Here is a 230686-nt window from a genome sequence, read left to right on the forward strand (position 1 = left end):
CAATGCGCTGAAGCAGGCTGCCGATAATGGAGGCTTCACTGCGGGTGTATGGCTGAAGGGTGAACTTGCCGGTATTATCGGATTCCATGAGATTAACTGGACCAACCGTTCGGTAAGCATCGGATACTGGCTCGGCAAGGGTTTTGAAGGACAGGGATTAATGACTAGCGCTTGTCGTGTCCTGGTCGATTATGCTCTGGTCACCCTGGACCTGAACCGGGTCGAGATTCGTTCAGCTACGAACAACAAGCGCAGCCGCGCCATCCCTGAGCGTCTTGGATTTGTCCTGGAAGGCGTTATTCGTCAGGCAGAGAAACTGCCTAAGGGATACGTCAATCATGCCGTGTACGGCATGCTGCAGCATGAATGGGAGCTTTTACGCTAACCCGCATACATATGGATACAACATGGAATGCCCCTATCTGCACGAAGCTACCTTCATGCAGGTAAGGGGCATTTTGCATGGGGCCGACAAATTCAACTTTTACTGCCCCTTAAGGTTATTTTCATCCTCTCTTCATCCTGGACGCCTAAGATAACGTTGTGGGTTCTTGGCCCATGCCATACACAACTATACTGAGAAAGAGGATGATCGCTGATGAAGAGAAGCAGAACATCAAGAACGATGATGATTACCAGCACGATGGCTTTGACGATCGCGCTTGGCGGAGGATGGTTTGCAAACACCACCGCGAGTGCCGATCCGGCTGCGGGCACTTCCGCTCAGAAGAAAAATGCCAGCCCCACAACGAATTCACATACATCGAAATCATCAAAATCCATAAATGCTAACAAGGGAGCCGGGCATGGCCGATACACCGATGAACTGGTCTCCGCCCTCGGCATAACAGCAGACGAGCTGAAGGAAGCCCGCAAGGCAGGCAGCACGATTGCCGAGATCGCTGCCAGCAATCATGTGGACGTGCAGACTGTAGTCGACAAGCTAGTCGCTGCCGGGAAAAGCGACCTGCAGCAGCAGCTGTCTGACGGGAATATTACACAAAGCCAGTATGACAAACGGATAGCCGGCCTGAACGAACGGGTCACGGACTTGGTAAACGGCGTATTGCCGGAAGCACGACAAGGTTCCAGAGGCAAGCGTGGCGAGGCATCAGGAACTGAATCCGATTCGGGCAGCTCAGACGAATCCACCAGCATGAACAGCACGGATCCGGCCTGATGGATCGTGCCAGCTCGTTTGTATACTTTTGCATATTTTCGATCAAAAACCCTCTGTCTTCACCCATGGTGTGACAGAGGGTTTTACATCGTTCCCATATATAACCGGAACTCTTCAGACAAATGACCTGTCCATCTTAGAGAGCTCTTACCATACCGCCATCCACCACTAGCGAAGTACCAGTAATGTAGGTATTGGCCCCGGATAACAGGAACACAACGGCTTTGGCAAATTCCTCAGGCTGGCCGTATCGTCCCAGAGGGATTTCCTTGCGGAACTGTTCGGCTACCTCTTCTTCACTAATTCCATTCTGCTCTGCGCGGGCAGTGTCGAGTTCACGTATCCGATCTGTTCCGATTCGTCCGGGTGCTACCGTATTGATCAGAATGCCATAAGGGGCAAGCTCCTGTGATAGCGTCTTCGCCAGACCAAAGACACCCGTACGGAATGTATTGGACAGTATCAGCCCCGGAATGGGCTGTTTCACCGAAGTTGAAGCAATATTCACAATATGTCCGCCGTTGGTCTTCATATAAGGGAGGGCCCCACGAATCATACGTACATAGCTCATCACATTCAACTCAAATGCACGTTCCCAGTCCTCATCGGTCAATGATTCAAATGTTCCCGAAGGAGGACCGCCAGAGTTGTTCACCAGAATATCAATCTGCCCGAACAGCTCCCCTGTCTTATGGATTAATGCGTTAATGTCTTCCTTGCGTGTAACATCCGTTACGCAGTATTCAACGCGTCCTCCGCCGTCCAGTTCCAGCAGTTCTTGTTTGACGGCTGCAAGCTTCTCCTCGTTCCTGCTCGCAAGCATCACGTCTGCGCCTTCTGCGGCCAGCTGTGCTGCCACCGCCTTGCCCAGTCCCTGACTGGATGCCAGCACCAACGCTTTTTTACCCCGAAGTCCCATATCCATTATATTGCTCCTCCTTCGTCATCGAACTACCGTTCATTCCGGATAAAATAACTCATGAGAATATCGTCCACATACTTCCCGGCGATATAAAATTCCGACACCAGTCGGCCCTCCGTCTCAAATCCACATTGGGTATAAAAAGCGATCGCTCCCGGATTGCTCGACAGCACGCGAAGGCGCAGTTTATGAATCCCCTGTTCACGAGCATATTCTTTCATGGCATGCATCAGGGACGTGGCCACGCCACTGCGCCGGTCATTGGGATGAACAGCAATATTAATCTCGTAGACATGACGATTGACAGGCATCCCCGTAGCCGGATAAAAGCCCACATAGCCGCAGACCCGTTCTCCCTGAACGGCAACCAGCTGGCTGCCGGGCGGACAATGCTGCAGAAATTGCTGTCTGGACTTCCAATGAAATGGCGCTGGAGAGGTATGTATATCCCACACCAGAGCATCCATCTCCATCAGTTGGGGTGCATCCTTCATCTCGGAAGGCCGAATTTTATACGTTTGACGGGTAAGCATCGCATTTCAACCTTTCATACAGGTAATTACATTATTCCAGCGCGTTACATGGCCCTTGGATAATAGCTTATAGATGCCACTAGCGCATTTTTTTCATCTGATTATATTGTAGCACAGCCCTAAGCCCGAACTAAAATGGGGATCTCCCCTTAACCTTTACGTTACGTCATCGTTTATACTGATTATCATGAAGGAGGTGCGGCCCTTGAATATCAAAGAGGCGGCAAGCAGGCTTGGCATATCCCCCAGAGCGATCCGTTTTTACGAGGAAAAAGGATTAATTCTCCCCGCCAAGCAGGCCAGCAATGGATACCGGAGCTACACGGAAAATGACATCTGGCGGCTTCAGACGATTGCCGCACTGCGGGAGATCGGCATGTCACTTCAGGATATTACTCACGCGCTCAGTGAGATTGATCAAGGCAACCAGCAGCGGCTGGAGGAATATCTGGAGCTGCAGCAGGCCGTCATGTATGCCCAGTGGGTTGAACTGAAACGCATGCTGGATATGACCCAGCGCATGATTGATCTCAATCGTCAAGACGGGCCGCTGGATGTTAGCCATCTCCATGAGCTTGCAGACAGTTCACGCCGCTTGCGGGAAGCACGCCAGAACTGGCATGATCGTTGGAACTATGATACCCAGGCTGCTATCCATGATGAGCGTGTTCACGCCAAGAGCGGCAGCATCCCTGCATCTTCCCCATCTTTCCCGGAGGAAGCCGATAGCATGCCTTATAACGAATCTGGGTGCACCGAAGAATACCCAGATACCCAGAAGGCCCCATCGACTTCCTTTTATCTATATCACAACTATGACGAGGCGCTGGAACAGACTGCGAATTGGATCTCCCCTGTTCCCAGTGAACACGGACTTGATATCGGAACAGGTACGGGCAATCTTGCTGGCAAACTACTGGAACGCCAAGCCATCATGACAGGGATTGACCAGTCCAGAGAAATGCTGCGTACATGCCGTACCAAGTATCCAGGGATGCATGTGAAGCTGGGGAACTTCCTGGCGCTGCCTTTTGCCGACCAGACCTTTGATTTTCTTGTATCCAGCTTCGCCTTCCATCATCTGAGTCCCGACCAGCAGCAGCTGGCACTGCAGGAGATGCAGCGGGTATTAACCCCGCGGGGACGAATCTGTCTAACCGATCTCATGTTTGCGGACGCACTTCACCGCGAGGCTTATATAAGACAAGCTGAGGCAGATGGAAACGGTGAGCAGCTGCTTGCCATAAGAGAACGCCATTTCCCCCTGCTGGATGAATTAACCGGGTGGTTTGAGACGCATGGCTATGTTACGAAAACTGTTCGTCACAATGAGCTGCTGCAGACGATGCTGGCAGTTCCGCTGCGTTGATAAAGGTGCCAGCCAGCGCGTGCTCCACCTAAGACACAGGCAGAGGGCCATTGTCACTTACTTATATAGAAAAAGGCCATCCTGCCTGCTAAGGAGGATGGCCTTTCATTACACTCAAGCATCAAGATATAAGAAGTGAGTTACATATAAATATCTACGATGGTACGGTCCGAAGTACGCAGCTGTCTGAACTCATCCAGTGAGATGCAGACGCCGCCCTGACGGTAACGGTTCGCCGTAACTTCTGTGCGGATCTCCTTGCCGTTTACGGTTACGCGGTTAACCGATCCTTCGTTCAGGTGATAGATAAACGTTACCGGTTCGCCTGCATATTCAAACTCGAACTGCATGCCATCCAGCTCGGCTGGCAGGACAGGGTCAATGACCAGATCTCCACCTTCCTGACGGATACCGAGTGCATTCGAGATCAGCTGGTTCATGTAGATCCCCGGGCCGCTGGAATAGATTCTCCATCCACCCTTCACCTGTACGGTACCTTTGCGCAATTGATCAAAATGCTCCTGCGCCTCATAACGTGTGTTGAATTTGCCGTCGGAACTGCTGAAGTACGCATTGGCTTGACGGATCTCTGCGTTAGGCACAACCTCACCGATTCCAACCGGATTGATCATCGCGAGTCCATTCCATACCTGATCGGTCTTACCGAGTTTGGCCATTGCTTCCACATAACGAATGTGGGCGTGTACGTACTGCAAACCGATCTCACGTCCGAAGTTGGATGCCTGTTCTGCCCGCTTGAAGTGGGTGCTCACACCGCCGGCATACTGAGCCGGACGATTCATCAGGCGCACGCCATCCGGGCACAGGAAATGCTCGCGAATCAGTGCATAATGCGATTCAGCCTGTTCTGCCGTAAGCAATTCACCGATCATGCTGCGTGTCATAGGCAGCAGACGATACTGAATGCCTGTCTCTGTATCGGTCGGATGCAGCATCAGCTTCGCCTGATCCGCGTCCTCCATGTACACAAAGCCCGGAATAACATCGGTTCCCAGCATGTAACGGTTGAAGTCTTCACGGATACCCTGAGCCAGAGCTTCAAGCTCCTCTGCGAAGGAAGCATCCTTGTATTTCAAAGCCTGTGACAGCACGTTAACGGATTGATACGTCAGAGCTACCGTCCAGCTGCTCACCATAAACTGCTTGAGCTGTGCATTGGCTGGCTGCAGGGTATCGTCCCAGTCCCCATCGCCATAGGAAGACAGAAACGTATCGTGCAGGAAGTGCGAACGAATGTATTCGATCTCTTTCTTCGCATGATCCAGTACCGTTGCTGTGTCTTCCGTGAATCCGAAGCTGTGTTTGACAGTGTAAGGCACCTTCTCATCCAGAATCGCATAGTCGCGCGTCGCCGTCAGATAGTCTGCCAGCACTTTCAGCGGCCAGACGATGATATCACCGTGACTCTCTTCCTGTTGAATGGCAAAGTATTTATCAAACATGAACCATTGCGGCCAGTTGCCGTCATCCTCGTATTGGTGCGTGTAGACCATTTTGATGATGTCGCGTACCTGCTCGTATTTTTGAGTAGCCATGAAGTATTCAACCGGACCCTGACATACGTCCCTTGTACCCCATGCTGCGCCGCCGTATTGCTCCAGACCGTGAGGCACGGAATAGTGCACCAGCATGTTGTGTGTGTACCACCAAGCCAAGGCATTCACTTTGAACAGGTCCTCAGCACTCTGACCTTCGCCGCGGGACAAACGGAAGCCATTCATTACACCCGCGAAGAATTCGCGATAAGCCTGTACTTCCTCTTCAAATGCAAGAGTTGATCCAGCTTCAGCAGCTTGGCCTTCCAGTACACCCTGCACCTTAAGCGTCCACTCTGCACTCTCTTCCAGGCTAAGCGTAACCAGCGAAGCCGATCCACTGCGAATACCGCTTGCCAGCAGCGTCTCGTCGCCTGCGTTCATTGAGGCACCCTCTACAGACATGCGATATTGCAAGTCAGGATATGTGCCGGCACTGATTGCTTTTGGGTCCGCTTTGAAGACCAGTGTATTGCCATCCTGCGTCATGTGCAGCGGATATTCGTATTCGTTCACGTTCATTGTGATCTGGTTGGTTACCAGGTAGCGATAGGCTTTACCGCTTGTAGAACGCACATTCATGCTCACTTCGGTTGTATGTGCACCTGTATAGTTCGTTACGATGAGTGTATCGGATTCAGTTTTGTACATCCAGCGCACATAGTTGAAGCCAATTTCGAACAGTGAGGGCATCGTGAGCAGACGATATTGGCCATCCATCTCTACGTAAATGCGTTGGCCAGCGGTCTTCGGCACGTTCAGTGCATTTCGGGCGTTACTGATCATTTTGTTAAAATTGGTGTTGCCGATAACCAGCTGCGAGTTGAAGATACCGTACATATAAGAAGTTGTTGTAATGACCGGTGCTCCAAGCTTCACGTTGCCACCGCTCATCAGGATATGACCGTGAGGACGCTCCACCAGCAGTTCCTTGGCTTTCAGGACGATATGTTCGTAGCTGCCTGTGAAGAAGGACAGGAGTGAATCCTCATTACGCTCTTCCTGATGACGATCAGGGAACAGTTCCTTGATTTCATCTTCCGTCATGTCCAGTGCCACAAGCGGCTCGCCCAGGCTGGAAGACAGCTTCACTTGCTCGAGTGTTTCACCGTACTGAACTTCGAGTTTCTGTACAGCGTCCCAAGCCGCAGTCACTTCATCTGCATACTCCAGTGCAGAAATGCCTTCTGGATGATTGGACTTCGCCAGTCCATAGAAAACAACCTCAGCTTCCCCGTTCAGGTTCAGCAGCTCGGATTGCAGTGCCGTATAGGCGAACTCATATTGATAAGTCTCATTAGCCAGCGTTTTACGGCTGAGACTTTCCGGTTCGTTGGTTTCCTTGTAGGACAGACCGAAGAACTGGAAGCCGTCTGTGGAGTAACCGACTGCCTTGGTCAAAGAACCCTGCTGCATATATGGGAATGCGCCGCCCTGAGGCTGGTTTTGACGCGAACAAACGACATATCCCTTCGTTCCATCTTCAAAGACAGTATGGTCAATATACTGTGACAGATAGGCCTCGTTGCTGCGTACCGCACCTGGATCAGCCAGTCCAACATCCTGTCCGTAGACGATATCCACTCCGTTATGCTGCCCTTTCAGTTTCACATCCCAGAACCAAACGCCTTGCGATGTTGCAGTGAACACGACCTGATAACCAATGCCTTGTTCCTGGCCTTCCAATGGGATGCTGCCTTCCCAGATCAGTTGATTGTGTGGCTGAGTCTTGCTTGTAATGACTTTACTGTTCGAAAGTGCACCCAGCAGCGGGAAAGAGCTAATGTTCTCGCCCTCATGTACTCGCAGGTACAGATTGTTCAGAGAACCATCGATCTGGTTGCTTAGCAGCTGGTTCAGCATGGTTGTACCGGAAGTTGCCTGGTACAGGTCCCCACTGTTCAAAAAGGTAAACGTCAATTCCCCGGCAGTCAGCCGGATCGGTTCATTAATCATCGTTGTCATGTCATTCACTCCTTCATTTAGTAAAAATCGAAACGTTTCGAATCGACCGAAAAAGAATAGGGTTCCTCTGCAAACCGGCCTCTTCAAGGCCAATCCGGTTACGAACCCCTGGTTTTATTTTCAAGCTGGCTATACCTGAACAGGCAACCATTCCAGAACACGCTTGATCTTCATATCCCAATAACTCCACTCATGGCCACCTGGCTCTTCCTCATACGTCACCTGTACATCCAGTTCCTTCATCGTATGCCGAAATGTCTGGTTGGCTTCATAGAGAAAATCTTCTGTCCCGCAGCATTGATACAATTGCGGGAACGCCGTCCCTGACGCAGCCAGCCTGCGGCTAACGGCCAGCAGATCGTCATCACTGCCTTCAATTCGCTCCGGACTCCCGAAGATGCTCTGCATTTCTGCAGGGGTGAAGTTCCCCTCGCCACGTACCCTGCTTGCCAGATCTAGCCCGCCCGAGAGGCTGGCTGCCGCAGCATATCGTTCCGGAAAACGCAGACCCAGCTTGAATGCACCATACCCGCCCATGGAAACGCCTGTTACAAATGTATCTTCACGGCGGTCCGAGATGGGAAAGAGCGACTTCACGAATGCAGGCAGTTCCTCACTTATATATGTAAAATAAGACCCGCCCTGCTGCATATCCATATAGTAGCTTCGCCCTGCCGATGGCATCACAACCGCAATTCCCCGGGCCTCGGCCAATCGTTCGATGGATGAATGCCGTGTCCATTCGGAGTGGTCTGCACCGCGTCCATGCAGCAGATACAGAACAGGCAGTTTTCCATTCCGGCTTGCGCGAAGCGGTGAACGCTCCGGCAGTATAAGGGTAATGTCTGTAGACACGCTAAGACTTTCGGCGAACAACTGGCATTGAATCAAAGCCATTGCTTCATCTCCTGTTCAACGAGATTTACGTTAGGATCATTAGATTATTTATTTAAGATACAGTCCCTTATGCTCCAGGCATACCAGGAACCATATCCATCCAAACGCTGCTTCTTACGCGGGCTGGTTACCCGACTCTGCCTGCACAGAGCGTACAGATTCGCGTTCCACCATATCAATCGTCAACGTATACGATGGATTCACGGCTTCACCATTCAGCATCTGGAACAGCAGATGTCCTGCAAGTGATCCTGCCTCGTGCTTCGGTTGCCTTACGGTAGTGAGGGGAGGACGAACGAATTCAGACAATTGAATGTCATCAAACCCGATAACCGAAATATCATTGGGTACGGATATGCCGCTCTCTTCCAGTGCCTTCAAACCACCTATAGCCATTTCGTCATTCCCGTAAAATACGGCGGTTGGAAGCTCGCCCTGCATAATCATCATTTTGGTTGCGCTATGCCCGCCTTCACGAACGAAATTGCCGCTTAGACGCCATTTGGATTTTTCCTCAAGCCCTGCTTCCTTCATGGCTCTCAGATATCCCTGGTAACGCAGGGCATTATCATACGAGTTGGATGGACCGCTAATGTAGGCAATCTTCCGGTGCCCCTCATTGATCAGATGACGCGTAGCCAGGTATCCACCTTGTTCACCGTCAACCAGCACATTGACCAGATGGTCACCCGACAGATGACGATCCATTACAATAATAGGAAAACGATGCCCCGCAGATTCCACCAAAATGTCATCATGGATGTTGTGTGCGAGTACAATCGCACCATCCACTCTCTTTTCCCGCAAAAACCGGACTGCTGTTGAATCACGACCGCCCATAGAACTGCAGGCAATCAGATCATATCCATTCGCAAGCGCCACATCCTGAACACTGCGAATCAACTCCGAGTAATACGGACCCGAAAGATCAGTCAGAATTAGCGCAATCGTATTCGTCCGGCTCCGTTTCAGGTCCATGGCAAAGCCGTTTTTGCGATAATTCAGTTCCCGGGCTGCCTCCAGCACTTTTGCCTTGGTCTTGGCGCTAACCTTGCTGTCCCCGTTTAATGCATAGGAAGCGGTCGAGAGCGCCACACCTGCCAGCTTTGCCACATCCTTAATCGTTGCCATTCCACGTTCGCTCCTTCTAACTTGACCAATTTCATAAGTTACCTACATTTTATACTGTAAATGGTTGTGACAACCACCAAATTCTATACTATATCATTGAATCATATTCGTTTCTATTCAATCGAAACGTTTCGAAGTGATATCAAAAAAAATTCTTCCATTTGACTTCTTACCCAACGGCTCATTCGGACCAGCTTTAACTGGAGATCCATTAGCATCGAGACAAGCCCTTCAATGTACACCCAACAGGCAGTTCATTACAAAAATTGTATAGACATGCTTCTTGGCAAGACATTGAAACGTTTCGACATTTTTATTATAGTCGGTGTTGATAGCGATTTCAACCTCTTTATTCATTTTCACCGAAATAAATGCCATTGGCAATGGTCAAGTCTATGGGATTGAAGAAGACAAGTTTTACGGATATGATCCCCTATCGGTTATTGAACAGCTGCAGACTATAATGCACAAAATAACATTGTCCATGGAACATTGATCATAGTTGTCCATTTACAAATGTAAAATCTTCCTCTATGTTATTAATGAGAATAATAATCATTATTGATTATCACAGGAGGAACTTACCCGATGTTTGCCGTCAATTAACGTTTTTCCGGCTTGCTGTTTATGCTGGCCATCATTATGATTCTGTCTGCCTGCAGCAGTGGTGCAGGGGCGGAAACTACCAACGGGTCGACCGAGACAACTGCAGCAACATCGAACGACTCAGGCTGATATGATCGTGGAACGTACGCAGCAGAACCGCAAGTAAATAGCATTTATAAAATAATTCAACACGACCGAACGCTGTGTCTGGACAGGCCTTGATGCCTGCCTGGGCTTTTGCGTTATAGAAGGGAGAAATACATATGCTTCGCCGTTTCATGGCATATTACCGTCCTTACAGGGGACTTTTCATTCTGGATTTCTCTTGTGCCATTGCAGCTGCTCTGCTGGAACTCGTGTTTCCGCTGGCCGTAAACCAGGTGGTGGACAAGCTGCTCCCTGAGGGCAACTGGTCCATGATTCTTACGGCATGTGCCGCATTGCTCGGCATCTATCTGTTTAGTTCCTTTTTTCATTTTGCAGTCACCTATTGGGGACATAAGCTGGGGATTAACATTGAATCCGATATGCGGAGAGAACTGTTCACACGTGTACAGAAACAGTCCTTCAGCTTCTTCGACAATAACAAGACAGGCCACCTTGTTTCACGTATGACCAATGATCTGATGGATATTGGGGAAATTGCGCACCACGGACCGGAGGATCTATTCATCGCCCTGATGACGCTGGCAGGTGCCTTCGGTATCATGCTCAGTATCAATTGGCAGCTCGCCGTACTGACCTTTATCATCGTACCGCTGATGATCTACCTGTCCCTGTATTTCAGCCGCAAAATGTCCATTGCCTTCAAACGCATGTTTGCCGATATTGCAGACTATAATGCTCGGGTCGAAAATACGGTTAGCGGAATCCGTGTGGTACAGGCTTTTGCCAATGAAAATCACGAAATCGGTCGTTTTACTGAAAATAATGAACGCTTCCGCCTTACCAAACTGATCACCTACCGCATTATGGCGTGGAACTCCTCGCTTAGTTTTATTTTGATGAAATTCGTCTCACTGTTTGTGCTGGTATGCGGAACATGGTTTGTCATTCAAGGAAGTATGACCTACGGGGAATTTATCGCCTTCGTGATGCTGTCGAATATTTTTCTGGGTCCGATCAAACAGATTAACTCTGTCATTGAAACCTATCCGAAAGGCATTGCTGGTTTCAAGCGGTACCTGGAATTGCTCGAAGCTGTGCCAGATGTAGAAGATACACCGCAGGCCAAGCCCATCACAAGCGTAAGCGGAGATATCGCTTTCCATAATGTTAGCTTTTCCTATGGTGAACATAAGCCTACATTGGACCAGGTCAATCTGGAGATTCAAGCCGGGCAGACCGTTGCACTGGTTGGACCCTCCGGAGCGGGCAAATCCACGCTGTGCAGCCTGATCCCGCGCTTCTATGATGTGGATGCTGGCCATATTACTATTGACGGCATTCCTGTGAAGGATATGACGCTGGAGTCGCTGCGCTCCAATATCGGCATTGTACAGCAGGACATATTCCTGTTTGACGGCACCATTCGTGAAAATATTGCCTACGGCAAATTGAATGCATCGGATGAGGAAATCTGGCAAGCCATCCGTCGTGCACAATTGGAAGAGCTTGTACGGTCACAGCCAGAAGGTCTCGACACCATGATTGGTGAACGCGGCGTGAAATTGTCCGGAGGCCAGAAACAGCGCCTGTCTATTGCCCGCATGATTCTGAAAAATCCGCCCATTCTAATCCTTGACGAAGCAACTTCGGCTCTGGATACCGAAACAGAAGCTGCCATTCAGCTGGCGCTGTCCGAGCTGGCTCAGGGACGTACAACGCTCGTTATTGCGCACCGATTGGCAACCATCCGGCACGCGGACCGCATTATTGTCGTGGAGAACGGTGGCGTAGCCGAACAGGGCAGCCATGATGAACTTCTCGAACGAGAAGGCTCCTATAGCCGACTGCATCAGGCGCAATTTGGATAAAGATGTACATTATTTAGCTCAAATGCCCTTCCCCCTGACTTACCGGAGGAAGGGTGTTTTATTAATTTAGAGTATGCCAAGCTGCACCCTAAATTCGCTTATTTTTTTACAACATGGATAAAATGAACCGTCTCAAAAGCAGTCAATTCATCTGTACGATTGTTGAAGTATCTCTCCTGAATATCGTCTGGTGTCAGATGCTCATAGATGAGAAGTCCTGCATCCGCCAGCAGGCCTTCGATCTCGTGATACGCGAAACAGGATTGCATTGGCTCGCCGGAGGACGCAGCCAGCTTCAACATGTTCTCTACCCGATTATATATGCCTTTCTCCTCAAAGAGTCGTTCATCTGCATAATCCAGTACCATCGAGCTTCCGGATGGAAGGTTGGCAAAAGCCTGCCGCAAAAGATTGAACAATACCTATTTGGACAGGTAATACGAAACGCCAAGCAGGCTGAGGAAGGTTCTCTGATTTTTGAAACCTCTGCTGGTCAGATTTCCATAAGCAAACCCATGCGCAAAGTCCATTGGGATCAAGTGTAAGTTGTCTGGGATCGACAGGTTGGCCAAACTCAGCCTATCACTCTTAAACTGCTGCGTAGCCGGATGGTCAACTTCAAAGATATTCAGCCTGTCGCTTAGTTCCGGGGTTCTTAACGCAAAGGTATCCATTCCGGCTCCCAGAATGACATATTGTCTGGCACCCAGTTTAACTTCATGGAGCAGCACCTGCTCGCAGTAGGCTGCCCTCGCCAGGGCAATAGGCGACAGCTGAACTTGTGTGATCCACCTCAATATTTTATCGGGGTCCTCCTTCACCATATCTGCCATTTCTGGATTAAAAAAATGAATGCCCTGCACCATTTGCTCCCGAATCAGTTCAAACTCCTGTGGAGAAATCAGAGCCTTGGCTATGTGGTCATCGAAAATCAAAGGTGTGTCATACTGACTGTGATAGGCGCGGCCAAAGGCCGAGATCAAAGACGTAATGCTGGATTCATTTGGCTTCATATTTATCCTCCCGCATAACAAAATAAGGTCCCCCCTGGCCAGGAGAACCTTAGTATATACGGAAACATTTAATATGTAAATTATAGCATAAAAACATTATTTTGTCAACCATAGTTTTGTGAAACATACAGACATGCTGGATGGATCTTCTACTCGTCCAACATGTCTGCTCCAATGATATCCCGCCTAGAAGACTCTAGGTATCCAACCCATACTCCTTTACCTCACGGTGGCGATTCAGGACGGCATGAAGTGCAAAACCGAGCAGGGCCACCCCTGCCATCGCCGTTGCCAGCCAGGCTACGGAGATCAAGCCCTGTTTATCGTACATCACACCCATCACATAAGGGCCAATGACACGACCGATCGATCCGATACCGCCGGAGACTCCAATATAAAATGGTGCAGCTCTGCCCGCATGGTCGGAAATGAAGGCAGGGGTTGCAGGTGAGATCAGCATTTCTCCAAAGGTGGCCAGCACCATCGCAAACACCATGCCCGGATAGCTGTACATCGTGATCATGACGATATAAGCCAATCCATAGAAAATCGCACTTGCTGCCATCTGCGCAGTGGAGGTACGGGCCATGGTGCGTTTAACCCAGCTCGTAAACGGTTGGCCCACGAAGATCAGAACCCCGTTCAGTGTCCAGAGCAGTCCGTACATTCGTTTCTCCATCCCTTCGGAGATAATGTACGGCGATACACCTGTGTTCCAGATGGAATTGCCAAACAGGATGAACAATACCCCCAGGCTCATAAACAGGTATAACCTGGTGTTGCCAAGCAGCGCCCAGATCCCGGGACCATTCTGGACCGTTTTCCGTTTCGTCAGATGCACTTCTCCCTGATTGGTATCCACACGCGACAGATAGTACCAAAAGAAGACTGCAAACCCGGCAGAGGTCACGCCATTCAGTACAAAGCTGAGGTGATAGGAAAAGTCGGCCAAGAAACCGCTGAGTGCCGTCCCAATCGCTACACCGATATTGTTCGCCACATAAATAATATTGAACAGCTCTCCCCGCCGCTCCGCAAACCGAAAGCCAATAAAAGCCTGAATCGCAGGCAGTGACAAGGAACTGAACAAGCCGATCCAGCCCATGGCACATATAAATACAACCCAGTACGCACTAATCCAGGGCAGGGCAAACAGGCCAAGTGCATTTAGGGCAAGCGATCCAATGATCAGCTTCTTCACGCCGACCCTGTGATATAATGCACCGCCGAGCAGCTGACCGAAGATGCCGCCGAGCGACTGGATCAGAATGACGAATCCCGCGTTAGCCATCGTCCGCCCGAGTTCATCAAATACGTACATCGTGGTTAGCGGCCACATCAGGGCACTGCCTGTCGCGTTAACCAAACTTGCCAGCAAAAATACTTTGACTTCTTTTGGATATGTATCCAGCCATCTCATCATCTTCGTTCTCCTTACTACCATATACGAACAAAACAAACCTCCACTCACGGAGGCTTAAACTACCTGAGCGGAGGCCATTTGTATATTAAACATTGCCTTTTTATTCTTGCTTCAAGGTTTATCCCTTGTTCATCTTACCTGAAAAGCCTCAATCTGCAAGTACACTCATTGACGCTTCACTTCGACAGTGGCCGAGAAGAACGTTGCCCCGTTGCCCATGTCCGACAGCCGATTTGATGTCAGTGAATTCACCCGCTGTTTCCGTCCACTTCCATCCCACCACAAGCCTTGGCTAATCACCGTACCTGGCAGCATGGATTCACTCACCTTGGCAGTAAGTTCGATCCGTCCCCGGTCATTCCACACGACCACCGCATCGCCATCTTCAATGTTTCTGAGAGCCGCATCCTCCGGATGAATCTGCAGCATGGGCATTTTCTCCATACGTTGATGCTTCTCCGTATTGGCAAAGGTTGAATTGAGGAAATTGTGATTCGGTGGCGACAGGAACATAAGTGGATGCACATCATCAGGTCCGGCCGGATGTTCCCCGTCATACCCTTCAACTAGAGCACGATATGTAGGCAGCGGCGGAAGTCCCCTCTCTGCCATCGTTTCCGAATACAGCTCGATCTTCCCGGATGGTGTAGGCAGCTGTTCCAGGAATGAATCATGCGACGACATGTCCAGTTTCACAAAACGATGCTCCTGAAGGGCCTCCAGCGTCACTCCGTTCATATAAGGATTGCCTGTATCCGCCAGGGCGTCCGCAATCATCTGTTCCGGCGTCTCACCGAAGATCTCAGGGTCATATCCCATCGCCTGTCCCAGCAGCGAAAACAGTTCCACATTGCTCTTGCTCTCGCCAATTGGGGCAATGACCGGTTCTTGCAGATGAACATACTGATGCCAATAGGACGTATACAGATCTGTCGCTTCAAACGAAGACTTGGCCGGCAGCACAATGTCTGCATACTTGGCCGTGTCCGTCATGAACAGATCATGCACCACGGTAAACAAATCATCCCGTGCAAAACCTCGCTCCACCCGCTCGGTATCCGGTGCCACCACCAGTGGATTGCTGCAGTAGACCATTAATGCCCGGATCGGCTGCTGCGCTTCCAGCAATGCTTCGCCAATCCGGTTCATGTTTACAACCCGTGCTTCCGAATTGCTCCGAAGCTCTGGACGCTCCAGTGCGTCGCTATTGGTGCTCGCATAACTGTTGGTGCGTACGGCTCCGCCGCCTCGGTTCAGCCATTGTCCCGTGATGGCAGGCAGACAGGCAATGCTGCGTACATTCATTCCTCCGTTGTCATGGTGCTGAAGACCGTTGCCGATGTGAATATGTGCCGCCTGTGCGTTTCCGTACAGCTCAGCCAGCTTCACGATATCTGCTTCCGGTACACCCGTGATGCGCGCAACCCGTTCAGGGGTGTAGTCGCGGACATGATCGCGCAGTGCCTCATGACCCACAGTATACTTTTCCATAAAGGCTTCGTCCGTCAGGCCCCGGTCAAACAGTACATTCATCAGTCCCAGTGCGAGTGCGCTGTCTGTCCCCGGGTATAGCGGAATAAACCAGTCTCCCCATTGAGCTGTACGATTCCGGTGTACATCGATAACCACGATTTGGGCCCCTTTTTTGCGGGCTTTCTCAGCCAGGACAACCTGGTGCATGTTTGTACTTACAATGTTGCCTCCCCAGACCAAAATAAGGTCCGAATGCTCCGTATCTTCGGGCAGCGTTCCCCGATTGGCGCCCATCGTATATTTCCATCCGGTATTCCCGGCCGCATTGCAGATCGTTTGCTCCAGCATACTTGCACCAAGCGCATTGAAGAAACGACGATCCATGCCATCTACCCCAAGGATCCCCATATTGCCGTAGAAACTGTATGGCAGGATACTCTCCGAGCCGTACTTCGCGGATATCGATTTGAATTTCCCCGTAATCTCATGGATAGCTTCATCCCAGCTTATACGTTCGAACTTGCCTTCGCCTTTCGCGCCGACACGTCTCATCGGATATTGCAGCCGCTCGGGGTGATATACCCGCTCTGCCATGTTTCTGACTTTATTGCAGATGGCGCCTTTCGTAATCGGATGGTCAGGGTTGCCCGCCACCTTCACGATTTTACCGTTCTCTTTATGAAGCAGCAGGCCGCAAGTATCCGGGCAGTCAAGCGGGCAAACCGCCGGAAACACGCCATTCTCCTGATCGATCATATGTACAAGTCCTCCCCATTTAAAACTATCCTTACATCATATAATTTTGGAGGTAATGACGTAAAGAGAACAGTCATGTTTTGTGCGCTCAGGCTTGATGCCTTTAAATCTAAAAAAAGTTTTGGCTCCATGATTCATCCTCGAAAATCAGGGGTAAATTAAAAACAAGGCATTAGGTTAGTGTTTCCCCACTTCCTCCTCATGCCATATCATGGACCACTCCCGAAATTCGCCATGAACAGGTTTCGTTCCCCCGAACCTTGTCATGGCGAATTTATTTTGTCTGTAGTAAAAAAGCGATCCCATCTTCGCCGGCTTACGGTATAACATACACCGTGACCTCATGGCAGTAAGGGATCGCTTTAATATATTCAGTTGAAATTGTGCGGGCGATTACGCCTGTTTGCTCCACATCGGTCTGGCTTCCGGCTCTACCGGCTGAACAACCGCTTTGACCTCGGGGTCCGCCTTACGCAGGTACACCATCCAGTAGGCAGCAGCAACGAACAATGCGCCTCCCGTCAGATTACCGAGCCATACCGGGATAAAGTTCATAATGTACTGCCCCCATGAGTAATGCCCTTCGAAGATGGCAGCCGGAATAAGAAACATATTGGCAACCACGTGCTGGAATCCAATAGCAACAAAGGCCATGGTCGGAAACCAAATGCCGAGCACTTTGCCACTCATTGTATCCGACGCGTAAGATAGCCACACCGCCAGGGCTACCAGCCAGTTACACCCGATTCCGGATATAAACGCCTGTAGAAAGCCGTCATGCAGCTTGTGTCCCGCCATATCCACAACCTTGGTCAGATACACTCCTTCTCCTGTGAGACCAAGCACATGCCCGAACGCATATGCCACGAACAGTGCACCCAAAAAGTTTCCGATCGTGACCAGAGTAAGATTCTTCAGCATGCTGCCTACGGACAGTTTACGGGCTAGCGTAGCAAGCGGTACTGCCATCATGTTACCTGTCAGCAGCTCTCCCCCGCCAATCAATACCATGATCAAGCCTACAGGGAATACCGCTGCACCGATCAGGTTAACCAAGCTGCCCCATTCCGCCGGGGCGGAGGCAATCACGCGAATATCCAGCAGGAAGCCAAGCGCAATAAATGCCCCTGCCAGGAAACTGAGAACGAGCACAAAGGACACCTGGTTCTGTCCTTTCTTCATCCCTGTGTTCACCGTATATTGTGCAACCTCAAGAGGTGTTTTTGCCGCCATGCCATCCTCTCCTTCACTATTCATGAACGAAATCAGTGTACATCGTTGATATGTTCATTGTATCGCGAAGGGTTCGGCAAGTTTGTTACTTTTATCACAAAGTCCTGAAAGTCCCCTTGTTCCAGCTTCCGTGCTCTCTTGCTTGAGTGCAGCTGGTTGGTTACTTATTCTGTTCCCAGGTGATGATGTTCACCAAAAATTTGCTGCAGATGGTGCTGCAGATGCTGGACGTAATCTTGTGCCAGCCATTCCATCGTAACCACACTTCCATCAGGTAAGACGCACGTTGGTGATTCCCCTGTCTCCGGCATGCTGGATAGAACACGAATGACGGACTGATTCAGACTGATCCAGAGATTTAACACCTCTTCAATTGGTGCACTGACATATTGTTGGCTCTCTACCCATTGGTCTTGATGATAAGGCGTTATAGACAGTGGTTCGGTCTGATGCTGCATTTGGACAAACCTGCTTACGTTATGAAGTGCCGAATCACATAAATGACCAAGAATCTGAAGACGGGACCATTTTCCTTCCATGCGTGGCTGTACAAGTTCATTTGGATTCAGCGCAAGAAACGAGCGAGGTACAGATTGTAGCAGAACTTTAAGCTCGGATACTGTATTTGTAAGCATGTTGTGAACCACTCCTTCATGTTCATATCTATTGCGTATGACCTCTAACCTGTTGTTAATATAGCACTCATTTCCAGAATCAACTACATCAAGTTAATTAAAAAAACTGCCGCATTGCTGCGGCAGTTCTCGGATTGATTAGTTACACCATCGCTGGTGCTTTTACTTCTACTGGAGGCAGAGCCTGAAGACCGGCAGAGTTCAAGAAGTTCCATGGTTTGTTGTAATGCGGTTGGAAGAAGAAGTCGATGAAGGCGAGCTCATCTACGGTCATGTTGTTCTGAATGCAAACCGAGATTGTATTGATCGATTGCGTCAGATCCGCCTTGGACATCACTTGTGCTCCGACGATGCGGCGTGTAGCTTGTTCGTAAATGACTTTGAGCAGCAGTTTCTCAGCCGTTGGCATGAACTCCGGACGATAAGCATCTTCAAGCGTTACAGCTTCCACCACCAGCCCGTCATCTGTAGCAGATGTTTCGGTCAGTCCTGTACCTGCAATATTCTGGTCGTAAATTTTAATTCCTGATGTCCCTTGTGTACCCATGTAAGGCGTTGTTGGACGAACCAGGTTACGAGCTACCAATGTACCCATTCTTACGGCATTGGTTGCCAGTGGAATGTAAGAAGCCTTGCCTGTTGGATTATAGTGAATCGCACAGCTGTCACCTGCAGCGAACACGTCTTTTTGGCTTGTTTGCATATATTTATCCACGATAATTGCGCCGTTCGGCAGCATATCCACCTGGCCTTTGAGCAACTCGGTATTCGGACGGAAACCAATACACAGGATTACGAGGTCTGTCTCGAATTCACCTTTCGATGTGATCACCTTCGTTACCTTGCCATTCTCTCCGGTGAATTTCTGTACAGTCTGGCCCAGTGCAAGCTTGATCCCGCGTTCAGTCAGTGTGTCCTCAATGGCATCTGTAAACTCGGGGTCCAGATATTTATTGAGAATCCGGTCCACACTATCGATCAAGGTGACTTCCTTACCATTCATTTGGAATGCTTCAACCAGTTCAATACCGATATACCCTGCACCGACAACGGTAACGCGTTTGGCTTCTTTGGCTTTTTCGATGATTGTATTGGAATGATTGTAATTTTTGCAGAGCAAGATGTTCTCCATCTCGATCCCCTCAAGTTTTGGAATGACCGGCCATGAACCTGTTGTCACGATGAGTTTATCGAACGTATCTTCAAATTCTTCCCCTGTTTTCAGGTTTTTAGCCTGAAGTTTATGATTCGCGGCATCCACTGCTGTAACCTCATGCAGCATCTTGGTGACTACACCCAGCTCAGCCAGCTGGTTTGGCGAAGAGTAGAACAGTCCATCCGGATCCTTCACAACCCCGCCGACATAAAGGGCGATACCGCAAGATAGGAAGGAAATGTTGTCATTGCGCTCATACACCGTGATGGTAGCATCCGGGTACAATTTGGCGGTATTGATGATGGCTGCGGTCCCTGCATGTGTACATCCGATAACTGAGATTTTCATAATAAAGGTCCCCCTTGAAGTTATAAAATATAAACCGTGCTTCATTTATCAGATTGCTGCGCTTGATTCCTGGAATTTAAATTGACAATGATTTTACTCCCTTGTGAATACATTCACTAACGAAACTAAACGATTATGTGAAAAAATTCACTACCAACCTGGCGACTTTGTGATTTGTTTCACTTCATGTACTCATTATAATGTGATCTTTTTCACATTACAAGTGTTTTCTTAAAAAATATTTAAAAAATAGGATATCGCCCTGTGGACGAGCCGCTGCTTCAACCCCTAAGACCTATTGTCCCCTGAGCAATAACGGTTTATGCTATAGAACCTTTTGGAGAAAAAAGACCTTCATCCTAACCGCAAAGTGGAGCTGGCGGCTGATCGCTGAACGATAACAAATATTAAATTTTAGCTTACAGTTGATTTTTATATTAGAAAGCGCTTACAATATTATTGACCCTTTATTTGGATTTTATATGAATAGAATACCAGTTATGTTGGGAGGCATTCATTTGAAGAAACGTTCCATCTCTGTTTCATTAACGCTGGTTCCTGTCTCTGCAATTATCGCCATGTTGACCGCAGATATCGCCAGGCCCGTGGTTGCTTTTGCCGATTCCCCGCCTGTCACCATTAAAACCGAGGTGTTATCCTCCAAAACTTATGCAGGGGTTGATGTATCTTCGCTGCTGAATAAGTTCAGGGATTACAGCACGTTCTCCACAGGTGACTTGGCCAAGGACACCGCTTATGCGCTAAACATCGTATCCTGGCAGCTGCCGCATGGTGGGTTCTTCAAAGCAATGGAGGAGAAGTACAAGTCCTCCTGGGACGGGGTAGCGCCGCGTTCGGATTGGAAAGACCCGAAAGGCGTAGAGCTCGGAACGTTTGATAATGAAGCAACTACAACCGAGATCCGCTTCCTGGCTGATATGTATGAAAAGACGGGCAACCCGATCTTCCGGGACAGTGTCCGCAAAGCGGTGGATTTTATCCTGGTCTCCCAATATCCTTCAGGCGGATGGCCTCAGGTTTATCCACAGCGGGGCAATTACTCCGACAGCGTTACCTATAATGACAATGCCCTGGTGCGAACCATGGTGCTCATCGATGACATCATTGAGAAGCGTAAAGGCTTCAACAACGATATTCTGAGTGAGGATACACGGTCCAAGCTGGCGGCGGCCTTGGATCGAGGAATCGCATACACATTGAAAGCTCAAATTAAAAACGGCGGTGTGCCTACAGTTTGGGGTGCCCAGCATGACCCGGTAACCTACGCGCCTGTATCCGGCAGAGCCTATGAACTGGCATCCAAATCCGGATCCGAATCTGTGGCCATCACGGCTTTCCTTATGTCCAGGCCTCAGATACCCGAGATTGAACACGCAGCCAAGAGCGCCCTCCGCTGGTTTGATCAGGTCCGAGAGAATGGAACCAAATATAATCGTCAAGGACCGGTGTATTTCGAGCCTGACCCGTCCAGTCTGATCTGGTACCGTTTCTACAATGTAGATGAAGATGTGCCCTTCTATGCGGACCGTGACGGCAAGAAGTACATGGATATTATGGAGATCAGCGAGGAGCGGCGGCACGGCTATTCCTGGGCGGGCAACTATGCCCGTAATCTCCTTCAGCTTGCCTCGGATCAGGGATATTACAATTTAAGCAAACCGCTTCCTTAACTTTCTTGGTATAAATAGCTTTTAAAAAAGCCTGTCCTCCAACTGGAGGCAGGCTTGATCTGTTCTATTTGATTATCCCAGCAGTTTCTCAATCTCTGCAGTCATCGCTTCAGGAGACTCTTTGGGTTCAAAACGTCCCACCACTTCACCTTCACGATTGACCAGGAATTTGGTGAAATTCCATTGAATCGTGTCGTCTTCAGCCGCCCCTGGCTGCTGCTGGCGAAGATACTGGAACAAAGGATGCGCATCCTCACCGTTCACGTCCACTTTTGCGAAAACAGGGAAGTTCACACCATAGTTTATTTGGCAAAAGGATTCGGCTTCCTCGCTTGTACCCGGCTCCTGTCCTCCGAACTGATTACAAGGGAAACCCAGTACGACCAAACCCTGATCGCGGTAACGATCATACAGCTTCTGCAGCTCTCCATATTGAGGAGTCAATCCACATTTGCTGGCCGTATTGGCGATGACAAGAACTTTACCTCGGTACAGATCCAGTGATACTTCCTGATTGGCTGGCGTTACAGCCTGATATGAATATACGGACATGACTGATTCCTCCCATGATCGATGTTGGTTTTGGGACAGCTGTCATTACCTTGTAAGCACACAACATAATACAGCGCCTGTCTCCATATTATAGACCCGGTGCTCACCAATTACCAAATTCAGCCTCGAGGCCTTCCTGCTTGTTATCCGGACTTGGCTGCCAGGATGTCATCATAACGCTTCTGCCGCTCGGCCTTACTGAGTTTGGGACAGCTATAACAGTAATTTTGGCCTCCATACACCTGGTGATGCAGGCAGCATACCGGCTTCATCAGCATGGTCTCTCCCGGTTGATGGGGATTATCAATCTCTACCGGCTTGAACGATAACAGATTCTTCTTCAACCCAAGCAGACTGGCAGGTAGAGCAATGACATGTTCATACCCTTCCATCACCGCTTCTCGCTCAGCTTCTTCAATGTTCATTTGTAACGCTGTCGTCTTGTACCAACGGAGCATGGAGGCAAGCTGTGACCACATCTGACCAAGGCTCGCTTCTCCGGCAGAGGCAACCCCTTCGATCAAAGGACGAAGCTGCTCCGTGTAGTATGCGGTTAGGATATCCTTTCGCCATGAGGATTGGGCTGTATCTGTGAGATTCACTGGTTCAGGGTGAGGATGTTCTGTTCCATCCAGCAGTTGAAAACGAAAGGCTGCACGGCCATCCTGAACCTCGAGCTGCAGCTTCATGTTCTCCAGTGAAAGATTAAGCCATGTATCACATAGTGCCGTCATGTAATGGATCCCCAGCATCAGCCCACGCACCGAATGCATGAAGTACACCGCTGCGGTTCGGAATGAATCTGCCTGAAGATGTTGATTATATACATCCAGCAGCTCTCTCGCCTTCTCCGGTTGTCTAAGCTCGGTCAAGTGAATCTCCCAAACTGGTTCATCCCCAGGTACGGTTGTGATTCTTCCATATTGCTGTAACCAGGTATAGTTGATTGCTCCCATTTCAGCATGCCTCCCATGAATGCGAATGAGCCGCCTGCATATATGCAAAGCGGCTTATTCTATATTTCAAGACCACAAATGGTCCGATATATTAACTTCCTGTTGCGGTACGAACACGTTGTTCGGAGCGTCCTGCAGCATTCATCATGGCACCGTTCATCACCATTTGCTCTGGCGCTGCAGTTTGCTCTGGCGCTGCCGTTTGCTGTCGTTCGCCGGCAAGTGCATATGGCAGGCAGAGTGGCACACCAGAACGTGGATCAATCACGATATCGGCTTCAATGTTGAATACTTCGCGAAGCACATCACAGTTCATGACTTCTACAGGGGAACCTGTAGCGATTGCTTTACCTTTTTTAATGCCGATCATGTGATGGGCATAGCGGGAGGCATGATTCAGATCATGCACAACCATAACGATGGTGCGATTCGCGGTCTCGTTCAGCATCTCCAGCAATTGCAATACTTCAAGCTGATGAGCCATGTCGAGGAATGTTGTCGGCTCGTCCAGGAACAGGATATCCGTTTCTTGAGCAAGAGCCATGGCAATCCAGGCACGTTGACGCTGTCCGCCTGACAATTGATCAATTGGGCGGTCGTGGAACTCCGTCATGCCCGTTACTTCGATGGCCCACTCAATCATGCGCTTGTCTTCAGCACGCATGGAACCGAAGCCTTTTTGATAAGGAAATCTTCCGTAGGATACCAGTTCCGTTACTGTGAGTCCCTCCGGCGCCGTAGGATTCTGCGGCAAAATCGCAAGCTGCTTGGCTACTTCACGGGTGGATTGCTTATGAATGGACTTCCCGTCGAGCAAAACACTACCTGCTTTTGGATTCATAATCCGTGCCATCGTCTTCAGGATGGTTGATTTACCTGAACCATTGGCTCCAACAAGCGCTGTAATTTTTCCTTGGGGAATTTGAATATTCAGATCTTCAACAATCAGTCTTTCCTCATAAGCGATATCCAGTTTGGACGTCTCCAGACGAAACATGCGATCATCCCTCTCTCATTTATCCCGGTTATGTATTCCGGCTATCGATAACGAAAACGAATTTATATGTTCAGCGTATTTCCGGCGCAACAAATCTTATATAACAAAGATACTGATAATCATTATCATTTGTCAATAAGAAATACCAAACTTCTTGCTTGTTTGGAGCGATTATATAGCAGTTCAGTGGACTTTCCGATCGGAATCCGCCTCATTTATGTGAGAGCTTTTCTCAACGTATACGTGCAGTTGGTCCCTGTTGGAGATTGTCCAAAAAGGATGAATCCAAAGTTTGTGTCAGATTTGTGAACAAAAGAAAGGATCTACTCTTCTTTCTGCATCAGAGCTTGGGAAGCACTTAGGATCATCTTCTTCTCGTCCTCATAACCTGAGCATCCCTGCTTGCATCATTCGAACAACCAAAGAGTACAATGCACATCATCAATATAAAATATAACGCATTATGGTCCCCTGCTTTCCTTCGATTTTGGAATAGCCCCTCTCTTGTCAGACATCCCAGGAAACCGGAAAGTTCCATGATTAGCATCATCTCCTCAAATAAGATCGTCCTTAAAAGATTGGCAGCAGGAAAATCAAAAAAAGATGACCCCGATTTACAATCGAGGATCATCCTGCAATGATTTCATTTTGGTTTAAAAACAAATCATAACGATCCTAAAGCTTAGGCTCTGGCACCAGTTGGATAACCATTGTACCGCTCTGGACACTTACGATATCTTCCGGATTAACCTCATCAGGCAGCGGCACTTGCTGACCATAAGGATACAGACGGTCCGCCTCAGCAGGCGTCAATTCTGTTGAAGAGGACGCTCCTGATTCGCCTGCTGTGTCCGAAGAACCGGATGATGTAGTTTCTGTTCCCTGCTCAATATTCCCATCCGCGGCAGCAGAGCCAGACGCATCTCCGGTCACTCCATTCGTCTCTGTACCTGCTGCTGCATCTGAAGCAGAGTCATCTGACGTAGTCGAATCTGTCCCTTGAACAGGCTCCTCACCCTGCTGATCTTCGTTTGTAGATCCTGTAGACCTATCCCCGGACGTTCCCTCAGACGAAGTCCCATCTTCTGCTGGTCCTTCCGTATCCGGGTCCTCATTCCGGTTAAAACTCTCCCAGTCCGACGCAGCATCCATCTCCAGCGTTGTGCCATCCTTCAAAGTTAATTGAACTGGACCTGGCAATAACGCATTGCTATCCGCTTCATTCATGAAACGGATTACGAGCTGCGCTTCGGTCGTCGTTCCATCCACCTCGGCTCCCGGAATGACATAAGCGATCTGCTCAGCTAACTGTACCTCAGGCTCTGCCGGAACCACGGGATCCTGTGTCGATGGAGCAGCCTCTTCTGGCGCGTCCGTCTTATTCGTCAGGGCATACGTTACCCCGGCGATCCCCAGGATCAGGATCACGATAACCGACCCTAGAAAAAGATTTTTTCTTTTGCCTGTCAGCATACGCACAAGCGGTGATGAAAGTTCGTTCTTGGCCCGATCATAGACCGTCTTCATTGTTTTACTCGCTCTAGTGTAATACGGCTTGAATGCCGATTTGGACTTGAACGCTTCACGGTCATGACCTTTGAAATAGGCTACAATGGCATCTGAGTAGGCTTTGCTCGCCTGGGAACTCCGTATGAACAACCTTTGGCTTCCCGACCATTCAAAAAATGAATACAATACTTCCTTACTGCCAGCACTGCTGCGGACAAACTCAATCAGCCCTGCATAATCCAGTTTGCTGCCGCTTCCTCCCCGGTAGAACGCAAGCGGAAGCGCCTCATATGCAGGTGTTCCCGGTTGATCCCGCAGTTCCCCTGCGAGCCATCTGCGTACCCAACGCTGAAGTTCACTCCGCTCCGCAAGGCTAAGTGATTCAAGCACCTCTTCTTCACGGTCTTCGCCGCTCAGCCATGCTCTGGCTGCCAGCATCATGTTTGTACGAGCCGTTACATCCTGTCCCTGACGCGCCGCCCAATCACGTACCTCGCTGTCGTGCAGCAAAATATCAATGCTCAGTAACTGTTCACGGTTCACCCGTTCCAGATCAAGATCCTGAATCAAAAACAGGTTAATGACATAGGCCAGCTTGTCAGCCAGGCGTGTCAGTTCTTCCTGATACGCGGATAATCCCGCTGACTCGGCTCCACTCGAACGGGCGGATCGGGTGACGGTCTGAGACTGCCCAATTCGGGCCTTAATTCCATCACCCACGAGCATGTCAGAAGAAAGGCGATCCAGCACGCTCACACGCTTAAGTGCTTCACTCGCAGCATGAACGGGATTCGGCGCCGAACATAATCGTTCACGCAGCTCTGTGGCTGTCCGGTCAATCAGGAAGCTGTTGTATACCGCAGATACATGCGTGGTTACCCAGCGTTCGATTACGCCGATCACATCGGAAGCAGTTTCGGTACGTTTCAGCTGATTATCCAGATAGGGCTCAAACAGCAGTTTTGTCAGTGATTCATTGGCCAGTACCTTATCGAAGAATGCACGACTCAGCCCGGAATCGCGGTCGAGCAGATCATACAATTCCTGTACCGCCCGCATCCTCTTCTGAGACCTGGCACTGTTCACTGCATAGATGAAATAATCCACGATGCGGGATTGAACGACAGGTGCAGCGACGCGGAAATATTCCGCGATGCGTGAGGCAACCGTCTCTTCAGGTACGTTCTCTCTTTTGACACTGTCCAGTTCCCGGCTGAGCAGCGTGAGGAACAGTTCGTTCAAACGTGAACGTCGCTGTACTCCACCTTCAGGTTTCAGATAGGTAAGCAGTCCACTCAGAACCCCTCCCTTATCATTCAGGTAGAGATCTTCCATCCCTTGCTCGAGACGATAAAACATGGACAATTCCCCATAGGCCTGGATGGAAAGCTCGCGCCCCGGTTCGGTGCCGGATAACATCTCGTCTGCAAAAGTATAAAATGCATCCGCCATACCTGGCTCCTGTAGAAGCGACCAGGCAAACTCCGCATAGGGAAGCTGGGCAACCGACATTTCCGCATGGGTTACCCTGCCCGTAGCCAAGTCGAAGGTAAAGTCCTTCTCCGTATTCCTGTCCTTTGGACGAAGCGTGCCCCGCTCTACAAACTGAAGATGAACTCCCTTCTTGGCCTGAGGCTCCTTGGCAAATGTCATGAAGCCGAGCTGCCGCCTAAACGCATAGGGCAGTGCTGCATAGAGCAGACGAAGCAGTTCCTTGGCTCCGGCTGTGATCTCCTCGGCAGGAAGGTCGAGTGCGATGTATACCTTCCGCCGGGTTGCTACTGCCTGCATGACGGCATAGAGCAGGCGCTTGAAAAGAGTTTCGTTCATTTTCAATGAGGCCAGCAGATCTGCTGGCGCTACGGAGCGGGCACTTGGGCCTGCTCCTGCTCCAGTGGCGGCCTCCCTGCCATTCAGTGGTGCACCCGGCAATTCCGTCAGGGCAGGCAAAACCGTGCCTTGTTCGATGTCATATGACGTGGCGAATACGGCATCCAGCCAGTTCCCCTGCTTCATCTGTTCCTCGGAGCGTTCCGGGGACAGGACATAGTTGTGTGCAAAAAAGGCACTGCGCAGCCCCGTAAAATCAGCGGACTGGTACACATTCTGACCAAGGATCGTCTCTCCGCTCTCCAGATGAATCAGATGTATGGATGGCGGGAATTTTGCCTGGTCCTTCTCACTCCGACCCGTTAATTCCGCTGGAGCGTCATAGACGCAATAGGGATGAAGTACTTTTTTAATAAAGGAAGGGTCCAGTCCTGGTGATGCCGCAACCGTATCGAACCCCTCCGTTGTGCGAAACACCCCGCGCCGCTCTCTTGTGTACATCTGTTGTTCAATGGGCGGGGTCATGGAAGAACGCATCATTCCACTCTCCCCTCAATGTACTTCAGCTTGTACAGCAGCCATAGAAAGGGCTCGTCCACACGGATGGGACTCACGACGCCCTGCAGCTTCATATCCACCGGATTGCTGCCCAGCGCAGATACCGCGAAATAAGCCGTATCCTTGAAGTACACATCCATCGTGCCCTTGAACGGACGGTCCACCTTCTCGATAAAGCGCCGAATCTCCCCGTCAATATTCTCAAATTCAGTCAGATCGAACCATTCACGGTGTACCATATTGCGGAATACATTGCTGTTGGATTTGATATAATCCCCCTCTTCATCCTTAAGGGAATGCAGCATGTCGCTCTTGGTCAGCACAACGGCTGTCGGAATATTTGTCTTGGCCTTATCCTGATAAGCGATAAAATCACCGAACAGGGTCAGCACAACATCACGTGGTTCATCATACCTTGGCGTCCACTCGCCTGGCTCGTTGCCGAGGTTAATGCGGATCTTGTCCCGAATGGAACGAATCTGGAGCGGATCCACCATAAACAAAATACCCGCTGAGTTCTTGATATGCTGACCATGCAGACCCAGATAGTCCTGCTCCACCATACCTTCACCCGCCACATCAAAAAAGACCAGTGTCAGCGGTGCTTTATCTTCATCCTTGAATACAAATTGAAAAATAAACGGCTCCTGCAGCTTCTCCTTCTGCGTGGAATCCAGCAGATCTCCCCGCTCGAACAGCGGTTCTTCGTAATCTGCGCGGAATCTGCGGCTAATTTCGGCATTCAGCGGCATGCAGGCGGCATCAAAGTGGTCAGCCGTATAATGCTGAAGCGTATGAATCAACGATGTCATATACACCGATTTCCCCACCTGGGATGCCCCAATAATGGAAATGATATTGCTTGGTGCCTTGCCTGCCGTTACCGGCAGCTCATTATGACAATGCGGGCACAGCCGGCGCCGTGTAACCACACCATACCGGTCGTTCAGTCCCATCACGATGTTATCCGAATAAATGCGATGTTCCTCAGGCACATCATGCGGAGCCAGAACGGCTTCCATATCAAATACCGTGTCCAACCCAAAGCGTTCACGATACCGATTAAGCTTCGCATCTTCCCCCAGTGCATAATCCTCATCATCATCCCGGTGATGCGCAGCCCGGAACACTACTTCTTCCGGCGAAAACTTGCTGAAGCAATATGGACAGACAATATCGTAAAACAGCGGCCGTTCTGCGGGCTGCTGTTTCTTCAAAAACCGACTAAAAAAGCTCATAGCCACTCCCCTCCCCGTTCAGGCAGACTGAACTGCCTCACATTCATCTAGTCTGATATTAGGCGGTAAACGGCTCCGTATCTCGGTCCGTCCGTGAAAAACAGCCTCACATAGTCATCCTTGGCCACTTCCACGGGCGGCATCTCATTTCTCCCTGGAGTAAAATCACTGACAAAAGGATAAACCGTGCCATCTTCCTTGTTGAGTGGAACTCCGCCCTGCTTGCGTACATAACAGAGAGCTTCCTTCGGCACAGGTACTTCAGCTGTCACAGTCATGAGAACCGTCTTTCTTTTTTGAAAAAAACCGCTTTTGTATCGAATGGAGAAACGGATATCCGCTTTGCCAGCACTGGCGATGACCGTATTCTCGTCATTCTGCTGACGCAGCAGCACAGGACCGTCTTCGTCCATTCGGCAAACATGTATCGTGTACCGGATGGCACCAAATCCTGTCATCCGGTCTGTATATCCGTTACTCGCCTTGTATTCTTCTCTCGTATACAGTTTCAGCTTGCCATTCACAGTCTGATCCCTGCTCTGTCCACCTTCGACCATTTCCAGCTCCAACCGCTCCACGTATACGGCTTCTACACCTTCGGGCCAGAGCCAGCGCAGGGTACAGTAACCATCATCCACAGCAAGTGTAAGTCTGCGAATCAGAGGTACCGAAGGGTCCGCATCTGCATATCGCATGTGTCGCCAACCTCCCGATGTTTAAAATCCTTTGCTGCGTGTGTCTCTCCCCCGCTGACCGAATCCGTCTGCGGTCGGAGTCCCCCTGCCCGCCTCACGGCGGCCCTTGCTCTTCCGCGGGGTATTCTCCTTGACCGGAATAATCCAGGTGAACAGGGTGAGTACCCCAGATAATATGAACATGGCACCCAGTCTCACCAATGCATCCCCTACAGAAGAACCGTCCAATCCCCACTCCAGCAAAAGGCCTGCTAGCAGGCCTGACACCGCTCCACCGATGCCAAAGCTGACTGCCAGATGGCGGTTATCGAACACCAGCCCAAGCGATACGCCCAGTGCTACACCAATCAACAGCATAGCAGCAACGCGGAAGATGGCCAGATAGGTACTGTGTTCCATCATGCCTGTACGTTCCGTCACCAGCGTCCGTTCATCAATCGTATCGTAGATTTGCTGAAATGCCATGCTGAGACCACCGGAATCCGGCACGTCATAGTACATGCCACCTGTCTGCTGAGCGATACTGCGCAGCAAGTCGGTACCCGATGGGTCGACCAAACTCAGACCTACCGTATTCACGGCAATCTGCTCGTTCGCATACTGGGATAAGATATCCGAAGTATCTGCTTCACTGAATCCATCCGACAGCAAAATGGCTACAGTACCGCGTTTTGGATCCTGCTTGTTTTGGATCTGCTCCATGGCTTCCCGGAGCACGGCATCGAAGTTTGTACCACCCGATGTTGTGACAATACCGTCGATCTTACCGTTCACCTCTGCTTTTGCCGTTTCGCTATCCAATGCGGTAAAAGGCTGCAGCAGCTGTGGCTGATCATCAAATGTAATAACAGCTACCTGCTTGTCACTTTCCATCTGACTGATTAACGTCTTGGCCGCCTCGAAACGTCCATTATCCGGGTCCGTTTCCGACATGCTGCCCGAGTTATCGATCATCAGTACAATGTCCTTCACCTGCTTCACGCCGCCTGGATTGATCTGATACAACAATTGAAAGACCAATCCAACGACAAACAGGAATACCAGTGTTGCCGGAACGAGCAGTTTCCACGACAAGCCAAGATATCTCAGCTTCCAGGAAGCTCCGTTAAGCTTCGGTGAGATCATCTCGGCGAGCAGACAGAACAGACCTACGCTCAGCGCCAGCACGCCGAAGTATAACCCCATCAGCAGAAGGCGAGGCATCTCCCCAAGCCACTGATGCAGCATGATTTCTCCTGCCGCAAATCCCACGGCTCCGCCAATCAGGCTGAACAGGACCAGGAGAAGATTGATTTTTCGCTGCATGTTCGCATGCATCCTTTCCAAACCAGCCCATCATAGGCTGAATTAATACCGGAGTCGATCATGACTGTTGTTCTATCGCATAGGTGATAGCTTATCAGCCAGGCCTGCTGGATGAAACTCATAACCGTTCTCCGCATACGAGTCGTAATACACCTTACCGTTGCGATAGACCATCAGATCCTCCAGATGGAACCCTCCCATCAGGTTCAACTTTTCCACACCACTGCTGCGTTCTTCGTACACAACGCCCAGCTTATAGATGCGGGATGTTTCCTCCGCATGTGCCGCATAATCCATGAAAGCACTGTGATGATCGCCAAAGAAATACTTTTCTTCATACCGATGTTCCTGGGTATAATCGAATACCCGTATTCTCACAACCGCCTGATCTTCCAGCGTACGGTATAACCTGCGGAACAGATCATCGCGGGTCAATACGTTTTTGTCCCCATAGGTAATCGTTACATTCGCTCGCTGCAGCAGTTCTTCCTCAAAAGGTAATCTCAGTGGTTCAGCTGTGAGCAGCAGCGCATGGCATACCTCCATCAGACGTTGAAGCAGACGCTCGTTGCCTTCGGCAGCAAGACGGTTAATGTCTCCCATATAACGCTCTTCAAACCAAACATCCCGGCCCCGCTTGGCCTCCAAATCGGCAATCAATGCTTCCGTTACCTTACCGTAATACTCCATCACATTCTGTCCGATATATTCATCCGCTGCCGCGATACGCTCTTCTGCCGCTTCACGCAGCGTGCGTTCCAGCGCTTCGAGTGCTGTCGTTACATCGCGACTGAAGCTATGAAGCTGTTCCATCTCCGAATCGTAGATGCGAAGCAATTGCAGTTCATTTTCCAGTCGTAACAGTTCTGTCTTGGGCACATACACGCGTTCCAACAAACAATCGATCAGATTCCGTACATTCTGCTTGTCCCGGAACAACGCACGCTTGATTGGCTGATCCTCCACTTGCTCCTGCTGACGCTGTTCCAGCAGGGCACGTGCCGAATCAAGCTGAACCGATTTGTCGCGAATGAGTCCCAGCAAGGCCTCACGTACACTCCCAGGGCTGCTGTCACTCCATGAAGCCCATTGGAAATATCCTATCTCCGGGTACTCTGTCCGTGACTGCTCTGCCCGGCGGAGCAGGGAACTCTGACTGCTGCGCTGACGGAGACGTTCTTCCGCCGGACGTACCATATTGTCACGGAAGTATGCCTCTGCACCCTGACCGAATAGCGCTCGCTCCGCATCACGCAGCGATAGCGGCTTGAGATCGGAGAAGCTGACGTTATGCGTCATAATGCCGCTCATGCCGCCCACCAGGTCCTGCTCGGGCAGCAGCCCTTCTACCATGCGCTCTACGGATGAAGTGTCCAGACCGAAGAAAGCAAGCTTGTCTTTCATGCTCCATTCCGGCTCCTGTCGCATAAGGTTCAACAGATAGCGGTATAGATGATACAATACCGCGAGCGCAATCGGTTGGTTGGGCCGTCTGATCTCGGCAAAACCCGCACTGGCATAGCCATGCTGATCCGAGGTTGTTCGAATGTTGTTTTTGAACGATGTATTATTGTAGGTATTGGCCCCTGTACTTGCAACCGCACCGAGTGCATCCGGATCCTGTTTCCGATTCTTCAGCAGGCAGATTCGGCAGATAATCTCGGCATTCTCTATCCATCCCCCGGCCACGCCGGTTCCTCGCTCATTTTTGTCAGACAGGATATAGACGAGATCAAACAAAGGCGAAGAAGGGTGCACAACGGGAATGGAAATCCCATCTTCCGTTACGAGCAGATTACCGCTGAACGTATAGTCCAGCGCTTGCATATGATCCAGTTCCCTCAAAAAGGCAAGTCCGGCTGCACTTGCATATCCGAAGGACTCCACCTGCTCCATCTCGCTGACCAGTACATGCAGATCCGTCTGAACCGACTTGAAAGATTGGGCCAAAATGTTCTCGGTGAGCTTCGTCAATTCCGGAAGAAGCACATTCAGCGGATCATCTGCCCTTGTCACGACGGTTACATAGATCCGATCAAATGATGAATATAACCGGCCGTATTCAGCGATCCGGTTGCTCACCCGGCGCAGCGTGCGATTCAGACCAAAGAGCGCCTGCTCCGAATCGTGAAAACTGCGGTGTACATCCTTGCGCATGGTCTTCGAAGGACGTCCAGCCTGTTCGGTGGATAGAGGCAGGATATGACGGGTCACCTGACCGTCTTCCGATGAATCCCGATGCTCCCGTCCTCCTTGTTCCTCCCGGCCCTCTGTTCCAATCTGGAGATACACCACACCTTCTCCGTTATCCCACTTCAACTGATTAATCTCGCGCACTGCAGCCATGGCAGGTTCGACCAGGTCACCTACAAACAGAAACAGGGCCGGGTAATGGATACTGCTTCGTCCATCACCCAGGCTGCCTTGCCGCTCCTGCTCTGCCGCATATTGTGCTGCGTACTTCTCCAGATCCCGCTTCAGGGTATTGTTCAACTTGAACTCCATCCCGGCACCCATGTTACTTCAGCCTTCTGCGGATGTCATTCAGCTTCGATGACATTGTTCTGTAGAACTGATAGATGTCTTCGCCGTTTGCCAGCTCCACGCGTTCATATTCCAGACGGTCTCGCGATTCCATGAACAGGGCAGCCAGATCATCCAGTTTGGCCAGCAGCGGAGCGATATCCTCCGAAGCCGTTAGTTCATTATCCCGGCGGGAAGCTTTGCGCAGCAGCGTACTGCGATCTTTTTCAGGCAAACCGCGGAAGTTGCCAAACACCTCATACTCGGCAAAGTTGCGGCTCTTCATCAGGTTCGCGAACGGTTCCCAGGCATCTTCTTCCGGATCGCGGTCGTAGACGTATAGTGCGCCTTTCTTGACGATCGTGTCGGTATACAGAGCTTCGATGAAGCGATCATACCACTGTTCCTCATCCTGATGCTGTGCCAGAATGCCTTCGAGTTCAGCCACTTTGGCCGAGATGGCATTCATCTTCGCCAGTTCTTCACGTACCCGTGCGATAAGCTGCGGGGAACGTACCAGGTTTTCTTTGGCCATATCTTCATTAATACTGCCGAAAATATCCTTGATCCCTACACGCGGCAGCCCTTCGGATTGCAGTCGTTTCAGTTCGGTCACGGCCCGTTTTACCTCACCCAGATTCGGGGTCGTCGACGTCAGACGCATGTCGTAAGTATTCAGCTTCGCGGCCAGGTCAAACGGCTCCGTTGTGACAACAGCATAACGATTGCTCGTATTCTCATCGATTGTTTTGGCCGTAATGATGTTGTATCCAATCGCTTGCTCGAATTCGGTACGTACCCGCGCATTATACTGCTTCACCCGGGCATTCTCGTAGACATCACCCCAGGACTTTTCTGGAATCGGAGATGGCAGGTAGGTCCAGTTATTTTTCTCTGTCTGTACCAGATGGCGTCCGATGCCTTCCTTGTCCAAAATGGTGCGTTCATAGCTTTCCTCATAAACCTTGAGCGGCGTATACACAAACAGCGGCACCCCGTTGCGCGTATTAAGCCAGAAAATCCGGTTGCGGACTTCACTTTCCTTGACGGTAAAGTGGGATTTGCCCACCGCATTGTTCTGATAATTGCGAATCCCTTTGAGAATGCCTGGCGCCTGTGTCGGCACAGAGACGAAACCCCATGACGGGAAATGCAGACTGCCTGTGCTGTTGCTGAGATTGAACACCGGAACGGCCTCATCATCCAGCTTGCCAGCGATGTGACGCTCCACGAATTTCTCAACAGACTCGTCCTGCCCGTATTTGATCACCAGGAAATCTTCCATGGAACGGGTAATGAGATCCCCGAATTTCTCCGTCAGAAAGTCCGAAATGGAACTAACCACGTCAATTTCGTTCTCTTTCACCCACTGGTTGGAGTTCTCCAGCAGCTCACGAGAGAAGTCGCGAATCAGGTCATCTGTGTCGCGCTTGTCCAGCAGCCCATCCACCACATTGACGATATCCGGTACACTAACGACGTTCCAGTAGTAGGTTTTGTTGCCTTTGTGATCGGACTGTTCTTCACCGCGCGTCAGAATATCTCCGTTCTTGGAGAAAATCGAGCTGAGCGCATTCAGCGTCTCGGTAAATACGTTATAGATGCGGCTGTTTTCCTGATTCAACAGTTCATAGAGATCCTCATAGAACTCAATCATCTGATCGTTGCGTTCCACGTCGGCGTGCAGCCAGTACTCATGGATTTTAGCTTCAATATATGCATTCTTTTTCTTCTCTTTGGAAACAAAGGCACTCTTCGCGTCACCCAGCTTCTCCTCCGATTGCTCCTGCGCAGCTTCAATGTCACGCGGAATCCGGAATGCATTCTCCCGCAGCGTTTCGATATACGACTGGATCATCTTCAGTATGCAGAAGCCTTTTTCCGTGTAGATCAAACGGGAGACGTAGAAAGGACCCTGTTCGGGATGCAAAAACATGCGCCGGATCTGTTCGGTAAACTGACCGGCAATCTCGCCCGGCAGCTGTTTCTTCGCCTTGATGTATTCTTCGCGGGCACGGGCCAGGAAGTTCTGCTCCAGCTCGGTGTCCATGTTCACCACCTGTGATTTCACGACATTGCCGTAGGACAGACGTTCACTGTTCTGATAACCCGGCAGCGGCTCTGGCACGCGGGACTCGAAGGACTTCACGACACTTTCGAGATCGATGCCCAGCTTGCGGGCAAACTTCTCCGTATCCTCCTGGTTCGGAGCTTTGGAGAACATGGTGCTCATTTTGTCGAACATCCGGTATGCCAGATACGTCGTCATCTCTTCAATCGGCAGTACCGCTGAGGAAGCACCGATAATGTTGTAATCATAGTTGGCCGGATACGCCTTGTTCATCTGTGCAATGTTGGTACGGATGTTGCTGATATAATCGTGAATCGCAAATTCTTCGCCCGACTGCTTCTCCTCGCTGGCCATGAAGTTGGTGATGTTCTCGGCCGTCACGTTCATGCAGTAGTCATAGGCATTCTCCAGCAGCTTGCCTTCCGTATTCGTTGCCGAAATCAGGTGACACAGGTTAAACGGCGGCAGCGGTGAATTGACGTTCAGGATATTGCCGTATTTCTGCGTGAAACGCTCCCCGCGGCTGTCGACGTTCATCCAGTAATCCAGCTCTTTGAGCGCAGCATAGCCATTTTTGCGAATATATTCGCGTGTGTGCTCACTCAAACTTTTGTTCGATAGATTCACGTCTGGCGTAAACAGGTAACCCAGCGTATTAACGCGGTCAATCCCGGCAGAACCGTGATCCCGTTCAATGATACCGCGCACGATATAGGAGATATCGAGGAAGCACCCGCTGCCTGTACCACCGGATAGACCGGTAAGGAGGAACACCATTAGCTTTTTGTTGGTGCCTACAGATAACGTTTTGATCTTTTTGTCGATCGCCTGCACGACCTGATTGATTTTGGTGAACAGCAGCAGCCGTCCAGCCTGGCGTACCCCTGCTGCTCCATTCATGCCGTCCGTGATGCTCAGTTCCGGAGACAGCCAGTCCGTAATGTATGGCTCCAGCACGCTGCGGTTCTGCAGCAGTCCACCAATCTCGGCATTGGACAGCAGGACGAATTCGTTAATCGGGTCCAGTCCGATGCCTTTGTACTTCTTCGCACGGTCCTGCTCGTTGGTTTCAAACGCGAGAAATTCCACGTTGTCCGGCTTGTCCATTTTTTTCTTGGATACCGGGTCCTGAGGCAGCTTGAAGCGGCGGTTAATCTGATATTTAAGACGCAGCAGCGCATCAATTCCCGTTCCTCCAAGACCGATAATCAGGATCGGGTTATCGATTGTATCGACCCTGATCTTCTCGCTGACAATCCCTCCGCCTAGCGATACATCCAGCTGCTGAATATGTTCTCTGACAATTGGTTTCATTCCATGTCCTCCCTTTGGTTAACACACTACCTTGCTTAGGAACTCCAAACTTCTTATACCAGATACTCAATCAAAATCGTTTTATCCGCCTGTTGCAGCGGGATGCTCAGCCGGTCACCATTCTTCAGTTCAACGCCTGAGCTTGCATCCACGGCACGTCCGGATTTCTCCAATGTACCGCCTGCGGTATTGCGAATGATAATTCGGTCCCCATTGCTGGGCGTAAATATATATTTCTCGGTTTCCTTCAATTCCGGATCCAGCTGTAAGAGCTGATGCAGATGGAATCTGCCCCGGAAGGATGCCAGTTTTTTGTATTGTGGATAGGACTTGTCTCCAGTGTTCTCATCCCGAATCTCGACAATGATCTGGCCGACAAAGCCGCGGTTTTTGCGTTTCAGCCAGCCCATTAGGAACCAGGCACCAACTGCAACCACAATCAGGGCTATCACTCCCAAAATTACAGGTAACCATGGAAACGGCTTGTCCTGCTCACTACCTGAGGTGGTTGGCTGTGTTCCCGCACCTGCCGTACCGCCTGCATTGATGGTGATGGGTGCACTTTCACGGTAGAAGCTGTCCTCTTCCGCACGAATCACCAGTTCATAGTTATGATTGTCCGGCACTTCAAAGGTACCTGCAAAGCCGCTGCCTGTATTCTCCAGCGGTTGTTCCTCACTCTTGTTCGTATCCAGATCGTTTACGACCAACGTCGCCTTCATATCTGCATACAGAGCGTTATCCTGGAGCGGCTGACCTCCATTCTCCAGCTTGGCTGTCAGATCCACCTTGTCACCCTTTGTATAGGACTTGGTCTTAATTGGGTCCACAACGAGCTGCAGATCATAGTTGAACAGCAGGTTGATATCGATGCTGTCTTTCGGAGCCCCTTTTACCCGAAGTTTCCAGTCGCCTTCCTGAGGCTTGAGCAGCTTGACCAGTGAATAACTTTTGGATGTCGAGAGCTTGGCCGCATCCGAGTTCATATCCACCGCTTTGCCCGAAGGATCGGTCAATTCAATCTCTACCTGCTTGGAAGACATAATTGAAATATTGGCCTCAAGCACGCTGTCATTTGGTACGTTGACCGTAACTTCCTGAAAATTGCCGCTGCCTGTGATGGAAGGCAATTTCACGACATTCAGCTTGGCATGATCTGCAAATATCTCACTCAGAATCTGCGGCAGATCATCCGGAGTATCCGTGATGAATGACTTGCCTCCTGTCTGACTGGCCAGATCGGCTAGCGCATCCTTGTTCAGTTTGCCATCTGCGTTTAGTCCGATCGTATAGACCGGAATGCCCTGATCCTGTGCTTCTTGAACGGCCTTCGCCAGATCGGCATCAGACTGTGCCTGGGTGCGGCCTTTGGTTTTGTTAAAATCATTGTTGCCGTCTGCAAGCAGTACGATCATGGGTGAGTGCGATGCATCTGCACCATGATTCAGCACATTCACCGCTTCAGCCACCCCAACGGAAATATCAGTGTATGGCCCGCGGCCGAGCTGATCAATAAAGTCCTTCAGGCTGCTCTTGTCCGCATCGGACTGAATCTCCAGCAGTGCCTTTTCCCGCTCTACCTGATCGGTATAAGCAACAATCCCTACCTTGTCCCCCTGGACCGGCAGCATATCAATAAACATTTTCATGGCTTCATTACTGATCTTGTCACGGTCACTTGTATTCATCGAGTTACTTACATCGGCTACAAGTACGGCGTCGATCCCGCTCGTCTGTGCCTGAGCAGCTGCAGCTTGGGGCAGCAACGCCTTAGGCAGCAGCAGGGTTAGAAATGTCAGCAGAACCAGGGTTCCGCTAAGCCAGCGTATTTTGCGTGTCCGCAGCATTGGGTGTACTCCTTCACGTTTGAGATTAAAATGGGAATAGTTTATTATAGGCGTCAAGCCTTAAGGAAATCTTAACAGTCTACTAATATATTCTGAAAAGCACCCCTATCTTGAGTTACAGTTTTGTAATGATTGACAAAAATCGACCTATTCGGCGCTTCTACTGGCATTTTAATTCCAACTATGGAAATATGATATAGTTATTGCCAGTAAACTGCAATATAACGAAACCTTGTTTCAGATTTACACTATTCTGCATAACAACTATGCCTAGAAAGGAATCGATTATGGTTACATACGGATGCCTCGCCATATTGTTTCTTTTTGTCTCTATAAAAGGAATCTCGCTCTTTTTCCAGGGCCGCAAACCCGTGACACGGGAAGATACAGACCGTACCCTGTACACTATACTGAATGGTGAGCGTGATTAAGCATGAGTGCCAAACGAGTAGTATCCATCAGACCTTTTAACCGAACGACCTATGCTTATGAGAAGCTGCACGTCTGCAAGCGCTGTGGACAATATACCTGCTTGTGGGAGGATGAGTGTACCTCCTGTGGCCGCAGCGCCCTCGTTTCTGTCCAGCAGCGTGCCGGATCACGAGTGAAACGCCGGATTGCACGCGATCTGTTCCTTGCAATTATAATCGGAACCGCTGCCACCTACTTCGGTGAAACAATGGATCAGACCATGATGGCAGCCACCGTAACCCTGCTGCTGATCGGATGGCTCATCTTCATACATCACCGTACCTTCCCTGCCCAGCGAAACCGGCAGATGAAGCGTATGTTATACGAAGATCGGGAAGAGATCCGTCAGGGGATCAACCGTAACTGGGCTCTCGTGGCCGAAGCCCGCAAAGAAGACGAGGCGCTCGCTTACGAGATGCTGCGCGAGATTGGATCGCTCGTCTATAATGACCGGATCCGCCTTCAGCAGGTTGCCCTGCTGCAATCCTTCGTGCTTCGAAGTGATATGGATCTGCAGCTCCAGCCCCTGCTGCTGCGCAGCTTCGAGCGGCTGCTCGCCGAATACATCGGTGAAATCGCCCGGCTTAAGCCGGAGCTGATTCGTGAAGATGCGATCCGGTATATCGCCACATACGAAGTTAATATTTTGCAGCTGCACAACGGAATTCAGATTCTAACTGCTGTAGCAGCTGCGGCTGTGCGCAAAAGCAAATATATTGAATTATTCCCAAGTCTTATTACCCGTTACGCACGCTTTATGCCCAAAGACCGGTTCATGCGTCTCTATCGTACGCTTGAGCTATATCCTGGCAAGGCACGTGGCGGTATGGCTGAATCCGTTGGGAGAGTATATAACGAGAAATATAGGGACAACCTTGCAGATGTTCATGTCCAGAGCTAACGCATGTGGGTTGCATAAGTAAATTAGTGCAAACTCATTCCCCATATATAGACGAACTGAAATGGATGTATCCCTGCATACATTTCGGGACTGACTTGTACGCATGATTGTAATCATATAAGCTTCGATGAAAAAACACCCCATCCTTAGGTCTAGGATGAGGTGTTTTGATGTTTGGAAAATTTTTGTCTGGATACCCCCATATGCCGCATCTGCAACATTTATGATTTACACGTCGGTTGCTTCAACCATATTCATAAAAGTTATACGATGTAAGGAAATCCGGTAGTGTATAGGCATATCAAAAAAGGCCGCAACGAGATTCCGTCGCGACCTTCATTGAGGACTAGATACATCCGTGCCGAGTCCTCTCGTATTCTCGCCATGCCGCTACTAGCTGCATGGCGTTCAAACTCATCGTCCAGCACGGCTGCCCTGTGCTGACGACAAGTTCTTACCGTCCGCGACGAGAATCGCGGCGGTCACTTTTGGCTGGCCCGCGCCCGCCTGAATTACGCTTGTCCGCACTGCGACCAGCCCAGCCGCTGCTGCGCTCATCACCGCTGCGACCTGCACCACGACCGCCACGGCCACCTTGGCCTGCTGCACCGCGACTGCTGTCGCTGCTGCGTGCCGATCCGCGTCCTGCGCTGCGCTCATCGCCACTGCGGCCGCTGCTACGGCCACCGCTGCGTCCAACTTCACCACCGCGGGAACCACGGCCACCACGACCGCCTTCACTCCGACCGCTGCGGCCTGCGCCGCGACGGGCACTGCCTGTTCCGGCAGAGCGTCCACCCGAACGTTCATCATTATCCTGACTGTTGATGGAACGTCTGGCTGCTCCGGTAGAGGCCACTGGACCCTCGCTCGTCCACTGAATGCGGGTCAGCTTCTGATTGGTTCCTTCCTCAATACGCGCTAGCTCCGGTCTGTCATGCTGCGTTGCAAACGTCACGGCTAGACCCGTTCCGCCGGCACGACCCGTACGGCCGATCCGGTGGATATAGCTCTCTGCGTCGTGTGGAATGTCATAGTTGAATACATGCGTTACGCCTTCAACATCCAGTCCGCGTGCCGCCACATCGGTAGCCACAAGGATTTGCAGTTTTGCATCGCGGAAGGCTTTCATGACATTCTCACGCTTGGATTGGGACAGATCCCCATGAAGCTCGTCACTCTCGTATCCTGCTTCGCGCAGATCTTCATTCAGCTTGGATGCACGGCGCTTGGTCCGGCAGAAAATAATCGCCAGGTACGGGCGATACGTATCAATCATGCCGCGAAGCGCATCGAACTTGCCGCGATCCGTACACTCCAGCACCTGTTGACGAATCTGATTGATCGGGATAACCGATTTCGAAGAAACTTTTACATCCTCGGGATCTTTCATGTAATTCTTCGCCAAGTTGCGAATACCCTTCGGCATTGTTGCCGAGAACAGCATCGTCTGACGTTTATGCGGCAGTTCACGCAGAATGGTTTCTACATCGTCCAGGAAGCCCATGTGCAGCATTTGGTCCGCTTCATCCAGCACCAGCTTCTTCACGTTATCGAGCTTCAACGTGCCACGGCGCAGGTGATCCAGAAGACGCCCCGGTGTACCGATGACGATCTGAGTCCCATTTTGCAGCTTGCGCAGCTGTTTCTCCACATCCTGTCCGCCATACACAGCAAGCACATGAAGCTTATCGTCATTGGCCGTCAGCTTCTTCGCTTCCTCTGTAATTTGCAGGGCCAGCTCACGCGTTGGGGCAATAATCAATGCCTGTGGTGAGCGGTCCGATACGTTGATTTTCTGAATAATCGGCAGCAAAAAAGCCAGCGTTTTCCCTGTACCTGTCTGTGCCTCAGCAATAATGTCACGTCCGCCTAACAGTACGGGAATCGAGCGCTCCTGTACCGGTGTCGGCACGGCGATCCCCTGATGTTTCAGGATCTCGCACCATTCCGGGCGAATGCCCAGTTGTTCAAAGTTTGCCAATCGTTACACCTCTGTATGTTCATTTAGATAAGCCCATTTCGATGTATTCTTCCCCATGAAATGGATTTTCAAAAAGCAATCAGTCCGCCTGCTCTTTTTCTCCATACCGTGTAGTTTACACGTTTGTCCAGCAAAACAAAAGGGTACCGGACATGTTCCGGCACCCTTTTATTGTATTTCATGTTCCAGAGATCATTTATCTTCGTTAACCATGGCTCTGTGAGACCGCAAACCCGCTTCTCTCCAGCAAACGCGAGCTTTCCTCGTTCAAGCCTCGGAGATGCACCGTTTTGCCCAGTTTCGCATATTTGAACTTCACCTTGCCGATGGCAACAACGGCCGTGTTATCCCAGATATGTGATCCGCCAAAATCAATCGTGATTTCCTCCGGATCTGTTTCGGCATGAAACTCATCCACGAAGCGGGATGAAGAGCCGAAGAAGAACGGACCATGAACACGATATACCTTTTGACCCTGCTCCTCGCCGGCATGAACACGAATCTTGGCCTGTTTCCACCCAAAATGCAAGGCGCTAAGCACAACGCCGACCAGTACACCGATGGAAAGATCATTGGTGATGACGACGATCACAACCGTAACCACCATAACGAAGGCCTCTGCGCGTGGAACACGTGCAATATTTTTGACGGAACTCCAGTCAAACGTACCGATACACACCATAAACATGACACCTACCAGCGCACCCATCGGCACCTGTTTTACCACTCCACTGAGCAGCAGCAGCAGGATGGCCAAAAAGGCGCCTGCCGTAAAGGTGGACAGCCGTCCCCGGCCGCCGGACTTCACATTAATGACGGATTGCCCGATCATTGCACAGCCACCCATTCCGCCGAATAATCCGTTAACAAAGTTGGCAATCCCCTGACCGCGCACCTCACGGTTTTTGCTGCTCTTGGTCTCCGTCATTTCATCCACGATCGTAGCAGTCAGCAGGGATTCCAGCAAACCTACCAGCGCCATCGTAAATGAATAGGGCAGCAAAATCATCAGCGTGTTGAAGGACCACTCGATATTGGGCAGATGGAACATCGGGAGGGTACTCGTCAAATTCCCCATGTCGCCTACCTGCTTCACATCCAGATGGAACACCACCGTAATAATCGTCATGACGATTATTGCAATGAGAGGGGCCGGAACGCCTTTGAAAAACCGTGGCAAAATATAAATGATGGCCAGCGTACCTGCGACCATTGCATACATGATCCAGTTCGCACCTGTAAAATGCGTCAGCTGGGCCATGAAGATCAAAATCGCCAGGGCATTAACGAATCCGGTAAGTACCGAATGCGGCACAAACGTAATGAACTTCCCAACTTTAAAAACCCCTAAAATAAACTGAATAATTCCTGTCAATATCGTGGCCGCGAACAGATATTCCACGCCGTAATCCTTGACGAGGCCAACCATCAGTACCGCCATGGCGCCCGTAGCAGCCGAGATCATTCCCGGTCTCCCGCCTGCAATCGAGATCACAATCGCAATCGTGATCGATGCATACAATCCGACCATCGGATCGACACCTGCAATGATGGAGAAAGCAATTGCTTCCGGAATCAGCGCCAGCGCTACCGTAATGCCTGCCAGCACATCTCCGCGAATGTTGCCAAACCATTGTTGTTTTAACGTATTCATATGTTCTTGCCGTTCCTCCTACACCGTTAACCTCGTGGGTTGATTACCTGAAATGCAGCAGCTAGGCACGTCACTGACCAACCACGACAGGGCAGCACAAAAGAGCGGAACACTCCCTCCGCATCATGACCTGTACGTGTTGATATAAGAAGCTCTTCATTCGGAATAAAAGATGTCCGAAATCCGCAGCTATCCTGCTTAATCCGTTCCAGTGCGTTCCACATAATTCTGTTACATCATTCAGGTTCAAGCTAAGAAGACATCAGAAGCCGACTCTTGATGTCGCTGGTCTTCCCCTCTCAGAAAGACCGGGTCCGTTATGTACTGACCTATTATTATAGACAGGACGATCCTTTTATACGAACAGGCTATATCTTCGCAAACGATAGATTATCCCTGGATTTCTCTTATTTTTATAATATATCTCGGTCATGCTCTGTTTATCTGCTTTATAGTTAATGTAATATTTCCCAGACCAAAAAAGCCGTTAACGCTCCTTCGCCAAGAAGCATTAACAGCTCTTTCCTGCCTAAATGTAACTAGAATCTTCCCGATTTGAAAATCGAATAGAGCAGAAAGGCCACCATCAGAATGGCAACCAGAAAACCGATCTCAATGACCGGGATATCCCACAGCATCGTTGACTGATGACTGATTGAGGAACCAATAATGAGTCCGACCATAATGATACAAAAGGCGAGCAGCACGATACTGAAGGACAGACGATTACTGATCTGGTCCAGCCTGCGCATCAGCGTGTCCAGTTCGGGTACGCTGACCTCAAGCCGCAGCTTGCCTTTACTGATAATGGAGGATAGCTGCCGGAGCTGCCCCGGCAGTCCGATCACACTCTCAGTCAGATCTGCCGCACTGCGGAACAGCCGATTCTTAATTCGGCCCGGACTGAACCGGTCCTTGATCAGCTTCCGGCCGAAGGGCTCCGCCATATCCACAATGCTAAGTGATGGATCCAGATGTTCAATCACGCCTTCCATCGTGAGCAGCGATTTCCCCAGCAGCACGATGTCGGCTGGCATGACGACCCGGTGTCTCTGTGCGACACCGAACAGATCATTAAGCGCCTGACCCACGCTGATTTTGGAAAAGGGAATATCATAGTATTTGCTGCGCAGCTTGTCCAGGTCATTATGGAGGCCGCGGAGATCCATGTCATCAGGCATCATGCCCAGTTTCTCAATCGCCCGGATCATGCTGTCTGTATCCTTGCGCATCAAACCGATGATGAGCGAAGCCAGATGCTGCTTCATCTCATCGCTCAGAGTGCCAACCATGCCAAAATCGATAAACGCCAGTCGCCCGTCTTTTAACACCATCAGGTTACCAGGATGCGGATCTGCATGGAAGAAACCATGAATAAAGATCTGATTCAACAAGGAATCTACCAATCGTTGGGCAATGTCATTCAGGTCATGTCCACGTCTGACCAGTTCGTCACGGTCATTCAGCTTGATGCCCTCCACGTATTCCATGGTTAACACACGCGAGGAAGTCTGATCCCAGTAGATTAGCGGGATTTTGACCTTGTTATCCTGCTGGTACTGCTGGGCGATCTTCTCGGTATTCCGCCCCTCGACGGTATAATCCAGTTCAGCCATCAGCGCCTGGGCATACTCCTCTACCATCTGCGGAATCTGGTACTGCTTCACCCAGTCCCATCGCTTCTCCGCCATCGCTGTCAGCTCACGCAAAATATCCAAATCTCGCTGCACTATCCGTGAGATGCCGGGACGTTGGATCTTGATGGCAACGGCCTCCCCGCTTCGAAGCTTGCCCAGATGCACCTGCCCGATGCTGGCTGCAGCCACAGGGGTATCCTCGAACCGGGAAAAGATCTCCTCCAGTGGTGTATCCAATTCCTGTTCCAAAATCCCCCGTGCCGTTTCCGAAGAGAAAGGGGGCACCTGATCCTGCAGCTTCACCAGTTCACGAATGACCGGCTCAGGCAGCAGATCTGCCCTTGTGCTTGCCAGTTGCCCCAGCTTCACGAAAGCCGGCCCCAGCTCCTGCAGCACCAGCCTGATCCGTTCACTCAGCGTTTTGGTCGTGTGTGCTTCACGTGACATCCACCGCCGAGGTATTGCCAGCAGCTGGAATAGCCCCAGCTCCTCGACCATATAACCGAAGCCATGACGCACCAGCGCCATGGCAATTTCCCGGTATCTGCCGACATGTTTAATTCGCACAGCCATCTACTCGATCTCGTTTCCTTTGTGCGGAGGAGGAACTTCAAGTGGAGCTGGGGATACATCTGGTTGCATTTGTGGTGTTTGGCCCAGTTCGGCGAGCTTTTTCTCCAGTACAGCAACGCGCTGTTCCAGACTGGTCACATCACTCTCCGAAGGTACGCCTACTTCCTGAAGCACCCGCTTGACCTGCTCATGAATCACTCGCTTGAGCTGGCCCTGTTCTTCGTCGCCACGTTCCATCAGACGCTCTACTAAAGCTTTGGATTCACCGGGCGCAAGTTCCCCGCGCTTGACCAGATCATCTACGGTTTTTTCGATTTTTTCCTTACTTACGACAGTAAGACCTAAACCCAATGAGATCGCCTTTTTGAACAAATCGCTCATTCTTGTCATCCTCCTCTTCGTTGATCTCTACATTATACCCTTTATACCCAGCACAACAAAGAAGCGGTCCGGTTACACGTAGCGCGCTGCCCATTTGCCTGCCTGCAGAATCAGCTGGCGATAGGATTCGTGTGCAAAAGAAGGCACATGATGCCCTGGCATGAGGTACACGATCCGGCCCAGTCCATAGGTATGTGCCCAAGCTGCAGGCTTAGGTCCGTCTTCAGTCTGGTATTCAAGTAGGATTGTGGTTTCGGCAAACGACCCAAACTCGAACAGGTAAGGCTCTTCTTCCATGGTGAATCCGGTAATCCCCTCGGTCACAGGGTGTTTATGTTCCGTTACGGTAAACTCCAGCGGTCCATACGGTGGATGATGCAGGAATTTCGCGCCAATCATCTGCTTGAGTTCATAACGATTCTGAAGCGAAATCCCGTTATGTAGAATAACCAGGCCGCCTCCATTGCTCACATAGGACAGCAATCCAGCTGTCTGCTGAGGAGAGACTTTCCCCTTCCAATCGTCCATGTATGAAATACATACATCGAATCCCGATATGTTCTCCTGCAGCAGCATATTGCGATTCTCGCTGCACTGCACGGTCATGCTATCATGAAAAATACGGCTGATCTCTGCGTCAACATCCTGCAGCGGATGCCAGTCCGGATGTGTATAATCGCCGAGCAACAACGCCTTTTTACGATGGTCCATTAATAAAACTCCTTTCATGTTAAACCTATATAAAATGAGAAAATTTTCTACACCGTTTCACTCCGATTGCAGAACCATCTTACGATCGCTGTTATCCCCAGATTTTTTTGTATTCTTTTAATAATGAGAAAATCTTGGGATAAGCTTATGTTTCCGATGTAGCTTTCTTATAGAAAGCTTTCAGCGAGCACTTCGTTTCTTCAGATTGGTTCTGCTCTCTCCGTTATAGTGTAGAAGTTGACTCACTTTATAAACAAGATTACCAGGGAAGCTCGTCCCCCTTGTAGTCTACATAGGCAGGCTGATCTCCCATAAAATCCTTGTGGCGGTCAATAAGTGCTGCGATATGCTGTGCAGAATATTCTGGCGTAATGTCTGCGGCTGTGTTCAATTCACCGCTCATATAGCTCTGCACCCACCCGGGATGGATCAGCATGACCTGCCCACCTTCATCCTTGATCCCATTATGCACAAGCCTAGCCTGCATGTTTAGTGCAGATTTGGACATGCAGTAAGCGAACCAGCCATGTCTGTCGCACTGCTCAATACTGCCCGCCTCCGATGAGATGTCCACAATCAGCTTGCCCGTGCCCGCAAGAAGGAGGGGCAGCAGTGCGTGAGTTACACGCAGTGAACCCAGCGTATTCACGTTGAATACCTCCGCCATTTCGGCAAAGTTTAACGGCCCTCGGACATGATCCGTAATATTCCCTAGTATAGCCGCATTATTGATCAGCATATCCAGACGATCTGTATCCAGTTTGATGGTCTCGGTAAACAGCGCAACGGACAGATCATCGGCAATATCCAGCTCGATGACCCGAAGATGCTTCGGATAAGCTTGCACGAGCAGACGAATCCCCTCAGAGCTCTCCATATCCAGACCTGCAGCATATACAATATATCCTCTCTTCAGCATTTGTGCTGTCAGAGCCAATCCAAGTCCCCGGGCTGCCCCGGTCACACATACGGTTCTCACCATGCTTCCCCTCCCTATCCAGGCTGCTCTGTCTTTTAACTCATTCCACATGGTCAGGCAAAAACCTTTAAATGTAAACAGGAAAGCTTAACTTCACGACCAAAGTCTCATGATGTGATAAATGCAGGATTCTCTTTTCTTCTGTCACTTCATTTGAAAAATCTACACTTATATATGCTGACCACTTCTTCTCAGTCGGTATGACAGACAATGCTGCACCCATCTCCCTGCTGCACCTGGATGAGAACCGAGATGAACATGGGTATACCCGGCTACAACGTTACCTCTGGCATATCCCTCCTGCTTCATGCCCCGTAATCCCTTAGTCTCATAAGCATAGGGAATGTCGCCTTCCTCTTGGTAGGTCATGATAGAGTAATGAAATTCATGACCCCGAACCACCTCTCCTTTCTTCAGCAAAAAGGAATCCTCTACAGCTCTGGCCTCACGATAACCGAGTGCCGCGCGCTTCACTTGCATCTGTACTTGAGCAGGTATAATCCCTGCCATGTTATACGTTAGCCCTTCCCGGTTTGTTAACGTTTCGGCAAGCACCATATAACCGCCGCACTCCGCAAACAAAGGCATCTCACTGCGAACGGCCTCACGCAACCCCTCCAGAAACGAGACGTTATCTGCAATCAATGCAGCGAACTCCTCCGGGAAGCCCCCGCCAAGATAAATGCCATCCGCCTCAGTCGGTATGCCATCCCCTGCAAGAGGACTGAAGTACTTCAATCGGGCTCCTGCTGCTTCGAGCAGCTCCAGATTATCCGGGTAATAGAAATTAAACGCCGCATCCCGGGCAACAGCTATTACCGGACTGGACGAAGTTCCGCGTTCATCGGACACGCCAGACGTGCTGTCTTCGCTGCACTTCAAATGGACACCGGTCCACATTGGATCTGTGTTTTGCCTTGAAACATCCTCATGGTTCATGATTAATTCTTCTATGTCAGGTGCAGCCCTCGCTATGGCAATAATCGCATCCAGATCGGTGCCTTCCAGCAATGCGTCTGCAGCCCGCTCGAACAGAGGCCCCAACTCTCCCCGTTCAATGGCAGGGACCAGCCCTAGATGACGCTCGGGAATTGACATGTCCTCCTCCCGTTTCAGCCATCCGACCACAGGAATGCCGCACATCTGCTCAATGGCTTTCTTCACAATACTGTAGTGGCCGGCACTTCCGCAGCGATTGACGATGACACCAGCGATGTTAAGGTCCGGCTCCAGCTGCTGAAAACCAAGTACGATCGCGGCTGCACTTCGAGCCATGCTGCGGACATCCACGACCAGAATGACCGGAGTCTGTGTAATGAGAGCAATCTCCGCAGTTGACCCCGTATTGCTTAAGGGATCTTTGCCATCATACAATCCCATGACACCTTCAATAATAGAAATATCATGTCCCGCTGACGCTTTCGCAAATGCTTTTTTTACATATTCCGAAGACGTCATCCATGCATCCAGGTTCCGTGATGCCCTGCCCGTTACAGCCGTATGATAGGTTGGATCAATATAATCCGGCCCGCACTTGAAGCCCTGTACGCTCATTCCGCTCCGGGCCAACGCCTTCATTAGGCCCAGGGTCACCGTTGTTTTCCCTGCACCGCTTCCCGTTCCGGCTATGATCAGCCGTGGTCTGGCATGTTGGTTTGAACTGCTCATGATCCATTTCCACCTTTCTTCGATATAACAAAACCGCACCTCTAAACGATGCGGCCTACATAATACCTATTTGCTTCATCGCTGAAGCGCATAATTTAAATTTTGTTAGTCAAAAGGGATTCGCGTTACGGAAATCGTCAGGTTTCCGCTCTTTTTCTTCTCCAGCAGCCAGTGGTCTGCTCCGGAAGACAGCAATGCCGCAGGCTCGCTCACACCGTAAGCTCCGGTATATTTAAATACCGTCTCCGATGGATTTGGAAGCTTGACGGTATTCAGCTCGGCTGGCGTATACGTCACAAGTTCCCAGCCGTATTTGGCGCATAGAGCCAACAGGCCTTCTTCATCCTTTTTCAGATCAATCGTCGCTACATTTCGTACGCTCTTCACCGAAAGAGACAGCTCTTCCAATGTGGCAAGCATCTCCTGCTCCAGTTCCTCCATAGATGTGCCGCGATTGCAGCCCATGCCAATTACGAGGCTCTTCGGTCGATATAACACACCATTGGTCAGAAAACGTATCTCTTCTTCTTCCGTGAGCAGGCGGTCGCTAACCACAAGTGCCGCATTGAACGGAAACGACTCGGTTTCCTCCATGCTGCTGAAGACGCGGATATGATCCGGGACAGGCTTGTTATATCGCCACCAGTTCCGCTCTCCCGTCTCCTGAATCAGCGCAACCGGCTCCTCGTTAACAACCGCTGCACTGACTGGCGTGGCTTTGTCGAAGCTGTCCACGATCCAGCCCAGTTCTCGTCCGAACATGTCTACCGGAATCGTTCCTTGCACATCCGAGGCGGTTGTAATTACCGCGCGTGCACCTAGTACTTCCGCGACCTGACGAGTCAGTTCATTCGCACCGCCGAGATGGCCGGACAGGACACTGATGACATTCTCTCCGCGGTCATCAATGACCAGCACGGCGGGGTCGACTTTTTTGTCCACCAGCAGCGGGGCAATCATGCGGACTACCGCACCCAGAGAGATAAAGAGAATAATGCCGTTGTATCGCTTGAACAGATCCGGCAAAATCAGCTTCACCGAGCCTTCAAACAGCTGATAACCCAGCTCTTCTTCATCCCCGCGGGCGAACTTGCTCATGTAATACACGTCCGTACCCTGGAATTGTCCAGCCAGATTGCGTACCATCTCCACGCCATGCTTCGTGATGGCCACGGCTGCAAACGGATTACTCACCGGACTTCACTCCTTTGCGATAACCGTGGGTGAAGGATTTGTCATACAGCTTGGAACGGTGGGCATCCCGGTTCACGAGATCGGGATCAAGCGCCCAGCCTGCCAGAATCATCGCATGCATCGTAATGCCAGCGGCACGCAGATCGGCAGCCAGATTGGCGAGCGTGGTCCGTACAATCTTCTGATCCGGCCAAGTCGCCCGCTGCACGACCGCCACCGGTGTATCTTCGCTCCACCCTGCGGCGAGGAATTCAACCACGACTTTTTTCGCCAGCGTAGCACTCAGGAAGAGGGCCACCGTACAGTGATGTGACGCCAGATCACGCAGCTTCTCGCGTTCAGGCACAGGTGTGCGTCCTTCTGCGCGTGTCAGAATAACCGTCTGCGTCAGTTCAGGCACCGTTAGTTCCGCTCCAAGGGCTGCTGCAGAAGCAAAGACCGAGCTAACACCCGGGATAATCTCATACTCCACGCCCTGCTGTTTCAGCAGTACCATCTGTTCCAGAATTGCGCCGTACATCGCCGGATCACCGGTATGCACACGAGCTACGCTCCGGCCTGCACGAGTGGCTTCGCACATGAGCTCAACCTGCTGCTCCAGATCCATGCCGGAGCTTTGCAGCACTTCTGCTTCAGGCTTTGCCGTCGCAATCAGTTCATCGTTCACGAGGGAGTCGGTGTACAGGACCAGATCCGCATTTCTCAAAATGTTCGAGCCCTTCACCGTAATCAGTTCGGGATCGCCCGGACCTGCACCTACGATATACACTTTCGGTTCCAGTGTTTTCATTTGCTCACCACCATCAGGCTCAGATATTCCAGCTCCTGCCCTTTCAGTTCACGGGCATCGCGCCAGACCAGTTCATATGGAGAAGTGACTTTGGTGACGACCGAGGCTTTACCCCCGAGACCCATCTCGTCCAGCAATTCAAGCATCGGGTCCAGCACCTTCGCCACTTTGATAAATACAATTGTATCGTGATGCTCAATTGCCCGACGCATCGCTTCCTTATCGGCGGTTGCAGGGATAATGCCCACCTGCTCATCGCCGTCTGCCAGATGGATATCCAGTGCCGCTGCGGCGCCCAGTACAGATGAAATTCCCGGAATCGAAGCAATCGGTACCTCCGGATGCAGTTCACGCATCAGTCGTGCCAGATGAATGAAGGTGCTGTACAAATTCGGATCGCCTTCGGTTACAAAGGCCACATCCTTACCCTCCTTCAGCGCACCCCAGCAGGCTTCGACGGTTTTGCCCCACTCCCGTTCTAGCACAACCGGGTCCTTGGTCATCGGAAAGATCAGGCCGAGCATCTCTTTCTCTTCCGGGTTGACATACAGTTCCACGATTTCGTGGGCATACGATTTGCCGCCTTTGCGCTTCTTCGGATATGCCACCACCGGACACTCCCGGATCATTCGGTATGCCTTCACCGTAATCAGTTCCGGGTCTCCCGGCCCGACACCCACGCCATACAGTGTACCTACTGCTGCCGTACTCATGTTGTTTCCCCCCTTGTCCTGTCCTTGAAAAGTCATTCTTCCGCTCCGGCTACCGCTTCCTCTGTCACTGCATGCTGGGCTGTGATCACGTAGATCGGATTCAATCCGTCAAAACGGGTCATGTTCAGAATCGGCTTGCTGCGCGCCGTCTGAAGCAGCGTCACCGATGCATCCATGCCCGCTTCGCGCATGGCCTTCATGCTGTCATGCAGCGTCTCGATCGTCGCTGCATTCACCACAATGCGTCCCTCGGGGCGCAGCCGGGACGCGCATAGGGCGATCAGCTGCGCAAGCTCGCCGCCGCTGCCGCCAATGAACACCGCATCTGGGTTCGGTAGTTCGTCCAGCCCTGCTGGTGCTTTGGCATGAAGGACGGTGAAGTCCGTCCGGAATTTCACCCGGTTGGCCTCGATGTTCACGAGGTCACCTTCGTTCTTCTCGATGGCGAAGACCTGGCCTCGCGGCGCAAGCCGCGTGCACTCGACCGCCACCGAGCCGGAACCTGCGCCGATATCCCACACGATGCTGTCCTCGCCAAGTCGCAGCTCAGACAAGCTGAAGGCGCGGACCTCGCGCTTGGTAATCAGGCCCTTCTCCGGTTTGCGCTGATGGAATTCCTCATCTGCAAACCCAAACCCTTTGCGCGGCGCAGGCGCATCCTTGCGGCGCAGCAAAATAACGACGTTCAGCGGGCTGCATTCGGCTGCGGCCAGCTCGTCCAGGGTGTAATGACGGGCACGTTCGTCTGGCCCGCCGAGGTTCTCGGCAACGTAGGCATCATACTCGGTCATGCCGAACTGCTGCAGATAAGCCCCGATCGCAGCGGGGCTGTTATGCTCGTCCGTGAGCAGCGCAATTTTGGCTTTGCCATCGATGCGCTGTGCAAGGCCCTTGAGCGGACGTCCGTGCACGCTTTCGAGCACGGCGTCGTGCCAGCTCTCGCCAAGCTTGGCGAATGCCAGCTGCAGCGAACTGAGATTAGGCCGGATCTCCAGTTGATCCGGGCCCAGCTTACGCGCAAGATACCCGGCGATGCCGTAGAACAGCGGATCTCCCGAGGCAAGCACAACGATATTGTGCGTGTCCTGCAGCGCTTTTATTTTCACAACCAAGTCGCTTAATCCGCTCTTAATCGTGAGTTTCTCTCCCGCAAATGCTGGGAAGTACTGCAGCTGACGTTCGCCGCCCACCAGTACATCCGCTTCCTGAATCAGATTCAGACTATCCGCCGTCAATCCTGCCGCACCCTCTTCACCTACGCCGATGATACGGACTCTATGATTCTTTGCTCCAGCTGCTGTCGTCCAGTTCACTGATTTCCGCCCTCCCCAATTCCATTCCTTTCATCGTGACCAATACCACTTCGACCGTTACTCCGCCTCCGGCATGCTCCAGACAGTGCCTACAGGCATATGTACATAGCTTTTCAAAATAGGGTAAATACCCCGCTTCAGTCATCATGTCGGCCACTTGAGTCGCCGTGTTGGCTTCCTCGATCGCTTGCGCCAGTTCATCTCCAGCCCCGGTCTCGCGGGCCACGGACGCAAGAAATCCAAAATCCACCGGCGCACTCTTGGAGTGCACCATCATGACACCTTGAGCCACTTTGGCAAATTTGCCCGGCATCCCCACCAGGCTGATACGTTTCATGCCCAGTCGCTTCCCGTGCTTGATGGCGAACCCGACAAAGTCCCCCATCTGAATGAAGGCTTCTTCAGGCAAATCGGGCATCATTTTCATCGCATATTTCTCACTGCTGCCGCCTGTCGTCAACACAATGTGATCACAGCCAGATGCCTGCGCAACTGAAATGGCTTGTACCACACTTGCTTTGTACGCGGAGGTGGAGAATGGAACGACCACGCCACGTGTGCCCAAAATGGAGATGCCGCCCAGAATGCCGAGACGCGAATTCAGCGTCTTCTTGGCAATCTCTTCGCCGTCCGGCACGCTAATGACGACCCTCACACCCCTGGCTGTCCCATGTTCGGCAAGCACCTGGGTCACGGCCTCGGTAATCATGCGTCGCGGAACGGGATTAATCGCCGCTTCACCCACAGGAACAGGCAAGCCGGGTTTGGTAACACGACCTACCCCGATTCCACCATCCAGCTCCACACCGGGCTCCTCACGCCAGGATACATGTGCGATGATCTTCGCCAGATGCGTAGCATCCGGATCATCCCCGGCATCCTTGATGGTGGCACAGGTAGCCGTGCCGTCCGTCATCAGTTCCTGCTCGATCAGTTCGAACGAGTGGTCAAAGCCCGCGGGCAATGAAACCACAGCCTGTGCAGGAGTAACCCCGGTTAACAGGAGCTGCGTGGCCCCCTTGGCAACGGCCGTAGCGCAGGCTCCTGTGGTGAAGCCGGAACGCATCGGTTTGTCCGGATCGGGTGCTTCCCCGCTTTTCATGCGTTTCTTTTCCATGGCTTTGAACCTCCCGTCCATTCTTATCACATTACATAGTAGATGACACTTGGCTGCGAAAACTACGGGTAGCCGCTACGGGTACGGATCGTTCTTCCGATCGCTGTTGTCTCCAGATTTCTTTGATTCCCTTATGTATAGGGAGAATTCCGGAGACAAAGGCGAACGCTGTCGCTTCTACAGAATCGATTCCGTCTCCTTCGCTACTCCCTGCGTCTTTGCATACCTAACAAAGTTCGTGATCAAGCCTCATGAGCTAAACAATGTCATGAGGTTATTATGGGTAACTGGACATTCCATGCTACTAGCAGATAGCTTGGTAATGTAGTTACCAAGTTTACGGTTCATGCCTTTACAATTTAGCAATTGAGCGATGCTTAAGGATTGAATCTACCTCATGCACTTTGTACCCTGCATGCTCCAACATTCGCTCCGTTTCAATTGATCATGGCTACACTCTAACGAACTCAGGAAGCGTTATTCGAGCCAATTTCCACACACTGAAAATCTAACGAATCGTAGCGTGGTTACTTCAAAGTAAAGCCGATGTCCCCACCGTTTTTGTCGGCTTTGAGCAGAATAGCTTCACTCAGGTTCGTTAGAATTTATAACTTATAATTATCTGCGATATAAGGCTCTTGAGGTTCGTTAGCGCTGCCCTGGTACTCCCTGCTCGGTACGCTCAAGGATGTTCTAGGACGCTGTAGATACGCTCAGTGTAGGCTGAAACAGCGACTAAACCTTCACTGCCATCAGCGAGATCGCGTTCAGGGCAGCTACCACGATGGTGCTGCCGCCTTTGCGGCCGATGTTCGTGATAAACGGGATGTCCAGCTTGCGCAGCTCATCCTTGGATTCGGCTGCCGATACGAATCCGACTGGCATACCAATGATCAAGCCTGGCTTAGCTTCGCCTTCTTTTACCAAACGGATCAGCTCCAGCAATGCTGTCGGTGCGTTACCGATGGCATAGATTCCACCCTCGTAGGCCTTGGTTGCTTTTCGCGTCGAGATGATGGCCCGCGTTGTATTCAACCGCTTCGCTTCCTCCATCACATCCGGGTCGGAAATATGCACGTGCACATCTCCGCCGAACCCGCGAATACGATCCTTGCTTACTCCAGCCTGGATCATCTGTACGTCAGCAATGACGGATTGTCCTGCACGAAGGGCTGCAATTCCTGCCTGGATGGCATCCGGATGAAAAACCATGCTGCGACCAAGCTCGAAGTCAGCTGAGGCATGAATGACACGCTGTACCACGGGATATTGTTCTTCCGTGAACGGGTGCTCACCCAGCTCCTCGGTAATCATTTCGAAGCTTTTCCCCTCAATCTCCTGGGGCTGTACAGTTAAAGGTTTAAATTCCGTTTTGAAATCCATATGCACTCACTCCTTCAATCGTAATATGATTCAAAATGGGTCTATCCCAATTTGATCTATTGGGGCGTCCTACTCCATCAATACGCGCTTTAACTCGGAGAGTACGCCTTCAAATTCATCAAACACCGTTCCGAATTCGGCCTCTGGGCGGGATATCAATACAACCTGAATGCCAAGCTCCAGTGCTGATTGAATCTTCTCATCTACAGCCCCCGTCTTGCCGCTTTCCTTGGTCACCATAACGGTGGTGGCGTAATGCTTGTACAATGCTTCGTTCATTTCACGGGAAAAGGGTCCCTGCATGGCAATAATATTGCGCTGTTCCACACCCAGTTCACCGCATTTCTCCATATTGTCAAGACGCGGAAGCATACGGGCAACGAGACGAATGTCAGGATCGCCGAGCAGATGCTTGGTGAAAATCTGCAGCGTTTTACTTCCTGTCGTTAACATGACAGAACCTTTGATTTCTTTCGCCTTAAGAGCAGCCTCTTCATAGGAAGGCACGACATGAAGCAGCGGATGGTCATCGTAAGCAAGTCCCGTCCGCTCGTAACGGATATAAGGAATTCCTGCCTGTCTAGCTGCTTCCATGGCATTGGCATGGGCCTCTTCCGCAAAGGGATGACTTGCATCCACTATGGCACGGCTTCCTTTTTCACGGACAAGCTGGACCATTGCCTCTATCGTCAGCCTGCCGGTTCGAACCGGCAGCCCCGCCTCAGACAGACTGTGCGCTGCACTCTCGGTTACAACCGATGTGAGTACGTCCATCCCCTGCTGCTGAATCTGTACAGCCAATTCCCGCGCATCACTTGTACCGCATAACATCAAGATCATGGACGGTTCACCCGCTCCGAAGCAGCTGCGATCTGAGCATGCCCTGCATCTTCTGGTGAGTAGTTCTCTCCGTCTCCGCCCTCTTCATCTTGATGATGCAACGCACCGTCGTGGTCATGATGCGAATGATGAAGTTCACCGTCGTGGTCATGATGATAATCCAGGGATGCTTCACGGCTGCTCACGGCATGTTCGTGAGTATGATGCTCCTCATTATGGTGGTCGTGATCATGTGCGTGATGATCGTGGCTGTGCAAATGGTCGTAGTCATGATGATGGTCATGACTGTGATCGTGTGCATGATCATGATGATGGTGGTCATGGTCATGATCGTGGTCGTGATGATGATCGTGCCCGTGATCGTGATCATGGTGATGGTGATGATGTTTGGCAGCCTCAAGTCTGAATTGGCAGTTGTCGCAGTTGGCCGCTACCCGTCCATTCAACCCTTCGTTCGCGCGTTCCAATACCAGCTCCACCAATTTGGGATGGAATCCAAAATATCCACCGATCTCTACCTGAATGTCCGGATTGGCCGCAGCAAATTCAGCGGTCATCTCATCAATGCGTTTGATCAGCACACCTGTGAACAGAAAATAAGGCATGATGACGATCTTCTTCGCCCCGAGCAGGAGACAACGCTGCAATCCATCCGGGAATGAAGGCTGCGTCACACCAATAAAGCTGCTTTCAGCCCACTTATAAGGAAGTTTTTCCCACAACATCCGGGTCATTTTGAAGAAATCACTGTTGGCATCCGGGTCACTGCTTCCCCGTCCAAGGACAAGTACGGCTGTCTCTTCATCCGTAACAGGAGCAGGCGGAGCGGCCACTGCTGCGCCGCCTTGATGGGCGGTAACAAGAACAGGCTGAGCTTCCTGCAGGCGAGTCTGCATAATTTGAACGACTTTCTCATGTACGCCAATCGGACGCCCATATACAAATTCCACTTGCGGATAACGAATCTTGGCCCGGTCGATGGCATTCGGAATATCAATTTTGGCGTGGCCCGCAGCAAACAGAATAATCGGCACCAATACGACACGCGTTGCCCCTTTATCTACACAAGCCGTAACGCCTTCAGCAATGCTTGGTCTTGTTAATTCCAGAAAACAGGTCTCTACCACGGTATTCTCCGGCGCTTTCTCCGCTACCGCTCGTGCAAACTCCATTAACTCCCGGTTTCCCTCTGGATCACGGCTGCCGTGTCCAACCAGCAAAATGGCATTCATCATGGCTTCTTCCTCCCCCGCCTGATCCATAGACCAGGCATCTCAATTTTAGGTTGTGCTTACTTGGTAAACGAGCCTTTCACGCTGGGTAACCTGGTTACCCAATCATTTCGATCTATATAAAAGTGCAAAGGGATTTTTTTCGGTATAACTACAAACGCGGTTAAAAAATATCAGATGGTAACAACACTCGCGTGATCCCTAGTCGCCGCATACCGGGTTTACTTCCACGGTCACAGGCGCATCGACGTGACGGAAGCCTTGGATTATTCCAACGCGTTTGAAAAATTTATGGAATCTCTCATTCGGGTGTCCCTTTTCCTTGTACTCCGCTACGATACGCTCCACAATCCCGCCAATCTGATCACCTGGAATCCCTTCGGCTACCGGCTGGGCAGGGTGAGCGTTTCGTCCGAACTTCTTGCCGCCAAGGAACAGGTCGTACCCGCCCTTGCGGTAGACGATTCCGATGTCCTCCAGTACAGCACCGTAACATGCCATGCCGCAGCCATTCAGAGCCACGCTGGTCTCTTTCGGCGCACCAAGTCCACCTATAACAGCCTGCAAATGATTGGCCATCGGAACGGCATCATCCTTCTCCATATTGCAGAAGTCACAGGCCTTCACCTTGATAACGTCACCGATGGGCACCACGATGAAATTCGCTGCACGCAGTTCTTCTACCAGCTGATCCGGCTCAAAGGTCGGTACCCGCAAAATAATCTGATGCTCCGGCGTGTATTCCAGCTCGCCTTCTTCACTGGCACATTGCGCCAGCAGCGCCATCTGGGCTGCAGTAAACTTCTTGTTGCCGACGCCAGGTGACACGCCAATCTCGAACAGCGGTGCCTTGCGTCCCGGCTCGGGTGCTGTCCGCACAGCAGCTGCCCCTGCAGTCTGCGGCGTCGCGGCTGGCACGCCTGACCCAGCCGCATCCAGCCAGCGGCTAGCAGCTTCGCCAGCGAGCTTGCCGCCTGCCGCAAGCCGCGTCAGCGCCTCGGCAGCCAGTTCGGCCGCACCGGCACGCGGCACCGCCAAGGCAGCACGAGGTGCGCATTCCACCGCTTCAGGAGGCTCGGCTGCAAGCACTGCGGTGCTGCCGCCTGCTGGCTGAGCAGCAGGCAAGCCAGCGCCCCGCTCCCCTTGCGGTCCCATGCCCGTACTGGCGCTGGCGCCGCGCAGGGCTGGTTCCGCAGCCGGCTGCGCGGTCTGCATGTCGCGGACCGTGCCTGCTGCATCAGCTGCAGCGGCAGAACGGGCCTCCATCGCGCCGAGCGACCAAGGCTCCGCTTCCGTGCGGAGCCGCTCATGCGGTCTGAGCGGCTGTTCCGCGGTATTCAGTGTGTATTTCCGCTGATATCCGCGCGGTGTGACCATGAGTCCTTCGTACATCATGGTCGAGGAGTTACCAATGATCACGGTCGTTAGCATGCCGATATCATGATTCAACATGTCTTCCAGCGTGGTCATCACAACATCTTGACGTTCACGGTAGGCACTTTTTACAAGCCCCACCGGTGTCTGGGGACTACGGTAACGCAGCAGCATCTCCTGCGTCTCCACGATCTGGCGTGTCCGGCGTCCACTGCGAGGGTTGTACAGAGCAATGACAAAATCAGCTGATGCTGCTGCTTCAACTCGTCGAATAATCGTCTCCCATGGCGTAAGGTGGTCACTCAGACTGATCGTACATGCATCATGCATCACGGGTGCACCCAGCAAGGAAGCACAGGATTGAATGGCAGATACACCCGGGATAACCTCAACGCCAACGCCGGTTCCCGGCTTCCAGCCTTGCTCCATCAGCACCTCATACACCAGTCCGGCCATGCCATATACACCTGCATCGCCACTGGAGATTACTGCAACGATTTTGCCCATCTCGGCCTGTCTGACCGCTTCCTGTGCCCGGCTTACCTCTTCGGTCATGCCTGTCCGTACAATCTCCTGTCCGTCCAGGAGTGGACGAATCAGATCAACGTAAGTGTTATAACCAATGATGACCTCACTCTCCCGTAGTGCCTCCAATGCCCGTGTGGTGATATGCTCCATCGCTCCTGGGCCAAATCCGATAATCAGCAGCTTTCCTTGACTCTGCATTGCTTCTCCTCCTCCATCTCCCTGTTCACCCTTAGCACGTCAATCACATCTATATCATCGCTTCTTCAGCCGTGGTCTGTATTTGAGCTCTTGATTATGGAGTTGCTCTGTGCAGCTCAACCTTCTTATCCGGGCTATTCCAAAACGTGAAAAAGGACGGCTTGACCGACCTTCTTCTTCGCGGCATGTTCGATTAAATCCAGTTCCGGATGGACTGTAAAAAATAAAAAAATCCCATCCTTATAACGGATGGGATACGCATGTACGTACACTCAAGAAGACAGTCCACGGCCCTATTGAGGATAGACCTGTGGCTGCATGGCCGCAAAGGGCCTGCCAGGCGAACCGGTTGTTCGCCCGTTTCCTGATTCTTCGTACACCACTCCTTTCCGCGAAGGGTTCGGTGACACATGCAAGGTAGGTCTCCTGGCTCTGGATCATCAGCTTCCTTTTCTGTCTTCCCCGGATCTACGAGTGACTTGGATGAAAAGGGCTTCCCCATTACAGTGGCGGGACCGCTCGGGATTTGCACCCGATTCCCTGTTACCTCTTGCTCGACGCAAGAGCACCTTGCTTGTTTTCATGAATGATATTGCTTTCATCATAACACCGCTCAGGAAAAAATGTCCATGCTTATGATGTTTGTCCACGATTCTATTTTCAGACAAAACAGAAAAAAGTTCTGATCCAGAACAGATCAGAACTTGAATGATGTATCCATCTGCGAAACCCTCATAACGATCTTACCGGATCCATTAACAGACCTGCATCCTGATCTGCTTATCAGGATTGATCTGCGTGTGCTGCAGCAATATATCGTCCCAGCTCAACGATGAGTGCTCCCATCTTTTCTTCCTCCGGAACAACTCGTGCTTCAATCCCCTCTTCACGCATGGCGTTTGCAGTCACTTTACCTACAGATGCAGGAATCACACCGTCCCGGAAAGCCTGCTGCATCTGTTCCAGCTTACCTTGGGAAGCTGCGTATGCTGCCAGAAACCGTACCTGGGGGCCGCTGGTGAATGCTACAGCATCAACTTCATGCTGCACGATTTCATTCAAAAGCTGTTCCAGTTCGGCCTCTTCCGGTGGTACATGACGATAAGGCAGAACCTGTCTTACTTCAGCACCCTGTTCTTCCAGCCAGTTGACCAGCTTCGGCGCAGTTTCTCCATGAAGCTGGAGCATGACTTTTTTGCCGGCAAGATCATGTAGCGCGAATTCTCGGATTAGCCCGTCCGTACTGCCGTCATCATCCCGGACCAGCGGTGCAAGCTTACGCTTGCGAAGTGAGTTCACCGTTTTGTATCCTCTGGCTGCAATGGAAGCTTCCGACAAGACATCCAGCAGTTGACCAGCTATGTCCATATCCTCTGCCATTTCAAATATGGCATCCAGTCCCATGCCTGTAGTTAATACCGCCCAGTCGGGCGGATCAGAGATCAAGGAGACGAGACCATTGCGTATATTCCGATCATCCAGGAATACCGTTCCCTGTGCTGGCCGCACGAGTGGAATACCACCCATTTTCTCAACTAACAACGCCATTTCCTTGGATTTACGCGGTCCCGTCAGTGCTACACGTATACCTGCCAAATGTTGAGCCATTCATGTTTCCCCCCAGTTCGTTCGTCCGAACGTCATTCGTTTGACTACAGTATACAGGGTAGTTTCATGGAGGGAAACCTTGTTTCATATCATTTGGCGTGTTCTTCTATAACGATTTTTTATGATTGGCATCAGGAAGGCTGAAGCTCGCCCCCCTGCATTTCATCCTTTCCTGTTTCACCCTCCTGGTCGGCATCGCGTCTTTTCTTCTCCTGTTCATACTGTTTGTTGGTTGTATCCCGATGCTTTTCTTCTCGGTGTGAGGATCCCTTTTCCTTTCTTCGTGGACGAAGAAACACAAAGAACACGAGGGGGAACACTATCTCAAAAACAATGGCAATCCATGTCCATTCCCGCGTGAAGCGGAACAGCTGAATCGCATTCTTAAAGAACCAAAATGCACATACGAATCCTACGAGCGCCACCGGACCCGTCATGAGCTTCCCGGATACCTTGGGAATCATCCGCTTCAGCCCCCAGCAGATAAAATACAGGTCAAATGCAATCTTTGTAATCATTGCTGGCATGGTAACTGCTGCTAGAGCCAGATCAAATCGGTCCAAAAAATCACTAACCTGCAGTTGTCTGGCAAGCTCATAAGATGGATATACCAACCGGGATGCGATAGGCACACCTATGGATGTAATGGTTTCAACCATAATTAGCATCATCAGCAAGGCACCAATCGTTATCCCCCATGTCACGGATCTGAAACGAAAGTCGCTTCCCTTGATAACAAAAGGTAATGCGATCATTTCTCCGAAGAAGGAAAAGATGTACCAGCTTCCTTTTCCCACACCTGCTGCATCAATATCGAAGTACGGCATCAGATTTTCCAGGTTAACTTGCTGAATCAACATGAACGGAACGACCACCGAGTTTAACAGGAACAGAGTAATGTAAAGCTCTGACATCCCAATTAAGGATCCAAGTCCTCCCCTTACGATAAACACAGCCATGACTAGAAGAGACAACACGATGATGGAAATGGGTGTCGTCTCAAGCAAGGTTATACTTACGTAATCCCCAATCAGCCGAATGTCACGGGCAAATATCAAAAGAAAAAACATGATATACATTAAGCCCGCCACCCGACCCAAAAAAGGAAATCTTTCGACCAAAGACTCAAACAGATCCTGATCGGGAAACCGGCTCTGGACACGATTTAACATCCACATGGATGCAAGCATGATCAGAAACACAGGGATATAGGATAGATAAGCATGCTGTTCGGCATAGAAAATGGCCTGTGCATGGGGTTGAATCAGTGTACCTGTTACACTCAGAAGTAAGATTAGCAGCGTTAGCTGCCGGCCAGTCACTCCCTGATTCATCAAATACCTCCTTTCCAACTGTTCGACCGAAATGACGATATGCAACAAAGATCTATGGGAGCGGCAAGTACTGTTGGATCCAATGGGTAAGCCAAACCGTAATAAAGAAGGTTTTGCTCAAGTGGGTGACATAGAACCAAATCCCGATGCTGACAGCAATCACTCCATAGGATAACCAACGATTAATCGCTGCTGCCTGCTTCAGGTGCTTAAAGTCCATGATAATGACAGCAATGACCATGGACAGGTAGGTAAACATCAATGGCTTAATCATGGACAATTTCCTCCTCGGTCAATCCAATCGGTTTATTGGTAATGCCGACATTCTCAATAATGATATGGGGCTCTACCACGATCTCCATATTCGGATATATGTCATACCAACGATCCTTAAGCTTGTCCCATTCTCTCGGCATCTGCTGATGTATGGAACGGCCCAATCCCAGAATATCCGCATTATACTTGTGCTGAAGCAGCCTTACGCCTTCCTCAATATCTTCTTTCACTTTTTTGTGGACGGCTTCGTTCAACGTCAGAATTTCCTGTTCTCGGAGATCACCGTAATTGGACTCGTTATCTACCAAGACTCCCTTGGCGTACAACTGAATGGTTACGCTCACCTTGCCATTACGGATATGTGGACGAAATGAAGAATTGTTTTCATTCAGCTTAAGGAAGAGACTTCCTTCCCCCTCAGGTGCTTTAATGAGCACTTCTGGCGTATTAGCTTCACCCATGGCCAAAATGAGAGCATCCGCAGGTGCCTTTTCAATCATCCCCACCAGCTTGTCTTTTTTGAAAATAGCTAAACCGTCCAGCTTGATGTTGGTTTTGACATCCTTCCAGTCCTTCGGTACGTTTTCCGCAAGCGAAGCAATGGGCAGAAAGGGATCGATCCCGTCAGCAAGGATAGAATCGATAAAGAGTTTGAGAGAGCGCGGATTACGCATGTTCAGGAAGCACAATTCGCGTACCATTTCGGAAGGGAATTTCTCAATGGGTGCATCTGCGTCGAGAACCTTAAACGCTTCACCCTTGGTGACCACCGGCATAGCAGAAAGGCGATTTAGCGGGTACCTTGTCAATAGGTCCAGCATGGGAGCAACGCCTTCCCTCGCCAAATCCTCTCCAATCAGCAACGTGCGACGATGTGCATAATAGAGCCTCCGAGAGAGAGCCTTTTGCCCTTCAAGCGAGGTGCCGCGAAACGTTTTGGCTGTGGTGGACAGCATGAACCACGATTTATCCCCACTTGTACCTCCACCGCCTCCCTCGCTTCCAGAGGCACCCGATTGACCAGGAAGTGCAATTTGCAGACTTGTCCTGTAATCCTTTTTTTCCTTGTCAATGGCGATACCGATTACAAAGGCAATATCGTTAATTTCCTCACGATCCCAACAGCCTGATAGCAGAAGGGTACACAGGAACAGCAGCACCACTGTGCGATACTTATGCAAGAGATGCATGAGCTTACCACCCCTCCTCAGCTTCTGGGGAACCATTGATCTTGGCATTCATGCGCTTCTGATCCCGATGAACTGTGGAAGGACGATTAATCATTCTCCACCATGGTGTACGAATTACAATATCCTTGGTATCCGTTCTGTGATATGGACTCAGCCCCGACAGATAAGGAACCCCGAAGGAAGTCATCTGCGTCAAATGGACCGAGATCAATACCAGTCCGATGACAATGCCGTACAGTCCGAGCGCTCCAGCGAGGAGCATGATCGGAAACCGCAGCAAACGAACCGTGATAGCAAAGTTAAAGCGCGGGATGGTAAACGATGCAATACCTGTCATGGATACAATGATAACCATGGGTGCCGATACAATCCCGGCCTGAACCGCGGCCTGCCCGATTACGAGTGCACCCAGGATGCTGACAGCCTGGCCCACCGTCTTCGGTAACCTGACCCCCGCTTCGCGCAAGGCTTCAAATGAGAGTTCCATAATAAGAGCTTCCACCAGTGCCGGAAACGGAATGGCTTCCCTCGCTCCGGCAATGCTCAGGATCAGCGTTGTCGGAAGCATATCCTGATGAAAAGTCGTGATGGCGATATAAAGCGCTGGCAGAAACAAGGCAATTGCCACAAACAGAAACCGGATCCATCGCACCAGATTCGTGATAAAAAACCGCTCATAATAATCCTCACTTGCCTGCAGCATCTGCCACATGGTGACCGGTCCAATCAGGGCAAACGGGCTGCCATCCACCAGAATAGCAAACCTGCCTTCCAGCAAATTACCAACCGTCGTATCCGGGCGTTCGGTATAATGCATCTGTGGAAATGGGGAATAGGGATGGTCCTCGATCAATTCCTCGATATATCCCGTTTCCAGAACGCCATCAATTTTGATCTTGTTCAGGCGTTTTTTGACATCCTTGATCAACTTGGGATCCGCAATGTCATCCAGATAGGTTAGCACGACATTGGTTTTAGTCTCTGTCCCGATAGTCATGCTCAGCATCTTGAGCGAGGAAGTTTTCAACTTGAATCGAATGAGCGCCGTGTTTACACGCAAAGTCTCCGTAAAGCCTTCACGGGGACCCCGAATAACAGATTCCGTTTGAGGTTCCTCTACTCCCCGACGGATGCCGCCCTTGACATTAAAAAGCCAGGCTTCCCGGCTTCCATTAATCAGCAGCAGGGCAGAGGATTCCAGAACTCCATCGGCTGCTTCAGCCCAGGAGTCCACCTTTTTCACCTGTGTCAGCGCAATGCGTGTATCATCAATCGGTACATCGGGTTCATCGGTACGCTGCTCGATCAGCCCCCGAATGAGCGGACGGAGCATATGGTCCTGAATGTCCGCCGAATTCACAATCCCTTCGATATACACCAGAAGTCCCTGAACTTCAGTGGATATCATGACATTGCGGAATACCACATCCGAACTGTCCGAGAAAATGTCTTTAAGGGCGAGCATATGGCTCTCATGTGTCAATCCGATGGGCTGCTTCAATATGGGCGGAGATGGCAGCCCCAAGGGAATATGTTTTTTTTCGGCTGCGTTTGAGGCAGCTTCTTTTCCTGTTGTCCTGTCGGCCATGTCCGTCCCTCCGCTCTTTTTTTATACAAGGTAGCTTGTGCCAAATGAACGGGAATTATGTGGACGATTTACAAAAATTCATGTCATCCTTCCGTCTTCAGGAAAACAAAAAAGATCCCTGCATTCGCAGAGATCCTTCTTCCCAATTCCAATATGTTGCTGTTATATACTTCAGTTATTCGACGCTTGTGTCCACTTCCTTGATCATTTCCTGAATGGATTCCAGGCCGCCACCGGACAAGTACCAGTAGTTCGGGTCAAGGTACACAATGTGTCCTTCTTTGTACGCTGTTGTATTCTTAACCAGATCATTCTCGATGACCTGTTTAGCTGGAGCTGCTTCCCCACTACCTGCAACCACTGCACTGCGGTCTACCACAAACAGGTAATCCGGATTCGTCTCCATCACATATTCAAAGGAAACGCTCTGTCCATGAGTTGACACTTCAATATTGGCATCTGCTGGTTTAAAACCAAATACGTCATGAATGACTCCAAATCGAGAGCCTGCACCATATGCGCTCAGTTTGCCTTCGTTGGTCAGCACGATCAGTGCGTTTTTGCCTGCAGCCGTTACTTTGTCTTTCAATGCTTTAGCAGAAGCTTCGATGGTAGTCAACGCTTGCTCCGCTTCAGCTTCCTTGCCAAAAATCTCACCAAGTGTCTTCACGTTTTCCGTCAGGGAATTCATGTAATCCTCGGTGTCTACCGCCATATAAATGGTCGGTGCAATCTTGCTCAACTCTTCATATGAATCAGACAAACGTCCCGAGATAATAATCAGGTCAGGACTCATCGCATTTACTTTCTCAAAGTCGGCTTCTTTCAAACTACCCACGTTGGTGTACTTGGCGTCTTTATACTTTTCCAAATATGGAGGAACGCCTTCTTGAGGAACACCGGCAACTTCTATGCCCAACTGATCCAGGGTGTCCAGTACGCCATAATCAAACACAACCACGTTTTGCGGATTTTTCTTCACTTTGGTTTCGCCAAGTTGATGTTTGATAACCATCTCCTCATTGGACTGTGCTGCCCCCGCATTGGCCTCTGAACCTGTACCTGTGCTTGCACCCGCATTCTCCGCTGTTTTATTACCTCCGCATGCTGCCAGCACCACAGACAATACAACGAGCAGCGTAAACAACCAACCCTTTTTCATAAATAGACACCTCTCACTCTCTATATTGGTTTTACTTTCTTACGAAAAGTACACACAAATCTTACGTCCATCGATCACCTGCACCGGAATATGCATGTCATATACCTGCTGTAATACTTCCGTATCAATGATGTCCTCCGTTTTACCTTCCTGAACGACCCGGCCCTCCTTGAGTGCAACAATATAATCGGAGTAGCAGGATGCAAAATTGATGTCATGAATGACAATGACTATCGTTTTGCCAAGCTCGTCCACCATTTTGCGCAGCACTTTCATAATCTGCACCGAATGTTTCATGTCCAGGTTGTTCAGCGGTTCATCCAGCAGGATATATTCGGTGTTCTGCGCAATAACCATGGCGATGTACGCCCGCTGCCGCTGTCCACCGCTGAGCTCGTCCAAATACCGTTTTCGGTACGGACCAAGATCCATATAATCAATGGCTTCCTGTACCCACTGGCGGTCTTCCGGCGTAAGCCGTCCTTGTGAGTAAGGGAAACGCCCGAACGCCACCAGATCCTCCACTGTCAGCCTGATATTGATATGATTGGATTGTTTGAGCACAGATATTTTCTTGGATAACTCCTTGCTCTTCCAGCCTTCAATTTCCTTGCCTTCAATCAGGACCTGACCGGTGTCTTTGCCAATGAGCCTGGTAATCATGGATAACAGTGTACTCTTGCCGGCGCCGTTTGGTCCGATAAAGGACGTGATCTTCCCTTTGGAAATATTCAGTGATACGTCATCCACTACCCGGACGCCGCCGTATTGTTTTGAGACATTTCTGACTTCTACCACGACTTACTCTCCTTTAGCAGCAAATAGATGAAATACACACCGCCTACAAAGTTGATAATGACACTTACGGTTGTAGAGAAGGTGAATACCCGTTCCACAATCAGCTGTCCGCCTACCAAGGCAACGACGGCGATGATGACCGAGCCCCAGATCAGCACGTTATGCCGGTGTGTCCGGAACACCTGATGAGCCAGATTCACCACCAGCAATCCCAGGAACATGATCGGACCTACAAGTGCAGTAGAGATGGACACCAGCACCATGACAACGAGCAGCAGCCGTTTGACGATATAGTGGTAATCCACACCGAGGTTCACCACATGATCCTTCCCAAGTGCCAGAACATCAAGATACTTGGTGAATTTCCGCGCATACAGCAGGATCAGAAGGATGGAAGCCATCGAAATGATCAACAGATCCGTATTTACATTGTTAAAACTGGCAAACATTTTGCCTTGCAGGATGAGAAATTCATTGGGATCAATCAGGACCTCCATGAAGGAGGACAGGCTCTGAAAGAGCGTTCCCAGAATCAGACCCACAAGCAGCAGCAGATAGATATTGCGCCCTCGTTCCCGCCTGAACATGAATTGATGCAGCAGCAGGGCAAAGAGGGTCATCAGCAGGACAGACACTGCAAAATTAAGATTTTTATTTACAAAGCTGATGTGACTGCTTCCAAATACAAACACCGCAAACGTCTGAAACAACATATACAGGGAGTCGAGTCCCATGATGCCAGGTGTCAGGATACGATTGTTGGTTATCGTTTGGAAGATGGCTGTTGAGTATGCAATACATGCTCCAGTGAGCACGATGGCCAGAATCTTCTTCCCCCGGCGCGGCAGGATATAATCCCAGTTGCCCCCGGACTGAATGACCAGAAACACACCAATCAGAATGAGCGCGGCTGCGATCAAGATGCCAAACTTTAGAGTATTCGCTGAAAATTTCATTCTCATGACCCATTTGCCTTTCTTCGAAGCAGTAAATACAGAAACAGCACACTGCCTACGACTCCCACTGTCAAACTGATGGACAGCTGATACGGATAAATAATCAATTGACCCAGAATGTCACAGACCAGAACGAATATCGCTCCAAGCACGGCCGTATGGGGCAGCGTGTCGCGCAAATTATCTCCCTTATACAGCGTGACAATGTTGGGCACCACCAGACCCAAAAACGGAATGGTTCCTACGGTGATAATGACCACAGCCGAGACCATGGCTACCAGAATCAATCCGAGGTTGACCACTCTCCGATACGCCAGGCCCAGGTTGGTAGCGAAGTCTTCTCCCATCCCTGCCAGTGTGAAACGGTTGGCGAAGAGATAGACGATAATCAGCAGTGGAATACTGATATAGATCAATTCATATCGGCCCTTCATGATGGTGGAGAAGTCACCCTGCAGCCAAGAGGAGATGTTTTGGATCAAATCGTTTTTGTAGGCAAAGAAGGTCGTCACCGAACTAACGATGTTACCGAACATCAAGCCCAGAAGAGCGATGTAGATCGTGTCCTTGAATTTGACCTTCTCGAGAATTCGCATAAAGATCAGCGTACCTGTCAGGGCAAAGGCGAAGGCGACCAGCATTTTTTGCAAAGAGGACGCTCCAGGGAACCACATCAGGGTCACCAGAATCCCAAGCCTTGCGGAATCCATGGTACCTGCTGTTGTAGGCGAAACAAACCGGTTGCGTGTCAGCTGCTGCATAATCAGACCGATAACGCTCATACTGATACCCGCGACCAGAATGCTGATCAGGCGTGGAAACCGGCTGACTTGCAGTACCTGCAGCTGTACTGGGGTCAAGTGGAATATATCCAGGGGCGAAATGTCCGAATTGCCGATAAATATGTAAACGATAGACAGAACAGCCAGTACGACCAACATATAACCTAACTTCATCTCTCTACTAAACCCCTCACCGATAGCCTTAAGACAACGTAATGACTCTATTCTCTAGCTTATGATATTGATATTCATTATCAATTGATATGAATTATATCTATATTAATTTCCAGATGTCAACCTTGTTTGGCTTCGCAATTTCTGGGATTTCCTAAAACAACCTGAAAGACGTCACATGCATATTGAAATAGACAAAAAGAAATAGGCCTTCCGGTATGGAAGACCCATCTAAGTATGAACATTAATCAGCGAAGTAATCTTCAGGCACATATCGAATCTCGGAATTCGCAAAAATTGTAAGGGTACCACGATCCTTATCGTATGCAACCCGGTCTCCTTGAACATAGTACCAGTGCTTCACGAGAGGCTGATCCTTGCGCTGTACGAAACGAAAGACGTTCAGCTCCTGCCTGAGATCAATGATCTGTTCCACGGTTGGATCATCCAAACCTGTAACGGTGAATACGAAGCCTTCGCCCTCTTTTTGGAACCGATAGGACAGGGAATCTGTTTTGCTATTTGCCAGACCTCGCCCGGTTACCCCATGTTTAACCATAAACCATTCCTGCTGTGCCATAGACGTTTATCCTCCCTTATTGCTCATGTCTATTAATGCTGCGTTCCACTCAAGTTAAGGCAAATCAATGAGCATGAAGAACGCATCCTCACTTGCCTGCAATTCCATGACCTGAGTCTGTTCTACCCTTGCTGTATCGCCTGCCGCCAAATCGTGCTCACCATTCAGTCCGAGTTTACCCTCAATCACAAAAATATACTGGCGGCGTCCCTCACCCTGCTTATATGTTAGTGCCTCACCTTTAGTCAAACGGCTTAGATATATGGTCATATCCTGATGAATGGATGCAACCCGCGGTCCGCCTTCAGGAGATACTACAGGCAAGAGCGCTCCCGTTAGTGCAGCAGGATCAAATGATGTCGTCTCATATGAAGGCTGCAGTCCCTTCGTCGTAGGCATGAACCAAAGCTGGAGCAAACGTACCTCTTCCGTATCGGACGCATTGTGCTCGGTGTGAATCATGCCGCTGCCCGCCGACATTCGCTGAATTCCCCCAAACGAGGTTACAGCTACATTGCCAAGATTGTCTTCATGGCGAAGCTTGCCATTCAGCACGATGGACACAATCTCCATGTCACTATGCGGATGTGCACCAAAACCACGTCCAGGTGCTATCACATCATCATTTGCTACCCTCATCGGTCCAAAAGCTGTGTTCTCCGGGTCCTGATATTCTCCAAAGGAAAAGCTGTGACTGCCGCGCAGCCAGCCTCGGTCGAAGCTGGCACGGGCTTCGGATGGAATGACATTAATCATAAAGCACATCCTCCTTGATGTTCTTATTTTTTTTCAGTAGCATACTTATTCTCATTGTACCAAAAGTTTAGGCTTGGCGTCCAAACCAAAAAAACCTTCTCCTGCCAGAGCAGTTCACAAGTATAATTACCCGCAAACCAATCTAGTAGGAAAAGGCTTCGCTGCAGGCCAAGCCTGCTTTTAATGAAATACATGCTTACAAACGGCGGGTCTTATGAGCTTGCATTCCGAACCTTACCTTGTCTGGCTATATATTGATCCACCGCCAGGAAGCGGCTGCCTGTAAATAGCAAGGTCAGGGAACCTGCCAGCGTCAGGTAATCAAATTCAGTACCACCAATAAATGGCTGATCTACTTTGGCCGTAAACAGAACCCCTGCCATCAAGATAATAAACAATGCAGCAAACACACGTGTTCCCAGTCCCAGAATCATCGCGGCCCCGCCGGCCAGCTCAATAATGGCTACAACGGATGCGAGAAATCCAGGGATGCCCATGCTCTCAAAAAGGCCTACCGCACCACTGATTCCACCTTCAAACTTGCTCCACCCATGCAATACAAAGATAAGACCGATCATGATTCTTAAGAAGAACAAGCCAATCTCTACACTCCTACTATTCATGTACATCTTCCTCCTTGGCATTAAAATGTGCCACATTCAAATTATCCGATCGACCAAACAAACAAAACAGACATCAACAGAAACACTGTCGCCGACATTAATATGGCGAACCACGGGAGAGCCAGCTCAACATCTTGTTCCGGATCTAGCAAACGAGAGATGCGCACATTCACCGACGTATCGGCAAACGAGGATTGCACAGCCATCTCCCGTACCCGCCATGGTTCAGGACAAGCGCGGATCAGTTTGAGCAAGGCACTGCCAATTCCCGCTGCATTTCCCGTACGTTCAATCGCTTCATTATCGGCTAAGATTTCGCGGACGATATGATATTGCTTTGAAGTATGCTTCAAAACAGGAATATACGGCATCATCATGGCAAACACCGACAGCAGCGTTGTCTTCAACGGATCACGGTGCCATAGATGATGGACTTCATGATAGACAACAGCTGCTTCTTCTTCAGCATCGAGCATACCGAGCAACCCCGTTGAGAGAACAATGTATGGCCTCCATAAACCAATCGTAAAAGCAATCGGTGACTGCTTGTCCACAACGATAAACCCCGGTTGTTTAAGATGACGATATTTGACCTCAAGAGCTCTGGACATCGCTTGGTTCTCGATCGCATGGAGCTTGCGTACGGCTGCTCGCGTCTTTATCATTCGATGCATGAACAGCCAGCCTGTTCCTCCAAAGGTTAGCACGACAAGCAGCATCAAAAAGTGGCCTACCGACAACCAGCCCATCCGGCTCATCCAGTGATTGCACAGCCAGAGCAGATTAAAGGGAATATCCCAGCCAAACAGTTTGTACATGGCGTACATAAACATTTGAATGAACACGAGTAGCGGAATGCCAAACCCGGCAGTAAACAACAGTTTCGAGCGGGCCTTCCACATATCAGTCGCTATCCTTTTTCCATTGTTTAATTTTCTGCTCCAGACGTTCAATCAACCCTGCATCGGCTTCATCCAGTGCATCCAGCATGTGACTCACTGCAAGTGCACCGAATTCGTCTACCAGTTCATGCGACAGCTCCTTCGATTGGTCGTTCATAAACTCCTCCTTGCTCTGTACAGGGTGATACAGTGACGTCCGGCCCTTCTGTGTTTTGCGAAGCAGCCCCTTGTCCACGAGCCGGTTCATAACCGTCATGACGGTATTGAAATTAACATCTTTATCTTGTTCAAGTGCTGTTTGCACCTCGCGGATGCTGCTGCCTGGACGCGCCCATAAGATATCCATAATCTTCGCTTCCAGCGGGCCAAAAAAACGATTCAGCCCACGCTCACCCACTTTAAAATTGTGTATTTTCATGTTCAGACACCCCTCACACTACCCATTGTAGTGCCATCAAACGAGAAGTCAACCTCTATGTCAGCTATTTATTGTAAATGATTTGTAAATTTGTTTTCCATTTCAGAATATCACTGGGATCATATATGAGAAGCCAGCTCGGCCGCAAAGACAGCAAAAAGACTGGACAATCCTGCATATCATGCAGTCATGCCCAGCCTCATCATATTAATTTTATTTCCTACATGCTATGAAAATATATTAATAATGTCTCTTATTTACGGTCTGCCGGATGGCATGTATGCCGAGATATCTACACCCAGTCCACGAGCCAGTCGGCCACCAAACTGTCCGTCAGCCTGGAAGAAGTGACATAATGCACGCATCTGCGTCTGGGCCGGAACACCTTTGAGGTCATTAATCAAATTATCAATCAGATTATTCTGTTCTTCGGCCGTGAAGGAACGGAACAGTTCACCTGCCTGCGTGTAATCATCCGTTTTCTCAATTTTCTCCCGTGTAACATGACCGTGCAGCGGCATCTGACTGTCCCGGTATGACGGATCTTCCTGCGGACTGCTGGAGGAGCTGTTCGGCTCATAGTTTACAGGGGACGGATCCTGATTCACATTCATGAGTCCATCGCGCTGATGGTTGCGAACCGGTGCATACGGGCAGTTCACCGGAATCTGCAGATAGTTTGGTCCAAGCCGGTGACGCTGGGTATCCGGATAGGAGAACAGGCGACCTTGCAGCAGTTTATCCTCAGATGGCTCAATCCCAGGCACCAATGCACTTGGGGAGAAAGCGGCCTGTTCTACTTCGGCGAAGAAGTTTTGCGGATTGCGATTCAGTGTCATGGTTCCTACCGTTTGAAACGGAATGATATCTTCCGGCCAGGTTTTGGTTGGATCAAGCGGATCAAATGAGAAATCATCCATCTGCTCAGGCTTCAGAAGCTGTACCTGCAGCTTCCACTGCGGATACTGGCCGTTTTTGATATGGTCATACAGATCCCGGGTAGCGTGGTTGAAGTCCTGTCCTTGCACTTCAGACGCTTCCTGACGAGAGAAGCCGCGCACACCCTGCGCAGACTCCCACTTATACTTCACGTAGTGGATCTCGCCTTGCGCATTAATCCATTTGAACGCGTGCACGCCGAATCCATCCATCTCACGGTAACTCGCAGGCGTACCCAGATCAGAGAACAACCACGTCATCATATGTGTGGACTCGGGTGAAAGGGTCATGAAATCCCAGTACCGTGCAGGGTCTTGAATATTCGTATCTGGCGCAGGCTTCAGGGAATGTACCATATCCGGGAATTTCATCGCGTCACGGATGAAGAATACAGGCAGATGGTTACCGACAATATCATAGTTGCCTTCCCGCGTGTATAGCTTGACTGCAAACCCGCGCGGATCACGCGCAGTCTCTGGCGAACCCGTCCCGTGAATTACCGTGGAAAAACGGACCAGTACAGGCGTTTCCGTTCCAGGCTCCTGCAGGAAATCTGCTTTGGTGAACTCTTTCATGCTGTTCTCCAGGGTAAATACCCCATGAGCACCCGCACCTCTGGCATGTACTACCCGCTCCGGAATACGTTCACGGTCAAAATGGGCAATCTTCTCGATCAAATGATAATCTTCAAGCAAAGTTGGTCCTCTTCTGCCTGCTGTGCGGGAGTTTTGGTTGTCACCCACGGGTGCTCCCTGATTGGTTGTCATACGTTCTGTCATATCAGAATCCTCCTCATGTTGGCCTCATGCCTGCTGTATCTATTATTTAAATCATATTCGTCATTACTATAAATATACATTTAGACTTGATCTAACTGTTAAAATGATTCTAACATGTCCCATAGAGCCTCTGCATGAGCTTCGCATGAGGTTATCATGAGTTTCCTGATCGTTTCATGAATGAAGGATGAACATATACATATGCCATAAATAACTGGAAATAAAAAAAAGCGGACTAATCCGCCAGGCGGTAGCCCACTCCTCTTACTGTAACAATATATTGCGGGGAAGCTGCGTTATCTCCAAGCTTTTTGCGCAAGCTTTTGATATGAACATCGACTACATTGCTTCCACCCGTAAAATCAGTCTCCCAAATATCGCTGAGCATCTCCTCCCGGGAAATGACAGCTCCTTTGGCATCAATCAGCTTCAGCAGCAGATCGTATTCCGTCTTCGTCAGGTGAATCCGCTCATTGTCCCGCTGAACACTCATCCGCTCCCGGTCCAGCCACAAGTCTTTGAAGCTGATCCGTTGTCCTTCCTCGGGCAAGAAGCCGCGCTTGGGGGTAACCGGACTATTGCCAATCATGCGCTGTACCCGGTACAGTGCTTCCTGCGGACGGGCTGGCCACACCAGCAGCTCTTCCTGAAGCATGGGTCCGCTTGCGCTCCCTATCATATTCTCGCCCACCAGATATAGGCAAGGTGCCATATGCTCTGCCTCCCGGTTCAAACGGCTGCTGATGCCAGCGAACGCATCAATCGTTCCAGCCACAGACAGATCATAGATCAACAGATCAAATACCAGCCGTTCATGAAGATCCGGTTCCCAGCGATGAAACACCAATACATCGAAGCAGCTGTCCGTCAATGCTTTGACCAGTTCATGAACCTGGCCTGGCATCGGACTGATCAGAATGACACGCCGTGTAACAGGACAAGCTTCCACAAAGGGGGCCGGATCAGCAAGAGCCGGCTTAACCCGCAGCGGCAAACGACGATCAGACATCCTGATTTTTACTTGATCCGTTTGTTTTTGCATTCCCCGCAGACACCTCCAAAGACCACATGAGCATGATCAATTGCATATCCGGTTTCCTCGGCCACCTGCTGCATCCATGCCGAAGGGACCTCTGTCATAACCTCATCCACTTTGCCACAGACTTCACACATAATATGCTGGTGGTCATCCATGCGGGCGTCATATCGGCTGGCGGTCTCACCCAGCTTAAGCTCCCGGATCAATTCCTTGTCTGTTAAATAACGCAGCGAATTATATACGGTGCCATAGGCCAGATTATAGCCTTGTTCGACCAGACGGTTCATCACGTCTGCAGCAGTCGGATGGTCTTCCGAGTGGCGTACTACATCATATACGGCCTGTCTTTGTATCGTCAGATTTAGAGTTTTCACGGCAATTCTCCTTTATTAATCCATTCCAGAATATATACAATGACACAGCAATCCATCGATCGCTATGATTCCCAGAAACATTAAAACAAATTTTGATTTAGATTAAGTATAAATCTTAATGTATAATGAAGTCAATACGAGTTCATTACCAGAAAACTTATATTAATAATAGACCATTTCCAGCAATCGAATTGCACATTTGCTATAATATGGTTCGCTACTGTGCTCTTTTTCAGATAAAATATAGTAATGTGCGTCAAAGGAGGGCTGTTCATTGTTAAGCACGTTCTTTATAAATATTTGTGTCATGATCACATTCATGTACATATCCGGAATTATTGCCAAATACTATAATATTCGTATCCCGTTCCCCTCATTACGTGTGCAGGTGATCGGCGGCTTCCTGTTTGGTATCTATGGTACTGTGCTGATGAACTATTCCTTCCCTCTCAATGAAGACACCATTGTGGATCTTCGCCATCTTGCGATTGTTACAGCCGCAGTATATCTAGGAGGTCTGGCATCAGTCATCTCTGGACTTGTCATCTCCATCCTGCGCATTGCCATATTTGGTCTATCGTCTCCAGCAATTGATGCCGGTTTCGTCATGACACTAATCGGTTTATCCGGTGTATATTTTGCCTATGCTTCCTGGTCGAGGTTAACCAAAATCATAACGATGAACCTGCTGGGGATTACACTAATATTCGTAATTCTGTTCTTAAACTCCAACAGCATGAATTCATTAATGAAAGTATATCCTTTACAAATGACGATATCTTTTGTCGGTGGGATCTTTATTTATTTTATCGCCGAATTTATTAATAAATCGAATGAGATGTTATTCCTTCTGGAACGCAGAGCATCCACAGACCACCTCACCAATCTCAGCAATCGCCGTCAGTTTGAGAAATCTCTGGAACTGCAGCTGGAGCGTGCCCGGGAAAACAGACAGAAGCTTTCCCTGCTCGTCATTGACATCGACCGTTTCAAAAAAGTGAATGATACGTACGGTCACAGTGCTGGAGACGCGGTTCTGAAACAGCTGGGGCAATTACTCATCGAACATTCGCGATCAGCTGACATGGTCTCACGAAACGGAGGCGAGGAATTTGCAATCCTGCTGCTGGACTGCGGTAATCATCAAGCCCTGGCCATTGCGGAATCCATTCGCCAGTCTGTTGAAAAGTATCTCTTCGCTCTGCCGGACGGCACAACCATTCGCCTGACCATTTCGATCGGTGTAGCCGTCTTTCCGGATCATTGCGACGAGCAGGATGACGCTGACTTCTTCGAGCAGGCAGACCGTGCATTATATGAAGCGAAAAATACCGGGAGAAATCGGGTCTGCGCCATTCCGAAGCGATCCAAGGTGCTTATTGGCAATCGTTTGTTCTAGCTTAAAACCCAAAAAGGATGTCCCGCAGTTAAGCCTAATAACGGCTGCGGGCATCCTTTTTTACGATTTAGTTTGCATAATTACGCCTTGAAAGGCTTCTAACCACTAAGACAAGATCTGCTCGATCTCTTCAATAATGGCTGAATCCAGTTTCACACCTGAAGCAGCAGCATTCTCCTTCACCTGCTCCGGACGGCTTGCCCCTACAAGTGCACTGGACACATTGTTTTGACGCAAAATCCATGCAAGTGCCAGCTGCCCAACCTTCAGATCCAGCTTGTCCGCTACTTCAATCAGCTGACGCACTTTTCCGATTTTGTCTGCATTGATCTTGCCTTCATCCCAGCCGAGCTTCGCCGCACGGGAGTTCTCCGGAAGATCTGAAGCTGAAGTGTACTTGCCGGTTAACAAGCCTTGTGCAAGTGGAGAATAGACCACTTGTCCGATACCCTTGCGCTCACCAAGTGGAATAATCTCCTTCTCAATATAACGGTCGAACATGTTATAGACCGGCTGATTGACCACGATATGATCGAGCAGCAGACGGTCAGCAGTACCGAGCGCTGCCTCCATCTGAGCAGCAGTCCATTGGCTTACGCCTACGTACAGCACTTTTCCCTGCCGAACCAGGTCATCCAGTGCCCGCAGCGTTTCTTCGATCGGTGTTTCCGTATGATAACGATGGCAATAGTAGATGTCCACATATTCCGCGCCTAAGCGTTTCAAACTGGCATCACATTGCTCCTTAATATGTTTGCGGGATAAGCCCTGGTCATTCGGACCGTCGCCCATTTTGCCGAACACTTTGGTTGCAAGAACATAGGAATCACGGGAATATGCCTTCAAAGTCTGCCCAAGCAGCTCTTCCGCCGCGCCGCGCTCGTATACGTTTGCTGTATCAAAAAAGTTGATACCTTCATCGAATGCGGTTTCAATCGACTTCACCGCATTTTCACGCTCCACATATCCTCCGTACGTCAGCCAGCTGCCCAAGCTGATCTCGCTTACTTTCAGTCCGCTTCCACCCAATCTGCGGTATTCCATTGAATGCACATCCTCCTCTAGATTAATTAGTATGGTTCTTACTTTTCTATTGTAACGTAACCAGCGTGGATGAAAAGGGATTTAACAAAAGAAAACGGATAAATAAACAGATCGGATTTGAGGCGCGCTCTTTCCGTATACAATAAAAAAGCGTACCTGATTAGGTACGCTGCTTATATTTTATTATGCCCGGTGCAATGTCGCGCTCAGTGCGTTCAGCAAGTCCAACTGTCTAACCGGCCTGGTTAAAACAGCATCAACGTTCCCCGCCTCCTGAGGATCCATATGCATTCCGTAGGGGATCAGGATGATAATGGGCAGTTGTTTTGCCATTCCCTTTAATTCATGAATAAACTTCATGGCCTTGTCTGGCTCTAACCCCATGTCAATAACCGCAATTTCAGGCTCAAATCCATCTTCCATCCATTGTTTTGCCTGGCTCGTGTCTGATGTCATGCTCACATCCATCTGCCACCTGCCCATGAGGGAAGATACCCCCTGCAGAATATCAGGAGCTTTGACCAGCAGTACCGTTTTACCTTTCAATCGCTCTTGAATGCCTGTAAGCTGCGGAAGTTCCCAGTGCTTCATCAGGGGCAGCCTGATCTGAAATTCCGTCTCCTCTTCACCCAGGCTGCTCACCTCAATACAGCCATGCATGAGAATGGCGAGATTTTGGCTGACGGCCAAACTGAGGTTGGTACCCACAAGCTTTTGAATGCTGACATTTCCGTCCAGTGTATTAAACGCCTGCAGTTTTTTGTCCGATGTCAGCATCCGACCTGTATATTTGATATGAAGCAGCAACGTACCCGCCTCATCCACATTCTGACCATCTACGACTGCCGTAACGAGCACAGAACCTGTACGCGTGGAATCAATGGCATATTTCAGCACATTTGCGAGCAGCTGACCGATTTTGACCTCATCTCCCACGAACACCTGAGAGATGTTCATTTCAAGGTTCAGACCCAGCTCGATTCCTTTCTCCATCGCCAGCCCGGCATGCAGATACACGGTGCTCTCAATAGTAGAAACCAGATCAAAGGGATCATCATGAACTACCGTTCTACCTGTTTCATTAATATTAAAGTTCATTATATTATTCAGCAAAGACAGGAGGATGTTGCCACTGGTCTCGATCATGTCCACATATTCCACATGCTCTTCAGGCATATCCGGTGTACGCATCAGATCGGTTAAACCAAGAATACCATTGAGCGGGTTGCGAATCTCATGACTCATTAGCGCAATCATCTGCGCCTTCGTCATCGCTTCCGATTCTGCACGCTCCTTCTCCATCTGCAGCTGTTGCTTCAGCTGCTCCGTATCGTTAAGTTTCTGTTTCTGCACAAGTAAATTATTTTCCAAGTCAACGACATATCCAAGAAATACAGCCATGGCGTTCAACGTCTTCATATCTGTCTCACTGATGATATAGTCCGGCTTGTCCATTAAACAAATCGTCCCAAAGGTTTCACCCGAACGCCGCATAATGGGTATGCCCACAAAAAAACGGTTACCGAGCGCCTTGGTTACATCCATTGAGCAAGTCAGCGGATGTGCTGCAGTATCCGTTATGGTCAGGTTTTCTTTCGTATTTCGCAGTACCAGACTGCAGTAGGAAGAATCAAATGGAAGTTCACTTCCACTAACAACAAGTTCCTCATTTCGATTGAAAGCTTCCAAAATGACATTGGTCATCCCATCATTGGTGGCTACGAAGATGGTATTAACCTTCAATATGCCGCTTAACACGTCCACGATGTGGGACGCTGCTTCCTGTACATTTTCATAGAAGCCTCTAGTAATCCCTGCCGTTCCCATGATCCACCCCTCAAATCTTAGCTGTATTTCTACATCTCTATTTCAAAATGAATCTGTCCTGTATATGAGGGTCAAATTTCTCAAGTTAACTGTCACAACATGTACATATATGTTTACCACCATAGAAGTCCAAGAGAATCATAGTATATGAAAACCGCACTTACCTAGTGCAGCATAAATAGGAATTATACTCTTCCCGGTTCACTTTGAAAACCTTTATCCACTCCTTCCGATGCAGCTCCTTCTGGTAGAAGGTAACTATGTGAGAATGATCACACCCAAAAATCCACATATAGTTTATAAATGGATAATGCGAATCTACATATAGTATTTAGTTGAAATAACCGATAATAAAAATCAATATTTGGGAGGAATCTCACATGAACCTGCTTGAGTATGCCACTCCACCGGCATCCGATCTATTATCCGACCTGGGAAGACGAATTATTGGCGCAGAAGACGCGGACACACTGAGGGAGAACGCTAACCTCAATGGCGATTCGTTCAGCGGCAAGATGAGCAGGCTCGGCTCGGAGACGGCCAAGAGGCATGCTCTTCGTCATGTGCTGCCGGAAGAGCTTGCTGCATCTGTGGAGAATGGAGACCTATATGTGCATGATCTCGATCAGTATGCACTTGGAACAACCAACTGCATCTTTATTCCTTTTGACCGACTGTTAGCATCCGGCTTCAATACGGGTAACGGCTCCGTGCGTACCCCGCAGACCATCATGTCGGCAATGGCGCTCGTCGCCATCATATTTCAATCACAGCAAAACAGTCAGTACGGCGGGGTATCGGCTAACAAAATCGACTGGGATCTGGCTCCTTATGTACAGCGCTCCTTCCGCAAGCATTATCGCAAAGGACAGCGTTTGCTTGGAGAGCACACACAGATTGACGACGAGCATCTGCACCTGGATAGTCCAGTGGCACGAGAAGCATGCCCGCGTGCTTTTGCTTTTGCCTGTGAGGAAACAGAACTGGAGACCGGACAGGCTGCCGAATCCCTGATTCACAACCTGAACACCATGAGCAGCCGGGCAGGTGGACAGATTCCTTTTACCTCGCTGAACTATGGACTATGCACATCAGCCGAAGGCAGGCTTGTATCCCGTTCCCTGCTGGAAGCAACCATTCGCGGTCTTGGCGGCGGGGAGACCCCCGTGTTTCCACAGCATATCTTTCAGTGCAAGCAAGGAATTAACCAGACTCAAGGGGAACCCAATTACGACTTGTTCCGTCTAGCCGTGACTTGCTCTTCCCGGCGCATGTATCCGAATTTTGTCAACGTGGATGCATCATTCAACCTGCCTTATTATCGTCCTGAAGATCCGGATACCATCATCGCCACCATGGGATGCCGTACACGTACGCTGGCAGACCGCTTCGGACGAAATCGGCAGAGCGGTAAAGGCAACCTTTCGTTCAATACCATCAATCTGGTCAAACTCGGCATTCGCTATGGCATCTGTCAGGGTGCACGGGCCGTCGCCGACCGTACGGGGTTCTATAACGCTCTCGAAGAGGTGATGGAACGCGCTGCTTCCGGACTGCTGCACCGCTATCGTATCCAAACAGCACAGCCTGCCAAGGCATCTGACTTCATGATGCGGGAAGGCGTGTGGGAAGGCGGTGAGCAGCTCGCACCAGATGAACCGGTAGCCGAACTGTTGAAGCATGGCACCTTGTCCATTGGTTTTATCGGGCTTGCCGAATGCATGACCGCTCTGTATGGCCGGCACCATGGACAGGACCCTCATATCCACCGTGAGGCGTTGAACGTTATCCGCACCATGCGTGAATTCTGTGATCACATGAGTGAACGGCATAACCTGAATGTTACGCTGTTCGCCACGCCTGCCGAAGGGTTATCCGGCAAGTTCACCAAGATTGACCGCGAGCGATATGGCCTCATTGCTGGGGTTAATGACCGGGAATATTACACCAATTCATTTCACATTCCGGTCTATTACACCCTGCCAGCTTACCGTAAAATTGAACTAGAGGCTCCCTTCCATACGCTATGTAATGCCGGAGCCATATCCTATGTTGAATTGGATGGAAATGTACGGGCCAATACCATTGCCTTCCAGCGGATTGTTCAATATGCACTCGCACAGGATATTGGGTATTTCTCCATTAATCACCCGATTGACCGCTGTCCGGCATGCGGATATGAAGGTGTCATTGGTGATGTATGTCCTGGGTGTGAGGCACACGAGGACCACGTGCACTTTCAGCGATTGCGCCGGGTCACCGGTTATCTTACCGGCGACTACAAGGTGCGCTTCAATTCCGCGAAACAGGCAGAAGTGCGGGATCGGGTGAAACACAAGTGAATCTGTACGGTTATATTCCCGAGTCTGTAAATGAAGGACCTGGTCTGCGAGCTGTCATCTTCATCAGCGGTTGCCGTCATGCCTGCCCAGGATGCTTCAGTCCGGAATCATGGAGCTTTCGGGCAGGGGAACAGTTCACCGCAGAGCGGCAGCAGCAGATTTTGCAGGAGGTAACTGCCCATCCCCTGCTGGATGGGATTACATTATGCGGAGGTGATCCGTTTTTCTCAGCAGAGGAATGCCTCCCTTGGGTTCGCCGTTTCCGCGATGCATGCCCTGACCGGACAGTGTGGGCCTATACGGGATTTACCTATGAAGAGCTTGTTGCAGATCCGATACGGGCTGAACTGGCTCGGCTGTGTGATGTCATTGTAGATGGTCCCTACGTGGCTTCTGAACGGGATGTGTCCTTACCTTTTCGGGGAAGCCGTAATCAGCGCTTGGTGGATGTGCAGGCAACGTTAAGAGACCAACAAATTGTTATAGTGAGCCTTGAACCGTTATAGCATGATCCCAATCAATATTCTCATTGAAAATACGCAGAGGATGAATTGCGTGTATTTTCGGTGAGATTTTTTTGGTTTTCACTACTCACTTCTTTCTTGCATGTCGATATACTATATAGGTGGTTACTAAAATAAACTTTGGTACTTTTCTATATTAAACATTTTAGGAGGCATTTACCCAATTATGGATATTATTCAAGCACTCATTACATGCATGCCATTTTTCCGCGATACCATACGCCAGGATGTAACCCTTTCCATCATTGATCGAGAGAAGTTCCTGTACTTTTCTGCAGGAGAGTCCTTAAAGCAATTGGAATTCAAAGCGGGAGATCCTTTGCTTGAACCCAATCGTAATTTTGCCGATCTGAAAGGCACTACGGAGAAACAATTCGATCATTACCCCAAAGAATTATTCGGTGTTCCATTTGATGTATCGTATCTGCCGATCAAAAACGATCAGGGTGAGGTCATTGCCATATTCAATCTGCTCTACAGCATGGACGACCAGGCTCAGTTACAGCAGCTCATGGAAGCGACAGAGCATCTGACCAATCAGCTTATTGATAGCGTGCAGCATGTGGCTGCACATTCCGAGGAGCTGAGCGCCACGACCGAGGAAATTCGGAATAACTCCAAACAAGCTGTACAGAAATCAGGAAACGTAACTCAGGTTGCAAGCTTCATTCGGGAAATTTCCGAACAAACCAACCTGCTCGGGTTAAACGCAGCCATTGAGGCTGCCCGTGTAGGCGATGCAGGAGCAGGATTCGGCGTCGTTGCAAAGGAAATCCGCAAACTGTCTGTAGATACCAAGCAAGCCACCACCCAAATTGAAGAATCCCTCCTCTCTGTCCGGCAATCCATTCAAATGATGGAAAATGAGCTTGGAGAGATTACCGCCAGCTCGCAGGAACAGGCGGAACTCGTCAACAATTTCATGAGTACCATTGAACAGCTGAATGAAACCAGCCAGCAACTGAAACAATTCGTGAACAAACTGATTACGTTTGACGGCAAATAATATACATATCAATACTCAAGTCGAAAAGCCCCCGAATCTGATCCGGAGGCTTTCTTCTATCAATTATTCAATATGCGGTAAGCTCATTCTATCCGTTTAGTTAGCGAATCTCAAAATGACTTATGCGTACACCTGCAGACAATACAAGATAGATGTCCCGCTCGCCTACTGCACCTTGAAGATCGGCTTTCACCGTAGACCATTGCTGTGCACCACTTTGGGCAATATCGACACGTCCTGCCAGTGTTCCATCTGCTGCGTCCAGACGAACTTCAAGTGCTGCACCAGACTGTTCTGACGATACACGTGCTTCAATGACTACGGCATGATCACCCAGATCGGCGTCTTTGAAAGCAATCCATCCTTGTTCACCCGTTACGCGGACAGAAGTTCCACCTTCTTTGCTCTCATCTAGATCCACACCAAAGTAAGCATCATAATTCTCAGCACGGGTCACCACGCTCAAATTACGGGCAGGGATCGTTTCACCATCGACCGTCAGATCAGCAACAAGCTGAATATCGGATGACGATTTGCCGACCATGATCGAATACGTTCCTGCTTCAACCACATAACGATCACGGGTGACATCCCAGATGGCCAGTTCCTGTACTGGCAAGTTGAAACTCACTTTTACGGTTGCGCCAGCTTCAACATGGAGACGACGGAATCCTTTTAACGTTTTGAGTGGACGTTTCACCCGGGATTTGCCGGCGCGTACATACAACTGTACCACTTCATCACTGGCAAGGGTTCCGGTGTTGGTTACGTCGACGGTTACTTTGACCGTTCCTTCTGTTCCCGCTTGGTCAGGATTCAACACCAGGTTGCTGTATTTGAACGCAGCGTACGTTAATCCATGTCCGAATGGATACAGTACATTGCCTTCAAAATACTGATACGTACGTCCGGATTGGATGATGTCATAGTCCTTGATATCCGTTAACTGATCTGCGGATTGCACCCACGTCATGTTCAGACGGCCTGCTGGTGCGTAATCTCCGTAGAGCACGTCGGCGATAGCCGTACCCAGTTCCTGTCCTGCATGGGAAGTGTACAATACAGCCGGGATGTTCTCTTGAACCCAATTGGATGTGAACGGGTAACTGCCCACAATAACCACAATGGTGTTCGGATTGGCCGCATAGACAGCCTCAACCAGACGTTGTTGGGATTCCGCCAGATCCAGGCTTGGACGGTCAATCTCTTCCTTCCCGTTCACAAGCGGATTGTTCCCGACAAATACAATGGCCGTTTCTGCTTCTTTCGCTGCTGCTACTGCTTCATCCAACCCGTTCACAACAATGTCCTTCTTAAACGTCTCGGTCGCACCAAAAGACTTCAGCTCTTCCGACACGGCAAATGCGCCGTTTCCACCATTTGGCGCGGTAACCGTTTTGCCATTCCATGTTGTCAGACCAACACTACCATCTTCCTGCGGAAGCAAGTGGAATACTTCCTTCACGAACCAGCCATACACTTCATCTGCTGAAGCCGTTACCGTTTCTTCATCCGTGGTCACATATTTGCCATTGCTTTCTGCCTGCAGAGTCAGACTGCCGAAGCCCCAATCCGTCAGCGTGAACGTCTCTGCTTCTCCCGATGCAATGAGTGGTGACTTCTCACCTTCAGCCAGTCCGATTGCTTTTCCATTCGCTACCGAAGTCAATGTAATCCGGTCGTTTCCATCCTTGAATGCAACCTTATCGCTGCCTACCTTGCCGCTGATCGCCTCAAGCGGAGATACGCTGTAAGGCATGGTGCCAGCGTACCAGTCACGGTAAACGGTGCCGCCCAGCTGACCAATGACAGCCACTTTGCCTGATTTTGTTTTATCCAGCGGCAGGGTGCCTTTATCGTTTTTGAGCAATACAACCTGTTCTCTTGCTGCTCTTAGCGACAGGGCCTTCGCCTTCTCTGTCATCATCGCTTCTTCACCAATGGACGCATACGGATTGCCTTCAGCCGGATCAAACTCCCCCAGACGGAAACGTACACGGAAGGTATTGAACAATGCCTGGTCGATATCTTCCATTGTTAGCGTTCCTTGTTCAAGGCCTTCGCGCAGTGCTTGCTTGGACAGATCCGCATCATCGGTAATGCTGTCGATTCCCGCTTTTACGGACTCCACCGTGCCCGGTGTATGAGAATCATAGTACTTATGATCGTTCTTGATCCCCATCACATCACCTGCATCGCTGACGATGAAACCATCCATACCCCACTCGCCTTTGACAATTTCGTTCACAAAAGGATGAAGCAGCGCCGGCGTACCGTTAATGGAGTTATACGCGGTCATCATCGACTGCGCACCGCCTTCTTTGAACGGCTTCTCGAATGCCTTCAGATAATATTCACGCATGTTGCGTGGATCAATGCTCGATGAGCCGCTTCCGCGATCCACTTCATTATTGTTGGCAAGGAAGTGCTTGAGCGTTGCAACAGCCTTGTAATATTTCGGATGATCTCCCTGAATGCCCTTAACCAGTGCTGTGGTAAGTTCGGCAGTCAGTTCGGGATCTTCGCCATAAGCCTCTTCATTGCGGCCCCAACGCGGGTCACGTTCCATATCAACTGTAGGTGCCCACAGGGTGAGACCATTCACAGCCGGATTGCGTTTGTAGAACACGCGCGCCTCGTCCCCAATGACAGAACCGATTTCCTTCATAAGTTCCGCATCCCATGTGCAAGCAAGTCCAACAGGCTGCGGGAAGGATGTAGCTTCGCCAAGCCATGCCAGGCCATGAGCGGCTTCCGTTCCGTGTTTATAAGCAGCAATACCCAGGCGTTCTACCGCTGGCTGGTATTGCAGCATGGATTCGATCTTTTCATCTTCTGTCAGACGGGATACCAGGTCTTTAACCCTTGCGTCCAGTTCGAGCGTTGCATCCTGAAATGGATATTTGGTTTGATTAGTCATGGGTTGAAATCTCCTTTGCACTTCAGATCGTTTATTGGCTAATGATAGCGAATACATAAAATGTAATGAACACTGTGCACTCCGATAAATCTTCGACTCGTTTTATATAGATAAAAACATTGTTAAATCAGCGTTTATACATCTGCACACGTTACCTTTTCACATTTACTAAAACGGTTTCGATAATCTTATCATAATGCATGTCTGACAAAAAAAATAGGGGGCCTCTTCAGGAAAATGTGAACAATGATTAGTAAAGTCTCTGCTACCTCGTTTTATTCTGACGCAGTGTGGCAATCATGGATAGGAGTACATCCCCTTCGCGCTTACGTGGGATACGAACCATTTCAGTTTTGACCTGAAGAAAGATCAAGGAGGACAATTGAATGAGCAACAATCAACAGCCCCCTACGGGCCTGCCCCCCATACCGGAATCCATCTGGAGGGCCACTCATGAATTTGATACCTACCCGAAGCTTACTGAAGATATCAGTGCAGATGTAGCCATTATTGGTGCAGGGATTGCAGGCATCACAACAGCCTATCTGCTTGCCCAAACCGGGATGCGTGTTGTGGTGCTGGAAGCCGGGAAAGTATTGGATGGTACAACCGGACATACAACAGCCAAGGTTTCTGCGCAGCATGGGGTCATTTTCGATGAACTGCTTCACCACTTCGGAAAAGAACAGGCACGCATGTATTATGAAGGCAATGCTGAAGCTGCCAACTGGATGCGCAATCTCGTAAAAGAGAAGCAGATCGATTGCCAGTGGGCAGAAGAAGATGCCTATGTGTACATTCAATCCGAAGATAATCTGAAAAAGCTGGAGATTGAGCTCACCGCTTACGGCAAGCTGAACATTCCAGGTCAGTGGGTTGATCCGCTTCCGATTCAAGTTCCATCGAGAGCAGGCATTAAGATGCCTGGTCAAGCTCGCTTTGACCCTCTCGCCTATTTACACCATTTGCTTGATGCTGCCGTCAAACAGGGAGTGCAGATCTATGAGCATACAACGGTCACCGACGTGGAGGAAGATGCTTCACTTCATGTGCGGACTTATGGTAATGGTCCATCCGTGACTGCAGAACATGTTGTTGTAGCCTCCCACTTTCCGGTGTATGACCCCGGTTTTTATTTCACAAGGTTGCACGCCGAGCGTTCTTATGCGGTTGCAGTAGAACCTCAAAAGCCCTATGTCGGCGGCATGTACCTCTCGGATGATGAGCCAGCCCGTTCCCTACGTAAGGTGCTCCATGAAGGAAAGGAACTCATCCTTTTCGGCGGGGAGAACCATAAGACCGGACAAGGAATCTGCACCTATGGTCATTATGAACGCCTCGAGCGCTTCGCAGAAGAAACGTACGGCATCCGCAGCATTCCATTCCGCTGGTCTGCCCAGGATCTGATATCCATTGATAAAGTGCCTTATATAGGACCGATTACCGGAAGGCATGAACGAGTTTATGTCGCTACCGGGTTCGCCAAATGGGGCATGACCACTGGAACGATGGCCGGACACATCCTGGCAGATCGTATCACCGGTCGTGACAACCCCCATGCCGCTGTCTTCGATCCAGCCAGATTCAAGACAGATCCTGGTGTAAAAAACTTTATTATCGAAAACGCGAATGTAGCGAAAGAGTTGATCTCCGGAAAAGTAGGCATCGTTCACAAGGACGTCAGCGAGATCGGCAATGACGAAGGTGCCGTTGTTCGTCATAACGGCAAACGAGCCGGTGCTTACAAGGACACCAGCGGCAAACTATTTTTGGTCGATACAACCTGCACGCATCTAGGTTGCGAAGTGGAATGGAATGAAGGAGAACGCTCGTGGGACTGCCCTTGCCACGGTTCCCGCTTCGACTTTGCAGGAAAAGTGATTGAAGGACCTGCCGTCAAAGATCTTAAAGTGCTTGAAGCTGCAGAATAAACAGAAAAGATTCAGTTTACAGACCCGGGTGGTCCTCCGTCTTCAGACGGAGGCATCAGACCCGGGTTTTGCGTATGCTGTTCTTATGAGAAATCGATAAGGCAGCACTCATCACTTGGCCTTCATTCAAGGCCGATTCGTGATCCGGAACTATTTTAAAATCACTACCTTGCAATATACAGTACTGAGTGCTATTATGATTTCATAACTACTGATCAATACACACTAGTGATTGAAGAAGGATGAAGGAGGAACCTGTGTGAACGTGAATATCCAGTTCAAAAAGGGAGTACTGGAGCTATGCGTCCTGGTGCTGATTAACCGCCAGGATCGGTATGGCTACGAACTGGCTCAGGCGGTTTCCAAACATATTGAAGTTGCCGAGGGTGCACTGTACCCACTACTCCGCAGACTTGTTCAAGACGGGTACTGCACCACCTATTTGCAGGAATCAAGCGAGGGACCGCCCCGTAAATATTACAAGCTGTCGGACACAGGTCGTGACTACATGCAGGCACTGACTACGGAATGGAATGAATTTGTGCGCAACGTCGCAAATCTGATTGAGGAAGGAACCGATAATGAATAGACAACAATTTATACAGGCCATGGAAATCCATCTGCGTCCGATGGAGCCTCAGGAACGGGCGGAGCTGCTCGCAGACTATGATCAGCACTTCGAGCTCGGGCTTCAGGAAGGAAGAACCGAAGAGGAGATTGCCCGCGAATTGGGCCGTCCGGAAGAGATTGCACGGGAAGCACTCGGTGACCGCTATGACGTGAACACACCGGGTAACGAACCCTTCTACGCCCCAACTTACGGTGAAATGCGGCCGCCGAAGAACAGCAACCGGGCAGCTCGCAATTTTTTTACGGCTGTTGGCCTGATTTTTCTGAATTTGATTCTAGGCATTCCTCTGGGATTAACTCTCTGGTCGCTGTGGCTCGTAATCGCCAGTATGTCCCTGCTGGCCTTGGCCCCTGTCGCTGCCGCTGTAGATTTCCTCTTTCTTAGTCAGTTTGATAAAGCTGAGCTGTTCGTGGCGATCGGGGCATTTGGTGTAGGTATCCTATTCGCTATCGCAGCGAAACGGGTATTCAAGGGCTTCAAAGCAGTCACGCTACAATACATTAGATGGAACAAGAAGACGATGAAAGGAGACGTTTCCGTATGAGTACAAAAAAGTGGTTGGCTTTGGCTGTCATCTGTATCGGAATAGGTTTGCTAGGAACGTCCATATATGGAGTTCAGTTCGGAGATGATCGGGAAGCTTACACCAAGCGGTGGGATTTCAAAAATGATGAGTTGCAAAATGTAATTATGGATGCCAATTTTAGCGCAGATATCGAATTCGTGGTCAGCCCGGATTCCAATGGTTATATTGAGGTAGACGGTAAATGGGACCCGGTTGTCATCCAAAGTTTCGAACAGGCCACGTTATCAGGGGGCACGTTCAAGCTAGTTCAGACAGAACGTCAGCGATTACAGTTTCTTACCCTGTATTGGAATGATCGGGATTCCAAAATCACCGTAGCCCTGCCTGAAGGTCACCAATTAAATGAGGTTAAACTCGATTCATCCTCAAGCGACTGGAAGTTGGCCGGTTTACATGCCAAGCTGCTTGAGCTCAACAATACCTCGGGATCCATTCGTCTGGAAAATATAGCGGCTCCGCGTATTGATCTGGATCTCACTTCTGGGGACATCAAGGCTTCAATTATTGATGGCGACATGACTGTAACTCAAACCTCCGGAAGCTTCACTGCAGATCAGTTAGAAGGTAATGTAAACAGTGAAATAACATCAGGAGATGTAGAAATCACACAGTTAAACGGAGCTGCCAATATCCGCTTCACTTCTGGAAGTGTTCATATCGAACAGACCCATTCTGCCCCGGTGGATGTATCGGGACAATCAGGAGACGTCTTTATTCAAGCAGCACCCGATTTTGAAGGAGTCTACGACGCTCGTGCCACTTCCGGAGATGTAAATGTACCGGAATCTCCGATGAACAGTAAGGAAGTCATCAAGGCCCGTACCACTTCAGGCAGCATCAAAATCACCAAATAGTAATGAAGCAAATATCTGAACTGTGGGTAATATAGTATAATCAGACGCCAGTCCAACCTATAAGGAGGAATTACCCACATGGAACTTAAAAATAAAACGGCTGTCATTACCGGCGCCGGTAAAGGCATTGGCCGTGCCATCGCTGAAGCACTCGCCAAGGAAGGCGTACATCTCGGCTTGATTGCACGTACGGCTTCCGATCTGGAGGCCCTTCAGCTAACGTTAAGCGAGGCATATGGCATTAAAGTCACAAGTGCTGTAGCTGACATTTCTGATCGTACACAGGCTGAAGCAGCAGTAGCAGCAATAGAAATGGAACTTGGTGCGATTGATATCCTCATCAATAATGCAGGTATTGCAAGCTTCGGCACCTTGCTCGACATGGAGCCTGAAGAATGGGAGCGCATCCTGCATGTCAACGTTATGGGTACATACTATGTGACTCGTGCCGTCCTGCCGAGCATGATTAAAGAAAGCAGCGGCAGTATTATCAACATTGCTTCTACAGCAGGTGAACGTGGATTTGCTACAGGTTCAGCATACTGTGCATCCAAGTTCGCGCTGCTCGGGTTGACCGAATCCCTGATGCAGGAAGTTCGTAAATCCAACATTCGTGTAACGGCGTTAACCCCAAGTACGGTAAATACAGAGCTTGCAACGAATGCAGGTCTGAAAATCGGAGACGAGGATCGCATGATGCAAGCGGAAGATGTAGCCGAGCTTGCTCTGGCAACGCTTAAGCTGTCAGACCGCGTATTTGTTAAAGCGGCAGGAATCTGGACAACCAATCCGCAGTAAAACAACCAAGAGGAATGCAAACAGACCGCCGGGAAAGTCCCCGGTGGTCTGTTCCATATTGCCATACACAAGCATGCCCTTACCTTACTGGTTCCACAAACGGTCCAGATCCAGCTCTTTGGATACGGCAACGAGCACTACTGCCGTCTCCTCACCAATATTGGTCACCTCATGGGGGACGATGGCATTCCAGCTAAACGAATCTCCAGCCTCCAGAATCTCCACATCCTCACACTGCTCTGCCCGAATCCTTCCCCGGAGGACAAGGTGACTCTCCTCACCCGCATGCTTGCTAACCCCTGTTGAAGCATGAGGTGGAAGCTCCACAATCGACATGCGCATGGCTCCCTTTGCCGTCAGATGCTGCACTTTGATTGACCCGCTTCCGGCAGTCGTTTCCTGACGTTCGTCCTTGCGTACGACGTTCATTCGCTGCTCAGGTGCGAGCAGCAGGTATGGCAAGGGCACCTCCAGATAATCCGCTATACTTTCGAGTGTAGCAATGGAGGGTGATGTTTTATTATTTTCCACGTTGCTGATGAACCCTTTCGATAATCCCGTTCCCTCACACATTTGCATAATCGTAATCTGTTTCTGTTTCCGAATCGTACGAATGGCCAAGCCAATATCCATCTTGCTTCCCTACCCTTCTCTTGCCAAATCCTCAGTCTGTCCGCTGGGAGACTCATAATAAATGATCCGGTTGCCAAATGGATCGGTCACGGTCATTTCCCGCATTCCCCAAGGCGTATCCGTAATTCCCGGCCTGGACTGTTTATATTTTTTCTGATTAAGCCGGCTGCACATCACATCCAGATCATCCGTTTCAATTCGCAGCGCAGCTCCCGGAGTACAATCGCCGTGATGCTCGGACAGGTGAAGAACAATGGAATCAAGCGATATCTGCATATATAAGGGCATCCCCTCTTCAAATCGATGCTCCCAATCTACGACAAACTCCAGGTAGTCGACGTAAAACTCTTTGGCCTTATCCTCATCAAATATTCTCAAAATAGGCACGATCCCTTGCAGCATCCTGATCACATCCTCGGGCTTAATTTGAACATCACAATCAGCATCGTTATTTCAGTATTTATTAGATATTCTAATACGTAACATATTTTCATAATACAAAAAAAATATTGACCCTTCAATGGATCCATGATAAATTTTGTTCATAAATAGAAATATTTATTTCATATTAGTGAACTATTATAATATAACTTTCTTCAGGCGGTGATTCCAATGAATACATCATTTACTTATGAAGTTCGACTGCCTTCGGACTACAATACAGATCAGCAATATCCCGTTATTTTTGCCCTCCATGGCATGGGTTCGGATGAGCAGGATATGCTTCGTCTAATGGAACCCCTGCAATCCGATTTTATTATCGTAGCTGTTCGGGGACCCCTTGTTCAGGGCAGCGGTTATGCCTATTTTCAAATTAAAAGCATTGGTAATCCTGTTCGTGAGCTGTTTGACGCTTCGGTTCAGGGGTTGCAGCAGCTGATTGGAGATTTGTCCTCTGAATATGCCATTGATCCGGCGCGACGTTATATTGCGGGCTTCAGTCAGGGTGCCATTATGGCGATGACGCTCTCCTTGATCATGGGCGATGCTATCAAAGGAATCGCAGCCTTGAGCGGATACATTCCGCAATTTGTAAAAGACGAATATCCTATAGAGCCTGGAACATCGTTAGCCGTATTTATCTCCCATGGAGACCAGGACCATATGTTTCCCCTGCAACTGGGTGAAGACAATGCGAATTATTTCCGTGAGCATGCTCGAAGTGTAACTTACGTTCCTTATCATGGCGGACATCACGTCACCGCCGAGCTTTACGATCAATTCCAATTATGGCTTCGCAGCGATGCTGAACTGGCTGCCGACAATACGAAAGGACTGAATGCATAATGATGCCCTCCTTCTTTATCGCACATGGTGCACCTTCACTTGCACTGGAGGAGAATGTTTATACCGAATTCCTGCAAAAACTCGGACAGGATCTGCCCAAACCGCGAGCCATCGTCTTGTTCTCCGCCCATTGGGAGTCTGCAACTCAACTTGTATCCTCTACGACTCAATATGATACAATCTATGACTTTGGCGGTTTCCAGCCGGAACTGTATCAGATTAAATATCCGGCTCAAGGTCACGCTGAGACTACTGCAGATGTTCTTCGTCTGCTTGAGGAAGCTGGCATTCCCGCTGAGGCTGATTCCGTGCGCGGGCTGGATCACGGTGCCTGGGTTGTTCTTCGCTTGCTCTACCCGGATGCGGATATCCCGGTCATTGCACTTTCCGTGAATCGCTACTTGACGAATGAGCAGCAGTATCAGATCGGTCAAGCGCTTGCTGCACTTCGCGAACAGGATATCCTTGTGATTGGCAGTGGCGGCACAGTCCACAATTTGCGCCAGCTGAACTGGGAAAGTAACGGCGTGGACTCCTGGGCCATGGAGTTTGACCAATGGCTGGAGGACAAGCTTGTCCAGTGGGATACGGAAGCCCTCTTCGCTTATGACAAGGTGGCACCATCCGCTCGTGCTGCAGTCCCTACACCAGAGCATTTTGTCCCCCTGCTGCTGGCTATGGGAGCTGGCGATCAAAGCAAGAAGGCATCCCTGTTATTCAAAGCATATCAATACGGCAATCTAAGCTTGTCCTGTTGGAAGTTTGATTAAATCTGAGCATTAAATATTCATATGGATTGCAAAGAATACATCAATCGGCACTCTTGAGGAGTGCCTTTTTTGCATGGCTTTCTTAGGAATCAAATATGGATGAATTACTTGTATTCAATATTCTGAATTTTGTCCATATAATAATATGACCTTTTTTGCATAATGCTGGGATATGTAAAGCGGGTTATAATAACATTTAGTGGAAATGCACAAAATGTAACTAAGAAGCTTGTATTTTACACCTATCAAATCTTCTGGGAGGAACAATCAACGTGGCTGATCAAGCAAAGTCAGAGAGCTTTATGTCTCTCGTCAAAAAAGGAAATACGTCCTCGGCCGTAGCTATGGCAGGTAATGCCGTCCTTGCCTTGTGCAAAGGAGGAGCCTTTTTATTCAGCGGCAGCGGGGCCATGTTTGCCTCAGCCATGCACTCGCTCGCTGATGCCATCAATCAGGGATTCGTCTTCGTCGGCAGTGTACTGTCCGAGAAAAAACCAACACGCCGCTTCCCGACCGGATTCGGACGGGTCATCAACATTTTCTGCATGATTGCCGTTATCGTCGTTACGATTATGGCCTACGAAACCATCCATGAAGGAATTCACCTGCTGCAGCATCCTGCTGGTCATTCAGGCGGCCTCTGGATCAACATCGGTGTGCTCGTCTTGAACATTGTGATTGACGGCGCCATCCTGATCAAAGCCATGAAAGAAATTCTTGTGGAAGCACGTGCGCCCAAGGCGTCAGGTTTCGCCCTAGTTCCTGCAGCGATCAAAAACGTCGGACGTGCTGCACCACCAACACGACTGGTGTTCTACGAAGACGTGGTAGCTGTACTCGGGGCAACGCTCGCCCTGATCTCTGTCGTTGTCATTGCGTTGACCAACTTCGCATTGCTGGATGGCATTGTGACTACCCTGATCGGCTGTCTGATGATTGCCGTAGCTTTCCGAGTCGGATATGACAATATGATTGGACTCATTGGGGTAGCTGCACCACAGGATATTGAGGACAAAGTGTCCCAGACCATCCTGGCAGACTCCCATGTGGCGGATATCCAGATGATGCGCATTATCCAGGAAGGTCGTTATTACCATGTTGAGGGATTGATTGAGCTGACCAAAGGACTGTCTCTGGCCGATGCTGACGATATCAAGTTCCGTGTTCAAGAGAAATTGATGACCAATCCGGACATCGCCGATGCAGCCATTTCCATTATCGAAGATGATGGGGTAAAAAGCTGGGGCAAGAAACACTCGGATGTCGTAAAATAACCTGCTTTTCAATGTATAACAAAACCGACCAAGCCCACTCCAGGAGGAGTGGGCTTGCTGCGTGTTCAACGAACAATCTTCAACCTTGCCTTCGGATTCAGGAACTTCAATTGAACTATTAGAATTAGTGCCTATCACCGGGGTAGGTGCCTTATCATCTCTTTCCTTGTTTACTCCCCATTTCCTCGATTTTCCTCAGCCATTTTAGCCGGAATGCTTCGGTAGATCCCTTGATCGGACTAATCTCCGTAACGCGGACCGGGGATACACCGGAAAATTTTAAAATATTTGAACTCATGACCCGGTGCCCGGCTTGCCTGTACATCAAACGGTAATACCAGCGGGGTGTATCCATCGTTACGATGAGCTGCGCGGACTTCCCTTTTAATAATTTGTCCCACAGGGGCGAGCCTTCCCGATACCTCATGGCAAACCCCGGCAGGAATACACGGTCGAAAAATCCTTTCAGAACAGCCGGCATTGCTCCCCACCACAAAGGATATACAAACACTAGATGATCGGCTTGACGGATCAATTCCTGGGCTTTGACCAGATCATCCTCAAGTTCCGTCCGCTTACGATAACCGTATTTGAGGTTTGGATTAAACTCGATATGGCTCAAATCAATAAAGTTTACATCACTGCCGGATTTCCGTGCCCCTTGGATATAAGCATCGGATAGAGCTCTACAATAACTCTCTGGATCAGGATGGCCATTAATCACCAAAATATTGGATTTCATACTTGGGTTCCTCCTGTATAATAAATGAAAGCCGAAGAAGCAGGCATATCCTTATCATAAGGTGACATTCCATCTAAACAAATGATCGAGGGCGCCGAAAATATTGCTCATTCGCGCAAATGGAGGTACATGAACAATCACAATATTGGAGTATCCATTTCTTTGCTGTATCCCATCATGAAAAACCTTGTTCATCAGGGATATGAGGTCGAAGAATTTTTCAAATTCGCCGGTTTTGACCCGGCTGTATTGCAGCATACTGAAGCCCGAATACCGGTCGAAGAACTGGAACAAATGTTACAAAAGGCTTCTTCATACTCAAATGATCTGTACTTCGGCTTACATCAAGGCTTACTTCTCGACTTTGCGGACCTGGGTATTCTCGGATACGTGATGATGCATTCCCAAACGATCGGTGACGCCCTCGCTGCATATCAACGGTATAACATCATTCTGTACAGCGGATTTAATCTGGATTGGGAAATAGATGGTCAGGATGTGGTTCTCCGTCTGTTTTTGCAATCGCCGCAGCAGATGTCCCGTCATTGTGTGGAAGACATGTCCGTATCCGTCTTGTATCTTATCCGCAAACTGGCAAATCGCCCGGTGGTGGTAAAGGAGGTTCATTTTAGCCATGAGGCTCCGGATAATACGGGAAATCTCAGCCCATACATTGACATGTTCGGCGTAGCTCCCCAATTCGGTGATGACCATAATCTGCTGCGTCTGCCCAAAGACATTCTCAGTCAGCCTGTTCTCTATTCGGATGCCAAGATGCTGCAGGTGTTTGAAACGATGGCCGAGAAAAGCAAGGATCTGCTGCAGCCTTCTCATACGTTCTCTGGCAAGGTCAGCCGCTGGCTAATCGACAGCCTTCCTGCCTCCTTTCCCACATTACAACACACCGCAGAACATCTCGGCGTGAGCATTCGCACACTTCAAAGCAGGTTGCGTGAAGAAGGTACGACGTACCATGAGATCTCCGTTCAGGTACGGAAGGAGCTTGCCCTAAATTTTTTGCGGGAGGGACAGTATTCAGTCGGTGAAATTGCCTATGCCCTTCATTTTTCCGAGCAAAGTGCATTTCAGAATGCTTTCAAAAAGTGGACCGGACAGACGCCCGGGCAATACCGGGCTTACCTGAATCCCTAACAGGCCGCCTGTTGTAGAATGCACACGGGTTAAGGCCTGATGATGAAAGTCACCATGTGGTCCCTACCTAGACTTAAGTCTAGGTTCTTTTTAACGCCAAAGACTGAGGATGGATAATTCCAATTCATGGTATGCTGTGTGTATCGAGAAAAAAGACTTCATGTCTGTTCGGAATGACTCTAATGAAACGATGAAAAGGAGAGATATCATGGCTAAACGTACGATCCTGGCGCCTGTACTCATTTTGCTGGGCGTGTACCTGATCCTGAACCAGGGAGGTTCACTCGGTCCGGGTACAATCTTCGCCAACTTCTGGCCTACCCTGTTCGTAATTCCGCTCGGCCTGTTCTTCCACTGGCTGTACTTCTCCATGATTGGCAGAGGGGTTGGCTTGCTTGTACCGGGCGGTATTTTGCTGACTGCCGGCGTAGTTAGCCAGATCGCCATGCTCTTTGGTAACTGGAGCACCATGTGGCCTGGTTTTATCCTTGCCGTTGCTGTAGGTTTGTTTGAATTGTACTGGTTTGGCGGACGAAACAAGTGGCTGCTCATCCCCATCAACATCCTGACGGTGATCTCGCTGCTGTTCTTCACGGTTATGTCCATCGGTTCGATGCTGAGCAGCATGTCCTTTATTCAGCCGTTCGTGGCGATTGTGCTGATTATGGGCGGGGCTTGGTTAATTGTGGGTCGCAAAAGAAACATGTAGGCCAAATATCGTTTACACTAAACCACTCCGAGGACAGACAACTTTCGATCGCTGTATTCCCGGATTTCCTTGATTCCCCCTTGACAGGGAGAAATCCGGGAATAGCTTATGCTTCCGAAGTAGCTTTCTTTCAGAAAGCTTTTAGGCGCACGCTTCGCTTCTACAGTTTGTCTGTCCTCTCCGTTCCGTGTAAACCCCGTTATGACAACACCTGAGCTGTTTGCTTGGAGTGCAGGTAGTCAGAAGAAAAATCCCCTGATCCTTTAAATGGATTCAGGGGATTTTGATTTAAAAGCATATATGCAGGTGTGATACAGCCTAGTATGCAGCTCGTGCGCCGTCTGTTATGGCCGATCAGCTGTTATTTGCTGTGCATTTTAAACTCAAGGAACAGGTCGTTATAATGCGAAAGCATTTTTTTACCCAGATTATCGTACACTTCCAGCTTGCTTGTCAGTGAATCATCCGGATAGAACCGCTCATCACTGGAGATATCCTCTGGCAGCAGCTTGAGCGCCTCGGCGTTCGGTGTGGAGTATCCGACATATTCGGCATTACGTGCAGCATGATCCGGGTCCAGCATAAAGTTGATAAACTGATGTGCTCCTTCAATATTGCTTGCCGTCTTCGGAATGACCATATTATCGAACCAGAGGTTCGATCCCTCCTCAGGAACCACGTAATCGAGCTTGTCGTTCTCATCCATAATCTCCGAAGCGTCTCCGGACCAGACGAGTCCAACCGCCGCTTCTTCATTGGCCAGCAGCATTTTGATCTCATCACCAACGATGGCTCTGACGTTAGGCGTCAGGGTAGACAGTTTCGCCAGCGCCTCCTGCAGATGGTCTTCATTGGTGTCATTCAGGGAATAATGCAGACTGTTCAGTCCCATCCCCATGACTTCACGGGCACCATCCAGCAGCAGGATTTGATTTTTCAGACGTGGGTCCCACAGGTCATCCCAGCTCTCAAACGTCAATCCGTCAACCAGCTCAGGATTGTAGACAATCCCCACCGTTCCCCAGAAGTACGGAATCGAATACTGATTGCCTTCGTCAAAGGACAAGTTTAGGAAATCCGAATCTATATTGTGCAGGTTGGTTAATTTGCTGTGATCAAGTGGAACGAGCAGGTTCTCTTCTTTCATTTTACTAATCGCATATTCAGAAGGAATCGCTACGTCAAAGGTTGTTCCGCCCTGCTCAATCTTGGTGAGCATCGCTTCATTGGAGTCAAACGTCTGGTAGATGACCTTGATGCCTGTCTCCTCTTCAAACTCCGTCAGCAGATCCGGGTCAATATAATCGCCCCAGTTGTAGATGGTCAGCGTATTGCCGCCCGAGTATCCCTGACTCTTGTTGAGATAGGAAGCCAGGATCATCAGGGCAAAGGCTGCCACAAAGACAATCGCAAATGTCCGTACCAGTTGCTTCATGGACGCAGCCCCCTTCCGGCAGGTGTCCGTGCAGCGCGGCGGTTAATGAAGTAATAACCAATAACCAGCAGCACCGTCAGCAGGAAGAGCAGTGTCGACAGCGCATTAATGGACAGCGATACACCCTGTCTCGCCCGGGAATAGATCTCTACGGATAGCGTCGAGTACCCGTTCCCCGTTACAAAGAATGTTACCGCGAAGTCATCCAGGGAATACGTCAGTGCCATGAAGAACCCGGCAAAAATCCCCGGTTTAACGTATGGCAGTACTACACGTGTGAGGATCTGCCATGAGCCTGCGCCCAGATCGCGTGCCGCATCCATCAGCGTTGGGCTCATTTCCTGCAGTTTTGGCAGCACCATGATGACAACAATCGGCACGCTGAACGCGATATGGGACAGCAGGACCGATGTGAAGCCCAGCTTGATCCCGATCATGGTAAACAAAATCAGGAAAGATGCACCGATGATGACATCCGGGCTTACGATCAATACGTTATTGAGAGATAGCAGCGTATTCTTTGTCCGTTTACGCCGCACATGATAGATCGCGAGCGCACCTGCCACGCCAAGAATCGTCGAGATGGCCGATGACAGCAGCGCGATAATAAAGGTATTGAGTACAATGATCAGCAGCCGGGTATCGGCAAATACCTCCCTGTACCATTCCAGTGTGAATCCTGCGAAATTACGCATGTGACCGCCGCTGTTGAAGGAATAGAAGATCAGGTACGCAATTGGTGCGTACAGGATCGCAAAGACGACAGCCAGATAAACGTTAGACAGCTTTCCGTTTCTTCCCATTACGCACCTCCTTCTTCCCTGATCCGGTCAGAAACATAATGATCGCCATCGCAATAATCAAAAAGACAGCAATCGTCGACCCCATCCCCCAGTCCTGGGTGACGAGGAAATGCTGTTCAATGGCTGTTCCCAGCGTAATAACCCGGTTACCCGCGATAAGGCGGGTGATCATGAACAGCGACAACGCAGGGATAAATACCGCCTGACATCCCGATTTGACTCCAGTGAGCGTCAAGGGGAAGATGACCCGGCGAAACGTCAGCCAGGATGAAGCCCCGAGATCCCGCGCCGCGTAGATCAGCGAAGGATTCATCTCTTCCAGCGCATTGAAGATCGGCAGAATCATGAACGGGATGAAGATGTACACGGATACGAAGATAAAGCTGAAATCGGTGAACAAGATCTGCTGTGATCCAATGCCAATCACTTCAAGCAAGGAATTGGTCAAGCCATATGTTCCGAACAGGCCGATGAAGGCATAGGCTTTTAACAACAGATTAATCCAGCTAGGCAAAATAATAAGCAGCAGCCACAGCTGCTTGTGCTTCGTCCGGGTCAGCAAGTAGGCCGTCGGGTACGAAACCAACAGGGCAAACACCGTGATTAGCAGGGCATACCAGAATGAACTCAGTGTCATCTGCATATATACGGGCGTGAAAAACCGGGCATAGTTGCCAAATGTGAAATTGCCCTCTACATCAAAGAACGAATAATAGACAACCAGCAGTACCGGAGCGACAACGAACAGCACCATCCATAATACATATGGAATCAGATACGCATTGCGTGTACTCGCCTTACTCTGCATGGACGGCCTCTTGGTAGGCTTCAAGTCGTTTGTCGAATTCCTCTTCGGTCTCGTTGAAGCGCATGACGTGAATGGCTTCCGGATCAAAATACAGCCCGATACGTTCGCCCACGACAGCTTTCTTCGTGGAATGCACCAGCCATTCGTTCCCTGCATCGTCATAACTGGAAATCTCGTAATGCACCCCGCGGAACAGCTGGGAGTCAACATTGACCTTCAGCTTGCCCTGATCCTCGGTCGTAATCTCCAGATCCTCCGGACGGATCACGATCTCAACAGGCTCGTTCGGCTGCAATCCCTGGTCGACACATTCATACTGTGCACCAGCGAATTCCACCACGAAGTCCTGCTTCATCTTGCCAGATACGATGTTCGATTCACCGATAAAGTCCGCCACAAAACGGTTAATCGGTTCATCATAGATGTCATTCGGCGTACCGCTCTGCTGAATCACGCCGCCGTTTAGAACGAAAATCTCATCCGACATGGCCAGTGCTTCCTCCTGGTCATGCGTAACGAAAATAAACGTAATGCCCAGACGCTGCTGCAGCTCACGCAGCTCATACTGCATTTCGGTCCGGAGCTTTAGATCGAGTGCGGACAACGGCTCGTCCAGCAGCAGGATCTCAGGCTCATTGACAATCGCACGTGCAATGGCGACCCGCTGACGCTGTCCACCGGACATTTCGCCAATCTCGCGGTTTTCATACCCGGACAGGTTGACGAATTTGAGGGCTTCCAACACTTTGCTGCGTATTTCAGCCGTTTTCATCTTTTTGATCCGCAAACCGAAAGCCACGTTCTCAAATACATTCAAATGCGGAAATAAAGCATAATCCTGAAATACGGTATTAACCTGGCGCTGATGGGCAGGGACACGGTTGATCAATGCTCCGTTAAAATAAATGCTGCCCTGAGTCGGCTCCGCAAAGCCGGCGATCAGCCGCAATATCGTTGTTTTGCCGCAGCCCGAAGGGCCAAGCAGCGTATAAAATTTACCCCGCTCAATCTCAAAGCTGACTTCCTTCAATACGGCTTCATCCTGATCGTATTGCTGGGTCACCCGGTCGAACCGGATAATTGGTTGTTGATCTGACATGTTTCATCTCGCCCCCTTAAACTTGAGGTACACTTTGTACATTTTCTATAACACATTTTTTATTACAAATCCCATCTATTATATATGATTCAGCTATATCCGCAATGGTTTTGATGTAAACGCAGTATGTCTTTTCTTCTTATTTTCACAAATCCTGCATACATTACGTTTATATGTCGATATCTACGCATATCTATAAAGCGATTGGAGGGGGTTTGAGCTTACCTGAGTCCGTAGGAAAGGAGTCTGAACGTGGACATTCGCCGTAATCTGCCTTTGCTGATGATCATCTGTTTTCTTAGTCAGATGGGCGGTTTCATGATCCTCCCCCTGTTTCCTTTATTTATTGAGGAATTCGGCCTGTCCGGCTGGATGATGGGGGTTATTTTTGCACTCTTTTATGTCGGAAAAGTCATTGGAGGGGTTCCGGCTGCGGCACTCTACCGCAAATTGGGAGGTCAACGGGCCTTAATCGTCATGCTGTTCATTCTCGCAGTCTGTATGGGCGGCTTCGCCGTCTCTTCTGCTGCACTTCTGTTCGGCCTGCTGCGGCTGCTTCAGGGACTCGCTTCCACCGGACTCACCGTCATTGTCCGATCCATCATCGGGGATGGGGGCAATGCGGATAACCGCGGTCTGTACAATGGATATATCAGCAGCAGTGAAGGCGGAGGCATGGTTCTTGGGCCGGTGATTAGCGGCTGGCTTGCCCTGCATTGGCCGTTATCGGTTCCATTTCTGCTCGTTACACTATGCTGCCTGATAGCCATGGGAACTGCTATGGGGATGAAGACCCAGCCAAAATCTGAACAGATGATTAAACATGATGAGCGAGAGCAAATGCAAGACCCGGACTCAGGGGCAGACTCAGACATTCCATTAAATACTGCCCATGAGAATAAACTCCTCCCTGCGGCAGCTACGGATACCGCCATATACGATATTGCTGTGGACGATACGGCTGCTGCTTCTCCAACATCCAGTGCTCTCGATCATGCCCATGCAGGCTCTCGGATAGGGCTAACCCAGCGGCAGCAGTTAATCGGTTACGGTACGGTACACTTTCTTGAGATGAGTGCCTATGCGGTATTTCTGACATACTTCGCCCTCTATGCGGCCCATATCATGCACTGGGACCCGTTTGCGACGAGCCTGGCTTTTACCGTAGCCGGGATCTCCACGCTGGCTGCTGCACCCGTAGCCGGTTATCTATCCGACCGCATGGGTGATCGACTGCTGCTCTGCATGCTCGGCATGCTGATGATTGGCATTGAAGTGGTTGTTTTTCTAAGTACCTCTTCTTATACGTGGGTTTACATTGGCATGCTGATTGGCGGGGTTGGCGGTGCCTGTTACATGGATTCCTTTTTTGCTCATATCGGGGACCACATCCCTGATACAGGCAGAAGCGAGGTCATTGGCAAAATCGTCTCTGCGGCGGAGATCGGCTCCATCATTTCTCCTCTGATTGCTGCGCTGCTTGTAGAGTACGTTTCGCTCTACGCCGTGTTTGTATTCAATCTGGTGCTGATCGCTGCTGCTATTGCCGTTCAGGCGTTGATGCGGAGCAGGTACAGAGCGAAACAGGGGTAACATACAAAACCGCTCACATGAGTGGGCGGTCCTTATGCTTTTATTTTCTTCTTATTAAAGAGGCGATATGTTGCGCTATAGGCAAAAAACAGCCCGCTCGCACATCTAGTGTGCAAACGGGCATCTCAGGGATGAATCTCTAGCCTGTGGCCGATGGTAATTGACATCCGTATGCTGCTGTTCAGCATTCTCTGGTTCAGCTCCAGATGGTTCTCCATCTAGTGTATACGCTGACTCCTGACGGAAAAAGTTTGGCTTCACGATTTCATTGCGATAGGAGCTGTGGAAAATGTGCGTCGTTGCCGGAGAAACAGGCGGAATCAGCCAAACCCAGTCTCCAGTCAGCTCACGCCCTGCCTTTGCCTCCCGCTGCTCAAACAAAGCAAATTGCGACGCCGCCGTATGGTGATCCACCATACTGACGCCTGCTTTCTTGAAGGAATGCAGTACGGCTACATTCAATTCAACGAGTGCGCGATCCTTCCATAGCGTCGTTTCGCTGGAAGTGTTCAGTCCGAGTGCTGCCGCCACTGCAGGCAGTTTATTGTAGCGGAAGGTGTCTGCCAGATTACGTGCACCAATCTCAGTCTCCATATACCAGCCGTTAAACGGCGCAGCCGGATAAGAGATGCCTCCAATCTCAAGTCGCATATCCGCAATCATCGGTACACCGTACCAACGCATGCCGAGTTCGGCAATTTCAGATCGCTCGGGGTGTTCAATGTCCACTTCGACAATGTCCTCCTGGGGTACAGCATACCACTCGGGAGCTTGCCCTTGCGCCTGAATAATGAGCGGTAATACATCATAATCTCCCCCTGCCCCTTGCCAGCCAAGTGACATGGCTGCCTTGGTCAGTTCCAGGGATGCAGGATCTCCAATGATACCTTGTTCCGTCTCGTACCCAGCATAACGGATAAGCTGGTGATTCCAGATCCGTACAGGAGCTCCGCTTGGCCCATTCGGCGGAAGAATCGTGATCATCGGGATAATCTTACCGCCATTGGATGCCAGTCGAATGTGATTCATCACGGCCTCCGCAGCAGTTCCGGCTGTATCTGCATGACGCGCATCCACAATCCGCAGCTTGTCCCAGAACAATCGCCCGATACAGCGGTTGCTGTTCCGCCATGCCATTTTGCAGCCATGCTCCAGTTCTTCGGTCGTATGCACATAAGTGCCCGTATCTTCAATCTCCTGATGGACAGCAATAAGCCGGGCCTCCGCGTCTTCTCGCGAATGGCCCAGCTCTTCATAACATGTATATATAAACCGTTCAGCTTCTCCCTGCAATGGATCCAGGTCTGTCCGCATCATTCATTCCACCAATCTGTACATCTCGAATGCCACTATTATACGGCAAGCATACCGGATTTGTAAGCGAACGGGGACTTTGTTCACGGACTCTACATATCGTTGTCAGGATGCGGGTTATCTTAGCTTATTTGCCCAGAAATGCGTTTAACATCCAGATTTCTTTGTCCAATGCGGCTGTGAATCCAATCAGCATATCTTCCGTAGCGTTATCCTCTGCTTCTCCTGCTGCATGGATGCCTTGCTCAATCACTTCTACCATAGTGCCCAGATCGGCAACCACCGACTCTACCATACGCTCAGCAGACAACTGTCCCTGTGCCTCATCAACCGGAGACAAACGAAGCTGTTCAGACATCGTAGCTACCGGACGTCCACCAATAGCAAGCAAGCGTTCTGCGACTTCATCCATATTCGCTGTAGCCAGGTTATACAGTTCTTCGAATTTGGCGTGCAGTGTGAAGAAATGTGGTCCTTGAACATACCAGTGGAAATGGTGCAGTTTCGTATACAATACAGACCAGCCTGCAATTTGGCGGTTCAGTACCTCTTGCAATGTTGCGGTATGGTTGGCAATTGTGTTCATTGATGTTTGAATTGTGCTCATGGATAGGTTCCCCTCTCATATACAATATAATGTGATTTTAATTCAATGAATTCTGATATTTGTTGCTTTCTTTAATTTAGACTTAATCTAAATCTTGTTTTAATTATAACACCGCCTATCTACTTTGTGAAGGCTTTAGCCTGCTCTTCCAAATGAAGATTCCATGAAGTTCCACTTCATCTTCCTATAAAAGTGAGATCTTGCTGCTTGTCAGAATACACACAGCATTTATACCTCGGATTCACTTGATGTGCAGCGATTATCCTCACATTTTCCACAATCCAAATAGCCCTGTTACCTACCTTAATATGGCAAACAGGGCTGCAAAAACACATATCACTCTTTATTGTAGAACAAACTCGGATGTAAGAATGCGAGTTATTTCATTATAATCTCGTGCCACATGATGGGGCTGATGATTGGATTCTGGCAGAGCATTCCGATGGTTGAACCAGATGACATTCCATCCGGCGTTTACTGCACCTACTACATCATTACGCCATGAGTCCCCGACATAATAACTGGAGCGAGCAGCGGTGCCTGTCTGTTTATTCACATGTTCAAACAATTGCCGATCAGGCTTGGCATACCCGAGGGTTCCCGAGATGAAGATTCGCTCCTCCGGGACGAGGTCAAACACATTCAGTGCTTCGAGCTTGTGTCTCTGATGTTCCCCCTCACCATTCGTAATAAGTCCTACAAAGTGTCCGTCTGCCATAAGGCTCCTCATTAGATCATATGCACCATCAAATGGCTGAATCTGAAACTGTCTGCTCAGATACTGCGCTTGCAGTGCTTCAGCCTGTCCTTCAATTAAGGGTAACCCGAACTCCTTCATCGTCAGTTCAAATCTTCGTCTGCGCATCCGTTCCACGGCTTCTGCTTCCGGAACGGCAGAGAGACCCTCCTGATCGGACAACCAGTCGCTGTAGTAGCGGAATCGGTGATAAACCTCGGCATAAGGAACATCATCGGCTAGACCAAGAACCTCCTGCAATGCTCCTCTAAGGGGCTGCAAGTGGTCATACAATGTATCATCCACATCAAAAAATATGGCCTTTTGAGTTTGGTCTTTGGATAACATAATGGTCCTCCTTCTCTATCTCCAATGAAGTGAGTTATATTTCACTCATAAAATCAATAAAATATTAGAATATTATGGGAACAAACTTTAATAAATGATACAATAACTTTTTAACAAATCTGCAAGGAGGCAGCCAAACTGCATGACATTCTCCACATACCCGAAAGAAAAGAAACAACATAATATTTATAGCTTAGTCCTAAATCTCATTTTTTTCGTGGTAGCTGCATTTATACTAGTCTACGCCTATTATACTTACGATGCCAAACCCTCTTCCAGCTATCTGTTAGTCTTAATCCCGATGACGGGGTGTGCAATAAGGTCAGTGTACCACGCGGTCATGCTCATAAAAATGAAGAAGCAGTAAAAATGAACATTGAACGTGGCAAAGAAAGATCGATGTTTATCTCGCCTTAAACCAACAGCAAAAAAGGTAGATATACTGCACTATTTCTACAGTATACCTACCAATTCATGTTCTTCAATTGAATGAACTATCCATTCACTCTACAACGAGCGGTACAACCTTGCCTGCATTCACATCAATCAAACCGTGATCTGTAATTTTCAGCGCAGGGCTCACTGCAAGGGAATGGGTGCTGATCGACATGATCGGGTTATAGTGAACATAACCAAGGGAGAGCATGGCTGCCCGCAATTCCTTCACTTGATGAGACACAACCGCGAGCGGTTCTTCTGTCAAAATGCCGCCTACTGGCAGTTCCAGATGAGACAGCACTTTGCCATCCTCTACCACACAGAATCCACCCTGGCTCGAAATGACCGTGTTAGCCGCCAGAATCATATCTTCACGATTGCGACCCACGACCAGAAGGTTGTGGTTATCATGTGAATATGTCGTCGCGATAGCTCCCCGTTTAATCGTATCTCCACCGATCAAACCATGTGCCCGATTGCCGTTCACCCGATACCGTTCAAAGGTAGCAATCTGTCCGTATCCACTATCTTCCCACTGAAGCTCACCACTCGCTGCCTGAACCTCTGCGATATGTTCTTCCACGAAGGTCGAGCCGTCCTTCACCATCATTACGCGGCAGTTGAATGAATCTTGTTCCGCCTGATTAGCGGCATCCCTGACTTTGGGATCGCTCAATGAAATCGTGAAATCCTCTGCTGTCAGCATGTCCAATTGCACACTGTTATAGAAATGGGGCGGGAACTGCCCCGTTATCCGTTCCTGCTTATACGGTTCGTAGTCGTCATAAGCTTTCCGGCCATTTTTGTACACTTGATCAATCGCCAATGTTTCCAGATTGGATACGAGAACGTAATCTGCCACCTTGCCTGGGGCGATGCTGCCCCGATCCGTCATTTTCATTCGGGATGCCGGCGTAGACGTTGCTGCGTAAATGGCATCTTCCGGACGCATGCCCATCTGAATGGCCTTACGCACAATATGATCCAGATGACCTCGTTCCACGAGGGAGTCCGGCATAACGTCATCCGTTACGAAACAGAAATGCTGGGCCACATCATGCTGAATCAGGTAATCCATAACCTCAGGGGTCATCGATTTCTCCTGGATCTCAATGAACATGCCTGCTGAAATCCGCGCCTGCAGTCCTTCTATGCTCTGATGAGTATGATCCGAGTCCACACCTGCATAGATCAGTCGGTGCAGATCCAGCCCTAGCAATTTCGGTGTATGACCTTCGATCACGAGATCAGGATAATTTTGGCGAATATGCTGAAGAATCTGGTTGGTCTTGCATTCCGGGTCACGGATGACATCCACGTAGTTCATGATTTCGCCCAGACAGATGATCTCTCCGGTTGCTAGAAGTACATCCATATCTTTGATCTCAATAGATCCGCCCGTTGTTTCCATTGGCGTTGCCGGAACGGAGCTCGGGATGGCATAGAACATGTTGACCATGGTCTCCCGACTCGCAGCCATCATCTCCTGCACACCTTCCAGTCCGAACACGTTGGCCATCTCATGCGGTTCCGCTACAATGGACGTTACTCCGCAGCGGATCAGGCCATGGGAAAAGGTAGCCGGCGTCACCATGGTACTCTCAATGTGCAGGTGAATATCGATCAGGCCAGGAATCATGTATCTTCCCCGCGCATCGATCACTTCGTCTGCCTGAATAAGCTCAGGACCACCGGGTCCGACATACATGAATCTGCCGTCAAGTACAGCGACGTTATTCAATTCAAACCGTTTATAATAACTGTTATACACATTTACATTCACAATCAGTTGATCTGCACGCATGGGGCATAATCTCCTTCTTTTGAGCATGCTGCATATCCAATCATGCAGCATGCTGCCTTTGCTGCTTCTGTTTCTGCTTCCTGCTGCTATTCACGAATATGACTTCTATTCAACGAGGACAAGCTTGTCCTGTGGGAAAATCAGGCTGACACGCTGCCCGCTGAGGTACGGTGTCTCCATCTCCTGGTTTGCCGTAAAATCACCGAGTTCGGTCTCAATCACATATTGATAGCTGCGTCCAAGATACGTACTCACCTTCACGATACCTGGCAACGCATTGGCCAAATCCGCTGACGTATCCCCACTGACGATCAGATCGTCCGGGCGGATTGCGCCTTTGCGAGCGCCGGGACGTGCCGTTCCGGGATGGGCTGTCGCTGTAAACAAACGACCTCCCGCTTTTAGCGAGATCTGATCTCCTGCATCACTACGTTCTGCAAACTCAATAAAGTTGTGGAATCCAATAAATTGGGCTACAAATTCCGTTGCCGGATATTTGAAAATGGTCTCCGGGCGATCGAGCTGCTCGACAACACCCTTGTTCATGATGGCTACCTGATCCGAGATCGAGAAACATTCTTCCTGATCATGGGAGACATACAGCGTTGTAATACCAAGCTCCTGTTGAATCCGGCGGATCTCCACCCGCATGTTCAGTCGCAGGTTGGCATCGAGGTTACTGAGCGGTTCATCAAACAGCAGCAAATCCGGTTCGATTACGAGTGCGCGGGCAATCGCCACCCGCTGACGCTGTCCACCGGACAGTTCCTGCGGAAAACGCTTCTCGAAGCCGTTCAGGTTCACCACTTCCAGAATACGCATAACACGTGCAGAGATATCCTTGTCTTTCACCTTGCGCATCCGCAGGCCGAAGGCCACGTTGTCATAGACAGACAGATGCGGGAATAGCGCATAACTCTGAAATACAAATCCGAAGTTCCGCTTGTTTACCGGAACCTTCGTATAGTCCTTGCCGCCGAACATAAACTTGCCCTGTGTTGCTTCCAGGAATCCGGCGATGAGGCGCAGCGTAGTTGTTTTGCCGCAACCGCTCGGTCCGAGCAGGGAGAGCAGCTTACCTTTTTCCAGCTCCAATTGAAAATCCTTCAGGATCGTCTGGTTATCGTAAGCCACCGATACGCGATCCAATGTCAGCAATGCCATAGCGTTCTGCGCCTCCAATTAACGTTTAGTAAAGTATGAAAATCCGCCCATGATCCGTTCGATCACGAACATTAAAAGTCCGGTCAGTACCATCAGCAGCACGGAAATGGCTGCAATTGTTGGGTCAAAATAGTTCTCAACATACGTCAGCATCTGAATCGGCAGTGTACTTACCCCTGGCCCGGTCATGAACACGGAGATATCCACGTTGTTGAACGACTCCAGGAAAGCAATCAGCACAGCCGCCAGAATCCCCGAACGAATGTTGGGCAGCACGATCTGGAAGAACGTTCTTACCCGTCCCGCACCAAGACTCAGTGCAGCTTCTTCCACGGCAAAGTCAAAGCTCGACAGACTGGAAGCAATGACGCGAATGATAAATGGAAGCATGATAATCGTATGACCGATCAGCAGACCCAGATACATCGGCAGATGGTAGATCACGATCAGGTATTTCATCAATGTAAAACCAAGCACGATTCCCGGAATGAGTACCGGGGACAGGAACAGTGCATTCAGCACAGACTTGCCTTTGAAATCGTAACGACTGAGTGCATAGGCAGCCGGAACTCCGAGCAGCAGCGCCAGCAGGTTCCCCAGCAGGGAAATGATGATGGATGTCTGGAACGTGCGGAGGAAACCGCCTGTGTTGAAAATATTTTCGTACCAGCGGAAGGAGAAGCCTTCCGGCGGAAATTTGAGTACCGTTCCCGGTTCAAACGAAGTGACCGATATGATCAGAAGCGGGCCCAGCAGAAAGATAAAGACCAGCAGACTGAACAGGCCCAGCCCGATATGTTTCTCCCGCATATGTGTCTACCCCTTCGGATTTAAAGTTTTGGCCATTTTGTTCATGACACCGACCACAACAAACGTGATGACAATCATAATTGCGGCAACGACCGAGGCCAGATACCAGTCGTTAAGGGTCATGGCGTTTTGATACAGGAACGTGGCGATAACGCGCTGCTTGCCTCCAAGAAGTGCCGGTGTCGTATACGCCGTGAGGCTTCCGACAAATACAAGCACGGCTCCGATCACAAGCCCTGGCACAGCCAGCGGGAATACGACCCGGCGGAATGCCGTGATACGGGAAGCTCCCAGACTTTGTGCCGCTTTAAGCAGGTCATTGTCGATGTTCTCAAGCACACCGACCAGGGAGATGATCATGAGCGGCAGGAACAGGTGAGTCAGACCAATCATCATGGCTGCCGGCGTGTACAGGATATCCAGCGGTTTATCCACGATGCCCAGGCCAACCAGTGCATTATTGATCAGACCTTTGCGTCCAAGAATGATCATCCAGCTGAACGAGCGTACAACCGGGCTTGTCAGCAATGGGAAAATGGCCAGTGCCAGCAGGATACCTTTGCGGCGCGGCGCTTTTTGCGAAATATAATAAGCTGTCGGGAATCCGAGCACCACACAGACAAGGGTGGTGACCACGCTGACCTGCAGCGTCGTAAGCAATATTTTCAAAAAGTAAGGGTCTCTGAAAAAGTGCATGTATCCTTCAAATGTGAAGGAGTTTTCCTGGAAAAACGTTGATCCGATCGTCAGGACAATCGGAATGATCATAAATGCCGCCAAAAACACGAACCCCGGCAGCAATAGCCAGTAGATTACTGATTTCTTCATCGCGGTACTCCTGACTTATAAGATGGTTTGTTTCACATGTTAAAGTCACAACTTTACACTAAGTCACTCCGTTGCCAGAAGAATCTTCCGATCGCTGTTATCCCCAGATTTTTTTGTTCCTTTATTAAAGGTTAAAATCCGGGGATAAAGGCGAACGCTTCGCTTCTCCAGCTTTCTTCTGTCACTTCGTTCTCGTGTAAAAAACGAATTTAACGCTCACAGCTACGCATTTAATGCGTTAATAAAAAGTTCAAGGAACGCTTCCGCGTCCACCGTTTCGCAGACTAGCGTGTTGGGCTGCTGGCCCAACCGTTTTTGGAAGTCGCATACCATCTGGCCATCGCACAGGCGGCTGGCCGTTTCGACATCCACGTAATACGATTTGCGTCCTACCAGTTCGGGTGCAAGGGCAACGCCCACAGCCAGCGGATCATGAAGAGCGCAAGCCCGGATGCCATTCATTTGTTCGTAACGGTTGATGTAAATTTCTGTGCTCTGAGACACGTACGCGCGCAGCACAGGATCTATGAGACGTTCAATTGTAGCTTCATTCAGCAGCGTTTGACGCGTAACATCCAGGCCAACCTGCGTAAGCTTCTCAATGCCTGCATGCAGAACAATGCGTGCAGCTTCCGGATCAGCGTACGTATTGTACTCTGCCGTCGGTGTAATATTGCCATGTCCGCGAACAACGCCACCCATGAAGATCACTTCCTTCAATAAAGAAGGCAGTTCTGGACACTTCAGCAGGGCAAGTGCCAGGTTGGTCAATGGCGCAGTCATAATCAGCGTGAGTTCACCGGGATACAGCTTGGCTTGCTCTATAATATAGTCCGGCGCAAAGCCCTCTTCCGCTTGCTTGGACACGGCCGGATCAGGCAGTGCTCCGCCCAATCCATCCTGTCCATGTACCCGATGCTCATAATGTGATTGGCGGGTGAGCGGACTGGCCGCTCCAGCCATCACCGGAATATCAGGCGCATCCGCCAGTTCAAGGATCTTGCATGTATTATCTGTTGCCTGCTGAAGCGATACGTTCCCGCAGACTGTGGTAATGCCGAGAATGTCCAGCTTCCGGCTCTTGACGGCCAGCAATATGGCCAGCGCATCATCAATACCCGTATCTACATCCAGGATGATACGTTGTAACGCCTCACTCATACGTTCTCCACTCCTTACCATTCATCGTGCTTGCTGCAAAGGTTATTCATTCTGACAAGTCGCTATCTGTCGTTCCTATCTAGCTCTATCCAATGTTTCTTATTGTGCAATTTCACGGTTCCAACGATCCGTCCAAGCTTTCGCTTGCTGGTTCACGAATTCCATATCCAGCTTGTTCAGCTTCTCAACCACGTCAGCGCCATACGTCACGCCTTCTGCTTCTTCTGCAGTCAATTCAACTTTGGTGTTTACCGGTGAATCCACTTTGGCTTTGGCAGACTTCGCTTGTACATCCTGGCTCAGCTGCCAGTTAATGAACTCTTCGGCGAGTTCTTTGTTTTTGCTGCCTTTCACCACGTTGATTGTATTCATGACTGCATATGCGCCTTCGCTAGGTGCAACAAACTTCGCATTGGGCACAGCTGCCTTCAGATCCTTGAAATACATTTCCATGATCGGTCCGCCTGCAATCTCTTCTTGCGAGAACATGTTCACGAACTCGGACGTTTGGCTGTAGAATTTAACAACATTGCCGCTCAATTCTTTCAGTTTCGTAAATGCCGCATCTTCATTAAATGTATCGTTTCCGGATACACGGGAAGCTGCATCCACGACCATTGGGCCTGCTGTTGCTGTAATATTTGGGATCGTCAGGTTATTCTCAAATGCCGGATCCCACAGATCACTCCATGAAGTCACTTCTTTGGAGACGAGGTCAGGATTGTAGGCAATCCCGAGCTGTCCAACGGTGTAAGCCGGGCCATAGTCTTCGCCAAGTGGTGCTTTGGCAATATCGTAAATATCATTAACATTCGGAATTTTGGAACGATCGATTTTCTCAAACAGACCTTCATCGATACCTTGCTGTGCATAGTAGTCGGAGAGGTAAATGACATCGACATTCGATGTACCTTGACGGATTTTGTTCAGACGCTCAGCGTTGTTGCCGACTTCAAGCACGATGTCAACATTATGTTCTTTTTCGAATGGACCAAATACTTCTTCATTGAAGAAATCTTCGGAGAAGCCCCAAGTGGAGATCACCAGTTTGTTCGCTGCTGTTCCCTCGCTGCCTGATCCACCTGTCGCATCATCCGTGCTGCTGCCGCAACCTGCAAGTAATACCGATGTCATTGCCACTGCTGCCAAACCGCTAACCCACTTTTTCATCATGATCCTGAATTCCTCCTGAAATGTGTGATGTGTATAAAAAAAACAAAAAGAAAAGCATTCTTGTAAGAACAAGAACACTTTTCTTCGTAAACAAAGGAAAGCGACACCCGCTGCCGGTACATCATTGGTTTCTGCTTCAGAATCAATCCGAAGACTAGACGCCATCATATGAAATTGTTGGGGACGATATAATCGAAACGCGCGCATGACCCGAATCGAACCAGTCGATCCACGTTATGCCTGTTCCAGAATGATATTCGTAATGGCCCACTGTGTGGACGCATCGTAATCCCTGAGTACAGCTTCAATTGGCAAACCCATGTGCTGCTCGAGCTTCTCCCGGAATTTCTTCTTATATAAGACAGACATGCGGAAGTCCACTTCCAGCTTCAAGCCGGGGGCCTCCCCTTCCAGGGCGTCAGAGCGTGGCGAACGTCGGTGCTTGGCAAAGAAGGTCACAATATTCTGATCCACGGTCACTCTCAGGAGAGTGGTACCGAAGCCGAATAGTTCCTTCGAAATTTCGTTGTAATACTGGCACATCTTTTTCTTGCTTTCATTACTGTCCAGCAGTTCCATGAATTCACCTTCATCATTTACTACCGTACATTCGACGTGTTAACACGTTTGATTATACATAAATATGAGGTAGGAGGCAACCCAAAAGATATACTTAACATGCAAATAACACATAAAAGCGAACGATGACCAAAAAAACACCGAAATTCATATGCCAATTCCACTGTAAACGAAAACTCTCTACCTGATGACTTCCTATAATATTGTTGCTTGGAAAATCATTTTTGATACACCGTTCGATTAATTTGGGAAATTACGGTTATTAATTACGCTGTAAACATAGACAAACTTCGGCACCAACCGTTAAAATGAGACAAAATGTCTATATTACTTAATATATGAAATTGGAGGCCCCTGTTATGAAATGCCCGGTATGTAATCATGAAAATGGAAATGCACATTACTGCGAGAGGTGTGGTACAGATCTGACTCAATCCCCATCTTCTTCTACCGCTCCCCGTGACCACGAATCAGCTGCTGCTGTCGAATCGGAATATACACGTTGGTCCAGTACGCAAGCAGCACCTTCTTCATCCGTTCCCTCCCGAACACCTTCTGCTCCAACACCTCATGACCAGACTTATGACAATTCCGGCCCGAATGACCACTCGTCTGCAGGAGACACCAATCAGTGGAACAATGTCATGCAGAATGAGAAGGTGCAGCAAGCCAAAGAAGTCAGCAAACAGTACATATCCTATTTTCTTAGCGTCCTAGCCCGTCCTTACCAGACGATGAAAACCGTCGGCGATCAACATGCATTGAACGGATTAATTACGATGGCTCTCATTGCAATCCTATCCTCTACATATTTTTTACTTACCTTCAGCCGGTTAGATATGGGTGGTTTATTCGTTGCTGGATTCATACGCCCGCTGCTTTTTACCGCGATCATCCTGATTGTGGCTGTAGTACTGATCTACGCTGTATTGAAAATCGAAAAAATCACGTTCCGTCCGAAAACGCTAGTAGCACAGTATGGTACCCTACTTGTTCCGTCTGTTGCAGCGCTCGTACTCGCGAACTTGTTTATCTTTATTTCATATCCGATCGCAATCTTCCTTCTGGTTGTCTCGTATGTCATTGTTTTTGCAGGTATGAATGCGGTGCTGTTCCAACATCCGCTCAATCGTACGAAGTCAGCCATCGACAGCATGTATACTGTCCTTATTGCCAACGTTGTGTTGCTCTACATTTTGTACCGTCTGCTCGCAGGATCCATTCTTGGAATTCTGGGCATGATGCTGTCACCATTCGGTCGTCTGTAGTCCGATTTTCATTTCAAAACTACATCTACGAAAAGACTCCTCTGGTTTGTTCAGAAGAGTCTTTTTTCGTTTTCCGATCCAGGATTGCACTGGCATCTTCAATACACTATAATGTGTAGTGCAAACCTTATGTTTGAATTTACGTACCGGGAACTTCACTGTTTCCTTGAAGAAGAGTTCTCGGAGCAGTTAAACACTACATGATGTAGTGTTATTAAAGGCTATTTCCATTTTAGAAAAGAAAGAAGAGGACAATCGATGAATCACGATATGAATCATATGCAAATGAACCACGAGGCAGGAACATCCTATCTGTGGCTCATTGTAGGGGCAGTCCTGCTGCTGCTCTCCATCGCAGCTTATATTCTAGCTTCACGTACACAGGGCAAAGTACTAAGTCATATGAAGAAGGATGAACGAGCCACCATCAAAAAGAAAAGCCGGTCCATCCGGCTGGCTGCACACGCATTGCTCGGCGTCTCCGTCATCATCCTTATTCTGTTCTTCACGCAAGGCGCATTCGACAAATATGACGTGGCTGATCTTAACGCTAACGCCAACATTGAGGTAACGGATGATCCTTACTATGGTGCAGAACATACGGAAGACCCTATTGATTACGACATGACCATTCCAACTTCAGGGCCTCATAACCCACATGACATCAAGTTTGGCTTTTACACCGATTTCCCGGGATATCCTTATCTTGTTCACAATCTGGAGCATGGCGATATCATCATCTACTATCGTGAGGATGCCAGCGACGACCTGAAGGAGCACCTGAAATATCTGACCAAGTTCCGTGAGGCCGGGGCTGGCATACTGGCTGTACCAAACAAGGATATTCCAGAGGGCAGTGAAGTCGTCGTGACGGCCTGGACCAAAACGATGAAGCTGGACACCTTCGACGACGCCAAAGTTGGAACATTTATTAACCGGTACATTAACCAGGGACCAGAGAAAATTCCTCCTTCCATTCGCCAAGGTGGCGGAACGATGTAATAATCGTTGATGCTCCATGATCCGTTGAATCCTGGATTCACGGAGAACGCAATGATACGCAGCTATGTTTGTGTGACTCAAAATAACAAAAAGCCGCACGGCAGCACCCGGGAGAAATCCCTGGTGCTCTGCCTGCGGCTTTTTTATAATTTTCTAGTAGTAGTAGAAGAAAACTCTGTGGTTGTCTGGATTAGTAGCGCTGCGGAGCAGCCTTTTTACCCAGATCAGTCATATAAGTAAAGAATGCATCCGGATCCGTATCGTACACCAACTGCACTGGACGTCCGTCGGCTTGCTCTACCGTACGGCCTTGGCTAGGACCATCTGGAATTACGATGCAATTCACGGTTTTCTTTTTCACGATATCTTCGCGACCCACGGAAGCTGTTGTCAGTACGTCCCACAGATAATATGTGGAGTTTGTTTCACTGTACACCAGTGGAGGGCATCCTGCGTAACAGTTTCCGAGAAAGTCCACACCTTCGAAGCGGCGCTCGGCTGCCCAGCGATTACGCACAGCAGGTGTAAGAGGTACTTTGTTCGTGCTCTCCAGTGCAACCAGGTCGATCTGGATGCCGCTTTCCCATACACGGTAAGCCGCTTCCGGATCCCAGAATACGTTCCATTCCGCTGTGCCGTCATGCTCAGGCTCTTCCACGTTTCCTTTTTCAAACGTACCGCCCATCCAGACCAGCTTGTCGATTTTCTCTTCAATGTCTGGTGCTTCGTCAAGTGCACGTGCGAGGTCTGTCAGTGGGCCCGTGAACAGAAGAAGTGTTTTGCCTTCTGTGTTACGAACCTTCTCAATCAGGTGCTGGTGAGCCGGAATAGCTGACAAAGGCGCTTCCATTTTGCCAGATTCGTTCAGTATAGGCAGTGCATCTACATAAAAGGAGTGCAATCTCCACGCTGCAGGAAACGGATTTTTACCTCTGGAGTTAGATTTCGATACTTCGACGGAATACGTACCGAAGCGATCAATAATTTTACGGCTGGCATCGGTCGCTGGCTCCAAATATCCGTCTGCCGGAATGACCGATACACCTGTAACTTTTACATTATCCATCTGCAGAAGCATGAACAGCGATACGAGGTCATCCACGCCGCCGTCATGGTTAAAATACACATTAAGTTGGTTCGTCATTACTTACTTTCATCCTTCCCCTGGTTGTCCCATTGATGTACTTTCATCCGTCAGCCTCTGGACCAACGTTCCCTCTATTATGTCCCAAAACCCTGTTATACGTAAACCATCCCCTCAGAGTTGGCATAAAAATGCGGACAGCGCTGTTGTTCGCACTGCCCGCATCTTCTAAGTCCATGCGCTGCTCATCGAGGGTGCATGGATCCATCCTGTCTGAATTCGGACTTCAAATTACATGGAGGACGTTTGCTTCTCTTTTGCTTCCTCGGCAACAGGCTTGTATTTGCCTGGCCAGAATGCCCATTTGCCCAACAAGGTTGTAATGGCCGGTACCATGAATGGACGGACAAGGAATGTATCGAGCAGCACACCCGCTGCCGTAATAATTCCGAACTGCACCAATACCTGAATAGGCAGTGTTGCAAGTACAGCAAACGTTCCTGCGAGAATCAGACCTGCAGAAGTAATAACAGAACCTGTCTCGCCTACACCTTCCTTGATCGCTTGGCGTAAAGGCATCGTTTTGCGTTTCTGCCAGATACTTGAGATCATGAAGATGTTATAGTCCTCACCGAGTGCTACCAGGAATACGAATGAATACAGCGGAATCGCACCCTGAATGGCATCTGCACCCAAGCCATAATGGATGATAAGCCATCCGAGACCAAGGGCCGAGAAATAGGAGAGCACCACTGTGGCGATCAAATATGCCGTCGCTACTACTGAGCGCAAGTATAACAAAAGCAGCAATGTAATCATGCCGATGACAACAGGGATAATGATACTCGCATCCCGCTCTCCGGTCACTTCGATGTCGTACTGCTCTGCAGTTTGGCCATCAATCCAGACGTGACTGTCCACACTGGTAATTCCTGCGTCAGTTAATGCCTGCTCAGCCGTCGCCCGCAAATCCGGAATATGCTGCATGGCCTCCATGGAGTACGGATTCAAGTTAAACTCAACATCATAGGCGGTGATGTTGGCATTCTCAGCACCCTGCTGAGCTTCACCCACCTTGCTTACATAATCCAATGCTTCGAGACGCTGCTTCAGATCGGTTTCCTTGCCCTCTGAATCTATAATGACCTTGGCTGGAGCCAATTCGCCTTCGGAAAACTGTTCCCCAATGACCGTAAATCCTTCACGTGAAGGTACGTCTTCCGGGAAGGAAGACAGCAGGTCATACGTAAATTTGATCTGGCTGGAGAAGGCAGCCAGTCCACCGAGCAGTACCAGCGTAATGGCCAGTACAGTCCATGGTTTGGTGATAACTGTGCGACCAATCCAGCTTTCCTTGATTTTGCGCGGAGCAGGAGCCGGTTTGCCTTTTTTCTTGGCACGCTCCACTTCCATTTCGTGCGTACGCGGTACGAACGGGTAGAATGATCCCCGCCCGAAGATGGCAAGCAGTGCCGGAACCAGCGTCAAGCTGGCAATAAACATGATGAAAATGGACAAACTGAATGGAACAGCAAAACGGTGATATGCACCGTACTCAGCGAGCAGCAGCACGAGCAGGGCTGCAACGACTGTGAATCCACTCATGGCGATCGCACCGGATGATCCGGTGATGGCCTGGAACAACGCCTTCTTTTTGTCCGGCTCATGATAGAGAATCTGGCGGAATCTGGAGATCATGAACAGGCAGTAGTCCGTACCTGCTCCGAACAATAATACGGTCATGATGGAGATGGACTGTGCATCAACCGTAATCCAGCCCTGATCTGCCATGAATCCAAGAATAGGACTTGTGACCATGTACGCGAAACCAACCGCAATAATGGGGATGATCGCCAGTACCGGAGAACGATAGATCAACAGCAGCAGTACCAAAACAAGAATCACTGTTGCGATCAACAGGGATACGTCGGCCGATGAGAAAAGCCCACTCGCATCGATGGATATACCAACCGGTCCAGTGACCCGTGCACTTAATGCATTGGCATCATCTATAGCGACATCAAACGGATTGGAACCAAAAATGTCCTCCGTTTTCTGCTCAACCGCCTCAATGCCTTCCTTCAATTGTTCAGAGTCTGCGCCTTCATTGAAGAAAAGCGGCATAACCAGCGTACTTCCATCTTCCGACAGCTGGCCTTGAATGGCCTGCGGCGGCAATTGGTACAACGGCACAACCGCTTGCTGCTGCTCTACCGGATCCTGATCCAGCCGCTCGGTTAGCGCCTGAATCTGTTCGATCTGCTGATCCGTCAACCCGCCAGCTTGATGCCATACAATTAAGGCAGGGAGACCTTCCCCACCTGGAAACTCCCGCTGGGCAATCGCTGCTGCCTGTACGGACGGTTTGGAATCACTCAAGTCTTGTGCGTTATTCGTTTCGCGCTCGCCTACGGCTGGCCATACCACACCGAGTACAACCGCAATAATAATCCATACTAACAGTGTAATCCATTTGGTTCGTTTGCCCGCAACCCAGCGGCCGTAGCCCGATCCTTCTTGCATCGTTTCTTCATCTCCTGTTCTGTTTCTATGAAACCGTCTTGTATATGAATTGTAGAAATGAACCACGGGTCATAGTATAATCGAATTAATTATATATACCGTAAGGTTAATTTTGCAATACTATTTTTTTGAACACTTTATGCCAAGATAATTTTTATGTAAAGAGGTATGCCGTATGACTAAAAAGACTACACCTTCCCGGTCACCAGGAAGACCCAAAGCCGGTACCGATCAGACCTCAGTCCAGTCCAAAATACTAATGACTGCTTCGCAGTTATTTATGGAATATGGTTATGAACCCGTCTCTCTTCAGCAGATTGCCTCACTATGCCATGTGACCAAGGCGTCCATCTATTATCACTTTTCCAGCAAACCGGAGCTCTTCACTGTCGCCATAACGCGGATGATGGCCATGGGCAGGCAGCAGACGGCACTTCGTTTGGAGAAGCCCGGCTCCTTGCAGCAGCGGCTGGAGAGTGTTGCTGCAGCCAAAATGCAGCAGTCCCATGTGGACACGGAAACCATGATGCGTGAAGCCGAGTCCTATCTGAGTGCCGACCAGCTTGCGCAGATCCGTGAAGCCGAGACTCAGATCTTTGATGTTCTCGCCACACATTTCAAGCGGGAGATGGACAGCGGTTATTTGCGCACTACGAACCCTATGCTGCTCGCCCAAGCATTCACCTCCCTGCTCATGCTCGGGAACCGGGAGGATGTGCGCAGCATGCATGGAAGCATTGAAGACTTGGCTCATGAGCTGGTTTCCTTATTTCTGGATGGGGCCGTTCAGCGAAAGTGAAGTATAATTTAACGAGATATACTCATGTCAGAATCCACTGACGATTAGTACAGTAGCATTGATAGTGACAGACCACTTGTCATGCCCCAGATGTTTGACTTTTTAGGAGGTATCACGAATGTCCCAACCAACATCATCCCCACGTGTTCCCCGTCTGCTGGAGACAGAACGCATCTATCTTCGTCCGTTTGAGACGACGGATGTCGATGACTACTTTCCAGGTTTGTTTGACCCTGAGATGCGAAAACTTACAGGAACACAGAACAGCTTTACCCGTACACAAGTGGAACGCTTTGTCGAGAACGCTGGTCAGGACGACTCCCGGCTCATGCTGCTCATCGCCTTACAGGAAAATGATCAGCTCATCGGCGAGGTTGTTCTCATGGACATGCATGCCAAGAACCGCAGTGCACACCTGCGAATAGGCATTGATCGTTCGGAGCACCAGGGCAAGGGCTACGGCAGCGAGGCATTGCTGTTGATGCTTGATTACGGCTTTGGCATTTGCAACCTGCACCGAATCGAGCTTGAGGTATATGCCTTCAATGAGCGAGCTGTTCGTACCTATGAGAGGCTGGGCTTCCAGCGCGAAGGCATCCGCAGAGACGCACTTTACTACAACCACCAATATCATGATGCCATTCTCATGAGTATATTGGAGCATGAATTCCGTGAACGGCATGTCGCAGGTCAGATGACAGGCCCTGCGCGGCAAGGGTAATTGATATAAAAAAAACCGGAGAAGTGCCTAGTACACATCTCCGGTCAAAAAAGTCAGATGACCCGCCAGCACCGACAGCTCGGCGGGTGTCTTCATGTACAATTCGCCATCCGTATCAACGGGCATGGGAGCATCCGTCTCCAGCAGCAGGGTTGACGCCTTGAAGTAACTGATACTTTCATTCTGAGGCTGCCACTCTCCCTCCGGTTTGTGCGACAGGATCTCTCGCAGCAGCGGAATGCCCGTCTCATGAATAATGAGGATATCCAGTTCGCCATCCTGCAGCGCATCTGGGGCAAATGGAAGTGAATTCGTTCCAAGAAACCGTCCGTTCGCCGCATAGATCATGACGGCTTCCCCTTCCATTGTTTTGCCGTCTGCCTCCATCCGGTAATGAAAAGGCTCGGTGTTACTAATGGTCTGCAATGTGCTGATGAAGTAGCTCAGCTTGCCCAGCGTACCCTTCAGGTTGGAGTTAATATTCTGCGATGTATCACTAATTAATCCAATGCCAAAAAAGTTCGTAAATACCCGGTCATTGGCCTGCCCAATATCAATCGAAACAGCATGACCCTCAAGCAGCTGACGTGCGGCAACCTCCACATCCGGTGACAATCCGAGAGAACGTGCAAAATCATTACAGGTCCCTCCAGGCAAAATCCCAATCAGCGGAGGGTTCTGCAGACGGGCCAGTCCATTCACGCATTCATGCACCGTACCGTCCCCACCCAAAATAAAAACGACATCGAATTCTTCCCCACGATCCCGGCATAAGGCTTCCCCCTCTCCGGGTTCCTCGGTGCGTACAACAACAAGCTCACGAACAGCAGGCGCAAGTACTCCGGCTGCAGTACCTACAGCATCCGCACGATTCGCTTTTCCGGCATGATTGTGATGAATTAACAGTGCTTTGTTAAATGCCATCGCTCTCTTCCTCCATTCTAATGCTTGTTTACCCTTTAGCCGTCAAGGTTGAAGCAGTAACGAAAGAGCCAATACTTTTACTTACTAAGATGTCAGTGGGAAGCGACCTGTTCAGGCTGCTGGATGGCTCCAGCGAAAACCCATGCTCCAGTTGAATCATCCACCACAGCAACCATAAATGGACGATTAACCTCCATCTGGACACGATTCGTAGGTGGAGCACTCCCTGCTCTCATATCCAAAAGTGTAGAAGCAGCCGCTACGGTTCCTTGCTCACTCACTTCCATCACAGCTCGGTGGATAATTTGGCCAATATAGGCCTGCCAGTCCGGTCCACGCGGAATCATTTTTGTAAAATCAGCAGTATACGGGTCAAAGGCCTTCTCTATCCCAAGCTGCTGCATGGCTTCTTTTAAATGAACTCCATACTCGGCTCGAAAACGGGGCAGAGACAAGTCTACCAATCTGAAGTCAGATTGTTCATTCAGCTTTTGGGGATGATCCTCCAGCTGCTGCTGGATTTCTTCCAACGTATGACCGTCCCGTGGCAATACAATCAGCATATACGTTTGTTCATTCCCATAGGGAAGCCGAATGGCCTGCCATTCCTCATTTTCCGTGTAATGGAATTGCTTGGACTGATGCATCATCGGTACAGACACCGTGCTGCCGTTTGCAAGCCGGAAATCGCCATCTTTTGTATGCTCAGGTTGAAATTCATTTGTCCAGTTACCGTCAAATGCTATGGCATTCACCAGTATCATGAGCGTTTCCGCTGTAGGTGATTCCTGCATCAATTGAGGGATCATGCCACGAGTATGCTTCTCCACCCAACGATTAATTTCATCTTTGGCCTGTTCCGGTTGTATATGTAACGACCCGATTTCGGCTTCAAATGTTTGCTGCAGGTTAGCTTTATACTCCTCTTCTACTGTGACTCCGTTTCTAATCCACGCAGCATTGGCAATCTCAATCTCTATTTCAGAGCCAGGATGCGTTAATAATTGATGCAGTGCTGCTTGCGTAATGTTTAATTGCTCATCATCCTGTCCTGACCAACCCATCGCTTCGGCTATTTCCCGCCTTGTTTCTCCCTCACTGCCAAGGTATGCCATGCCCATCCCCATTGAGATACTATAAGGAGAGATCAGCAGATTCTTCCCTCTCGATGCCTCCTGCGTTCTAAGCTCTCTGATCAGCTGCATCCCCAATCTGTTCATCGCCTCAATCTGTTTCGGCTCGATCTGCTTCAGAAGTGCATTCCCTTCATCAGCGGATAATTCCTGATTCGATCTGGATTCCATCTGGTCCTTCCCCTCCTGTTCTGAACAGCTTGTAATGAACAGCCAACATACACAACATAATAACAGGTGTAAATAAAACCTTGCATGCATCCTAATCCCCTCTCATTCGTAATAACTAGAAATTGTACATGGCAATGAGTATTTTCCTTTTTTTACTAAACGCATGGCAGAGGGAAAAGGTTACTTCACGCTCCATAATCACCCCCACGGGGGAAACGCCATTCAAAAGGAGCTAAATCGGTTATATCTATACCATATACGAATGGAGGGATTTCCTATGATTCCGGCAACGTTGGAACAATTGGAGCAAGTCCGCAAGGAATGCCGCACGATGGTCCGCAAGAGAGCCACCGCTTCTGCTGGTACTACACTTGTCCCTTTACCTGGTACAGACGTACTGGCTGATGTGGGGATGCTTATGCAGCTATTGCCTGCCATTAACAATAAATTCGGACTGTCGCAAAAACAGCTCGACGGCATGGACCCTGAAACCAAATCCATGATTTACGGATTCGTCATGTCCATCGGAAGCAAAGTCATCGGACGCATGGTAACGAAGGAACTTGTCGTTCAGGTATTGAAACGGGTCGGAGTACGTGTAGCCACCAAATCCGTGGCCAAGTTCGTTCCACTTGCTGGCCAAGGTCTAGCCGCGGCTCTCAGCTTCACAGCCATGCGTTATGTGGGTAACAAACATGTTGATGACTGTTATGAGGTCGTGAAACGCATGCTTGAACAGCGTGAGCAAATTCCGGGCGAACCCGCCCCGTCAGCTCTTCAAGAAGCGAACACGGACGCACAGCCCGAAGAGACGGTCGATTCCCGGGATGACGCAGATCGTACAGCTGTGGTGGAATCCAAAGACAAGTAATTTATTTTCATATTTGCGGCAAAAAGAATACTGTACAACGGATGCTGCACAACAAATAAGCCGGGCTCCCAACAAGGGAGTCCGGCTTATTTTCATATCATTATATGCATCGTTTCAATTAGATCGCCTGGGGCTGCTGCTCAGCAAACTGGCTGTTGTACAGATCCGCATAGAATCCTTGCTGTGCCATCAATTCCTCATGATTGCCCTGTTCAATCACATTACCGTGATCCATGACAAGGATGAGATCCGCCCCACGAATGGTAGACAAGCGGTGAGCAATGACGAAGCTGGTACGATCCTTCATCAGATCATTCATTGCTTTCTGAATAAATACCTCAGTCCGGGTATCCACGCTGCTCGTTGCTTCATCCAGAATAAGAATGGACGGATTCGCCAAGATGGCTCTTGCAATCGTCAACAGCTGTTTCTGCCCCTGAGAGATATTCGATGCTTCTTCGTTCAGCACGGTATCATAGCCATCCGGCAGCGTACGGATAAAGTGGTCGGCATGGGCCGCATCAGCTGCTTTAACCACTTCTGCTTCAGTTGCACCCTCACGTCCATACGCGATGTTGTCCCGAATGGTTCCGTTAAACAGCCATGTATCCTGAAGTACCATCCCGAACAGGCTGCGCAGTTTGCCGCGTTCCATGTCCCGAATATCGACACCGTCGATCGTGATTTTTCCATCCTGAATTTCGTAGAAACGCATCAACAGGTTGATCAGTGTCGTCTTACCGGCTCCCGTTGGCCCTACAATGGCTACGGTCTGACCCGGTTTTACATCAATATTCATATTTTTGATAAGCAGTTCATCCGGTTTATATCCAAAATTAACGCCTTGGAACGCAACCGCTCCTTGGGGCTGCTGTAATTGTACTGGCTTGTTGGACTCTGGTACCTCTTCCTCTTCATCCAGCAGTTCGAACACCCGCTCCGCCGAAGCAATGGTGGACTGAATGATATTGGAGATATTTGCAATCTGGTTAATCGGTTGTGTGAACTGACGAGAGTACTGCGTGAACGCCAGAATATCCCCGATCGAGATGGCGCCGCGTGTAACAAAGATCCCGCCGACCACGCAGATCAGAACATAACCCAGGTTACCGACAAAGCTCATAAGCGGCATGATGATCCCTGAGATAAATTGAGCCTTCCAGCCCGATTCATACAGCTCTTCATTGACCTTCTCGAATTGCTGTACCGATTGTTCTTCGCGTCCAAATGCTTTTACGACCTTGTGTCCGGTGTACATCTCCTCGACATGTCCGTTCAGCTCACCCAGTGATTTCTGTTGTCCCGCAAAATGCTTTTGTGAACGGGATGCCACCAGCATCACAACGATTACACTGAGTGGCAGCGTCAAAATGGTGATCAGTGTCATCCATGGACTAATCGTCAGCATCATGATAATTACGCCGACAATGGTTACAACAGAAGTAATAAACTGGGCCAAACTCTGCTGAAGCGTATTACTGATGTTGTCTACATCATTGGTCGCCCGGCTGAGCGTCTCCCCGTGGGTACGGGAGTCAAAGTATTTCAGTGGCAGCCGGCCCACTTTGGCGCTGATCTGCTCACGCATGTCATAGACCACTCGCTGAGCAACACCAGCCATCAGGTATTGCTGAATATACATAAATGCTGCACTGAACAGGTACAATCCCAAAAGCAGGTACAACACTTTCATTAATGCAGGAAAATCAATACCTGCGCCCTGTATGCCCTGCAGAATGGCAATGGCGCCTTGGCTCAGTATATCGGTTCCTTCAGCCATAACCTTCGGACTGATAATGCTGAACACGGTACTGAGGATTGCAGCTACCAATACACCGAGCAGACGATAACGGTGTGGCTGGAGATACTTGATCAGCCGCCGCAGCGTACCTTTAAAGTCCTTCGGCTTCTCACCCGGAGGACGCATGCCCATACCGCCACCAGGGTGACCTGGCCCGCCGGAACGTGGTGCTCTGCTTTTATGTTCGGTACGTTCACTCATGCGATCTCCTCCTCTGTCAGCTGGGATGATACAATCTCGCGGTACACTTCATTATTCGCGAGCAGTTCCTTATGGGTACCGGAACCAACAATGCGTCCTTCATCCATAACCAGAATGCGATCTGCATCCATTACTGTACTTACTCGCTGTGCAACAATCAGCACCGCCGCTTCAGTCGTTTCGGATTTCAGCGCTGCACGAAGTTTGGCATCTGTTTTGAAATCCAGAGCGGAGAAGCTGTCGTCGAAAATATACACTTCCGGGCGGCGAACAAGTGCGCGTGCAATGGACAAACGCTGTTTCTGTCCACCAGAAACGTTGTTACCACCTTGAGCAATAAGGCTGTCATACCCGTCCTTCATCTCGGAGATGAAGTTCTCGGCCTGAGCAGTCCGGGCAGCATGAACGATTTCCTCCATCGTGGCATCTTCTTTCCCGTGTCGGATATTCTCCGCAATCGTTCCCGTGAAGAGGACTGCCTTTTGTGGCACAAAGCCAATTTTCGCACGTAAGTCTTCCTGACTAATCTCTCGTACATCCGTACCGTTAACCCGCACACTGCCTTCCGTGACATCATAGAAACGGGGAATAAGGCTGAGCAGCGTGGATTTTCCTGATCCCGTACCACCAATAATGGCTGTGGTTTCCCCGGGACGGGCTGTAAACGAAATACCCGACAGTGCCGCATTCTCTGCTCCCGGATAACGGAAGGTAACATTGTCGAATTCAATGGTGCCCTGCAGGGATTTCATGCCACGAGGCTGCTCTGGATCACTAAGGTCAGGCTGCATATCCAGCACTTCGTTGATCCGTTCTGCGGATGCAGAAGCTCTTGGAATCATGACAAAAATAATGGAAACCATAATCAGCGAGAACATAATCTGCATCGCATACTGGATAAACGCAATCAGGGAACCAATGTCCATGTTTCCACTGTCTATGCGCTGTCCTCCGAAGTATAGAATGGCGATCATGGAGAAGTTCATGACAAGCATCATAACAGGCATCAATGTCGCCATCAGAACGTTAACTTTGATCGAAGCATCTCTCAGATCCGTATTTGCTCCGTTAAAACGAACGCGTTCATGTTCTCCGCGGTTGAAAGAACGAACAACACGAATACCTGTCAATTGCTCACGCAGAACCAAGTTCAGTCGGTCCAGCTTTTTTTGGATTTGTTTGAATAGCGGCAGACCCTTGGCCCCAATCAATGCAATGGCACCCGCCAGCACAGGCAGCACGACCAGGAAGATCGTGGACAACTTGGCGTCCTGGGATACCGCCATGAAAATACCACCGATACACATCATCGGAGCCATGATCATCATGCGCAGCATCATCGTTAATACGTTCTGAACCTGTGTAATGTCATTCGTCGTACGGGTGATTAGTGATGCGGTGCCCAGCTTATCAAATTCCTGCAGCGAGAAATTCTCCACGTGGCGGAAAACCCGGCTGCGCAGCTGCTTGGCGAATCCGCCTGCTGTACGGGAGGACAGGTAACTGGCCAATACGGAACACGCTGTGCCCCCAATGGCAATAACCAGCATCCAACCGCCAATTTGCCAGATGTACGGAACATCACCCTTGACGATACCATCATTGACGATATCGGCCATCAAGGTTGGCAGGTACAGCTCGGCGAGTGATTGCAGCAGTACCAGACCCAAAATGAAGATAATGGGGATTTGATAAGGCTTGAGCATGCGAAACAGTTTCATCATGGCGTATCATCTCCTTCGGTTGAATGCTCCTTTTGCTGGGAAGCGAGCGAGTCAAAAAAGCTATATACTTTCGTCAGCAGCTCGGCTAACTGGGTACTGTCTTCCTCTCCCAGATGTTCAACCAATCTGTTGAATATCTGCATGCGCTCGTCATGAGCAGCCCGAATAATATCACGGCCTGCTTCCGTAATCGTAATACGCACGGCACGGCGATCATCAGGGTCCATGGTTCGCTTGACCAGCCCCTCATCCTCAAGTCCACGGATGACTGGGGTAATCGTCGGTGATTTTACTCGCAGCAATGCACTGATCTCCGATACTTTCAGTCCTGGATGATCTTCATTCAATTCGCTATGAAAATCGGGGGGATTATCTCTCCAATCCAGACGCTCTCCCGGATGTGAACCGTGGAGCAAACAGGCCAATACCATAATTTCATTATGGTTGCGCCCGTGGGGCTTATGCTGTCTCCATTTGCCTTTATTAAACTGCATGATGGAATACAGCAGCTTCTGGGCCACTGGATCCAGACCTGTCATATAGGTTTCCTCCTTTTTACATTCTCAATGAATTCTCAATTAACATAGGATCACTATTAAATAGTATATCAATTAATTAGGTATCCTAATTATATTTTCACCAACAGCGAAAGTCAAACAGGTAAATGACACCACAAAAAAACCGCGGCAGATCGCCACGGTTTCCAAAAGTTCAATGATAATCAGGACTGCGAAGCAGATACTTTTTTGAGGGAAGCCGAAAATGGGAAGTACGCCTTGGCATTGTTGTAGGCAATGCCTTGAACCATCTGTCCGAGCAATTCCATATCATGTGGCGCCTCCCCTTGTTCCACCCATTCCCCGATCAGGTTGCAGACCAGACGGCGGAAATATTCGTGCCTTGTGTAGGAAAGGAAGCTGCGCGAGTCCGTCAGCATCCCCACAAAACGGCTCAGCAAACCAACGTTGGCCAGCGCTCTCATCTGAGCGAGCATGCCATCCTTGGTATCATTGAACCACCATGCTGCGCCCAGCTGGATTTTGCCTGGTATACCGCCGCCCTGAAAACTGCCGACAATGGCAGCCAGCACTTCATTATCCCGCGGATTCAAGGAATATAGAATGGTTTTGGGCAGTGCTTTCTCCTGCTCCAGTGCGTCCAGCAGACCGATCATCGCAGAAGAGAGCGGCGTATCATTCACCGCATCATATCCGGTATCCGATCCAAGCTGAGCGAACATCCGGCTGTTATTATTACGGGCTGCATTCATATGGAACTGCATCACCCAGCCCCGCTCCGCATATAGCTTGCCCAGGAAGGTCAGTGTAACGGTCTTGTACTTGTCCTCTTCCTCACGGCTTACTTGATGACCTGCGAGTGCTTTGGCAAAAATGGCTGCAGCTTCTTCCCGTGTTGCCTTGCCATATGGGACATAGTCCAGTGCATGGTCGGAAACTCGGCCACCTACGGAATGGAAAAACTCCACCCGGGATTCCAGCGCAGAGAGGAATGAATCATAATCAGAGATTGCTGTACCCGAAGCCTGAGACAGCTTGCTTACCCATTCGATGAAGGTATCCCGGTTCAGTTCAAGCCCCTTATCCGGACGGAAAGAAGGCAGCACAGCTGTATCAAAGCCTTCGATTTCCTGAATCTTCAGATGGTATTCCAATGAATCACAAGGATCATCGGTGGTGCACACAACCGTGACATTGGATTTCGTGATCAGGTCACGTGCGCCAAAACCTTCACTGTTCAGCTTGGCATTTACTTTTTCCCAGATTCCTGGAGCACTGCTCTCATTCAACACTTCATATACCCCGAAGTACCGCTGCAATTCCAGGTGGGACCAGGCATATAAGGGGTTGCCGATCATCATGGGTACCGTTTTGGCATAAGCCAGGAAACGATCGTAATCGGTCACGCCCTCACCGCCAGTGATGTACTGCTCTTCGATACCGTTTGCCCGCATTAACCGCCACTTGTAGTGATCCCCGTACAACCAGGCTTCCGTAATATTGCCAAAGGTCTTGTTCTCGTAGATCTCCTGTGGACTAAGATGGCAGTGGTAGTCAATAATCGGCATGTCCTTGGCGTAATCCTCATATAACTTGACGGCTGTCTCATTGTGCAGCAAAAATTGTTCATCCAAAAAAGACTTCATTCGCTTCGCACGCTCCCTTTGGGTGAGTTTACGTTCATATGGGTACACTTCCCATCTTAACGCTACACTGTTTCCTATCAAAGTTCAATAAAAAATGATAGCGTATTCAAAAAAGGTTGGTTTGGGCATATGCCCCCGAACAAGATATACTGGTTTTAATGAACGATATGCTGATCTGAAGATCATACAAGGAGTTGAAATCGTTGAAAATTACATTTCTGGGCACAGGGGACATGTTCAGCGTAGAGCAGTATCACAACAGCATGCTCGCCGAATTTGGAGGCACGCATCTGGTCATTGATTTTCCGGAATCGAATGCCAAAGCGCTCAAAGAGGTCGGGTTCCCCATGACTGATATCCATAATGTATTTATTACACATTTGCATGAAGACCACATTAACGGTGTACAGATGCTCGGATACTATTCGCAAATTGTAGGTAACCGCAAACCGCGCCTGTTTATCCACGAACAACTGGTTGAGCCGCTATGGAGCATCTTATCTCCAGGCATGCGCTACACCACCGATGGCGAGCGTACAATGAGCGATTATTATGATATCGTTCCACTGCCAGATGGAGGCACATTCGAACTTGGCGGCGTGACATTTGAGACATTCCGTACACAGCACGTTCCGGGCATGGTCAGCAATGGTATTGCTGCGAAGCCCTACTTCTACTACAGTGCAGATAGCACGCTGGATCAGGAACGGGTAGAACAGGCTGCCGCAGATGTGCAGCTGATTTTCCATGAATGCCATATGCATGATTTGGTGATCAAATCTCATACCTCGCTGAAGGACCTGGAACAGCTGCCTGCGGAAGTAAGGCAAAAGACCGTCTTAATGCATTATCATGACGAATATGCAGATGCGAGTACCCGGGAACGGTTCAACCGTGAGCATGACCTGCGGATGGTCGGCACACTGGAATCATTTGAGCTGGATGAGAAGTAAGGTAGGTAAGTATAGGATGCTTCGAGCAATTTCAGGAGCTGAAGCATCATTTTACTAGAAGATGAGGTGGCCTTCGTTCACGTTCCCATACGGAGCCGAATAGAGGCTGCCTTCGTTAGCACAATAATAAAATCTGGACCCAGCAAAAAAACCACCTGCAGGCATTCCATCGCCATTTCAGGTGGTTTCGTTGTCTGTATTTATATTCAAGCTTACGCAGTCGTACTCTCTTCATCAGGCAAAGCCCATACGGATAAACCTCCGCCACACACATGGAACGTAGCCCAACCGTCCTTCTCAATGGTAATGCTATCCTCGCAGCTGTGCGTCAGATCGGTCCATACTTCACCGGCACGATGTTCGCCGACAAACATTCGTTTCTCGCCATCATCCCCATTGGAGACCACCACCGCACAACCGGAGCCCTCGATTTCTTCCACGCCGCGGCGTACCCATCCAATGGTATTGGGATGATCGAAGTAATCCTCCTGCTCGCCATAAGCCTTGTTATAACGGGCAGACAGCAGGATATCCAGAATCTCCTTTTTACCCTCCACAGGTTCAGGACCGCCAATACCATAATAATCTCCGTAAAAGACAACCGGATACCCATCACGGCGCAGCAGGGTCAATGCATACGCGCTGGGTTTAAACCAGTCGCCAATCCATGATTCCAATGCTTCATGCGGCTGGGAATCATGATTATCGACAAACGTTACGGCATGCGTTGGGTGTGTCTGAACGAGCGTGTCATCGAAAATTTTGGACAGGTCAAAATCCCTGCCTGCCAGTGATGCCTCATGCAGCTTGTAGTGAAGGGACACATCGAACAGGTCGATCTGATAATCCACCGTATCCAGGAATTGACGGCAGGCATCGAGATTGGAATTCCAGAACTCCCCTACAATGTAGAAGTCCTGCCCACGCTTGCGAATCATCTCTGCTGCAAATTCCTTGATGAATTCATGGTTAATATGCTTGATCGCATCCAGGCGGAAACCACTGCATTGCAGCGTGTCGATCAGCCATTTTCCCCATTGGAGCATCTCCTTGCGGACCTCTGGGTGATTGTAATCGATATTGGCGAACATCAGATAATCATAGTTGCCGAACTCGTCATCGACATTCTGATTCCATTTCTTGTTCTCTCCTGCGATGCGGAATATGCCGCTGCGCTCTGTCTTGGCATCAAAGTCCGTACCGTTAAAGTGCTCGGATGTCCACTTGAAGGACGAGTATTGATCGCCACGACCCGGAAATGTAAATTTGGTCCAGCCTTCGATCTCGAACGGTTTAGATATATCCTTCGTCCGGTCGTTAGGGTCCACTTCGATGACTTTGAACACTTCCTTCTCGTCGGCACCTGCCTTGTGGTTCATCACCAGGTCGACATAGACGGCAACACCGTTTTTCTGACACTCGGCAATGGCATCCACCAATTCCTGTTTGGTACCGTACTTCGTCCGCACACTGCCCTTCTGGTCGAACTCCCCGAGATCGTACAGATCATAGACACCATATCCGGTATCCTCCGGGGTAATGGCTTTGGTCACAGGGGGCACCCATACCGAATCAATGCCTTTGGCTTTCAGCTCCGGAGCCATTTGGGCCAGTCGTTTCCAATGCTTACCGTCTGCAGCCAAATGCCATTCAAAAAACTGCATCATCGTATGATTTCTTTTCATCAAAAACCGACCTCCTTGATTGCTTTCGAAGCGGACGTTGGAACGGATATGTATTCGCCCTTGTTCGTTCGTTTGCTATCCAAGTAATACCCTTTTTGGCCTATGCTTCAATCACCCGCAGAGAAGTTTCCGGTTGAAGGGGAGATGCGCTTGTAGTCCAGCCACTCCTCGGGCAGAAGGGAACGATACGGCTCCTGGGTGAACCGATCATCCACCAATACGAGTACGCCCGTATCCTCTTCCGTCCGAATCAGCCTGCCGCCTGCCTGCAGCACCTTGTTCATCCCCGGAAAAACATAAGCATAATTGAAACCATTACGTCCCGAGCGGTCGAAATAGTCACGAAGCACGTTGTTTTCCAGTCCAATCTGGGGAAGCCCTGCACCTACCACGACGACCCCATTGAGACGATCTCCCGGCAGATCCACTCCTTCTGAAAATACGCCGCCCATCACGGCGAATACAAGCCTTGTTCGTTCCGGATGTGGCTGGAATGCATTCAGGAATGCCTCCCTTTCCAGCTCATTCATGCCTTGCTCCTGCATGACCGTATCGGCCTCACCAGGAAGCTGCATGTAGGTCTCATAGACTTCACGCATATACGGATACGAGGGGAAAAAGACAAGCAGGTTGCTCCGCGGCCACTCGGATACGAGCTGATGCAGCATGTTCGCAATCGGCTGCCTGGAACGCTGCCGGTCCTTGTAGCGAATGGACAAGGGAAGCAGCCTTACATCCAATTGTTCCCGATGGAAGGGTGAAGGGATACGTAACGTGTAGTCCTCTTCCTCTGCACCAAGCATGTCCCGGTAATAACCCAGTGGTGACAAGGTTGCCGAGAAATGAATGATGGAACGGAACCCCTTCGCTGTCTGACGGAGCAGGACGGATGGATCAAGACAGAACAGCTTCACTCTCACTTCGCTTCGCACACATTCGGCATACGTGACGAATCGTTCATCATACAGCTTGGCGATACGCAGGAAGTTCTGGGCTGTGAAGTAGGCATCCAGCAGCAGTTGATCCGTCTCGGCACTTCCCGAACCGCCTTCCACAAGATTCTGCTCCGCAACCATGACAAAGGGCTCCAGCAATTCAATCAGTTCCTCCGGCGCTTCCTGCTGCAGCAGCTTGCCCTCTTCTCCTCCGTTTTTACGCAGGGTAATCAGATACTTATCGATGGCTCCCGCATGGTCTGTAATGGCCTTCGCGGCAGCGACACTGCTGCCCAGCGTCTTAAACTCCCTTTTGACATCCAGAAAAACAGCCTTCTCCAGCTCAGCAGAGAACATCATGCGGCCGCGATCGACTAGATTATGCGCCTCATCAACCAGCAGCACCGTCTTGCGTTTCTGCTCCTCCAGCATGCGTTTGAGGGAAATACGCGGGTCGAAAATGTAGTTATAGTCACAGATGACTGCATCGGCCGCATATGCCGCATCCAGTGAAAATTCGAATGGACACACCCGGTGCTTGCGCGCGTACTGTTCAATGACTGGGCGTGTCATCAATGTTTCATGCTCCAGCATATCCAGCACTGCCCCATTAATGCGATCATAATACCCTTCGCACATGCTGCACTGTCCGGTATCACAATCTTCTTCTTCCTTGAAGCAAATCTTATCCTTGGCAGTCAGGCTGATCACATGCATGTTCAGCCCTTCCGCCTGCATTCTGGCAAAAGCCTCTTCTGCCGCAACACGAGTCGTCGTTCTTGCCGTAAGGTAGAACAATCGACTGGCTTCGCCTTCACCAATCGCCTTCACTGCGGGAAATAAGACGGACATTGTTTTCCCAATTCCGGTTGGTGCCTTGGCCATCAGTCCCTTGCCTTCACGGATGGTCTGATATACTGCGCCTGCCAGCTTGCGCTGCCCTTCCCGATATTTGCGAAAGGGAAACGGCAGTTCTTTAAGAGTGACGTCCCGCTTCTCTTCATATGCAGCAATCATCTCGGCATAAGGAGCATATCCGGCAATGACCTCAGCAGCAAATTGCTCAAGCTCCTCACGTTCGAGCATGCGCCGATATCTTCTCTCCTGACTATTCACGGTCTGCACATAGGTAAGCTGTACTTGCATTCTTGGCTCATCATGCTGAACGGCATACATATATGCATACATGATGGCCTGCGCCCAGTGGACCGGAAGTCCGTCGCCCAGATCATCCAGGTTGCCGGCTGTTGATTTGATCTCATCCACAGTCAGCTGACCCTCCAGACGAATCAGACCATCACATCGCCCTTCGATTATATAGACTAGGTCTCCATGCCGGATTTCAGCTTCAAGCACAACTTCTTTCAGATCTTCTTCCGTATACTCCTTCTGCACCCTCTGGTGAATTCGGGTGCCTTCCTGCATGGATGCATTGGAGCGGAATCCGGGACGAATACTGCCGCTGCGATATACGTATTCAACCAAAGGCCTGACTGATATTCGAATGGTATTTGTCATACGATCACCCGTTCTGTTTTTAGTCCTTCTACTTTATCATGAAAAGACCTGGCCAAACCAGCATTCCGCAGATTGGACTCGTCCCTCCCCATATGCTATGTTGAAGAGGAACGTACATTTAAGGAGGCAGATTCCATGTATATTTATTTGGTTCCTTCCCCGATTCCGGACGTGCTCGCTGCATATCCGCATCTGACCTTGCGGAGCGAGGAGCAGGTTCGTCTTGCCATCGAAACGACTGAACGTCTGCTTCATGTTGAGTCGGATGATAGCATAGCCGCATATGAGGCATTTGATGCCGCAGGCTCCTGGACAGGCGGCAGCTTTGCGGTTTTGAATAATATCCCGGTGACGGAAGACGGCCGTGGTGACTTCGAGGATCGGTTCAAAAACCGTGCACGCAAAGTGGAGGACGAGCCAGGTTTTGTCGGTATCCGGGTGCTCCGTCCCCTGAAAGATGATACGTATGTTGTACTTACCCTGTGGGAGTCAGAGGATCATTTCAAAAGCTGGCAGCAGTCTCAGGCCTATAATCATGCCCACCGCAATCGCAGTACAAGTGAAGGGCTGACCGCGCAGAAACCAGCCATGTTTCCAAGAGCCTCTTATGTCACGACATATACGATAGAATAATGGGTAGCCTGACAGACTCATGCGCCCCACCAGCTTTACTTATGCAGCAGATCACAAGGCCTCTCCCTGAATGGGATGGGCTTTTTCTATTTCATACTTTTGACACGACATACCATGAGGTAGCATAATACTTGTTAAATGAAACTTCGGAAGGGAAGGCGGTTATGTTGTCACGCAGTTCACTCACCCGGTTTCTAAGCGGACCGTTTATATTGTTTACCGTGATCATGATTATCAAAAGCTCCCTGGCCTGGATGGTCATTTTCGATGATATCCCCGTCTGGAAGCCATTGCTTACTGAGCTGCCGCTGATCTGGATCTGCTTTTGTCTGATTGAGTGGTTTGCAGCCAAAAGACGGATGTGGGCCTATCTTGTCCTGAACCTGGTGCTGTCTGGCATTTTTTTCGCTGCCATTATGTATTACAAATATTATGGGGTTATCGTCAATTATCATGCGCTCGCGCAGGTGAATCAGGTGACGTCGGTGAAGAGCAGCATGTTCTCCCTGCTCGACCCATATTACTTGTTTATTTTTGCGGATATTCTGATTATTGGCGGCCTATTGATCCGGCGCCGGATCAAGCTCGGCGTTACCGAACGTCCGGGAAAGATACCTTTGGACCGCAGAAGCAGACGCAGAGTTGCCTCCGTTATTCTGATGATTTCCCTGGTAATCTGCATGCTGAATATATACCCTAACCGGGCAAGCATGAGCGAAATTACGCAAGCGGAACAAATGGGAATCCTCGGATACGAGGCTTTTACCATTCTGGCGGATCGGCCTGACAAGCCCGTTCCGCTTGATGAAATTGATCAGGATCGCATTGATCAGATCAAACAAACGACAGAGCTCGATGCCATTGTGGATTCGGGAGCAGCCAAGGGCCGGAATGTGATTGTCCTCCAGCTGGAATCGTTCCAGAATTTCCTCATTGGTCTGAAGGTGGATGGCCAGGAAGTCACACCACATCTCAACCAGCTTGCACAGGAAAGCCTGTATTTCCCGAACTTCTATCAGCAGGTAGGTCAGGGGAATACATCGGATGCCGAGTTTGTTGTCAATACATCATTCTATACACCGCCAAACGGAGCTGCATCTACGGTCTATGCCGATAAAGCCCTGCCAAGTCTCCCCAAACTATTGTCGTCAAACGGGTATCAGACCGCTACATTCCATTCAAACGATGTCCGTTTCTGGAATCGCGATCAGCTGTATAAAGCGCTTGGTTTTGATCACTATTACGATATAGATTATTTTGGCACCGAAGATTCCATTGCCTTCTCGGCATCGGATGAGGTGCTGTATTCCAAGACACTCGATAAATTGGAAGAAATGCAGGGAGAAGGCTCGCCCTTCTATGCACAGATCATCTCCATGTCAGCACATCACCCGTACCATTTGCCGGAGAGCAAGATTAGTCTGTCGCTGCCGGAGCGGTACACGGACACCCTGCCTGGTGATTATCTGGTATCCCAGCATTATGCCGATCAGGCGGTGGGACAATTCATCGATGGTTTAAAACAACGCGGACTATGGGAAAACAGCCTGCTGGTGGTATACGGAGACCACCTTGGCCTGCCTATCTACTCGCTGGACCGGGACGACAAAGAGTTAATGAAGGAAATCTACGGCCGGGAGTATACATCCGCGGACATGATTAACATTCCACTTATCATTACGGCCCCCGGTGCTACACCTGCTAAGCAGCTGGGTCAGATCGGCGGACAGGTGGACATTCTGCCAACGATAGCCGGACTCACAGGGGCATCTCTCCAGGATCAACTGCACTTCGGGCAGGATCTGCTTCGGGAGTCAGGCAATCTGCTGCCGGAACGCTATTATCTGCCTACCGGTTCCGTGCTTAATGATGCCTCATTATTCATTCCGGAAACCGGTTATGGTGACGGAACCCATTACTCGCTTGCCGATGCCGGAAGGCAGGACATCAGGCAGGTGGAGAACCGTTCGGAACCGAAACCTGAGTCACCGGAAGGGAATACTGTTCCGGCAACGGCCTCAACGGATGACGGCTCATCGTCTTCCTCAGGTTACATTACCAAGGACGAGTATGAGCGTGCTTTGGATCTTATGCATTTGTCCAATAGTTATTTAATACAGCTGCCTGACCGGAATACAGAGAAGTAGCCCCAGAAGCAATCATTCAATCTATTAAAAAAGCCCATGAAACAGGATTGGAATCCTGCTTCATGGGCTTCATGCATTTCCAGCCAATCGTGGCTGTGTCATGCTGTATATTCAATCTCGTAATTACAAAGGCAGCAGCGGCACCGAAGTGCGAGCTTTCAGCTGATCTACCATGGCAAGCCATTCCTGCGGTTTATTCGGCAGGACAGCATAATAGCGATTCAGGAAATCGGCCACCAGGCTGGCTGGCAGCTCTCCCTGCTCCTCATTGCCCGGCATGAAGCAAAGGTCAAGTCCCCCCACTGCTTCTCCGTCCCCTTGCCAGGAAGGATGAACATATGAGAAGTCCAGTCGTTGATATCCGAGATGGGACAGCACTTCGCGCCGTACATACGGATCCATGGGCTTGATGCCGCCAAATTCATGATCCTGGCTAAGATACGGGTTATAGATCTCGGCGAACATACCGAACAGCTCCTTGCCGTTTGCTGCGGCAAGCTGCTGCAGGTCTCGTTTCCGATGGTTGGCAAGGAAACTGCCGATGCCCAAACCTTCGCGGCCGATAATCGTAAAATCCGTCATGGCCACATTCCAGTCCTCATAGTAGCGGTATTCTGTCGCTCCTACAACGTTCCCTTCATGCACAGCCACAAATACGCGAATGCCGGGGTCTTCCAGCGGTTCCTGCCACAGCGGGAAGTCCAGCACTTCCTCAGGCGGGAAAATCTCCTGCATCAGCTTGTGCATTTGGGCAAACAAAGGATCATTTATTGAAGTAATTCGTTTAAATTCCATGGATTCATCTACCTCCAATAATAAATATGCATTATGTCTTGAACGGATTGCGCCATTCCATAAGGGCTGCATAGTTGCAAGACTCCTCATCATCCAGATAATCCGTCGCCACGCCCACTGGCATACGTCCGCAGCGCAGCAGGAACGAGATCACGGGATCGCGTTTCTGACCAGATATCACCTGCTCCAGATACGATTCAGCCGTCATTTCATCTGCCACCAGATGGTATCCGGGCATTCTCCCGGCACCGAGCAGCCGGTCGAGCCCCTGTGCAATGACCAGATGATACATGGCCTGCATCATGAGCTGTGCCAGTCCCCACTTGCGAAATTTCGGACGTACGCAGAGATCAACGATGTAGAGCGTGTTGCCATCCGGCTGATGATTGCGAATATACCCATCATCAGTCACATCAACCCACGTGTGGCTTGCCGGATGTGAAGGGTCCCATTGCATGCGCAGCGAGGTCATCGATCCCGCCAACTCACCATCTACCTCAATGCAGATGGCCCCATCCGGGTAGTTGGCTACGTGACTAGCAAGCTGCTCATGGTTCCATAGCAGCTCTTCCGGATAAGGCGGAGGAAAGCTCTCGGCCTGGATGCGAATCAGTTCATCGAAGTCAGCCTCCTGATACGTACGAACGATAGCTTTTACGGGCTTACCATGTCGATCCGGACCGGTAATCAACATTTCTTTTTGATACATGCTGATCATCTCCTCCTTCCAACAGACAATACGAGTAGTTCAAGCCTCAGACTACTCCCAGTCTGTATATAGATCGGTGCGGCGGTCACGCCAGGTCGTTACCGATCCGCGCTCACGTACTTCATAGAGCAAATCCAGATCCAGATCTGCTGTTACGATCATATCATCGTTAATCTCACCTTCGACCAGAATGCCGCGCGGCGGGAATGGGACATCATTCGGCGTAATGATGGCAGCCTGTCCGTAGTTGGCACGCATGAAGTCCACTGTCGGCAGATTGCCCACTGTTCCGGTCAGTACAACATAAACCTGGTTCTCTACCGCGCGGGCATGACTCGTATAGCGCACCCGATAGAAGCCGTGCCGATCATCCGTGCAGGAAGGACAGAAGATGACGTCAGCTCCTTTGGCTTTTGCCATACGCACAATTTCCGGGAACTCAATATCGTAACAGGTCAGCATCGCAATTCTGCCTTTATCCGTGTCGAAAACTTCAAGGCCATCACCCGGTGCCATGTTCCATTCCTGTACTTCGGTCGGTGTAATATGGATCTTGGCCTGGCGTGCAATACGGCCATCCGGATAGAACATGTGGGCGGTATTATACAATTTCCCTTCACGACGGATGACATGAGTTCCCCCGATCAGATGCATGTTGTACTTCGCCGCCAGGGATGTGAACAGCTGTTCATACTGCTCCGTGAAATCCGGCAGATCCTCAATGGTCAGCGCGTTGCCTTTACCGTCACCTATGGACATGAGCTGAGTTGTAAAAAATTCAGGGAACAGCACAAATTCAGTTCCGAATTCGTCGGCTGTCCGTATGTAATGCTCGGCTTGAGCAGCAAACTGCTCAAAGGAGCTGATGGTTTGCAATTGGTACTGTACAGCGGATACCCGCAATTTCATGTTTCTCCACCTCCATCATTATTCTGCTCTCATTGTATCAACGAAATGAAGTAATTTCTATTTCCTTTCTTCGCTCAACATCGCCTTGGTGAAACCGATCCATTCCCTTGTGGCAAAAGAAAGATATCGGTCCTTGCGCCAGATCATGCCGAGCTGCCAAGGGATCACGGGTTCCACAACCGGCATAATGCGTACACGCATATGATCCACTTCACGGCAGATGGTTTCGGGAAGTAATGCCACCCCCAGATTGGCCGCAACCATTGCACTGAGCAAATCCCACTGGGAGCTCTCATAGACAACCCTCGGCTGGAATCCTACATGCTGACAGGCCGCAATGATCCGATCATGCAGGGCAAAATCCTCCCTGAACAGCACAAAGGCATCATGCTCCAGTTCACGCAGGGCCACCGATTCTTTGCCCGCCAGCGGATGCGAAGGATGAACGAGCAGATTCAGCTTTTCTTCCACGAACACAAAATGATCGAGCAGCTCATCCACCGTCGGCAGTACAGCCACACCAATATCCAGTGCACCACTGATGACATCGGCCTCTACCTTTTTCGCACCATCCTCAAACAGTTGAATGCTCACTTGCGGATAAGCCTTATGAAATTCACCAATGATCATGGGGAAAAAGCTCGAACCCACCATGGGCGGCAGTCCGATACGCAGATGTCCTTTCTTCAGGTTCATCAGATCGTCGAGCTCGGACGACAAGCTGCGAAACGATTTTTCAATTTCCAGTGCCTGCCGGAAAAAAACATGCCCTGCATCGGTCAATTCGACTCTCTTGCCGTACCGATCCAGCAGCGTAACCCCCAGCTCATCTTCAAGACTTTTCACGGTTTTGCTGATGGTTGGCTGGGTGATATATAACACCTCGGCTGCCTTGGTAAAGCTCTGCTGCCTCGCGACTTCCAGAAAATATTGCAAATGGCGGATATCCATCGTCTGATTCCAGCCTCTCATAGATAAATGGAATAGAAAACATTCTTAATATGCATTTTACTCATGAAAGAATGCGATGTAAAATTTGTAACAAGAAAGTGTGCTTCCATTCATTTTCATAAAAAATAAATCAATCACGTTGATATAAGGAGGAATTGAAGTGAAAAAATGGGGACTTGGGATATTGCAGGTTGCTCTCCTCATGGTCTTTTCACTGCTCATGGACCAGTTGGCCCGTGCTCTCCATTTGCCTGTGCCAGGTTCGATACTCGGCATGGTTGTGCTGTTTATTTTGCTTCAGACACGGGTTGTGAAGCTGCGCTGGATTGAAGTCGGAGCCGCATGGCTGCTCGGAGAACTGCTGCTGTTCTTCATTCCTTCAGCCGTTGGCATCATGAACTACATGCCCATGCTTGAACATGACGGACTGCAGATTCTGTTCATCGTCCTGCTGAGTACATTTCTGGTTATGGTCTGCACCGGCCTGGTTGCCACACGAATCGCCAAACGAAAGGAGCGTCACACCGGATGATTGGATTTCTCTGCTTGTTGTTAACTGTCGGTATTTATTGGGTGGCCAAACGCATGTATCGCCAATTGCCCAAGGTTTATCTGTCTCCACTACTGATCACGCCCCTGCTTGTCGTTGGCGTGCTGCTTGCGACCGGGACGGATTATGCAGATTACAGCAGCGGCGGCAAATGGCTTAGTCTTCTGCTGCAACCGGCTACGGTAGCTTTTGCTGTACCGCTCTATACCTTTTTCCATGTGCTCAAAAAGCATATATCCGAGATTGTCTTCAGTGTCATGACCGGATCGGTAGTCGCCGTACTCTCGTCAGCCCTGCTCGCCAAATGGCTTCAGCTGGACTCCGGGCTGATTCACAGCCTGATTCCGCGTTCCATTACAACTCCGATTGCCATGAATGTCTCGGCTACCATTGGGGGTATCCCCGCTGTTACTGCTGTTTTTGTCATCATGACCGGTTTGCTTGGTGCGATTATGGGTCCTTCTATCGTTAAAATGCTCCGCATTGATGGAGAAATTGCCCGCGGAACCCTGCTCGGAACGGGTGCCCACGGCACAGGGACTTCCAAAGCTTTTGAGCTCAGTTCCCTGACAGGAACCATCTCCAGTATCTCCATGGTACTCGCTGCATTGTTCACTCTGGCGGTAGCTCCCATTCTTTCTAAACTTATTTTCCCATAATAGATAGAATTGTCCCTATTATTTGAAATATTATTGTTGTATTAAAGCCCTTTCTTCCTTACAATAAGGACATGTTTTATAAGCGAATATTGCGGGGGAGATGCGATGAAAAGAACCGGAATGAAGAGATCTCTGGACCGCCTTGGACGAATTGTCCTTCCCAAAGAAATGCGGGATACGATGGAAATCCATATCGGCGATCCGCTTGAGTTTTTCATTGAAGGGAAAGAGTTGATTTTGAGAAAGTACAAATCAACGTTGTGTGTGTTTTGCGGTGATATGGATACGGAAATGTATTTCAAAGAGCAATTCATCTGCCGGACGTGTGCTGTTCAATTAAAACACCCGGATGACTCTCCCGAATGGTTCGTTCCTCAGAACAAACAGGCTCCTGCAGCCGTGGAGCGTCCTGCTTCCGATTCCGCTAAAGTCTCTTCCCCCACGTGGGATGAAGGAACTGTACCTGCCAGCACTGAATACCCTGACCTGCGGCCCAAGACGGCACGCATGCTGCAACAGATGAAAGAAATTGTTGAACAGAATCCTGGTTTGGCTCAGCAGCAGATTGCGGAAAAGCTTGGTATTAGCCAAGGACGCGTCTCCCAATTAAAGAAATTGCTATAATACGATTTCATTTTATTATTTATAATCAGGAGATCTTCCCAATGAGGAAGTCCTACTGCAAGAGAACCCTGTATATGTGTGGGTTCTTCTTTTTTTTATCCTCTAAAGAAAAATGAATTAAATAAAGGCATCGTAAAAGAGGGCAACTGTTTTGGCAGCCGCCCTCTTTGGTTATTCAATCTATACATTGCTCTAATAAGGTTACGCCTGAATGACTTCCAGGATCTCTTCTTTCTCCAGCTTGCGCATACCGATCGCCAGAACAACAATATTGGCAACGAGCAGGATCGCAGGAAGAGCAATAGCCCCGTATTGTCCGTAGATCAGATGACTTCCGAGTGCACCAATCAGAATAAATGTCAGCACACCTGCTGCTACCATGCGGGTGCGCGGGATCAATAACCCCACTGCACTAAGCAGTTCTACTGCGCCGAGCAGGTACATCGTCCACTTGGGATACGAGAAGCTCTCGAACGTCTGTACCATCATCTCAGCACCCATCACCTTGTTAAGCCCCGTCATCACAAATACACCTGCAAGCACGACCAGAAAAATATATCCAATAACTCTCATTATGTATGTTCCTCCTGTAACTGATCTAAAGGTTAGATAAAAAGAAGAGCTGGAGCATCTTGCCTGCTGCACATGCCACATTCAATTCAAATCTGCAAGATGCTAAATCTATGTCAAAGCCGTCTTGCGACGACTCGGTTTTCAAGCCAACATGTGAACGAATAACGTACTCCATATCGATCTATTAGGTATTATTGGATACTGGCTTACTTTTATGAAGTGAGTATATAATAATAAGATTATTTATTCAAGTAATTTTTTGATAAATAGTGTATAATACATACAAAAGGGTTGTTGCATGGTTTTTTTGCCGTAACCTTTAGGAATGAATGCTTCTTATTTTTCGTCAGAGTGGCGGTAAGCCAGGCACTTTTTTTATATACAAGACAATTACACTATTCCAACATTGTTATGCGAATTGAGGTGAACACGTTGAAGCTGAGAAAAGCAAAATCACCAAGTCCCTGTTTGATCACACAAGCTATGGACATCATTGGTAAGAAGTGGGTTCTGCTGATCATGTATCAGCTGCTCTCCGGACCTAAGCGCTTCACAGAGCTGGAAGCGGAAATGGCCATTAGCGGCCGTCTGTTATCCGAGCGTTTGAAGGAAATGGAGATGGAAGGCATCGTAACCCGTCATATGTATCCTGAAATTCCACCACGGGTTGAATACGAGCTGACGCCCAAAGGCAAGGCTATTGAGCCGGTGATCAACCAAATTTATGGCTGGTCCTCCGACTGGCTGAAACGATAGCAATGCAGATTGCTCGAATCTAAAACACCAAAAGCCTGAATAGGTGCTGATCTTCACCAGATCAGCTTCCCATTCAGGCTTTTTTCTTAGATTCCCATTAGATTATTAAAAGGATTAATGCGAGAGGTTCTTAATAGGCTTCAGCTGCACCGGCAGACCGGAATCGGCAGATGCCAGCGCTGCTGTTGTAATCTCCTGTGTACGGCAGGCATCGGCGTAATCAGACAGAATCCGCGTACGGTCACCCGTCCGAAGAGCATGAATGAACGCCTCGTTCTCCCGTTCATACGGGTTATGTCCTGCCGGAATCTCCTGACCTGCCATTGCGTGAGCAGCAGCACTCGGCAGCAGCAGACGTTCCGGTGTCCAGTCCCATACTCCGGCTTCCGTGTAGAACTGAAGTCCGGCACCGCCTTCTCCATCCGGCAGCAGGCATGTATTGGCAATGCTCGCAATGGCACCGCTCTCCAGCTTAAGCGTAACATTCGCTACATCTGCCACGGTAACATGATCGTGCTTCTCATGCATCACACGCTGGGCTGCTGCTGCATACACCTCAGTAACTTCTCCTGCACAGTACCGGAGCAGATCCACAATATGTGTTGTCTGCTCGACAAACTGTCCTCCGGATCCATCCTGACGGCGCCACCATGCAACGCCGGGCATACCGCCCATCCAGCGTCCAAGTGCCATGCCGATCGTCTGATCCTTCATTGCTCCCCGGAGTACCTGCGCTGCTTCCTGATAGCGAAAGTGATAACCTACCGAAGTAAGCAAACCTGTATCCTTCACCTGCTCTAAAATGTTGCGCGGAATATCCATCCCAGTGCTTAGTGGTTTCTCCACAAGGAAAGGGATGCCTCGACGAATCAGTTCCGATTCAATCGAGCCATGTGACATTGGTGGAACGCAGATGTAAACTGCATCCAGCTTCTCCCCATCCAGCATATGTTCAAGCTCGCTGTAGCCAGCTGCATCATACACGGAAGCCATGGCCTCAGCCTTCTCCAAGGTAGTCCCGAGCACACTTGCCACACGGACGCCTTCCATTCGTGCCAAAATATCTGCATGTACTTTGCTGAACCAGCCTGTTCCAATGATTCCGATCTGTAACGTCATGGATGTAATCCCCTCTCTTTGTTACGCGCTTACATGTTCCATTCGACCCCCGAATACGAAATCCTGCATTATATTTTGCCAGATGCCCCCAATATCAGCCGGTCCAGCTCTTGTTCATACCCTGTTCTCTGCTCATCCGTCCAGCACAGCCGATCATTCATGTATTGGATAACTGCCGACCTATACTGACGCACCTCGTCAATTCGGAAAAATAAGTCGCCTGTTCGTCGCACCATGAAGTCTGCCGGGGTAACGGCCATCTCTTGCTCAATCGCATAAGTCAGCATGAGCAGCATTTCCTGTGGCATGCCATGCAGCTCGGCCTTGGCCCGCGGTCCAGGCAATCGGTCATAAAGGGCATCCACATTGGATCCATAGGTACGAGCCAGCCGTTCTGCAGCCTGACGATTAAGTCCGAGCGCCACCCCATCCTTAATCTTGCGCTCTATATAGACGGAATACCCTGCTGAGCCACCAACGTCCCCACCGGAAATCGGCATCTTCTTCGTTATGCATGGGCCAATCCATTTCCCTGTTTCCTGCTTCAGCTCCCGGGCTGCCAGATCAACGACCATTTCAGCCATTTTGCGATACCCGGTCAGCTTGCCCCCCGCAATGGTGATCAGTCCGGAGGGAGAGACCCACACTTCATCCTTGCGTGAGATTTCGGAGGGACTCTTGCCTTCCTCATGGATTAATGGACGAATGCCAGCCCAGCCCGATTCCACATCTTCGGCACGAATCTGGACATCTGGAAACATGCCATTTACCGCATCGATTACATAATCCCGATCTGCTTCAGAGATCAGAGGATGCGCCGGGTCATCTTGGAAAACAGTATCAGTGGTACCCACGTATGTTTTGCCATCGCGCGGAACCGCGAAAACCATTCGCCCATCAGGCGTATCAAAATATACAGCTTGCCGAAGAGGAAACCTTGATCCGTCGAACACCAAATGAATGCCTTTGGTCATTTGCAGTGTCTTGCCCTGCTTTGAACCGTCTACCTTGCGGAGCTCATCCACCCATGGACCCGAAGCATTGATGACCTTGCTTGCCCTTAATTGAACACGCTCGCCTGTGATCTGGTCTGTGGCCTGGATGCCAATGATCTTTCCGTTTTCCTTCACAAACCCTTCTGCTTTTACATAATTCACAGCTTGGGCTCCACGCTTTACCGCTTCTTTCATTACTTCAATGGTAAGCCGTGCATCATCCGTCCGGTATTCCACATATAACCCGCCACCCAGCAGTCCCTCTCGGCGCAGCAAAGGTTCGCTGTCCGAGACAGCTCCAGCGTTCAGCATCGTACGGCGTTCGCTGCGTTTCACACCCGCGAGCCGGTCATACACCATCAAACCAATGGAGGTGCTGAAGCGGCCAAACGTACCTCCCGTATAGATGGGCAGGAGCATCGGCTCCGGTGTCGTCACATGAGGTCCATTTTCATAGACAATTGCCCGTTCGCGTCCTACCTCAGCTACCATTTTCACTTCAAACTGCCTCAGATATCGTAAACCTCCGTGGACCAGTTTGGTTGAACGGCTGGACGTGCCCGCTGCAAAATCCTGCATTTCAACCAGCGCGGTCTTCAGTCCGCGGGACACTGCATCAAGGGCAATGCCTGCCCCAGTGATCCCTCCGCCTATAACCAATATGTCAAAATGTGCATTCGCCATGGATTGAAGATACTCGCCGCGCATCGCTGCCGAGAAAGGTGAAGTCATCGGTCTGCCTCCCACTCATTGCCATTATTTTTGCTAATCCATCTTCAAAAAAGAACAAAAAAAGACCACGTCATTCGCTGCAGCAATTGCTGAGCGGTACGTGGTCTCTCCCGATCTCCAGACATCATTTTTTAACTTGTGCCTTAATCCTATCACACATTTTGAGCGGCGTGAAGGCCTGAAATGACACATTATTCAAAAAAATTTCAAAAAGTTATTCTGTCCAAGGACGTAATTTCAAACTGATCCACTAACCTCTTTATTTTCCTAATCATGGATATATGGATTTCGTTCCCCAGGAAAATATCTCCTGTAAGTTATGCATCATTTTCCACCAGTAATTATCATCTATTGAATTTGTTTAATGAAAAAGTACAAATAGCTATATCTTCATATTCTTTCTTATTTGAAGGCCATCGCAGCCTTCACTGCTTGCTGCCAACCGGCGTATAGATCACTTCTGGTATCCTCTTCCATCAGCGGATTGAATACGCGCTCCGTGTTCTCATGATTCTTCAGTTCATCCGCACTTTCCCAGTATCCTACAGCAAGACCTGCCAAATAAGCCGCACCCAGAGCTGTTGTCTCGTTCACCGTTGGGCGCTCAACCGGAATGCCCAGAATGTCGCTCTGGAATTGCATCAGAAAGTCATTGGCCGCTGCGCCGCCATCGACACGTAACGAATCGACAGCAATCCCCGAATCGGATTCCATAGCCGCCAGGACATCCTTGGTTTGATACGCCAGCGCTTCAAGCGTCGCTCGAATAAAATGTTCCTTCGTGGTGCCGCGTGTCAGACCGAATACGGCGCCCTTGACCTCGCTGTCCCAATACGGACTACCTAGCCCGACGAAGGCCGGTACCATATACACACCATCTGTGGAGGGCACCCTTGCAGCATAATCCTCACTATCCTTGGAGGAACGCAGCATCCGTAATCCGTCACGCAGCCACTGAACGGCAGAACCCGCCACAAAAATGCTGCCTTCAAGTGCATACTCTACCTTGCCATTAACACCCCATGCAATCGTTGTGATCAATCCATGGTCCGACTTTACCGGATCTTTCCCGGTATTCATGAGCATGAAGCACCCGGTACCATATGTGTTTTTCATACTGCCCTGGTGATAACATCCCTGACCAAATAAGGCTGCCTGCTGATCCCCCGCTGCGCCAGCAATGGGAACCCGGTGGCCGAAGAAATGATAATCCATCGTGTGCGCATACACTTCAGAGGAGCCCCGCACTTCCGGCAGCATCGCTTTTGGAATATCGAGAATACGGAGCAGTTCGTCATCCCATTGCAGATCATAGATGTTGTACATCAATGTACGGGAAGCATTGGATACGTCCGTTACATGGGTACCTCCGCTGAGCTTCCAGATCAGCCAGCTGTCGATCGTGCCAAATAGCAGTTCTCCCTGCTCCGCGCGTTCACGTGCTCCTGGCACATGGTCCAGAATCCACTTGACTTTCGTACCGGAAAAATAGGGATCAATAAGCAGTCCCGTTTTCTCACGAAAAAGGTTAGCCAGTCCCTTCTTCTTCAGCTCATCACAGATATCAGCAGTTTGTCTAGACTGCCATACTACGGCATTATAGATGGGGCGACCTGTTTCCTTATCCCACACCACAACTGTCTCGCGCTGGTTCGTAATCCCGATTCCCGCAATCTGGGCAGGCTTAATTCCGCTCTCTGCCAAGCATGAAGCCATAACTGCAAGAATGGAGCTCCAGATTTCATTCGCATTCTGCTCGACCCAGCCCGGTTTGGGGAAATACTGCGGAAACTCCTGCTGGGCAATATGTACAATTTCCCCATTATGGTTAAACAGAATAGCCCGTGAACTCGTGGTCCCCTGATCAAGAGCCATAATATACTTTTCCATATCGACAACCTCCTGTAAGCATATTGCATCATTCGATATCACAGGTGCCTGATTGACAGATGCAATAATGATTAAACTAATGCTATTGTTTCGGTTCTGTAAGCGATTCCCCAAAATGTCGGATCAGGTCAAAATTGGACGTGGTCACTGCTGTTGCACCGGCCTGCAGCGCAAGCTCAACCTCTTGGGCAGACCGGATCAGTCCTCCGGCAATAATGGGAATCCCCGTCCGTTCCGCTACCTCGGTAATAATATGCGGAATAACGCCAGGAAGCACTTCAATATAATCCGGCTGTGTCTTCGTCAGCAGTTGATAACTTTTCTCCAACGCATTTGTATCCAGCAAAAACACCCGCTGAATCGCGGTGATCCCCTTTTGTTTCGCCTTTTGAATTACTGTCGCCCGTGTAGAGATCAAACCCGCCGGACGAATATGCTGACACAAATATTCTGCCGCGTACTCATCGTTCTTCAGCCCTTGAACCAGATCGGCATGCAGCAGGATTTTTTTGCTTCGCCGCCTTGCCTCATCCAGCAAGCTCTCCAGCTGGGCAATGTGGGTATCCAGCAAAACCCCATAGGTGTAAGGGCCATCAATAATCGCTTCGAACTGCTTCATGCTCTTGGCAGCGGGTAACATGCTCTGTCCCTCAAATGGCACCATCGTTCCTCCTGCATCATTCAGATTGCCTATATTGTATAATCCGTATGGTAGATCGGCAAGCTGGACCAGGGAGCAGGAAGCATCCCCATAGTGTTCATTACTCTGTCGTAAACACCAAAAGGCCGTTGTCGTGCACCCCTAAGGAGTGAACAACAACAGCCACTTTTTGTCGATTGCACAGCAAGATACCTTCACTGGAATCAACGCTGATTTAGCACATAAAGTGAGATTTAAGCCTGTGCATGCGGAAGCAGCACATCGGCCCCGGCCCAACCATCGTTCTCAGCCAGGTGCCCCGATCGACTTACTTTCGTTTGCAGGTATTTCTCATTGAACGCCGAACGATCGCCCCACAGCGGAACACGTCCACCCACATTCAGTCCCGCTTCCTGCAATGCAGCCAGTTTCCGCGGATTGTTGGTGATCAACGTAACAGGTGCAGAACGCAGTGCACGCAATACAGAAATGGCATCGTCATAGTTACGAGCATCGTCCGTAAAGCCAAGCTGCAGGTTCGCATCTACGGTATCCAGACCTTCCTCTTGCAGAATGTACGCCATTGCTTTGCTGAACAGACCAATCCCGCGACCTTCATGGTTCGCCAGGTAGAACAAGGCACCCGCTCCATGGGCTGCGATCATTTTCATGGATTGCTCCAGCTGGAAGCCACAATCACAGCGCTTGCTGCCAAAAATATCACCTGTATGACAGATGCTGTGCATCCGGATCAGTGCTTCCTGCGCTTCGGCAAAATCGCCGTACACGAGCACACTCGACTGCTGACGTTCTGCCAGTTCGGCAGTAGCCAGCGATTCAATCAGCTCGCCGCTCTCCATGACCTTATCCGATTTCAGCCAGCTGTACCACTGAAATGTACGCGTCTCTCCATCCAAATTGACCGGGAGCTTAATCGGTCCAACCAGATATATAAATTCTTTTCCACTCGGAAAAGTCTGGATTTTGGGGGCAAGCAGTTGAATAATATGTGAATTGATCATAATGTTTGTTTCCTCCTGTTAAGCCATTTGTTATACAGATTGATTCGTATCCAGACCGAAAAAAGATCACTGGACGTTTATAGTACGTATCTATATTATTGTCATCATCATTAGTTACTTTATGTAAGCAAGTTTAAAATAAAAATTATATTGTGTCAAGTAACTTTTGTTTTTAAAGTAACTAATAAAATCAGGATACGAAACCGACACAAATTTGTGTTTCATTTTCGGAATATTGGGTATGAGTTTATAAACTGCTCATAGAATGATGTTGTAGTCCAAAGTACTTCATGCCTCGAACTTAACGATGAGGGGGTTGTGCACATGATCCGCCGGAAAAGAACCTGCTGGACAGCCATCATGATGGTCTGCGTCCTGCTTATAAGCGGATGCTCCATCTGGCCAGGACAAGACGATTCTGCGAACAACAAAAAGGTAGCGCTTACACTATGGTACTGGAACCGTTCCATTGATGATAAGCTGATTGCCAAGGCCAGGGAACAGTTCCCCAATATTGAACTGACTGCCCAGAAGATCGGCGGTGACTTCAAGGCGAAGCTCAAGACAACGCTGGCCGCAAAATCAGGCGAGCCCGATATTGTGGCCCTAAACGACTGGATTATGGAGCTCTTCCCCAGTGAAGACCGTTTTTATAATCTGTATCATCTCGGCGCTGGGGACGTCGAAGACCAGTATCTTGAATGGAAATGGAAGCAGGGCGTCACGCCCAGCGGACAGATGATCGGTTTCCCGATGGATACGGGACCGACAGCTCTCTTTTACCGGGCAGACCTCTTCAAGGAGGCTGGGCTGCCATCTGAACCCGAGGAGGTAAGCCGTCAGCTGAATAGCTGGGAAGCATACGCCGCAGCAGGCGAACAGATCAAGGAGAAACTTGGGGGCAAGGTATTTCTGACCGATAACATTGGAAGCGTTTACAACCAAGTGTTGTCCCAAGGAGCTGAGCGCTACTTCCGCCCGGATGGTTCGTTTATCGGCATGGATTCTCCTCTGGTACGCACAAGCTGGGATACCGCCATTGATTTTAAGCAAAAGGGATTACTGGCGAATGCAGACGGCTGGACTCCAGGCTGGAATGCAGCGATGAATAATGGGGAAATTGCATCCTTCGTGGGTGCGGTCTGGATGAAGCAGGTGCTGCAGGAAGCTGCGCCAGATACATCAGGTAAGTGGCGGGTGGCCCGTGCTCCTGGCGGAGATGGCAATAACGGCGGTTCGTTCCTGTCCATTCTGAAGTCCAGTGAGCATCCTCAGGAAGCCTTCGAGCTGGTGCGCTGGCTGCAGAGTCCGGAAAATCAGCTGGAGCAATATCAGACGTTGAACCTCTTCCCTTCTGCTCCGGGTGTGTTCGACTCTCCCGCAATGAAAGAAGAGGAGCCCTTCTTCGGCGGACAGGCGACGGGGCCTGTATTTGCCGAATCGGCACAGCATGTTCCAGACGCTTTTTTTGGTGAACGTTACCCATCGGTACACAACATTATTACCCGGCGCCTGAATGATGTCGCGAAGCAAAATGCCGATCCCCAGCAGGTCTGGACCGATACCGTACACCGCGTTGAGCGGGAACTCCAGCGTTAACCTGAAGAACGTGTGTGTTCGATATCTGCATAAGGAGGAATTCATATGGCTGTAACCGAACCCCATCTCACTCCCGAACCCGGAGCCGTGCGTCCGGACCTGGATCGGAAGAAATCTCTCCTGTCCCAAATTTGGGAACATCGTGCCCTATATGCTGCGATCTCACCATTTTATATTCTCTTTGCCGTGTTCGGCCTGTTTCCCATCGGCTTTTCATTGTACCTGGCCTTCCATAAGTGGGACGGCATTGGCGTAATGACCTACAATGGGCTGAACAATTTTAAATACATGCTGACGGATGCCGAGTTCTGGCAGGCTGTAGGCAATACATTCATGATCTGGATATACTCGACCATTCCCATGTTGTTCTTCGCCCTGATTGTTGCCTTTCTGCTGCATGCGCCGTTCGTGAAGTTCCGTACACTGTTTCGGGTCGGTTACTTCCTTCCAAACGTCACATCCATCGTGGCCGTGGCGATCATCTTTGGTGCACTGTTTGCCAACAACTATGGCTTTCTCAACTATCTCCTGCAGTCGGTCGGGCTTCCGGTCGTGGAATGGCTTAATGCGCCTTGGGGTATTAAAGTGGCGATCTCCTCCATGGTCGTCTGGCGCTGGACAGGGTACAATGCGGTCATTTATCTGGCCGGACTCCAGAGTATACCGCAGACCTTGTATGAAGCAGCCAAAATTGACGGCGCATCCGGTATACAGTCATTCTTTCGAATTACAATTCCGATGCTGCGCCCTGTGATTCTGTTCACGGTGATTACATCAACAATTGGCGGCATGCAGCTGTTCACCGAACCACAGATCCTCGTGGGCAACGACGGCGGTGCAGGCGCAGCAGGGATGACCATTGTTCTGTACCTTTACCGTGAATCGTTCATCAACAATTACTTCGGATATGGTGCAGCGGTGGGTTGGGGCATGTTCCTCATTATCGCCCTGTTCTCCATCGTGAACTGGAAGCTTGTTCAAGGCAAGTCATCCTGATGTGACAAGGGGGGAGCGCTCATGACGTCCAAATACCTCAAATCGCTCGTATTGTATACCGGTCTTATCGGGGGCATGCTCATTTCCATGTTCCCGTTCTATTGGCTGATTGTAATGTCCACCCGGACAACGTCCGACATCTACGCATTTCCGCCCCAGCTCTGGTTCGGGGGAGAACTGTGGAATAATATCAGCCGGGTTCTGCAGCAGATCGACTTCTGGGGTGCATTTGTCAATACACTGTTTGTATCCGGCATGGTGACCGTGCTCGTGCTGTTCTTCGACTCATTAGCGGGTTTTGCGTTTGCGAAGTTTGAGTTTCCGGGCAAAAAGTGGCTCTTTGTCCTGCTGCTGGCCACCATGATGGTGCCTTCCCAGCTGTCGCTCGTGCCTTCCTTCGTCCTCATGGCGACGTTCGGTTGGGTCGGTTCCTTCAAGGCCCTGATTATCCCGGGCATGGTGAATGCCTTCGGCATCTTCTGGATTCGGCAGTATGCCACGGAGTCCATCCCGAATGACCTGCTCGATGCGGGCCGGATCGACGGCTGTAATTTCTTCCGTCTCTATTGGAATGTGGCGCTGCCCATCCTGCGACCTGCGTTTGCGTTTCTCGGCGCATTTACCTTTATCGGAGTATGGAACGACTACCTGTGGCCGCTCATTGTCCTGACAGATGAACGGAAATATACCCTGCAGATTGCCCTCTCCCAGTTAAATGGACTGTACAATACGGATTACGCGATGGTTATCGCCGGTACTCTGCTGGCTGTTATTCCGCTCATTATCATGTTCCTGTTCATCAGCCGTCAGTTCATTTCGGATATTGCCGCTGGAGCCGTGAAGGATTAATATTCCTGCATTTTGATCCATCCCTCAAGTCTGATATTCTTATCTATAGATTAATACCAGATGCTCCAGAGAAAGAGGGATGACAAAATGGCTTCTTCACCCTATATGATCGGCGTAGATATCGGCACCACATCCACCAAGGCCGTATTGTTTGAACAAAACGGCTCCATCGTGGCTCAGGGTGGTGCCGATTATCCGCTGTATACCCCTACCCCTGCGATTGCAGAGCAGGATGCGGACGATATTTTTCAAGCTGTTGTAGAATCCGTTAAGCAGGCGACGGCCAAGGCGGGTGTCAAACCGGATGAGATTCTGTTTGTATCGTTCAGCTCGGCGATGCACAGCATCCTGCCTGTTGACGAGCAGGGCAAACCGCTGATGCGTGCCATGACGTGGGCAGATAATCGCAGTGCGGAATGGACGGAAGCACTCAAAACCGAAATGAACGGTCACGAAATTTATCTGAGAACAGGAACGCCCATTCATCCGATGTCACCGCTGACCAAGATCATGTGGCTCACCCGTGAACAGCCAGAACTGTTCAAGCAAACTCACAAATTCATTTCCATGAAAGAATACGTGTTCCTCAAATTGTTCAACGAGTACGTGATTGACCACTCCATGGCGTCTGCCACCGGAATGATGAATTTGGAGAAGCTGGACTGGGATGAGGAAGCCCTGCATGTGGCTGGAGTTACACCAGACCATCTATCCCGGCTTGTGCCGACCACTCATGTGCTCAAGCAAGGTCTGAACCCGGAGTATGCCAAGGAAATGGGCATTGCGGACAAGACGCCATTTGTGATCGGGGCAAGTGACGGTGTGCTCTCCAATCTTGGCGTAAACGCGATTGATCCCGGCGTGGTGGCAGTAACCATCGGCACCAGCGGAGCCATTCGTACGGTCGTGGACAAACCGGTTACCGATCCAAAAGGACGTTTCTTCTGTTACGCGCTCACCGAGGATGCGTGGGTGATCGGTGGACCCGTGAATAATGGCGGGGTCATTTTCCGCTGGATTCGGGACGAGTTTGCAGCATCTGAGGTAGAAACAGCGAAGCGGCTGGGTATCGATCCTTATGAGGTGCTCACTCGTGTCGCGGAAAATGTACCGCCAGGATCGGAAGGTCTGCTCTTCCATCCGTATATGACAGGTGAGCGGGCTCCGCTCTGGAATCCGAATGCCCGCGGCTCGTTCTTCGGTCTGACGCTTCACCATAAGAAGGAGCACATGATCCGTGCCGCCCTGGAAGGTGTATTGTTCAATCTGTATACCGTCATGCTGGCTATTGAAGAGAAGATCGGCCGTCCTACCAAAATTCAGGCAACGGGCGGCTTCGCCCGCTCCGAATTATGGCGGCAGATGATGGCCGATATTTTCGACCAGGATGTGATTATTCCCGAAAGCATTGAGAGCTCCTGCCTTGGTGCAGCCGTGCTTGGCTTGTATGCACTTGGCCGAATTGATTCCCTGAGTGCGGTATCCGGCATGATTGGATCCACACATCGCCATCAGCCTGACCCGGATCATGTCCGCATCTACCGGGAATTGCTGCCGATCTTCATCCGGATCTCCCGCAAATTTGAGGAAGAGTATGCGGATATCGCTGCTTTTCAAAATAAAACAATGCATTAGAAGTAAGCTGGCCCGCTAACGAATCGCAGGCACCTTATGTCGAGATTAGTCTTTGGCATGATGAAGCTAAAGAACTATAGCCACGTTATTTCAACAAAAGCTTGCACTGGAGCCGATAATGTTTGCAAATAATGGCCCTGGGAATCGTTAGCGCACCGCTTCTGCTAAAATTCATCAAATAGCGTGTCTCCAGTTCATTAGATTGAATATGTATTGCTGCACGTTCAAGAGGGCCGTCTCGTTATGTTTATGACATATGGGATGGCCCTTCTTCATGTACCGTTTTTTGTACAAACAATACTTATGAATGATGAAGACCTACTCCTCGCACTCGAGGTTCAGATTTAAAACAATGTCACCTAATGACTTGGAAAGAGATGCTCCAATATGCTACGGTCATAGATATGAAAAAACATTATCCTTATAGTTTGAAGATGGTGCTGACGAAAATTTGTATGCACAGACCAATCTGCCACGAATTTAAATCTTATTTTCAGCAAATTTGATCCAGCCACGCATTGAAGGCAAACAGCATCTTTACTCTTTGCGGAAGGATGATCTAAACAGTCGTTTTCCCGGTCTTGTAGAATTAGTATTGAATACGACAGGAGGTTAATTGCATTGTTGGATAAAAAAGCGGCAAAAATACTGCTGAGCACATTCTGGGGAGGTGGCGGCTGGAAGACAGAACGCTCACCATTCTCTGGAGATGATTTTGAATATGCCAAGAGCAAGCATGTGATGTTCGATCCGCAGACCACCACCCACGACGAGATTGTTCGGCGTCTGCATGAAATGCATCAGGACATCAGCTTGAAGGACAGAGTCGTGTCGGCTTTTCTGCATAGCCTGTCTACCAAAAAAGTATATTTGCGCAGTGCGCTCTCAAGTTGGGCACTAACCTCACGTTTGCCTCTGCATACCTATGCGGAACGGTCCGCGCTTCATGCCAACACCAGTGCATGCGGGGATTGCAATTACCTGCGGTTACAATCGGACAAGCAGTATGTGAACGTCGATCTGAACGTCCTGAATTTTGAGCGGATCAAATGGGGCGGGGTCCGTCATGGATGGCTGCTCTACTGTCTGATGGATCTGGAACTGCTGCTTCTTGATAACGATTCAAGCTACGAGGTAACCTCGGAAGATAAGGCCATCCTGGAACAGCTTCTTGCTGCCTGCCAAACTGGTGATCCCAAGGATAGTGCCCGCTCGCTTGAAAAGCTGTGGAAAGATCTGCTCCCTTCGAGCAAACAGGAACGGGATGCCCTGCTTGAGATCTGGGCGGCTGCTGGACTGCTGGTTCCTGGCGATACGCCGAGAAGAGGCAAGGGTGGTTCCGGCGACTTTGTCTTTGCAGCTACCTGGCAAGGAGATGACGGCTATCATGCGGAAACAGCAAACCACTTCTTTGGATCTTATTTGCAATAAATGTTCTGAACGTTGGCTTTCTGCCAACATGTGCGATCATGCAGGTTACAATAATGACATCGACAGATTTCCGCTCCAGCTCGTATAATAGGGGAAAAATGGTAGATGGGAGTGAATCAAGCAATTTTATGGTATACATAATGGCCTTTTTGCTGTCTTTTGTTGTCGTGCTTCTGCTCATTCCTCCGCTTAGCCGACTGGCCCACCGCCTTGATTTTGTGGACAAGCCACGGGAAGACGTAGAGCGCAAGCTGCACAGACAGCCCATTCCGCTGACGGCGAGTTACGCGATATTTACCGGATTCTTCCTGACATACATTGCTTTTACGAAGCAGTTGTCCATGGAGACGGCCGCACTGGTTGCAGGCGGTATGCTCCTATTAACGATTGGCACCATTGATGACTGGTACAAAACAAAAGGCAAAGACTTTCCCGCCCTGCCCAAAATGATCATTCAGATCTCTGCAGCCGTGCTCGTATTTGCTTCCGGAATTGCCTTCACCGGGTTTGTTAACCCGCTGACCTCGGAATACGTCATGCTTCCGTTCTGGCTGCAGTTCATTCTGACGATCCTGTGGATCTTCGGCGTAACCACCGTTATTAACTTCTCGGATGGCATGGACGGGCTTGCTGGCGGATTGTCAGCGATCTCGGCAGTCACGCTGTTTGTCGTTGCCCTGGCCAAAGGCCAGAGTGATTCGGCCCTCATGTCCATCGTGCTTGTCGGTGTAACACTTGGGTATCTGAAATACAACAAACCTCCGGCCAAGGTATTTATGGGTGATGCCGGTGCGACATTCCTCGGTTTCATTCTGGCTGTCATTGCCCTTGATGGGGCATTCAAGCAAGCGACCATACTGTCCCTATTTATCCCGATTCTGGCCCTTGGTGTACCGATTTTCGACAATATCTTTGTCGTTATCAAACGTTTCATTCAAGGCAAAGCCATCTATCAGGCCGATGCAAGCCAGGCTCACTACCGCCTCCTGCGTGCGGGACTGAACCATAAGCAGGTGGTTGGCGTCTTGTATCTCATCAGTACCTGCCTCTGCCTCTCTTCCATCATTCTCATGTTGGTCGAAATGTAGGGACGGACAATATTGCTCCATACAGGTAAAAAAAGACGAGCCCGTGTATCCGCGGGCTCGTCTTTTGGCTGATATGACCCTTCCATCAGCTTTATAACTTGGAGTAGTCTTCTCTCTTCTTTCGATCCACGTGATCTCAGCCCTCAATCCTCGAAACCAACCACACTTACCTGGAAGCTGCGGGCGGCAACGGGACCCCTGGCTTCTGCCAGTTTGCCCATCCTGGTCGGTCGAGCTCGACAAGACGTCGATAACGCTCTTCCCGAGCCAGCAGCTGTTCGTGAGAACCCTGCATGGCAATCTGTCCATTTTCCATAAAAATGACCTCGTCCATCTGTTCAGCACCAATGAGATGATGGGTAACCCAGATCATCGTTTTGCCCTGCATGCTGTCCAGAATGGTGCGCATCAGCGCGCGTTCCGTCACAGGATCAAGTCCCACTGTAGGTTCATCGAAGATGACGACTGGTGTCTCCTGCAGCAGCACCCGGGCCAGAGCAATCCGCTGCCGTTCGCCGCCCGAAAAGCGCATGCCCGTCTCCAGCATCGGGGTATTGTACCCCTGCGGCAGAGATTCGATAAGGCCGGACAAACCGACCTGGTCGGCCACACGTCTGATCTCCTCATCCGTTGCGTGTGGACAGCCAATTCTCAGATTGTTCGCGACCGTTGTATCGAATAGATGTGGATTCTGATTCAGCACCGCAATGACATCAGGTACATTCTCTCCCAGCGTCTGCACAGGCTGATCATTGATCATAACTTCACCGGTTGAAGGGAGCAGAGCACCCTGAATCAGTTTGAGCAGTGTGGATTTGCCTCCCCCACTGCGCCCAAGGATGGCTAGCCTTTTCCCCTGGGGCAGATGAAGTGAAACACCTTGTACCGCATGGGCATCTTCGGAAGCATAGCGGTAACTTACATGATCGATTCGAATATCCGCTCTCAGCTTCGGAGGGATACGCAGACGGATGCGTTGGTCCCGTGAACGATTCGTCATCTCCGCTGATTCAGAAGGGGCTTCAGCCGCCTGCACCGTTTCATCTCTGCCTGACGTGGCTCCTGGAGCGTATCCCTTACCCTCCAGATGCTGCAATCGATCCAGAGATTGGCGATACTCGGGGATACGCTCCACCGCATCGGACACAGGCAGTAAGGCTTCCGTAAGTGGAAACAGAACCAATACAAATGCCGCGATCATAACGGCTGGCAGCTGTCCTGCTGCTACCTCGCTTCCTGCCCACAATGTCGCGGACACCACCATCAGTCCAATGACACATTGTGCAATCAGGTCACGCCAACGCACCCATCTTCGCAGGCTGCGCCGAACGGAATCTGCCCGTTCCTCCCCCTCCTCCTGAAGACGAACGAACTCCGCCGCCCGTCCACTGGCCAGCCAGTCTCCTAGGCCAAGTACACCGTCGGTAAGCCGCGTATATAAGTGGCTGTTCTCCTTTTTCAACCGTACTTTCTGTTTCCATGTAATCTTTAGCGTGATGACTGGCAGCAACCCAATAAGAAATAACAAGTAAAGACTCATCCACAATGCAAAACCCAGATCCACGGTTCCAAAAGAGATAACTGCTGCACCGTACAGGATCAGTGCCGTGATGGCCGGGAACACCGTACGCAGATAAATATCCTGCAGCCGCTCTACATCCTCTGCAAGTGCACCAAGCACATCCCCCGTTTGCATCCGTGAACGCAGGAACAGGGCTTGGGGCTCCAATATTCGATACAGCTTCACCCGTTGATCAGCAAGCACACGCAGTACGGCATCATGACCGGCCAGACGCTCGGCATATCGAAACACCGCACGGAAAATCCCGAATGCACGAACACCCACAATCGGTACATATACCATCAGAATGTTTTCAGGGCGGAGCGCAGACTTGGAGATCAGGAACCCTGAGGTAAAGAGCAGCAGCACGGCACAACATGCAGCACAAGTCCCCAGTGCAATAACTCCGGCAAATCTCCAGCGGTACTGTACCACGTAAGGAGAAATCCAGCTGCTTTTCACACTCCCGTTTCGGACCGTTTCTACCTGCTCATGTTCAGCTTCCATGTTATACCGCCTCCATCTGGGCCCGAATCATCTGGTAATAGACGCCCTGTCTTGCAAGCAACTCTTCATGTGTTCCTGTCTCGGCAACCGTCCCGCCGTCCATCACGATGATGCGGTCCATATGCGGCATCCAGTGCAGGCGATGTGTAGCCAAAAATACCAGTTTGTCTTCAAAACACGGCAGCATCGTCTGTTTCAGCTCGTACTCGGTCTCTACATCCAGATGTGCGGTTGGCTCGTCCAGCAGCAGCACCGGCCGTGCACTTAGCAAGGCTCTGGCCAAGGCTATCCGCTGCTCCTGCCCACCGCTGAGCTGTCTACCCCCGGCTCCAATTCGCTCATGCAGTCCGTTTGGCAAGGAAGAGACCAGCTGGTTCAAGCCTGCTGCATTAGCTGCCTCTCCGACCTCCGCATCCGATGCTTCCGGCATATAAAAGCGGACGTTATCAGCAAGGGTCCCACTGAATATATAGGGATGCTGCGGAATGGCAGCCGTTTGTTTTCTCCAGGATTCCATCATCTCCGGGGACACGGGCTGACCATTCACCAACACTCTTCCTGATGTGGGCAGTTGAAAACCAGCCAGCACGTCAATCAATGTGGATTTCCCTGCACCGCTTGCACCGATGATGCCAACCTTGATCATACCGGAAATCTGAAAGGTGACATCCTCCAGCGAGTAGGCTCCGTCCTCTTCATGACGTACTTGGATATCGGTAAGCGCCAGTCGGCTGCCCTTGTTCCAGAGCACCTTCGATGCAGCTGAAGACACTTGTCCGGCAGTGCGATCATCATCCAACACAACACGTATGGTCGAGGCATGTTTACGTTCGGAAGAAGACTGCTGTACGGGTCTCACTCCGTCCGTCCCTGCCTGTGTCTGAAGAACAGTAGTGGCATACGCTTCCCGCTGTCTCTGCTCGGCTGCCTTCCCCCGCTCAATCATCTGCACAATGGCTTCTCCGGCTTCCTTGCCGTCCAAGGTGGCATGATAATCTGCACCCACCATACGCACAGGCAGGAAATACTCCGGTGCCAGAATAAGTACCGTCAGTGCCGGTCCGAGCAGCATCTGTCCTTCCGTTAGCCGCAAGCCAAGGCCAACCGCGACCGAGGCAACCGAGAGCATGGTGAAGAAGTCCAGCGCGAAGGAAGACAAAAAGGCCATGCGCAGTGTAGACATCGTTGCTTTTCGGTAGCGCTGGCTGACTCGAATAATCGTGTCTGTATGCTGGCCGCTCTGGCCCAGCGTTTTCAGCGTTTCGAGTCCGCGAAGCGTATCCACAAAGTGATTGGCCAGTGCCTTGTATGACTTGAATTGCCCATCAATCTTACGCTGTGCAGCCAGACCGACCAGAATCATAAACACAATTAGTATGGGAAGGGTCACCGTCAAAATAACACCGGACATGATATCCAGCTTGAACACATACAAGAGAATAATGATTGGGGTAAATCCCATGCCCAGCATGCGGGGGATAAATAGCTCCAGATACGTCTTGTACTGGGCTGTTCCTTCGCGTGCCAACGTGACCAGATGCCCTGTTCCTTCTGTTTTGGCAAAACGCTGGCCAAGCCTGAACCACTGCTCTACCATTTGCCTGCGCAGGTCTGTTCCCGTTTGCTCTGCATATCGCATCGCCACCAGCTGCAGCCAGAAGGAAATGGCATACCGGGCAGCAAATGCAGCCAGGAACAGCAGCAGCACAGGGTACTGCTCTGTGAGGGATGACCCTTCGAACAGTGCCGTTATGGCTTCGGCAAGCCATTTGGCCTGCATAATGATCGTTATCGCCTGCAGCATTACCAGCGCTGAAGCCAGCGCCAGTACAGGCCGGATCCCCGGCAGCTTCAGCAGTCCCCGTCCCATATCAGTACTCCAGGTGATGCTGCTCGTTCAGACGTTTGCGGAAAATGTAATAACTCCAGATCTGATATCCGAGGACAAAAGGCAGCAGCGTGCAGGCTACAATCGTCATCACTTTCAGTGAATATGCACCAGAGGCCGCATTATAGACCGTCAGATCGAACGCTGAGCCGAAGGAACTGACCATAACTCTTGGAAACAGGCCAATGAATACAGAGGCAAACGCGATGGCAATAACAGCTCCGGTCATGCCAAAAGCCCAGCCCTCACGCTTATGCCGCACGAAGTAAGCAGCAAGACCCAATGAAACGGCACCAAGGACCACCATGATCCAGAGCGCCCAGCCGCGAACGGCAAACACATCTGTCATGAAGTAGGTCATCACCGCATACACCGCAAGAATGGCGGCCAGCGGCAGCATTAATTTATTTGCCATATTCAACGCCCGTTCCCTGAGATCGCCAACGGTCCGCAAGGAAGCGAACAGCAGCCCATGAACGAGACACAACAAGGTTACACTTAGACCGCCAACAACGGTATACGGGTTGACGATGTCCAGGAATCCCGCACGCATCTGCATCTCCCCATCAATGGGCAGACCCTTCATGAGCGTTGCAAAGACAACTCCGAACAGAAATGGCAGGAGGCTGCTTGAGACGACAATGATGATATCCCATGTTTTGCGCCAGCGCTGCTGCTTCATCTTGCTCCGAAATTCAAAAGCGACTCCACGGCCGATCAATGCAAGTAATACAACGACAAGCGGCAGGTAAAAACCGCTGAACAAGGTGGCATACCAATGCGGAAAAGCAGCGAACATTGCGCCGCCTGCCGTGATCAGCCAGACCTCGTTTCCATCCCAGAACGGACCGATGGAGTTGATCAGGGTACGACGTTCACGATCTGATTTGGCAATCAGGCCTGTGGACATTCCCACACCAAAATCGAAGCCTTCCAAAAAGAAAAAACCGACAAACAATACAGCGATCAACAGAAACCAAAGCTCACTTAGTGACAACGGAATACCCCCCATCCATGCCGAACGGATCGGCCGATTCATCGTGTTCCTCCGGCTTATCTACTGCGTGTGGACCAGCCTTGATCTCACGAACGAACAGATAGACCATAACAATGCCCAGAACCGTATAAGCCGCTGTAAACGCAATGGTAGAGAACAGAATCTGGCCTGCGCTCACGTTGGGCGATACACTGGCTTCTGTCGTCATATATCCGAATACCGTCCAAGGCTGCCGCCCCACCTCCGTCATAATCCAGCCCGACGTATTGGCTATGAAGGGCAGGGAGATGGCAAAAACCATCAGGCGCATAAACCACGTTCCTGCTACCTCCAGCTTCTTGCGCAGCGCCAGAAATGTACCGTACAGGGCGAGTACAATCATTAAACCACCCGCAGCAATCATGATGCGGAAGCTCCAGAACGTTGTCCGTACTGGCGGGATGTAGTCCCCTGGCCCATAAGTCTGCTGATACTCGGCATTCAGCTCCTTCATGCCTTGGACACTGCCAGAGAATTTACTGTAGGACAGATAACTGAGCAATCCGGGAATCTTAATCTCACCGGAGTTCTCCTGTTTGTCCGGATCAATTGCTGCGATGACCGTCCACGGCGCAGGATCTTCTGTTGTTGTCCAGGTTCCTTCACTGGCTGCCATCTTCATCGGCTGTGTCTCCACCAGATATTGCGCCTGGAAGTGCCCGGAGAACGCCACACCGAATGAGGAAACAAGGCCAATGATGATGGCAATATTGAACGATTTGCGGAAGATCTCCACATCCTGCTTTTTCATCAACTTGTACGCACTGATGCCGGTTACCACGAAGGCCCCTGTCATTAATGCGCCAAAGATCGTATGCGGGAATTCAACCAGCAGCTGACCATTGGTAAGCAGCGCGAGGAAATCATTCATCTCGGCACGGCCGTTGTTAATCTCGAAACCGACCGGATGCTGCATGAATGAATTGGCTGCCAGAATCCACAATGCGGACAGGAATGTGCCGACAAATACGAGCCAGATACAGGCCAGATGCACCTTTTTGGATAACCGGTCCCACCCGAAAATCCAGAGCCCGATAAATGTAGACTCCATAAAAAACGCCAGTAAGGCTTCAACCGCCAGTGGCGCCCCGAACACATCCCCGACAAAGCGTGAATACTCAGACCAGTTCATGCCGAACTGGAACTCCTGTAGAATACCTGTCACGACCCCGACGGCAAAGTTAATCAGGAACAGCTTGCCCCAGAACTTGGCCATCGTTTTGTAAATCTCCTTGCCCTTGACTACGTACAACGTCTCCATAATGGCTACCAGCAGTACAAGACCGATGGACAGCGGTACAAAAAAGAAATGGAAGATCGTTGTGAGTGCATATTGGATACGCGATAACATAATCGGATCCATCGTTACCCCTTCTTTCTGTTTACATCGCAGTGATTTGCATTTGGCATGGAAGCTGCACCTTCGCTGTCTATCTGTCCGCCAAATACGTGATGAACGTATTGTGCCAGATTGCCTATTTTGTACATGTGACAATTATCACAATCTACGTCAGAATTGCGAAAAAAATGTGACGATGGTCACACATTGGATAAAATTCAGTCTAATATGCGGCTTAACTGCTTCTTCTATTCAGGGAAGTTGCTCATGTTTGGCACAACATGCCCATATGCTAGAGTCAGACATATCATGCGAAGTGCCTTAAGGGCTGTACATATGATGTGGAGAGATGGAACACCTCCGGAAGCGGAGGCGGAACGTTAGAATGCAGTCAAAGTGAGGTGATGACCTATGGATAAGCCCAAATGGGTACCGGAGATCAACGGGAAAACAGCGTCAACTGAGGATGACAGCAAATGTCCTCCCAATCGGTACATTCTTTTTCCCCGCAAAGGGGGATGGTCCACTTTTCCTTATCCGGACATCGCTGCCCTGCTCTCGGCCGAGGGAGAGGTCTCATATGTAAGCAGTCAGGAACGTTCTGATGAGATGCCCCCGGCCATTTCAGTAATCACCCTGCCAGAAGCTGAGCTTCTGCTCCAGCAAAATCACACCGCAGCTGTCATTGCACACCCCTACTGGCTTACAGCAGTTCAATCGATGCAACCGAAAATCAGCATTGTGCTGCTTCCCGAGCCGGCAGGCGATGAAGCAAGCTCTCCGCTGTGGGAGAGCTGCATATCCAGACTGGTTGGTACTGCCGATCTGATCGGCACGTCTTCGGAAACACGGTATATGAAGCTTGCCTTTCAGGGCGTCCGCACGGTCTGGCTGGGCGGTGAAGACAAGGCTCCGGCTGGCTCCATACACAAGGATGATCTCGAAATTCCGCTAAGAGATTATGAGCTGCTTTTTCTTCATGCCCTCAGACAAACCGTGACCGAAGCACCGGACACCATCACTCTGCTCCAGTGCAGCATGCGTGCAGACTATTACCGCCAGCTCCGTTCCAAAACGGGGCCGCATGAGACGATCTCCTTTTTGCTGGCAGCCTATGAATATTTGCTGGACGACTCCCGTGCAGCAGCGTCCCTGAAGGAGGCCTTTACACATGCGATCATGAACGGACGAAGTGATTGTGTGCAATCACACTATCGGTTTCTATCCGCCATTCATGCCAAAGCTGGAGAAGTTGAATCTGCGCTGCAAGTCTACGGAATCAGTGCAGGCAGCGCACAGGAACGGCATCACTATGAACAGCTGTGCCGCTGGCTCGAGGCAGGAGAGAATCAGCTTGTGCAGGCAGAGCTGCTGCGGTTAAACGATGATTACGGAGCTGCGCTGGGGATATTGGACGCGCTTGGAGGAGAAACCGCCCGGCATTGGAAGTTCCGGATATATCAGGAGACCGAATGTGTGGAGGATGCTCTGGCTCTGGTCCATGCGGCAGATATTCAGGATCGTTCCAGCCGCAGGGATTATCAGGAGTTATCAGGGACTGCCATGGCCTTGCGGGGAGATCGTCACGGGGCAGTACGACAGTTTCTCGAAGCCGCGATGGAGAATGAGGAAGCTCTTGCCCGGATTGTGGAGATGGAACTGCTGGACCACGCTGTACAGCAGCTGCTTGGGGAGGTGCCGTGATGCTGGACCCGAAGAAGCGCACGCAGCATAATCAGGGGCTGGGCATGCAGCCTGACATTCGTATTGAAGTTCACCCCTCCTCTTCCGAAGCATTGGCGGACCAGCAGATGGACTCGAAGAGCAATGAAGTGGAAAGCGAGGGTTCACGACCCACACCTTCTTCTATCCGCCGTGTCCGCAAAAGTCAGGGGAACAAACTGACCGCCATGCTGCAGGTCCGTAATGAACGCGGACGATACCTCGAGGAAGTACTCCGTGATCTGAGTGAATTCGTGGATGAGATCGTTATCGTGGATGATGCGAGTACCGATGGAACACCAGATATATGCAGGTCTTATCCAAAAGTCATTCGGCTCGAGATCCTGGAGAAGCCTCTATTTGCTGAGGAATGGCGGCTCCGCAATGCGTTATGGCAAGCAGCCGTAAGTACTTCACCGGACTGGCTGCTGTCCGTCGATGCGGATGAACTGTACAGTACAGAGGCCAAGGAAGCAATACGTGATCTGATCAACCAGGACCATGCAGACTGGGTGGCATTCCGATTCTACGATATGTGGGGTGGACGGACCCACTACCGGGATGACGAACTTTGGGGCCTGCACAGACGGCATACGGCATCACTTGTCCGCTATATGCCCGAGTATCCTTACTTTTACCCACAGCAGAACCATCATGTTCCCCGTCTCCCCTTGTCCTGTTCGGTATTGCCTGGCATTCGCACGGAATTAAAAGTACAGCACCTTGGGTGGGCGGGCAGTCTCGAAGACAGGGTTCGCAAGTATCTGCGTTACAAACGCATTGATCCCAGCGGCGAGTGGGGCAGTCTGGAACATTACGAATCCATCCTGGACCCGGAACCTCGGCTGGTTCCCTGGAAGGAGGAGCATTGAGATGGGTGTGGTCAGCATTTTGACACACAGCTTCACGGATGGATACAACCGGGAGTTCGGACGGGTATTCGGAGGGGGGCTTGAACGTTATATTCTGGATCTGTGCAGTGTGATCCGCGAATTGGGGCATAATCCCGAGGTGCATCAGTTGTCATATTATGAAGCATTTCAGACACGTACGGAGCAGATTGATGTATTCGGATACGCCTACGATATGGATGATGTGCCTGAAGCCTTCGAGAGGATGGCGGCGGCAGCCCGCGGCCCTGTCATCTATGCCAGCTGTCTCTGGCAGCCCATCAGCTACAAGCCCGGCAGTCTGGGCATCTGCCACGGCATTAACTGGGATCGTCCCGGATTGCCGCTGGAGACCAAGCAGCAGGTGGCTGAGCACATCCAATTGGCACTGGATGGACTGGTACGCATCGTATCGGTGGACTCCCATTTTCAGACCTTTTGCCGGGCAGCATGCACGTTTGATGATCCGCGAAAGGTCGTCCTTATTCCCAATGCTGTGGATACCTCCTATTTCACTCCCGCTCCCCCCAGACCCAGGTTCGGACAGGAACAGGAAGCGGAATGGCTGTCTGCATGGAAGGAGGACCTCGCCAGCCAGGAAGAAGAAGCCGGGGTCTCCATCTCGGGATGGAATGCAAAAGAAGCTGTTCTGCTTGATAACGCTGACAATTCCGATCAGGCAAACGAGATTGCTGATTCTGCTGTCAGCATCCACAGTACTGCTCTTCCATCACAGATTGCCCGTCCTCTGAGAATTCTGTATCCGCGCCGAATCAGTATGGAACGAGGCATCATACCCATGATGCTTGCGGCAGATCGGCTGCTGGGTGCCTACCCGGATCTGGAGATTGAATTTGCCGGAGAACTGGTCGAAGGCAGCACGGTGGGCAGGGCATTTCGGTATTGGCACCGCACTCATCCGCATCAGGATCGCATCTTGCAGCGTACGTACGACTTCAGGGATATCCGCGAGGCCTACCATCAGGCTGATATTGCCGTGATTCCCACGGTGTTCTCGGAGGGGACCTCCTATGCCTGCCTGGAAGCCATGAGCTGCGGCATCCCGGTCGTTGCCTCCAACGTGGGCGGGTTAAACGATCTCATACAGGACGGGTTCAACGGGCTGCTTGTGCCCCCGGGCGATGACGCACTTACCGCTGCTCTGGTACGCCTGCTGGAGGACAGAGCTGAACGGGAGCGCCTCGGCATATATGCCAGGGAGACAGCCGTTGCCTACGATCTGTCCGGATGGCGGCGCAAGTGGAGTTCGGTATTGGAGACGTTCTTGGCAGATGCAGGATTGAGAGAGGGGATACGGGGATGATGGACACACCTAATCAGAATGAAGCATTAGTATCCAGATATGTTCGGCAAAGCGATCCCAAAACAGATACGCTGGTATTTCCACTGCATCCGGCTTGGTGGAGCAGACCTTACGAGTACGAATGGGCCCGCCAGTTCGCCCAACAGGACGACGTGGTACTGGATGCAGCCTGCGGCATTTCCCATCCGTTCAAGTTTTGGCTGGCCGAACACTGCCGGGAAGCTCACGCCTGTGATTGGGATGAACGCATCTTGTCGGAGGAAGCGATCCGGCAGGATATTGCTGCCGACTTCGGCGAAGAGGCTGCGCGTCATTTACCGGAGCACTACTTAACCAGGCTGCATCGCGCTCAGGCGAACCTGGCGCAGCTGCCTTATGCCTCTGGCATGTTTGACCGTATATTCTGCATTTCGGTTCTGGAGCATCTAGATACAGGCACGATGCTGCGTGCCTTTCGCGAATTCGCCCGGGTCATGAAGCCGGATGGACAATTAATTGCAACCTTTGATGTGCCGGAGATGCGGCCCGATCTACTCGAGACCATCATGGCCGTTACCGGTCTCACCATTGATGGACAGCTCATCGTGGAAGAGCCCGATGATGCCATCTGGTCCGACATGTATGGGACGCCAATTCGCTGCTTCCGGGCGATCATTCGGAAAGGGTAGCCATTTTCGTTAGCAAGGATGAAGCTGTCAAACGCCAGCAATGGGGTTAGCTCTTATGTGGGTGAAAGCCCCGTATGTCAGAGATGGACGAATAGCATCTTACAGCGAGATGCAAAGCCTTCGGTGGCTGCTGCGCCGGGAGATGTCAGGCGCAGCAGCGTGTGCAGCCCCGGCGAACATAGAGTCGTCGCCGGGCGGCCAGAGGCGGCAGGCTGAAGCGCGATATGCCGGGCCCTCACGGCCCATTCCTGCGCTGCAGTCTGCCGCCCGGCGAGCAGCGCGAGCGTGCCTGCCAGCAGTGCCTCTGTGGCACGAGCCGTGGCGGGCATTTCGTCTGTGAGGGGCTGCTGCATTACCGGCGGCAAGCCGAATAGCTCCAGCAGCCCTTCACGGACGCTTGCGGGCGCGCGCAGCAGCCCGCAGCGTGCCGCAGGCGGAAGCGCCGCGAGCAGCGCCGGGGCGGCACCTTGCGGCAGGGCCTGCAGCAGGCGCAGCCATGCGGCCCAGGCGCCTACGCGCGCGAGCGCCTGCGCTGCAGCTTGCACGCCCGGCGGCGGTGCAGTTGTGGCGCGTGGCGCAACTGCTTCGGCGCGTGGCGCAGGCGCTGCGCTGAGCGGAGCTGTGCCTAGCGCTGAATTGCCCGGCGCGGAGCCGCCCAGCAGCGCATCGGCGGCAAGTGCCGCTGCAGGCAGCGCGCATGCTGTGCGGCTGTGCAGCGGCTGGTGGGCGCCTGCGCGTGCAAGTGCGCGCCCAGCGCTGCTCTTGCAGCCGAGCGCCCACAGCGCCAGCGACGCCTCGGGCCCGAGCTGCGCATGCGCTGCCCAGGGCTGCAGCGATGCCCGCGCTGCAGCATCTTCGCCCAGCTGGGCCAGCGCCAGCCCGGCGGCGAGCGGCTGCTGCCGCAGCACAGCCGCCAGTGGTGCCGCATGGCGCAGCAGCCATTCCGGCCGGTGCGCATCCAGCGCGGCCGGAGCAAGCGCCTGCCATGCAGCAGGCGGCAGCAGTGCACGCGCTGCCGCATCCGCAATGGCGTTTGGCCGCTCCGTAGCTGCGGCCAACAGCAGCAGGCGCTGCCACGCAGCCATGCTTCCGGGCTGCGCTGCCAGTGCAGCAATATAGGCTGCCTCAGCCTCTTCCCAGCGGCCCAAACGCTCATGCGCGATGCCTTCCAGCGTTAGGCTTCGGTACGTTCCGGCACCTGAAACGGAAGTGTACTGTCCGGTTGTTTTCGCTGCGGATCGAGCCTTCTTCAACCAGGCCAGCGCTGCTTCTTCTCTGCCGAGGTCCAATTCCAGCACCGCGCCAAGTTCCAGCACATCCGCGAAGTCAGCATATACAGTAGTCCACGCCTGTACCACAGCCAGCGCCCGTTCCGGTCGCCCACTTTCCCTTAAGGCATATGCTGTTTTGAGTACTAGATCCGAATGATAACCGCAGGATGGCCCAAGCCGGGAAAGCAGCGGTTCCAGCAGCCGCAATGCCTCATTGTACTTCCCTTGCTGAAACCATTCTGCAGCCAGCGCATACAGCAGCTCCGGCTGCTCATCTGCCCCATCATTCAGAGCGGAACGAATCAGACGCATATTCCGCTCTGTTTTATTTTTGCGAACAATTACCTCTTCCAGATAGCCATAATGCAGGACTTCCAGCTCCGAATGCACCAAGCCTTCAGGAGCAAAAGCCAGGATGGATGATGCGACCTCTTCGTGAATTCTACCCTTGAAAGTAATCCGGCGATCGTTCCTGAACAAGCGGCACACCGCATCCGTCACCCGTTCTTCACCAGACCGCCCCAAGAGACTTGTCACCTTGATCCAGTATCCCCAGACATGATCAGGGCTCCCGGATAATAAGTGCGTAAGCTCTGTCTTCATTTGATCCGTCTGCCCCCATACTTCATCTGCATCCAATACCAGAATCCAGGGTTGGGTTGCAGCGGTAAGAGACTGATTGCGAGCAGCAGCAAAATCGCCGTCCCATTCTGCACGAATGATCTTGGCACCATAGAGGGCGGCAATTCGAAGCGTATCATCTGCTGAACCGGTATCGACAATGATTATCTCATCAACGATTCCCCTGACAGATTCCAAGCAGCGCCTAAGACCATCCTCCTCGTCCTTCACAATCATGCACAGGCTGATTCCAGGCTCCAAGCTCATCCCTCCATACTGTCAATGATTCAGATCTCAAAACCATCCGGTCCCGGCAATTCCAGCCGAAGCTGTTGAATCACTGGCCAGCAGCGGTGACGTTCACCATTTGGTTCTCCGGCCAACTCCTGTAAATGATGATCTGCTGCATCTACAAGACTCTTCGCCAACCAGACCGATCCTGCAGCGGTATCGAAAGCCCCGGCAAAAGGTTCCTGTGCATATTTCGAATTCCGGTTCAGCGCCTGCCCTTGATGGAGCTCTTCCGACGAGCGGACATCCGCACCCAAAAACTGCTGGCAGATCTGAACGAGTCCAAGCAGCTCGGCCCATTTACCGGAGTGGATGCATCCCTCCATGAGAAGACCCAAAGCATGCCATCCCTCGTAAGCTACTGCTTCAGTCTTTGATTCAGCATCACCAGGCCTTCCATTGACTTTGGCATTCGTGCTGGCACTGGTATGCAAGACTGCCTTCTCTTGTCCTGCAGACTGTTCTGGCCCCGATCGCACACAGAGATTCAGCCATGTCGTTAACGGATCCGATGCTGCTGTCTCCCGCCCTTCCAGCCAGTTCACACGCTCCAGCCAGCTGGCTGCTTGGAGCGCGTAATCACCTTTTTTACGCCGAACGGTATCCAGCTTGAGCCTCGCCTTGTTCCATCTCCCCTGCCCGATATGAAGCAGCGCCTCAGCAAATGACAGCCGTTCTCTCATCTCCTTCGAAGGTGTCGAAGCTGCGCCTGGCAGCATCTCCAGCGCTGCATCATAACAACGACTCTGCTCCAGAATGCCAATGATCTTGTGAGTAGCCTCTTCGGAAGACAGGGCGAAACGATGGGTAATCAGTGCGGGTATAAACGATTGCTGCCCCGAAACCCGCATGATCCGGAATATTCGGTAGAGAGGTGGCAGTAAGCTGGATTTGGCACGAACCGCTTCCACGTAAGCATCGACTGCACCCTCAAGGTCTGCCCGCCCTTCCAGCAGCCGCCCGAGGGCGTACCAAGTCTGATAGGTGCCCATTCCTTCTTCTGTATGGTACACAGGAGGCGGCGGTCCCAACTGAATGGCTTCACGCAATGAATGCTCCGCCTGCTCCGTGCGACCCAATGCTTCCTGACACACTCCCCGGTTATGCAGCAGATCCGTATAATCCGGGAATAACACAAGTGCTTCCTCAATGTGGTCCAATGCTTCCTGCCAGCGACTCAAGTGCTGAAGGCATCGTACCTCATACTTGAATAACAAGTGGGCATAACTGGTCACCAGAGGATCGATGCCTGCCTTGGCCACACGAAAGGTCTGAAGTGCGCGCTCCGCTTCCCCCACACGCAAGTACTCGACGCCCAGATTATAATGATGGAACGATTGCTCCGGCTCTTCCTTCACAGCCTGTTCCAATAATTTCAGATTCCGATTCACCTTGTCCTTGCGCTCCACAACCGCAGTCTGATAACCATAATGATGGATCATCATGTCTGTCACATGAAAAGCAGCATCCGGATTCTTCCGGCAAATGGCCCCTGCAATCTGTTCATGAATCCGCCCTTCAAACCGATGCTCCGGAGCATTACGGAACAACCGCAATACCGGATTCACTGTAGCTCCCTGCTGACCTGTACCTGTATAGTTATGAATGTTCAAAAACAATCCGTCGCATGGGCTGGCTGTCGTCCAGCTTCGAAGCTGCTCCCGCGCTGCTGCATCCAGCGCCTCGTCCGCATCCAGGAACAGTATCCATTCCCCTGTCGCCTGCTCCAGACCTGCATTACGTGCAGCAGCAAAATCATCACACCACACATAGGACACTATTCTTGCCCCGTACTGCCGCGCAATATCGTTGCTCCGATCCGAAGAGCCGGTGTCCACGACGATAATTTCATCTACAGCCCCCTGGATACTCTCCAGACATTGCGCGAGCCACTCCTCCTCATCCTTAACGATCATGCATAGCGAAATGCGGTTGCTCGGCAAGCTGGTTCCTCCTCTCGTTGGCATGCCAATCTGTACGCCAAGGGATGCCTTGGGCTGTCCTTAACCTTTGAAGGAGGGCATCCTGCTCCGCTATAAGGCCTGGATTAGAGGGAGAACGACTCAGCTCCATTTGAATAACGCCAAGAGCCAAATACAAATAACCTATGGCAGCTCCGGCTCGCGCCTGATGCGATCCTGCATCTCGCTCCAGCGCCTGCTGAAATAGAGTCACAGCCTGATCGTAATGCCCTTTGGCAAACAACGCTTCCCCGAGGTAAAAGGTACCCTCAGCATCCAGCTTCCCTTCCGTCATGCAGCCAATTAGGAGATCAGCAGCCGCCCGGGTATATCCTTCGCGATAAAGAATGCCTGCAAGCCACCGGCTAAATTCCATGCATTGGTCCTTCTCCGTGCAACCATCCATCCACTTCTCAAACCACTGCTGGGCCAGTATCAGTTGCCCTGTTTGTACAGATCGCTGCATAATGTCTTGAATCAGGTTAAGCGCAGTCGATTGCAGTACTTCAGACAACCTTTCCCCACTCTGTCTCATGGGGTTCCACCCCTGCACCTGTTGTCCTCTGAACCACCGGTCCACCGTCCCCCAGACTTCGCGATCTTCCTGCTCAGATGACTCCAGAAAAGCAGGAGAAAGGCCCGATCCACTGGCCCAACAAGCAACTGCCCAATTCAGTCGCTGCTCGGGCAGGAGAGGTTCGACACTCGCCTCACGTTCACCCCACAGTTGTTCTGCGAGTTGTACGGCTTCCGGGCATCGGCCCGTACATAACATCCAGTGCAGTTGAACTGCCGGGTCAATCTGAACATTTTGAGCCAGATCCTGAAGCAGGGATAATGCCTGCCCGTATGCTCCGCAGGATGCAAGCGCATGAACAATATTCCTGATCGCATCTGCACCTTCTCCTGTATGGTTCTGCTCCCCTAAATTCAATCGCTTCTTCCAGCGAAGCAATAATGCCTCAGCAATGACCTCATCCGATTCTCCAGATTGCTGCAATACATCTGCGAGCCCCTGGAGTGTGGGGGAATATGCAGGCATGTGATCCAAGGCCAGACCGTACAGATGGGCCGACTCCTGCAGGAACCCCCTCTTCTGTGCCAGACGCGCCATGGCAGTGTAGGGTCTGTATGTGTCCGTGCCTTGTTCATGTACATAATCGGTTTGCCTGCGAACTCCCTCGGATGTATCCACTGCTCTTGCATAGGATTGATATGCTCGTTCCTCGAGACCTTGTTGTTCAAGAAATTCACCGTATAGAAAGTGAAGGTCAGCGTAGTCCGGGTAATGCTGCGTTTCCACTGCCAGAAGTGCGCGGCCTTCATCATAACGTTCCAGGGCTCCAAGAACTTTCGCATAATCGCACACGAGTGTAGACCGATACGGTGCACCAGGCTCCGTCAGGCGCAGTGAATTGGCAAACGAATCCGCTGCCTTCTCCATCTCTCCCAGCTGGCAATACGTTACTCCCAGATTGTAGAGATGAAAAGGTCGATCCGGGTGCTCCTTTAATTCCTGCTGCAAAAGCTTCAAATTCCGCAAAGGTTTGCGCCCCTGAGCGATTTGGGAAGCAAGGTATCCATCATGAGCGAGCCGCAGCGGAGCCACGGGGTCGGACTCCCGCCGAATGTTCTCCGTATCATCACACACCAGCTGCTCATGAATACGACCTTCATAGCGGTATCCGTGGCCTGATCGAAACAGGCGTACCGGCTGAAAGACAACTTGATCTCCCGTTTTCTCATCGATCCGATTCTCTATTGTCACTTTTAACTTCGATACACTCTTATGGACTGTGGGCAGATAATTCATTAACTCTTCCATACCATCTATGGCATACTCATCCGCGTCTACACACAGAATCCACTCGGTGCCTGCCAGCGGCAGGCTAATATTGCGTGCCCGTGCAAAGTGATCTTCCCACTCGGCATGAAGTACGGTTGCCCCGAATTGTCTTGCAATCTCTGGCGTGCGGTCACCCGAGCCTGTATCTGTAATGAACCACTGAATGCCGGGCAGGTTAAAACTATTCAGACAGCGGGGCAATTGTTGTTCCTCATTTTGAACAATCATGTGAATTCCAAGCAGCCTGTTCTGCATATGCTGTCACCTCCAACGCAAAAAAAGTACATGAAGTCCATTAAATGAGACTCCATGTACCTATATGATTGAGAACCTGGTTATGTGCCTTGTCCATTGAAGAACACATCGATTGTACTTGGTGCACCGATGAGACTGGAACGATAGGAAAGGCGTGTATATTTGAGGAAACGTTGGGGAACCAGTACATCCACGGAGCCTGCCAAAATTCCCGTTACGGTGGTCACGTCCGTATACCAGTTCGATCCGTTGGCACTGATCTCAACCTGGGCATCCACACGATTGACCCCTGGGCCTCTGTTGTATACAAAGAAGGAATATGTGCCGAATACACTGGTTGTCACCGCTGGTAGAGGTGTGAACGTATTGGCAGTGGGTGTATTGATCAGCTGCGATTCCTGGAAGCTCTTTTGGGAAATCGACGTTACGCTGCTAAGTGTTCCGGCTGTGATGGTCGCGCCGAGTACACTGGTGATCGTTCCGTTCAGTAGATTCGTCAACGTTCCCGCGGTAATTGTCGCACCAAGCACATTCGTGATTGTACCGTTTAGCAGGTTGGTTAATGTTCCGGCCGTGACCGTTGCACCAAGTACGCTGGTGATCGTTCCGTTTAGCAAGTTTGTCAGCGTACCTGCCGTGATGGTCGCGCCTAGCACACTCGTGAGGGTACCATTCAGCAGATTCGTCAAGGTTCCCGCTGTAAGCGTCGCTCCCAGAATGCCTGTGATTGTACCTGCAGTAATCGTCGCACCAAGTACACTGGTGATGGTTCCTGCTGTGATTGTGGCACCAAGTACGTTCGTAATGGTACCGTTCAGCAGGTTCGTCAATGTGCCTGCGGTTACCGTGGCCCCCAGTACACTGGTGATGGTTCCCGCTGTAATGGTGGCACCAAGTACGTTCGTAATGGTACCATTCAGCAGGTTCGTCAATGTGCCTGCGGTTACCGTGGCCCCCAGTACACTGGTGATGGTTCCCGCTGTAATGGTAGCTCCAAGCACATTCGAGATTGTACCATTTAACAAATTCGTCAGCGTGCCTGCCGTGATGGTCGCGCCTAACACACTCGTGAGGGTACCATTCAGCAGGTTCGTCAACGTTCCCGCTGTCACCGTAGCTCCAAGCACGCTCGTAATGGTTCCGGCTGTGATGGTTGCTCCAAGAACACTTGTAATCGTACCATTCAACAAGTTCGTCAGTGTGCCTGCCGTGATGGTTGCGCCTAACACACTCGTGAGGGTACCATTCAGCAGGTTCGTCAACGTTCCCGCTGTCACGGTGGCTCCAAGCACGCTCGTAATGGTTCCGTCTGTGATGGTTGCTCCAAGTACACTTGTAATCGTACCATTCAGCAAATTCGTCAGCGTGCCTGCCGTGATGGTCGCGCCGAGTACACTCGTGAGGGTACCATTCAGAAGGTTCGTCAACGTTCCCGCTGTCACAGTGGCTCCAAGCACGCTAGTTATGGTTCCGGCAGTGATGGTTGCTCCAAGCACACTGGTGATCGTACCTGCTGTAATGGTGGCCCCGAGTACACTTGTAAGGGTACCATTCAAAAGGTTGGTGATTGTGCCTGCATTAATGGTGACCGTCGTCAAACCCGAGATGTTACTGATCGTTCCGTCCAAAATGATCCCGACAACATTACCACTCGTATCCGTTCTGACGGGCTGGGCCGTACCGGTAGCATCCTGACCAAAGATCAGGGTCCGCAGATTGTCCGGATTCGTGTTAAACGTTGTGAAGTTAGGCATGAGCCCCGTCCTCCTCCCTGGAAATCAGTCATATTATTTCACCTTAGGGCATGCGCTGTGCCTGAAAGAAAACATCCAGCCTGGTGGGTTGATCCGGTTCCACCGATTGAATCACAAGCCGGGTATATCGAAGGAACCGCTGCGGAACCAAAGCTTTGGTTTGGCCCCCCTCAATCACCTCCTGGCTGTCCACCGCATAATCCACTGCATTGGGACTAATCTGGATCTGTACCAGAGCCGGATTCTTGCCCCGGTTCACAATGCCATATGTGTACAAGCTGAGCGATGATGTATCCTGAGCAGGAAGAGCACTGGTGGAACTGCTGGTTTCGGCCCCGACATAGGTATGCTCTGTAAAACAGTGAGTAGCACCAGGGAGTATCGTGCGTGAGGGAAGACCCTGCTTGACCCGGGGACGAGTAATCCGGGAACAAGGAGGTTTCAGCAGTTTAGCGCGGCAGGATCGGCGGGGTCGGCGGCGGCTCACATATTTAGTTGGTCTCAATCTCTTCTTGCTTCGCTTCGCTGTTCGGCTCATCTCGATTCCCCTTAAAAAATGTGCTTCCGCATCGTATGCCCGGACTTAAAATACGGGCACGGCATCTGCCGCTATTTTCGATTATGCCGTTCTTGCCCCAAACGCTTCCTCCATGTTGTACATACACTGTAAAGTACAAGGACGAGAGTATCCATTTGCATACCAAAGTCAGTTCAGTTCTATCAAAGCGGAGGTGGGTAACATAACGAACTATAACGTGTTCAACCAATCTAACGGTCCCCTGTTTACCCAGCTTACCAATACATTTTCCGCCCCCGGCATTGAGGCTTCGGCAGAGAGCGGCGCTGCTGCTGCAGGCAGTTTCTTCGCGTTAACCACAAACAACACCCTGCTTCCTAACAACCAGAATCTTCTGCTGCAGATCATTAATGCCGCTGGCAGCGGCAGAACTTTGCGAATTTCCAGCATTTCGGGAGGAGCAACCGCAGCGGCTACGCTTGTCGTATATTCCGGGGGCACCGTTACGGTAGGAAGTACGCCCGTCCCAGTCAATACATTGCTTGGCAGCACGAATACCAGTGTAGTCACCACTAGGCAAAATACTGGAACGCTGGGCGGTGCGTTTACAAGCCTGCTAAGTCTTCCACTGACCGCTGGCATGTTTCGGATGAACTTCAACGGTTCGATTATCGTGCCACCAGGACAGACGTTATCCGTTAGCTTGGGTATTGGGAATCAGACGGGAGCCATTAATTTGTTCTGGTGGGAATTCTGACAGATAACCATGAAGGAAAAGGTGGTGAATACCTTGCCCAACAATAACGTGTTTAACCCGCAGACTCGGCCTGTGTATACGTCCAATACCAATACCTATCAGTCTCCGGGCATTATTACCCCACCGGAAAGCGATGCAGGGAACGTGGGAAGACTGTTCAATTCCGGTACAACCAACTCCACCACCCTGGGGTTACTGGGCGGCAGCGTTATCGCGACGGTCCAGTTGAGCAATCCTGTGGGAAGTGGGAGAACGCTGTACGTATCCAAGCTTTCCGGTGGAATTACGGTTGCACTCAATCTCCTGTCTTCCTTCAGTGGTTCCATGGTCCTGAGTGCCAATGGAACGCTGACCTCGCCGAGTACATTACCATCCGTGAACAGCAATCTGTCCAGCACCAATACCAGTGTTGCCATCGTACGATTTTCCACCGCTGCGCCTACCGGAGCAACGACGCTAATGACGATGCCTTTGCAGGCGGGGCCCTTTTCATCCAGCGCATTTGGGAGCTATGTCATCCCGCCAGGTCAGGCCATTAATCTGACGGTCAGTGGTTCTCTTTCCGTTGGAGGCTTGCTGGCATCCACAGCTTACTTTGCTTGGTGGGAGGTCTAATGACCACCTCTACCTTTCCAAATGGTCAAAGCCGCCTCCGGCGAACTGGAAGCGGCTTTATCGTATTTCTTTTCACACCAGATATAGATGTTATACGTGTTCCTTCAGGACAGTGCCATGTGATTCCCGGATTCCCCACAATACACGCTGCAATACGATGCCTGCCACTCCAATAGCCAGCGTAGCAATGCCGATGAATTGAAAGGTAAGGCCGGGCCCCATAATATGAATCAGCGCACCACCTGCCAGCGGTGCAACAACAAGCACGACACTGGACATCGAATTTTGGATGCCGAAGACACGTCCTACATAAGCAGGAGGGGTTTCCTTTTGCAGCAAATAATTTAGAGTCACCATAGAGAGGCCGTTTCCGAGGCCAATGCACAGCCCCCAAACGATAATCCAACCATCCGGGGTATGGGGAACTACCCAGCCTAGAGCAGCAATACCTGCGCCAATAAGGACAAAACCTCCACCTAACCCCCATCCATAACTGACTCGCGGCAGCCGGTTCAGCAGCAGAATCATGATAACCGCACCTGCACCTGCCGATGAGCCCAGCCACCCGATCAAAGCTTCATTCCCCGGCTTGATGCTGCGGAAAAGCGTTACGAACTGATAATCAATCATCAGAATCGCCATTAAGCCCAAACAGCCAAACAACAGCGTGTATAGAATGGCCCGGCTGTTTCGTATAAAGCTCCACCCTTTCGTCCATTGCCTCAGCACCGATTCAGTCTCTGCTTGGTCCTGCTGATCTTGCGTCTCCTCGCCTATAGAATATTCCGGCTTCTCCGTTAACCGTCGCAATGGCCATAGCACCAAACCGGATATAAGACGGGTGTAGGCATTGATCACAATACAAATCTGAGGTGAGAATACCGCCAGGATGACGGCACCCAGAAGCGGTCCGGCCACCTTGGAGCATTGTCCGACAAAGCCGTTCAGAGACGATGCCTGAAACAGATGCTCCTCGGCCACCACTTGACGCGTCAGCGCCTGCTGGGCCGGAATGTGGAATACGCCCATCATGGCTCGCAAGGCCAGAAGCGGAAGCAGCCATGCCGCGCTTGGCGCGAACAAAATGGCAACCGTAAGCACAACGGTGATTACATCACAGAGCAGCATGATCTTTACTTTGTGCAGACGATCCGCAAGGGTACCCGCTACCGAACCCAGCAGGATACCCGGGACAGCCATACAGACGGGAATCAGTGCGATGATCAGTGGATCGGCACCCCATCGATAGGCCACCAATACCTGAATGGCAAGGGCATCAAACCAATCCCCGAAGGTAGCGAGCGCATACGCGATAAACATACGCATGAAGCGGAAGTTGGTCCACAAACTTGTGGGCGGCATTGGGGACGAAGGTGATGGCTGATGAGATTCATTTGAAACAGTATTCATTGTGGGGTTTCCTCCTACTCCTCTGATTACAGCCTTGTTGCCAGGCTTACATGTTCCTTGGCTGTAATCATACGAGAGTTATATCAGAGGAAGATCAGACGCTGGAGGGAATGAGGATAAATACGCGCGGACTTCATTCGTAATACGCTGCCCATACATAGGAACACCGTATTCTTTGGCAATTTCAGCATAGACTTGACGATATTTTTGAACCAGACGTCCCTCAATTCGGTGATGTGCCATGAACAACAAGATCTGATTCGCCGAATTGATGTATAGTGGTGCGTTCAATGTCATTTTGAGAACAGCGAGCCCGTCATCCATTCTCAGCTCTGCTTCTCGAGCTCTCCCCTGCCTCAGCAGCCACAGCCCCTCCATGACCTGGAACCGCCCGATCTCACGCAAATATGGCGCATCCTTCAGACTCGAACGTAACATGCTCATCTGTTCTTCTACTCTTTCACCACTGCCGCCCCACAACTCTACGTACAACTCCGACAGGGATACAGGCAGCTTGAAGTTGACCAGATGGTCTGTCTCAATGACGCGATATGTCTCTACTAACTGTGCTTTGGCTCGCCGATATTGGCCAACCTCTGCATAGACCTCGACAATATTCAAGATACGGAGCTCCCGAAGCTGATCCGCAGACAATGCAGGTGAACTCAGTGCCTGCTCATACAGATGCAAACTCTCCGCTGGTTCAATCAGCGCGTGTACAAAAATCAGCAGCCAGTACAACCGCTCCTCAAACGGGAATTCCTCGGTGGTCATTAGCCATTCCAGGTCCCCCTGGATAAAATGGATATACAGCTGATAGAACGAATCAATCTGGATACCCAGAGCATCCTGCTGATCAAACAAGGTTAGCATCGATTTCCCCTGTCCAAACAAATGATATTTGCGGAACAATCCATGGATCACTTCCCGCATCTCCAGATCGTGTGCGGAGGGGTTGGCGGGCAGCGCTGCCATATTCGTCCGTATGGTTAGTCTGTAACCGTAGCCCCGAACCGTATCCAGCGAAACTTCTTCCCAATGTTTCAGTTTCTTGCGCAGCCGATACACATGGTCATCCACGGTGCGTTCAACCGGATACTCCAGCGGCCATACACTGTCCAGCAGCTGGCTGCGGGTAAATGCCTTTTCCTTGTTTTCATATAGAAAATGAAAAAGCGCGAATTCCTTCGCGAGCAGCTGGATGGAATCCGTGCGCCGGGTTACGGTATATGTACCTTCATCAAATTGCAATGACATGCCTGGTCCCCCTGTATATGCTTGCTTATCCCTTGTTTGGATTCATACATAATGTGATTAAACTAAACCTGGTATTCGTTCATGTAGAAAACAACATACCACAAAAAACCTTTTGCGGGTACGCAAAAGGTTTACTGTATAATACGCCCAGCGTATGGCCTGGCCTAGCCAAGTACTACGCGGTCGTCTGCCATCTTTTTGCCGCTGATGCGCTCGAATTCACCCAGCAGCTCAGGTACGGTCAATGTGCGCTTGCGCTCTTCACTGACGTCCAGAATGATTCTGCCCTTATCCATCATGATCAGACGGTTACCCAGACGAATCGCTTGTTCCATATTGTGAGTTACCATCAGGGTCGTTAGTTTCATCTCACGGACCAGCGTTTCGGTCAGCTCGGTAATTAATTCGGCACGTGAAGGGTCAAGTGCCGCCGTATGTTCATCAAGCAGCAGAATCTGGGGCTGGGTAAAGGTTGCCATCAGAAGGCTGAGTGCCTGGCGCTCCCCGCCAGAGAGAAGACCCACTTTGGCATTGGGACGTTTATCAAGTCCAATCCCCAGCTTCTGCAGCTGGGCGTTGAAGATATCCCGTCTTGCCCGGGTAACCCCGAAGCCAAGGCCACGCCCTTTACCGCGTTTATACGCCATCGCCATGTTTTCTTCAATCGACATATGCGGAGCCGTTCCTGCCATCGGATCCTGGAACACCCGGCCGATCCAGCTGCTGCGCTTATGCTCAGGCAGGCTTTTGATGGACCGGTCATTGATCAGCACATCACCCATATCCGGCTTCATTACACCAGATATGATATTCATCAACGTCGATTTTCCCGCACCATTACTGCCGATGACCGTTACAAAATCCCCCGGATTCATCGTCAGATTCACACCAACCAGTGCTGTCTTCTCGTCTGTCGTTCCCGGATTGAACAGCTTCGTCACATGTGAAATCTCCAGCATGATCACATGCCTCCCTTCGCTTGCTGACCCGTGGAACGCATGAGCTCTTCCGTTCGTTTGCGAGCAAGGCTCTTCTGCTTCATGGAGCGCTGCATGGTTGGGAAGACAAGAGCAATAATGACGATTACCGCGGTAATCAGCTTCAGATCAGAGGTATCGAACCATTCGACCTGAAGAGCAAGCGCAACGACAATCCGGTAAATAATCGAACCGACTACAGCTGCGAGCGTTGCCCAGAATACCGTTCTTGCACCCAGAATGGCTTCCCCGATAATAACGGAGGCCAATCCGATCACGATCATACCAATTCCCATCGTAATGTCTGCGAAGCCTGATTGCTGGGCAATAAATGCCCCGGACAACGCAACCAGTCCGTTAGACAAGCTGACGCCGACGATGGTCGTTACATCGGTATTTGCACCGAAGCTGCGGATCATGCGTTTGTTGTCGCCTGTGGCGCGCAATGCCAGTCCAATATCGGTTTTCATGAACAGGTCCAGCATGATTTTAAATACCAGTACAACAATGATGATCAGCACCATGACATGTTCGCCCGAGAATGGATTATCCATTCCCATAATGGATTTATTCGGCGCACCAAGAATGCGCATATTAATGGAATAGAGGGCGATCATCATCAGAATTCCGGATAACAATCCATTAATCTTGCCTTTGGTATGCAGCAGACCGGTACAGGCTCCAGCTATCATTCCTCCAGCCATTGCCGCCAAACAGGCGAGCCAAGGAGAAAAGTCATTGGAGATCATAACCGCCGCGATTGCGCCTCCTGTTGTAAAACTTCCGTCTACGGTAAGATCGGGAAAATCGAGAATCCGGAACGTAATATATACACCAAGGGCCATGAGGGCATATAACAGACCGAGCTCGATTGCCCCTTCGATTGAATTCCAACTTATACTCACGCTACTTCCTCCCTGTCTATCGAAAAGAATGAGGCGAACCCACTGCACGTCCGCCTCGCATCCGTACTGCCGGTTGTCATCCGGTCAGATTATTGAATAATGTTGTTATCCTGGTCCTGCACTTCCGCCTTCATCTCGTCGGTAACTGTGATGCCTTGAGCTTCAGCTGCTTTAAGATTCAGGATCAGATCGAGCTTGTCCGGAACGGTTACTTTCATATCGCCAGGCTTCGTACCATTCTTCAAAATATCCGCGGCCATTTCGCCCACTTGATATCCATGGTCATAGTATTTAAAACCTACGGTAGCAAAAGCACCTTTTTCAACTGTATCCCGGTCACTGGAGAAGAACGGAATCTTGTTGCTGTTTGCTGTCTGGATGATCGTATCCACTGCACTGACAACCGAGTTGTCGAGTGTGATGTAGAAGGCATCCACTTTGCCTACCAGAGAGTCTGTTGCCTGTTTAACTTCAGATGTATTCGTAACTGGAGCTTTGACCAGCTTGATTCCGTGTGTTGCCAGTGCTTTTTCGGCATTGTCTGCCATGACAACGGCATTCGGCTCGCCCTCGTTAATGACCAAACCTACTGTTTTTACGTCGGTCATGTATTTCGTGATAAAATCAGCCAACTGCACAATTGCTTCCGGATTCGTATCCGATGCACCAGTGACATTGCCGCCTGGCTTGTCCAAGTCACTAACCAGTTTGGCACCCAGCGGGTCCGTTACTGCTGCGAAGAGCAATGGCTTTTCTTTGACCTGTTGAGCCAGTGCCAGTGCAGATGGGGTAGCAATCCCGAGCACCAGATCATTCTTTGAGTCGCCTGCGATTTTTTGGGCAATGGACAGGTTGTTGGTTGAATCACCTTGTGCATTGTTGTAGTCAATGGTCAGGTTTTTGTTTTCTTCGATTCCCGCTTCCTTCAGTGCCGCAATGAATCCTTCACGTGTTGCATCCAGGGATGGATGTTCCACAATTTGCGAGATGGCAATGCGGTAGGATTTTTCTGCAGCCCCTTCGCTTGCTGTAGTACCGGATCCTTCGGATTCCGTACCCGTACCCGTGCTGCTGTTATTTCCGCAACCTGCGGCTACAATCATTGAGGCAACCATCATCAGTGACATCCAGAATTTCTTTTTCATTTGAGAACCCCTCTCCATCTTCTAAATGTGTTGCCCATCTCCTCATCCTAGTGGCACGATAGGGCGGGACAAAGCGAACGCTTCAACGCATTGTTGCTTTTATCGACAAAAGCAGACAAACATAGACATTCCTCATGCGACTGAAGTCCATGACTCGTGTTGGTCATTTTGTGTTTCTCTAATATTAAGGTGCGACTTCTTTCCCGTCAATGGTTGTACCGCTTCCAATTTGGTTTATTCCTTAAGCATGATAGAAAACATTACACAAAATAAAAAAAGCCATCCACAATATTTCTGCCGATGGCGCGTTTATCATACTTTAATTTGCCTAACAAATGTGGAGCCTTCTTCTAATCTCGTTGATAAGCAAACACTTTTCCTCTTCGGAGATCCCATCCGCAACCAGTTTGCGTGCTGCCATAGGGAGGATCCAAGGTTCAACATCTGCATAACGGATGCCAGATAATCTTTCGTACTCCTCCATGAACAAGGTAATGCAGGTTTCCCTTGTAGCATCGAGAAGAACACTGGCCTCATTGGGCAAATGTGGGGGTAAGATCGCATAGCGAATCATAATTACATATTCAGCCAAGTCAGCTTCCGGATTTCCTATAGAAGCATTGTTCCAGTCAATAATGACGGCGTCGTTATCTCTAAGCAGTATATTGCCTGGATTTGGATCTCCGTGACAAAGCTGCTTCCTGATGGGTAACTCATCCAGTTCGGCGATAACGGCTGCCTTCTCCGCTTCTGTTAAATATTGGGCTCTACTAATATCGTTTCTGATATTCTCCCGCTGACTCGGCATATTGGCCACTGAATGAGAATGAATCTGGTGAAAAAGTTGTGCCGTGATCTTCGCATCAATGTAATCGTCCATGATATCCATGGGTTGTTGCAGTCTGGATTGCTCTACTGCTCTTTCTACGAATCTCTTCATAATGGGTTCGCCATAGATTCGTTCAAATACAGCACCTGATCGACCCCCGACGTCCACCAAATCGTAGGGTCGCGGAACTGGCAGCCCGCATGACCAAGCAGTTCGACAATGGTGCAGTTCAGCCTGTAAAGCAGCCGGAATGGTATTTGGCTTAGCCAACTTGATGATCTTGCTTCCATCTTCCCATTCAAATACTTCCGCACATCCGCCTTCTCCAATTTTGTTACCGAGCCCATGGACCACTATGCACACTCCCTATTCGGATTTAATAAGTGAGACCTTCTTTATGCAGTAACATCTCATACATTTCCCGGATCATCTCGGTGGCTTCGTCCATGTCCAGCTCTAAGGTGTGAGAGTTAAGTAGCGTTCCAATACCGATTAAATAAATCGTCAGTTTTAAGAAAATGCGCTTGAGTTGCTCGTAGGAAATGTCCTGCAATCGCTTGCTGTATCGCATATAAGATGTGGTCAGCTCTTCCCCCACAAACTGATCAGTATGTGGATGGTATTGCCGATAACCTGATAGATACAAGGCTCTGAACAACTGCTTCTCGTTTTGCGCAAAATTCAGAAAACCGATGGTCAGGTTCAGAGCAGGAGAATTATCGCTGTCCTTATAATCCAGCATGCTATTACGAGCAAATTCGGCAGCTTTGTCATACACACTTGCTTTCAGCTCTTCAATGTTGTTATAGAGGCTATAGATCGGTTGGGTAGAGCATTGGAGCGTCTGAGCGACGTTTCTCGCAGTGATCGCCTCCAGCCCCTGCTCCCGCACAAGCTCAAATGCGGCAGCTAACACTTTTTCTTGCGTGATCTCGGATCTTGGTGGCATTACATTCTCCCTCCAGCAAAAATAACACCCGTTATATAACTCATGTTATTATTATAAGATTCATGTGTCAAGTATACATGTACGATAAGATCTTCTCCTAAATATCGTGAACTAGTATAACTTTACTGGATGTTAAGTGAATCACAACGTGAATTCAACCGTAATATTAACGTTTTTACGTCTTATATAACAAAAAAAGAGACTGTTTCGAATAATCGAAACAATCTCCTTACGTTCATCAATTTCCCGCGGCTTCGCGAATCTGGTATGTGCACTTCTTGCCGCCCTCTGCGTAACATTCCGTGCGCTCGACATCTGCCTGCAGCAAGGAACGGAAAAGATCCAATTCACAGCGGCAAGCCTGACGATATACGCTCGCTACCTGTACAATGGGGCAGTTCAGCTCTGTTAACACATAAGAACCGTCTTCTTCTCTCGATGCGTCAGCCATGTAGCCATTAGCATTCTGTATGCGTGCCAATTCCTCCACACGCCCGGCCAGATCCTGGCCCTCCATCTGGGGCAATTTGCTCCGAAGCAGCTTGTCGCGCCGACTCTCGAAGAGCGTGTCTACAATGCCTTCACCGGCAGACTCCGTCAGCTCTTCCAGCAATTCAAGCGTAAGCGACGGGTAGGATTTTGGAAAAAAACCATCTCCGCGTGCGGTCAGATGGTACACCGAAGATGGACGTCCAGCTGTGGCCCGAGCCTCCCGGACTTCAATTAGTCCATCCTGCTCCAGTGCCGTCAGGTGACGGCGAATCGCCATGCCGGTCAGTTCAAGTTCGGCCGTCATTTCTCTTGCGGTCATCGTGCCCTGCCGCTTCAGCATGAACAAAATCCGTTCACGCGTCGTCATTTCGTCTTCACGCTTCACGTGCAGCACCTGCTCTCCTGCTTATGCGTGTACCGGCGCTGCCTCCCGGCAGGCATCCGAGCAAAAGCGGTTATGCGTCTCTTCGCAATCCTCACAGCACACATGCTGCAGGTTGCAGGTTGGACAATTAATATATCGGTCATGTGTCGTTCCACAGTGATAACAGCTGGCAATAACGATATCCTCATCTGTCCGGTTAATCGGCACGGAGATACGTTCGTCAAACACGTAGCACTTACCATCGAACAGACGACCTTGTACCTCTGGGTCCTTCCCGTAGGTTACAATGCCGCCTTCCAGCTGCGCCACGTCCTGGAATCCCTCTTTGATCATGAAACCGGTCAGCTTCTCGCAGCGAATGCCGCCAGTGCAGTAGGTAATGATCTTTTTATCCTTCATTTCGCCCAGGTTCTCCCGGATCCACTCCGGAAACTCGCGGAACGACTCAACGTCCGGACGAATGGCTCCGCGGAAATGACCAATTTCGTATTCGTAGTCATTGCGGCCATCAATGACGATAACGTCATCACGTTGCAAATGCTCGTGGAACTCTTTTGGCGAGAGGCGTTTGCCGCTAGTCACGTTCGGGTCCAGTTCTTCGTCCACGCGGAAGGTTACCAGCTCCGCTTTGTGACGAACAAATATTTTTTTGAACGCGTGCTCTTCCACGTCATCAATCTTGAACACCATATCGCTGAACAGCGGATTGGCATGCATGTCCTTCATGTATTGCTCCGTCTGCTCCGGCGTGCCGGATACCGTACCGTTAATACCTTCCGATGCAATCAGAATACGGCCTTTTACACCCAGGTCCTTGCAGTATTGCAGATGTTCTTGCGTAAATGTCTCGGGGTCTTCAATCTTCACGAACTTATAATATAAAAGCACGCGGTACGCGCTGTTACACATGTGTATCACCTGTTCCTATTCCATGTTGATATTGGCCGGATCATCCGACAAGCCTACAACGTTGCAACCTTGCTCATTAAAAAGAAAATAAACAGCCGCCCGAAACATCGTCTCGAACTGCTGCCCAACATACGACTTTTATTCCTGCACTCTAGTTTATCGGAATCAGAAGGGCTTAGTCAATATAAATGTATAGAAAGGGATGAAAGTTATGGAACATTTCAACCATAATTGAGGTGTCTCTGGAAGATATCAAAATTTATTTTAAATTTGAATTAAAATCATATTCAATTTTGCCTTCGTATCCAGTACACTATGCTCATCATTATATGGCTTACCACTGTAAAACACGAAAGTGCAGTGGATGGGGATAAGCATAACGTGAATATATTACATGAGGAAAATGGGGATGAAATTGTGAGTCTACCTTTATTCAAGAAAGTAAGTATCATCTGGTTGGTATTCCTGATTGGACTGAGTGGTCTGTGGAATAATTTCAGTCTAGAACGGGCTAACGCGGCAGCAGTAGAACCCTATCTTGGTGAGATCAAATTATTTCCGTACAATGCAACACCCGAAGGATGGATGCCTGCCAGAGGACAAACCATGTCTATCACTCAGAATACCGCTCTTTACTCTCTGCTTGGAAATAATTTTGGAGGTGATGGAAAAACAACCTTCTCATTGCCCAATCTATCCGGTGCTGCACCTGACGGCACAGGCTATTACATAGCGATAAATGGAATCTTCCCTTCGCGTGATGAGAGCATCTATGGCGCGGGACCATCTGTTCTTGGAGAAGTTCGTCTGTTTCCGTATCAGTTTACCCCACGAGGATTTTTAGCTGCGAATGGCCAAGAGCTCTCCACATCTGCATACAACGACTTATATAAGATGATTGGCACGACCTACGGCGGTGACGGGAATACCTCATTTAAACTTCCGAATTTACCTAAATTACAAAACAATATTAACTATGTCATATCCACGGATCCCACTCAAGGTGCCGAGAATGGGACTGGTAGCGAGTATTCAGGCGAGATCATTCCCATGCTGGTTAGCCTTCCGACAAACCGCTGGATACCAGCCGATGGATCAACACTGACTATCAACCAGAATCAGGTTTTATTTAGTCTACTCGGCACCAAGTTTGGTGGTGATGGCAAGGTGAATTTTAAAGTACCTGATCTCAACCGAAACCAATCAACTCTGGTTTATTATATTGTAAATGGGGGCGAATTCCCCATTCTGGACTTCGGACAGCTGCCGGAAGCAATCGAAGACACCTATACCAGCAACCAAAACTCTGCTTTGGTTGTTCCTGCACCAGGCGTGCTAGCCAATGATAGGGATGCTTCTACTGCTATTTTGACAAGTGGGCCGATGTACGGAACACTCGTTATGAATGCCAACGGCTCGTTTACTTATACTCCGATGACTGATTATGTAGGAACTGACAGTTTCACTTATAGTGCTAACAATGAATGGGGCACCAGTGTTTCGGTGACAGTTTCCATAACTATTGAGCAAACTACAGCTCCAATCATTAGCGGTGTAGTTGAAGACACAGTGTACAATCAAGCCGTCACACCTAGCTTTAATAGTGGTATGGCGCTGCTGAATGGCGCTGCATTTACAAGTGGCACTAACGTCACGGCAGATGGAGATTATACCCTGACAGTTACCAATAGCATTGGTACAACAACGATTCACTTTACGGTAGATGCCCATCCCCCTGTTGTCACAGGCGTGACCCAGAACGGCGTCTATAACGTTAATCCCGTAATCACCTTTAATGAAGGAACCGCGACCCTCAATGGTTTCCCATTCAATAATGGGGGCACGGTCCAAACCGAAGGAGAGCAAGTCCTTATTGTTACGGATCGTGCAGGCAACACGACAACCATTCAATTTAGCTTTTATGCTCCACGGACGATCCATTTTGTCAGTAATGGCGGTTCGGATGTACCTGAACAATACGTGAATTATGGTGACCAATCTACCAAACCAGCCGATCCAACCAAAGCTGGGCACACGTTCGCTGGATGGTTCACCGATTCAGGTTTAAGTCAGGTTTTTGACTTTGACAATACAGCCGTAACTACCGATCTTACCCTATATGCTAAATGGACGATTAACTCATACACTGTTAACTTCGACTCTAACGGCGGTACGGCGGTCGATGATCAGTCCGTTCCATATAGCGAGTTGGCAACGGCTCCCGATGCCCCAACCAAAGTTGGACACACGTTCGCCGGATGGTTCACCGATTCAGGCTTGAGTCAGCGTTTCGACTTTGACAATACAGCCGTAACTGGCGATCTTACCCTGCATGCTAAATGGACGATCAACTCCTACACCATCAACTTTGACTCTAACGGCGGTACGGTGGTTGATGATCAATTGATTCAATACGGTGAGTTGGCAACCACTCCTGCCGATCCAACCAAGGCGGGACACACCTTCGCTGGATGGTTCTCGGATTCCGGTTTGAGTCAGGCTTTTGATTTTGACGATACAACTGTAACCAAAGATATCACCCTGTATGCGAAATGGACGATCAACTCCTACACCGTTAACTTCAACTCTAATGGCGGTACGGCGGTTGATGACCAGTCTATTCAATATGGTGAGTTGGCGACCACTCCTGCTTCTCCAGCCAAGGCTGGACACACTTTCGCCGGATGGTTCACTGATTCAGGTTTGAGTCAGGCTTTTGATTTTGACAACACACCTGTAACTAGCGATCTTACTCTGTATGCGAAATGGTCGATCAACTCCTACACCGTTAACTTCAACTCTAACGGCGGTACGGCGGTTGATGACCAGTCTATTCCATATAATGAATTGGCGGCAGCCCCGGCTGATCCAACCAAAGCTGGGCACACTTTTGCTGGATGGTTCACCGATTCAGGTTTGAGTCAGGCTTTTGATTTTAACAACACAACAGTAACTGGTGATATCACCCTGCATGCTAAATGGACGATCAACAATTACACCGTCAACTTTGACTCTAACGGCGGTACGGCGGTTGATGATCAGTCTGTTCCATATAACAAGTTGGCAGTGGCTCCTGCTGATCCAACCAAAGTGGGACACACTTTCGCCGGTTGGTTCACGGATTCAGCCTTGAGTCAGGCTTTTGACTTTGACAACACACCTGTAACTGGCGATCTTACTCTGTATGCGAAATGGACTGCTGACAAGTACATCGTCTCCTTCAATACTCTTGGTGGATCTGCCGTAGATGATGTATCGGTTGAGCACGGGAGTAAGCTCACAGCTCCGGCTTCACCAAGCCGTTCAGGCTACACGTTTAGTGGATGGTACGTCGATGCTGAGTTGAAGACACCGTTCGACTTTGATCAAACGGAGATGACCGCCGATCTTACTTTATATGCGAAATGGAACGTGGTTCCTTCTCCACCATCAGGCAGTAATGGCAATAACAGCGGTGGTTCCGGCAGCCAGAACAGTAACGGATCGAGTAATAATTCCTCGCCACCCGAAACGGCGAACTCATCAATAAACGGACGTTTAACGCTGGCAGCGGGGCAGGCCGGTCAAGTAAGTTTAGGAAATGGCATGACATTAATTATCCCTGCCGGGGCAATGAATCAGGAACTGAAAATCACCGTTGACCAGGTTGAGAATTCATCCGATCTGCTGACCAATCAAGCCCAGCTGCTCAGTCCGGTATATGAACTACTCAAGAATGTGGCTCAGAATTTCGAAAAACCCGTAACCTTAAAGATGGCCTTCGACGGATCAAGCTTGCGAAGCAATCAGCGGGCTGAACTATTTTATTTTGATGAACAAGAAAAGATATGGCTTTCTGCTGGAGAATCCTCTATGGATGGCGATCTGATCCAAGTCGACGTAGATCATTTCACCAAATTTGCTGTATTTGCGGTTGATCAGCCTAACGCCCCAGTGGAAGTCGCTTTACATGATATAAAAGGTCACTGGGCGGAAGAGCTCATTCAGCAGGCTGTTCGTGATGGCATCGTGAAGGGCTATGTAGATGGATCGTTTAAACCAAACGCATCCGTTACACGTGCTGAGTTCACAGTAATGCTGATGAATGCACTGCAGACCGATTATGCTGAAGCACCTTTATCATTTACCGACCTCTCAAACGTAGCCGCCTGGGCACAGTCTGCCGTAGCCCGTGCCGTGCAGGCAGGATTCATTCAAGGGGACTCGGGCGGTGCCTTCCGTCCGAATGATGCCGTAACCCGTGCAGAGATGGCCGTGATGGTAGCGAATGCCCTGCAATTGAAGGCAGAATCCGGAACCAGCTCAACCTTTGCAGATAACGAACAGATTCCTGTATGGGCGAGAGCAGCGGTTGCTGGAATGCAACAGTCCGGGCTGTTGAATGGTAAGGGATTGAACACCTTTGCTCCAAGAGACAACACGACGCGTGCCGAAGCAGTGAAGCTGCTCATGAGTATGCCCAATTAAATTTCCATAAATAAAGCCTGTGTTCGGGCGGCAGCCCCTCTGAACTGTATAAACAGTTGGAGAGGAGCTGCCTCAGAACACGGGCTTTTACTTTTATAAGGAATACGGAAAAGCGCCTCTTATTGACAAGAAGAAAACCGAGATATAAAATACAAAAAAACAAGGAAAATAAATTATTTTATTTATTTTCCGATCAAACAAACAGAGTACAAGGAGGCATAACCATGAGTAGAGAACGCATTCTTGATATCACCCGCCATGAAGTGATCCGGAGTGGCTTCCGGTTCAGTATGAATGAATTGTCCAAACAACTGGGTATGAGTACCAAGACGGTATATGAATTCTTTCCTTCCAAAGAAGACTTGCTCAAAGACTTGCTCGATGCCTCACTGACCGAAATCGTTCAGAAAGAGCAACAGCTCATGAATGATACATCGCTACCCCTTCCGTCAAAGTTAAGACAAGCCCTTGTCATGATGCCCGACGACCTCGGCATGTTTGATCTCCAGCGTTTGTCTGAATTGCAACGTTATTATCCTGCTGTCTGGAGCCAATTGGATCTCTTTATAACGAACCACTGGGATGAGATCAGACAATTGGTACACACAGGACAGGCATCTGGTGAACTGCGTTCATTTGATACCGAAGTTTTTGTACAAGTCTATATTGGCGGCTTATACAGGTTGATGGAACAGTCCGCATCGGGATCCTGGAACGGCAGCACCTTATCGGCAGCACTGCAGGAGATGGTCGATATGCTCCTGGAAGGCGTTCTTCCAAAGGAGGGAGCATAATGGCTTGGTTATGGCTCGCTGTAGCCGTTCTATTTGAAGTTGCCGGGACGATCTCCATTAAAATGTCTGAAGGATTAAGTAAACCCGGGCTCGCAGCACTTATGGGTATTTTTTATCTGATTAGTTTTGGGGTCATGAGTCTTGCGCTAAAAGAAATTCCAGTCAGTATCGCCTATGCCATATGGTCTGGAGCTGGGATCACCATTCTGGCTGTGGTTGGGCTGTTCGCGTTTCAGGAACCGATGACTTGGCTGAAAGCCGGATCCCTGCTGCTGATTATCCTTGGTGTGGCTGGATTACGTATGGGAAGCCCAGAAGCGAAAGTACCGAGTAATCGGTCTCTTCAGCTGGCAGCAGAATACTCACCTTCTATTTTGGCACAGGATGTTTCCCAGCATCATGGTGCTGAATTCCAACCCGATAAGGAGGGGTAACGTTGAGTCGTTCGTTAAAAACCTTATTCCTGCTCACGGATATCGGCTTTATTCTGTATTGGGCGGTGACGTGGGGTTCATGGATTCCTAAGGAATACTTATATCAGGACTATACTAATCCTCTGCTGGTCGCATGGAACCTGTCGTTTCTTCCGCTTGATCTGCTCATTTCCGCTACAGGATTCTATAGTCTGTTCCTTCTTCGCCGTTCGGATCAACGCTCGCGGATGGTCGCCCTTATCTCCCTGGTATTGACCTTCTGTTCCGGGCTCCAAGCGATTGCGTTCTGGTCATTCCGTGGAGAGCTTGATTGGGGCTGGTGGGTTCCCAACCTTTACTTGATGATTTATCCGTTATTCTACATACCGAGACTTCTCCGTAAGGAACAGCCTGCTTCCATCTTTTCAAAAAGTGCATAAGAAAAAAGCCTGGTTCCTCTTGAGAACAGGCTCATTCTTGTATAGTCACCCGTTACTCCGAGATCGTAATAACAGAGGTGACAAAGTGATATGATTCATTCTGCAGCACCGCTTGGGACAGCAGAATCTTGTTGCCTTCCGGACTCCAGGCAAGCGGGTCGGAGATGTTGTCCATGTCGGCCGAAATCTGGAATTGCTCTGCTGATTCCGTATTGGAGACGAACAGCCCTTTCTCATCATCGCTCTCCGAGTTAATTGTGTACGCGATCTTGGAATCATCACCGGACCAACTGGTCCCGAAGATCTGGGTGCCTCTGGCGAGCGTCGCCTTCTCGTTTCCTTCCAGATCGGTAAGCACCAGCGCCCGTTTCGTATCCGCTGTTTTTTTCACAATGGCCAGCCTGGTTCCATCATTGGACGGAATAACCCACTCCACGCTCTTCAGAACCTGTTTTACATCACCTGTAGTTGTATCATAGGCATTCAATTGTCCGTCTTCACCGGTAATATAGTAGATCATACTGCCCGAGACCCTGACACTGCGCACGTTGAAATTGCCGGTCTTCACCAACACCTTGGTTGTTCCATCAATACTGGCTGAGACGAGGTCTCCCTTCATATTCGGAAAGACAACATGCTCATTATCCAGCCACGCGCCTTCCTGAACGAAACCATCTTCCTTGCCTGCATTCACTGTCTCCCCGTTGTGCAAATTCAAAAAGAAACCTTTGCCTGTCGATTCCTCCGGCTCACGGTAGAACAGGTACTGCCCATCCGGTGAGACCATCGGCGAGCTCAGACTGACTTCGCTCTCCTTGAGCGGTGTATCGGTTCCTTTTGCCAGATCGTACATATATAAGTTATGCGGGTATCTCTCCTGGCCTTCAACCATGACGGGTTTCATCGACGTGTTCTCTTTGTCCGATACGATCCAGTCATCACTTAGCCAGGCCACGCCGCGCATGTTGGGTAATTTATCAATTTTCTCGAGTTTGAAGCTCTGATACACCGATGTATTGGTATTGTCTTTTACCGTGATATCTGTGCCCGTTTTCCCACTTCCCGCATTCCCTTCCGGTTCAGTGCTTCCCCCGCAAGCCGCTGCCGACAAGAGAGCGAACGCTCCTAATGCACCCAATGCCGCCTGTTTCCAATTCATCATGGTCCCCCCTGGTTTCTCTGCTATAGACCAAGCATACATATGCCATACTTCCAAAGTTATTCAGACTTGTTTCCAACTTGTAAACTTGAATCGGCGAGCGGGAGAACAAGCTGGAACGTGGTTCCTTCCTCATTATTCACTTCACCCGGCAGCAGGGTGATCGTCCCGCCCTGTTTCTCTACAAATTGCTTCACGAGTGACAGACCGAGTCCGGTTCCACCTGTTTTTCTCGCCCGATCCTTATTGACGGTATAAAAAGGTTCAAAGATCTTCTCTCTTGCCTCTTCCGGAATCGGCAGACCCGAGTTGAAGATGAGAATCACCGCTTCACGCGTCTGTGGCCGCTGCTCGCTCTGTACCCGAATGACGCCGCCAGGCACGTTATACTTGATCGCATTATCAAGCAGATTAATGAAGATATGCATGAGGCTCTCCCGATCACTGCGGATAACGGCAGGCTGAATGTCCAGCTCCATGCGAAGCGCAAACTTCTCGGCTTTGCCTCGCATGCGTCCGCAGGCGTCCTCCAGCAGCGCACCAACCTCTACATCCTCCGCCTGGTTCTCAAAATCATATTTCTCCAATGCCGATAAATGCAGCACCTTCTCGACCATCTCGTATAACCGTTCCGTTTCCTTGCCAATGTTGCTCGATGCATCCTCCAGCAGCTGAGGATCATCCCGGTACATATCGAGCAGTTCCACATAGGCCTTGATCGAGGTGAGCGGCGTTTTGAATTCATGGCTGATGTTGCCGATATATTGCTTCTGCTGCTGCTCCAGTGCCTGCAGCTTCTCAATGGCCAGCTGGAGCTTCTGCTGTTCGGCATGCATGTCTGTAATGTTTTGCTGAATGGACGTGCTCATGTAATAAATGCCTTGCCCCAGTTCGCCCAGTTCATCTTTGCGTTTAACAGGAGATTCGGTGATATACTCGCCTTCCCGAATGGAATCCGCTGATTTCTTCAGCTTGGTTATCGCGACCGCGAACCGATTATAGAACAGGTACCCGAGAATAAAGCTCAATACAACGACGGCAATTCCTGCCCATAGGAACAACTGTAAAATGCGTGCGTAGAATTCATGGTAACTCTGGACCGAGTACTGCATCCAGATCGCACCCATCTGACCATCCGGACCATCCAGCGGTGCCGCATAGAGCAGCGTGTCACCCTGTTCACGGTAGGCAATTTTATTTTGCAGAGCATAGTTCAGCGTCTCCTGGATCTCCAGACTCTCACCCGGTGTAATGGACGAGCCTACCTGTGTCCCATTCATGTCATAGAGCGCAATAGGCAGACCTGTCGAGTTCGCCAGTTCCTGGGCCAGCCTGCGGCCATTTTGCTTCAGAAAGGCATCTGTCTCCAGCCGTATGGCTTCCGTATAGTAGGCCTGACGCACATTCAGATTGACCAGACGCGTCTGCTGTGACAGAATGCCCTCGATCTGTGACTGCTGGTTGCGTTCAATCCCTCGCAGGACGAGGGAACTGAGCACCACAACGGTCAAGATAAGCAATGCCGCGAGAAACACGCTGAATTTCAGCTTGATGCTGACCCTCATGCCGTACCGCCGGGTTCAGGAGCTGACGCTTTATAGCCAATGCCGTACACCGTCTGCAGCTTTTGCTGATCCGTATCCCCGATTTTTTTGCGCAAACGCTGAATATGAATATCCACTGTGCGTGTACCTCCTGCGTATTCCATGCCCCATACCCGATCCAGCAGATCATCACGGGTGTACACCCGCTCCGGATTGGACATCAGGATGGTGAGCAGGTCGAACTCCTTGGGCGTCAGATCCAGCTTCTCTTCCTTTACCGTCACCGTTCGGTGAGCCACATGAATGCGCAAGTCCCCATTAACGATGGCCTGATTCTTCTGCTCGTCTGGCGGTGGACTGCTCTTCTCCACCCGGCGCATGAGCGCTTTCACCCGAGCGAGCAGCTCGCGAATTTCGAACGGCTTGGTCATGTAATCATCGGCTCCCATTTCCAGTCCGACGATTTTGTCCACGATGTCATTTTTCACGGTCAGCAAAATAATACCGATATCCTCGCGGTCCTCCAGTCTGCGGCATACGCCGTATCCATCGAGCCTTGGCATCATGACATCCAGAATCATGACCTGCGGATGGAATGACGCCACCTTGACCAGTGCCTCCTCGCCATCATTTGCTGTCTCTACTTCATATCCTTCGCGCCGGAGCGCATAAGCAATGGCACTAACGATGCTTGACTCGTCATCGACCACAAGCACTTTTTTAGTCATCGGATTCATCCTCTTTATTGATGTCATAAATTCATTATTCCTGGATCTATGTTAACAAGGTCTGGCTGGATAATCCATGGAGGACGATATGATTTATACAATAAGCCGTATTCTCTAAGCTTGGACTTCGCTCCACTTTTTTTATACCCTTACAAGGCAAAAAGACCTCACCTGGAAATGGATCGGCCTTCGTCTTCTACCATTTTTAAGCTTACAAGCATGCAAACGATCAACTATTCTTCAAACGACAAGTTCATCGGCTCGTCCGACATCTCAGCTTCCGTCTCCATATGGGTCAAGGGTGTATTCAGGTCCACTTCCTCGAAGCGGAAGCTGTCCACCCAGACCTTGCCCTTACCGTTCAGGATCACGCCAAACGAGATGATTGCGCTCTCTGCGGGAACATCCAGCACAATGCTGTATTGATTCCAGGGCTGTGTCCCCGTGATCGGCCTGTTATGCATATTATCAAACTGCAGCACGTCCTGGACATGATTATCCACACGCATCCATAATCCGCAGAATGCGTCCACACGATCGGTTTTGACAAAGCCGGACAGCTTCATCCGTTTCCCTACATACTTGTCTGCACGGAATTGCTGCATCATCGTGGCAAACTCATTCGGCTCCATGGGTGTTACAGCCTTCAAATACCCCGAGGCCTTCCCATGATGGACTTCGGCAGGGTCAACGCCCGTCTCATAATTTTGCGGGTGGCTTCCGGTTAACATCCAGCCTTTGATTGCAGTTGCAGAATTCATCTGTAATTCTCCTCCTCTTGTTTTTCCGGTAAATAGTTTCAGATCGAATACCTTGCGAAAACGACCGGGCGGCATGCCATACATTTTGCGAAAGGCCCGGGTGAATGCTTCCTGACTTTCGAAGCCGCAGGCGAGAGAAATATCCAAAATGCCTGCATCTGTGGAGCGCAGTGCCGTAGAGGCCAAACTCATCCGGCGATGACGAATGTAATCGATAACGGTCATGCCCACCTCATGCCGGAATACCCGGTGATAGTGATACGGCGATAACAAAGCCTCCGACGCCACCTCTTCCAGCCCAATCTCCTCATGCAGATGTGTCTCAATATAGAACAAGCTGTCCTGAATCATCTCCTGATAACGGCTCAAGTGGAGATTAACCCCCTTCCATATCCTTACTATACGTGTTCGCCAAGCGGCCGTTTTGATCATTTTTGCGGAAAATATAAAAAAGAAGAGCCGGATTCAGGGACAACGATGTCCTCGACCGACTCTTTCTTGAGTGCTGTATATCCAATCGTGGCAAACGAATCAGACAGCCGGAACCGGCTCTGCACCAATTTCGTCCTCATCATGCTCCACCAGTTCATGTTTCTCCCACGCCCGGCTCTTCCAGCGGAAGTACATAATGACCGCACGTGTCCATTCGTCTGCCGCAATGGCAAGCCACACACCCGCCAGCCCCAGATCAAGCTGGAACACCAGCAGATATCCGAGAGGCAGGCTCATGCATACCATCGAGATCAGCCCCATATATACCGGGAACTTGGCATCCCCTGCCGCACGCAGGGAACCGATAATGACAATGTTGCAGGTACGTCCGGTTTCTAGCAAAAGACTAAGCAGGAGTACCTGAGCGCCCAGCTTGATAATCTCCGGGTTTTCCGTAAAAATGCTCATTAATGGTACGCGGAAAATAATAATGATCACGTCAATAATAACGGTGGCCAGAAGGGCCCATTTTACACTGTCGAATACCCGTTTGTATGCCTCATCTTTGCGGCGTGCCCCCACGAGACGACCGACAATAATGGATGTACCCATGCCGATCGCCATGCTGAACAGATAAATATAGCTGGAGATATTGCCGGCATATTGCTTGGTTGCCATAGCTTCCGCACCAAGATAGGTCACGTACAACGTAAATATGAGTTGGCAGGAATGATACACCATGGATTCCATCGCAGACGGAATGCCGATTCGCAGAATTTTGCCGATAAAATTTTTGGACAATTTAATGTAATAACCGAACTCTACCCGAACCTCACTTACACGGTACAACAGCCAGAAGAAGATCAGCAGGCAGATGAAACGGCTTCCCACCGTCGAGATCGCTGCCCCTTCCACACCCAGCTTGGGCAGGCCGAAATGTCCAAAAATCAGCGCATAGTTACCAATCACGTGGATGACGTTCATAAACACGGATACGTACATCGTTTCCTTGGTATACCCGTGTGTACGAATGGTTGCAGCCAGCGCATTGATGAGCGCCTGCAGGAAAATCCCGCCCCCAACAATGCTTATATACGAACGGGCGTAATCGTAGATTTCGCCTTGAATATTCAGAAGTGTCAGTAAATGTCCACCAAACACCAGAAAAATAACACTCAGGATCAGCCCAACCATAAGGTTCAGCGTAATCGCATTCCCTGTTACCTGTGCTGCTTCACTCAGTTTTTTGGAACCTATATATTGGGCTACTACAATCGCAGCACCATGTCCGATGACTTCGAGTACAAGAATGGCAATCGAGATAATCTGGTTGGCTGCGCCCACCCCGGAGACTGCATTATCCGATACCGAACTAAGCATGAGCGTATCTACGCTCCCCATCAACATAAACAAGAAGAGTTCCAGGAAAATTGGCCAGGTCAGCCGAATCAGCTTCAGATCCTTGGCATCTGAACGGAGGGACTCTTTGGTCGAGGATATTGCTGTCATTTTCTCACCTTTCTAACGTGGGCTTGATTTCATAGGGTATGTTAGCACAGGTAATTTGAAAATGCAGTAGTTTTGTGAAAATAATTGAAAGATTTTTGAAATACCAGAAAAAGGGATTTATTTGTTTCATAAAACCTGTCTTGCAGTCACCGCCACATTGCTCTGTAGACATCGCCGAGACATAGCAAAACCCTTCTATTAAACGCAGACGATGCGTCTAATAGAAGGGCATTACCGGACCATCATCCTTTGACCGAACCGGCCGCGATCCCTTCGACAATCCGTTCACTCAGCACCAGAAATGCAATCAGGATCGGCAGGATGCTGATCATCAGCGTAGCCCCAATGGCACCCCAATCGGTGGTATACTGCCCAATAAAGTTCTGTACACCAACCGTCAGCGTTTTATACGCATCCGAGCTAATGAAGGTATTGACGAAAATAAATTCGTTCCAGTCATAGATCATGTTAATGATGGCTGTTGTCGCAATTACGGAAGCGGTCATCGGCAGTACAATGCGGAAGAAGATCCGGTTGACGGAGCAACCGTCCATCACCGCGGCCTCCTCGACCTCTCTCGGAAGTGAATAATAGAATCCAAGCAGGATCATAATCGTGATCGGCATATTAAATGCAATGTAAGACAGAATGACCGATAACGGATGGTCTGTGAGATGCAGTTTCAGGAACAGGCTGAACAATGGGATCAGTGTGGAGTGCACCGGAATCATCAGACCTACCATGAACAACCCCAGCACCAGCGAACGTCCCTTCCAGCGCATCCGTGTGATGGCAAACGTGACGAGACTGGCAAACAGAACCGTAAACACCACAGAAACGACCGTAATCCATACACTATTGAAAAAATATAAGCTGATATTACCTTCCGTCCATACCTTGACATAGTTCTCCCAACGCGGCGTAGCCGGGAGGGCAAAAGGAGCCATGTCAAATACTTCCTGATTATTTTTGAGCGAGAATAACAGCAGCCAGATCAAGGGCAATATCTGAAGCACAGCCACCAGAGACAAGAGCACATACAGCAGCACATATCCAAACCTTCTTAACCATGCTGAGCCTTGGCCTGTCTCCGGATGTACGGGCAGCCGAACAGCCGTATCCGTCTTCACCAGGATAGACCTCCTTTCATTTTACGTTCACGTCAGGAATACTCGATCGTATCTTTCGAAGCCGTCGCCTTGCGGAGCAACCATGTGACCACCAAACAGATCAAGAGCAGGAAAAACCCTACAGCACTGCCGTAACCAAAGTCGAAGCTTCTGAAAGCCTGACGATACATATAGGAGGCCATAACTTCACTGGAGCCATTAGGGCCCCCATCGGTCATCACATAGATGAGGTCAAAATACTTGAGCGAGCCAACCACAGCCAGCACCACGGTTACCTTAATGACTTCCGTGATGAGTGGCAGCTTGATCCGAAAAGCAATCTGCCACGGATTTGCACCATCAATTCGGGCAGCCTCGACCAGAGATTCCGGGATGTTCTTCAGCGCAGCATAATAGATCAGAATATAGAAGCCCGCATACTGCCACAGAATCGGCACGAACAGTGCATACAGCACAAGCGATGGCTCCGCCAGCCAGGCCGGCGGATTGCTGAATCCGATCGCTTCCAGAAAGCTGTTTAATACACCGTTGCTGGGATGATAAATTTTCAGCCATAACTGGGCAATCGCAACAGAAGACAGCAGCATCGGGATCAGATATATTTTGCGAAATAGATTCGCGCCCTTGATCTTGCCAGACAGCACAAGTGCAATCATCAGATAACCAATCAGGCTCAGCGCAGAGAACAAGGCGAGCAAAAAAGTATGATTGGCGCTCTGCCAGAACGTACTGTCCTGAATCAATCTGGCGTAGTTATCCAAACCAATAAACGTCATCGCCCCAATCCCATCCCATTGCATCAAACCGTAATATCCGGTGAGCACAATCGGGATATAGACCAGAACCAGCAGCAGAAGCAGCGCAGGCAGCACATACAGCGCAGCAACCAGACGGTTCGACATGACTTTGTCCAAGACGTGATCCTCCCTTCAAACGTTCAAACCTTCAAATGGTGTAGGTGAGGTGTACATCAGTTGCCTTTATCAATCGCAGCCTGATGATTCTTCACAAAGTCCTCAGGGGTGACCGCTTTGCCAAACAGTGCCTGAATCATGTCCAGGTGCGCCTGAGCAGCAGCAGGTTTCATCTGCACATCTGCAAAGAGTGTCAGGCTGCTCGCCTGATTCAACTCGTTCAGCAGATCGATATAGAGCTGTGGCAGCTGTACTGCCGCCGTATCGACTTTGGTTGCCGGAATGACCCCTGCTTCGGTCACGGAGCTTTCACCCCATTTTTCCACAAAATACTGCACAAACTTCTGCGCTTCTTCCTTCACTTTGGAGTTCTGGGCCACAAACAGGCCTACGCCCGGTCCGCCTACCCAGCTGTTGATGTCTCCGTTGCCGCCGTCAATCGTCGGGAATTTGAAAAATCCAACCTTATCCTTGAATTCCTGTGGAATATCCGGGTTCGTTGTAAAGTTCGGCAGTTCCCACGTTCCCATCAGGTACATGGCAGCCTTCTCATTCATGAATTCGGATTTGCCTTCATCATTGGATAGCCCGTTAAAGCCCTTGTTGAATGCGTTCATATCGACAAGCTTCTGCACTTCTGCCGCAGCCTGGGTCAGGGCAGGATCTTCAAACTTGCCTGATCCACTAATCGCTTTCTCCAGCGCATCCCCGCCTAGACGATTCGCCAGATACATATACCAGAGTGAACCGGTCCAGCGGTCTTTATTCCCGAGTGCAATCGGTACTTCACCGTTCTCGGTCAGCGTCTTCAGCACATTCAGGAATTCATCGTATGTGGCTGGCGGCTGCAAATTATATTTGGCAAAAATCGCTTTGTTGTAATATATAGGTGATATATTCAGCTCAATCGGAAGCGCATAGGTTTTGCCGTCTACCGCGTAAGCCTCTGTCGTTCCGGCGATGAACTTCTCACCAAGGGATCCATTCAGCAGTTCATCGAGAGGCGCAAACAGATTGCCCTTTACATAAGGCTCCAGGAAGCCTGCGGCCCAGGTTACCCCGACATCGGGAAGTTCATTGGATGCGGACAGAATCTTCAGCTTGTTCTTGTATTGTTCATTCTCCAGTACTTCCTGCTTGATCGTCACATTTGGATGATCCGTCTGATACTGCTGGATAATATCATTGACCAGCTTGTTCTGCTGTGCAGAACTGCCGGCCGGCCAGAGATGCATAAATTTCAGCGTGACCTTTCCGTCTGTGGTACCGCCCTCTCCGCCGCCATTACTGCCGGATTCGTTATCTCCACCGGAACCCGTGCTGCTGCACCCCGACAATATGACAACGAGAACCAGCGTCCATGACAGAAGCATTGCCAGCGTTTTTTTGCTCATAATTCCAGCCCCCAATAGTGGTTTTTCGGTTAATGTAACCGCTTTATCGAAATTGTAGCACGGGCATCATCACGCTATAAGGTCAGGACGATTTGGTAAAACTCCACTATTTTAAGGTGAACTTGTTAACTCTTTTCATTTACGGCATGACGGTATTTGCTTGGACTGAGCCCCTCCAGGCTTTTGAAGACTTTGATAAAATATTTATCGGTCTGGTAGCCAACGCTCTCCGCGATCTCCGAGATGGGCATCGTTGTCTGCACCAGTAATTCCTTGGCCCGCTGTACCCGTTTACGCATGAGATACTCACTGAAATTCAGCCCGACCTGCTCCTTGAACAGCACGCTGAAATAACTGGAGTTCAGATGCAGCGAATCGGCAAGCTCACGCATGGTCATCGGTTCACCCAGATGTGCCTCAATGTATCCCAAAGCCTCGCCAATCGGGGTATTGCCCTGCTGTTCTCTTCGCTCCTTGACCTCGAACAGCTTCGGATCAACCATCTCCTGTATCGTTTGGATGCGCCGCTGCTGTTCATGGACGTGCAGTGCCTTCTGTACCGTTTGGAGCAGCTGTTCTTTGTCAATCGGCTTGAGCAGATAATCGACCACACCGAGCTTGATCGCCTGGTGGACATAATCAAAGTCCGCATATCCCGACATAATCAGGACAGCCGGCTTGCTGGGAAAATGCTGAATGGCCTCCACCAGCGACAAGCCCGAGAATTCCGGCATGCGAACATCGGTGATCAGCAGATCTGCAGGCTGGCTGGCGAGCCAATCCCTAGCTTCAACACCGCTTGCGGCCGTCTGAATCCGGTTCCGCCCAGTAGACCAGGCCTCAAGTGTTTTGCGTATACCTTCTCTTGTACGCGGCTCGTCATCCACAATTAGAATGGTTTTCTCATGAATCATGTGCAGCCCCCGTTTCCCTCGGAATTTCAAAACATATGATGGTCCCTCTCCCTACTTCGCTCTCCACCACAAGTTTGGCTGCATCGCCCAGTTGGCTGCCAAAGTAGACTTTCAGCCGGCGATGCACATTGATCAGCCCCACTCCCGTTCCCTTGGTGGATGCAGCAGGCCCGCCGTCCAATGCTTGAACAATGGATAGCAGACGTTCCTCATCCATCCCTGGCCCATTATCTTGGACCTTGACGCGTACACGACCTTCTACCAAGGAAGGTTCAACACGGATCTCTACCTTTCCCGGTTTTAACGTATTTTCGATCCCGTGCAGTATGGCGTTTTCCACCAATGGCTGGATCAGCAGCTTGGGGATAGGCACGCTGCGCAGTTCCTCGCTCAGCCTGATCTCCCACTGCATTCTCTCGCCCAGCCGCATCTGCATAATGTTTAAATACCGCTCCGCATGCTCCAGTTCGTCCGCGATCGTGACCCATTCCTCCTGATGAGGACCCGGGATGATGTAGCGAAATAACCGGGACATCGCAATAACCCTAAGTGCCAGCTCCTCTTCTCCTTTTTCCTCCAAGGACCAATAGAATGCCTCCAGGGTATTAAACAGAAAATGGGGATTAATCTGGGATTGCAGCGCCTTCAGCTCGGCCCGGGACTGCATGACTTCCTTCTCGTGCACCACACGTGTCAATTCGTTCTGCCTGTAAACCATCTGGTTATACACATCATTCAGCTCATTGATCTCCATGGTGGAGCTGACCATCAGATTCGGTCTCATCGCTCCGGGCTGTGCCCCGCGCATGGCCCGCATCAGCCGAATCAACGGACGTGTAATCATGGTGGACAGAAAAAAGGACATCACAAGAAACAGCACCACACCAATGATTCCCGAAACGAGCAGCGCCGTTCTCAGGATCGATACGCCTTCGGTTGTTTCTCCTAGCGGTGTCAGCACAGCAAGTGTCCATCCCGTCAGCTCGGACTTATGGCGAACAACGATATAGGATTCCTCTCCATTCTGAACGACGGACCCACTGTCCAAAATGGCCTTGGGATCAAGGTTAATCTGCAGATTGGAAGTCACCACTTCACCATCGCCGTCCAGCAGCAGGATGGAATCCTGCAAACCCTCTGCCTCATTCGAATCATTCAGTTGAAAAAAACTGCGCTGCATCCGCACCACAACATAGCCCCCATGTTCAAAAGAATGCTCCAGCAGGTTGATTCGACGAATGGCGAGAAGTACACCCGGGTCTTCAGGGTCAGAGCCTGCCCACACCAATCTGCCTTTGCCTTCATCCGCTTGGGTGATCCAGCTGCGCTCCACTCGGAGATCCAGGGATCGGTCATCCATCGGGAATATACGGTTGTATCCGGTTGTGTAGATCTCCATACTTTGCGCCCCGTTAATAAAAGATTGATAGCTGCCTGCAATCTGAAGCAGTGCCTGACGTTGATTGAAGGTGGCCGGTTTACCATGCTTCTCGTCACTGAGCAGACGCTGCACATACGAATCATCCGCGACCTGGGCCGTCAGGGAGTTCACCTGTGCAATGAGCGCATCCAATCGACCACTGGCCTGCACTGCAGTCTGATGAATATGTTTCTCGGCATTGCTCTTCAGCAACGCAGCCACCCGGTCATAGGCTGTTACACCTGCGAGCAGCAGAACAATGAGCATCACCATGACGAAACCGACAAAGATCTGATTGCGAAGCGAGTTATAGCGCCCTGTTTTCCCCTGCAACTTCGTCCATTCTCCTTTCTGCATGTAAAAAAACCACCATCCTACTCCCTTGCTCTTGAGATTGAGTACACCGATGCTGGTTTCATTCACTTATTTAATTAAAGCGCTTGCAAAAGTCAACGCTCGCTTTCTTTGTTTAATGATTAAACTAACGAATAAAAAATAGCACAGTTTCCCGGGTTAATCAATCCGTTCGAAACGTTCGTAGTGCATCCTTAAAATAAAAAAGAGAGGAGGACTCTTAGGTGTCCACCTCTCTATATTCACAAAGCTTTATTTTACAGAACCTTGGGTTACCCCGTTAATGATCCACTTCTGAGCAAACAGATAGATGATAATCATTGGCAGCAAGGCCAGCAGGTAGGATGCAAACGCCAGGTTAAAGTCGGTATTGAACTGACCCTGGAAGACGTATTGCACCAGCGGCAGCGTGTACTGTGCCGGATCACTGATAATGATGAGCGGCAGCAGGAAGTCATTGTAGGTGGACAGACATGTCAGAATACCAACCGTAGCACTGATTGGTGCCATAAGCGGGAAAATGATTTTCCAGAATGTGCCCCAGGTTGTTGCTCCATCCACAAAAGCTGCCTCCTCGAGTGCCACCGGAATAGACCGGATATATCCGACATACACGAAGACGTTAAAGGCGAGTCCATACACCGTATGTAATAAGGTCAAGCCAAGCAGGTTCGTCATCTCCAGTGAAGATGTCAGTTTGACAATCGGCAGCATGATGATCGGAAACGGAATGAACATCGCACTGACGAAGTAATAGTACAGCCCTTTGAAAAACTTGCGTTTCTCCATATTGCGTGCGATCGCATAGGCAACCATGGAGTTGCTTAGCAGTGTCAAAATGACGGTAGATGCAGTAACAACAGCACTGTTACGAAACGATTGAAAGAAGTTCGTCATGTCGATGGCGCTTGCGAAGTTCTCCCAGTGCAATTCGGTCGGGAAGGCAAATACCGACTGAGCCATTTGCTCCGGATTTTTCAACGCAATCGTAACCGTCATATAGAGTGGAAACAGGATAAACAATGTGCCCAGAATAACAAGCAGCATAACGAGCCAGTTGGTGCGTGTACGGCTTCTCATTACAGATCCATCTCCCTTCTTTGCAGGAACCGGATTTGCAGAATCGAAATCACCGCAATAACGATGAAGTAAATAACCGAGTTCGCAGATTGATATGCATATTCTCCACCTTCAAATCCACCCGTATAGATCAGATGAGAGATGGATTGCGTCGCCCGTCCGGGTCCACCGTTGGTCAAGGCAACGATCTGATCGAAGACCATCAGGGAGTTTTTCATAGCCAGTACCATATTAATGGTGAAGAACGGTGCAATCAGCGGGAAGGTAATGCTCCAGAATTCACGCCATTTGCCTGCACCGTCGAGGTTGGATGCCTCGTACAGCGTTGTTGGTATCGTTTGCAGTCCGGCCAGATACAGAATCGTATTGAGTGCTACCGATTGCCATACGGCCACGATAACGATCCCGATCCATGCCAAACTTTCGCTACCAAGTATGTTCGTGGATAGCGCGTTGATGCCTAGATTTTGCCCCCAGATCGGGAATACATTGGAGAACAGGTAGTTAAATATGTAACCTACAATCAATACGCTCAAAATATTGGGCAGGAAGTAGATGCCGCGGAAAAAGTTACGGAACTTGATCTTGGCATTCAGCCCTAGAGCGATAAGCAGGCTCAGAATATTGGTGAGAATGGTCACCACAATCGCAAACTTGAATGTAAACCAGTAGGCATTGCCGACATTATCATCCTGAAACAGGTTGAAATAGTTTTTGAAACCGACGAAATCATAGCTTTTCCCAAAACCGTTATAGTTCGTAAAGGAATAATAAATCCCTTGGAGAGCCGGCAGCGTCATAAACACGAAGAACAATACCACCGCCGGAACCGTCATCCAGTAATAGGGTGCCATACGTTTGTTCATACTCCATCCTCCTTCGGACAAGGCTTAACGCCGGTTCGCAACCTTGTCCCATTCTTTGTCGAGTGTATCCAGATAGTTGTCGATGTCTTTGTTCTGCAAAAAGGACTGTACGATGGAATTCAGCTGCACCGCAGCCGGAATATAGTGATCGGCAAAATCAATAACTTTGCCCTGCTCGATATATGGCGTCAGCTCCTGCACCGCAGGGTCGTCCTGCTCCACACCTTCGACTGCTGCAAATAACGTTTGCTCTTCAATGTATTTCCCGATATTTTCGGGTTCCAGCAGGAATGCGATAAACTCTTCAGCCTGTTCCCGGTTTGGCGTATCTGCCGAGATCGTAAACAGGGAGTCGATGCCGTTCACCAGCTTGATCACACTTGGATCATTTCCGGTCGGGAACGGGAAGAAGCCGATATCCACATTCGGATTGGCTTTGCGAATCTCGGAGATCGCCCAGGTTCCCTGGATATACATGAATGCTTCGCCGTTGGCAAAGGCCCGGTTACCGTCGGAATAGGCCTTACCGAAGTTATCGCCATGACCGTAATTCATCAGTTCAAGCTGTTTCTCTGCCACTTCGCGATATTTATCCTTGAAGGTCACCTTGTTCTCGCGACGATCCAGATAGAAATCGATACCAACCAAGTTAGGTCCAAGAGCATTGAACGGCAGATTCGTCTGCCAGTCATCCTTGTACGTGAAGTAAAACGGAATTTTACCCGCGTCCTTGATCTTTTGAGCAGTAGCAATCAGCTCGTCCCATGTCTTGGGAACGTCGAGTCCCATTTCCTTAAACAGCGTTTTGTTGTACATGATGCCGTTTGCATTTGTTGCGTAAGGAATACCTGTCACTTCCTCCATGCCTGTGACATCCTTCAGCATTTGTATGTAATTCGGATCTATCGTCTTGGTCAGCGAGCTGTCCGTCAGATCAGCGAAAATTTCACTTTGGGCCAGTATCGAATATGTATCGGTTGCACCCATGGCCATAATATCAGGCACATCGTTTTTGACTACGCGAGTCTTCAACACCGTCTCCGCATCTGGCGGATTCACCTGAGTGACCTGTATATCGGAGTGCTCCGCATTGAATGTCTTGATCAATTCGTCAAAGGTTCCTTTGGCTTCGGGCTTGTTCTGGAAGAATTCGATTTGCACTTTGCCGCTTGCGCTCTCCCCGCTTGTACAAGAAGATAGGAGCCCAGCCATTAATCCACATAGCAACATTGTCCCGAGTGCCTTGGTAAGCGATGTTCTCATGTTGTACCTCCCTCAGCATTATATAAGTAAAGATATACCCATTAAATTGGTGGAATAACCATTTGGTTAATTCTTCCACGCGGAGCCTTACATAAGGGCGGGCTATTCAACCCTTTATTATTTCTAAAACGGTTTCGATAAAAATGAATCACGGCGTTATTTTCCAGCACTGCTTGCTGCACAACAAAAAGAAGGACATCGGCCTATATCCAATGTCCTTCTTTTTTCCATTGTGCGTGATTGCAACACTTGATTATTATTGCATTATTAACGTTCAATTTTGGGCAAGGCATTGCGCGATCGCTTGGCCCGGTAGGTCTTCAATGCACGGATTAACATTCCGATCACCAAGAGTATCACCCCAATGTTAATCGCTACATCAGCCAGGTTGAGAATGCCCCGGCCAGATGGAAATACTAGAAAATCCGTTACTTTTGCAAATACAAAACGGTCGATTGCATTTCCCAAAGCTCCACCGACCATGAAGCCTGCTCCTGCCTGCATCCAGAAACCGCGAATTTCACCTTTTCTCCGATAATACAGAATGCCGGCAATGAACAGAATGGCGACAACGCCGAACAGACGCGCATTTCCCTGGAACATGCTTCCCGCCATCCCGCTATTCTCATAATGCTGCAGCTGCATGCCCGAGTCACCGAGTCTCATCATGTCGCCGACTTCCATATACATTCTCACGGCCAGTTTGGTACCCTGATCCACCAGCGTTACCAGCAGTGCTATAAAATAAAACAGCATATTGTCTCTCCTCCTGCCCAACTCGTTTTGCCCTATGCTATGTAAACCTGTGGAATGTCCAAAGTTACCTTCCCTTCACTTTACCACAGCCGAAGTCGTGTCTCCAAATGGGCTCCGGTGAAAGGCAGATTTAGAGCCAAACGATAACCCAACCTGCATCCGGAAGGGACCACCCTACCCTATGTCGAATGTAGATATGAACTACACATGAAAAGGGGCTGCCTGTAAATTGAACCTGGCGATGACAGAGAGATTAAAGGAAATGCAGCAGGAAGAAAAGGACTTGGTATTTCGTACATTTGACTCTGAACTGGCCCTACAGCTTGGACTCCATCTGATCGAGGAGGCGAAACGTCGTTCACAGGCCGTAACCATCGACATTACCCTCCGTGGACATCGCCTTTTCCTGCATGCCATGGAAGGCACTCATCCGGACAACGAGGATTGGATCCGGCGTAAAAACAACGTGGTAAACCACTTCTCCTCCAGTTCATGGCATACCGCTCTGCGGCTGCGCAGCGAGAATAAAACGCTTGAGCAGGATTTCAGCCTGCCTTCCACTGACTTTGTACTGGCTGGTGGTGCCTTTCCAATGATTGTGAAGGATCAGGGACAGATCGGAACAATTACGGTATCGGGTCTGCCCGATGAGGAAGACCACGACCTGGTCACCACCGGAATCCGTTCATTTTTGCTGCAGCAAGGCTAACGAAATGTAACAAGAAAAGCCCACCTGGTCCTTGCGGACCCAGGTGGGCTTGCCGTGTTTAGATCATTCCTTGGTTCATTGAATAGCTGACAAAACATCCAACAGCATGGATTTAAACTTCGGCCGATCGATGGCTTCACATACGCGCACGTTAGGTTTCTTGCCGAAACGTCCGTTGATATCCACCACGCTGTATCCACGCGTCAGTTCTCCTGCGGCTTCCACATCCACGTAATACTGGCCTGACTTCGTCATCAGCGATTCGTCTGCCGCTACCGCCATCAGCAGTGTATCCGGGTGTGTGGTTCCATTCAGCTTATGTACCGACTTGTTGAACTGCATAACGACTTTGTTGATCGCTGTGAAAAAATCAGCCCCGGATGTTCCAAGCGCTGCAATTTCTGCATGATCATCATCATCCATGACGGAGTATTCGGTGCACATCTCCCAGCCAACCATCGTGGTTGGAATGCCGGCGTGCAGTACAATTTTAGCTGCTTCCGGGTCAACGTAGAAGTTGTACTCTGCCGCTGGCGTAATGTTGCCCAGCGCATTATTCGTACCGCCCATAATGTAGAGATGATCAATCTCCGGAATAATCGTTGGGTCCTTTTGAATCGCCATCGCAATGTTGGTCAGGGGTGCAATTGCCAGAAGAGAGATCTCTCCCGGATTGGCATGCACTTTCTCAATGATAAAATCAACCGCGTGGCCGCTTTCGGGACGCTGATCTGCCTTGGGGAAATGCGCGCCGCCCATGCCGTCGTCGCCATGCACATCTTCCACTGTACGGTGCTGCGCCTGCCCGTAGGCCATCAGCGGTCGTTCGCATCCTTTGTATACAGGCACCTTGCCGCCATGTCCAGCAACCTGCACGGTGTACAGAGCATTTTCAACCTCTTGGTCAAACTGGACGTTACCGCCCGTAATGGTGATGCCTTCCACTTGAAAGTGGTGCAGTGCCGTCAGGATCGCAATCGTATCGTCTCCTGCTGTATCTGTATCAATGATGACTTTTCTCATGATGCTGCGCTCCTTCTTCAGTTTGATATTCATTTAGAACACATATAAGAAATACACACTTGCACTCCAAGTACAGAACGATCTTACGATCGCTGTTATCCTCAGATTTTTTTATACCTTCTAAAAAGGTGAAAATCCGATGATAAAGGCGAACGCTTCGCTTCTCCAGATTCTTTCTGTCCTCTTCGTACATGTGTAATTGTTATATTCCCTCTAAATTATCATGTATCGCTAGGGTACATTTTACATCAAAAACGTACCGATGACGATGGAAACACCGATGATAATGGAACGCAGCAACTGTGCTACCGCCAGATTGCCTCTTGCGATCTCATCGCATACACGCATTCTGGGAATCAGGAAATCAAATATAATATAGACCAGACACAGAATAATGATTCCCAGTACAGACCATAACAGCATATCCAGCCATGAATGCGTGGAGAAGGACACCATACCGACAATGATGCACAGTCCCAGCAGCTTGCTGCCCATATACATACCCGCCGCTTCGTTACCTTTGGCGATTTCCTCACTATCGTTATACCGGGTCAGTTTGCTAAAAGCAAAATACCCACATACCAATACCACCAGCAGAATGCCGATACCCACCGCCACATTCAGCAGGTTTAATCCCAAGTTATCCATTCCTACTCCTCCTCATCATCCATTACTTCCATTTACTGCGGCCGCACAATAATAGGCCATATCCCCGGTCACTTTCTCCCCAATCCGGGGCAGTACACCGGCAAAACGTCCACCTATGACAAACACGCCTGTCAGCAGATAACCGCTATATTCCCCGTCCTCTGTCACGATGCTTGCCTGTTCCATCGGAACCAGCTGCTGATAAATCTTCGGTTGGTTATTATAATAAGCCGCGATATCTTCATCTTCGTCCTGTCCTGCTCCTGACGCGTCACTCACCGTTCCTTCACCCAGCAGCAGTGTGCCTCGGCCCTCACGACCCCAGTAGCTTTTTTCCACATAGGGAGTGGACTTCAGTTCAAAAGGGGCTGCTTCGAAATAGGTGGGCAGCAGATACCGGGAAATCGAATCCACTTCCGCATCCGAAAACAACCGAAAGCCGCAGTACTCCGGTGTCTGTTCATTGCGCTCATAGAGTGACCAGATCGCAGCCATGAAGCCTTTGCTCTGCATCAGGACATGCTGTACGGGGTTCATCAGCCCAAGCCGGTTTTCCTCTACCAGTGCAAGCAAAGCCGCACCGATGTCCACACCTGTTGTCTCATCCCGATCATCAACGAGATACTCCAGCGGATACAGACGATACAGCAGCTGAATCTCGTGCCCATCATGATACAGCGCCTCTCCGGGAACAATCTCAAGTTCCTCCAGAGGAGCATAACGCACCTCATATCCGGCCTCCTGGCAGCGTCTCATCAGATACTCCGTATTGGTCCGGTCCTCCACATGCCCACCAAATGAGGTAAATGTCACTGGCCCTCGCAGCCCTTGCTCGGCATAAGACTCCAGCCACCTGCGGAAGCATTCCCGGATGCAGGCATCCATGTCTGCTGACGGCGCAGTGAATGCATCATCTTCAGCCATGCCTACCAAAATGCGCTCCAGAATCGCTGCTTCGGGTATACCAGTTGGGGTGTCGGTATTATTTTCGATACACTTGAACCCGGCCTCGCCGATAATCCAGTCCTGACGCGTAATGCCCCCAGTCACTGTCTCCATCCTGGCTGTCGCAATGAGCCCTGGATGAATACCCAGCTGCTGTTCCAAAAAGCTATCCGGCATATACTGCTGGATGAACCGCATGACTTTGCAGTATATGCCGTCGATAAGCTCAACTGCACGCTGCAATTCCTGCATTTCTTCTGGAGTATATAGGGTTAGTGAGGGTACGCAATATTGCTTGCCATACATTCGGTGATACGGCACATGCTGTCCGGCTTCGCCCGCAAATACCTCTTCGTGACGATAGGGCAATGAGTGTATTGGCCTCATACCCTTTAGCCTCCCGAACTGCGGAAGAAGCTGCCAAAGCCGCTCGATTTGGATTTCGATTTACTATACGAGCTGTTCTTGCTACTACTGCTGCTACCACCATATGAACCGCCATAATAATAATGCCCACTGCTGGAATCATACTCACACCCGGTGTCATAATCCGGGTCGCACTCGTCATTACTCCCGCAGCCCGACAATACCGCAGGTACAGCCAGCATCAGGGAAAAGGCAACCAGCTTCGCCTTTGACCCGGGTTTCGATGAATGGTGCCGATCTTCTTCTGTCATTACAGGTCTACCTCCTTCATAAAAAACAACACTTTCCGGCGATCCGCATCCAGCACGGAATACACGAATTCATACGTCGTTCCGCTTCGAACCATATAATGGTCCAGCAGACGCTCGGCGAGTTCCATCGTGTACGAGGAAGAGTCTGCGAGTTCCAACTCCTGAAATGCCCTTCCATTCCACAGCATGTACTCTGCGCTGTACATCGAAGACATTTTGCACATGGCCAGTGCAGCGTCCGCAATCGCTGTACCGTAATCTGCAGGCATCTGGCTGTCGTATGCAGTCACATAGATGGCATGATCCCGCAGATCCTCGCACTCATTGGACAGGTGGGCCCACAGTTTGTTTTTCATCAGGGTTGCATCCACCAGCTTGCGCATAAACAGCTCATCCCGGGTAACAGATACGTGCTCCAGCTGCCCGGTTTCGGACTGCCGATCGTCCGACCAGCTTCGATAAGTCAATGCGTAATAGATAACGATAACCTCCCTTTTGTGTAGCTCTAAGGTGAGCCGCTTCAAAATCATACAAACGTATTTAACGTATGAGAAGGGAAAAAGTTACACTATTCCCTGTGACATGTAAATAAGGACATTCGCAATGCACCTTTTGAAGCCTATTACAGTGCAGGATGACTGTATTCACCATCCGGAAAACAAAAAGGCCGGAGACCTTCTCCGACCTTTCATGTTCGTCCTTGCTTTGACGAACGATCACAATTCAGCCCATTGGGCCAATAACTGGTTGTATTCACCCGACAGCTGCTCACGCTCATTCCACAGCTGTTCCAGCTCAGCAGAGCTTGCCTGCATTTCAAGCTGGTGGTCGAGCTCCTGAATCTGTGCCTCCAGACGAGCCAGCCTCTGTTCCAGCTGCTCGGCCGACTGTCGTTTCCCCGCTCCGTTCTCTCCTTGGCGAGAATTACGTTGTTCCTTAGATTCGGCACGCTCACGAGGAAGAGCCGGAATCGGAACGGCATGCTGGGCCGCTTCACCTGCTCGGATTTGTAGTTCAAGCTTTTTCTCCCGATAGGCTTCATAATCCCCGAGATAGGTGGTCATCTCGCCATTCTCCAGCTCCCAGACACGTGAAGCCATACGGTTCACGAAGTAGCGATCATGAGAGATGGCAAGCACCGTGCCTTCAAAGTCAACCAAGGATTCTTCCAGTGCTTCTCTTGAAGCAATGTCCAGGTGGTTCGTTGGTTCATCCAGCAGCAGTACATTCGGCTTGCGATGCACCAGCAGGGATAACCGTAGACGGGTCCACTCCCCGCCAGATAACTGCCCAACCGAGCGGAATACATCTGCCCCATAGAACAGATACCTTGCCAGAATGCCACGTGCTTCGCCTTCTTCCACACCTGCCTCCAGGCGGAAATGTTCAAGCACGCTCAGCTTCGGATTGGAAGGCTCCTCCTGCTGTGCCAGATAGCCAACATCCACCCTTGCTCCCCATTCAAGCTGACCGGAAGTAGCCTGCTCTTCTCCCAGAAGCAGCTTGAACAATGTGGTCTTGCCTGAGCCATTACGGCCAATCAGGGCAACCTTGTCTCCGAACTCCAGCAGCGCTGAAACGCCGCGCAGGATCGGACGTTCTCCGTAAGCCTTCTCCACCTGATCAATCACCGCCACGCGGCGGCCCGTGCGGTCTGTAGGCCGCACATCGAAATCTGCATTGCGCCGCTCCAGCACAGGCCGCTTCACCTGCTCCATCCGCTCCAGCGCCTTCCGCATCGAAGCGGCCCGCCGGAAGAACTTCTCGTTCCCGCCAATGCGTCCCCATTCCTCCAACTGACGGATCGTTTCCTTCATTTTCTTCATGACCTTCTGCTGCTCCTTGAACTCCTCAAATTGCTGCAGAAGCCGTTGTTCCTTCACCTTCATGTATTCCGTATAACCGCCTGCTGACGTTTGCGCTTCGCCATCTTCCAGCTCAAGTGTTCGGGTCACCACCCGGTCCAGAAAATAACGGTCATGGGAGATCAGCACGATCGTGCCTGTGTACTCCCGCAGATAGCCTTCCAGCCATTCCACCCGCTCCAGATCAAGGTGATTGGTCGGCTCATCCAGCAGCAGCAGATCTGGACGGACGATTAGCTGCGAAGCAAGTACGACGCGGGTCTGCTCTCCTCCGGAGAGGGAACCGAACCTCCAGCCATAGTGTGCTTTGGCAATATCCAGCCCGTCCGCCACCTGATCAATCCGTGCGTCCATCTCATACCCGCCCTCACGTTCAAACTGCTCCTGCAGTGCGGCATATCGTTTCAACAAGCGTTCCAATTGGTCTGGATCTGCTGCATAGTCCGGATCAGACATCTGCTGCTCCATTTCCTTCATGCGGCTGCGGCACTCCATAAGCGCTTTGAATCCCAGAGCCAGCACATCCAGTACCGTATAATCATCCAGTCCTTCCGGCACCTGCGCTACATAGCCGATCCTTGTATCTTTTTTGATCATTAATTGCCCTTCGTCCGGCTGATTCAGCCGGGCCATCAGGCGCATCAGTGTCGTTTTGCCGCTTCCGTTGCGGCCGATGAGGGCGACTTTGTCCCCCTCCATAATCTCAAAAGTAATGCCGTCCAGCACCAGATGTGCTCCGTGATATTGAGTCAGTTGTTGCGCGCTAATGATCATCATAATAAGGTTCCTCCTATGGTATGGAAGATCCTGACCGCAACACAAAAAGAGCCGCAGAGGTTAGCTCCGCGGCCCTTCAGAATTCAAGCTTAATCGCTTATCGTCCGAATGAGGTCAAGGCAGGCATCTTCTCGCAATGGTTAACTTCCGTATATTCAAAATTGGACAGACTTCTCCCGTTGTCGCGAAAAGTGTGAACAATGCCAGCCATAGCAATTGGCAGCTGGCTAATACGGTTGTTAAGCATCTCGTGATTCACCTGTCTTCACCTCCCTTATCATAATTAATGCCAATATATCACAGACGATTGCATCTCTGCAACCATGTCATGCGCCTAGCATCCTCGTCCCTTTTGCAGACGTCACCCTCAGACAGCTACAGTTATGACCTAAGATAGGTCATCTTAATATCTGCTAGGGAATCCAAATTTATTTCAATACGCATGTCTTCATGTTCATTAATGGCAATCAACGTTTTACCTCTAACACTTAATTTTTTTATGGGATTGGTTTCATCCAAAAAAATACCCCAGATCAAACTGTCGTTTGCGTCTGTGCAGGCAATGAAGCCTTCATTCCCCATTTGGCCATCCCCGCCATAGATTTTTCCACCCTGATAGTCCATACTTGTCCAAGCATCAACTGCGGTCCAATAATCATCGTTATATTTATCAATGCTCTCGATGGTTGTATCACACAGGGGAGTACAGGAGATTGTGCGCTCATTATTGTTAGGGTTGTAATATTTGCTGATATTTAAGATGATGACGTCTCCATTTGCAAAAGCAATGCAATTCATTCCGGGTAACTCACGTTGTTCAGCAGACCAGTGTTTCATCATTAGGCTGTTCATTATGTTTTCCTTTCAGTTATTTCATCAAGTCTGTGGCTCCTTCCCCCAAGACCTGATCATTTCCTTCTCCGACGCTGCAGCACCAGAGCCGTAATGGCGACCGTAATCAACGTCAATAAGCCCGATGTACCCAGAGCTGCACCAAGCAGTGCATATCCGATACCGTTCCATCCACCAATATCGATGCTGATCATGATGACAATAGCCCCGCCAAGCAGCGTCAGACACGGCAGGATCGACTGAATCCATGTCATTCTGCGCCCCTGCATCCGATACACGATCCATTCTATCAGCAGCTGCACCAACCACATGCCAACCGTCCACAGAATAACGATATCCACAAAATCCTCTCCTTACGATCGGATATTAATACCGCAGTCCCCTACTTCAACCAGTCTGCAAAAAAGTTCCGGTACCCTTCCTTCATAATTGTGCGCGAAAAGGCTCCAAACGCATACTCCCGGTTGTCCTCCGATACATTGCGCGGTGCAGCAGCTGCCATATTCAACAGCTCAAACCAGTTATCCTCATTGCCTGCAAAGGCATGTGTAGAACGAATATGGCCGTAGCATGCATGCTCAGGCTTCACGATCATTTTGCCCATAGCCATCGCTTCCGTCAGGGGCATCGCAAACGTATCAAACGCAGAGCAGCTCCAATACACCTTGGCAGAGTTCATCAGAGTAAAGACTTCATCCTGGGTCAATGCAAACTGAAGTTTCACATTGTCCGGTATGTCGTACTTCTTCATGCTCTCCTCATAACGCCGTCCCCCAAATACCATGTACACTTCCTTGTCCGGATTCTGCCGGGCATATTCCAGCACCAGATCCGGGCGACGATTCGCTTCATCCCGGCCGATCCAGAGCACGCGGTTGTGCACGACCTGACTTGGGTCATAATGGCGGTGTGCCAGTTCCTCATTGAAGCCGATCGGAATGACGCTCACATCATGTACGCCGAAGTTGCGTCCGAGTTCTGTTTTCAAAAACTCCGTCTGCACAATGGCTTTATCCACCATGCTATAGAATGGCTTCATCATCTCATACCCCGTCAGTGCCGGGTCAGGGAAGCTGTGCGGAAACAGTACACTTTTGGGCAAAAACATCTTCAAAAACGTAAACCCGGATACCGTGTAGATGACATGCTCTATATTTTGGCGATATATCTGGTCAAGCACGATATCGTAGTTCACCAGATCTCCCTTCTCGTGTTCATAACCGGGCAGCCAGTCATACCCGCTCACATGGCGCTCCGGCGATATAAACACAATATCTACCCCAAGCTCCAGACCGATCTGCTTCAGCCGATCAGCGAATACGCGCGGTCCCTGCGCCTCGGTGAATTGAATTTTCCGCATAACGAGTCCTACTTTACGCATGTTCTGCCCCCTCATGTCTATTCGGTAAATAGCTGGTTCATGCACTGTTCCAGCGTGGTTGCCGTCTCATTCCATTGATTGCGTAGCTGCTCCTCCGGCCACACGCAGTCTTCCTTCTGCAGATCCGAATCGATCAAGCGCAGCATCCAGAGCGAGAATACAATGGCATACGCGGCATACCATCTTCGAAAAGAAATTCTTTCGACCCGCTGCCCGCGCTGCTCCAGCTCGTTCAGATACGTCTGAATGATCCGCTCCCGAAGCTGTGGTGTAACATGTCTCGGAAACAGCGGATGAGACAGATCCACCAGATGATATACATCCCAGAGGGGCGTATTCAGATGAGCATGTTCCCAATCGATAATGACAAGTCTGCCATTCACATCGGCCATATTGCCGGGATGCAGGTCTCCGTGACACAGGACAATCGGAAGTTCTTGGTCAGCTGCTTGGATAAGCGCCCTGATCTCGTCCCAAGCAGGTGCAGAGAGCGTCATTCCCAGCTTGGACAGCAATTCATCCGTTGATTCCTGGGCATCCCAGAGTTCCTGCAGCATGTTGCCAATGGACGGCTTCTGGCCCACACGCGGCAGCTCGTCCCATTGGGGTACCCAGAGCGTGTGCCATTCCGCCATATGTACAGCTGCGGACAGCATCGCACCTTCCTGCAAATCATGCACAAGCGGCCCCAGGTCCTCGTAGATCAGCCAGCTCTGTTCCGGAGCAATGGCTTCGTCAGAGGTGTCTATTAGCCTCGGATAAATGGAAGGCAGTAAGGACAGTACATGCATGGATATCCACCGTTCACGCCCATGCTGTCCCAGATTCGTGAGTGGTTTGAAAATGTAACTCTCTCCGGTGTGAACCATAAATCGCTCCACATATCTACCATTCATCCCCTTGTAGAGCTGCTCCCGGCTGGTTATAGCCTGTTCATTCAGGGTCCCATCAGCCGTAACCCAGCCATGTGCATGTTTGTTCATGATCAACACCGTCCATTCGTCTTTCCTTACCTGCTCATTGATATGTTCTATCCATCATACGTTGCTGCGCACATGCCCGCAAGCGTGAAACGAAGTACTCTCGCCCAAGGAAAACAAAAAAAGACGCACATGAGGATAATCCAAGATTATCTGCATGTACGCCGTCTTCTTCGTCATTGCTCGCTCTGCTTCATCATTAATGTCGCAGTTCGGAATTCCTATAGCCAGAGATGCTAAACTTCGACCGACAACCTTTCATAGAAACGACGAATAACACGCTCCGCCGGTTTACCATACACGCCGTAACCATCATCGGTCAGGGCATTCTTTTCCTGATACAGGCTCGCACTCCAGTCCCATAGACCGAATCCTCGCACCCATTCCCGCTGGCTGGCATGCCTGAACATCGCCTCGTAGAAACGCTCCTGTTCCTCCGCACTGACCGCACCTTCTAGGCCCCAGTCATTCGGCACCTGGGCTGATCCACTGCGGCTGGGACAGCCTGCTTCAGCGAAGAAAAAGGGTTTCTTGTAAGGTGCAATCTCCTGTTCAATACGGTCCAGCTGCGCTTCCCAGTCTCCGATGGGATAATATCCGCTCGATGAGATCACATCCACTGCATCCCACCATGTCACATGACCTTCCTGATACTTGTCCGTATTGTATGACACAAGTCCGGAGTACACTTCACGTACAGCCGCAATCACCTCGCGCCATTCCGCGCTTCGACGTTCGGACTGTACCATCTCGCAGCCAATGATAAACATCTCGCATTTCTCCTGCTCCGCAATGGCTGCATAGTGCTTCTGATAAGCGGTATAACTGCGGAACCAGTCCTTCCACTTCGGCTCACACGGCACATCAATATCAAAAAAGTTAATGTGCGCACGCCACGTGCCATCGGTGCAATTAACGGTTGGTTTCAAAATCACGCATAGCCCGAGGGTGCGAGCGTAACGAATCATGTCCAGCAATTCGTCATCCTCCACCATATGCTCTCCCCGATACTTCACTTCCACCGCCTGCGGGTGATCCTGGAGTGCCGCCAGCGCAAAGATGACATGTGAACTGCCCGTGCGTTCAGCCATCAGGCGCAGGGACTCTTTGGCTTCGGGTTTACAGAATTCCCCTCTGCCGCTCATCCAGCCAAATGTAAACCCCTTAATGTACTCCATATGCATTGCCTTGTAGAACCCCTTTCAATCTATAGAAATGTTCAATTACAGCTTGCCTTCCTCACGGTCTCCGGCGATGACTTCGTCCGTCTCGATGACGTAATTTACGATCTCTTCCACGGTGGTATACGCCACGCCAACATACGTATCCGCAGCTCCATAATAAATGGCGATTCGTCCTGTCTCCGCATCATGCAGTGTGGCGCATGGGAAGATGACATTGTCCACAAAGCCTTGCTCCTCATACCATTTCTCAGGCGTCAGCACGAAATTGGAGGAACGATATTTTACTTTCGATGGCTCATCCAGATCCAGAATGACTGCACCCATGCTGTATACAAATCCGTTGCATGTTCCGGTGACGCCGTGGTAGAACATCAGCCAGCCTTCAGATGTTTCAATCGGAGCAGGACCGCCGCCAATCTTGACCGATTGCCACCATCCCTGTCCGCCCTTGCTCATGACATGGCGATGCTTGCCCCAGTAAACAAGATTAGGACTTTCACTCAGAAAAATGTCGCCGAACGGCGTGTGGCCGCTGTCACTCGGTCTGGACAGCATGACATAGTTATCATTGATTTTGCGCGGAAACAACACGCCATTGCGATTGAACGGCAGCATCGGGTTTTCGAGGCGCACGAATGTTTTGAAATCATCCGTTTTGGCCAAGCCCAGCGCTGCACCGTAGAAATCTGTACACCAGATGATATAATACGTGTCTTCTACCTTCACCAGACGTGGATCGTACGCATAGTTCGGCATGAAGGGATCGCCATTCTCATCCACAAAAGGAATGCGTTTCTCTTCAATGGTCCATGAAAGACCATCTTCACTCGAACCCATATGCAGGTGCGGACGGCCATTAATCGTTTCGGCGCGGAACACACCAATGAACTTCCCTTCATAAGGAACAACGGCACTGTTGAAAATGCGGGCAACCCCCTTGACCGGGTTACGCGGCACGACCGGATTGGCTGAATGTCTCCAGACCGGCCCTTCTGTTCCCTCCGGTTTATCCTCCCAAGGCATGTGAGGCAAGGCATCTCCAACAATGTGTACGTTTTTTGCATCAACTACTGTCATCGTTTCATTTCTCCCTTCGGTGATAAAGGCGACTATGTTTCTCCAGGCTCTAACTTCCCTCTCCGTTCCTGGGCATGTTTCATATCCATTTCATACAAGCTTCGCATCTTATTTCACAGAGCCTTGGGCGAAGCCGTTGTAGATGTACTTCTGTAACAGCAGGAAGATGATCATCGTTGGAATAATGGCAATCATGATGCCGGCGCTGATGACCTCCCACTGGGAACCGAATGGCCCCTTGAATTTGAACAGGGCCGTGGATATCACCTGCAGATCTGTCTTGGGCATATACAGAAACGGCGTGTAGAAATCGTTGTAGATGTTGACCCCTTTTACGATAATGACCGTAACAATCGCCGGTTTCAGCAGGGGCAAGATGATTTTCCAGTAGATCGTGAAGTAGGAGGCCCCATCCAGCATGGCGGATTCATCCAGTGCATTGGAGATGGAACCCAGGAACTGGAGGAAAATATACACCGCGATGATATCTGTCCCCAAGTACATCACAATGGCTGCCCAGCGGGTGTTGAACAGATCCAGGGCGTTAATAATCTGGAATGTGGCGACCTGTGTCGTAACACTGGGGATCAGGGTAGCGAGCAGGAACGCGGCAACCATGATTTTTTTACCTTTAAACTTGAAACGATCCAGCACGTAAGCGATCATGGAGCCCGTTAAAGTCGCACCCACGATGGAAATAATCAGGATAATAATCGTATTTTTGAAACCGACCAGCATGTTGCCGTCCACAAAAGCCTTGGTATAGTTCGCAAAGTTCAGCCAGTTGGCTGGTGGGGCAAGCGGACTGCTCGTGGCATATTCGGCGTTGGTCTTAAGCGATGCAAACAGCACCACAACGATGGGTACAAGCGCAATGAACGCGGCAAGAATAAGTGAGGCATATTTGAATAGGCTCGCAAGGGTATATTTGAGTTGATGCACGTTCATTCCTCCCCTTTCATGGTGACACGCTGAACGAGCGTAACGAGAATGACGATGAACAGCAGCACAACGGCCATGGCCGATGCCAAGCCCAGCTTGCCGTACTTAAACGCCAAGTGGACCGTCTGGATGACAAAGGTCTCACTTCCGTTGGAGCCGTCGGTCATAATGTATGGAATATCGAACGCACTGATTGCGCCGCTAATCGCCAAGATCAGGTTGAGCTGCAGGATACGCGTAATGCTCGGCAGGATAATATGGCGGAACTGCTGCCAGCGATTGGCCCCGTCAATATCCGAAGCTTCATAAACATCCTTTTGTATGGAAGAGATCGCACCGAGGAAGATGATGAAGTTGAAGCCCATGTATCTCCATACGGATGCGCCTGCGAGTGACACGTTAATAATGTTCGGATTCCCCAGCCAGAGCTGGGTATACTGCCCAAGTCCAACAGCCTGCATGAGGGTATCGAGGGTACCGTCCGGTTTGAAGAAAAAGAGGAAGATAAATCCGATCGCTACGCCATTCAGCAGATAGGGAAAGAATAATATCCCTTTGAAAAAGTTTTTGCCTCGAATTTTGAAACTCAGGATTGTTGCAAAGTAAAGGGCCAGGCCCATCTGTATGAACGTGGCAGCAAAATAGTAGAGACTGACAATAAACACTTTAAAATATTCAGGGTCACTGAATATCCGCGTGTAGTTCTCAAACCCAACATAGTCGAATCTTTTGCTGTATCCGTTCCAGTCGGTGAAGCTGTATTTGAACATGTTAATGACAGGCAAATAGGCAAACGTGAACAGTAGTGCCAACGGAATAATTGAGAAGGCACAGATGATAAATATGCGCTGCGCTGAATAACCCCAATTCGAAATCTTTAAGTATTTCATGCTCTCCACACCTCCAAGCGGTTCTGCCGCTTTTATATCGAAAGACTCCCGCCCAATTACGCTGATAAAACCACTACTGAAGATGGCATTTCACATCATGCATTCAGATGCAAAATGCCTTGATGAAAAAGGGAAACCCTTCTTCCTTCAGTCCGTGTGCAATGCCTCGCTGTATGTCAACGGTTGGTCAGACGTACGTATTGCAGTGACAACGTTGCATCTGCTGCAAACTGCTTACTTCGTGAGTTCTGCCCGCGCTTTCACCCATTTGTCATTCAGGTCCTTCATGATGTCATCATACGATTCGCTGCGGTTACCGATGGCTGCTTCGATAATGCGTTTCTTGAAGTCTGGCTGCCAGAGGCCGATCTCGCCTTCATTGTCGATTTTATCTACCAGGCCTTCCTGTCCTTCTTTGGCAGGGGTTAATGTGGAGAATGTAACGTCCTTGTATTGATCCAAAATGGGTGGCAGCTCCGCACTTTTGTCTGCACTCATGCCTCCGCCTTGCTCAACCGCATAGTTTGATTTCGCGAGGAACCAGTCAATCCACGCTTTCGCAGCAGGCTTGTTCTCGCTATTCACGTTCATGCCGATGTTATAGTCTGCAGCGAGCGGAACGACTACATCACTTGCATTTGTAGGGAATGGCAAGAATCCAATATTATCCGGTGTATCCGTCAAGCCCTGGATTTGCGTAATCGCCCATGATCCCAGCGCCATCGTTGCAATTTTGCCATTTGCAAGGTCAGCCTTGGAGCTTTCCCAATCGGTTGTGGTTGGATCCTTCTCGATCAGGCCATTCTTGGCTGCATCATAGAGCACTTTGTACAATTCATAATGCGGCTTACCAGCCACAAAGTTCTCATCCGTGTTCGGCTGATCAATGTTAACGTAGTCCACACTGCCTGCAACCGTCGCCAGATCGGATTCCCACTGCGTCAAAGCCCAACCGGACGCATAGTTGGTGTACAGAGGAATTGCATCCGTGTTGTCTTTCACAAGTTTGAGGGCTGCCTGAAACTGCTCAGGCGTTTTTGGCACTTCCGTAATACCGGCATCCTTGAATACCTGTTTGTTATAGATAATTCCAGAGAACGTGATAACTGTAGGGATACCATATACCTGTCCATCGACCATACGTTCTTCAATCCCTGTGTACTTGTCTTTCAACTCCTCATACGTGCCAAGCGGTTCAAAAAAGTCCGGGATATCTGCGATAGGTACGCTGGTCGGAATCATCAGCACGTCACCGTAGTCTTTGGTACTCATCCGGATTTTCACTTGGCCCTCGTAATCGGCCAGTGCCTGAAAGTTAACTTTGACATCCGGATACTCCTTGTTAAATGCTGCTGCGTAATCCTTGAATACGGTATCAACAATATCCGTACGCTGTGTCAAAACGGTAATTTCACCCTGGATATCCGCAGGATCTGTGCTGATATCCTCCCCAGCCTGTGAAGATTCGCCTCCGGAAGAGCAAGCTGCGAGTAGAGAAGTAATGAGCAGCATCGTAAGCAGAAGCATCCAGCCTTTGTTTTTCTTCAATTGATTCGACCCCTTTGCTAAGTTAATTTAAGTTATCGTTAAGGTTACAAAATGGATTTTATTATGGTAACGCTTACCTGTCAATTAAATTATTTATTACTTAACAAAAGTTTTTCTCAAACGATTCGTTGACAATGCCTATATCCGAATCTAATATTATTAAATAAAGTTACCGATAACTTAAATAAACTTGATCCTGTAATTCGAAGGGGCGCTTACTTATGACGAACAGCAGTGACATCCGGACTGAAATAAAAGAACACTGGGAAGGACATATTTTGCCCTTCTGGTCTGCCCTCAAAGACCATAACCACGGCGGATTCTACGGGTGGGTCGGCAATGATCTTCAGGTTGACCCTCTCGCTCCCAAAGGCGGCATCGCTACAGCACGACAGCTGTGGTCTTTTGCAGCAGCTTACCGGGTGACCGGAAATGAAGTCTGGCGCAATCACGCAGAACACGCCTATCGTTTTCTTGCGGGCCATATCCTTGATAGGGAATATGGTGGCATGTATTGGATGGTAGATGCCGAAGGGGCACCACTCGATCCAAGTAAACATGTGTATACGCAATCCTTCGGGGTGTATTCACTGAGCGAGTACTACCGTGCTACTGGGGATGCATCTGCTTTGGAACTTGCAAAAACGCTTTTTGCTCTGATTGAGGATAAAGGCCTGAATGCAGAATTACCTGCGTATAAGGAACAATTCGACCGCTTCTGGAATGAACAGCCGAATGAAATGCTGAGCGAGAACGGCGTGATTGCGGATTACACGATGAATACACATATCCATGTGCTGGAGGCCTACACCACCCTCTACCGAGTTTGGCCGGATCAGCAGGTGAGAGCGGCACTGGAACGCCTGCTCGGCATCTTGTACGAACGGGTGTACGACAAGAACACGAAGTTTCTCGGGGTATTTTTCAACAAGGCATGGGAATCCATCATTGATCTGAAATCCTTCGGGCATGACATTGAAGCCAGCTGGCTAATTGACGACACGTTGAGAGTGCTGGGGCTGGATCAACACCCGGAGTACTCCGCGATGGTGACGGATATTGCTTATAACATCTCCAATGTGGCCGTACAGGCCGACGGCTCTCTTATGAACGAACAAGAGGGAACTCATGTGGATGAGAAACGGATATGGTGGGTGCAGGCAGAGGCGATGGTCGGCTTCTATAACGCCTATCAGCGTACAGGCGACCCTATGTTTCTGGAGAGAGTGAACCGCTTGTGGACATATACGAAGGAACATATTATCGATCACCGTGCTGGCGGGGAGTGGTACTGGTCGGTGGACGGGGACGGCGTTCCGGATCAGAGTGAAATTGCAGGACCATGGAAATGCCCGTATCACAATAGCAGGTTTTGTATTGAACTAATCGAGAGGATGGGATAACGATGATACACCCCAAATACAAGGAGTTATTGGAGCAACAGGAGCAGCTGCTTACACGCCAAAATGAGATCGATCCTACATTCTACAACGGTGTATATGATCGGTATCGTTATCCGGTGATTACTCGCCACCATGTGCCACTCCACTGGAGATTCGATCTGGACGAAACGACTAACCCCCATTTCATGGAGCGTCTGGGCATTAACGCTACGCTTAATCCGGGGGCCATCTACTTCAATGGCAAATACGTGATGGTCATTCGAACCGAGGGATTGGACCGC

Annotated in this window: 195 protein-coding genes, 1 pseudogene and 1 riboswitch (2 of these 197 cut by a window edge); of the genes and pseudogenes, 52 read left to right on the plus strand and 144 right to left on the minus strand. The window is 50.1% G+C overall.

The window, feature by feature from the left end; translation table 11 throughout:
• Positions 1-385 carry the 3' portion of a GNAT family N-acetyltransferase gene (locus AC3RCI_RS27115; protein ID WP_110758574.1) on the plus strand. It extends 164 nt beyond the left edge of the window, so the window shows 385 of its 549 coding nt (coding positions 165-549); the start codon falls outside the window, past its left edge; the stop codon is at positions 383-385.
• Between the two features lie 213 nt (positions 386-598).
• Positions 599-1180, plus strand: a complete 582-nt coding sequence (locus AC3RCI_RS27120) for a hypothetical protein (RefSeq protein WP_492527038.1) — start codon at positions 599-601, stop codon at positions 1178-1180.
• Positions 1181-1316: 136 nt separating this feature from the next.
• Here AC3RCI_RS27120 and AC3RCI_RS27125 read toward each other — a convergent pair whose 3' ends face one another.
• Together AC3RCI_RS27125 and AC3RCI_RS27130 are read right to left on the minus strand one after the other, a co-directional pair.
• The gene (locus AC3RCI_RS27125) at positions 1317-2105 is read right to left on the minus strand and encodes an SDR family oxidoreductase (RefSeq protein WP_251643724.1); all 789 of its coding nucleotides are present in this window, start codon (positions 2103-2105) and stop codon (positions 1317-1319) included.
• A gap of 26 nt (positions 2106-2131) precedes the next feature.
• Positions 2132-2635: a GNAT family N-acetyltransferase gene (locus AC3RCI_RS27130; protein ID WP_127537289.1), complete on the minus strand. Its 504-nt coding sequence runs from the start codon at positions 2633-2635 to the stop codon at positions 2132-2134.
• 205 nt (positions 2636-2840) lie between these two features.
• Between AC3RCI_RS27130 and AC3RCI_RS27135 the strand changes: the two genes are divergently transcribed.
• Positions 2841-4004 carry a methyltransferase domain-containing protein gene (locus AC3RCI_RS27135; protein ID WP_492527039.1) on the plus strand — a complete coding sequence of 388 codons (1164 nt, stop codon included), beginning with the start codon at positions 2841-2843 and terminating at the stop codon, positions 4002-4004.
• Positions 4005-4144: 140 nt separating this feature from the next.
• On the opposite strand, the gene AC3RCI_RS27140 is transcribed toward AC3RCI_RS27135, so the two are convergent.
• The 3 genes from AC3RCI_RS27140 to AC3RCI_RS27150 form a co-directional block, all read right to left on the minus strand.
• Positions 4145-7525, minus strand: a complete 3381-nt coding sequence (locus tag AC3RCI_RS27140) for a GH36-type glycosyl hydrolase domain-containing protein (protein WP_492527040.1) — start codon at positions 7523-7525, stop codon at positions 4145-4147.
• Positions 7526-7654: 129 nt separating this feature from the next.
• Positions 7655-8422: an alpha/beta hydrolase gene (locus AC3RCI_RS27145; protein WP_154894786.1), complete on the minus strand. Its 768-nt coding sequence runs from the start codon at positions 8420-8422 to the stop codon at positions 7655-7657.
• 114 nt (positions 8423-8536) lie between these two features.
• Complete coding sequence (locus AC3RCI_RS27150) at positions 8537-9553, minus strand: LacI family DNA-binding transcriptional regulator (RefSeq protein WP_127537293.1); 1017 nt, start codon at positions 9551-9553, stop codon at positions 8537-8539.
• An 869-nt stretch (positions 9554-10422) separates the two neighbouring features.
• Here AC3RCI_RS27150 and AC3RCI_RS27155 point away from each other — a divergent pair.
• Positions 10423-12135, plus strand: coding sequence for an ABC transporter ATP-binding protein (locus AC3RCI_RS27155; protein WP_492527041.1), 1713 nt, complete (start codon positions 10423-10425; stop codon positions 12133-12135).
• Positions 12136-12233: 98 nt separating this feature from the next.
• Here the strand turns inward: AC3RCI_RS27155 and AC3RCI_RS27160 are convergent.
• The 7 genes and pseudogenes from AC3RCI_RS27160 to AC3RCI_RS27190 form a co-directional block, all read right to left on the minus strand.
• Positions 12234-13148 (minus strand): annotated as a pseudogene (locus AC3RCI_RS27160) (class I SAM-dependent methyltransferase).
• A gap of 196 nt (positions 13149-13344) precedes the next feature.
• Positions 13345-14568 (minus strand): MFS transporter, encoded by a 1224-nt coding sequence (locus AC3RCI_RS27165; protein WP_127537629.1) that lies wholly within the window; start codon positions 14566-14568, stop codon positions 13345-13347.
• Positions 14569-14736: 168 nt separating this feature from the next.
• A complete protein-coding gene (locus AC3RCI_RS27170; RefSeq protein WP_492527042.1) occupies positions 14737-16800 on the minus strand; it encodes a molybdopterin-containing oxidoreductase family protein in 2064 nt (687 codons plus the stop codon).
• A gap of 177 nt (positions 16801-16977) precedes the next feature.
• A complete protein-coding gene (locus tag AC3RCI_RS27175) occupies positions 16978-17130 on the minus strand; it encodes a hypothetical protein (RefSeq protein ID WP_336782220.1) in 153 nt (50 codons plus the stop codon).
• Positions 17131-17193: 63 nt separating this feature from the next.
• Positions 17194-18033: a formate/nitrite transporter family protein gene (locus tag AC3RCI_RS27180; protein WP_492527043.1), complete on the minus strand. Its 840-nt coding sequence runs from the start codon at positions 18031-18033 to the stop codon at positions 17194-17196.
• Positions 18034-18197: 164 nt separating this feature from the next.
• Positions 18198-18668: a DinB family protein gene (locus tag AC3RCI_RS27185; RefSeq protein ID WP_336782222.1), complete on the minus strand. Its 471-nt coding sequence runs from the start codon at positions 18666-18668 to the stop codon at positions 18198-18200.
• Positions 18669-18810: 142 nt separating this feature from the next.
• The gene (locus tag AC3RCI_RS27190) at positions 18811-20172 is read right to left on the minus strand and encodes an FAD-dependent oxidoreductase (RefSeq protein ID WP_336782224.1); all 1362 of its coding nucleotides are present in this window, start codon (positions 20170-20172) and stop codon (positions 18811-18813) included.
• Between the two features lie 518 nt (positions 20173-20690).
• Here AC3RCI_RS27190 and pelA point away from each other — a divergent pair.
• The gene (pelA, locus tag AC3RCI_RS27195; protein ID WP_492527044.1) at positions 20691-21863 is read left to right on the plus strand and encodes a pectate lyase; all 1173 of its coding nucleotides are present in this window, start codon (positions 20691-20693) and stop codon (positions 21861-21863) included.
• A gap of 72 nt (positions 21864-21935) precedes the next feature.
• Here pelA and AC3RCI_RS27200 read toward each other — a convergent pair whose 3' ends face one another.
• The 10 genes from AC3RCI_RS27200 to AC3RCI_RS27245 form a co-directional block, all read right to left on the minus strand.
• A complete protein-coding gene (locus tag AC3RCI_RS27200) occupies positions 21936-22415 on the minus strand; it encodes a glutathione peroxidase (protein ID WP_336782226.1) in 480 nt (159 codons plus the stop codon).
• 143 nt (positions 22416-22558) lie between these two features.
• A complete protein-coding gene (locus AC3RCI_RS27205; RefSeq protein ID WP_492527045.1) occupies positions 22559-23371 on the minus strand; it encodes an IucA/IucC family C-terminal-domain containing protein in 813 nt (270 codons plus the stop codon).
• A gap of 91 nt (positions 23372-23462) precedes the next feature.
• Positions 23463-24368, minus strand: a complete 906-nt coding sequence (locus AC3RCI_RS27210; protein ID WP_336782228.1) for an ABC transporter ATP-binding protein — start codon at positions 24366-24368, stop codon at positions 23463-23465.
• Between the two features lie 675 nt (positions 24369-25043).
• Positions 25044-28247: a GAP1-N2 domain-containing protein gene (locus tag AC3RCI_RS27215; protein WP_492527046.1), complete on the minus strand. Its 3204-nt coding sequence runs from the start codon at positions 28245-28247 to the stop codon at positions 25044-25046.
• Positions 28244-29503, minus strand: a complete 1260-nt coding sequence (locus AC3RCI_RS27220) for a TRAFAC clade GTPase domain-containing protein (RefSeq protein WP_492527047.1) — start codon at positions 29501-29503, stop codon at positions 28244-28246. Before AC3RCI_RS27220 ends, AC3RCI_RS27215 begins: the two co-directional genes overlap by 4 nt.
• Positions 29504-29550: 47 nt before the next feature.
• Positions 29551-30198 carry a beta-mannanase gene (locus AC3RCI_RS27225; protein ID WP_336782231.1) on the minus strand — a complete coding sequence of 216 codons (648 nt, stop codon included), beginning with the start codon at positions 30196-30198 and terminating at the stop codon, positions 29551-29553.
• Between the two features lie 21 nt (positions 30199-30219).
• Entirely contained in the window at positions 30220-31503 is a 1284-nt protein-coding gene (locus AC3RCI_RS27230; RefSeq protein ID WP_492527048.1) for a vWA domain-containing protein, read from the minus strand.
• Positions 31504-31575: 72 nt separating this feature from the next.
• Positions 31576-34020, minus strand: coding sequence for a transcription initiation factor TFIID (locus AC3RCI_RS27235; RefSeq protein ID WP_492527049.1), 2445 nt, complete (start codon positions 34018-34020; stop codon positions 31576-31578).
• A 1-nt stretch (position 34021) separates the two neighbouring features.
• On the minus strand, positions 34022-37411 hold the full coding sequence (locus AC3RCI_RS27240) for a tubulin-like doman-containing protein (protein WP_492527050.1): 3390 nt from the start codon (positions 37409-37411) through the stop codon (positions 34022-34024).
• A 53-nt stretch (positions 37412-37464) separates the two neighbouring features.
• Positions 37465-39258 (minus strand): vWA domain-containing protein, encoded by a 1794-nt coding sequence (locus AC3RCI_RS27245; protein WP_492527051.1) that lies wholly within the window; start codon positions 39256-39258, stop codon positions 37465-37467.
• A gap of 433 nt (positions 39259-39691) precedes the next feature.
• Between AC3RCI_RS27245 and AC3RCI_RS27250 the strand changes: the two genes are divergently transcribed.
• Positions 39692-40630: a hypothetical protein gene (locus AC3RCI_RS27250; protein WP_492527052.1), complete on the plus strand. Its 939-nt coding sequence runs from the start codon at positions 39692-39694 to the stop codon at positions 40628-40630.
• A 454-nt stretch (positions 40631-41084) separates the two neighbouring features.
• Here the strand turns inward: AC3RCI_RS27250 and AC3RCI_RS27255 are convergent, their stop codons facing one another.
• The 33 genes from AC3RCI_RS27255 to AC3RCI_RS27415 form a co-directional block, all read right to left on the minus strand.
• On the minus strand, positions 41085-42614 hold the full coding sequence (locus AC3RCI_RS27255; RefSeq protein ID WP_492527053.1) for a DEAD/DEAH box helicase: 1530 nt from the start codon (positions 42612-42614) through the stop codon (positions 41085-41087).
• Between the two features lie 205 nt (positions 42615-42819).
• Positions 42820-44268 carry a SulP family inorganic anion transporter gene (locus AC3RCI_RS27260; protein ID WP_492527054.1) on the minus strand — a complete coding sequence of 483 codons (1449 nt, stop codon included), beginning with the start codon at positions 44266-44268 and terminating at the stop codon, positions 42820-42822.
• A gap of 539 nt (positions 44269-44807) precedes the next feature.
• Entirely contained in the window at positions 44808-46478 is a 1671-nt protein-coding gene (locus AC3RCI_RS27265; RefSeq protein ID WP_336782238.1) for an ABC1 kinase family protein, read from the minus strand.
• A complete protein-coding gene (locus AC3RCI_RS27270; RefSeq protein ID WP_095360042.1) occupies positions 46479-46859 on the minus strand; it encodes a phasin family protein in 381 nt (126 codons plus the stop codon).
• A gap of 72 nt (positions 46860-46931) precedes the next feature.
• Complete coding sequence (locus tag AC3RCI_RS27275) at positions 46932-47570, minus strand: ThuA domain-containing protein (RefSeq protein WP_095291082.1); 639 nt, start codon at positions 47568-47570, stop codon at positions 46932-46934.
• 259 nt (positions 47571-47829) lie between these two features.
• Positions 47830-48552, minus strand: a complete 723-nt coding sequence (locus AC3RCI_RS27280; protein ID WP_336782239.1) for an SDR family oxidoreductase — start codon at positions 48550-48552, stop codon at positions 47830-47832.
• A gap of 165 nt (positions 48553-48717) precedes the next feature.
• A complete protein-coding gene (locus tag AC3RCI_RS27285) occupies positions 48718-50217 on the minus strand; it encodes a cobyrinic acid a,c-diamide synthase CobB (RefSeq protein WP_492527055.1) in 1500 nt (499 codons plus the stop codon).
• A gap of 105 nt (positions 50218-50322) precedes the next feature.
• Positions 50323-51411: a cobalt-precorrin 5A hydrolase gene (locus tag AC3RCI_RS27290; protein ID WP_492527056.1), complete on the minus strand. Its 1089-nt coding sequence runs from the start codon at positions 51409-51411 to the stop codon at positions 50323-50325.
• Positions 51404-52201, minus strand: coding sequence for a precorrin-4 C(11)-methyltransferase (gene cobM / locus AC3RCI_RS27295; protein ID WP_127537319.1), 798 nt, complete (start codon positions 52199-52201; stop codon positions 51404-51406). The genes AC3RCI_RS27290 and cobM overlap by 8 nt, the downstream gene beginning before the upstream one ends.
• Positions 52198-52914: a precorrin-2 C(20)-methyltransferase gene (cobI, locus tag AC3RCI_RS27300; protein WP_492527057.1), complete on the minus strand. Its 717-nt coding sequence runs from the start codon at positions 52912-52914 to the stop codon at positions 52198-52200. Before cobI ends, cobM begins: the two co-directional genes overlap by 4 nt.
• A gap of 32 nt (positions 52915-52946) precedes the next feature.
• Positions 52947-54227: a precorrin-6y C5,15-methyltransferase (decarboxylating) subunit CbiE gene (cbiE, locus tag AC3RCI_RS27305; RefSeq protein WP_492527058.1), complete on the minus strand. Its 1281-nt coding sequence runs from the start codon at positions 54225-54227 to the stop codon at positions 52947-52949.
• Complete coding sequence (locus AC3RCI_RS27310; RefSeq protein WP_154894764.1) at positions 54190-55344, minus strand: cobalt-precorrin-5B (C(1))-methyltransferase; 1155 nt, start codon at positions 55342-55344, stop codon at positions 54190-54192. Before AC3RCI_RS27310 ends, cbiE begins: the two co-directional genes overlap by 38 nt.
• Before the next feature lie 735 nt (positions 55345-56079).
• Entirely contained in the window at positions 56080-56727 is a 648-nt protein-coding gene (locus AC3RCI_RS27315; RefSeq protein WP_492471310.1) for a precorrin-8X methylmutase, read from the minus strand.
• Between the two features lie 69 nt (positions 56728-56796).
• Positions 56797-57567: a precorrin-6A reductase gene (gene cobK, locus AC3RCI_RS27320; protein WP_492527059.1), complete on the minus strand. Its 771-nt coding sequence runs from the start codon at positions 57565-57567 to the stop codon at positions 56797-56799.
• Complete coding sequence (locus tag AC3RCI_RS27325; protein WP_492530025.1) at positions 57564-58799, minus strand: sirohydrochlorin chelatase; 1236 nt, start codon at positions 58797-58799, stop codon at positions 57564-57566. The genes cobK and AC3RCI_RS27325 overlap by 4 nt, the downstream gene beginning before the upstream one ends.
• A gap of 201 nt (positions 58800-59000) precedes the next feature.
• A complete protein-coding gene (cobJ, locus tag AC3RCI_RS27330) occupies positions 59001-60899 on the minus strand; it encodes a precorrin-3B C(17)-methyltransferase (RefSeq protein WP_492527060.1) in 1899 nt (632 codons plus the stop codon).
• Between the two features lie 399 nt (positions 60900-61298).
• A riboswitch (cobalamin riboswitch) is annotated at positions 61299-61487 on the minus strand.
• 195 nt (positions 61488-61682) lie between these two features.
• Positions 61683-62507 (minus strand): uroporphyrinogen-III synthase, encoded by an 825-nt coding sequence (locus AC3RCI_RS27335; RefSeq protein WP_336782245.1) that lies wholly within the window; start codon positions 62505-62507, stop codon positions 61683-61685.
• Positions 62508-62638: 131 nt separating this feature from the next.
• Positions 62639-63841 carry a GerAB/ArcD/ProY family transporter gene (locus AC3RCI_RS27340; protein ID WP_492527061.1) on the minus strand — a complete coding sequence of 401 codons (1203 nt, stop codon included), beginning with the start codon at positions 63839-63841 and terminating at the stop codon, positions 62639-62641.
• A gap of 52 nt (positions 63842-63893) precedes the next feature.
• Positions 63894-64115 (minus strand): hypothetical protein, encoded by a 222-nt coding sequence (locus tag AC3RCI_RS27345; RefSeq protein WP_492527062.1) that lies wholly within the window; start codon positions 64113-64115, stop codon positions 63894-63896.
• Entirely contained in the window at positions 64108-65307 is a 1200-nt protein-coding gene (locus AC3RCI_RS27350; RefSeq protein WP_336782248.1) for a Ger(x)C family spore germination protein, read from the minus strand. Before AC3RCI_RS27350 ends, AC3RCI_RS27345 begins: the two co-directional genes overlap by 8 nt.
• Before the next feature lie 4 nt (positions 65308-65311).
• Positions 65312-66895, minus strand: a complete 1584-nt coding sequence (locus AC3RCI_RS27355; protein ID WP_336782250.1) for a spore germination protein — start codon at positions 66893-66895, stop codon at positions 65312-65314.
• Between the two features lie 175 nt (positions 66896-67070).
• Positions 67071-68057, minus strand: a complete 987-nt coding sequence (locus tag AC3RCI_RS27360; RefSeq protein WP_492471305.1) for a siderophore ABC transporter substrate-binding protein — start codon at positions 68055-68057, stop codon at positions 67071-67073.
• 39 nt (positions 68058-68096) lie between these two features.
• Entirely contained in the window at positions 68097-68855 is a 759-nt protein-coding gene (locus tag AC3RCI_RS27365; RefSeq protein ID WP_492471304.1) for an iron ABC transporter ATP-binding protein, read from the minus strand.
• Positions 68849-69817, minus strand: a complete 969-nt coding sequence (locus AC3RCI_RS27370) for an iron chelate uptake ABC transporter family permease subunit (protein ID WP_492527063.1) — start codon at positions 69815-69817, stop codon at positions 68849-68851. Before AC3RCI_RS27370 ends, AC3RCI_RS27365 begins: the two co-directional genes overlap by 7 nt.
• Complete coding sequence (locus AC3RCI_RS27375; protein WP_492527064.1) at positions 69814-70767, minus strand: ABC transporter permease; 954 nt, start codon at positions 70765-70767, stop codon at positions 69814-69816. Before AC3RCI_RS27375 ends, AC3RCI_RS27370 begins: the two co-directional genes overlap by 4 nt.
• A 244-nt stretch (positions 70768-71011) precedes the next feature.
• A complete protein-coding gene (locus AC3RCI_RS27380; protein ID WP_095291051.1) occupies positions 71012-71347 on the minus strand; it encodes a hypothetical protein in 336 nt (111 codons plus the stop codon).
• 54 nt (positions 71348-71401) lie between these two features.
• On the minus strand, positions 71402-72103 hold the full coding sequence (locus AC3RCI_RS27385; RefSeq protein ID WP_492527065.1) for a pirin family protein: 702 nt from the start codon (positions 72101-72103) through the stop codon (positions 71402-71404).
• A 212-nt stretch (positions 72104-72315) separates the two neighbouring features.
• The gene (locus AC3RCI_RS27390) at positions 72316-72726 is read right to left on the minus strand and encodes a DoxX family protein (protein ID WP_492471300.1); all 411 of its coding nucleotides are present in this window, start codon (positions 72724-72726) and stop codon (positions 72316-72318) included.
• A gap of 41 nt (positions 72727-72767) precedes the next feature.
• Positions 72768-73628, minus strand: coding sequence for a M56 family metallopeptidase (locus AC3RCI_RS27395; RefSeq protein WP_492527066.1), 861 nt, complete (start codon positions 73626-73628; stop codon positions 72768-72770).
• A gap of 1 nt (position 73629) precedes the next feature.
• A complete protein-coding gene (locus AC3RCI_RS27400) occupies positions 73630-74046 on the minus strand; it encodes a BlaI/MecI/CopY family transcriptional regulator (RefSeq protein WP_095291044.1) in 417 nt (138 codons plus the stop codon).
• A 257-nt stretch (positions 74047-74303) separates the two neighbouring features.
• The gene (locus AC3RCI_RS27405) at positions 74304-75764 is read right to left on the minus strand and encodes a catalase (RefSeq protein WP_492527067.1); all 1461 of its coding nucleotides are present in this window, start codon (positions 75762-75764) and stop codon (positions 74304-74306) included.
• Between the two features lie 235 nt (positions 75765-75999).
• The gene (locus tag AC3RCI_RS27410) at positions 76000-76806 is read right to left on the minus strand and encodes a winged helix-turn-helix domain-containing protein (protein ID WP_095291041.1); all 807 of its coding nucleotides are present in this window, start codon (positions 76804-76806) and stop codon (positions 76000-76002) included.
• Positions 76782-77177, minus strand: a complete 396-nt coding sequence (locus AC3RCI_RS27415) for a Fur family transcriptional regulator (RefSeq protein ID WP_127537336.1) — start codon at positions 77175-77177, stop codon at positions 76782-76784. Before AC3RCI_RS27415 ends, AC3RCI_RS27410 begins: the two co-directional genes overlap by 25 nt.
• Before the next feature lie 274 nt (positions 77178-77451).
• Between AC3RCI_RS27415 and AC3RCI_RS27420 the strand changes: the two genes are divergently transcribed.
• On the plus strand, positions 77452-78576 hold the full coding sequence (locus AC3RCI_RS27420) for a GGDEF domain-containing protein (RefSeq protein WP_336782256.1): 1125 nt from the start codon (positions 77452-77454) through the stop codon (positions 78574-78576).
• Positions 78577-78681: 105 nt separating this feature from the next.
• On the opposite strand, the gene AC3RCI_RS27425 is transcribed toward AC3RCI_RS27420, so the two are convergent.
• Together AC3RCI_RS27425 and AC3RCI_RS27430 are read right to left on the minus strand one after the other, a co-directional pair.
• Positions 78682-79620: an aldo/keto reductase family protein gene (locus AC3RCI_RS27425; protein ID WP_492527068.1), complete on the minus strand. Its 939-nt coding sequence runs from the start codon at positions 79618-79620 to the stop codon at positions 78682-78684.
• A 183-nt stretch (positions 79621-79803) separates the two neighbouring features.
• On the minus strand, positions 79804-81447 hold the full coding sequence (locus AC3RCI_RS27430) for a GAF domain-containing sensor histidine kinase (RefSeq protein ID WP_492527069.1): 1644 nt from the start codon (positions 81445-81447) through the stop codon (positions 79804-79806).
• Between the two features lie 380 nt (positions 81448-81827).
• Between AC3RCI_RS27430 and AC3RCI_RS27435 the strand changes: the two genes are divergently transcribed.
• The 3 genes from AC3RCI_RS27435 to AC3RCI_RS27445 all read left to right on the plus strand — a co-directional run bounded on the left by AC3RCI_RS27435 (position 81828) and on the right by AC3RCI_RS27445 (position 85319).
• Positions 81828-83789 (plus strand): anaerobic ribonucleoside triphosphate reductase, encoded by a 1962-nt coding sequence (locus AC3RCI_RS27435; protein WP_492527070.1) that lies wholly within the window; start codon positions 81828-81830, stop codon positions 83787-83789.
• Positions 83786-84295: an anaerobic ribonucleoside-triphosphate reductase activating protein gene (gene nrdG, locus AC3RCI_RS27440; RefSeq protein WP_492527071.1), complete on the plus strand. Its 510-nt coding sequence runs from the start codon at positions 83786-83788 to the stop codon at positions 84293-84295. Before AC3RCI_RS27435 ends, nrdG begins: the two co-directional genes overlap by 4 nt.
• A 184-nt stretch (positions 84296-84479) precedes the next feature.
• A complete protein-coding gene (locus AC3RCI_RS27445; protein WP_492471293.1) occupies positions 84480-85319 on the plus strand; it encodes a methyl-accepting chemotaxis protein in 840 nt (279 codons plus the stop codon).
• A 100-nt stretch (positions 85320-85419) separates the two neighbouring features.
• On the opposite strand, the gene AC3RCI_RS27450 is transcribed toward AC3RCI_RS27445, so the two are convergent.
• Positions 85420-88239 (minus strand): glycoside hydrolase family 3 C-terminal domain-containing protein, encoded by a 2820-nt coding sequence (locus AC3RCI_RS27450; RefSeq protein WP_492527072.1) that lies wholly within the window; start codon positions 88237-88239, stop codon positions 85420-85422.
• A 265-nt stretch (positions 88240-88504) separates the two neighbouring features.
• Positions 88505-88636, minus strand: a complete 132-nt coding sequence (locus AC3RCI_RS27455; protein WP_336782265.1) for a hypothetical protein — start codon at positions 88634-88636, stop codon at positions 88505-88507.
• On the opposite strand from AC3RCI_RS27455, the gene AC3RCI_RS27460 reads away from it, so the two are divergent.
• From AC3RCI_RS27460 to AC3RCI_RS27480, 5 genes are all read left to right on the plus strand, one after another.
• Positions 88626-90170: an FAD-dependent oxidoreductase gene (locus AC3RCI_RS27460; RefSeq protein WP_492527073.1), complete on the plus strand. Its 1545-nt coding sequence runs from the start codon at positions 88626-88628 to the stop codon at positions 90168-90170. The two genes, AC3RCI_RS27455 and AC3RCI_RS27460, sit on opposite strands and share 11 nt — an antisense overlap.
• Positions 90171-90429: 259 nt before the next feature.
• A complete protein-coding gene (locus tag AC3RCI_RS27465) occupies positions 90430-90759 on the plus strand; it encodes a PadR family transcriptional regulator (RefSeq protein ID WP_095360074.1) in 330 nt (109 codons plus the stop codon).
• Positions 90752-91345, plus strand: coding sequence for an HAAS signaling domain-containing protein (locus AC3RCI_RS27470; protein ID WP_492471290.1), 594 nt, complete (start codon positions 90752-90754; stop codon positions 91343-91345). The genes AC3RCI_RS27465 and AC3RCI_RS27470 overlap by 8 nt, the downstream gene beginning before the upstream one ends.
• A complete protein-coding gene (locus AC3RCI_RS27475) occupies positions 91342-92241 on the plus strand; it encodes a DUF4097 family beta strand repeat-containing protein (protein WP_492527074.1) in 900 nt (299 codons plus the stop codon). The genes AC3RCI_RS27470 and AC3RCI_RS27475 overlap by 4 nt, the downstream gene beginning before the upstream one ends.
• Positions 92242-92319: 78 nt before the next feature.
• Entirely contained in the window at positions 92320-93039 is a 720-nt protein-coding gene (locus AC3RCI_RS27480; RefSeq protein WP_336782270.1) for a 3-ketoacyl-ACP reductase, read from the plus strand.
• Positions 93040-93123: 84 nt separating this feature from the next.
• On the opposite strand, the gene AC3RCI_RS27485 is transcribed toward AC3RCI_RS27480, so the two are convergent.
• Entirely contained in the window at positions 93124-93672 is a 549-nt protein-coding gene (locus AC3RCI_RS27485) for a helix-turn-helix domain-containing protein (RefSeq protein ID WP_492527075.1), read from the minus strand.
• A gap of 9 nt (positions 93673-93681) precedes the next feature.
• Positions 93682-94074, minus strand: a complete 393-nt coding sequence (locus AC3RCI_RS27490; RefSeq protein WP_336782272.1) for a glyoxalase superfamily protein — start codon at positions 94072-94074, stop codon at positions 93682-93684.
• 210 nt (positions 94075-94284) lie between these two features.
• On the opposite strand from AC3RCI_RS27490, the gene AC3RCI_RS27495 reads away from it, so the two are divergent.
• The 3 genes from AC3RCI_RS27495 to AC3RCI_RS27505 all read left to right on the plus strand — a co-directional run bounded on the left by AC3RCI_RS27495 (position 94285) and on the right by AC3RCI_RS27505 (position 97003).
• The gene (locus tag AC3RCI_RS27495; protein WP_492471288.1) at positions 94285-94959 is read left to right on the plus strand and encodes an alpha/beta hydrolase; all 675 of its coding nucleotides are present in this window, start codon (positions 94285-94287) and stop codon (positions 94957-94959) included.
• Positions 94959-95729, plus strand: coding sequence for a DODA-type extradiol aromatic ring-opening family dioxygenase (locus AC3RCI_RS27500; protein ID WP_336782275.1), 771 nt, complete (start codon positions 94959-94961; stop codon positions 95727-95729). The genes AC3RCI_RS27495 and AC3RCI_RS27500 overlap by 1 nt, the downstream gene beginning before the upstream one ends.
• 302 nt (positions 95730-96031) lie before the next feature.
• Positions 96032-97003, plus strand: coding sequence for a cation diffusion facilitator family transporter (locus AC3RCI_RS27505; protein WP_127537633.1), 972 nt, complete (start codon positions 96032-96034; stop codon positions 97001-97003).
• A 154-nt stretch (positions 97004-97157) separates the two neighbouring features.
• On the opposite strand, the gene AC3RCI_RS27510 is transcribed toward AC3RCI_RS27505, so the two are convergent.
• Positions 97158-97745, minus strand: a complete 588-nt coding sequence (locus tag AC3RCI_RS27510; protein ID WP_492527076.1) for an NAD(P)H-dependent oxidoreductase — start codon at positions 97743-97745, stop codon at positions 97158-97160.
• A 129-nt stretch (positions 97746-97874) separates the two neighbouring features.
• On the opposite strand from AC3RCI_RS27510, the gene AC3RCI_RS27515 reads away from it, so the two are divergent.
• Positions 97875-98897 carry an AraC family transcriptional regulator gene (locus AC3RCI_RS27515; RefSeq protein WP_492527077.1) on the plus strand — a complete coding sequence of 341 codons (1023 nt, stop codon included), beginning with the start codon at positions 97875-97877 and terminating at the stop codon, positions 98895-98897.
• Positions 98898-99105: 208 nt separating this feature from the next.
• Entirely contained in the window at positions 99106-99606 is a 501-nt protein-coding gene (locus tag AC3RCI_RS27520; protein ID WP_127537354.1) for a hypothetical protein, read from the plus strand.
• A gap of 361 nt (positions 99607-99967) precedes the next feature.
• Here AC3RCI_RS27520 and AC3RCI_RS27525 read toward each other — a convergent pair whose 3' ends face one another.
• From AC3RCI_RS27525 to AC3RCI_RS27540, 4 genes are read right to left on the minus strand one after another with little or no spacing between them, the layout of a single operon-like run.
• Positions 99968-101041 (minus strand): ABC transporter substrate-binding protein, encoded by a 1074-nt coding sequence (locus AC3RCI_RS27525; protein WP_492527078.1) that lies wholly within the window; start codon positions 101039-101041, stop codon positions 99968-99970.
• Positions 101038-101844, minus strand: a complete 807-nt coding sequence (locus AC3RCI_RS27530; protein WP_492527079.1) for an ABC transporter permease — start codon at positions 101842-101844, stop codon at positions 101038-101040. Before AC3RCI_RS27530 ends, AC3RCI_RS27525 begins: the two co-directional genes overlap by 4 nt.
• Entirely contained in the window at positions 101819-102652 is an 834-nt protein-coding gene (locus tag AC3RCI_RS27535; protein WP_095360087.1) for an ABC transporter permease, read from the minus strand. The genes AC3RCI_RS27530 and AC3RCI_RS27535 overlap by 26 nt, the downstream gene beginning before the upstream one ends.
• A complete protein-coding gene (locus AC3RCI_RS27540; RefSeq protein WP_127537357.1) occupies positions 102642-103751 on the minus strand; it encodes an ABC transporter ATP-binding protein in 1110 nt (369 codons plus the stop codon). Before AC3RCI_RS27540 ends, AC3RCI_RS27535 begins: the two co-directional genes overlap by 11 nt.
• A 252-nt stretch (positions 103752-104003) precedes the next feature.
• On the opposite strand from AC3RCI_RS27540, the gene AC3RCI_RS27545 reads away from it, so the two are divergent.
• Positions 104004-105344 carry an MFS transporter gene (locus AC3RCI_RS27545; protein WP_492527080.1) on the plus strand — a complete coding sequence of 447 codons (1341 nt, stop codon included), beginning with the start codon at positions 104004-104006 and terminating at the stop codon, positions 105342-105344.
• Positions 105345-105449: 105 nt separating this feature from the next.
• Here the strand turns inward: AC3RCI_RS27545 and AC3RCI_RS27550 are convergent, their stop codons facing one another.
• From AC3RCI_RS27550 to AC3RCI_RS27595, 10 genes are all read right to left on the minus strand, one after another.
• Complete coding sequence (locus AC3RCI_RS27550) at positions 105450-106658, minus strand: nitric oxide synthase oxygenase (protein WP_492530027.1); 1209 nt, start codon at positions 106656-106658, stop codon at positions 105450-105452.
• Between the two features lie 127 nt (positions 106659-106785).
• Positions 106786-107265, minus strand: a complete 480-nt coding sequence (locus AC3RCI_RS27555) for a Dps family protein (RefSeq protein ID WP_492527081.1) — start codon at positions 107263-107265, stop codon at positions 106786-106788.
• A gap of 343 nt (positions 107266-107608) precedes the next feature.
• Positions 107609-108349, minus strand: coding sequence for an HAD family hydrolase (locus tag AC3RCI_RS27560; protein WP_492527082.1), 741 nt, complete (start codon positions 108347-108349; stop codon positions 107609-107611).
• Positions 108350-108851: 502 nt separating this feature from the next.
• On the minus strand, positions 108852-110591 hold the full coding sequence (locus AC3RCI_RS27565) for an adenine deaminase (protein WP_492471281.1): 1740 nt from the start codon (positions 110589-110591) through the stop codon (positions 108852-108854).
• A 105-nt stretch (positions 110592-110696) separates the two neighbouring features.
• Positions 110697-111755: an ABC transporter ATP-binding protein gene (locus AC3RCI_RS27570; RefSeq protein WP_095290989.1), complete on the minus strand. Its 1059-nt coding sequence runs from the start codon at positions 111753-111755 to the stop codon at positions 110697-110699.
• 18 nt (positions 111756-111773) lie between these two features.
• The gene (locus AC3RCI_RS27575; protein ID WP_095360095.1) at positions 111774-112565 is read right to left on the minus strand and encodes an ABC transporter permease; all 792 of its coding nucleotides are present in this window, start codon (positions 112563-112565) and stop codon (positions 111774-111776) included.
• A gap of 6 nt (positions 112566-112571) precedes the next feature.
• The gene (locus tag AC3RCI_RS27580; RefSeq protein WP_095290986.1) at positions 112572-113393 is read right to left on the minus strand and encodes an ABC transporter permease; all 822 of its coding nucleotides are present in this window, start codon (positions 113391-113393) and stop codon (positions 112572-112574) included.
• Positions 113394-113615: 222 nt separating this feature from the next.
• On the minus strand, positions 113616-114554 hold the full coding sequence (locus AC3RCI_RS27585; protein ID WP_492527083.1) for a nucleoside hydrolase: 939 nt from the start codon (positions 114552-114554) through the stop codon (positions 113616-113618).
• 99 nt (positions 114555-114653) lie between these two features.
• A complete protein-coding gene (locus tag AC3RCI_RS27590; RefSeq protein WP_492530029.1) occupies positions 114654-115724 on the minus strand; it encodes an ABC transporter substrate-binding protein in 1071 nt (356 codons plus the stop codon).
• Between the two features lie 237 nt (positions 115725-115961).
• On the minus strand, positions 115962-116306 hold the full coding sequence (locus tag AC3RCI_RS27595; RefSeq protein ID WP_095290982.1) for a Na-translocating system protein MpsC family protein: 345 nt from the start codon (positions 116304-116306) through the stop codon (positions 115962-115964).
• 359 nt (positions 116307-116665) lie between these two features.
• Between AC3RCI_RS27595 and AC3RCI_RS27600 the strand changes: the two genes are divergently transcribed.
• The gene (locus AC3RCI_RS27600; RefSeq protein WP_492527084.1) at positions 116666-117574 is read left to right on the plus strand and encodes a hypothetical protein; all 909 of its coding nucleotides are present in this window, start codon (positions 116666-116668) and stop codon (positions 117572-117574) included.
• A gap of 258 nt (positions 117575-117832) precedes the next feature.
• The gene (locus tag AC3RCI_RS27605) at positions 117833-118576 is read left to right on the plus strand and encodes a thioredoxin-like domain-containing protein (protein WP_492527085.1); all 744 of its coding nucleotides are present in this window, start codon (positions 117833-117835) and stop codon (positions 118574-118576) included.
• A gap of 190 nt (positions 118577-118766) precedes the next feature.
• On the opposite strand, the gene AC3RCI_RS27610 is transcribed toward AC3RCI_RS27605, so the two are convergent.
• Together AC3RCI_RS27610 and AC3RCI_RS27615 are read right to left on the minus strand one after the other, a co-directional pair.
• On the minus strand, positions 118767-119720 hold the full coding sequence (locus AC3RCI_RS27610; protein ID WP_492527086.1) for a nucleoside hydrolase: 954 nt from the start codon (positions 119718-119720) through the stop codon (positions 118767-118769).
• 231 nt (positions 119721-119951) lie between these two features.
• Entirely contained in the window at positions 119952-122183 is a 2232-nt protein-coding gene (locus AC3RCI_RS27615) for an MMPL family transporter (RefSeq protein WP_492471274.1), read from the minus strand.
• A 175-nt stretch (positions 122184-122358) separates the two neighbouring features.
• On the opposite strand from AC3RCI_RS27615, the gene AC3RCI_RS27620 reads away from it, so the two are divergent.
• Positions 122359-122982: a TetR/AcrR family transcriptional regulator gene (locus tag AC3RCI_RS27620; RefSeq protein WP_492471273.1), complete on the plus strand. Its 624-nt coding sequence runs from the start codon at positions 122359-122361 to the stop codon at positions 122980-122982.
• Between the two features lie 118 nt (positions 122983-123100).
• Entirely contained in the window at positions 123101-123703 is a 603-nt protein-coding gene (locus AC3RCI_RS27625; RefSeq protein ID WP_492471272.1) for a GNAT family N-acetyltransferase, read from the plus strand.
• Positions 123704-123730: 27 nt separating this feature from the next.
• Here the strand turns inward: AC3RCI_RS27625 and AC3RCI_RS27630 are convergent, their stop codons facing one another.
• Both AC3RCI_RS27630 and AC3RCI_RS27635 read right to left on the minus strand, forming a co-directional pair.
• Positions 123731-124627 carry a diacylglycerol/lipid kinase family protein gene (locus AC3RCI_RS27630; RefSeq protein ID WP_492471271.1) on the minus strand — a complete coding sequence of 299 codons (897 nt, stop codon included), beginning with the start codon at positions 124625-124627 and terminating at the stop codon, positions 123731-123733.
• A 92-nt stretch (positions 124628-124719) separates the two neighbouring features.
• Positions 124720-125931, minus strand: a complete 1212-nt coding sequence (locus AC3RCI_RS27635; RefSeq protein ID WP_492527087.1) for a serpin family protein — start codon at positions 125929-125931, stop codon at positions 124720-124722.
• A gap of 277 nt (positions 125932-126208) precedes the next feature.
• Here AC3RCI_RS27635 and AC3RCI_RS27640 point away from each other — a divergent pair, with 277 nt between their 5' ends.
• Positions 126209-126802: a hypothetical protein gene (locus tag AC3RCI_RS27640; protein ID WP_336782298.1), complete on the plus strand. Its 594-nt coding sequence runs from the start codon at positions 126209-126211 to the stop codon at positions 126800-126802.
• Between the two features lie 118 nt (positions 126803-126920).
• On the opposite strand, the gene AC3RCI_RS27645 is transcribed toward AC3RCI_RS27640, so the two are convergent.
• The 4 genes from AC3RCI_RS27645 to uxaC all read right to left on the minus strand — a co-directional run bounded on the left by AC3RCI_RS27645 (position 126921) and on the right by uxaC (position 132692).
• Positions 126921-128804 carry an ABC transporter ATP-binding protein gene (locus AC3RCI_RS27645; RefSeq protein WP_492527088.1) on the minus strand — a complete coding sequence of 628 codons (1884 nt, stop codon included), beginning with the start codon at positions 128802-128804 and terminating at the stop codon, positions 126921-126923.
• Complete coding sequence (locus AC3RCI_RS27650) at positions 128801-130528, minus strand: ABC transporter ATP-binding protein (RefSeq protein ID WP_221805845.1); 1728 nt, start codon at positions 130526-130528, stop codon at positions 128801-128803. The genes AC3RCI_RS27645 and AC3RCI_RS27650 overlap by 4 nt, the downstream gene beginning before the upstream one ends.
• A complete protein-coding gene (locus tag AC3RCI_RS27655; RefSeq protein ID WP_127537375.1) occupies positions 130525-131067 on the minus strand; it encodes a MarR family winged helix-turn-helix transcriptional regulator in 543 nt (180 codons plus the stop codon). The genes AC3RCI_RS27650 and AC3RCI_RS27655 overlap by 4 nt, the downstream gene beginning before the upstream one ends.
• 182 nt (positions 131068-131249) lie before the next feature.
• Complete coding sequence (gene uxaC, locus AC3RCI_RS27660; protein ID WP_492527089.1) at positions 131250-132692, minus strand: glucuronate isomerase; 1443 nt, start codon at positions 132690-132692, stop codon at positions 131250-131252.
• A gap of 203 nt (positions 132693-132895) precedes the next feature.
• Here uxaC and AC3RCI_RS27665 point away from each other — a divergent pair, with 203 nt between their 5' ends.
• Positions 132896-133645, plus strand: coding sequence for an MBL fold metallo-hydrolase (locus tag AC3RCI_RS27665; protein ID WP_492527090.1), 750 nt, complete (start codon positions 132896-132898; stop codon positions 133643-133645).
• Between the two features lie 212 nt (positions 133646-133857).
• Here AC3RCI_RS27665 and AC3RCI_RS27670 read toward each other — a convergent pair whose 3' ends face one another.
• Positions 133858-135330, minus strand: a complete 1473-nt coding sequence (locus AC3RCI_RS27670; protein WP_336782307.1) for an alpha-amylase — start codon at positions 135328-135330, stop codon at positions 133858-133860.
• 107 nt (positions 135331-135437) lie between these two features.
• Positions 135438-137783 (minus strand): helicase C-terminal domain-containing protein, encoded by a 2346-nt coding sequence (locus AC3RCI_RS27675; RefSeq protein WP_492527091.1) that lies wholly within the window; start codon positions 137781-137783, stop codon positions 135438-135440.
• A gap of 135 nt (positions 137784-137918) precedes the next feature.
• Here AC3RCI_RS27675 and AC3RCI_RS27680 point away from each other — a divergent pair, with 135 nt between their 5' ends.
• On the plus strand, positions 137919-138416 hold the full coding sequence (locus AC3RCI_RS27680; RefSeq protein ID WP_154894660.1) for an antibiotic biosynthesis monooxygenase family protein: 498 nt from the start codon (positions 137919-137921) through the stop codon (positions 138414-138416).
• 164 nt (positions 138417-138580) lie between these two features.
• Positions 138581-140563, plus strand: a complete 1983-nt coding sequence (locus AC3RCI_RS27685; protein ID WP_492471403.1) for an LTA synthase family protein — start codon at positions 138581-138583, stop codon at positions 140561-140563.
• 123 nt (positions 140564-140686) lie between these two features.
• Here the strand turns inward: AC3RCI_RS27685 and AC3RCI_RS27690 are convergent, their stop codons facing one another.
• The 4 genes from AC3RCI_RS27690 to cidR are packed head-to-tail and all read right to left on the minus strand — an operon-like array spanning position 140687 to position 143927.
• Positions 140687-141358, minus strand: a complete 672-nt coding sequence (locus tag AC3RCI_RS27690) for a GNAT family protein (protein ID WP_354480860.1) — start codon at positions 141356-141358, stop codon at positions 140687-140689.
• Between the two features lie 31 nt (positions 141359-141389).
• Complete coding sequence (locus AC3RCI_RS27695; protein WP_492527092.1) at positions 141390-142067, minus strand: GNAT family N-acetyltransferase; 678 nt, start codon at positions 142065-142067, stop codon at positions 141390-141392.
• Between the two features lie 51 nt (positions 142068-142118).
• The gene (locus tag AC3RCI_RS27700; protein WP_492471264.1) at positions 142119-142976 is read right to left on the minus strand and encodes a carbon-nitrogen hydrolase family protein; all 858 of its coding nucleotides are present in this window, start codon (positions 142974-142976) and stop codon (positions 142119-142121) included.
• A 57-nt stretch (positions 142977-143033) separates the two neighbouring features.
• Complete coding sequence (gene cidR / locus AC3RCI_RS27705; protein WP_127537384.1) at positions 143034-143927, minus strand: cidABC operon transcriptional activator CidR; 894 nt, start codon at positions 143925-143927, stop codon at positions 143034-143036.
• 160 nt (positions 143928-144087) lie between these two features.
• Here cidR and AC3RCI_RS27710 point away from each other — a divergent pair, with 160 nt between their 5' ends.
• The 3 genes from AC3RCI_RS27710 to AC3RCI_RS27720 all read left to right on the plus strand — a co-directional run bounded on the left by AC3RCI_RS27710 (position 144088) and on the right by AC3RCI_RS27720 (position 145760).
• Positions 144088-144459 carry a CidA/LrgA family protein gene (locus AC3RCI_RS27710; protein ID WP_095290946.1) on the plus strand — a complete coding sequence of 124 codons (372 nt, stop codon included), beginning with the start codon at positions 144088-144090 and terminating at the stop codon, positions 144457-144459.
• Entirely contained in the window at positions 144456-145136 is a 681-nt protein-coding gene (locus tag AC3RCI_RS27715; RefSeq protein WP_154894656.1) for a CidB/LrgB family autolysis modulator, read from the plus strand. Before AC3RCI_RS27710 ends, AC3RCI_RS27715 begins: the two co-directional genes overlap by 4 nt.
• Before the next feature lie 105 nt (positions 145137-145241).
• Positions 145242-145760, plus strand: a complete 519-nt coding sequence (locus AC3RCI_RS27720; RefSeq protein ID WP_127537386.1) for an AbrB/MazE/SpoVT family DNA-binding domain-containing protein — start codon at positions 145242-145244, stop codon at positions 145758-145760.
• 201 nt (positions 145761-145961) lie between these two features.
• Here the strand turns inward: AC3RCI_RS27720 and AC3RCI_RS27725 are convergent, their stop codons facing one another.
• The gene (locus AC3RCI_RS27725; RefSeq protein WP_492471262.1) at positions 145962-146333 is read right to left on the minus strand and encodes a DoxX family protein; all 372 of its coding nucleotides are present in this window, start codon (positions 146331-146333) and stop codon (positions 145962-145964) included.
• Positions 146334-146816: 483 nt separating this feature from the next.
• Here AC3RCI_RS27725 and AC3RCI_RS27730 point away from each other — a divergent pair, with 483 nt between their 5' ends.
• Positions 146817-147089 carry a winged helix-turn-helix transcriptional regulator gene (locus AC3RCI_RS27730; RefSeq protein WP_236146850.1) on the plus strand — a complete coding sequence of 91 codons (273 nt, stop codon included), beginning with the start codon at positions 146817-146819 and terminating at the stop codon, positions 147087-147089.
• 114 nt (positions 147090-147203) lie between these two features.
• Here the strand turns inward: AC3RCI_RS27730 and AC3RCI_RS27735 are convergent, their stop codons facing one another.
• The 5 genes from AC3RCI_RS27735 to AC3RCI_RS27755 all read right to left on the minus strand — a co-directional run bounded on the left by AC3RCI_RS27735 (position 147204) and on the right by AC3RCI_RS27755 (position 153487).
• The gene (locus AC3RCI_RS27735) at positions 147204-148208 is read right to left on the minus strand and encodes a Gfo/Idh/MocA family protein (RefSeq protein WP_492527093.1); all 1005 of its coding nucleotides are present in this window, start codon (positions 148206-148208) and stop codon (positions 147204-147206) included.
• 68 nt (positions 148209-148276) lie between these two features.
• On the minus strand, positions 148277-149935 hold the full coding sequence (locus AC3RCI_RS27740) for a glycerol-3-phosphate dehydrogenase/oxidase (RefSeq protein WP_492527094.1): 1659 nt from the start codon (positions 149933-149935) through the stop codon (positions 148277-148279).
• Between the two features lie 402 nt (positions 149936-150337).
• Positions 150338-151825, minus strand: a complete 1488-nt coding sequence (glpK, locus tag AC3RCI_RS27745) for a glycerol kinase GlpK (RefSeq protein ID WP_492527095.1) — start codon at positions 151823-151825, stop codon at positions 150338-150340.
• Positions 151826-151907: 82 nt separating this feature from the next.
• Positions 151908-152486, minus strand: coding sequence for a glycerol-3-phosphate responsive antiterminator (locus AC3RCI_RS27750; protein ID WP_110758811.1), 579 nt, complete (start codon positions 152484-152486; stop codon positions 151908-151910).
• Between the two features lie 233 nt (positions 152487-152719).
• Positions 152720-153487: a GTP cyclohydrolase II gene (locus tag AC3RCI_RS27755; RefSeq protein ID WP_492527096.1), complete on the minus strand. Its 768-nt coding sequence runs from the start codon at positions 153485-153487 to the stop codon at positions 152720-152722.
• 324 nt (positions 153488-153811) lie between these two features.
• On the opposite strand from AC3RCI_RS27755, the gene AC3RCI_RS27760 reads away from it, so the two are divergent.
• The 6 genes from AC3RCI_RS27760 to AC3RCI_RS27785 all read left to right on the plus strand — a co-directional run bounded on the left by AC3RCI_RS27760 (position 153812) and on the right by AC3RCI_RS27785 (position 161085).
• A complete protein-coding gene (locus tag AC3RCI_RS27760) occupies positions 153812-155086 on the plus strand; it encodes an ABC transporter substrate-binding protein (RefSeq protein WP_492527097.1) in 1275 nt (424 codons plus the stop codon).
• Positions 155087-155131: 45 nt separating this feature from the next.
• On the plus strand, positions 155132-156082 hold the full coding sequence (locus AC3RCI_RS27765) for a carbohydrate ABC transporter permease (protein WP_227779678.1): 951 nt from the start codon (positions 155132-155134) through the stop codon (positions 156080-156082).
• A 21-nt stretch (positions 156083-156103) separates the two neighbouring features.
• A complete protein-coding gene (locus AC3RCI_RS27770) occupies positions 156104-156931 on the plus strand; it encodes a carbohydrate ABC transporter permease (RefSeq protein ID WP_095290931.1) in 828 nt (275 codons plus the stop codon).
• Positions 156932-157018: 87 nt separating this feature from the next.
• Positions 157019-158566 carry a gluconokinase gene (gene gntK, locus AC3RCI_RS27775; protein WP_492527098.1) on the plus strand — a complete coding sequence of 516 codons (1548 nt, stop codon included), beginning with the start codon at positions 157019-157021 and terminating at the stop codon, positions 158564-158566.
• Between the two features lie 624 nt (positions 158567-159190).
• A complete protein-coding gene (locus AC3RCI_RS27780) occupies positions 159191-159997 on the plus strand; it encodes a hypothetical protein (protein WP_492530031.1) in 807 nt (268 codons plus the stop codon).
• Positions 159998-160125: 128 nt separating this feature from the next.
• Positions 160126-161085 (plus strand): MraY family glycosyltransferase, encoded by a 960-nt coding sequence (locus AC3RCI_RS27785; protein WP_492530033.1) that lies wholly within the window; start codon positions 160126-160128, stop codon positions 161083-161085.
• A gap of 166 nt (positions 161086-161251) precedes the next feature.
• Here AC3RCI_RS27785 and cydC read toward each other — a convergent pair whose 3' ends face one another.
• Genes cydC through AC3RCI_RS27805 form a run of 4 tightly spaced genes read right to left on the minus strand, consistent with a single transcriptional unit; the run spans position 161252 to position 167440 of the window.
• Complete coding sequence (gene cydC / locus AC3RCI_RS27790; protein ID WP_492527099.1) at positions 161252-163153, minus strand: thiol reductant ABC exporter subunit CydC; 1902 nt, start codon at positions 163151-163153, stop codon at positions 161252-161254.
• Between the two features lies 1 nt (position 163154).
• Positions 163155-165023, minus strand: coding sequence for a thiol reductant ABC exporter subunit CydD (gene cydD / locus AC3RCI_RS27795; protein WP_492527100.1), 1869 nt, complete (start codon positions 165021-165023; stop codon positions 163155-163157).
• Position 165024: 1 nt separating this feature from the next.
• Positions 165025-166080 (minus strand): cytochrome d ubiquinol oxidase subunit II, encoded by a 1056-nt coding sequence (gene cydB / locus AC3RCI_RS27800; RefSeq protein ID WP_492471253.1) that lies wholly within the window; start codon positions 166078-166080, stop codon positions 165025-165027.
• Entirely contained in the window at positions 166025-167440 is a 1416-nt protein-coding gene (locus tag AC3RCI_RS27805; protein WP_154894636.1) for a cytochrome ubiquinol oxidase subunit I, read from the minus strand. Before AC3RCI_RS27805 ends, cydB begins: the two co-directional genes overlap by 56 nt.
• A gap of 387 nt (positions 167441-167827) precedes the next feature.
• On the opposite strand from AC3RCI_RS27805, the gene AC3RCI_RS27810 reads away from it, so the two are divergent.
• Genes AC3RCI_RS27810 through AC3RCI_RS27825 form a run of 4 tightly spaced genes read left to right on the plus strand, consistent with a single transcriptional unit; the run spans position 167828 to position 172020 of the window.
• Positions 167828-169120, plus strand: coding sequence for a hypothetical protein (locus AC3RCI_RS27810; RefSeq protein ID WP_492527101.1), 1293 nt, complete (start codon positions 167828-167830; stop codon positions 169118-169120).
• Positions 169120-170010 (plus strand): glycosyltransferase, encoded by an 891-nt coding sequence (locus AC3RCI_RS27815; protein WP_261779996.1) that lies wholly within the window; start codon positions 169120-169122, stop codon positions 170008-170010. The genes AC3RCI_RS27810 and AC3RCI_RS27815 overlap by 1 nt, the downstream gene beginning before the upstream one ends.
• Position 170011: 1 nt before the next feature.
• Positions 170012-171352 (plus strand): glycosyltransferase family 4 protein, encoded by a 1341-nt coding sequence (locus AC3RCI_RS27820; protein WP_492527102.1) that lies wholly within the window; start codon positions 170012-170014, stop codon positions 171350-171352.
• On the plus strand, positions 171349-172020 hold the full coding sequence (locus tag AC3RCI_RS27825) for a class I SAM-dependent methyltransferase (RefSeq protein ID WP_492527103.1): 672 nt from the start codon (positions 171349-171351) through the stop codon (positions 172018-172020). The genes AC3RCI_RS27820 and AC3RCI_RS27825 overlap by 4 nt, the downstream gene beginning before the upstream one ends.
• A 77-nt stretch (positions 172021-172097) precedes the next feature.
• Here AC3RCI_RS27825 and AC3RCI_RS27830 read toward each other — a convergent pair whose 3' ends face one another.
• The 5 genes from AC3RCI_RS27830 to AC3RCI_RS27850 all read right to left on the minus strand — a co-directional run bounded on the left by AC3RCI_RS27830 (position 172098) and on the right by AC3RCI_RS27850 (position 180557).
• Positions 172098-174173 (minus strand): tetratricopeptide repeat-containing glycosyltransferase family 2 protein, encoded by a 2076-nt coding sequence (locus AC3RCI_RS27830; protein ID WP_492527104.1) that lies wholly within the window; start codon positions 174171-174173, stop codon positions 172098-172100.
• Positions 174174-174199: 26 nt separating this feature from the next.
• A complete protein-coding gene (locus AC3RCI_RS27835; protein WP_492527105.1) occupies positions 174200-176146 on the minus strand; it encodes a glycosyltransferase in 1947 nt (648 codons plus the stop codon).
• On the minus strand, positions 176109-178265 hold the full coding sequence (locus AC3RCI_RS27840; protein WP_492527106.1) for a glycosyltransferase: 2157 nt from the start codon (positions 178263-178265) through the stop codon (positions 176109-176111). The genes AC3RCI_RS27835 and AC3RCI_RS27840 overlap by 38 nt, the downstream gene beginning before the upstream one ends.
• Before the next feature lie 80 nt (positions 178266-178345).
• Positions 178346-180019 (minus strand): DUF6385 domain-containing protein, encoded by a 1674-nt coding sequence (locus AC3RCI_RS27845; protein ID WP_492527107.1) that lies wholly within the window; start codon positions 180017-180019, stop codon positions 178346-178348.
• Between the two features lie 43 nt (positions 180020-180062).
• A complete protein-coding gene (locus AC3RCI_RS27850; RefSeq protein WP_336782341.1) occupies positions 180063-180557 on the minus strand; it encodes a DUF6385 domain-containing protein in 495 nt (164 codons plus the stop codon).
• 217 nt (positions 180558-180774) lie between these two features.
• Here AC3RCI_RS27850 and AC3RCI_RS27855 point away from each other — a divergent pair, with 217 nt between their 5' ends.
• Both AC3RCI_RS27855 and AC3RCI_RS27860 read left to right on the plus strand, forming a co-directional pair.
• On the plus strand, positions 180775-181293 hold the full coding sequence (locus AC3RCI_RS27855; protein ID WP_492527108.1) for a hypothetical protein: 519 nt from the start codon (positions 180775-180777) through the stop codon (positions 181291-181293).
• A gap of 33 nt (positions 181294-181326) precedes the next feature.
• Positions 181327-181908: a hypothetical protein gene (locus AC3RCI_RS27860; RefSeq protein ID WP_492527109.1), complete on the plus strand. Its 582-nt coding sequence runs from the start codon at positions 181327-181329 to the stop codon at positions 181906-181908.
• Positions 181909-181998: 90 nt separating this feature from the next.
• Here the strand turns inward: AC3RCI_RS27860 and AC3RCI_RS27865 are convergent, their stop codons facing one another.
• The 9 genes from AC3RCI_RS27865 to trhO form a co-directional block, all read right to left on the minus strand.
• Positions 181999-183318: an MFS transporter gene (locus AC3RCI_RS27865; RefSeq protein ID WP_492471241.1), complete on the minus strand. Its 1320-nt coding sequence runs from the start codon at positions 183316-183318 to the stop codon at positions 181999-182001.
• A 78-nt stretch (positions 183319-183396) separates the two neighbouring features.
• Entirely contained in the window at positions 183397-184575 is a 1179-nt protein-coding gene (locus tag AC3RCI_RS27870; RefSeq protein WP_336782347.1) for a winged helix-turn-helix domain-containing protein, read from the minus strand.
• A 164-nt stretch (positions 184576-184739) separates the two neighbouring features.
• Positions 184740-185534: an ABC transporter ATP-binding protein gene (locus tag AC3RCI_RS27875; RefSeq protein ID WP_492471240.1), complete on the minus strand. Its 795-nt coding sequence runs from the start codon at positions 185532-185534 to the stop codon at positions 184740-184742.
• Positions 185535-185536: 2 nt separating this feature from the next.
• Complete coding sequence (locus AC3RCI_RS27880; protein ID WP_236146853.1) at positions 185537-186397, minus strand: ABC transporter permease; 861 nt, start codon at positions 186395-186397, stop codon at positions 185537-185539.
• Positions 186398-186546: 149 nt separating this feature from the next.
• On the minus strand, positions 186547-187602 hold the full coding sequence (locus AC3RCI_RS27885) for an ABC transporter substrate-binding protein (protein ID WP_492471239.1): 1056 nt from the start codon (positions 187600-187602) through the stop codon (positions 186547-186549).
• A 328-nt stretch (positions 187603-187930) separates the two neighbouring features.
• Positions 187931-188785: a phosphotransferase gene (locus tag AC3RCI_RS27890; protein ID WP_492471238.1), complete on the minus strand. Its 855-nt coding sequence runs from the start codon at positions 188783-188785 to the stop codon at positions 187931-187933.
• A gap of 22 nt (positions 188786-188807) precedes the next feature.
• Positions 188808-189380 carry a TetR/AcrR family transcriptional regulator gene (locus tag AC3RCI_RS27895; RefSeq protein ID WP_492527110.1) on the minus strand — a complete coding sequence of 191 codons (573 nt, stop codon included), beginning with the start codon at positions 189378-189380 and terminating at the stop codon, positions 188808-188810.
• 238 nt (positions 189381-189618) lie between these two features.
• The gene (locus AC3RCI_RS27900; protein ID WP_095291272.1) at positions 189619-190257 is read right to left on the minus strand and encodes a helix-turn-helix transcriptional regulator; all 639 of its coding nucleotides are present in this window, start codon (positions 190255-190257) and stop codon (positions 189619-189621) included.
• A 21-nt stretch (positions 190258-190278) separates the two neighbouring features.
• A complete protein-coding gene (gene trhO, locus AC3RCI_RS27905; protein ID WP_492471236.1) occupies positions 190279-191166 on the minus strand; it encodes an oxygen-dependent tRNA uridine(34) hydroxylase TrhO in 888 nt (295 codons plus the stop codon).
• Positions 191167-191547: 381 nt separating this feature from the next.
• Here trhO and AC3RCI_RS27910 point away from each other — a divergent pair, with 381 nt between their 5' ends.
• From AC3RCI_RS27910 to AC3RCI_RS27925, 4 genes are all read left to right on the plus strand, one after another.
• Complete coding sequence (locus AC3RCI_RS27910; protein WP_492527111.1) at positions 191548-195633, plus strand: InlB B-repeat-containing protein; 4086 nt, start codon at positions 191548-191550, stop codon at positions 195631-195633.
• 224 nt (positions 195634-195857) lie between these two features.
• Positions 195858-196427, plus strand: coding sequence for a TetR/AcrR family transcriptional regulator (locus tag AC3RCI_RS27915; RefSeq protein ID WP_492527112.1), 570 nt, complete (start codon positions 195858-195860; stop codon positions 196425-196427).
• Positions 196427-196861: a DMT family transporter gene (locus AC3RCI_RS27920; RefSeq protein WP_492527113.1), complete on the plus strand. Its 435-nt coding sequence runs from the start codon at positions 196427-196429 to the stop codon at positions 196859-196861. Before AC3RCI_RS27915 ends, AC3RCI_RS27920 begins: the two co-directional genes overlap by 1 nt.
• A gap of 2 nt (positions 196862-196863) precedes the next feature.
• Positions 196864-197280, plus strand: a complete 417-nt coding sequence (locus tag AC3RCI_RS27925) for a YvaD family protein (protein ID WP_127537419.1) — start codon at positions 196864-196866, stop codon at positions 197278-197280.
• Between the two features lie 52 nt (positions 197281-197332).
• Here the strand turns inward: AC3RCI_RS27925 and AC3RCI_RS27930 are convergent, their stop codons facing one another.
• From AC3RCI_RS27930 to lspA, 14 genes are all read right to left on the minus strand, one after another.
• A complete protein-coding gene (locus tag AC3RCI_RS27930) occupies positions 197333-198442 on the minus strand; it encodes a hypothetical protein (RefSeq protein ID WP_492527114.1) in 1110 nt (369 codons plus the stop codon).
• A gap of 56 nt (positions 198443-198498) precedes the next feature.
• On the minus strand, positions 198499-200004 hold the full coding sequence (locus AC3RCI_RS27935) for a sensor histidine kinase (protein ID WP_492527115.1): 1506 nt from the start codon (positions 200002-200004) through the stop codon (positions 198499-198501).
• Entirely contained in the window at positions 200001-200711 is a 711-nt protein-coding gene (locus AC3RCI_RS27940; RefSeq protein ID WP_492527116.1) for a response regulator transcription factor, read from the minus strand. Before AC3RCI_RS27940 ends, AC3RCI_RS27935 begins: the two co-directional genes overlap by 4 nt.
• Before the next feature lie 233 nt (positions 200712-200944).
• Positions 200945-201841 (minus strand): helix-turn-helix transcriptional regulator, encoded by an 897-nt coding sequence (locus AC3RCI_RS27945; protein ID WP_492527117.1) that lies wholly within the window; start codon positions 201839-201841, stop codon positions 200945-200947.
• 162 nt (positions 201842-202003) lie between these two features.
• A complete protein-coding gene (locus AC3RCI_RS27950; RefSeq protein WP_154894595.1) occupies positions 202004-203413 on the minus strand; it encodes an MATE family efflux transporter in 1410 nt (469 codons plus the stop codon).
• Between the two features lie 242 nt (positions 203414-203655).
• Positions 203656-204519 (minus strand): carbohydrate ABC transporter permease, encoded by an 864-nt coding sequence (locus AC3RCI_RS27955; protein WP_154895029.1) that lies wholly within the window; start codon positions 204517-204519, stop codon positions 203656-203658.
• Positions 204520-204575: 56 nt separating this feature from the next.
• Complete coding sequence (locus AC3RCI_RS27960) at positions 204576-205457, minus strand: carbohydrate ABC transporter permease (RefSeq protein WP_336782369.1); 882 nt, start codon at positions 205455-205457, stop codon at positions 204576-204578.
• A 56-nt stretch (positions 205458-205513) separates the two neighbouring features.
• Entirely contained in the window at positions 205514-206851 is a 1338-nt protein-coding gene (locus AC3RCI_RS27965; protein ID WP_492527118.1) for an extracellular solute-binding protein, read from the minus strand.
• A gap of 125 nt (positions 206852-206976) precedes the next feature.
• Positions 206977-207765 carry a response regulator gene (locus AC3RCI_RS27970; protein ID WP_492471227.1) on the minus strand — a complete coding sequence of 263 codons (789 nt, stop codon included), beginning with the start codon at positions 207763-207765 and terminating at the stop codon, positions 206977-206979.
• Positions 207755-209542, minus strand: a complete 1788-nt coding sequence (locus AC3RCI_RS27975) for a cache domain-containing sensor histidine kinase (RefSeq protein ID WP_492527119.1) — start codon at positions 209540-209542, stop codon at positions 207755-207757. Before AC3RCI_RS27975 ends, AC3RCI_RS27970 begins: the two co-directional genes overlap by 11 nt.
• A gap of 249 nt (positions 209543-209791) precedes the next feature.
• Complete coding sequence (locus AC3RCI_RS27980; protein ID WP_127537426.1) at positions 209792-210619, minus strand: carbohydrate ABC transporter permease; 828 nt, start codon at positions 210617-210619, stop codon at positions 209792-209794.
• Positions 210619-211485, minus strand: coding sequence for a carbohydrate ABC transporter permease (locus tag AC3RCI_RS27985; RefSeq protein WP_095290884.1), 867 nt, complete (start codon positions 211483-211485; stop codon positions 210619-210621). Before AC3RCI_RS27985 ends, AC3RCI_RS27980 begins: the two co-directional genes overlap by 1 nt.
• Positions 211486-211509: 24 nt before the next feature.
• Positions 211510-212715, minus strand: coding sequence for an ABC transporter substrate-binding protein (locus AC3RCI_RS27990; RefSeq protein ID WP_492530035.1), 1206 nt, complete (start codon positions 212713-212715; stop codon positions 211510-211512).
• A gap of 300 nt (positions 212716-213015) precedes the next feature.
• Complete coding sequence (lspA, locus tag AC3RCI_RS27995) at positions 213016-213504, minus strand: signal peptidase II (RefSeq protein ID WP_492527120.1); 489 nt, start codon at positions 213502-213504, stop codon at positions 213016-213018.
• Between the two features lie 229 nt (positions 213505-213733).
• On the opposite strand from lspA, the gene AC3RCI_RS28000 reads away from it, so the two are divergent.
• Positions 213734-214213, plus strand: coding sequence for a heme-degrading domain-containing protein (locus AC3RCI_RS28000; protein WP_492527121.1), 480 nt, complete (start codon positions 213734-213736; stop codon positions 214211-214213).
• Between the two features lie 75 nt (positions 214214-214288).
• On the opposite strand, the gene AC3RCI_RS28005 is transcribed toward AC3RCI_RS28000, so the two are convergent.
• From AC3RCI_RS28005 to AC3RCI_RS28080, 16 genes are all read right to left on the minus strand, one after another.
• Positions 214289-215236 (minus strand): nucleoside hydrolase, encoded by a 948-nt coding sequence (locus AC3RCI_RS28005; RefSeq protein WP_492527122.1) that lies wholly within the window; start codon positions 215234-215236, stop codon positions 214289-214291.
• A gap of 243 nt (positions 215237-215479) precedes the next feature.
• The gene (locus tag AC3RCI_RS28010) at positions 215480-215884 is read right to left on the minus strand and encodes a DUF350 domain-containing protein (RefSeq protein WP_492527123.1); all 405 of its coding nucleotides are present in this window, start codon (positions 215882-215884) and stop codon (positions 215480-215482) included.
• A gap of 15 nt (positions 215885-215899) precedes the next feature.
• Positions 215900-217216 carry a glutathionylspermidine synthase family protein gene (locus tag AC3RCI_RS28015; RefSeq protein WP_492527124.1) on the minus strand — a complete coding sequence of 439 codons (1317 nt, stop codon included), beginning with the start codon at positions 217214-217216 and terminating at the stop codon, positions 215900-215902.
• Between the two features lie 5 nt (positions 217217-217221).
• Positions 217222-217506, minus strand: a complete 285-nt coding sequence (locus AC3RCI_RS28020; protein ID WP_336782378.1) for a hypothetical protein — start codon at positions 217504-217506, stop codon at positions 217222-217224.
• The gene (locus tag AC3RCI_RS28025) at positions 217506-218036 is read right to left on the minus strand and encodes a hypothetical protein (RefSeq protein ID WP_492527125.1); all 531 of its coding nucleotides are present in this window, start codon (positions 218034-218036) and stop codon (positions 217506-217508) included. The genes AC3RCI_RS28020 and AC3RCI_RS28025 overlap by 1 nt, the downstream gene beginning before the upstream one ends.
• A gap of 186 nt (positions 218037-218222) precedes the next feature.
• Entirely contained in the window at positions 218223-220148 is a 1926-nt protein-coding gene (gene abc-f, locus AC3RCI_RS28030) for a ribosomal protection-like ABC-F family protein (protein ID WP_492527126.1), read from the minus strand.
• Positions 220149-220245: 97 nt separating this feature from the next.
• A complete protein-coding gene (locus tag AC3RCI_RS28035; protein ID WP_176476091.1) occupies positions 220246-220407 on the minus strand; it encodes a hypothetical protein in 162 nt (53 codons plus the stop codon).
• Positions 220408-220529: 122 nt separating this feature from the next.
• Positions 220530-221000 carry a hypothetical protein gene (locus AC3RCI_RS28040; RefSeq protein ID WP_154894574.1) on the minus strand — a complete coding sequence of 157 codons (471 nt, stop codon included), beginning with the start codon at positions 220998-221000 and terminating at the stop codon, positions 220530-220532.
• Between the two features lie 56 nt (positions 221001-221056).
• Positions 221057-221341, minus strand: coding sequence for a YesK family protein (locus tag AC3RCI_RS28045; protein WP_154894573.1), 285 nt, complete (start codon positions 221339-221341; stop codon positions 221057-221059).
• 41 nt (positions 221342-221382) lie between these two features.
• Entirely contained in the window at positions 221383-222381 is a 999-nt protein-coding gene (locus AC3RCI_RS28050) for a glycosyltransferase (RefSeq protein WP_492527127.1), read from the minus strand.
• A 17-nt stretch (positions 222382-222398) separates the two neighbouring features.
• A complete protein-coding gene (locus tag AC3RCI_RS28055; RefSeq protein ID WP_492527128.1) occupies positions 222399-223364 on the minus strand; it encodes a phosphotransferase family protein in 966 nt (321 codons plus the stop codon).
• Between the two features lie 233 nt (positions 223365-223597).
• On the minus strand, positions 223598-224539 hold the full coding sequence (locus AC3RCI_RS28060; protein WP_492530037.1) for a glycoside hydrolase family 113: 942 nt from the start codon (positions 224537-224539) through the stop codon (positions 223598-223600).
• Between the two features lie 45 nt (positions 224540-224584).
• A complete protein-coding gene (locus AC3RCI_RS28065; protein ID WP_492527129.1) occupies positions 224585-225622 on the minus strand; it encodes a glycoside hydrolase family 130 protein in 1038 nt (345 codons plus the stop codon).
• A gap of 108 nt (positions 225623-225730) precedes the next feature.
• On the minus strand, positions 225731-226570 hold the full coding sequence (locus tag AC3RCI_RS28070; RefSeq protein ID WP_227779688.1) for a carbohydrate ABC transporter permease: 840 nt from the start codon (positions 226568-226570) through the stop codon (positions 225731-225733).
• Positions 226567-227454 carry a carbohydrate ABC transporter permease gene (locus AC3RCI_RS28075; protein WP_095290862.1) on the minus strand — a complete coding sequence of 296 codons (888 nt, stop codon included), beginning with the start codon at positions 227452-227454 and terminating at the stop codon, positions 226567-226569. Before AC3RCI_RS28075 ends, AC3RCI_RS28070 begins: the two co-directional genes overlap by 4 nt.
• Positions 227455-227688: 234 nt before the next feature.
• Positions 227689-229002, minus strand: a complete 1314-nt coding sequence (locus tag AC3RCI_RS28080; protein ID WP_492527130.1) for an ABC transporter substrate-binding protein — start codon at positions 229000-229002, stop codon at positions 227689-227691.
• A 221-nt stretch (positions 229003-229223) separates the two neighbouring features.
• Here AC3RCI_RS28080 and AC3RCI_RS28085 point away from each other — a divergent pair, with 221 nt between their 5' ends.
• Both AC3RCI_RS28085 and AC3RCI_RS28090 read left to right on the plus strand, forming a co-directional pair.
• Positions 229224-230405: an AGE family epimerase/isomerase gene (locus tag AC3RCI_RS28085; protein ID WP_492527131.1), complete on the plus strand. Its 1182-nt coding sequence runs from the start codon at positions 229224-229226 to the stop codon at positions 230403-230405.
• Between the two features lie 2 nt (positions 230406-230407).
• Positions 230408-230686, plus strand: the beginning of a protein-coding gene (locus AC3RCI_RS28090) for a glycoside hydrolase family 130 protein (protein ID WP_154894564.1). Its footprint extends 906 nt past the window's final position; only the first 279 of its 1185 coding nucleotides appear in the window; it begins with the start codon at positions 230408-230410; its stop codon lies beyond the right edge, outside the window.

It is taken from the genome of Paenibacillus sp. MT124 (assembly GCF_058792755.1).

Coding starts and splice junctions, on each gene's coding strand:
- AC3RCI_RS27120 (WP_492527038.1), top strand. CDS start 599: ATGAAGAGAAGCAGAACATCAAGAACGATGATGATTACCAGCACGATG.
- AC3RCI_RS27125 (WP_251643724.1), bottom strand. CDS start 2,105: ATGGATATGGGACTTCGGGGTAAAAAAGCGTTGGTGCTGGCATCCAGT.
- AC3RCI_RS27130 (WP_127537289.1), bottom strand. CDS start 2,635: ATGCTTACCCGTCAAACGTATAAAATTCGGCCTTCCGAGATGAAGGAT.
- AC3RCI_RS27140 (WP_492527040.1), bottom strand. CDS start 7,525: ATGACAACGATGATTAATGAACCGATCCGGCTGACTGCCGGGGAATTG.
- AC3RCI_RS27145 (WP_154894786.1), bottom strand. CDS start 8,422: ATGGCTTTGATTCAATGCCAGTTGTTCGCCGAAAGTCTTAGCGTGTCT.
- AC3RCI_RS27150 (WP_127537293.1), bottom strand. CDS start 9,553: ATGGCAACGATTAAGGATGTGGCAAAGCTGGCAGGTGTGGCGCTCTCG.
- AC3RCI_RS27155 (WP_492527041.1), top strand. CDS start 10,423: ATGCTTCGCCGTTTCATGGCATATTACCGTCCTTACAGGGGACTTTTC.
- AC3RCI_RS27165 (WP_127537629.1), bottom strand. CDS start 14,568: ATGAGATGGCTGGATACATATCCAAAAGAAGTCAAAGTATTTTTGCTG.
- AC3RCI_RS27170 (WP_492527042.1), bottom strand. CDS start 16,800: ATGATCGATCAGGAGAATGGCGTGTTTCCGGCGGTTTGCCCGCTTGAC.
- AC3RCI_RS27175 (WP_336782220.1), bottom strand. CDS start 17,130: ATGTTATACCGTAAGCCGGCGAAGATGGGATCGCTTTTTTACTACAGA.
- AC3RCI_RS27180 (WP_492527043.1), bottom strand. CDS start 18,033: ATGGCGGCAAAAACACCTCTTGAGGTTGCACAATATACGGTGAACACA.
- AC3RCI_RS27185 (WP_336782222.1), bottom strand. CDS start 18,668: ATGCTTACAAATACAGTATCCGAGCTTAAAGTTCTGCTACAATCTGTA.
- AC3RCI_RS27190 (WP_336782224.1), bottom strand. CDS start 20,172: ATGAAAATCTCAGTTATCGGATGTACACATGCAGGGACCGCAGCCATC.
- AC3RCI_RS27200 (WP_336782226.1), bottom strand. CDS start 22,415: ATGTCCGTATATTCATATCAGGCTGTAACGCCAGCCAATCAGGAAGTA.
- AC3RCI_RS27205 (WP_492527045.1), bottom strand. CDS start 23,371: ATGGGAGCAATCAACTATACCTGGTTACAGCAATATGGAAGAATCACA.
- AC3RCI_RS27210 (WP_336782228.1), bottom strand. CDS start 24,368: ATGTTTCGTCTGGAGACGTCCAAACTGGATATCGCTTATGAGGAAAGA.
- AC3RCI_RS27215 (WP_492527046.1), bottom strand. CDS start 28,247: ATGATGCGTTCTTCCATGACCCCGCCCATTGAACAACAGATGTACACA.
- AC3RCI_RS27220 (WP_492527047.1), bottom strand. CDS start 29,503: ATGAGCTTTTTTAGTCGGTTTTTGAAGAAACAGCAGCCCGCAGAACGG.
- AC3RCI_RS27225 (WP_336782231.1), bottom strand. CDS start 30,198: ATGCGATATGCAGATGCGGACCCTTCGGTACCTCTGATTCGCAGACTT.
- AC3RCI_RS27230 (WP_492527048.1), bottom strand. CDS start 31,503: ATGCAGCGAAAAATCAATCTTCTCCTGGTCCTGTTCAGCCTGATTGGC.
- AC3RCI_RS27235 (WP_492527049.1), bottom strand. CDS start 34,020: ATGGGTGCCGGGATGGAGTTCAAGTTGAACAATACCCTGAAGCGGGAT.
- AC3RCI_RS27240 (WP_492527050.1), bottom strand. CDS start 37,411: ATGAAACCAATTGTCAGAGAACATATTCAGCAGCTGGATGTATCGCTA.
- AC3RCI_RS27245 (WP_492527051.1), bottom strand. CDS start 39,258: ATGCTGCGGACACGCAAAATACGCTGGCTTAGCGGAACCCTGGTTCTG.
- AC3RCI_RS27250 (WP_492527052.1), top strand. CDS start 39,692: ATGAGTGCCAAACGAGTAGTATCCATCAGACCTTTTAACCGAACGACC.
- AC3RCI_RS27260 (WP_492527054.1), bottom strand. CDS start 44,268: ATGAATACGTTAAAACAACAATGGTTTGGCAACATTCGCGGAGATGTG.
- AC3RCI_RS27265 (WP_336782238.1), bottom strand. CDS start 46,478: ATGGCTGTGCGAATTAAACATGTCGGCAGATACCGGGAAATTGCCATG.
- AC3RCI_RS27270 (WP_095360042.1), bottom strand. CDS start 46,859: ATGAGCGATTTGTTCAAAAAGGCGATCTCATTGGGTTTAGGTCTTACT.
- AC3RCI_RS27275 (WP_095291082.1), bottom strand. CDS start 47,570: ATGGACCATCGTAAAAAGGCGTTGTTGCTCGGCGATTATACACATCCG.
- AC3RCI_RS27280 (WP_336782239.1), bottom strand. CDS start 48,552: ATGGTGAGAACCGTATGTGTGACCGGGGCAGCCCGGGGACTTGGATTG.
- AC3RCI_RS27285 (WP_492527055.1), bottom strand. CDS start 50,217: ATGAGCAGTTCAAACCAACATGCCAGACCACGGCTGATCATAGCCGGA.
- cobM (WP_127537319.1), bottom strand. CDS start 52,201: ATGAAAACACTGGAACCGAAAGTGTATATCGTAGGTGCAGGTCCGGGC.
- cobI (WP_492527057.1), bottom strand. CDS start 52,914: ATGAGTACGGCAGCAGTAGGTACACTGTATGGCGTGGGTGTCGGGCCG.
- AC3RCI_RS27310 (WP_154894764.1), bottom strand. CDS start 55,344: ATGGAAAAGAAACGCATGAAAAGCGGGGAAGCACCCGATCCGGACAAA.
- AC3RCI_RS27315 (WP_492471310.1), bottom strand. CDS start 56,727: ATGGATTTCAAAACGGAATTTAAACCTTTAACTGTACAGCCCCAGGAG.
- cobK (WP_492527059.1), bottom strand. CDS start 57,567: ATGATCTTGATGTTATGCGGTACAAGTGATGCGCGGGAATTGGCTGTA.
- AC3RCI_RS27325 (WP_492530025.1), bottom strand. CDS start 58,799: ATGAATGCCATTTTGCTGGTTGGACACGGCAGCCGTGATCCAGAGGGA.
- cobJ (WP_492527060.1), bottom strand. CDS start 60,899: ATGCAGAGTCAAGGAAAGCTGCTGATTATCGGATTTGGCCCAGGAGCG.
- AC3RCI_RS27335 (WP_336782245.1), bottom strand. CDS start 62,507: ATGGCTCAACATTTGGCAGGTATACGTGTAGCACTGACGGGACCGCGT.
- AC3RCI_RS27340 (WP_492527061.1), bottom strand. CDS start 63,841: ATGAATCAGGGAGTGACTGGCCGGCAGCTAACGCTGCTAATCTTACTT.
- AC3RCI_RS27345 (WP_492527062.1), bottom strand. CDS start 64,115: ATGATTAAGCCATTGATGTTTACCTACCTGTCCATGGTCATTGCTGTC.
- AC3RCI_RS27350 (WP_336782248.1), bottom strand. CDS start 65,307: ATGCATCTCTTGCATAAGTATCGCACAGTGGTGCTGCTGTTCCTGTGT.
- AC3RCI_RS27355 (WP_336782250.1), bottom strand. CDS start 66,895: ATGGCCGACAGGACAACAGGAAAAGAAGCTGCCTCAAACGCAGCCGAA.
- AC3RCI_RS27360 (WP_492471305.1), bottom strand. CDS start 68,057: ATGAAAAAGGGTTGGTTGTTTACGCTGCTCGTTGTATTGTCTGTGGTG.
- AC3RCI_RS27370 (WP_492527063.1), bottom strand. CDS start 69,817: ATGAGAATGAAATTTTCAGCGAATACTCTAAAGTTTGGCATCTTGATC.
- AC3RCI_RS27375 (WP_492527064.1), bottom strand. CDS start 70,767: ATGAAGTTAGGTTATATGTTGGTCGTACTGGCTGTTCTGTCTATCGTT.
- AC3RCI_RS27380 (WP_095291051.1), bottom strand. CDS start 71,347: ATGGCACAGCAGGAATGGTTTATGGTTAAACATGGGGTAACCGGGCGA.
- AC3RCI_RS27385 (WP_492527065.1), bottom strand. CDS start 72,103: ATGATTAATGTCATTCCATCCGAAGCCCGTGCCAGCTTCGACCGAGGC.
- AC3RCI_RS27390 (WP_492471300.1), bottom strand. CDS start 72,726: ATGAATAGTAGGAGTGTAGAGATTGGCTTGTTCTTCTTAAGAATCATG.
- AC3RCI_RS27395 (WP_492527066.1), bottom strand. CDS start 73,628: ATGTGGAAGGCCCGCTCGAAACTGTTGTTTACTGCCGGGTTTGGCATT.
- AC3RCI_RS27400 (WP_095291044.1), bottom strand. CDS start 74,046: ATGAAAATACACAATTTTAAAGTGGGTGAGCGTGGGCTGAATCGTTTT.
- AC3RCI_RS27405 (WP_492527067.1), bottom strand. CDS start 75,764: ATGACAGAACGTATGACAACCAATCAGGGAGCACCCGTGGGTGACAAC.
- AC3RCI_RS27410 (WP_095291041.1), bottom strand. CDS start 76,806: ATGCAAAAACAAACGGATCAAGTAAAAATCAGGATGTCTGATCGTCGT.
- AC3RCI_RS27425 (WP_492527068.1), bottom strand. CDS start 79,620: ATGGAATACCGCAGATTGGGTGGAAGCGGACTGAAAGTAAGCGAGATC.
- AC3RCI_RS27430 (WP_492527069.1), bottom strand. CDS start 81,447: ATGGGAACGGCAGGGATTACTAGAGGCTTCTATGAAAATGTACAGGAA.
- AC3RCI_RS27435 (WP_492527070.1), top strand. CDS start 81,828: ATGAACCTGCTTGAGTATGCCACTCCACCGGCATCCGATCTATTATCC.
- AC3RCI_RS27445 (WP_492471293.1), top strand. CDS start 84,480: ATGGATATTATTCAAGCACTCATTACATGCATGCCATTTTTCCGCGAT.
- AC3RCI_RS27450 (WP_492527072.1), bottom strand. CDS start 88,239: ATGACTAATCAAACCAAATATCCATTTCAGGATGCAACGCTCGAACTG.
- AC3RCI_RS27460 (WP_492527073.1), top strand. CDS start 88,626: ATGAGCAACAATCAACAGCCCCCTACGGGCCTGCCCCCCATACCGGAA.
- AC3RCI_RS27470 (WP_492471290.1), top strand. CDS start 90,752: ATGAATAGACAACAATTTATACAGGCCATGGAAATCCATCTGCGTCCG.
- AC3RCI_RS27475 (WP_492527074.1), top strand. CDS start 91,342: ATGAGTACAAAAAAGTGGTTGGCTTTGGCTGTCATCTGTATCGGAATA.
- AC3RCI_RS27480 (WP_336782270.1), top strand. CDS start 92,320: ATGGAACTTAAAAATAAAACGGCTGTCATTACCGGCGCCGGTAAAGGC.
- AC3RCI_RS27485 (WP_492527075.1), bottom strand. CDS start 93,672: ATGGATATTGGCTTGGCCATTCGTACGATTCGGAAACAGAAACAGATT.
- AC3RCI_RS27490 (WP_336782272.1), bottom strand. CDS start 94,074: ATGCTGCAAGGGATCGTGCCTATTTTGAGAATATTTGATGAGGATAAG.
- AC3RCI_RS27495 (WP_492471288.1), top strand. CDS start 94,285: ATGAATACATCATTTACTTATGAAGTTCGACTGCCTTCGGACTACAAT.
- AC3RCI_RS27500 (WP_336782275.1), top strand. CDS start 94,959: ATGATGCCCTCCTTCTTTATCGCACATGGTGCACCTTCACTTGCACTG.
- AC3RCI_RS27505 (WP_127537633.1), top strand. CDS start 96,032: ATGTCTCTCGTCAAAAAAGGAAATACGTCCTCGGCCGTAGCTATGGCA.
- AC3RCI_RS27510 (WP_492527076.1), bottom strand. CDS start 97,745: ATGAAATCCAATATTTTGGTGATTAATGGCCATCCTGATCCAGAGAGT.
- AC3RCI_RS27515 (WP_492527077.1), top strand. CDS start 97,875: ATGAACAATCACAATATTGGAGTATCCATTTCTTTGCTGTATCCCATC.
- AC3RCI_RS27520 (WP_127537354.1), top strand. CDS start 99,106: ATGGCTAAACGTACGATCCTGGCGCCTGTACTCATTTTGCTGGGCGTG.
- AC3RCI_RS27525 (WP_492527078.1), bottom strand. CDS start 101,041: ATGAAGCAACTGGTACGGACATTTGCGATTGTCTTTGTGGCAGCCTTT.
- AC3RCI_RS27530 (WP_492527079.1), bottom strand. CDS start 101,844: ATGGGAAGAAACGGAAAGCTGTCTAACGTTTATCTGGCTGTCGTCTTT.
- AC3RCI_RS27535 (WP_095360087.1), bottom strand. CDS start 102,652: ATGCAGAGTAAGGCGAGTACACGCAATGCGTATCTGATTCCATATGTA.
- AC3RCI_RS27540 (WP_127537357.1), bottom strand. CDS start 103,751: ATGTCAGATCAACAACCAATTATCCGGTTCGACCGGGTGACCCAGCAA.
- AC3RCI_RS27550 (WP_492530027.1), bottom strand. CDS start 106,658: ATGCGGACAGACCTGGATCCATTGCAGGGAGAAGCTGAACGGTTTATA.
- AC3RCI_RS27555 (WP_492527081.1), bottom strand. CDS start 107,265: ATGAGCACAATTCAAACATCAATGAACACAATTGCCAACCATACCGCA.
- AC3RCI_RS27560 (WP_492527082.1), bottom strand. CDS start 108,349: ATGTTATCCAAAGACCAAACTCAAAAGGCCATATTTTTTGATGTGGAT.
- AC3RCI_RS27565 (WP_492471281.1), bottom strand. CDS start 110,591: ATGCGTGCAGATCAACTGATTGTGAATGTAAATGTGTATAACAGTTAT.
- AC3RCI_RS27570 (WP_095290989.1), bottom strand. CDS start 111,755: ATGGCATTGCTGACATTGGATCGCGTATCGGTGGCTTACGATAACCAG.
- AC3RCI_RS27575 (WP_095360095.1), bottom strand. CDS start 112,565: ATGCGGGAGAAACATATCGGGCTGGGCCTGTTCAGTCTGCTGGTCTTT.
- AC3RCI_RS27580 (WP_095290986.1), bottom strand. CDS start 113,393: ATGAAGAAATCAGTAATCTACTGGCTATTGCTGCCGGGGTTCGTGTTT.
- AC3RCI_RS27585 (WP_492527083.1), bottom strand. CDS start 114,554: ATGAGTGAGGCGTTACAACGTATCATCCTGGATGTAGATACGGGTATT.
- AC3RCI_RS27590 (WP_492530029.1), bottom strand. CDS start 115,724: ATGAAAAAGTGGGTTAGCGGTTTGGCAGCAGTGGCAATGACATCGGTA.
- AC3RCI_RS27595 (WP_095290982.1), bottom strand. CDS start 116,306: ATGGAACTGCTGGACAGTAATGAAAGCAAGAAAAAGATGTGCCAGTAT.
- AC3RCI_RS27600 (WP_492527084.1), top strand. CDS start 116,666: ATGAAATGCCCGGTATGTAATCATGAAAATGGAAATGCACATTACTGC.
- AC3RCI_RS27605 (WP_492527085.1), top strand. CDS start 117,833: ATGAATCACGATATGAATCATATGCAAATGAACCACGAGGCAGGAACA.
- AC3RCI_RS27610 (WP_492527086.1), bottom strand. CDS start 119,720: ATGACGAACCAACTTAATGTGTATTTTAACCATGACGGCGGCGTGGAT.
- AC3RCI_RS27615 (WP_492471274.1), bottom strand. CDS start 122,183: ATGCAAGAAGGATCGGGCTACGGCCGCTGGGTTGCGGGCAAACGAACC.
- AC3RCI_RS27620 (WP_492471273.1), top strand. CDS start 122,359: ATGACTAAAAAGACTACACCTTCCCGGTCACCAGGAAGACCCAAAGCC.
- AC3RCI_RS27625 (WP_492471272.1), top strand. CDS start 123,101: ATGTCCCAACCAACATCATCCCCACGTGTTCCCCGTCTGCTGGAGACA.
- AC3RCI_RS27630 (WP_492471271.1), bottom strand. CDS start 124,627: ATGGCATTTAACAAAGCACTGTTAATTCATCACAATCATGCCGGAAAA.
- AC3RCI_RS27635 (WP_492527087.1), bottom strand. CDS start 125,931: ATGGAATCCAGATCGAATCAGGAATTATCCGCTGATGAAGGGAATGCA.
- AC3RCI_RS27640 (WP_336782298.1), top strand. CDS start 126,209: ATGATTCCGGCAACGTTGGAACAATTGGAGCAAGTCCGCAAGGAATGC.
- AC3RCI_RS27645 (WP_492527088.1), bottom strand. CDS start 128,804: ATGAGTGAACGTACCGAACATAAAAGCAGAGCACCACGTTCCGGCGGG.
- AC3RCI_RS27650 (WP_221805845.1), bottom strand. CDS start 130,528: ATGATGAAACTGTTTCGCATGCTCAAGCCTTATCAAATCCCCATTATC.
- AC3RCI_RS27655 (WP_127537375.1), bottom strand. CDS start 131,067: ATGACAGGTCTGGATCCAGTGGCCCAGAAGCTGCTGTATTCCATCATG.
- uxaC (WP_492527089.1), bottom strand. CDS start 132,692: ATGAAGTCTTTTTTGGATGAACAATTTTTGCTGCACAATGAGACAGCC.
- AC3RCI_RS27670 (WP_336782307.1), bottom strand. CDS start 135,330: ATGAAAAGAAATCATACGATGATGCAGTTTTTTGAATGGCATTTGGCT.
- AC3RCI_RS27675 (WP_492527091.1), bottom strand. CDS start 137,783: ATGACAAATACCATTCGAATATCAGTCAGGCCTTTGGTTGAATACGTA.
- AC3RCI_RS27680 (WP_154894660.1), top strand. CDS start 137,919: ATGTATATTTATTTGGTTCCTTCCCCGATTCCGGACGTGCTCGCTGCA.
- AC3RCI_RS27685 (WP_492471403.1), top strand. CDS start 138,581: ATGTTGTCACGCAGTTCACTCACCCGGTTTCTAAGCGGACCGTTTATA.
- AC3RCI_RS27690 (WP_354480860.1), bottom strand. CDS start 141,358: ATGGAATTTAAACGAATTACTTCAATAAATGATCCTTTGTTTGCCCAA.
- AC3RCI_RS27695 (WP_492527092.1), bottom strand. CDS start 142,067: ATGTATCAAAAAGAAATGTTGATTACCGGTCCGGATCGACATGGTAAG.
- AC3RCI_RS27700 (WP_492471264.1), bottom strand. CDS start 142,976: ATGAAATTGCGGGTATCCGCTGTACAGTACCAATTGCAAACCATCAGC.
- cidR (WP_127537384.1), bottom strand. CDS start 143,927: ATGGATATCCGCCATTTGCAATATTTTCTGGAAGTCGCGAGGCAGCAG.
- AC3RCI_RS27715 (WP_154894656.1), top strand. CDS start 144,456: ATGATTGGATTTCTCTGCTTGTTGTTAACTGTCGGTATTTATTGGGTG.
- AC3RCI_RS27720 (WP_127537386.1), top strand. CDS start 145,242: ATGAAAAGAACCGGAATGAAGAGATCTCTGGACCGCCTTGGACGAATT.
- AC3RCI_RS27725 (WP_492471262.1), bottom strand. CDS start 146,333: ATGAGAGTTATTGGATATATTTTTCTGGTCGTGCTTGCAGGTGTATTT.
- AC3RCI_RS27730 (WP_236146850.1), top strand. CDS start 146,817: ATGGACATCATTGGTAAGAAGTGGGTTCTGCTGATCATGTATCAGCTG.
- AC3RCI_RS27735 (WP_492527093.1), bottom strand. CDS start 148,208: ATGACGTTACAGATCGGAATCATTGGAACAGGCTGGTTCAGCAAAGTA.
- AC3RCI_RS27740 (WP_492527094.1), bottom strand. CDS start 149,935: ATGACTTCACCTTTCTCGGCAGCGATGCGCGGCGAGTATCTTCAATCC.
- glpK (WP_492527095.1), bottom strand. CDS start 151,825: ATGGAAAAGTATATTATGGCTCTTGATCAGGGGACCACGAGTTCACGG.
- AC3RCI_RS27755 (WP_492527096.1), bottom strand. CDS start 153,487: ATGATCAATTCACATATTATTCAACTGCTTGCCCCCAAAATCCAGACT.
- AC3RCI_RS27760 (WP_492527097.1), top strand. CDS start 153,812: ATGATCCGCCGGAAAAGAACCTGCTGGACAGCCATCATGATGGTCTGC.
- AC3RCI_RS27765 (WP_227779678.1), top strand. CDS start 155,132: ATGGCTGTAACCGAACCCCATCTCACTCCCGAACCCGGAGCCGTGCGT.
- AC3RCI_RS27770 (WP_095290931.1), top strand. CDS start 156,104: ATGACGTCCAAATACCTCAAATCGCTCGTATTGTATACCGGTCTTATC.
- gntK (WP_492527098.1), top strand. CDS start 157,019: ATGGCTTCTTCACCCTATATGATCGGCGTAGATATCGGCACCACATCC.
- AC3RCI_RS27785 (WP_492530033.1), top strand. CDS start 160,126: ATGGTATACATAATGGCCTTTTTGCTGTCTTTTGTTGTCGTGCTTCTG.
- cydC (WP_492527099.1), bottom strand. CDS start 163,153: ATGGAAGCTGAACATGAGCAGGTAGAAACGGTCCGAAACGGGAGTGTG.
- cydD (WP_492527100.1), bottom strand. CDS start 165,023: ATGGGACGGGGACTGCTGAAGCTGCCGGGGATCCGGCCTGTACTGGCG.
- cydB (WP_492471253.1), bottom strand. CDS start 166,080: ATGAATCGGCCGATCCGTTCGGCATGGATGGGGGGTATTCCGTTGTCA.
- AC3RCI_RS27805 (WP_154894636.1), bottom strand. CDS start 167,440: ATGGATCCGATTATGTTATCGCGTATCCAATATGCACTCACAACGATC.
- AC3RCI_RS27810 (WP_492527101.1), top strand. CDS start 167,828: ATGGATAAGCCCAAATGGGTACCGGAGATCAACGGGAAAACAGCGTCA.
- AC3RCI_RS27815 (WP_261779996.1), top strand. CDS start 169,120: ATGCTGGACCCGAAGAAGCGCACGCAGCATAATCAGGGGCTGGGCATG.
- AC3RCI_RS27820 (WP_492527102.1), top strand. CDS start 170,012: ATGGGTGTGGTCAGCATTTTGACACACAGCTTCACGGATGGATACAAC.
- AC3RCI_RS27825 (WP_492527103.1), top strand. CDS start 171,349: ATGATGGACACACCTAATCAGAATGAAGCATTAGTATCCAGATATGTT.
- AC3RCI_RS27840 (WP_492527106.1), bottom strand. CDS start 178,265: ATGCAGAACAGGCTGCTTGGAATTCACATGATTGTTCAAAATGAGGAA.
- AC3RCI_RS27845 (WP_492527107.1), bottom strand. CDS start 180,019: ATGCCTAACTTCACAACGTTTAACACGAATCCGGACAATCTGCGGACC.
- AC3RCI_RS27850 (WP_336782341.1), bottom strand. CDS start 180,557: ATGAGCCGAACAGCGAAGCGAAGCAAGAAGAGATTGAGACCAACTAAA.
- AC3RCI_RS27865 (WP_492471241.1), bottom strand. CDS start 183,318: ATGAATACTGTTTCAAATGAATCTCATCAGCCATCACCTTCGTCCCCA.
- AC3RCI_RS27870 (WP_336782347.1), bottom strand. CDS start 184,575: ATGTCATTGCAATTTGATGAAGGTACATATACCGTAACCCGGCGCACG.
- AC3RCI_RS27875 (WP_492471240.1), bottom strand. CDS start 185,534: ATGCTGGAGATTTCACATGTGACGAAGCTGTTCAATCCGGGAACGACA.
- AC3RCI_RS27880 (WP_236146853.1), bottom strand. CDS start 186,397: ATGGCCCTTGGTGTATATATTACGTTCCGGATTCTCGATTTTCCCGAT.
- AC3RCI_RS27885 (WP_492471239.1), bottom strand. CDS start 187,602: ATGAAAAAGAAATTCTGGATGTCACTGATGATGGTTGCCTCAATGATT.
- AC3RCI_RS27895 (WP_492527110.1), bottom strand. CDS start 189,380: ATGCCACCAAGATCCGAGATCACGCAAGAAAAAGTGTTAGCTGCCGCA.
- trhO (WP_492471236.1), bottom strand. CDS start 191,166: ATGTGTAACAGCGCGTACCGCGTGCTTTTATATTATAAGTTCGTGAAG.
- AC3RCI_RS27915 (WP_492527112.1), top strand. CDS start 195,858: ATGAGTAGAGAACGCATTCTTGATATCACCCGCCATGAAGTGATCCGG.
- AC3RCI_RS27920 (WP_492527113.1), top strand. CDS start 196,427: ATGGCTTGGTTATGGCTCGCTGTAGCCGTTCTATTTGAAGTTGCCGGG.
- AC3RCI_RS27930 (WP_492527114.1), bottom strand. CDS start 198,442: ATGATGAATTGGAAACAGGCGGCATTGGGTGCATTAGGAGCGTTCGCT.
- AC3RCI_RS27935 (WP_492527115.1), bottom strand. CDS start 200,004: ATGAGGGTCAGCATCAAGCTGAAATTCAGCGTGTTTCTCGCGGCATTG.
- AC3RCI_RS27940 (WP_492527116.1), bottom strand. CDS start 200,711: ATGACTAAAAAAGTGCTTGTGGTCGATGACGAGTCAAGCATCGTTAGT.
- AC3RCI_RS27950 (WP_154894595.1), bottom strand. CDS start 203,413: ATGACAGCAATATCCTCGACCAAAGAGTCCCTCCGTTCAGATGCCAAG.
- AC3RCI_RS27965 (WP_492527118.1), bottom strand. CDS start 206,851: ATGAGCAAAAAAACGCTGGCAATGCTTCTGTCATGGACGCTGGTTCTC.
- AC3RCI_RS27970 (WP_492471227.1), bottom strand. CDS start 207,765: ATGATTCATGAGAAAACCATTCTAATTGTGGATGACGAGCCGCGTACA.
- AC3RCI_RS27975 (WP_492527119.1), bottom strand. CDS start 209,542: ATGCAGAAAGGAGAATGGACGAAGTTGCAGGGGAAAACAGGGCGCTAT.
- AC3RCI_RS27980 (WP_127537426.1), bottom strand. CDS start 210,619: ATGAGAAGCCGTACACGCACCAACTGGCTCGTTATGCTGCTTGTTATT.
- AC3RCI_RS27985 (WP_095290884.1), bottom strand. CDS start 211,485: ATGAACAAACGTATGGCACCCTATTACTGGATGACGGTTCCGGCGGTG.
- AC3RCI_RS27990 (WP_492530035.1), bottom strand. CDS start 212,715: ATGTTGCTATGTGGATTAATGGCTGGGCTCCTATCTTCTTGTACAAGC.
- lspA (WP_492527120.1), bottom strand. CDS start 213,504: ATGCTGTTTTATTTTATAGCACTGCTGGTAACGCTGGTGGATCAGGGT.
- AC3RCI_RS28005 (WP_492527122.1), bottom strand. CDS start 215,236: ATGAGAAAAGTCATCATTGATACAGATACAGCAGGAGACGATACGATT.
- AC3RCI_RS28010 (WP_492527123.1), bottom strand. CDS start 215,884: ATGGATAACTTGGGATTAAACCTGCTGAATGTGGCGGTGGGTATCGGC.
- AC3RCI_RS28015 (WP_492527124.1), bottom strand. CDS start 217,216: ATGAGGCCAATACACTCATTGCCCTATCGTCACGAAGAGGTATTTGCG.
- AC3RCI_RS28020 (WP_336782378.1), bottom strand. CDS start 217,506: ATGACAGAAGAAGATCGGCACCATTCATCGAAACCCGGGTCAAAGGCG.
- AC3RCI_RS28025 (WP_492527125.1), bottom strand. CDS start 218,036: ATGATTTTGAAGCGGCTCACCTTAGAGCTACACAAAAGGGAGGTTATC.
- abc-f (WP_492527126.1), bottom strand. CDS start 220,148: ATGATGATCATTAGCGCGCAACAACTGACTCAATATCACGGAGCACAT.
- AC3RCI_RS28040 (WP_154894574.1), bottom strand. CDS start 221,000: ATGAACAGCCTAATGATGAAACACTGGTCTGCTGAACAACGTGAGTTA.
- AC3RCI_RS28050 (WP_492527127.1), bottom strand. CDS start 222,381: ATGCGTAAAGTAGGACTCGTTATGCGGAAAATTCAATTCACCGAGGCG.
- AC3RCI_RS28055 (WP_492527128.1), bottom strand. CDS start 223,364: ATGAACAAACATGCACATGGCTGGGTTACGGCTGATGGGACCCTGAAT.
- AC3RCI_RS28060 (WP_492530037.1), bottom strand. CDS start 224,539: ATGGAGTACATTAAGGGGTTTACATTTGGCTGGATGAGCGGCAGAGGG.
- AC3RCI_RS28065 (WP_492527129.1), bottom strand. CDS start 225,622: ATGACAGTAGTTGATGCAAAAAACGTACACATTGTTGGAGATGCCTTG.
- AC3RCI_RS28070 (WP_227779688.1), bottom strand. CDS start 226,570: ATGAACGTGCATCAACTCAAATATACCCTTGCGAGCCTATTCAAATAT.
- AC3RCI_RS28075 (WP_095290862.1), bottom strand. CDS start 227,454: ATGAAATACTTAAAGATTTCGAATTGGGGTTATTCAGCGCAGCGCATA.
- AC3RCI_RS28085 (WP_492527131.1), top strand. CDS start 229,224: ATGACGAACAGCAGTGACATCCGGACTGAAATAAAAGAACACTGGGAA.